The sequence below is a fragment of the Ruminococcus sporogenes genome (assembly GCF_054655175.1).
The window spans coordinates 803,863-1,034,548 of sequence record NZ_BAAHOA010000001.1 but is presented as its reverse complement, the minus strand read 5'-3'; the positions used below and the strand labels follow the sequence as shown (position 1 = coordinate 1,034,548).

The window sequence follows — 230,686 nt, the reverse complement described above, 5'->3', positions numbered from 1 at the left end:
ACTAGTGGCGGGAAAATCCATTCTTTAAAAATGATACCTACAAGGAGAAAAAGACCGATGAAAAAGAAAAATAAAGAGGAGAAAAATTTACTCCACACCGAATATGGCATACTTAAAAATTCGGTTTACATACTGGGTAAAATCCGTCAATACAAGCCTTTTCTGCCTTGGCTTATGCTGCTTGGTGTTTTCACAGGCTCGCTTATGCAGTATCTCTGGACTTTTATAGGTAAGTTCGTTATTGATATTATAGAGTGTCAGGCTTCTTCTGCCGAAAAGGATTTTGCTCCATTGTTATCGTTACTTATTATAACAACAATTATTGAGCTTGTTGCTATGGGGCTTAACTCTCTGGCGAATAACAGAATATGGTTTAATATGATAAACGTGCGTATGAAAATGATAAGCGAGCGTATACGCAAGGTGCTTTCAATGGAATATCAGACGTTGGAAAACCCTGATATACTGAATATGGCTGAAAAAGCGGCGCAGGCTACAGGCGGCAACAATAACGGCGTTGAGGGTATGATGCATTCCGTTTACGGCATAGGTACAAATATAGTTCTTATGGCGGTAACCCTTACCACTATTGTAACTCTCGACTGGAAGCTTATAATAATTCTTACGGTTGTGTCCTTTTTGCAGTTTCTGTTTTTCAAACATATCGTTAAGCGTGACAAAAAAGAAGTATGGGATAAGCTTGCTCCTACTTGGAGAAAAATCAATTATATGGAGCGTGCAACACAGGATTTTGACTACGCTAAGGATATACGTCTTTTCGGTATGAAGAACTGGCTTTCGGATAAACAGCACGAAATACTTGACGAAAAGCAAAGTAAAATTTTACACAGTCGAAACCTATGGATGAAGAATGCCGCATTTTCCAATCTTATCGGTATTATCTCTAAAGGAGCAGTTTATGCTATACTTATTTATTCCGTTATTGATACGGATATGAGTATCGGTAATTTCACGCTCTTTCTGGGACTTTCCTCGACCTTTTCCTCGACCCTTACCGCATTTCTGAATTCTCTCGGTCAGTTTAAAGAACAGTCAATGAAAACGGACGATTTCCGCAGCTTTATGGATTATGAAAGCGAGCTTGAAAATGATACAGTTCCGTTACCTCAAACAGGCAGATATATAATTGAATTTAAAAATGTGTCATATAAGTACAAGGGTGCGGATAATTATGCTTTGAAAAATCTCAGCCTTAAATTTGAGGCAGGTAAAAGGCTTGCAGTTGTCGGTCAGAACGGTGCAGGAAAAACTACCTTTATTAAGCTTCTGCTTCGGCTTTATGACGTAACCGAGGGTGAAATTCTCCTTAACGGCGTTGACATACGGCGCTTCAAGCGAAATGAATATTACACGCTTTTTGCTCCTGTTTTTCAGAATGTAGAAGTTTTTGCATTTCCTATGAGCGAAAATATTTCTATGAAACCGCCTTGTGACACAGATGCAAAATTAGCCGAGAAATGTGCTGTAAAGGCAGGTATGGAAGAAAAATTGAACAGCTTATCCGACGGTATTGCAACCGAGCTTTTAAAGATTATCCACGATGACGGCGTTGACCTTTCGGGCGGCGAAAAGCAAAAACTTGCACTTGCAAGAGCGTTATACAAGAACGCATCTGTTATCGTTCTTGACGAACCTACTGCTGCACTTGACGCATTGGCAGAATACAGCCTGTACAAGAATTTTGATGAAATTATCGGAGATAAATCTGCAATTTACATTTCCCACCGCCTTTCTTCAACACGTTTTTGCGATAGTATAGCTATGTTCAAGGCGGGAGAAATGGTGGAATACGGAACCCACGAGGAATTGCTTGCCAAGGGCGGAGCATACTCGGAAATGTTCAATATTCAGGCTCAATATTACAAGGAGGGAGAGAAAGAATATGAAGAAATCGGCTGAAAAGAAAAACACATTTGATACAGCAATAAAAACAATAAAATATTTCTTTCCTATTGCATGTAAGGCACATAAAGGCTTTTTCTTCTGTGGTATTTCAGGTATAATTATAACCGCCCTTACTCCTTTTATCGCTATTATGATTTCACCGATGATTATCGACGAGCTTATGGGCGAACGTGATATTCAGAAGCTCGTTTTATATGCGGCGGCAATTGTTTTAGCCGAAGCGTTGGGTATGCTTGCCTCGTCTATTATCAGTATCGTAATTGAAAAATATGACGAGAAATATCAGAACCTTTTTAGCGAGCGTATGAGCAAGCGTGTTATGGAGCTGGATTTTCAGCATACGGAGGACAAAAAGGCTCTTGACCAGATAAATCTTGCCCGTGAGGGAATGAGCTGGTATTCGGGCGGTGTAGTAGGGATTTTTCAGCAGGTTTTCACTGCCGTAACCCAAGCTGTAATAATTATAGGCGTTATGGCGATTATACTGACAAAAGCGCCCTTGCTGTTTTTGATTACAGCAGTACTTCTTGCAATAAACGCTTTCATACGAAGCAAGCAAAACAAGATAGATATTGAATTTTACAGCAGACTTGCCAAATCAAACCGCATTTTCGGATATCTCGGCTGGTCGCTGACAGATTTCAGATACGGTAAGGATATTCGCATATACGGTGCGGCAGATATGATGGCAAATAAGTGGGACGATTATAACGATAAGCAGATAAAGGAATGGAAATGGAATGCCGACAAGCATATGCCGCTTAATCTGCTGTCGGATATTTCAGGTGCGGCACGGGATTTCGGTTCTTACTTTTATCTTGGTATTTTAGCTATCCTCGGCAAAATCACAATAGGCGCTTTCACACAGCTCCTGTCAGCAAGTGCAACCTTTAACAGCAGTATGAATAACTTGATTAATTGTGTTCAGGAAATAATCAAGCGTACAAATTACGCTTACGAATACGTCAAGTTTATGGATTATCCGTCCGCTATTGAAAAAGGTGAGCGACACGCTGAAAACAAGCCTCATACCATTGAATTCAGAAATGTAGGCTTTACTTATCCAAATACTGATGTTAAGGTGCTTGAAAATGTAAATATCACTATAAAACAGGGCGAGCATTTGTCCGTAGTAGGTCTTAACGGTGCAGGAAAAACCACATTTATAAAGCTTTTGTGCAGACTTTATGACCCTACGGAGGGGGAAATACTGCTTGACGGAATAAACATAAAGGAATATGATTACGCAGAATATATGTCGTTGTTTTCTCCCGTTTTTCAGGACTTCAAGCTGTTCAGTTTTTCCGTAAAGGAAAACATTGTACTGAATGAAAGCTGCTCCGATGATGAGCTTAATAAGCTTATAGTGCAGGTGGGTTTATCAGAAAAAATTGCCTCCATGGAGAACGGCACTGCCACAAATCTATTCAAGGCTTTTGATGAAAACGGAATAGAGCCTTCGGGCGGTGAACAGCAGAAAATCGCTATTGCACGAGCGCTTTACAAGAAAGCTCCCGTAGTAATTTTAGACGAGCCTACGGCAGCGCTTGACCCTGTGGCTGAGTATGATATTTACCGTCAGTTTGACACGCTTGTTGGCGAAAAAACCGCAATTTACATTTCTCACAGACTTTCAAGCTGTAAATTCTGCGACAGGATAGCTGTTTTTTCAGAAGGCAGAATAAAAGAGTACGGTACGCACGATGAACTGTCGGTGCAAAGCGGCGGTATTTACGCAGAAATGTTTGCAGCACAGGCGCAGTATTATAGAGATTAATAATGAAAGAATCAGCCGCAATCGGGAAATCCGTTTGCAGCTGATATATTGTTATATTCAATAAATTACAAGGCATAAACCTTACTTGTTTATATAATTCTTGTAATCATCGTATTAATATTATATTTAAGTTGCCCATTCATTGAGAAGGCATTTCGATTTGTCCATATCATCCCTAACAATTCAGCCTTTGTAACTTCAGTAGAAACGTTTTCATCGATAAATCTTACGCAACTACATTGAGCATAGCCTAATCCACATTTTTTGCACCGTTCTTTATGAATTATATAAAATGGTGAAGATATTATTTTGTGTTGTATTAATTCATCTCCTTCTTCTTTGGTTATATTAAACTGTGTATATAAGCATCCGTCATCTCCTACTGAAATTCAAAGCCACCGCCGAGGCCCATGGGCTGCACATTGAGAAGCACGACAAATACGGATGGACGGTAACGACGTTGGCACCGGAGGCAGAGGCATGGATCAGAGAAACCTTGGGCGAGGATAAAATCAACGCCAGCCGCTTACCGGTGGAAGGCACCACCAAAGGCGGGAGTAAAAAATCCAAAAATCGCAGTATCAAATATGTCTGCCCCTGCTGCGGCACTATCATCCGGGCAACACGGGAGGTCAATGTAATCTGCGGGGAGTCTTTCGAGCGGGCATAAAATAAAAAAAGCGGGAGCCGCAAAGGTTCCCGCTAAATTGTTTTATATGGGATATGAGGCCAATAGCTGGCGGCAGACACTTTTTAGCGTTTCCTCATTTTCTTTATTCATAAATGCCGGAGGGGGTGCAAAAGTGAGCTTCCAAGCGCTTACCATGCCGCCATACCAAAGACAGGCCCGCTGGCGAGCTGTATTGCCAAACTCATGGAAAACAGAAAAAGCCCGGAAATGCCCATAATATCGGACTTTCCGGGCATAGATACAAAAACAGCCCTCCAAATCGGAAGGCTGTTTTTGTATTAAAGTTTGTCCCTTAATATGGTCTGAGTGACGGGACTTGAACCCACGGCCTCTACCACCCCAAGGTAGCGCGCTACCATCTGCGCCACACCCAGACGTAAAATTTACTATGTAATAATATCATAATAAAACGGATTTGTCAAGACCTTTTATTTCTATTTTTTTAATTATTATTGATAGTCAGTTTTATACTGCTCAATCTTTATTCACAAATCAATAGCTAAATATTTGATATTTATGAAAACTAAATTTGTATAGTCAAAAAATGATTTGAGTGTAAAACAATTTTATAAGGAAATGTTTTAATTTTTTTGTCGTATTCAGTCGAAAGATTTATCTTTACAGATACATTTTATTATGATATAATATATTCATTGGGGTAATCCCAAAATCTAACTTATATTATAAAAGAAGATTTTTTCTACATAGTTATAAGCTCCGTAAAACTACGGAGCTTATACTATTTTATGATCAATATAATCAACACGTAAAAAAACAATCCCGACGATTAAATATAATCGTCGGGATTGTTAATTAACAAAAAAAATAACCGTAAACAAGATTCTTTTTCATTACCAAAGAAACTAAAATTAAACTCTTTCAACCTTACCTGAACGCAGGCATCTTGAACAAGCGTAGATATGACAAGGGGTACCCTTAACAATAGCTTTAACACGCTTTACATTTGGCTTCCAAGTTCTGTTTGATCTTTTGTGTGAGTGTGAAACTTTGATTCCGAAAGTAACGCCCTTTCCACAGATTTCACATTTTGCCATTGACTGCACCTCCCTTAAATGTACTTGCAAAAAGTCAACAGACATATTTTATCATAAAATAAAAGAAAAATCAAGTCTTTTTTTAAAAAAGAAGATTATTTTTTTCAAACGCCTAAGTCCTCTTGAAAAAAAAGTACAAATATTGTATAATATAATTTAATTATAATTAATGAAAAGAAAGGCGATAAAATATGAATTTAGATTCTATTGATGTGCTTCAAATCATAACCAAGATTCTGATAATTTTTCTTGTTCTGCCGATTCATGAATGCGCTCACGCATGGGCGGCTCATAAAATGGGCGACGAAACTGCGGCATATTCCGGAAGACTTACTCTAAATCCTCTTGCTCATATAGATATACTTGGAGCTTTATGTCTTCTTATAACAGGATTCGGCTGGGCAAAGCCTGTCCCGATAAATCCTCTAAAGTTTAAAAAGCAGCGTTTCGGCATTGCGATAACCGCCGCGGCAGGTCCTCTATCCAACCTTGCGGTTTCGTTTATAGCAATGATAATCTACAGAATTGTCCTTTCGCTTCCCGGAGGCTCGGGTTATTTTTTATCAAGCGCCGGCGATATAACGGGCGGCTTTGTTATACTTTATATACTTCAGTTTTTTATCCTGGTAAATATAGGTCTTGCCATCTTTAATCTGATACCTATTCCGCCTCTGGACGGTTCTAAGATAATAAGCTATTTTACCAGCGCAAAGCTTGACAGATGGATATATGAGCACCAGTTGATAGTAAACGCAGTGTTTTTCGCGGTCATTATAACAGGAATTCTAAGTAAACCGCTTAATATAATAGGCGGTTATGTCTATGATCTTTTCTGGTTTATAACTAATTTCATCCCTAAGCTGATGGGAGCGTAAGAATTTGGAAGCAATATCATTTAAGCTCGATGTATTTGAAGGTCCGCTTGATCTTATGCTCCATCTTATTTCAAAGCATAAGCTAAATATAAACGACATTGAAATTTCAAAGCTTCTTGAACAATACATGATTTATATTGAACAGGCAAAAGAACAGGATCTTGAGCTTGCCGGCGAATTTCTTGAAATGGCGGCAAGGCTGGTTTATATCAAGACAGTTTCGCTGCTGCCAAAGCCGGAAGAAGCTGACGAAATAAAAAAAGAGCTTCAGGGCGCTCTTATAGAATACTCACTTTGTAAAAAAGCCGCCGGAGAGCTTAAAAATATGTTCTGCGGTCATGATATTTTTGTCAGGAGTCCAGCAAAAATAAAGCTTGATAGCGAATATAAGCTATGTCATCCGCCAAGCAGACTGGCCGACGCTTTCCTTAATATGAATATAAAAAATTCGCTTATGAAAAATCGGGCAGACGAACGGAAAATAAACGCCGTGGTACAGCAAAAAGTCGTATCGGTTATTTCTAAGGTCGTTTATGTTCTTAAAAATCTATATAAGCATGGAACAGCCCGCATAGATAGTCTATTCGACGGAATAACCGGGCGTTCTGAAAGAGTCGCTACCTTTCTTGCTATTCTGGAGCTTACAAAAACCGGAAGGATTATAATAAGCGACGATAATACAGAAATTTTTTTTAAAAAGGTGAAATAAATATGCAGCTAAATGAAAAACTTGGCGCAATTGAGGCAATACTCTTTTCATGTGGAGAACCCGTCGATGAATTCAGATTGGCGGAATCTGCCGGTATTGGAAGGTCGGAACTGTCTACGCTTATAAAATCCTTAAATCAAAGGTACGGTGATTTAGACAGCGCGCTGCATATAGTCAGACTTTCAGGAAAATATCAAATGTGCACACAAAAGAAATACTCCGATTATATAAAATCCGCAATGGAAATAAAAAAGCAGACTCCCCTTTCTCAGGCTGCTATGGAGGCTCTTACCGTCGTAGCATATAATCAGCCGGTTACCAAAAGCTTTGTTGAAAGCGTCAGAGGCATAGACAGCTCTTCTGTCATAAACACATTAGTCGAAAAGGGACTTCTCGAAGAGGACGGCAGACTTGATGTCCCCGGTAAACCGGTGGCTTACCGTACAACGGATACATTCCTAAGAAGCTTCGGTCTTTCATCACTGTCAGAGCTGCCTCCGCTTGAACGTGAGGAAGAAAACAAACAGCAGTCGCTTATAGATAATCAAAGCTAAAATTATTGAAAGGAGATAAAATGACGGCAATTTATATAATTATTGCAATTCTAATACCTCTTGCCATTTTACTATGTTCTCCTTTTAAAATTTACGTTTCTTGCATAAATAACAAATTCAGCATAAAAATACGGTACCTTTTTCTTAAAAAGCTCCTCCTTCCCAATAAAAAAAACAATCTTTCTGAAAACAAAAACGTCAAAGAAAAAAACAAAAGAAAAAGGAACGATAAGAAAAAATTGCGGAAAAGCAATAAAAGCGACAAGCATTCATCACAAACGAAAAATCACGGAAAATTTATGCCTAAAAGTAAGGAAGAACGTCTGGAATTTATAATAAACGTTTTTAAATCCTCAAAAAAAGCTTTGAAGCATTTTACAAAACGCATAACAATATACGACATCTGCGCCGACATTGATATTTCTGATTCAGACGCGTGTAATTGCGCTATAAAATACGGGAAAATCAATATAATAGCTTATAATATCTTAAGCTTTATGTCATGCTTTTTCCGACTTAAAAAGAAACATATCAATATAAACTGCGTTTATAATCAGCCGGAAAGCGTATATAATTTCAGCTTTATTGTTAAATTTACCCCGTCTTCGGGTATTTTATCTGTAATCGCTTTTATTTTCACATTTCTGGCAAATAATAAAAAAGTAAGAAATCAGTCGGAAGAGACTGAAACAGTATCGGCATAAAGCCGGACATAAATTCGGCTGCCGTTCGCCGGAAGAACGGTGCGTTTTATAACGCTGATTGGAGTAAATTATGAACGAACAGCACCCTATAAGCGGAATTATGGGAATTACAATGGACAAGCTTAAGGAAATGGTCGACGTAAACACCATTATCGGAGATCCGATAAAAATTGATGAGAAAACTACCGTTATACCAATTTCTAAAGTATCCTTCGGTTTTGCGTCAGGCGGATCAGATCTTCCCGCCAAGCAGCCGAAAGACCTATTCGGAGGCGGCTCCGGCGCAGGCGTTTCAATACAGCCTCTCGCATTTCTGATAATTTCCGACGGAAACGCCAAGCTGCTTCAGATGTCTGTAAACGCTTCTACTCCTAACGCTCTTGTAAACCTGATACCCGACGTTGTAGAAAAAATATCGGGAATGGTAAATAAGGATAAAAAAGACAGCGCTAAAGAATAAAAGCTGTCCTATAAAATAAAACCGCTTCATATAATTAAAACATGCAATAACTTATATGGAGTGATTATATGAAAAAATTTATCCGTCTTATTTTATCAGCCGTCGTCATATTCAGCAATTTTTCTATGCATGTAAAAGCCGAAGCAAAAAAACCCGAGGTTTCGGCAAAGGCATGCGTTCTTATTGAAGAAAAAACCGGAAGAATCGTTTATGAAAAAAATTCGTCTCAAAAGCTTCCGATGGCAAGCACAACCAAGATCATGACTACGCTTCTCTGCCTTGAAAGCGGAAATCTTGACGACGAATTTATTGTGGATTCCGATGCAATCAAGGTTGAAGGCTCCTCAATGGGGCTAACAGAAGGAGATATTGTAACAAAACGGGCTCTCTGCTATGGAATGATGCTGCCGTCCGGCAATGACGCAGCCAATGCAACCGCCGTCAAGCTTGGAGGCACAATTGAAAAATTTGCCGATATGATGAATGAACGAGCCGCCGAAATCGGAATGACGCGAACCTGTTTTGTCACTCCGTCCGGACTTGAAGGCGAAGGGCACGGTTCCTCCGCCTTTGATATGGCTCTTCTGGCAAGAGAAGCCTTAAGAAATAAGGACTTTGCAGAAATCTGCTCCCAGTCCAAGGCAAAGGTTGTTTTCGGAAATCCCCCGTATGAACGATGGCTTGCAAATTCCAATAAGCTGCTCGCCATGTACGACGGAGTAAAGGGTGTCAAAACCGGATTTACAGATGAAGCCGGTAGATGCCTTGTCTCCGCATGCGAGCGAGACGGCGTCTCCTTGATTTGCGTAACGCTCAACGACAAGGACGACTGGAACGATCATATGAAGACTTACGACTACGGTTTCAGCGTTCTGAAAGCTTCTGAACTTTCATCAGACGAAATAATTCATATGTCCGTCGCTGGCGGAACAGAGGAAAGCGTACCTGTAAAAGCAGACGGAACTATAACAATCGGAACAGACGGAATGACGGAAAACCGTATAACAACGGAAATTTTCCTTCCTCCATTTACATATGCTCCTGTTAATATAGGAGATACGCTTGGAGAGCTTAAATATTATTACGACGGAAGATACGTTGACAGCATTCCGGTTAAAGCAATGAAAACTATAGAAATAGAAAAGGTAAAAAACAAAAAGGAAAATAAATCTATAATAGATAAAATAAAAGGATTTATATTTAATAATCAGGAGTGATAAAGTGGAAAAAATCAGAATACAAAAGCTTATTGCCGACAGCGGCTACTGTTCGCGGAGAAAAGCGGAAGAATTGATTTCAAAGGGCAGAGTCAAGCTAAACGGCAGGCCCGTAAAGCTGGGAGACAAGGCTTCCGCACGAGATATAATTACAATAGACGGCGAACGGATTTATGTGCCTAAGACAAAAAAATTCGTTTACATAATGATGAATAAACCAAGAGGTTACGTAACCACTATGAGCGATGAACTGGGAAGAAAATGCGTAAACGAGCTGTTAGAGGGTGTGAATGAAAGAGTTTACCCCGTGGGAAGACTTGATCGTAATTCCGAAGGTCTCCTTCTTTTTACAAACGACGGAAATTTTGCGAACGGCATAATGCATCCTGCTAAGCAGATATCCAAGACCTACCGTGTTACGGTAAGACCTGATATAAACGACGAGCAGCTTGTAGCCTTAGCGGACGGAATTGATTTGGACGGTAAAAAAACTCTCCCCGCAACCGTTATAGTCAAGGATAAAGAGCCGGGAAGAGTTGTGCTTCTTATGACAATTAAAGAAGGCAGAAACCGACAAATAAGACGAATGTGCGAGGCAGTCGGATTAGAGGTCGCCAGACTGAGAAGAATAAGCGTAGGTCCGCTCAAGCTTGGTATGCTTAAGCCCGGTTCATATAGGGAGCTGACGTCGGAAGAATTAAGAGCAATAAGAAACGCCATAGGCAAGGAAGGCTGATATGCTGGAAATACATGAAAAGAAAAACTTTGAAGGATACGAGGATATAATAAACAAAATCGGACGCGAAGAGCTTCGTATCATAGAATCATTCAGCAATGGCATGGTCGACGGCTATGGAATATACGCCGTTTATCCGGAACAAATTACAATTTACGATTTTGACGGAAACGATTTTGATATAATTGACGGTATAATCCGGACTATATTATTCAAAGGGCAGTTTAAGGGCATTAATTCCTGCGAATTCAAGCTCGTTGATAATGATAAAAATAAAATTGCCGCTGATTTGAATTTTATTGAAAACCGGGGCGGCTATATACGGAATATAGATGAATTCATGAATAATTGTAAAAAATGTAAAGAATTGCGATAAACACTTGCGCTAATTAAGAAAATATTGTATAATAATAGGGTATATTGATTAGGCGTATTGACATTGCGGCTGTAAATTGTAGCATTAAACAAAATACTGAGCCAAAATGTTGATTTTGCTTGTCTAAATGACAAATGGGCTCAATCCCATGAGGAAGGAACGATAATATGCAGATTGAGAATGATACAAATATTCAGGCAAAGGAAAGATTATCCCTCCTGTTCGACGACGGTATTTACAGTGAAATCAATTCATTGACAAAGGAAAAGAACGCTGCTGCCGGAGTCGTTACTGCCTACGGCTATGTAAACGGAAACGCTGTTTACGCATTTTCACAGGATAAATCGGTAAACAACGGTGCAGTCGGACTTGCTCAGGCTGAAAAAATCACCAAGCTATACGAGCTTGCCGCTAAAACCGGTACGCCGATAATAGGAATACACGATTCAAACGGCGCCTATGTAGACGGATCTGCCGAATCATTGGCGGCATACGGTAAAATGCTTAACGCCGCTTCTGTAATATCAGGGGTAGTTCCGCAAATATCTGTTATCGCTGGAACATGCGCCGGCAGCGCGGCTATGATCGCATGCTCTGCTGATTTCGTTATAATAACCAAAGAAAGCGAACTGTTTATGGCGCCTAATTCCGGCGAAGGTTCATCTGAAGCGGCGGCAAAATCAGGTATCGCTTCCGCAGTATGCGAGGACGACAGCGCTGCCATCGACAAGGCGCGCGAATTAATCAATCTTCTTCCGGTTAACAATCTTTCACCGGTTCCTGTTTTTGAATTTTCAGAAAGCGGTCTTATAGCCGGAAACACACTTGAATCCATCATTTCCGCAATATCTGACGCCGACAGCGTAATCGAGCTTGGCGCCGATTACGGTACCGCGGCATACACTGCGCTTTCAACAATCGGCGGCGCAACTGCCGGTATTGCAGCTACAAATAAAACGTCTGATAAATTGACTTCCGACGACTGTATGAAGCTTTCACGTTTTATCCGCACATGCGACGCTTTCTCAATACCGGTTGTGACAATAGTAGATACGGAAGGCCTTGCAGACAGCGCGGCTGCCGACGGTATCAAAGCCGTTACAACTCTGTCAAACAGCTATGCTGAAGCTACAACGGCAAAAATTGCAATTATAACAGGTAAAGCGATCGGTCCGGTATTTATAGCTCTTGCCGGAAACAGCTCAAATTCAGATTTTACTTATGCATGGGACAATGCTGTAATCGCTCCTTTCTCCCCTCTGACAGCCGTTGAATTTATCTGGCATGATAAGCTTTCAGACGCTGACAACCTGACAAAAAGGCGCAACGAGCTTGCTTCAGAATATGAAAAAACTATTGCTTCAGCCGTATCGGCTGCTGAAAACGGTTATATAGATGAAATTATAGATCCTGTTCAGACAAGAACCGTTTTAACCTCCGCGCTTGATATACTTTCCGGCAAACGAAGCCAGAAGCTTCCTAAGAAGCATAACAATATTCTTTTTTAATTAAATAAAGGTGGTAATAATTATGAAGAGATTTAATATTACAGTTAACGGCAAAGCTTATGATGTAGCTGTTGAAGAGGTTGACGCAACATCCCAGGCAGCAGTTTCCGCGCCGGCAGCGCCGGCTCCTACGCCTGCACCAGCCCCAGCTCCTTCTGCCGGCGAGGGTGAAAAGGTTACGGCTCCGATGCCGGGTACAATACTCGACGTTAAGGTAGCTGTGGGAGATTCCGTTTCCAAGGGACAGGTTATCATGATCCTTGAAGCTATGAAAATGGAAAATGATATTGTTGCTTCATGCGACGGCAAGATTACGAGCGTATTGGCCAACAAGGGCGATAATGTAAACTCCGGCGACGCTCTCGCAACAATCGGCTGAAACCTAATTTTACAGAAAGGAAATTCCGTATTGTAAATACGGAATCAGGGATAGAGAAATGGCAAAAGTAAAAATCACTGAAACCGTACTGCGTGACGCTCATCAATCGCTTATAGCAACCCGTATGACTATGGATGAAATGTTGCCCGTACTTCCGCTTATGGATAAGGTTGGATATCACTCAGTTGAATGCTGGGGCGGCGCTACATTTGATTCATGTCTCAGATTTTTAAACGAAGACCCTTGGGAACGTCTTAGAACCCTCAGAAAAGAGCTTCCTAATACAAAGCTTCAGATGCTTTTCCGCGGACAGAATATGCTCGGCTATCGTCATTATGCCGACGATGTGGTTGAGTATTTTGTTCAGAAATCAGTTTCTAACGGAATAGATATTATAAGAATATTTGACGCTCTCAATGATATAAGAAATCTTGAAACAGCAATAAAGGCCGCTAAAAAGGAAGGCGCTCATACACAGGTCGCTATATCTTATACGTTGGGCGACGTTTTCACAACAGATTATTATGTTAACTACGCTAAACAAATTGAAAATGCAGGAGCTGATTCAATTTGTATAAAGGATATGGCTGCCCTGCTTACTCCATATGAAACGGAAAAGCTTGTTAAAGCGCTTAAAGCAGCGGTTAAAATCCCGATTCAGCTTCACACACACTATACGTCCGGTCTTGCTTCAATGTGTCTGTTAAAGGGAATTGAGGCCGGAGTAGACGTAATTGATACCGCTATGTCTCCTCTTGCCCTTGGAACGTCTCATGCTCCTACGGAATCTATGGTTGCCGCATTGCAGGGAACAGAATACGATACGGGGCTTGATTTAGTTCTGCTGACGGAAATTAGAGAGCATTTTATGAAGCTCAGAAAAAAATATATCGACAGCGGTCTGCTTGATCCCAAGATGCTTGCAGTTGACGCAAACGCTCTTATATATCAGGTTCCCGGCGGTATGCTTTCAAACCTTCTTTCACAGCTTAAACAGGCGGGTAAAGAGGATCAGCTTGAAGAGGTTCTTAAAGAAGTTCCAAGGGTTAGAAAGGACGCGGGATATCCGCCTTTGGTTACTCCTTCATCACAGATTGTCGGTACGCAGGCTGTATTTAACGTAATAATGGGCGAACGCTATAAAATGGTAACAAAAGAATTCAAGGGTATTGTCAGAGGCGAATACGGCAGAACGCCGGTGCCGATTGATCCGGAATTCAGAAAAAGGATTATAGGCGATGAATCTCCTATCGACTGCCGTCCGGCAGATCTTCTTGAACCGGAGCTTGAAAAGCTAAAAAAAGAATGTGCTGAATGGACTGAACAGGAAGAAGATGTTCTCAGCTACGCACAATTCGGTCAGGTTGCAGTAAAATTCTTTGAAGACAGAAGAAATAAAAAATACGGTATTGACGGAAAACATTCAGACAAAGAAAAAATGATTCATCCGGTATGATTTAAGGTAAACTAAACAATAAAAAAGGCGGACAGGCGTTCGCCTTTTTTATACCATTAAGGGAAGTGATATAATGCCGATAAAAATACCTTATGAGCTTCCAGCATATAATAAGCTTTATAATGAAAATATATTTGTAATGTCCAAGGACAGAGCTGAACACCAGGATATTCGTCCGCTTAAAATAATTATTCTTAATATTATGCCTAAGAAGATTGAAACTGAAACACAAATTTTAAGACTTCTTAGCAATACTCCGCTTCAGGTTGATATCGAATTGCTTCATATGATTTCTCACAGGTCAAAAAATACGCCTCAGAATCATCTCAGCAATTTTTATAAAACGTTTGATGAAGTAAAAAACAATAAATATGACGGAATGATTATAACCGGAGCTCCCGTTGAACAGCTTGAATATGAAGAAGTTGATTACTGGGACGAAATATGTAAAATTATGGAATGGAGCAAACGGAACGTCTTTTCTACTCTTCATATTTGCTGGGGGGCACAGGCTGGTCTGTATTATCATTTCGGCATACAAAAGCAGTCCTTGCCTGAAAAGTTATTCGGAGTTTTTCCACACAAAAGAGATTACCCTCACGCTCAGATAATTAAAGGTTTTGACGATGTTTTCATGGTACCGCATTCCAGACATACTACCTTTAACCGTTCAGATATAGAAAAAATTAAATGCCTTCAGATTATTACATCGTCTGAACAAGCCGGAGTACATATTGTAGCAAACAAAAATGGCCGTCAGTTTTTTATTACGGGACATTCAGAATATGACAGAAACACCCTGGCGGAAGAATACTTCCGCGATAAAGAAAAGGGGCTTAATATCCATATTCCGTATAATTACTTTCCTGACGACGATCCTAAAAAAAGACCGATATTCAGTTGGAAAAGCCATGCGAACTTATTATTTTCAAATTGGGTAAACTATTGCATTTATCAATGCACTCCCTACGACCTAACTGAGCTTGAAGTTCGTAACTGGGAATGGGAGGCCGGAATATAATAAATAAAGCTATATTTACTGCATTTAAGAATAACTGATAACAAAACGGTTAACTTAGTTTTTAAAAATTAACATATTGTTCACAATATTCACTTGAATTATTCTATTTATTATGATATAATAAATGTATAATGTATTTTATACAAAAGCAATCAACAAATATGTTGAAAATTCATTAAAATTAATTATAGGAGCTGATGTAGATGTCTGATAATATGGTCATAACAATAGAACGCCAATATGCAAGCGGCGGTCTTGAAATTGGTAAAAATCTTTCACAAAAATTGAATATCCCTTTTTATAGCCGCGAAATCGTTGAAATGGCGGCTGAAAGATGCGATATACCAAAGGAATATCTGGAAAGCACTCAGGAAAATGTTTCACAAAGCTTTTTATACAGACTTTCTCTTGCCGCAAAAGTAGGTTCAATTGACGTGGATAAAACCGCTTCTAAAGCTGATATTCTTTATAACGAAGTGCATAAGGTAGTTACTGAGCTTGCACAAAGAGAAAGCTGCATAATTATCGGTCAATGTGCCGATTATATACTAAGAAAACATCAGCCATGCTTCAGAGTATTCGTACATGCATTAATGGAGGACAGAGTTAAACGCGCTATTGGAAATTACGGTATAAGCGAGCAATACGCCGATTATATTATCAGAAAAAACGATAAAAGACGCGAAGCTTTTTATAACGCTAACACCACTCGTACATGGGGAGTCAAGGAAAATTATCACATATGTCTTAACAGCTCGTTATTTACTGTTGATAACTGCGCCGATATTATTATAGACTCAATGAAATATCTTAAATAAGAAAATCTCCTTTGCTTTATGGCAAGGGAGATTTTTCAGTAATTATTATTTTTTTATATTTCCTGTTGCGGGATTATCAATAAGCTTTCCATTTTCAGTAAATCTTGAGCCGTGGCAGGGGCAATCCCATGAATGCTCCGCTTTATTCCATTTCAACGCACACCCAAGATGCGGACATCTTTTTAAAGTCGGTTTGAAAAAATTAACGGTCGTCTCAGCCAGATTAATAAAAAGCTGAGGTTTCATAATGCTTCTCGACGGATCAAATATTCCTGCGTAAGCATTTTCTTTGCCGGTTATCATATCGCTGATGATCATTGCGCCCGACATAGCTCCGGTCATTCCCCACTTATTAAAACCAGTGATTGTATATAATTCATGAGTACGTTTTGAATATCTGCCGATATATGGAATACTGTCAAGGCTCATACAGTCCTGAGCAGACCAACTGTACTTTTCAACTGATTTCGGATAATATTTCTGAGCAAATTTGCGTAGCTCATTCCAGTTTCCTCCGTCCTTGCCGGTTCTGTGAGAGCCTCCGCCTAAAATCAGATAATCTCCGTAATTTCTGAAGGATAACCCCTTTTTATCTTCATCAACATACATGCCGTTTAATTCAGCGGCATTTTTTAATGCAATAACATACGACCTATGCTGGTATAATTTCAGAAAATAGCTTCCATGTTTATTGATAAACGGAAAATGCGAGGCAACTACAATTTTATCAGCAGTTATGTTTCCATAATCATATATTGCCGTACCATTTTGTATTTCCCTAATAAAAGTATTTTCATAAATCTTAAGCTTTTCGGTTATCGACGCAATAAACTTAAGAGGATTAAACTGCGCCTGATTTTTAAATCTTACGGCTCCGGCCGTAGAAAAAGGCAGAGCTAATCTATCCGAATAATCCGCATTTATACCTGATCTATGCAGCGCGTCCAATTCCCTTTCAAGCTTCTCTTTGTCGCCGACCGAATACACATAATTGTCGGCCGTCTTAAAATCGCAGTCTATACCCTGGCACAGCTCACGATACTTATCAATTGCCGTCTGATTTATTTCATAATACATTTTAGTCTTTTCTTTACCGATATTTTTTATTATATCCTGGTAAATTAAACCATGCTGCGATGTTATTTTAGCCGTTGTATTTTTTGTTGTGCCTGAACAGATTTTGTCTCCCTCTGCAACAATACAGTCTATTCCCTGCTGTTTAAGCATGTATGCAGTCAATATTCCTGAAATACCGCCTCCGATAATCAATACATCCGTTTTTATATCTCCGTTTAGCTTTTGAAATTCCGGTAATTTTGTTTCTGCGCTCCATATAGATTCCATTAAGCATGCTCCTTTTTATTTTATTATTAACGAAACTTTATAAAATATTTCATACATTGACAATAAAAACACCGCTTGATATAATATCAATATAATATTTGTTCCAAACAGCGGCTTTTAATAAAACGGGAGGTATTATGTATCGGATATATATAGTAGAGGATGACGAATCAATCTCGGCTTCGATAAAAAATCATATAGAAAAATGGGGAATAACGGCTAAATGTACAGAAAATTTCAGGCTTATAATTCAGGAGTTTCTGGAATTTGAACCGCACCTTGTGCTTCTCGACATTTCTCTTCCCTTTTACAATGGATTTTATTGGTGCGAGGAAATAAGAAAATTATCCACGGTACCTGTAGTCTTTATCTCATCGGCATCAGATAATATGAATATAATAATGGCAATGAATATGGGCGGCGACGATTTTATTTCAAAGCCCTTTGATTTCAGTGTTTTAACCGCAAAGCTTCAGGCAATTCTACGGCGTACCTATGATTTCACAATACAGCTTCCCGAGCTTTCACACAGAAACGCCGTTTTAAATGTATCCGACGCTTCGCTGACATTTAACGGACAAAAAATAGATCTGACTAAAAACGATTATCGCATACTACAAACTCTAATGGAAAAGAAAGGCAGTCTGGTCAGTCGTGAAACCCTTATGCAAAAGCTATGGGAAACCGACTGCTTTATAGACGACAATACTTTAACTGTCAATATAGCAAGATTAAGAAAAAAGCTTGATTCAGCAGGTCTCAGCAATTTTATTACCACAAAAAAAGGTCTTGGCTATATCATAGAATAGAAGGGAAATTTCCGATGTTTTTTAAATACATTATTTCTCATGTCAAATTGATTATATTTAACATATGTTTTATCGGTACTTTATTAACAGTATTTATTCTTTACAGACTCCCCGTTACGTCAATCGGATATTCCGCATTATTATGCTCATTCATAGCGATAATATTTATTACGGCAGATTTTATTTCGTTTATGAAAAAGCATCGTCAGCTTGAAATATTAAAGGATAATATTTCTGTTTCAAACGAACATATGCCTCAGCCCTCCAATGTAATCGAAAAAGATTATCAGGAGCTGATAATAGCTCTTACAGAGGATAATAAGAAAATAATTAATGAAGTAAACTCTAAATATGCTGACATGACTGATTATTATACTTTATGGGTACATCAGATAAAAACTCCTATTTCAGCAATGAGACTGATACTACAAAGCAGCAATATAACTGATGGCTGCGAGCTTACCGCAGAGCTTCAAAAAATAGAAGGATATGCTCAGATGGTGCTTTCATATCTGAGACTCGAGTCCGATTCCACCGACTATATAATCAGAAAATATAAGCTTGACAGCATTATAAAACAGGCCTTAAGAAAATATTCTTCGCAATTTATCAGAAAAAAGATCAGGCTGAATTATGAATCAATTAACGTTAAAATACTTACAGATGAAAAATGGCTTCTTTTTGTTATAGAACAAATACTTTCAAATGCTTTAAAATATACAAATACCGGAGGTGAAATATCTATTTTTCTAAAACCTGGTCAGATTCTGTGTATAAAAGACAATGGTATCGGCATTTCACCTGAAGATCTTCCGAGAATATTTGAAAAGGGATTTACAGGTTATAACGGGCGCACCGATAAAAAAGCAAGCGGAATAGGATTATATCTATGCCGCAGAATATGTACAAAGCTCGGTCATCAAATAACCGCCTCCTCCGAATCAGGTATAGGAACAGAAATAACGCTGGATCTTTCCAGCAACGATATGCTGACAGAATAAACATTGCTTATCTTGCAAAACTGTAAGCTTACGGCGATAAAATGTAAGCTAAAGTTAAGGCATGCTGTTTATCGTTATGATATAATAAGCTTGTAAAATAAAAGCAAGGAGGCATTTAAAATGTCAGTTCTGGAAGTTAACCATGTAAAAAAGATATATACTACCCGATTAGGCGGAAATAAAGTAGAGGCTCTTCATGATATTAGCTTTTCCGTTGAAAACGGAGAATATATCGCAATTATGGGAGAGTCGGGATCAGGTAAAACTACTCTATTGAATATACTGGCTGCTCTTGACAAACCGACTGCCGGAGAGGTTATATTGAAGGGTATAAAGCTCTCTGAGGTAAAGGAATCTCAAATAGCTCAGTTCCGCAGAGATAATCTGGGATTTGTGTTTCAGGATTTCAACCTTCTCGACACATTTTCATTAAGGGACAACATATTCCTGCCGCTCGTACTGGCCGGTAAAACCTATGGCGAAATGTACCGCAGGCTTGAGCCTATTGCCGATAAGCTGGGGATTTCACATCTTTTGTCCAAATATCCATACGAAGTTTCAGGAGGTCAAAAGCAAAGATGCGCGGCTGCAAGGGCACTTATAACAAATCCTCAGATTATTTTAGCAGACGAGCCTACGGGAGCGCTCGACAGCAAATCCACAGACGAGCTTTTAAACATCTTCTCTCAAATAAACAAAGACGGTCAGACCATTCTTATGGTAACGCATTCTGTCAAGGCGGCAAGTCATGCCGGACGCGTGATGTTTATCAAGGACGGCGAGATTTTTCATCAGATATACAGAGGAAACGCGTCTGATGAAGAGCTTTATCAGAAAGTTTCCGACACCCTTGCTTTACTTGCGACAGGCGGTGATTCAAAGTGAAAGGTATGTTCTATCCCAGGCTCGCTGTTACGGGTATATTAAAAAATAAAAAAACATATTTTCCATATATTTTAACCTGCGTCGGAATGATTATGATGTATTACATCATTACCTTTTTGTCCGCTGAAGAATCCATCTCCTTGTTAAGAGGAGGACCTCAGATACAAACTCTTTTAAATATAGGAAGAGGCGTCCTGGCTCTATTTTCTGTAATATTTTTATTTTATACCAACAGCTTTCTGATAAAAAACAGAAAAAGAGAATTTGGACTTTACAATATTCTTGGAATGGATAAAAAAAATATAGGAAGTATTATGGTATGGGAAACTGTTATAATATTTCTTATTTCTCTGATTGCAGGTATTCTTTGCGGAATGCTCTTTTCAAAATTTGCCCAATTGGCAATTATTAATTTTATGAAGGAAGAGCCGACAGGTAAATTTTCAGTATCACCCTCAATGATAACATCAACGTTTCTGATATATGCGGCGGCATTTGCCCTTATTCTACTAAACGGTCTGAGGCAGATACATTTATCAAATCCGATAGACCTGCTTCACAGCACAAATCAGGGAGAAAAACAGCCGCGGGCTAATTATATAACTGCGATTTTGGGTATCACCGCTTTAGCCGGCGGCTATTATATGGCAAATACAATCGAAAACCTTATGATGGCATTAAACTATTTCTTTATTGCAGTTATACTGGTAATAATAGGTACTTATCTGCTGTTTATATCGGGCTCAGTAGCTATTTTAAAAATGCTCAGAAGGAAAAAATCCTATTACTATAAAAGCAATCACTTTATTGCAGTTTCATCTATGGTTTTCAGAATGAAAAGAAGCGGAGCGGGTCTTGCCTCAATATGTATCCTCTCAACTGCTGTGCTTGTCATGATATCTTCTACTTCAAGTCTATTTATCGGCTCCGAAGACGCGCTGCAAACTCTTCATCCGAAAGATATAGTAATAGACGCTGATTCTATAGAAAATAAATACATTGATGAAATACAAAAAAATACTAATTCTATTCTCCAGAATTATAATTTAAGCCCGATTAATGAAAACGAATACCGTTCTCTTGATGTAACCGGATATAAAACCGGAAGCAAAGTAAGCTTTGACCAGTCGATAATTGATTCTGACGATTTCAACATGAACAATTTAGCAATGCTTTGTATAATACCACTTGAAGACTACAATAAATACACAAACGAATCAAAAACTCTTGAAAAAAATGAAATAATGATTTACTGTGAAAATTCCAGCTATAAGTATGATACTTTCGAATTGGAAAATATAAATAATTTTGAAGTAAAAGAGAAGTTAAGCAAATTTCCGTTTAAAAATATGAGCGCAATGATAAGCGTAGTATCGCGTATGTGGGTAATTGTTCCCGACATGGACGTTTTAAATAATATATATCAGTTACAGCTTGAGCAATACGGAGATCAGGCTTCAGACCTAACATATTATTACGGCTTTGATATCGACTGCGACGATAATACTCAAATTGCAGTGTATAATGAACTACAGGAAAAAAATTCAGGCTTAGGCATAAAAACTGACTGTATAAGCTTTGTTAATAAACGCGCCGATTATTACGGTATGCATGGCGGATTATTTTTTCTAGGAATCTTCTTAGGAATAATCTGCATCGCGGCAACGGTTCTGATAATGTATTACAAGCAAATAACGGAAGGATATGAAGACAGAAACAGATTTGAAATAATGCAAAAGGTCGGTATGACAAAAGGTGAAATAAAAAAGAGTATTCATTCTCAAATGCTGACGGTATTTTTGCTTCCGCTTATAGGCTCTGCAATAAATATTATCGCCGCATTCAATATAATAAAATATCTGCTTAACATGTTCGGTCTGTTTAACACTCCCCTTTTTATTGCGTCGTCCGCAATAAGCTTTATTGTTTTTGCAGTTTTCTATATCGTTATGTATATTATAACTTCAAGAGCATATTATAAGATCGTATGTGAAAATAATTAAGAATAAATTTTACCTCGGATAATCATGAAAAACGCCATGATTATCCGACGGTATTTATTCAGAATTATATATAGGATTTTTCTTGAAAAAAATTTTAAAAACCTATTGACATAGATATAAATTTGTGATATAATAATTAAGCACTCAGGAGAGTGATTAAAAATATGACGCGGTGTGGAGCAGCTAGGTAGCTCGTCGGGCTCATAACCCGAAGGTCGTTGGTTCAAATCCAGCCGCCGCAACCAAAAAGCCTCGTAAATGTGTTATTTACGAGGCGTATTTTTTTATCACGCAATGAAAATTTGATATACAAGGCGCCTTATAAACTAGGATTTATTCTTCATCTTGTCGTTCCAGAAAATTCTATTCAAAATATTCTTCATATTCTAATTCATCTTGCACTTCCGTTTCACATATAAAACTTATATTCTTACTTCCAAAAATCATTTCCAAATAGTCTTTTTCCTCTTCAAAAATAAATTTATCCTTTGAAATATTCTCATAAATTTTAACCACGCTTCCGTCTGTTTTTCTTGCGTCCATTATCCTTTTTATACCACTTTCCTGCTTTTCATCATATAAAATCACACTGCTGACTGTATCAATATCAATTGCTGTTAAACCACTATATATACTCACCAAAAAACTATCCGTCAGATAAATTTTATATTCTCCCAGCCACTTTGCATCTTTCCGATTGCACTCCTCGTCAACTTTTTTTGCCTGTGAATTTTTATATCCATTAAGCTCTGAATTTGAGTAAAATATGAATCCAAGACTAAGCAAAGCGAATAAACCGCCTAAAATCAAATTAACAATATAGCCCTCCTTTAAAATTCCGATATAATTAAGTTTTGTCACTCGAAGTTGAATATGTTTTTCATTTAAATACTCTGACACATTCTCAATAACCTGTTCATCAATAATTACATTCGTCATTCCCTCCAGTTTAGATTTACCTTTTTCTTCCAATTCCTCCTTTAGAGTTGCATACTGCTCTTCTTGCATACCTGAAATATAAGTTCCCGTTTTTGTTCTCACAAGATAATACCCCTCATATTTGTCCTCTGCTATTTTTTGTAAAACTTCGATAATTTCAAGATACGCCGTTTTATTGGCAGGGTTTGAATATTGATTCAATACATCTTCTAAAGGAGCAACATTATTTTTCTGATTACCAGTTGCAATTAATCCCCAAAGCACAAGCATTATTCCTAATACAAGCACTATAGAAAAAATATATAATAAAACTTTATACGGAAAATATGATTCCTTTATATGTTCGTTTGTGTACTTCATTCTTTCTCATCAACCTTTATGCGAATTCCGATTTGTAGGGTCGTTTCTTTGCTCACTTCTGCAAAAATAATTATACTATAATCGCCTTTAAGAATCAATATCTCACAGCTACAATTTACAAAACTCGTTCCGCAGCTTTCACCGGGAAAAATATATTCTCAATCTTCAATTTATCTATGCCTACAAACTTATAGAAAAATCTTTGCATTTAAAAAACCAAGTGCGCTAAGATAAAAAGAAATAAAAGCAAGAGCAACTGGCTCAGATTTCACTTTTGGGAGTGGACGAGGTTAGATGTTATTTTTTCTCATAATACTGGAAAAGCACCTAATTCAAAAAATCAAGTTGGCAAACCTTATACATATATTACAACATCGAATTTATATTGAAACAGATTTGAACTCACCGACTTAAAACAAATGTTATTTACAGATGCTGAATTAGAAAAATGCACAGTTAAAAAGGGTGATTTTCTTGTTTGTAAGGGTGGTGATATAGGACGCTCAGCCATATGGGAAAATGATGATGAAATTAGAATTCAAAATCATATTCTAAAATGAGACCTTATATAAAGTTGAATGTAAAATTTTACTATTATGTTTTATATTCAAATAAACATACTGAACGTATCAATGGAAAAGGTATAGGCATTCAAGGATTATCTTCAAATCAACTACACTCCTTGTTGTTTCCATTTCCTCCAATTAATGAACAGAATATTGTAACAAACAAAATTAACAGCTATTTTGAGTTTATTGATTACCTTGAAAAAGAAAAATCAAATCTCTAAACCGTAATCCAATCCACCAAATCCAAAATTCTCGACCTTGCAATCAGAGGAAAACTTGTACCGCAGGACCCGAATGATGAGCCTGCGAGCGTACTGCTTGAACGCATAAGAGCTGAGAAAGAAGAACTCATAAAACAGGGCAAAATCAAGCGTGATAAGAAGGAATCTGTTATCTTTAAAGGTGAGGATAACTTATGTTATCAGAAATATTTTCAGTACTGCAACTTATTTTTACGAAAAGTTAGTTGCTATTTTGAATAATAATGACATTGAAAATCATAGTCCGTATAAGCTTATTTTCCCTTATAAATTTGCTTAGCTATATTTGTTATCGATGTGTTTTTTCTTACTCATTCACTCCGATTTTTGCAGAATAATTCCGCATATTTTTCTGGAAAGCAATAGACTTTTATGTTAACCGTTAAAACCTTTCGCAACTTCTACAGGCTAATTGTCATTCGTCGAATTACAGTTAATCAACAAACATTTTCATTAACGGACTGATCCATTTATTTCTATGATAGGCGCAAACAGCGGATATCTTCAATATTGGTATTGATTGTAACTAAACTGTCGCTCATCAATTCATCTTCCACAACAGAACAGTCTATTAGTTTATAGAGACAGCGATACAAACGCTATCTGAAAGAGCATCACAAGATTACATGCACAAATCTGTTCACAGGCGCAGTCTGAACAGCTACCTTACTGATATTGACCGGCAAAAGCTGGAGATGTTTCTTCAGCTGATAAAGAAGATGGCAGAGCGTGAGGATATCACGGAAAAACTCAAAGTCGAAAATCAGTGGATGGGTTAGAAGAATAAATAATATCCAAGTCAGAGAAAAGGAGATTGTTAATAACGAATTGATTTGCTCATAGTAAAAAGCAGAGGAAGAATGGTACAAAAGCTACTATCTTTCCCCTCACTTTTTAGTCTGATATAAGACATATCCTAAGTCCGATTGTCCAATCGGTAGAACTGTAAAAATATCTGCCAGTGGTGGTAAACAGATAGGACTCCGAGTCAAAGCTATGGTAATTGCTTCCGCCACGCTTCACATAATTTCGTCCGCTTGTGTTTTGTGGGTTAGTCTGTTCTTCCGCTGAATAATCTCCGCCGTAATCGTCCACCCATTCATAAGCGTTGCCGCTCATGTCATAAAGACCAAGTTCATTCGGCGCTTTCGTCTTTACATCAATAGGGGCGTTGCTACCGGAATTTTCATAAGTAACAGCGACTTCGTTAATATCGTTGCTACCAGAATAAAGATAGCCCTTACTCAAATTTCCGCCTTTTGCGGCAAATTCCCATTGTGCCTCGGTAGGCAGACGAAAACGCATATCATCGGAGATTAAGCCCTGCTCACAAGCGATTTCTGTAAGCCTGTCAACAAAGGTATGAGCTTCGTTCCATGTTACGCTTGTTTTCGGGTTAGTGTTGCTGCCGCCGCCATTACCCATAACGGCGTTCCATAAGGCTTCTGTTACCTCTGTTTCTCCCATAAGATAGTCCTGTGTCAAAGTAACTTTGTGGGCAGGAGATTCGCTGAAGGCAACATTTGTATTATCTGATCCCATTGTGAAAGTCCCTGCCTCTACCAGTATCATTTTGAAATCTATACCCTTTATGGTATAGATTGTAGTTTTCAACGCTGTATCAGTTTGCATTGTTGGATTTGTTTGCTCATTGCTTGTGGTCTGTTCGGTTGAAGCAGTTTCCAATTCTGTTTTGTTATCCTCATTTGACACACTGTAATGACTATCGCTCATATCACTTCCTCCTGTTGTATTACTTCCGCATCCTGCAAGGCTGAATATAACAGCCATACACATTGCGATACACCGTATTTGTTTTCTCATTACGCTAACCTCCTTACTTTTTATGCGGAAAATCTTGCGGTGAGCAGATTCCGTCTGCCGCCATCTTTCCGCCGAATACAGGGAACATACTGAAATCGCCATAATTCTTGATTTTCTCGGCGTATTTCAGCGTTTCCATATCTTCATTTGAAATCTCAAAACTCATCTGCGCATTGTCTGCCATATGTGCCGGATTTGCCGTTTTCGGCAAGGGCAATGTCCCTAATTGCAAACAATAACGGATACAAAGCTGCGGAACAGAAACGCCATATTTTTTTGCCATATCTGCCATGCGACTGTTTTTCAACATTTCTCCGTGTGCAACGGGAGAATAGGCTTCCACAAGAATATCGTTCCTTTTGCAGTAATCAATCAAGTCAAGCGGCGTGTTCCCAATATGGCAAAGAATTTGATTAACAACAGGCTTTACCTTTCCATTTTTCAGAATATTGTCAAGGTCAATTTCCTCAAAGTTTGAAACGCCGATAGCTTTTAATTTGCCCTCATAATGTGCTTCTTCCAAAGCCCGCCACGCTTCAAGATTACCCTCAAAGAAATGTTCTCCATTGTGAAAATCCGTCCACGGCTGAGGAGCGTGGATAATCATTAGATCAAAATAGTCCAGTCCCGATACCCGTAAAGATTCTGCAATGGCTTCTTTTGCTTCCTTATAAGTTTTGTAGAACGCCTGCAATTTGGTTGTCACAAACAGTTCCTCACGGGAAACGCCGCAAGTGCGGATGCCTTCGCCCACGCCTCTTTCATTATCATAGCCTTGCGCTGTGTCAATATGGCGATAACCGATTTTTACAGCGTCCCTTACTGCCTGTGCCGCCTTATCATCGGGGATTTCCCAAGTGCCAAGTCCGAGTTTCGGAATTTTCATTCCATTAGAAAGTGTGTAAGTATCATTCAAAATCATAATAATCTCTCCTTTTTTATTTTGCTTTTTGCAGTACATAATCAATCTGATACAGTCTGTTTTGGTCGCTGTGTAAATCGTTTAGTATTTCCCCACGATATTGTCTAAGCAGCCGTATTCCCTTTGTCGTCTGTCCTTTTCGGATAGACTCAATAACAGAACACTTTGTTTCCTCATCAATATCAAGTTCCGATACACATTTTATAAGCTCCTCTGTTTTTTGAGTTTCATCTGCCAATCTTCCATTCCTCCTTTGTCTTACCAAGTTTCATATCTTTCGCCTGTGTCCAAATCTGCGATTTTCTGCATTTCTTCGTCGGACAATTCAAAATCGAAAATATTATAGTTTTCGGCAATATGATCTGGATTACTTGAACCGGGAATTGCGATATAGCCCGCCTGCAAATGCCACCGCAGGATAATCTGCGCTCCTGTTTTTCCGTGTGCTTCGGCAATTTCCGTAATGACTTCATTGTTCATTGAATCCGAGGTGTGTCCTCTACCTCCAAAGGGATAATAGGATTCAATAATCACGCCAAACTGTTTTACATAGCTTTTAAACTCTGTATTTTAGAAAAAAATGTGGTTTTCATTTTGAATAACAGCGGGCATTATTTTGGCATTTTCTGTAATACGCTCAAAATCCTCCTGCGTATAATAATTTGAAATCCCCAAAGAATTACTTTCCCCTTTTCAACAGCTCGTTCAATCGCCGCATAGAGTTCTTTTTCGTCAGTACCTTGTTGATGAATTAACAGTAAATCGATATAATCAAGTCCTAACGCCTCGATACATTCATCAATAGCAGCGTCGTAATCGTCAAATCCATAGGGAACAATTTTGGTTGTAATAAAAACATCTTCCCGTTTGACGATTCCCTCTGCGATTGCTCTGCGTACGCCATCTCCAACGCCCTGTGCATTGCCATAATATCTGGCGGTATCAATCAACCTGTACCCATCTTTTAAGGCATGATAAACAGAGTTTTCCGCTGTTTCATCATCAAGCGTCCAAGTGCCAAGACCAATGATCGGCATTTCATAACCGCTGTTCAAAAGTACCGTTTTCGATTCAAAATTAAAATCCGTACTTTGATTTGAAAAATCGTCCACCGACTGATTGTTATCCACCGACTGACTTTGTGACTGGTTGGCTGACGCTTCTTCCTGTTTTGTCGATGTGTCTGTATTGCTGCACCCTGCAAGATCAAAAACAATAAACAACAGCCCCAAAACAAAAGCTTTCCAATTCTTTTTATTCATTTAAGTGTACCTCCTTTGCATTTTTATTATAGCAAAAGCCCTTTCCTATTACAAATAGTTGTTTTTCATACGTTCCTATGCTTTACATTCATAGAAAGATGTGCTATAATTTCATTAGTTAAACGGAGGTAGGATTATGGAAATTCGTGTACTCAAATATTTCATTACTGTTGCACAGGAGGAAAATATGACAAGAGCGGCGGAAGTGCTGCATACCACACAGTCTAATTTATCAAGGCAGCTTGCCGAACTTGAAAATTCAGTAGGAAAAAAGTTGTTTGAACGGGGAAGCAGAAAAATAACGCTCACGGAGGAGGGTATGTTTCTCCGCAAGCGTGCAAAAGAAATTATAGAATTAACCGAACGAACGGAAGATGATTTGAAAACTTTTAATGAGATTGTCAGCGGCGTCGTTCATATCGGCGCTATTGAAACGCAGACAATGAAAATGATTGCAAACTGTATTATGTCGCTCAAAGAATCCCACCCACAAATTACTTATGATTTTTTTAGTGGAAGCATTGCGGAGATTACAGACGGTTTGAATAAGGGTTTGCTTGACTTTGGGTTGCTTGTCGCACCTGTGGATATGCAGAAGTTTGATTATATCAAGCTCCCGAAAAATGATGTGTTTGGTCTGCTTATGCGTAACGATTGCCCGCTTGCTTCTTTACAGACCGTTCATCCAGAGGACATCGGGGATTTGCCCGTATGGGTAGCGCACCAACAGCTTGAGGGAAATGTTTTGTCCGGCTGGCTTGGGCGAGATGTGCAGAGTTTGAATATTGTTTCTACATTCAATCTGATTACTACGCCCTCTATGATGATAGAAGAAGGCTTTGGTATGGCGTTTACCTTTGACAACCTTGTAAACATACCCGAAAAAAGCAATCTGTGTTTCCGTCCGCTTGAACCAAAAGTAGAGGCAGAGCTTTATCTTGTTTGGAAGAAATTTCAGATGTTTACAAAGCCTGCGGAGCTGTTTCTTGAAAGTGTCCAAAAAAAATATTGTTTCTCACAAATTTTGAAAATGTGTTAGAATAACCAACTATGTGTTCCATTAATTTATTCAACATACCAAAATCAAATGGTATTCCCGTTTCCTCGTAAAATACTCAAAAACCTTTGAAAAAACATTATCGAATATACATTCTGTTAAGGTTGCCGGATCTTGTATGTTTCGTATATTCAGAGAAACATATTTCATATTCCACACAAATATTTCCCCGGTGAAAATGCGGAACTGAAAATTGAATTTATACGCAAAATTGTTGCGCCTTGCGAATAGATTTCTGCATCCTGATGCAGTATAATGTTTGAATATAGAAAAATCGACGGCAAAAGTGAGAAAGCAAAGCCGTTCCAAAAGCATAGAAATAAATAAGCTTAGGAGAAAAGAAGCTATGACAACTACAAACACAAGGGATAAGTCTGTCCCCGCAACAAACAAGACCTCTGAATTCATTTCAAATTCTGGTATCAACGTCAAAGTGACATACCTCGATGCAGTTTCCGAAGCCGTACGCTGACAAAAAATAAACAGAATGTATGATATTCTCACCGGTGCAATGTGCAGCACAGAAAATGCAGAAAACAGCAGTTAACCGGATAATATGCCGAAAATGGCTTGCAATATTCGGTGGTCTGCGCTAATATTATAACAGCAAAACCGACTGTCCGATTGCAAACACAATATCGGAGGTCAAAATGACAACAAAAACAAATACAAACGGAATCACAGCTATCTATGTCCGCCGTTCCGTCAGCGACAAAGACAGGGGGAACAACACCCTTTCGATAGCTGCACAGAAAGAGGAATGTGTGAAATTTGCAGGTAAATGCGATTATCGGATTTACTGCAATGACGGAAAATCGGGTAAGGATATTGCTCACCGTCCTGCATTTTAGCAGATGATGCAGGACGCTCGCAACGGACTTCTCAGCCGTATTATCGTCAAGAAATATGACAGATTTTCCCAAAATATGCGTGAATATCTCAACATCATCGACGAACTGGATAAGTACGGCGTTACCGTCTATTCTCTCTCTGAGCCGTTCAACACGGCTACCAAAGAGGGACGTATGATGCGTAACAATCGGCTAAACTTCGCTGAGTTTGAACGTGAAACCATTGCCGCAAGAGTTGCCGATGCTTTTCAGACAAAAGCAAGAGAAACCGGCTTTTATCATGGCGGTAAAATCCAGTTTGGGTACATATCCGAAAGACGCACCGTCAACGGAAAAACAGGCTCTGTGCTTGTTCCCTCGGAGAATGCCGAAGCTGTGAGATTGGCATAAGATTGACCTCCTTTGGAAATTGTTTTTCGGGCAATAAAAAAGCGCCTCTGATTAAATATCAGAAACGCTAAATAATTGTAAAACCTTATTGTCAGTAGCAGGATTTACCACGATATTAAATTATTAGTTTATGGAAAGCCGCAAAAGTCAATACAGTACAGTTTGAAACGATAAGCTCCCCATGTTATTAAGTAATTTGTTTTTTTTATGTCTGACAGAATATGCGTTTACCCCCGAATCAAAATTTTACTAATATCACATGATTATCTCCGGCTTATATTCCTCCAGCCAGTATTCAAATTGGAGCATATACGCCGTAAGCTGGACCGCTGTCATAAGCTGTCCGAACCAAGGCTTTCCGTATTCATTCGGAGCCTTGAGAAATTTCATTACCTTCCTGCCGTCAACAAATTCGTTTATCGGATTATTTTTGTTGTTCACTATACCTGTAAGTCTTTCGGAAAGTATTTTTTCATAAGCGGGATTATAGGTTTTAGGGTACGGGCTTTTTTTGCGGTATAGCAGTTCATGGGGAACAATGTCCTTAAAAGCGTCGCGAAGAAGCGATTTTTCAACGCCGTTTCTGCGTTTCATCTCCCACGGAACATTAAACACATATTCAATAATTCTGTGGTCTGCAAAGGGTACTCTCGCCTCTAGCCCGGAATACATACTGGTTCTGTCCATTCGGTCAAGAAGAGTCTGCATAAACCATTTTATGTTTAGATACGTTATCTCTCTTCGCCTTTTTTCTTCCTGAGATTCACCCTCCAAAATCGGCGCCTGCTTTACGGATTCAATGTATCTTTTACTTACATATTCTTCTAAATCAAGTTTTTTTATAAAATCATCATGCAAAAGACACTGCCTTACTGAAATATTTTTAGACCACGGAAAGCCGTTCCCCATAAGCAGATCCTCACGATAAAACCACGGATAACCGCCGAAAATCTCGTCGGCACATTCTCCTGTAAGAGCAACCTTATTCTTCTCTTTCACAAGACTGCAAAAATACAGCATAGAGGCGTCTACGTCAGCCATGCCGGGTAAATCCTTTACTTTCATGGCGTCAAAAAGCAAGTCCGCAAGATTTTCCTCATCACATTCAAGATAGGTATGGTTTGTGTTTATGTGACCAAGCATAATGTCTACATAAGGTCTGTCGCGCTCAGGCTGAAAGCTGTTTGAGGTAAAATATTTATCATTGCCGGAAAAATCGAATGAAAATGTATTTAGCTTTCCGCCAGACTTTTCCATATAAGACGCTGAAACAGCAGTAACTATACTCGAATCAATTCCGCCTGAAAGAAAGCTGCAAACCGGGACGTCCGACACCATTTGACTTGTTATCGCGTCCCTCACAAGATAAGAAACCTTGTCAACCGTTTCAGCGTAGCTGTCTTTATGAACCTTACTTTTCAAGTCCCAGTATTTATGTAACGTCAAGCCGCTTTCAGAAAATACAGCAAAATGCCCCGGTACTATTTCTGAAACATCGTCGAAAACTCCGCAGCCATGAGTTCTTGCCGGACCTACGCCGAATATTTCACGGAATCCGTTTATGCTTATACGAGGTTTAATATCAGGATGCGCAAACAGTCCCTTTATCTCGGAGGCAAAGATCAGTTCGCCGTTTTGCACTGTGTAAAAAAGCGGTTTTACACCCGCCCTATCCCTTGCAAGCATGAGGGTATTATTTCCGCCGTCCCAAATCGCAAAGGCAAATATACCGTTCAGATAGTCAACGCACCGCGTACCGTACTGCATATACAAAAGCAATATTACCTCTGTGTCACAAGTGGTTTCAAATTTATATCCCAGCGATTTCAGGCGGAGTGTAAGCTCGCCGGTGTTGTAGATCTCTCCGTTAAATACTATTATGTACTCTGCGCCATCGCGCGATTTTATCATAGGCTGAGCGCCGCCTGAGATGTCCCTAATGGAAAGCCGCGTATGACTGAATCCAACGTTTCTTCTCAGACATTCGCCCGTCTGGTCATTTCCTCTGTACGCAAATGATTGTCTCATCTTTTTTAATATATCAATACGGCTTTTAAAGTAATTTTCAATAGCTGTGTAATCCTTATCAAAACTGCTGAATCCGGCTATTCCACACATATTTATCCCTCCAAAATAATACTGAATCATATTGATTCCATGAATTATTATATGTGCGGAGAGAGAAAAAGTTCAAATCAATTTTACTATTTTAACAACCTTCCGGCATACGTTTCCAACCTCAAACCTGACATTCATTCAGCGTATATGTTTACTAAAATCCAATCTTTATTATTTTGCATATATTTTCCATAATAAACTTTTCTGCGCTCCTGATCTTCGGGATCTGAGCTTACTGGACAATAAGTTGCTGCTTTTAATTTTTGCATTACAATTTCCTACTTTTTAATAAAAATAAACGAGAGTTCAACTTATAGGATTTGAACTCTCGTTTTTTGTAGTTTTCGAATAACAAAAAGCTGCATTTTTGTGCAATTTACACTAAAATGCAACTTTCAATTTGGTGCCGGTGGCGGGGGTCGAACCCGCACTCTGTTGCCAGAACGGGATTTTGAGTCCCGCGCGTCTGCCAATTCCACCACACCGGCAAATTATAAATGCATTAGATAAAAAAATACCTGTTGCATCCAAGAAAAATTTAAATTGTAAATGAAACGAACTGAAATTCGGTAGTCATTTTGGTAGAAAAAATGTAAATCGAAAAAAGTTTTTCTACCAAATGTGTAAGCCGAAACTAATAAAACACCGATAAATAGCGCATTTCAAAAGGAGATACAATCAAGAACAAGCAAAATTCAAAAAACACCATATAATTTTGAATCCAGCATGCCTGTCAATTCCATCACACCGCTACATTTAACTATACTATTATAGCATTATATTCCGGAATTGTCAAGCGTTATATATCCTTAACTTTATAATTCTCCATTTTTTCTTTTTATAAATCTAATATCTATTCCGACAAACTCAAGGCAGTCGTATGTAGTAAGCAATCTTGATACTATTCTATCGTCATATTTTTTCTGTATACCTTCATGATTAAGGTTAGTGCTAATAATAGTAGGCAATCCCTTATTCATTCTTGTATTTATAATATTATACATGGTTGAAATATAAAATGGGGTATCAAATTCTGAACCAAGATCGTCGAGTATAAGCAAATCAGAAGACAGCAGCATTTCAAGAGTATCCACACCGCTTGTATCACGGCCAAAGTGTTCCTTTTCGATTCTTCTCAGATAATTTAAAGACGAATCGTAAAGAACATTAAAACCCTTTTTAAGCACTTCGTTAGCAATCGACAGCGATAAATGAGTTTTACCAAGACCGGTTTTGCCAAACATCAAAATATTATGAGATGACAATGTAAAATTATCGGCATAATTTTTACAGTAATTAAAAATTTTGCTCATAATATCCCTATATTCTGCCGTCTCCTCTGTTGTTTTCCCCTGATAATAATTAAGCTTAAAGCTATCAAAGCTGCAAAGCTGTATCTGTGAGCCGGCATTCATTTTGCCTACTGAAAGTCTTGCTATCAAACTTTTAAAGCATGTACATTTTTGATTTCCAACAAAACCGGTATCAGCGCATTCACTGCATGTATACTTAATCTTAAGATAGTCTTCAGGATAACCGTATTGAATAAGAAGCGATTTTACCATAAGCTGAGCCTGAAAGTTTTTATCTTTCATTTCCTGTATTCTTGCAGAAACATTTTCTCCGCTTTTAATAATATTTAAAATTTCCATACCTGTACGTGCAAGTTGACTGTTTATTTCACCGATTTCAGGTATTTTAGTATTTATTTCTTCAAAATGAAGGTCATTTAATGCCTTAGCCCTGTTTCTTCTTTGTCTTATAATATCAATAGCCTTATTTAATATTTCTTTATTTTCACCCATCATTTATCACCAAAATTATTCACAAACGATTTTAATTCATTTAAATCATAGGAATGCTCGCTTTCCCTTTCTGTCCTTGCATTACGTTTATTATTACCGCCGTCAATTTTTGCTTTAGTAATAAGTCCCTGCGAATACCAATTTTCCAATACCTTATTTATATAAGGAAAATTTAATTTATCTATCGCCTCAATTGTTTTTTCATATGCATATTCAATCAGTTCAAGGCTATAACCTTTTTTCTTCCAGCTATCAATTAACTCCTGCTGCTTTGCGGTAGGGCGTCTTGTCATACCGAATGCCTTCATAATCCTGCCGTTGAATGTGTTCTTTTCTTCCTGTGCCTTTATTTCATCCTGAACAAGCTCAAGAGTATTGATTCCTTTTTCGGACCAGTCTGACGCCAAAGTTTCTATGTATTTGATACTCCCCTTTTCTATAGAAATACAGTATGCCGCTATAGTTATAAGTACGTCTGCCGACAAACCAAGATAATCATGCATCCATATAAAGGATCTCTGCTCCGTATGGTTTAAGGGACGTCCGAAGCTGGCCTCAGCCATATTAAACATTACTCTTACATCTTCTGAATTTTCTACTCTCTGCGCTATCTCGGAGGGCTTCAAGCTATAACCGGTTCCAGAAGGTATACTGCTTTTTTTAACCGGAGCTGCAATTTTTTCTTCTGAAACAGGCTCAGAAACGGAAGAACTAATCAACGGTTTTTCGTCTCTTTTAAGTATATTCGCATTTTCCCAGAATATAAACGCTTCTTCTATCTGGTTTATATTAAGATTAAGAGCACAGGCCGCTTCGTCTGACGCAAGCTTCTTTCCGTTATTCCGTAAAATATATAAAAGAACCTTTAATGAGGCTTCATTAGCTAACTTTATATAATTATCAACAACTGCATTAGGGACGGCAAAAACAGCTCCCCAGCTACCGGCATTTACAAAATATTCCATACGGTTAAAAACTCCTAAACTCCTTTTGCGCGCAGAAGCTCCTCCTCCGCACTTTTCAGCATTGTACGGCTGGGATTATCTCCGCCCATTATACGTGCTATTTCCCTTATGCGCCCTTCAAAATCAAGAGGAATCACATTAGTAACTGTCCTGTCGTTTACAGTATTTTTTTCTATAAGCAAATGACTGTCGGCCATAACCGCAAGCTGCGATAAATGAGTTACGCATAAAATCTGTCTAATTTTGCTCATCTGCTTTATTTTAATACCTATTTTTTGAGCCGCGCGTCCGCTGACGCCGGTGTCAATTTCGTCAAAAATAAGAGTTGGTATAGAATCCTTCTCCGCTATAACGCTTTTTAAAGCAAGCATTATTCTTGAAAGCTCGCCTCCGGAGGCAATTCTGGCAATCGGCTTGGGCGCTTCTCCCTTATTAGCTGAAATTAAAAATTCTATATTATCCATACCGTTTACAGTAAGCTTACCCTTTTCTTGACCGACCTCTATAATAACGTTAGGCATATCCAGAAACTGCAGTTCTTTTTTAACCTGCTCTTTAAATTTCTTTCCCGCTTCTTCCCTATGAACAGAAAGCTTTTTGGCTTTTTCCGTAACCTCATGCAGAAGCTTATCCTTTTCAGCAGATAAAATTTTAAGCGACTCATCAGAAAATTCAATTGTTTCAAGCTCTGAAAGCGAATCCTCAAAAAGCTTGAGAAGCTCCTTAAATCCGCAGTTATATTTTTTCATAGCCATATTTATTTTATTATAGCGGTTCGTTATATAATCAAATCTTCTTTCATCAATGTCAAGAGAGTCTTCTATTCTGTTAAGCTCGTCCGAAATATCGCTAAGCTCGATCCTTGCCGCAGTCAATCTTTCAAGCAGTTCTCCGGTTTCAGCAGAAACATCCGTTATTCCGCCGAGTTCTTCCTCGCATGACAATATCATATCAAGAACATTTTCAGAATTTTCACCGGTTAAAATTATACCGGCATTTCCTGCCGCTCTGGCTATTCTGTCAACATTCTGTATCATATTATATTCACGCTCAAGCTCGTCGTATTCCAGAGTCTGTAATTCCAGCTCCTTAAGCTCGTCGACGCGATCTTTTAATATAATTAATCTATCGCGCTTTTCAATACGGTTTTTTTTCATTTCACCGATTTTTTTTGCCATAGACTGCAGGCGTCTAAAGCTATCCCTGTAATCTTCAAGAATATCTGCGCTTTCTCCGAAACTGTCAAGTACGTCAATATGACGTTCGGGAGATAATAGTATCTGATTATCATGCTGTCCGTGAATGGTTATAAGCAGTTCTCCTATTTCCCTAAGAACCGAAACCGTAGTAGTACGGGAATTTATTCTGGCTACGCTTCCTCCGTCTGCTGCAATTTCTCTTGTAACTGTAATTTCGCCGTCCGTATGAGCTATTCCAAGCTCGTCTAATTTATCGCAGACGTTTTTTCCAAGCTTTGAAAATAGGGCTGTTATAACAGCTTTTTTACTTCCCGTTCTGACAATATCTTTTGTAACCCTCTGCCCTAAAACAGCGTTTATCCCATTTATCAATATTGATTTTCCGGCTCCCGTTTCACCGGTAAAAACATTGAAGGAATCCGAAAAAGGTATAACGGCTTTTTCAATTACAGCAAGATTTTCTATGTAAATCTCTTTCAGCATATTAAGCCCCCCATACTAATTCCTTGAATGTTTTTACAAGCTTTCGGGCGTCCGCTTCGCTTCTCATCAAAATAAAAATAGTATCGTCGCCGGCAATCGTACCAACTATCCCGTTGTAATCCATGCTGTCAAGAGCCGCACAGGCAGCCTGAGCCATTCCGGTATGACATTTTACAACAACAGTATTTACCGCAAAATCTATATCCGTTACAGTATCCTTAAATAAATTCTGCTTGAAAAAATTTTCAGACGGAGCAGCATATCTGTATATTCCGTTTTTATTTATTTTTTTTATCAGCTTAAGTTCCTTTATATCTCTTGAAACCGTTGCCTGAGTCACATTAAAGCCGTAATCCGAAAGGAGATTCTGAAGCATTTCCTGAGTTTCAACATCATGCATTTTTATTATATCAAGTATTTTATATTGTCTTTTATTTTTCATTTAAAATCAAAACCGCCTTTCCAATCAGCTCCGTAAAAATCTTATTTTATAGGATGCATCATTTTTTTATTCAGAGAATTGTAAAACGAATTATCGTTCATGTTAATAAGATGAATCTTATTTTCTGAACGTCTTATTTCAACAATATCGCCAGCTTCAAGCATTACAGGCGCATTACCGTCCACGCAGACATAGATTTTCCGGTTATCCTTATTATCCTGAACGAATTTTATTTTTTTATCAGCTTTAAAAATCATAGGTCTTGCAAAAAGAGAATGAGGACATATCAAGGTCATTTCAATACATTCCATACCTGGATCTATAATAGGTCCGCCTGCTGAAAGAGAGTATGCGGTAGATCCGGTAGGAGTACTGAAAATTGCGCCGTCAGCTCTGTATGCTCCGATTCTTCCTTTATCGTCAAAAATTTTAAAATCGCATATACTTGAATACATTCCGGACATTGTAATATCATTTAATGCGGTAAAAACCTTATTTTTACCGTTACCGTTTATTTCACATTCAAGCATCATTCTCTCAATAACGTTATAATCTCCGTTTTTAAGTCCATTAAGACAATCAAGCTGATCAAACTCCAAAGCCGACATAAAGCCAAGTCTTCCTGTATTAATTCCTAAAAGCTTTGTTTTGCATTCAATAAGATGACTGGCGCATTTCAAAATAGTGCCGTCGCCGCCAATTGCCAATGCAAAATCCGCTCCCTTAACAAATTCATCGAATAATCCGAATTTCACAGATTTTTTATCTTTAAAATCTCTGCAATAACTCTGATCAACCCAAACCTCAATATCAATATTATGTAATATATCACAGACAGCCCTTGCACATTCAAGCGCGTTATTTTTCTGAAAATTCGGAAATACGGCAGCTTTCATATTTTCCTCCGATTTTAATTTTACCCATTTATTTTTTAACATTAAAATTTAAAAATGCTTCCGAAACTATTTTTTTTACATCATATATTTTTTTATTATCCTCGCCTTTTTTCATGCATATCAAATATTCTATATTTCCTTTTGAGCCGGTTATGGGAGAATAGCATAGACCGATTACCCCAAAACCGTTTTCTGATATCAGCGCAATAATTTCATTTATTACGTCTATATGAATATTTCTTGATTTAACAATTCCGTTTTTGCCGATATTTTCACGTCCGGCTTCAAATTGGGGCTTTATAAGAGCCGCTACCGTTCCTCCTTCATCAAGAAGTCTGAAAGCGCACGACAAAACATGTTTCAGAGAAATAAATGAAACGTCGACGGAAATAAACTGCGGACGCGGCCTCACATCGGACTCGTCAACTTTTCGGATATCAGTTTTTTCCATGTTGACAACGCGTTCGTCACATCTCAATTTTTCAGAAAGCTGACCGAACCCCACATCAACAGAATAAACCAACAACGCGCCTCTTTGCAGCATACAATCGGTAAATCCTCCGGTAGAGGCTCCTATATCCATACAGATTTTATTATTCAGATCAACGCGGCATATATCTATAATCTTTTCAAGCTTTAAACCGCCGCGTCCCACATATTTTAAAGTTTCACCGATAATTTTAATATCGTCTCCGTCCTTTATAAGATACGATGGTTTAAAACAAATACTGCCGTTTACCGATATATGACCTTGTTTTATAAGTTCCTTTGCTTTTTGACGGCTGTAGGTCAATCCCATTTTCTGAAGCGAAATATCAAGTCTCATTTCTCAAATTATTCCTCCATTATTTCACGAATATATGAGGCCATAGAATCACAGTCGAAGCCAAGCTTATCCAAAGCGCTTTTAACTGACGACTGCTTAATAAACTTCGATATTCCTTTAACGTGATACTCTCCCTTAAATCCGTATTCAAGAAGCTCCTTACTAAAATGCTCTCCAATGCCTCCGCTGATAATACCCTCTTCAAAGAAAATTATTTTTTCATATTCCCTAACAGAAATTATCATATTTTTTTCTAAGGGAAATATTTTAGTAAGCTTAAGTATGTCACAGCTTATGCCTTCCGAATTGAGTAAAATAAACGCTTTGTATAATTCGTCATAAATCCTGCCGTATGTAACGAGCAATACGGAGGAATTTCTCTTTGAAGAAAGCGTATACGAAACATTTAAATCCGTTTTATCAAAGCTTGTACAATCGTTTCCCCTCGGATATCTTAGACAGACCAATCCGGCTTCTCTGTAAAGAGCTTCGCTGAGACAAAGCTTTAGCTCCTCGTAGCATGACGGAGAGAATATAACTGCTCCCGGAATTGCGGTTATTATTGAAACGTCGAAAATTCCCTGATGAGTTTCACCGTCTTCACCTACTATACCGGCTCTGTCTATTCCGATAACGATATGATTGCCTACTATTGCAGAATCATGGATCATTTGATCTACAGCCCTCTGAAGAAACGATGAATATACTGCAAATACCGGAAGCTTGCCCATAGACGCTAAACCCGCACAGAAAGTAACAGCATGCTGTTCCGCTATTCCGACATCAAAAAAACGATCCTTTAACGCGCTTGAAAAGTATTGAAGTCCGGTTCCGTATTTCATAGCCGCCGTAACGGCGCATATTCTTTCGTCTTCCCTTGCTAACCGCAGAAGCTCTCTTCCGAAAATGGTAGAATAACAGTCTTCAGAAGAAATTTCCGGATTTCCAGTCATTATATCAAATTTGGATATACCGTGAAATTCTCCGGGATTTTTTTCCGCCGGAGCATAACCCTTTCCTTTAACTGTGTTTACATGAACGACTACCGGTTTATGATAGGTCTTTGCAGTAATAAGCACCTCGTCAAGAGCCTGTATATCGTGCCCGTCTACCGGTCCGAGATATATAAATCCCAGATCCTCAAAAATTGTAGTATTCGTATTTCTGTAGACTGTACTTTTAACAGTATCCTTTGACGTTTTCAGAATTTTTGCAATAGGCTTTCCTACAATAGGAGTATTTTTAAGAGCTTTTTCAACAGCCTGCTTAGTTCTGACATAGCTTTGCTTATTTCTTATGCTTAAAAGATATTTAGCGAGCGCTCCTACATTTTTTGATATTGACATATCGTTATGATTTACAATAACAATTAAATTAACATCTGATTTACCGGCGTTATTCAGCCCCTCATAAACCATTCCTCCGGTAAGCGCGCCGTCTCCCGTCACAGCCACAACATAGTCGTCCCTGCCGTCAAGCTTCATTGCCTTCGCTATACCATAGGCAGCCGAAATAGACGTTGAACTGTGTCCGCTGATAAACGCGTCATGAACCGATTCAGTCGGTTTAGTAAACCCAGATATTCCGCCTTCTTTTCTGATAGTATGAAAACGTTCAAGACGTCCAGTAAGAAGCTTATGAGTATATGACTGGTGCCCCACGTCCCATACTATTTTATCTTCCGGAGAATTAAAAGCTCTGTGAATAGCCATAGTAAGCTCCACTACGCCTAAATTAGAAGCCAAATGCCCTCCGTTTTTTGATACCGTTTCAACCAGTATATCTCTTATCTCTCCGCAAAGCTGTTTGCATTGATCAATATCAAGCTTTTTAAGATCATACGGCAAATCAAGCGCATCCAGCGCAACATGATTATTTTTCTTCATATTTTTATATTGAAACAGGAATTAAAACCCCTACCAGAATTCCAAGCGCAATACCCCCTAAAACCTCTGCCGGAGTATGTCCAAGCAATTCCTTAAAATCCTTTCCTGAAAATTTTTTAAACGAGGCTTCGCTTAATAGCTTATTAGCTTTCAGCTCCCTCCGAATTATATTAAGCTCTCTGGCATGAAGGCCGGCAGCGTACCTTACGTTTAACGCATCATAAACAACAATTATCGTAATCAAAGCTGCCAATGCAAATACAGGTGAATCTCCTCCGCATACCCTGAACGCCGCCGCTGAGGCCGCGCATACTGTGGAAGAATGCGCGCTGGGCATGCCTCCGGAACCAAAAAAGCGTTCAGGCATAAACCCGTTTCCTTTAATCGCATTGATTATTACTTTTAATACCTGCGCCGCCGCCCAAGCCGCTGCGCCGGCAATCAGAACGGGATTATATACCATAATAACACAACCTCTTTCAGATTTAAATCAAAATCTCCTGTCAAGCAAAAAGCATGTCAGCTCTTTCAAAAAAATACTGTCGTCAAACCTGTCAAGTATATCAACTGCCATATTCGTATATTTTTCCGCTTCTTCCTTTGCTTTTTCCAAGCCGTAAACAGTTACAAAGGTTGTTTTATTCTCCTGACTGTCGCTTCCCACCGGCTTCCCAAGCAGACTGCTGTCGCCTGTGACGTCAAGTATATCGTCTATTATCTGAAACGCGGCGCCGAGATATTCCGCGTATTCCTCTGCCAGACTTATTTTATTATCGTCTGCTCCGGCGCATATACATCCCATCTTACAAGAAGCTTTTATAAGAGCGCCTGTCTTCAGCGAATACATATATCTTAAATTATCGGCGCTTACATGATCGCGCTCTTCATTTTCCATATCTATAATCTGTCCGCCGATCATACCCTCGGCTCCGGAAAAACGAGAAAGTTCAGCAATAAGCCCGACGCGTTTTTCATAATCAAGATTATCCGCTCCGGCAATTATTTCAAACGGACGTATAGCCAATGCGTCTCCGGCTAAAACAGCTCTTGCTTCGCCGAATTTTTTATGACAGGACGGCTTTCCGCGTCTGTAATCGTCATTGTCCATACAAGGAAGATCATCATGAATCAAAGAAAAGGTATGTATCATTTCAATAGCGCATGCTGCTGAAACCGCATTTTTCCAATTTCCTCCGCAAATCCGGCAGAACTCCAGAACAAGAACAGGACGTATTCTTTTGCCGCCCGCCTCTAAAGAATAATCCATTGCATTAGCAACGCTTTTCTGTAACCCAAGCCTTTTTTCAAGACTGTATGCTCTGATAGCTGTTTCAACAAATTCCGTATATTCTTTCAGTCTATCCTCAGCGGCCTGATTCATTTAGCTCTTCCTCCTGTCGTGTTATTTTCAGCTTTGCCCTTTCCAGCTCGTTCCGGCACTCAGCCGCAAGCTTCACTCCGTTTTCATAAAGCTCTACAGATTTCTCTAAAGGCAAATCGCCCTTTTCAAGCTGCTTCACTATTTCAGAAAGCGAATTCATATTTTCCTCAAAAGTCATTATACCACCTCTAAGCTATCATTAATCAGTTTAACGCCGTTAATTGAAGCAATTCTGATAATTTTTATTATATTACAGAATCAGTCCGAAACATATAAGTTCGATCCAATACACTACTCATTTTCTCCGCTAATCGTAATATTTGTAACACAGGCGCTGAATTTACCCTCTGAAAGCATTATATCAACATTATCTCCTATTTTCAAGCCTTCAGTGTTAAAAAGTATTTTTTTATCCTTATAAGCAAGGGAATAGCCTCTCCCCAAAACGCTGAGCGGACTCATAGCTTCAATCTTTGACAAGACCTCTGCAAACCTTTTTTCATACTCTGCAAGCAAAGAGCGATAAGCAGATCCAAGACGATTTAACATAGCCGTTAGATTTTTTTCGTCCAACGCAAGCGAATGCTGCGGAGAGTCAGTCTCCAGTCGTACAACGATACGATCAAAAGAGTTTTGCTTTAACGTTATTATTCTCAATACGCTGCTGCGCATACGCTTTATACAATAATCTATGTTATTAGACAACTGCTCTTTAGACGGCGAAACCAGCTCTGCCGCAGCCGAAGGCGTAGGAGCCCTCATATCCGCAGCAAGATCGGATACGGTAAAGTCCGTTTCATGACCTACGGCGGAAACTACAGGTATACTGCTATTATATATACACATAGCAACCTTTTCCGTATTAAAAGCGCTGAGATCCTCCATCGAACCTCCTCCGCGTCCTACAATTAATACGTCGCAGCCGGATCTACCGGCGGCAATTATACCTCTGCAAATGGAATCCGAAGCATTTTCACCCTGCACCACTGCCGGAAAAACACATAACTCCCCCACAGGATACCGCCTTGAAAGAATATTTATGACATCCTGTAAAGCGGCGCCGGATAAGGAGGTTACAATACCTATTTTTTCAGGCATATACGGAAGCGGTCTTTTATGACTCTGATCAAATATACCCCGACTTCTTAATCTTTCCTTAAGCTGCTCTGCAGCTACGCTTACGGCGCCTGCGCCCTCCGGCTGTATATCAGTAACGTATATCTGATAAATACCGTCCCGTTCAAAAACTGATACGCTTCCCATAACTATTACGCTCATGCCGTCCTGAGGCATAAATTTCAGCCTCTCTGAATAGCTTCGAAACATTACCGCCTTCAAAGAGCTTTCGCCGTCTTTTAAGGTAAAATAAAAATGACCGGATCTATGCGCCTTAAAGTTAGAAATCTCGCCCTTTAAAAGAATGCCGTTTAGCTTTTTATCGTCTTTGATTTTAAACGATATATATCTGTTAAGCTGTGAAACTGTTAATATCAACATAATTTATTTTGCCTTCTGTATTTTTCATAAGCTATAACCGAAACCCCTGCAGCATTATCGCAAGAAAATTCCGGCTCCGCAAAAAAAGCGTCGTATTTTGATAGTATTATATTTTTAATAAGTTTATTGGACATAACGCCTCCCGCAAAAATCATCGGAAGCTTGCCATATTTTTTTACCGCTTCCTCAGCCATGCTTAAAATAGACATGCCTACATATATAAGACAGTATTTTGCTATATCCTCAGGAGGCAAATTATTTTCGAGCATTCTCCCGCACTTATTTTCCACGCCCGAAAAAGAGCAGTTACCATCCTTTATGAAAGGCTTTATATTGAAAACAGCGTCGCTTTTTTCCGCAAGCTGCTCAAGCTCTCTGCCACACGGAAAATTCAAGCCAAGCATAAGTCCTGTACGGTCTACCGCCTGACCGGCCTTCAGATCAAGCGATGTATATATAAGCTCCGCTTTAATAATATCGTCTTTATCCGGAATGCAGTAAAGACAATCGGTCGTACCTCCGCTCACATGAAACGCTATGAACGGATATTTAATCAAATCCAGCCTGCCGCACGAATAAAGGGCGGCCGCTATATGTCCGATCTGATGCGAAGTATAAACTATTTCCGAACCGCAGACTGCGGCGATCATTTCAGCAGCAGTTTTACCTGCAAGAAAACATGGCATATAAGAACCGGAAATATTTCTCGGAAATGCTGAAACCCCGACCGCCTTAACATCGCTTAAGTCTTTCAGAATCTTTTCGGATACTTCGGTCAACTGATTAATATGATGAAACAGCGCGTCACTCTGCCTTAGTCCGGAATGACCTTCCTTAACAGGCAAAAGTCTCTTTGACTGCCTTATACTTCCGTCCGCGCTGTTGAATACCGCGACCGAGGTAGTATAATTGCTTGTGTCAAATCCTAAAAATTCAGGCATTTAAGGATTTCTCCTCTGAAATATTTTTTGCAAAGGAGCTTAAAATTCCGTTTACAAAGCCCGTATCCTCCTTATAGGAGAATGCCTGTGACAGCAAAACCGCTTCGCTTATAGCGGCGTTTACGGGAGTCAATTCATCATAAAGAGCCTCATAAACAGCTATTCTCAAAATAGCAAGACTTACCTTAGGTATTCTTGAAATTGTTCTTTTAGTACTATAAAGTGAAATTATATTATCAATTTTTTCCTTATGCTCCAACACGCCGTTCACGATTTCCTTTACCTTATCTCCTATTTCAATTTCCCCGATATCTTCGGCAAGCTTATACAGCTCTTCAACCGGATCGTCTCTCAATGAGCTTTCAAAAATAATATAAAACGCGCACTCCCTAATTTCTCTTCTTGTCATATATTTCTCCGTTCCGATGATTTAAACCTGTCCGCATATTTTAACGTTCACTCTTGAAACAGTTATTCCCGTCATATTCTGCACGCCGTTCCTTACGGCCTCCTGAACTGATTCCGCACAGCATACAGCCCGGACTCCCTCTTTAAGACTCAGCTCTATATTTATTTCTGCCGCACCTCCGGAATACCTTACAAAAACATTGTCTTCTCCGCAGAACGCTCCCTCAGTTTCCGAAGCCGCCGTGGCGGCAATTTTTGAAATAACGTCCTCTGAAACCTTAAGAGATCCCTTGCACTCCTTATCTTTGGTGTTCATTCCTGTAATCCTCTCGTAAAAATTCTTCCCTGCTGATAACGCAGGCAAACTATATTCGCAGTGACTGATACTTAAATTTTTAAAATCACATATATACATTATACCACAAATTTCAGAATAAACAACCGTTTCACAGCCTAAAATATATGCAAAATTAAAAAAACAGTGCGAAAAAATTCACGCCATTCGGCAAAGCGCATATTAAACACATAGAAATTTCGTTATTTTGCACAATTATTACCGCATTAAAACTAAGACGGTTTATTGTGCTTTTAGCTAATTTATTATGTATAAATAATATCCGCTGAATTTTCCGCACTGCATTTATTAAGCTTTAATTATTTTACTTCAAATATCCGGATATTTTCTGCCGGAATCGTAACCTCGCCTAAAATTATATCCTTAATTGCCGCGGCCTGAGCTTTATCAAGACCGGCGGATTTTACAACCACCTTAGCGCTCTCGCCGTCAAGGTAAACAACGCAGTCCTCGATGCCCTGAGCCTTGACAAGAGATTCGATATTTCCCTCGCTTTCAATCAGCTTAGAAACCTCTACCGCCTGCAAGGCGTTCGTTACCATCTCGTCTTCCGTAATGTCTCCGCCGCCCATTATAGTCTGCAAGGTCTGAACGGCTTCGTCTCGGTTAGTCATTTTTTCGAGTCTTGCCTGAGCGAAATAATCTTCTGCGCTTTCGCCGTTTACAAATTTGCTCTCACCGTAGTTTTCAGCTTCGGCGTCCTCCGACTTATTTTCATCAGAGGCTTCTCCGGTAGCCGCCTCGTTATCCATAACGGCGCTTATTTCGCCGTTGGCAGTCTTAGCTTCTTTTTCAATTACGCTTCCGTCAGAAAGCGCATAGTTTACATATACTGCAATACCAAGCATCAACGTCATGCATGTAAGAATTATCTGCTTTTTTCCGATAATAACTGAAGGTTTTTTCATAAGTATTTCTCCTTTAATAATTTTTGGCTATTTAGAACCCGCAACAAAAATTTTCTGTGACGGAATATTAAACGCGGCGGCTACTGCATTGTAAACCTTTTCTTTTACAACGCTGCTTTCACCTCCTTCGCAAACAACTACCACGCCGCTAATTTCCGGATTACCTATTTTTCTCACCAACGCCTGTTTTTGACCGTTTCCTCCGATAATTACATATTTTTCATCTTTTGAAACGCTCTCGCTGTCAGTATCGACTTTTTCATCCTTAGCATAAATATACTCGCCGCTTCCGGCGGCTGTTATCATAACATCTGCTTTACCTACTCCGTCTATTTTTTCAAGAGTGATTTTTAAACGCTGCTCCATTTCCTTAACGTAGCTTTCGTAATCTGTAAGCACGTCGTCCGAAGCGGCTTCCTGCTTTACGGCTTCCTTATCCGGAATAATAAAATCCGAAAATAATATCAGCGCCATACCTGCAAGTCCGAGAATAACAATCAGCTTTGTTCCGGCGCTCTTGAATATTCCGCTTATCTTATCCACCAACGAGGCTCACCTCAACTTCCCCTAAGCTGCTTCTTATAATACTGCATGCCCTTTCATATTCCGCCCCGCAATAACCTATCTCATTAATAATTATGCCGCCGTCTGCTTCCATATTAATGTTTGCGGTAATTTTTTCATAGCTTATCCCCTGCGCTGTCAGAATACGTCCAATCTCGTCGATAACCGACTGCTCAGCCGAATACATCATAGCGTTATCCGCCGCTTCCGACATATCGCTGTAATTTTCAAGTTCCCCTACGTCGGCGGCTACCGGCAGATCAAAGCTGAAATTTCCGTTTGCGGCGGAAGTAATGATTCCTGAAATGAATATCAGTGAAAATATAAGCTTAAGCTGCCGTGAAAATCTGTCGCCGGGTTTTATAGAATCGGCAAGAGATATAACCACACTCAAAAAACAAGCGGAAAGTATCACTTTTTTAAGAAGCTCCAAAATAACCTCCTTATCCTTCGTTTTTATCGTCATGCCGTATTTGTGCATACCGTCATTATTATAGCGGTAGAAATTATAAACATAAGAGTAAAGCAAACAAGAACGCCCATTGCCGCCGATAACACGGCTCCTATATTTCCAAACAGTCTTGAAAGCTTCTGTGCTCCGAATATATCTGCCGCCGCGGAAGCGGCCGACACCGAAATCCTGTAAAGAGCCAGAGAAATGACAGGCGGCAGCAGCATAACCGCAAGGGCGGCGATTCCTATGCTTCCTACTCCGTTCCTTAGCAGCGCAATGCTGCCCCTGACTGTTGAATATGCGTCTGAAACCGCTCCGCCGACTACCGGAATACAATTAGATATAACATATTTAGCCGTTTTCGAACCCAGAGTATCCGCTGACGAACCGACTATGCTCTGAATAGACAGCAGGCCTGTAAATACGGTCATTATAAGACCGAGTCCCCAGGTAACGAGCTTTTTTACTCCGTCAAGCATTCCCTTAAGCGAAACCGCGCTGCACGACGCGTCGACAATTGCAAGACACAAACACATGCTAAGCAATGGCATAAGAATACCGTTTGCCGCCTGAATAGCAATATCCGATACCGTCAGAACCAGAACGTTATAGCCTGTAGCCGAGGTTATATGTCCTCCGGCAGCGGCGATTCCCGCAAAAACCGGTACAAAACAATTCATAAAATCAGCGCCGTCCTCCAGCGCCTCCGCCGAATTTGCCAAAACCTCGCAAATAGGCGCTGAAACTGCGGCAACTCCCGCCAAAACGCATACAAGCTCATAAACCTTTGCCGTACCCCCTTTTTTGACCGTGTCTCCGAGACTTTCAGCAAGCGCCGTCAGAACCACAACTATTCCCAAAGATACAAGAAGTCTTAACGGAGCGGTCACTTTGCTTATTACCGTATTTTTAATCAGTTTCCATAGCTCCGCAGGAGTAACAGAAAGTATGCTTGAAGGATTCTCAAAACTGATACCGTAATCCTCAAGAGTTTCTCCCGCGTAAAGCTCTTCGGCTCCGCTTGCAGAATATATTTCATCGGCAACAGAAAAATCCGCGTAAGCCGTAAAGCTCGTACAGAAAAATAAAATCACTATTAATATAAGTTTTTTCATTCCAGTATCACCGTTAATATGTCAATCAGACTTTCAAAAAGCGGTATAGCCAATATAACAAGCTGAAGCTTCCCGAAAATTTCCGCTGCCGAAGCAATAGCGGCTTCATTGCAGTCACGGCATATGTCAGACGCAAACTGAGTTAGCCAGCATACGCCCAGCGCTTTAAAAAGTATACTGACATAATCCTTTTCAAGTCCCGAATATTCCATTAGCGTATCCATCTTCTCCAAAACTGCCGGCAGTCCGTCGGCAGCATTGAAGAAAATCATCGCCGTAACGGCGATAACAAGCAGCACAGTCTGTTCCTTTGAATGTTTTTCCGTTATTTTGCACATTAGGGAAGCGCATATGCACAAACCGCATACGGATGCAATATCTCCTACCATAGTCCAAATACCGTTTTAACAGTATCAAACAAGCCGCTGATGCTGTCAATAATCATCATCAGTACTACTATCAGCCCTGCAAGCGTAGTCATCATAGCCTGCTCCTCACGCTCGGCACGCTTTAAAACAAGGTTCAGCACAGCGACAATAATCCCTATTCCCGCAATTTTAAAGATCAGATCAACGTCCATTTTTTATCATTCCTTTACTAAATTATAAGAATACCCGCCATAGCTCCGGCAAGTATGCCCATTGAACGGCAGAGCTTACCCTTAACTGCATATTTTTCAGTTTGCTTTTCAATCATTGAACCTATATTTTCGTTAAATACGGCTAAAACTGAAAGCTGCCCCTGCGTATCAGTAGTCCCTAACTGCGTTCCAAGCTGCGCTAATATCTTTTTTTCCTCCTGACTGAGACTGAAATCGGACATTACGCTTTCAACCCATATTTCACCTGCCGGCTTGCTTTTATCACAATATTTTCCCGTATGCAGAAATCCTATATCGTTATATAGATCATTATCGCCAAGCAGCAATATAATTTCTCTTACAGTAAGACTGCGGTATCTGATTAGAGTAGCTATCTCGTCAGTCATCTTCCTGAATAAAATAAGTCTTTCAAGTTTTCTTTTAATTCCTGAAGATATATTCACACCGATAGAACTGAATGCAAGAAAAATAAGAAGAACACCTGTAAGCCTAAGCATATACTTCTCCCGCTTTCTCATATTTTATTACTTTGCCTACATTTCTTCCCGTCCCAAGCGTAGCAAAGCATTCAAATATTCCGTTTTTTATTATCTCATCTATATTCTTTCTTTTAATAACATCCCGCAACCCTCCGCCGTGCACCGACGCAATAACCTTGACTCCTGTATTAGACGAGCTTAGAAGAGCCGAACAATCCTCCTCCCCGCCTATCTCGTCACAGACTACAATATCCGGCGACATAACGCGGACAGCCGTCAAAATACCCTTGGATTTCGGATATCCGTCGAAAACATCCGTCATTCTTCCCACATTATTCTGAGGCACTCCATGATAAACGGCTCCTATTTCCCCTCTTTCATCAATAACAGAAATTCTGTATCTTCCGCCCAGTATTCTGCATAAATCCTTTATTACAGTAGTTTTTCCGCTCATAGGAGGTCCGATAATAAGTAGACTTTTAAGTCCTGAGCAGAAACATTTATTATATATTTCATCGGCGCATCCGTAAGCCTGTCCTGAGATTCTGAAATTAAGACCGCTTATATATTTAAGAGTCTCTATTTTGCCGTTTTCAGTAACGGCAGTTCCGCATATTCCTACTCGGTTTCCGCCCTCAAGAGTTATGAAGCCCTCTGATATTTCCCGCTTATAGCTATGTATTGAATAGTCACAGACCGCTCTGAAGGAATATTCCATATCCTCGGGCGTAACCGGAACGCACATTTCAGAATAATCCGTAACCCCTCCCCTGCCAGTAAGAAACCGTTCCGTTCCGTATGAAACTATTCCCAAGGGGCGGTTGACTCTCATTCTGATCTCATGAATATCGTCAAAGCAAGACATCATTAATAAGGATTGTCCGATTTTCGGAGGAAAATAATTCTTCAGTTTTGAAATATTCTGTTTACAGTTCATGATTCTTCACTTCCTTTTCCGTTATAAAATTCTATGCCGTACTCTTTGCGTTTAGAACATCCATAGTTTAATACGGTAACATTTACTGCTTTAAAAGCATATTATAAAAGCATAAAGAATTTTTTATTTAACCCCTTGACAAAAAAAATTATCTGTATTATAATAATAGCATAATATTTTTAAATTCGAAGAGCAAAGGTAAGTAATCGGCAAAACGATGCTGCAGAGAGCCGAATGTTGGTGCGATTTCGGTGCATACGCTGTTTGATGAATGGATTTGTGAGAAGCATAGTGAAAGATTAATTTGAGTATCTATCGCCGTTTTCCCCACGTTACAGGGGTAGGGTATTTATGGCTTCTGGCCTGCGTATCCGAAAAAGAAAAGCAGTTTGAATTTAATTTTTTCTGCTTTTGAAATTGGGTGGCACCACGATGTCTATCGTCCCTTTTAGGACGGTAGGCATTTTTTGTTGCCTTAAACGCAAATCATACCGTGCCAAGTTTCAGAAAAGGAGTATTCTGTTATGATTTACCCAGATATTGAACAGTTAAAGAAAAATATTGAAGGTTATAAGGTACATCCGATTTTTTATGAAATCATGTCGGATTCATTTACGCCAATTCATATTTTCAAGGCTTTGCAAAGAGGAGAAGAAAACGCTTTTATTCTTGAATCTGTAAGCAACGGTGAGCAATGGGGTAAATATTCTTTTATAGGCATAAATCCACTTATGGAAGTCATTATCAATAAGGGCGACGCCTATACATTCAGCGAAGGCGGAACAACGTCCGAAAAAATTACCGATCCGGTAGAATACTTAGGAAAAATATTGCAAAACTATACGTCTCCCAGGCTTAAAAACTCTCCTAATTTAACCGGAGGATTAGTAGGCTACTTCGGATATGATACCGTAAGATACGCCGAGCCGAGTCTCAGAAATGTTCCTCCGGACGACGTTAATATGCCGGACTGTCATTTGTTTCTTTACGACGAGCTTATAGCATACGATCATTTGAACAGCAAGGTTATTATTATAAAAAACATCAAAGCTGACAGAAATATTGAAAAACAGTATAGTGAAGCTCTGAACCGCTTTAAAAAGCTTGAAGACAAAATAAATTCTTACTTTGAAAGACCGCATTCCCCGGGTAAGCTAAAAGATTTTGAAGTCAGCTCTAATATCTCAAAGGAGCAATTTATTGAAAATGTAAACAAAGCAAAAGAGCATATTGTAAACGGCGATATATTTCAGATAGTACTTTCTCAGCGATTTGAAATCGAAAATCCTCCTGAAAGCTTTAACGTTTACAGGCTTCTCAGAGCCACAAATCCTTCTCCATATCTATATTATTTCAAAAGCAGCTCATACAGCATAGCCGGTTCCTCTCCTGAAATGCTTGTGAGCGTAAAGGACGGAATCGTTAAAACAAAGCCGATTGCCGGAACTATGCCCAGGGGTAAAAATGAACAAGAGGATAAGCAGCTTGAAAAGCGTCTCAATGAAGACTCTAAAGAAAGAGCAGAACATACAATGCTGGTCGACCTTGGCAGAAATGATGTAGGTAAAGTATCAAAATTCGGAAGCGTTGAAGTAACCAGCTTTATGAAAACAGAAAAATATTCAAAGGTTATGCATCTTGTTTCTGACGTCAAAGGAGAGCTAAGAGAGGATAAAACGGCTCTGGACGCGTTACTGGCGGTACTTCCCGCCGGAACTCTTTCAGGGGCTCCAAAAATAAGGGCTATGGAGCTAATCGACGAGCTTGAGAATAAGCGCAGAGGTCTTTACGGCGGAACAATCGGCTATATCGGATTCGACGGAAATATTGACACATGTATAGCAATCAGAACAGTACTTTTTAAAAATAACAAAGCGTATGTCCAGGCCGGCGCAGGGATAGTCCATGATTCAGTCCCGGAAAAAGAGTTTGAGGAAACAAAAAACAAAGCGTTGGCTATGATAAACGCAGTCAAGGAGGCGTCGGCATTATGATTTTAATGATAGATAATTATGATTCTTTCACTTATAATCTCTACCAATTTATCGGAGAACTAAGCAGTGATATTAAAGTAGTAAGAAACGACTGCATCACTATTAAAGAAATTGAGAAGCTGTCGCCGCAGGCAATTATTATTTCACCCGGTCCCGGATACCCTAAGGACGCCGGAATCTCAGTTGAAATAATCAAAAGATTTTCCGGTAAACTGCCGATATTAGGTATCTGTCTGGGACATCAGGCTATATGCGAAGCGTTCGGTGGAAAAATCATCAGAGCCGACGAGCTAATGCACGGAAAATCAAGTTTGATTAAAATCAGCGATTCATCTGCAATTTTTAAAGAGCTTCCAGAAACTATTGAAGCGGCAAGATATCATTCGCTTATAGCCGAACACGCTTCCCTCCCCGATTGCCTGACAGTTACCGCATACGACTCCTCCGGCCAGATAATGGCGGTCGAGCATAAGGAGCATAAAACCTTTGGATTGCAGTTTCATCCAGAATCAATTCTTACGCCGCACGGTAAAATTATTATAAGAAATTTTCTTTATACCATTAATAATATTGAACTAAACAAAGAAAACATACCTGAGCCTGAAATGCCTAAAACATTACTCAAGCCGTTCATTGCCAAGGCTGCCGACGGAATCAATCTTACGTGCAACGAAGCAATGCAGGCTATGAATATCATAATGAACGGAGAGGCTACGGACGCTCAGATTGCCGGATTTTTAACGGCTTTGCGAATAAAGGGCGAAACTGTGGACGAGATAACCGGTTTCGCAAAAATAATGAGAGAAAAAGCCAAAACAGTCGAAGGCTGCCGGGACGCTGTCGATATAGTAGGAACGGGCGGAGATCTTGCAAATACATTTAATATTTCCACTACCTCCTCGTTTGTTATAGCCGGCTGCGGAGCAAAGGTAGCAAAACACGGAAACCGCAGCGTTTCAAGCAAAAGCGGAGCCGCCGATGTTCTTGAAAGTCTGGGAGTAAAAATATCTTCATCTCCGGAACAGGCTAAAAATATGATTGACAACATCTGCATATCTTTTCTGTTTGCTCAAAACTACCACGGTTCAATGAGGTATGTCGGTCCGGCAAGACGGGAGCTTGGAATAAGAACCGTTTTTAATATACTCGGCCCCCTTGCAAACCCGGCAAATACAGATTATATCCTTCTTGGCGTCTATGACAGATCTCTTCTTGAGCTTATGGCAGGAGTTCTTATAAATCTGGGAATAAAAAGAGCTATGCTTATATATGGAAATGATAAACTGGACGAAATATCAATTTCTGATACAACTTCCGTATGCGAAATAATGAACGGTAAAATTTCAAGCTACGAAATAAATCCCGAGGATTACGGAATGAAGCTTGCAGACAAAAATGAAATTGTCGGAGGCACCTCGGAAGAAAACGCCAAAATCACACTTGGAATTCTTAAAGGAAAAATTAAGGGCGCCAAACGCGACATAGTTTTGCTCAATGCAGGCTGCGCTCTTTATATCGCCGGAAAAGCCGACAATATATCAGAAGGAATAAATCTTGCCAAAGCGTCCATAGACGGCGGATGGGCGTATTCGAAGCTGCAGCAGCTTATTGAATATTCCAATAAATACTGAGGTGCGATATGATACTTGACGATATAATAGAAAAAAGAAAAATACAACTGGAAAGAGAAAAATCCTCAGCGCCGCTAAAACAAATTAAAAAAAGAGCTTTAGAAATAAAAACTCCTGTTAAGGATTTTTATTCAGCGCTTAAAGGAAATAAGCTTTCCGTTATTGCAGAAGTGAAAAAAGCCTCTCCTTCAAAATCTGTTATAAAAGAAAACTTCAATCCGGTTGACATAGCGGTCAGCTATCAAAAATCAGGCGCCGACGCTATATCCTGCTTAACTGAAGAATTTTTCTTTCAGGGAAAAAGCGATTATTTGAAAAATATAAGAACGGCAGTTGATATACCCATATTGCGTAAGGATTTTATTTTTGACGAATATCAGATTTACGAGGCAAGAGCAATCGGAGCCGACGCCGTTTTACTGATCGCCGCTATACTGGATACCGATACAATGCTTAAGTTCAAATATATTGCTGACAGCTTAGGAATGCATTGCCTTTTCGAAGCCCATAACAGTACGGAATTAAATAACATACTTAAATGCTCTCCAAAGATAGTGGGCATAAACAACAGGAATCTTAAAACCTTTGAAGTAAGCCTTGAAAACACCAGAAAGCTTGCGTCGATGATACCTGAAGACTGCGCGATCGTTTCAGAAAGCGGTATTTCCCTCAATGCAGATATGATTTTTGTGAAAAACTGCGGAGCGGACGCCGTTCTGATAGGCGAATCTCTGATGAGAAGCGAAAATATATCTGAAACATTAAACAAGCTGAGGAAAGACGTATGATTATAAAAATCTGCGGAATCAGACGTCCTGAAGATATAATCTATGTAAATGAGTTCAAACCCGATTATATCGGATTTGTATTTGCTGAATCGAAACGCCGTATAACTGCTGAAAATGCGGCTGAATTAAAAAAAATGCTTTCCCAGGAAATAAAAGCAGTCGGCGTTTTTGTGAACTGTCCTATTGAAAGAACAGCGGAAATACAAAAAACTGTCGGACTCGACGTTATTCAGCTTCACGGAGACGAGAATATAAGCTATTTACAAAAGCTTAAAAGTAAGGTAAAATGCGATATATGGAAAGCCGTAAGAGTCAGAAATCAATATGATATAGAAAAAGCAGACAACATTGGAGCGAATATGCTCCTGCTTGACGCTTTTTCACCGGACAGCTACGGCGGAACCGGAAAAACAGCAGATACGGAAATTATTAACAAGGCTCGATTTAAAACGCCGTTTTTTATTGCGGGCGGTTTAAGCTGCGGTAACATAAAGCGCGTCATAAGTCAGGTTTCACCTGATGGAGTGGATATTTCAGGCGGCGTTGAAACTGATGGTTTTAAGGACAGAGAAAAAATTAAAAATATAATCAATATAGTTAGGAGTGTAAACCTTGAATAAAAAAGGTAAATTTGGTATTTACGGCGGACAGTATGTACCTGAAACAGTAATGAACGCCGTTTGCGAGCTTGAAAAGGCTTATGAATTTTATAAAAACGATAGGGATTTTCAGGAGGAGCTTAAGGCTCTTTATAAGGACTACGCCGGAAGACCGTCAATGCTGTATTATGCAGATAAAATGACCAAAGATCTCGGCGGAGCTAAAATATACATTAAAAGAGAGGATCTAAACCATACGGGCTCTCATAAAATCAACAACGTACTCGGACAAATACTGCTTGCCAAAAAAATGGGTAAAAAGCGTGTTATAGCGGAAACCGGCGCCGGTCAGCACGGTGTCGCCACCGCCACTGCGGCGGCTTTATTCGGTATGGAATGCGAAATATATATGGGAACTGTCGATATGGAAAGGCAATCCCTCAACGTTTACCGTATGCAGCTTTTAGGCGCTAAGGTAACTGCCGCTGAAAGCGGTACTAAAACGCTTAAGGACGCCGTAAACGAAGCTATGAAGGATTGGGCAACAAATATTGAAACAACTTACTATCTTATCGGATCTGCAATGGGCCCTCACCCGTACCCTCAAATGGTACGCGATTTCCAAAAAATAATAAGCGAAGAAATTAAGGAACAAATTCTTAAAGCTGAAAATAGGCTTCCCGACTGCGTTATTGCCTGCGTCGGAGGAGGCTCGAACGCTATCGGCGCATTCTATGACTTTATCGAAGACAAAAACGTACGTCTGGTCGGCGCAGAGGCTGCCGGAAAGGGAGTTGAAACTAAAATGCATGCCGCTACTCTAACAATGGGAAGAGACGGAATTTTCCACGGCATGAAATCTATATTTCTGCAAAATTATGAAGGTCAGATAGACGAGGTTTATTCCATATCGGCAGGTCTTGATTATCCCGGTATTGGCCCTGAACATGCAAATCTTTATAAATCCGGCAGGGCTGATTACGTTGCCGTAACGGACGAAGAGGCTGTTTGCGCATTTGAATATCTTTCCAGAACAGAAGGCATTATACCGGCAATTGAATCGGCTCATGCAGTTGCAGCCGCTATGAAAATTGCGCCTAAAATGGATAAGGATAAAATAATGGTAATAAACCTTTCTGGCAGAGGAGATAAAGACGTTTACCAGATTGCAAGATACAGAGGGGTAGATATCAATGAATAGAATAGAAAAAAAATTCAACGAACTTAAAAATCAGGGAAAAAAAGCTCTTATAACGTATGTAACCTGCGGAGACGGCGGGTATGAAGCTACGGAAACGGCGGTTTTTGAAATGGAAAGAGCGGGCGCCGATATAATAGAACTTGGAGTCCCGTTTTCCGATCCTATCGCAGAAGGTCCCGTAATACAGGCTGCGAGTATCAGGGCGCTTTCAGGCGGAGCTACTCTTGCGGGAATTTTTGATATGATAAAAAAAATAAGAAACAAAACTGATATTCCTTTAGTTCTTATGCTCTATCTTAATTCTATTTTCGGTTTCGGAACAGAAAGATTTTTTGAAATATGCGGTGAAATAGGAATTGACGGAGTTATAGTTCCCGATATGCCGTATGAAGAAAAGGAAGAAATTCAGCCCTTTGCAGATAATCATAATATAATTTCAATAAGCCTTGTGACTCCGACCTCAAAGGACAGAATACAAAAAATCGCTTCGTCCGCAAAAGGCTTCGTTTATTGCGTATCGTCTACAGGCGTGACCGGTATGAGGTCATCTTTCCATACAGATTTCAGCAGATTTATTTCAGATATAAGAAAATATACAGACAAGCCATGTGCAATAGGATTCGGCATTTCAAACGCTCAACAAGCACATGAAATAAAGAAATACTGCGATGGAGTAATCGTCGGTAGCGCCGTCGTTGACATAATTGGTGAAAATTCAAAAAACTGTGCAAAACCGGTTTATGAATTCACATCATCGCTTAGAAAAGCTCTTGACGAATAGGAAGGAGCGCACTATGGGAACGAGCGCATCAGAAATTTTTGATTTACGAAATTTATACTATTACAAATCAGGCAATTCATTTACAGGAAGCTTAAACGGGTTCAACTACAAAATTATTCCCGGTTCGGATCATATTACAGCGCAGTTTTGGCATGGCATGCTTTGTTCTGACGCTGCAGAAATAGAACAAGAAAAAAAATTTCCGTTTGATGAAGCCGGCTTTGATGAAATGATAAAATGGCTTGAAACCAAATATACAAATGAAAAATAAAGTAAGCGGACTCTTTCGTCCGCTTATTACATTATTTTCTGAAATAATGGTTTTTTATGCTGTTTATTTCATTGACATTTATAACTATTGTGATATAATTACCTATATAAATATATGTAATATTTAAATTTAATTTTATATTGAGGTAGCTTATGTCAAGTAATATAGATCTTTTGATTGACTGGTTTAACGATACGATAATTTCTTATGGAAACGATAAACAATTACTAATAAAAAAATATGATTATTTTATAGAAAAATGGAATTATTATTTACACGATCTTGATTATAAAGAACAAAAGGTTTATATGCGAATTAAAAAGAAAATTGATAAAAAGGTAAAATTGCAATTAAAATAATTATATTTTTCAAAATTCTATTGATTTTTTACTTTTTATATGATATAATTGTTATTGTTAGTTTTTACATACTATGTATGTGACGCATAAGGAGACGTATTGAAGCGGTCATAACGAGCTTGACTTGAAGTGCGATGGGCTAAAGGCTGTTTTATCCGCCGCAAACTCCCGTAATACAAGGGTTTTCAGTGAGTTCGAAAAGTGAATATTTCGTTGTTCTTTCCGTCAATTCTTTCCAAAATGCTTTTTGTTTGTAAAATGTGCTATAAAAGTAGCAATTTGAAAGAATTTTGCGGATAAACATAGATGGAGATGTATCGAAGAGGTCATAACGAGAACGACTCGAAATCGTTTTGGCGTGATGAGCGCCACGTGGGTTCGAATCCCACCATCTCCGCCAAAAACAAAGCTCACAAGCGGTTTTCCGTTTGTGAGCTTTTCTTATGTCCAAACGGCAATGGAGAGTTCTCTCCTAAAAATAGGCTGTTTTCTCCTAAAAAATATCACTACTCGAACTCCATTTCTATGTATTCGGCGTATCCATTATATCTGATACGCCTCTTTTTGTCAGCAAATTGCATCCAAAGCTCCGCTTAATCCGTTTACCATAGCATCAGCCGAGGACAATTTTGAATTATAGTACAGATGTGCATATACATTTGCTGTGGTCCCATTGCCAAATAGTAACACACTTTCGTATGGTTGAGAATTAACGTAAAAACGCCTTAAAACAGGCTTCTTTTGTCCTTCAGTGGTTCATCGAGCAGTTTTTGTAATATATGTAAATTTCCCTGAGCTGTACCTCAACATAAGCCTCAAGTGTGATATACTCAATAAGCTCCAGACACATTTCACGGGTAAGTTCCTGTACATCGGTGTACTTTTTCAGACGTTCCATAAACAGGGTCACATCTTCTGCATCCTGTCTGATCATTAAGAATTTTTCTTCCAGATCAGAAACCTCTAAGGATAATTCCTTTTGTTCAGCTTCGTATTTTGTGAGCAGCTTCATTGCTACATCCTCAAAAACTTTGCCGAGAACTTTGTCCTCATAAATGCTCTGAATAAGTGTATCAAGTTCATTTAAGCGGAATCTGCCTTCTTTGAGTTTCCTGGTGTCATCCGAATACTGCTCCTCATGATGATTTGTTTTGTGAGTGAGAAACTTTGATTTGGCTTTATCTTCGTCCTCTACCACAAGCTGTGCAAGGCTTCGGATGTCCTCAAGCACAACACGTTCCATATCTTCCATCTTAATATAATGACTCGGGCAATAACGTTTGCCGTATTCCAATGGTCTTGTGATTTTTATAGCTGACCGTAGTCGTGCAGAGCTGAACAAGGTGTTCAAGGTAAGTGTAGTTGTGAAGTATCTGTCCTTACCGATCTGCCAACCTCGATATAATTACGACCAAAGCGGCTGAGGTCTTTGCAAATAATCAGGTTTATTTTTCCCAACTGAGCATCGGACAGCAACCTCTGCAACGCTGGCCTGTCGAAATCCGTACCACTCCAGCCATCATCAACGTAGGTATCAACGAAATTCCACCTTGTTCTTTAACATATTTGGTGAGGATAAGTTTCTGATTTTCTATTGACAGGGTTTCGCCGGCACGCATATCCTCCTGCGAGAGACGAACGTAAATTCCTGCATTGTAAATGGTCTGCTTTGCCATAGTAACTCATTTCAAATAAAAGCAGTACCATACCGACACTTTGATTATAGCGCAAAATGTCGGTATAGTCAATGCTTTGCCGACAAATTACGCAAGTGTTTCTTTTACGGCTCTTTCAAAGGCGAGCCTATTGATCACTTCGTCAATATTTTTCTCTCCGACGAATCGGCTGTGAACGATGTACTTCTTTCCATCAAACTTATACTCCTTTAGGATTATAAAATCAACTATTTAGATAAGTTATCAAAAGAAAAATTTTAGGTTATACTATAAGTAGTAATTGACTAATCAGTCAATATGAAACGAGGTGTCTGAAATGGAAATTAGCGAACGTTTATATTACTGGAGAAATCTTAAACGAATAAGCGTGTACAAACTTTCAAAACTGAGCAGAGTTTCCGAAAACCATATCCCAAATCTTGAAAATGGAAAGAAACAACCTACAATTAAAACTCTTCAAGCTCTTACCGATGGTCTTAATATAACGCTCTCAGAATTTTTTAATACTGAAAATGACGATATAATATATCTATCGAAAGGTGAACGAAAAATTTTAGATTTCTATAGACGATTGCCTAAAGACAAAGCGGATATACTCATAAACTTTTATGAGCAAATGAGCGCTGAATAACACTTTTACAGATAAATAACGGCGGTATCATTTTGATACCGTTGTCTTTTCATCAATTTGTATCAGCATTTTCCAACTCAACCGCCGACATTCCATAAGCATAATCCATCTTCTCTTTCTCCAGCTTATCAGAAAGGCAGATAATCTGTGTGAACAGGTCTGAACGGACAGGGAGAGTATCATCTTCATTTCACCCAGCACAGCTATTGTCTGTGTCTTATCCTTACAGCCAAGAGCCTGCAAAAGCATTCTCTCCTCAGCTGTAAGTACGCTGTTCATCATGAGCATATTATCAATCCTCCAATTATAATTTAGGCTCTTCTGGGACTTTGGTTTTTCAGTTTCTGGAGCTTCTGCCGCAGGAGCATTTTTGCCAGCGAATTTTTCTTCATAAGCATTCCTCAACGCAAAACATAATTTACCATATCTGTTCTGGGAGCAGTATGAGAAAAGGCTTTGTTTTTAGGGTTTGCTCTCGTTTTCTTTTCTGCCTGCTTTACGGGAACTGGCTCGCCGAAAAATGTGAACTGTTCTCCCTGTTATTCGCAAATATAGGCTCGTCAACAGTAAGCTTTGGCTTTTCGTCAAGGTATTTGCCCTTGTCGATAAGGTCGACGGTAAAGCTCTGCACCAAGTCCCAGCTTAGCTTCGACTCCTGTACGGGAAAGATAACTACCCTCCCAAACAGTAAGTCCGTTGGTTTATGTCTTGTAGCCTACTCTGCCATAACTTTCGTTTGTTTCATTTAGATTGAACTGCGTATATTTTTCCATACGAAAAACAAATTTCATAAACTCACAGCGTTTATCGTAATCCTCATTTTCCTTAAAGAAATCCGCAATCTCGTCACGCTTAACCTTGAAAAACCGGTCAAGCTTCATAATGTCGTTTATGATGTTTTCATCAAGAAGCGGCGGCAGTTTCGCTGTTTCCACAACCTCGTTATGTACGATAACGGGCTCTTCTGCTGTCACAGGTTCGGGAACATACCCACGCTTTTCCATTGTCACTGTTATGATATTTCTGATTTCCTCTGCCTGCGTATCGGAAAATCTATCAGAATGAAATTTATCGAAGAAGTCAACAGTGTTGAAATGAGTATCTTTTGTATCTGAGAACACCATACCTGCTGTTTCATAGCTGAGCCGACGGTTAAAATCAGCGTGAGAAATCTGTCAATCAGCTTGTCAACTACTGCGTTCTTGGATTGAATACCACATTGCTCATCAACTGATGTTCGATTGTCAATATTTTTATTTTCTCCCACTGCTAAATGTCTGAAAACGGGGGCTCTGCTGTCGGTACTGCTCGTCCAGCGCCCGAAAGCGTTTTGACTCTTATGCGACGATTTCCCTCGGAATTATGTTCCAGCGGCCCTCCATTATGAGTATTCGCTTGCCAGTTTAACCATGTTGGTGTTTTCACCTATTTTTATAAATTCAACCACACGTTTCTTTTCAATCATTATGATTACCTCTGAAAATTTGATAAAGTTCTAAATTGAATCAAATTTTCAGTTAGGGATAACGTGCTATGTAGAGCTACATTTGAAAATGAGCATAAAAAAATGCCATTTCCGCTTTTAAAGCGGAAATGGCATACCTATATAAAAAGGATAGGAACCTGACTATAGCTTTAAAGGCTAACTGTCAAGTTTCTATACTATAATCCCTATTTACTCAGAGAGGATGATACCTGTACTAAGTATTTTGATTTTATTGTGTTTATTATATATCCTGCTGACATATTGCTATGCCAACAATTAAATCGCATTTCTGGCATTTTATTGTTATGTTGTTTTTACTTTCCTCAGTTGCAAAATATATAACGGGATTACCCGTTATATATCATTTTATAAAGCTATTTATGAAATCATCCCAATTCGGAGAAGCTCCTTGTTTATCTCTTGCTGAACGAATTTCCTCACGAATATCATCATTTTGCATTATATATTCAGCTATATCATAGCTAACAATTCCATTTGCCTTAGCATGAAGATCTAAGAAATGCTCAATCTCTGATTTACTCATCCTCAGAACAACAAACATTCTGGCAATAATCTTTTGATTTGGATTTGTCTTTTTGCCGCTTTCAATATAGCTGAGATAATATGGTGTTATTTCTATCTCATCAGCAAGCTGCTTCAGGGAATAAGTTCTTTCGGTTCGCAGTTTACGAACATACTCGCCGAAATCTTTATTTGCCATAGGATTTCCTACCTTCGTCTTTTATTAAGCAACTCTGCGGACATTAGTACGTCCGCTGTTATGAGTGCAAGCAATGCAGAACACGCTATACTGACAAAATCAATAAAATACGCTGCTACCGCAAGACACATTTCAATAACAAGCATTACTCGCGCCTTTTTACGAAAGACAACAATTTCATCATTTATTTTGTCTGAAAATTTATCGGCATAAAAATAATAATTATCTCCGAGATTTTTTTGTACAATTCCTTTAAAAGATTTATCTTCCATATCAATCTTTTGTCCGTTATATTTTATATCAGAAATGATAGCGACATTTTCATCTAACAATGCGCTATTAGTTAAAATAGAGTTCATAACTGCATCGTTTGAATAACACATAGGAAAAGGACTATCAGAGATTTGTAAAATCTTCTTCATTTGATACCTCCAATTAGTATACAGAACAAAATTAATTAAATATAAATGTTTTTGCCATATCTATCATAGATAATATAAATCGTTCAAGCCTACCAAAATCATTCATTATCGGTTCAACACAATCAATGTATACATTGTCATATCCATCCGCAACTAATTCAATTAGTGAATCTTGAATTATGTTGTTCAGAAAGAAAATGTAAATTTTTTTATTTCTGGCGATAGCATGTCCAATAAGTATCATAAAATCATCCACATTCTCAGAAGGAGTAAAAATAATCGTACAGGTGGCTTCATCTATTATTTTACAGCTTTCAGGTACTGAGTTGATTTTCACCTTAGCCAAACTATAGATATTCACTTTTGTTTTATATTTTTCCACAATTCGATTAATAACCTCATGCAGTTTAAAAACATTGATTCCCAAAAAATTATCATCATCACAAGTAAGTTTGGAAATAGGAATATACACATCACAGGGATTCATGAAAGCCTCCAGTAAATAGTAGTTTAATTGTATTATATCTGGATGTAACTAGCAAGTCAACATTTTTGCCCTGAACGCCAAAATACCGCCTTGAATGCCAAAAACATAAAAAGCCCATAGCTTTTTTAAGCTATGGGCAATAATATCACTTACGATTAAGTATAATACCAAATATAAGTTTATGAGGATAAAAAACAAACAAATCTGAGCCGTTTGAATGGTTCGGATTTTTTCGACGTGGCTCCCCCGCACTTTCCAAGTCCGAATAATTATGTATGTCAGCTGACTTACTGTCCTACTGCCGTATTTATAATTGAAGATTATCACTGCGCTGTCCTTGTAAAGCACAACGGAATTTAAGAATGCGTCAATCAAGCTTGCGTTTCTGCTCAATAGTATCAATCTTATTCTTTCCGAGCTGTGTCAACCAGAACTCGACCTGTTTTTCCGTAAGCACAGACTCTGCAATTTTCTCGTTTGCTGTCTTGGTTTCAATATCGGTTTTCTGTGCCTCAATTTCTTCAAGCCTGTTCCTGATTGTCGGCGTATAAACTCCGTTCTGTATTTCCGTAAGAATGTTGCCGATGTTTTTATCAACCTCTGCAAGCTGTTTTTCAAGAAGTGGAATTGCCCTGTTCTCTCCGTTCTGAAATTCAATAACCCTTTTCCAATGCTATTTATAATTTCAGGCTCCAGCAAAATATCATAAAGCTACTTGATAACGAATTCCTCAATCAGCCCTTTTCTCGGAAATTTCTTGTTACACCCCTTTTTCTTTTTTGCGGTTGCACATTTATAATAATGATATACCTTGTGATTGTTGCTCGTTCCGCTTTCCCCGACCATATACGCTCCACAATCTCCGCATATCAGCTTTGGATATATACTAAAAAAGTGTACAAGTAAGATATAATAAAAACATCAAAATAAAGACAAGTAAGAGGAATAAAAAATGTCAGGAAAAAGCACACCAAAGTACACGGAAGAATTCAAAAAGACAATCGTAAATCTTTATCAGTCGGGCAAAACATATTCTCAGATAAGTCAGGAATACGGTATATCACACAGTGCTTTAGCCAACTGGATAAAGAAGTATTCAGAAGTAAAAATGGATGATAACACCATTCTTACCTCCAGGCAAATCAAGGAGCTTCAGAAACGAAACGCACAGCATGACCTCCTTTGTGTAGCACCAATGGACTTCTGCTGTTGACCACTTACATTATAAAGAATATATGTGATAAAGTCCAATGTGCAAAGTCAAAAGTTTACGAAAGATTGCACACCTAACCGTAAATATGAAAGAAGGTGAGCTTTTGGTACTCTGTACGCTCTGCCCACCTTTAGATGTTCAATTTTGTTTTCCCGAAGTAGCTGATAGCCTGTTTTACTACTCACTCCAAGATCTTTACTCATTTTCTCAACAGTCAGAATGTCTGGATATTCCTTTAATACAAACTCATAAATATCATTAAAGCTCATAAAGTTCCTCCTTTTCTTTGAACACCAATGCTGATAAGCAGAGGAACATCAATCGCCTGCATAAATTGGTCGTTTAAGTGGGTAAGATGTTCCTTGAGCCTTGTTTTATCTATCATCCGTATCTGTTCAAAAAGAATAATAGAGCTGTCTGGAATCCCTCAATCGTTTCTAAATATAAATGTGTGGGCAGTTTCGCTTTCGTCTGCACACGGCTTGTGATTGCCGCCACAATAACTGTCGGGCTGTGCTTGTTCCCTATATCATTAGAAATGATAAGTACAGATCGTGTACCGCCTTGCTCCGAGCCGATGACGGGATTTAGATTTGCGTAGTAAATGTCGCCACGCTTAATAATTCTATCCATTGTGTTTGACCTCCCATTTGGATTTAGGCAGGAGTATCCTGCCTATGTAGCAGCCAGACATAAGGAAGTATTTAAGGTCGGGAGAGCATAAAACAAAGCCCTGTTTACATAGACCACCTTGCGTCTGGCTTTATAATAGGATCGTTTCTATTTGTCCTCGACACCCCGAAACGCTATGGGAAGTCGCCAAACGGTCAGCAGCGAACTGACGCCACGGGAGTTCCACCCCAACTGTCGGTCTGACAGAGCCGCCCTCATTGCCTGCAACGTCGTCGGAGCTGATTCCGCAATAGTCGGCTTGCCACAAGCGGCAAGGCTTTTACGCTCCATAGCTCCTCCTCTCCCCAAAAAGCCATTTGGTTTTTGGGGTGCCCCTATACGCTCGGACTGTGACTGGACGGGAGTACCATTATTCTCTTTGTGGGTTATGGCGAAATCGGGAGCTACCCGATATTTTGAGTCGGTATTTGAACGCTCACCACCTTTCATCGCTGTTCTGCTTGTCGGCAGGTCTTGGCGTACCGCTGCACACGCTTAAATATTACCATTAATTTTATGACTAATATAATCATATAAAACGCTATACTTCTTAAACACGAAAAATCTTCTGTGTTTTTTCTGCATAAATTTCGTAAATGAATTATCTTCAGGAATTTTTGAATGTTTTTCTTTGTATTCAGCGAAATCTTTTTTTAACACATCAATGGCATGTGCATCAATACTATATTCGAATCTTAATACTACGGTCTTATTATCAGGGTCCAATCTAATAATAATTTGCTAAGGTTAGCAAGATTGTTGGTATCTTCATACGATATATAAATATCTACTCTTATCCCATTTAATTCATTTTCATTAAATTCAACTTCCGATTTAATAATTTTATATAGCTTTTTTTGAAAAGGAATACTAAAATCGTAATATTCAAAAATTCCTGTTTCCGATTTGTTGCCTATACATTTATTTAAAATTGAAAGTAAGGAAGTCTTGCCGCTATTGTTTTTCCCTACAATCATTATCACATGTTATTACAGTATTTTTTAGAAGTCTATAGTTGTTAACAGATATTTTCTCAATCTTCATTTTAGCTCCTCCATATTGTCTTAAAGCAACAATTATATTTTAAAATTAATTTATTTTCGTTAGGTATTATTCTCATAACACTTCAACACACCTATTCAAATGCACACCCGAATTAGTATCCCTTTCAGCCATCTCCCTATACCTCCCCATCAACTCCGCCACACATTCGCTCTCAGTAATCTTCCTATCAAAACCAAACGCCGCCATAACAGCAAAATCGTTTTGGTGGTGAGCCTTGCGGAGCTCGGCAGGCATAGTCAGCTCGTTATAAAGGTCAGCGAGAGAGCAGTCGGAATATTTTACCCTTGCGTCAAGAATAGCCTGTGCAGATGTTTGGTATAGATTTTAATCGACTTTTAAACCAAATTCTGTAATCTCTGATTTTACATATTCGATATTATTCTCTTCACAGCAAGCTATGATAGCTCTTTCTCCAATTTTACAGCCTAATATAACTTTTGTAGGCTTAGCAAAGAAATAATTTCTACCATTTTTATCAAGAGGAGATGTAGGCTTATCAGAATCCAAAATAAGCATTGCTGCAATTATACGCCATTCCTTTTCATAACTTCAATCACTATGTTTACATGAAGATATTAATCCGTATATATAAGTATTTTTAGGCAATTATTTATTTCTTAATAATTTTACTACATCAAAATAATTATATTTATAATTTACCAGGAAAATAATATTGCGGGAAACTTCTGAAATATTCACAGTATCATATTCTAAACATACACCAGAGTAGTTTTTTGTATAGTGATACCACATCGGATTATTACAATTTGTTTCTGAAAGGGAAGCCACTCTTATGCCACTACGAATAATATCTTTAAAATCTCTATTCACATCTTTTATAAGCGTCATATCTAACTATCAAAAGGGTCGTTAAAGGTTTCAGGGTGTGCCAAGAATATGTTTCCTGTTGCTATTTCGTCCAAAACTCGTTCTAAAGCGCTATAGCTACTAACATTTCTATATCGGTATAATTTTTGAGGTATATGTTGTTGTTTGAGCAAGTGAGCATTGTTAATGTCTTCTGACGTGTCGGATAAAAATAATTTCCAAAATTCTTCTTTCCAATCCATTTTACTTTCTCTCCGTCATCTTGCATCGTATTTCTCCTCTGTCAATTCCCTATACCTCCTCATAAGCTCCGCCACACATTCGCTCTCGGTAATCTTCTTATCAAACCCATACGCCGCCATAACGGCAAAGTCGTTTTCGTGGTGAGCCTTGCGGAGTTCGGCGGGCATAGCAAGTTCATCGTAGAGATCGGCGAGGGAGCAGTCAGGATAGAAGGCACGGGCGTCAAGGATAGCCTGTGCAGTCTGTTCGATTTTCGCTTTCTGTTCATCTGTTGGGTTGCACCAAGGAAAGTTGTTGTAGACAACATTAACAGAATAGCGAACTGTTCTGACTTCCGTTTCTTTCATCATATCAGCGGCTTTTTTATACCAACAGGAAACATAGTCAATATTTCCAATACCTTTTGCACCATTAAGAATAAATGATACATCGTCCTTTTGCTCGGCAGACATAAGTCTTGCCCCCACAAACGGCGGATTACCCATAATAAAATTCAGCTCCGCTTTTGGCACAACGCTCTCCCAGTCAACACGCAGAGCGTTGCCCTCCACGATATTGGCATAGCTTTTCAGCGGCAGGAAATCAAGGCTCATCTGCACGATTTCCTCGGTTTCCTTCATCATCTGCGACTCGGCAATCCACAGCGCAGTTTTAGCGACTGTCACCGCAAAATCGTTGATTTCAATTCCGTAGAACTGCCCGATTGATACCTGAATCGGGTTTAAATCGCCGTCACCGAACATCATCTGACCCTTGTGAATTTCAAGCAGGATTTCATTTTCCAGCTTTCTGAGGCTGATATAAGTTTCCGTCAGAAAGTTGCCCGAACCGCAGGCAGGGTCTATCAAGACGCTATCTTTGATACAAAAGAAAAAGCCTTCTCCGGTGTGAAAATACCGAAAAAGGCTTGATTTCTGGGCTTTTACGGCCATCTGCCGTCTGTGGAAGCCCAGCGTTTTATTCTATTGTCTGTGTTTTTGCATGTAACGGACGGTGCCGGAAGTCATCCCGACAGACCCAGAAAAGGTAAAATTAAAAAGTATGCCAAAATTAAAAGGTTTACTTGCGTTTTCTCCGCACAACAAACGGAATGTGAAAAGGGAGGCCTGTTGCCATGCCATCATACTTGGAATCATCCAAAATTAGACCTCGCTTCTTTGCCAACTTGTGAACTCTTGCGTCAATTTCAAAGAAGTCCTCGAAGCCAAACATCTCACCGTGTATTTCATAGTCTCCACAAGTCAGATATTCATGGCCGTATAGCTGCTTTATCACATCACTTGTAGCAAGCTCAGTTCCTTCCGGTAGTGACAGAATAACGTCGACAATTTCAGAAACAATTTTATTCATCATCGTCTTCTTCCTCCTCAATATCCGGCTCTATTCCGAGCAGTTCTTGAAAGCGGTCGAAGTTGTAGGGATAAGCATTATCGCCGTATATCTTCACTGGCTTGTGGCCGTTGGAAAAATAAATCTCCAATTCCCACTGCGTCCCATCCAGCACCATACATCCAAATCTACGCAGATCGTATTTGCTGCGCCATTCTCCGATGTGTAATTCACGGAGGCCGTCGAGGAACTCCTCTTTAGTGCAAGGATAATCTGCTTCGATATAAAAATTTGTCGGCATCAGAATAAACGAATGCTCAACATCTAACTGAAGATGTTCTCTGTCCAGTGTATAAGTTCTGGTTTCGTAACCTCCAAAATAACCGCCGATGGAAAATACCAACTTGCTGATCGCCGATATATTTTCTTCAAAATCGGCTGCTTTCAGTTCTGCTTGTGATGGAGCATACGTCCCACCAGTCTCTGTCAGTGCTTCCTTGGCCCGTTCAAGATACAAGCGAGTACACCACAGTCGAGTTGATTCACTCGGATGCATGACAGATTCTTTCCCATAATCCGGGTGTTCCATTGTATTCTTGAGATGACCAATTTCTTTTTTTAGGCCACGAATAGCTGTCATTATTTGTGGCGCAGTTTTCCCTTTAAGATATTCTTCGTAGTATCCTTCCGGACTTATCATCATAATCGGTCACCTCCTCGATTAGCTTTTCATGAAGTCATCCGCTATGGCGTTAAGTTGTGCCGCTATTTCAGAAAACTCACAATCCAAATCCAGCGTCTTCACACTGATTTTATTGCCACTCATCATATAAGAATTGTTTGGCAGGACAGCTTCGTCTGTTTTCGCATATAACAGCATGCCGGAAACTTCTCCACCTGCAACAGCTTTATTTTTCACATAAGTGAAAATCTGATACAGATTGTTTGAATGAAGAGTATGCACGTCATACTGCTTTTGCGTGGTATGGCCATAATATTTTGCATCAATGATGAGTGTTTTTTCTCCATAGGTAAGCATGATATCGGACTGCATCGTTGGAAGCATAGCGCTTATTCCGTCATCCAAGGCCCATCCAATCTGCGATGCCGCAGTCTTTATTTGAGGATAGTGCTTCTTGTAATATTCCAGAATGAACTTTTCGTACAAGCGGCACATTCGCTGCTCGTCCAAAAATTGCATCAACTTAACAGTTCCATCTGCCGTTGTCTGTAGCAATCCCTTAATAACGAGATAGCATACTGACATCAGCATTTGATAGCTCTGATTGTTTCTGTTGAAACGGAAATTCCAGTTAATATTATAGATATCCAGTGTTCCAACATCTTTGAAGTAGAGCAGCAAATTTCGCAGTTCTTTTTTCCTTGTTTTGGGAATGTCATATCTCAGAAGCATTTCCATAGTCGTTTTCAATACCTGATTCATATATGAATCAACCGAAAACTCATCGTAAGTACATACAAGCTGCTGCTTTATAAGTGTCTGCTGTTTAATTGATTCTGTTAAATCAATCTTTCCTCGCAAACAGCTTAACGGCTCTGTTTCTTCTATGTAAGTACGCCCAAGGCCTCGTTTTATCTGAACAGACACACCTTTTACAAGGATGGCAGATAATAGATCTGCGGTATTTTCAAACTGCTCTGTCCCACAGCTCGCATAACCTTGCTCCCGTAGGATTTGAAAGGCATATGCAAGCATGTAGTAAATATTTTGAATCCGAATCATCGTATTGCCTCTCGCAGAGCATATTCCCAATCACGAACTTTACTCGGCTCATCAAACCAATATTCGTTTAACAGCGGAATAATTTCATAAGTAATCACAGCGTTTAGCCACATATCATCAATGCTGTTTTCAGTGCAGAAATAGCTGTGGCCAATGCGGAAACCTCTGCCAAGAGTCTCATCGTTTTCAATAGCTACATTCAGTTTTTCGATCGCAGCAATCAGATTATCAAATTTCTTATTATTTTTCTCCTGACAATACTGACGGAATCCTTCTGTATCAAATGCCGGAGAGAACTCAAAGAAAGCAAAGCGACGACGCAAAGCATAGTCCAGCATTGCAAGACTGCGGTCAGCTGTATTCATCATTCCGATAATGTAAACATTTGCAGGAACAGAGAATTTCTCGTCAGAGTAAAGCAACTGCAAAGATACGCCTCTCTTATCGTTTTCGATCAGCATGAACAGCTCGCCGAAAATTTTGCTAAGATTGCCTCTGTTGATTTCATCGATAATAAAGAAATAATCATTCTCGATGTCCATTTCGGCTTTTTTACAGAAATTGTAGAATGGTCCCTTTTTCAACTCAAATCCGGTTGAGGCAGGACGGAATCCCATAATGAAATCTTCATAGCTGTAACTCTGGTGGAACTGCACCATCATTACACGGCTGGAGTCCTTCACTCCCATCATCGAATATGCGAGTCGCTTTGCAGCAAAAGTTTTACCGACACCCGGAGCGCCCTGCATGATAACATTCTTTTTATTCCTCAGCAAATTCGTAAGAATATTATAGTTCGATTCACTCATATATACTTCGCCAAGGAAATCGTCTGCGCTATATACCGGATATTCGATTTCGGCCTCTTCGATTTCACCAACGCTCTCGTCTTCAAATAAGGCTGACAGCTGCTCCACATATTCCGTATAAGAAGTAACATCTGTTAGGACTTTAGTAATCGCATTTCCCGGATGGTCCCATTCGCCCTTATGTGTCCAATTTACCTTACGAATGTTCTTGTACTCAGGGTCACGATCAGGGTCGTAAATATAGTCTGATGTTACGACGCCACGGCCAACAATTGTACGTTTGCCGCTTTTCGCAAAAATAACATCTCCGGGCTTAAGCTCGTGAACAAACTGCCACGTTTCCAAAGAAGCGTGTTTATAGGAGCGAGTACCTGTATCCGTTCCGCAGGCCTTCATCTGCTCCTGCATTTCTGTTCTCGATGCATATTGGCTAAGATCGCCGATGTATTCACGGGCAATCGCCATAATGCCGTCTTTATAAAATTCTTCCCACTTGGCAGACCCATACCCCGGCGAATAAATCCAATAATGGACTGTATGAACATCCTTGTCACCGATTGCTTCACCAGCATTGGCCCTTTGGCTGGATGCAGCTGCAGCACGGTTTTCCTCATTAACCTCCTCTGAGATTATCCATGCATAATAAGACAGCTCAGGGAAATTCTTGTACTTGTAGTCGTTGTTTTCAAGAACACGAAGACAGTCCGCATTGATCTTCAGATACTCACTTCCCGAAGGAACAGTATCCAAATCTCCCAAACCCTCTCTGAACTCTACAGGCATATTTTCAGGGAGAAGCATATACCAGCGATTACGAGAATCCAGATTAATAAATTCATAAGGACGAATCCAGTATAAAGCCATCGTCAGATTCCACTTGATTCCCTTTTGAAGAAGTGCTTTGTCGTACGCCTGAATAAATGCTGCTTTGCTGCTTTCAGAATGTGTTTTGCTATATTCCATTGCAGCAGAAAAAACACTCCAGATATTTTCAATATCTCCGTCCTGACGGTCGCCCACAAAATAATAGAAGGTAGCCGCCATATTGTTCAGTACCGGAATGCCATCAAAATTCTCAGGCACTGGAGATTTGACAGAAAATTCGGTCGCAAGGCCCTGCAGGATCTTGATTCGATTTGCGTTTGTTATGCCTTTGTTAAACAGACCATAAATTGTAAATGGATCGATATCTACGATGTTGTTGTCCTTCTCCAGTTTTGGCAAGCGCATACCAATAGCAGTATAGACAGCCTTTACTTTTTCAATCAGCGTTTGTCTATCTGTTGCATACGGCAGGAGCTTGTCCGCAAATTCTGTATAGAAATCTACCCATGAAAGATATTCTTTGTTATTCATTTGCGCTTCCTCCTTATACATCAGAACTTGTTTGCTCATTGTCATGGATTGCCTTCTCTATAGCCTCAGCTAACTGCATTATTTTATTATTGTGGCTTCCAGTATAATGGTACATCAAGTAACGGATATCCACAACAATTCCTTGTACTCGCTCATAATCGTGATTTCCAGATTTCCACTCTCCACGGGCCTCGCCTATATTTCCGTATATTGAATCAAAGCCAAAAACATTTTTTGCGCTATTATATGGCATTAAAAAAGCATTGTACACGGGTACATCTTCCCCGTATTCACGTTTGAAACGTTCCTGTGTGTATATGTATTCTCCATATGTAATTTGCTTGTTAATAGAAGATGATTCTGGTAAATGCATAGGATTCCCCGTTATACCATAACGATAGTACTTGGCATCCAAAACATAAATTTTACCATTGTACAGCATAATCGAATCCGGCTCTAAGGCAAAATTTTCTTTTACTTTGCCCTTAAGATACCACCGTGTTCGAGGGAAATATCTGTACTTGTCTTTAATTCCATATACTCGATCAATCAATTTTTCCCATACGTATTCAAAGGAATCGGTGCCAAAATAAAATTGCTTCAGGTTTGTTTGCTCATCAATATATTGCAAAACCGCAATCATGGCCGCAAACAAGCGCTTATCTTTATCATTGTTTGTTCTTGCCAACTTGTCATTTAAAACAGAAAGAAACATTTTCGTATTCTTTTCAATCGTTGGTTTTGGCGGCAAATCGGGCGTGAATAACCATCCAATCTTTTGAAAACTTTCATACACACAATACTTGTGAATTTGCGTTATCAGATTTTTATCGTTAGGAGATGAAACCCTTACAGTATATTCTGTGTATACAGGTGAGCCATCGGCCTGAATAAGAGGCCGTTGTTTTCTTATTGTTTTTGCCCAATCAATACTACCTCTATCACTTGTCTTAAAAACAGGCTCCTTTTCTGTGTAATAAGAATTTTGTTCCAGATAGTAATTGATTACTTCCATATAAGCGTTGATTGGGAAATCGACCGATTGTGGCGCTTCAAATTTCTTCATGGCGAGTACACGGTCTGACTTATCGGTGAATTCAGCAAGTACAGAAATCAAATGCAATATATCTCTACGGATTTCTTGATCTGTTTCGGGCAACTGATATCCAACCGGGAAATAGACCATTGCATTTTCAGAATCCGCTTTAATTCCGACAAAACGATCTCCCTCATCATTTTTATTAATATGGCATCTGTCAAGCAATCTTGCGTCTAAATCCACGGTATCACCACCTCATGTTAATCTTCGCCGTTGTTCTGCCCGGTAATGGCATTAAACATTCCTTCTTTAAAAAAGGCAAAACGCTCATTTCCTTTTTCAGATGTAAATTTTTTTATAACAGCTTCAAGACTCTTGTAAGTGCTTATTTCAAAAATATTTTCACGAGAAAACTTAAACGCATCATCCCACAGATACTTTATTACTTTTTCAGGAAAACAACTATTGTGGCGTTTTGCAACAATTCGTTCCTGTTCACTCGCATTTACGTCATCTGCAACCGGATCATACCAGAGATCCAGTTTAGAAACAAAATAGGCACCTAAACGCTTGTCTTCAGAGGATGTCATTCTTACATTGCCATCTAAAATTTCCTTATTGATAGCACGACAAAAAGCGCTCCATGTCACATCAGTGTCTAAAATTTTGTCATTTGCGTAAGGATGATTTTCAAAAGAATTCTCAATCAAACGCATATGCCAACGTCTTTGAAAGGCAGTATCTAAGGTGAACACATTCTGGTCAGATGTGTTCATTGTCCCGACGATAGACATATTAGAGGGAATGCGAACTTTATGTTCTGGATCTCCGTAGACGATCGCCGCAACATTCGCATTAGTGATGGAATACTCACTGGTCCCCATAGGAAAACTTGTATCATCCGTTGTTCTGTCTAAGAGTTGGAATACCTCACCAAAAATTGCTGGAGCATTCCCACGATTGATTTCTTCGATAATCAGAAAATATTCAACATCTGGATTGTGGTATGCTTTCCACAACAATCTGGTAAATGGGCCGGGCGTAAATAGATAACGTACTTTGTCATCAGCAGATACTGTCGGCAATATCTGGCCAACGAAGTCAGAATACGTGTAATCCGGATGAAACACAAGACGCTCCATTCGGCTTTCATCACTACAATATTCATGTTGAATAGTGTAACTTTTACCAGAACCGGGGACGCCGTAAAGCAATACATTTGTACCGCCTTTCTTTCTGTCACAGTGATCTAAATCCAAACCGTCATGCCCAGTTCCGTCATCAACTCTATCTGGTGTAGTGTACCCCAGCAATTGACTTAAATTGTCCATTGTACTATGAATTCGATTATTATCCATTACAGACTACCTCCATATAACTTTTCTAAGAAATCTGCTTCAAGAACCTCTGATTTAACTTCCATGTGTCTACCGGAATCACTGATAGACCATTCAGGACGTTGAATAACATGAAGTAGCCCGGCAAATTCAAAATACTGAGGCGTATATTGGTGTCCTTTTGGCTTCTCTACTACATTCCTCATAGTGAAGTCATATTCACCATTACGGTATCTGGTAATATAATCATCCAGAGTGGCCTCTTCGACATCACAATCATCATGTCGAATGCAAGTGTTCAACAAATACCATTCCCATTTGTCCATACGCCCGTATTTGTTCAATGCTCTCAGTGTCGCTCTTAATGGATGTAATTTGCTTCCATCACTGTTTTTGAAATAGTAAAAGCGTAATGCATCGCAATAAGCTTCCTCATATAACTTCTTGATTTCTGCATAAATCTTTTCTTTTACGTCATCTTCGTAATTGTCAGCAAGCCCGACTTGTTCTTCCAATTTAGCTGCTTGATAGACCAATTTCCCTCTATTCGTCAGAAGATTTTGTATATCTATCTCGTTTCGGCTGCTAAAAGAGTTTTCATTTAAAAAACCAAAATTTACACAAACACGTTTTACCGTTCGTACCGCACCTGAAGATGACATTTGCATTCGCTCCGCTAAACGATCTTGTATCCCGTTCCCCCAAGACGAATGATTCGTAAATGAGGAATCCGACAAGCAATCGATCATGATTCGGAGCTGCCTATGTAAATCTGGCCCAATATTTCGACCGGTATAGTCCCAGCCACGAAGATCCATAGTCCATTCCTCCTTTTCATTACTTCTTTTTTAACACCAATATCTCATCGTATTTGATGATGCCACCACGATTGCCTCGCGGAAGATGAAGGTATCTATCACGAATAACATATTTGAAACTAAGTTCAAATGAATATTCATTTTTCTCTGCTATCTCAGCCAAAATCTTTGCTGTAGGAATACTCTGTCCACGAATATTACTATCTCCAACCACGATCACATATCGTCCGCCTTGTTTCAATTCTTCGCGTACAGCAATCATGTTTTTTGCCATATCCTCAAAATAGGTATTTACAATGTCTGCACGTTTTGCATCAACTTCAGCGATTTTTTCTACAATCGGAACAAGCGTTTCTGATTGCGAGGCGTAGTGGTATTTGTCATAGAAAGATTTTGAAATTTCTGTACCAATATATGACTGTTTGCTTTTTTTCAGCTCTTCATCCGAGGCTAAGCCGAGCCACATATCTTCAAAACGAAGGCTGCGTACATAGTCATATGCATTAATGTATGGCGGAGATGTTACTGCCAAATCGATAGTATTTTCTGCACCGATTGTTCTGGCGTCATTACTCTCCAAAATAGTGCTACTACAATGGAGTGGCGCAACTGCCTCAGAAAATCCAACAATAGCCTCTCTATACATATGTTCTACCTTAAAGAACAGTTCTGATGGGTCCGCAGGTGTCTTAGGATACTTTGTGGATATATAAGGCTTTGGAGAAACCTCATCAGCATTCGAAACCTTTCGAATAATTCCAGAAAGGACAACATACAAATAATCTTTCACATTCTGGTTGTCTGCTACAAGTTTATCAATTGTATATTTAAAGAAAGAAAGCCACAGAATGGATTTATCACAAAACCACTTCTCGATATTTGGAATGCCGGGAATTGGGTACTGCAAACTTTCGTCGGGAGACATCTCTTTAATTTTCTTTACGACATCGTCAAGAAAATCAATATCTTCCTTGGAGTAAACTGTAGTTTTCACTTTGACGAGCAATCGGGCAAACGGGTCAATATCAATCGACATAGCATTTCTACCTAAAAGCATTGCTTCTATCGCAGTTGTTCCAGAACCGCAGAACGGGTCCAGTACAGTCTCGCCAGCTTTTGAATATGCGTTAATTGCAAAACGAGGAACGGCAGAAATATACCTCGTCGGGTATTTATTAAACAATCTATTGGTTGAAGCTACAATTTTAGCCTTGTCGGGGATGATTTCATATATCTGATCCTGAATCGGATTGATAGGAAAATCATCCAGTTTAATTACTTCCATTCTGGAAACCTCATTTCTCTAATTTCACTATGCTCTCACGCAAGTATTTTCGTACATGTTCAGTCTTTTCATATTGCTGTGAACTCGTGATAATAAGTCTTTCTACAGCGATTTCCTGAACTTTAAATCCTATTTTTTCAGCAATCATTGCCAAGAATACATCTGTCGGAATCACAATACCAGCATATGCAGAATTGCTAACAACAATTGCGCAATGCCCGCCCTCCTTCAAGGAATCAAATATCTGTCGGAGCGCTTCCTCCATGTCTGCAAAATAGCCGTTAAGCATGTCTGGTATTCTGTTTGTCCACAACTTCTGCTGACGCAACAACGGGATAATTTGCTCATTCAGTTCCGGCAAATTAAAACTGGTATATCGCTCTGGCCATGTTGCATGGCAATGTGACCTCAAAGATTTCATACGAATATTTTTTTGGTCACTTGTAGAGTTTACGAAACCTGCAAACCAAAGCTCCAGATAGTAAATTTTCGTATAGTCAAAGCAATTTGCATACGGCGGTGAAAAAAGAACTAAATCCACCGTGTCTTTCGGCACAGTTTTTTCCATTGTCGTAACGCTTTCCACATATACCTTTGGAATCGGACCATTATCTTCAATCGAAAAATCTTCAATCATAGAAGCTGCTTTTTTAGAAATACACTCCATTGCGAATTTGAACGCACAACCTTTATCATAAGTCGGCGGACGTCTCTTTATCTTTAATCCATTACCTGCTTTTCTGTATAATGCACATTCTTCAAGCGTACAAATCCAAGCAAAGAACAATAATTCTTTTGACTTGCTCTCTGTCAATTCGTCGATATGCTTCCTAATGTTGAGCTGCGCCAATAACATTTCGGTTTCAAATATACGTCGCAAATACTCATTTTCAGGAAGCTCAATATTGGCATCAATCTCAATATTCGACAAATCACATAGGAGCGTCTCGAATTTGTCCATATCTTCTTTGCTATAGTCCTCAGTTTTGACTTTTGTAATAAATGCCGCAAAAGGATTAACCTCAAAACCAATAGACCTCATCCCTTTGGCCTTTGCCACTGCAACAGTAGTTCCAGCTCCGCAGAATGGATCGCAAACAACAGAAGATTTATCCAGTTTGTATTCATTGAAGATCTTCTCAACTAAAATAGGAGAAAAACCTTCCTTATAATTAAACCATCTATGTCGAGCGTATTTAGCACTGTAAACAAAGTTACAATCAACATTTGTATATGTAGCGCTATTCAAATCATTATTTGTTACATTGTATTTAGCATCAAGAGCAGCATAAAAGGCTGGCAAGCTATTGTAGTCCATGTAATGTTAACCTCGTTTCTAATTAATTGCGCTCTTTCCGCTTTTGACCCATTCATCCAGCTCGGAACGCTTAAATTTCCACAGCTTTCCAACCTTGTGTGCTGGGACCATTTCTTTTTTTATCCAGTTACGAAGCGTAACTGTCTTTATGCCTAAATACTCTGCGGCTTCATCAATGCTAATGTAGTTATCATTTCCGTTTTTAGTCATCCTGAACACCTCACTAAATGTCATGCTATAAAAATCCATCTTGTATTATACCATAACGGCCTCGAATTTTCAAGATATTTGCTGATATTTGTTTATATTTAAGCACGGTTTCATCATATCTTATTGGATTTTATCTTTTTTCGGTGGTTTCTCTGCGCTGTTGCGTTTCTACAATTAGCGCAACAGTATTTCTTTCGACCGTTCGTAGTTTTCACAACAAATCGATTATTGCACGCCGGATTTGCGCACTTACGATAAATTTCTGTGCCGGGACGCAAATAAAACACGGAAAAATACAGCGCAGAAATCAAATTAGGAACTCTCCATGTAGGCCCCATTTTTTGAACGCTGTATCTTGGTGAAATACCAGAAAGGTTATGATTCATTTCTTCATTCAAAATAATCTTAGCAACTACAACGGCGCTATTTTTCATTTTTTCATCTAACAGTGCGATCCGAGGAACGTCTGAATAATATTCAATACCGTGTTCAAAAGATACACCTCCAACAACACCAATGTTCCTCATAAAATGAAACAGGAAATCTATTACATATCGTCTATTCTTAGAGAGATTTACGCCATTACGGTATAGGTATACGATAGATTTATACCGCATATCTAAATATCCCGGATATCGATTTGCATATATGTTTCCTGAAACAATATCGTTATATTCATCGATATCCAGTTCATAAGAGCTGTATATAGAGTCACGAATTGTATACGTATCCTTTTGAAAAGCCTCCTGCTGTCCATCGATTTCTGGCAGCTGTGAGGCTTTATCTATTTCATTGGACAAAAAATGTTTACAAGAAACATATGGCCGAGACAAAGTTGTCAATTCAATAGATATTTGCTGACTTAAAAGTAAGTACAAAGTCAGCGAAATCATTCTTTCATAATCAATTTCAGGAGATTCAATTTCATTCATTAATGCAACAGTGGCTTTCAATCTATTAATAATCTCGACCACATCTTCGAGACTTAATGACTCATAATTTTCGCTCCCGACCTTAAAGAAGAAACCATTGGTTTCAAAAAAGCTAATCATTGCTTGGATGTCGTTATTTGGCAACGACACAATTTCTTTTAATAAATTTTCTTGTCGAACCGATCCGTTCTCGGTAGTGCGGCATAATCCTGCCTCTCCGCTAAAAGCAAAATAGGCTTTTGTATCTTTTTGAGATTGTATCTTTAATCGATATTCGACTACTCCCGGAGTGAGTATTCCGGGGGTGGTTGAGCCACCTGTCCGGTGGTGGTTGAGCCACCCTACCGGTCGAGATTGAGCCACCATTCCGGCGCAAGTTGAGCCACATCCAAGACCTCTCTATAATGAGTCCATGCATCTGAAAAGATGTAAATTCATTTAAGGAGGTCAGTAAATGACCAACTATCGCGAAATCATTCGGCTGCACAGCAAGGGTTTCAGCAAGCAGAACATTGCGCTGAGCGTCCCGTGTTCCCGTAACACGGCAGCACGGGTAGCGGACCGTGCGGATGAGCTGAAACTGGAGTGGCCCCTCCCGGCGTCTATGACCGATGCCGTGCTGGAACGCATCCTTTTCCCGAAGAGCAATGAGACCACTACCACCCGCAGGATGCCCGATGTCCGCTATGTGCGGACTGAGCTCCAGAAGAATGGCGTGACCAAGAAGTTGCTCTGGACGGAGTATCTGGAGGACTGCCGCCAGTCTGGAGAAGAACCGCTTATGTATTCGCAGTTCTGCTTCTACATCCACGAAGAGGAAATTAAGCGGCAGGCTACGATGCATATCCCCCGCAAGCCCGGAGAGCAGGTTGAAGTTGACTGGGCCGGAGACCCGGCTCACATCACCGACCCGCACACCGGCGAGGTAATTGACGCCTACCTGTTCGTAGGTTCGATGTCGTTCAGCCAGTACACCTATGTGGAAGCATTTACGAACGAAAAGACCGACTCCTGGATTGCAGCGCATGTCCATATGTTCCAGTTCTTTGGCGGTGTCCCGCGGATTCTTGTCCCCGACAACACCACCACTGCGGTAAACCCCAAGGGTGGCTGGTATACGCGGGAACTTAACAGCACCTATAAGGAGCTTGCTGAACACTATGGCACCGCCGTTATTCCTGCACGGGTGCGTAGGCCAAAGGATAAGCCTAACGCGGAGGGCGCGGTTGGAAATATCTCGACCTGGATTACGGCTGCGCTCCGAAATGAGCAGTTTTTCTCTCTCCACGAGCTGAATATGGCCATCCGCGAGAAGCTGAACAAGTTTAATGCCGCCAAGTTCCAGAAGAAGGACGGAAGCCGTGCGATTCTCTTCCGCGAGGAAGAACTGCCTCTGTTGGCTCCGCTTCCTGCCTCCCCGTTTGAACTGGCAAGCTGGAAGGACGCTACCGTGCAGTTCAATTACCACATCTCTTTTGACAGCATGTGGTATTCCGTTCCCTATGAGAACATTGGCAAGAAGTTGAATATCCGCGTTACGGACAAGACCATTGAAGTTTTCTACAACCAGTCCTGCATTGCCTCACACCGCCGTCTCTACGGCCGGAAGGGGCAGTACAGCACGATTGAAGAGCATATGCCGGAAGACCACCAGAAGTATCTGGAGTGGAACGGCGACCGCTTTCGCAAGTGGGCTGCCGACATTGGCAGGAGCGCTCGTCTGGTTGTGGATGTAATGCTTACCTCCTCCCGCGTGGAACAGCAGGCTTACCGTGGCTGTATGGGCCTTTTGAAGCTGGCTGACAAGTATTCTGCAGAACGCTTGGAAGCCGCCTGTACAAAGGCTCTGAGCTATACGGCGACGCCGAGCTACAAGAGTATAAAGAATATTCTTGCAGCCGGCCAGGACAAGGCCAACCAGGATGAGCAGGCTGAATCTACGCATAACCAGTTCGGCATTACCCGTGGTGCCGACTACTACAGGAGGTAATGCAAATGCTGAACAAGGTAACTATGGACAAGTTGATGGAGATGAAGCTGACTGCAATGGCTGACGCCTACTATAACCAGGAGAACGACTCCAAGATAGCAGGTGTCTCCTTTGAGGACCGTTTTGGAATGCTGGTTGATATTGAGTTTTGCAGCCGGAAGAGCAACCGCTTGAAGGCGCTGATTAAGAAGGTGGATTTCGACCAGCCGGATGCCCACGTTGCAGACATTGACTATACATCTGGACGGAAGCTGAACAAGTCTCTGATTCAGCGGCTGAGCACCTGCGACTACATCTCTGAGTTCCGGAACATCTTCATTACCGGGGCCACCGGAAGCGGCAAGACCTATATGGCCTGTGCCTTTGGTATGGAGGCCTGCAAGCAGTATTACACGGTCCGGTATATCCGGTTGCCCGATTTGCTCATTGAGCTCGATATGGCGCGTGGAGAGGGCAACTACAAGAAGGTTCTTGCCAAGTACGCTGCCCCGATGCTGCTCATTCTGGACGAGTGGCTTCTCTTGAAGCCCACCATGCAGGAGCAGAAGGATATCTTTGAGCTCCTGCACCGCAGGCGGAAGAAATCCTCCACGATTTTCTGCTCTCAATTCCATACTGAAGGCTGGTACGAGCAGCTCGGAGGGGATGACAGCCCTTTGGCCGACGCCATCCTTGACCGCATTATCCACGACGGCTACCGGATTAACATTGAGAGCACCGACCCGACCCGTGACATCTCTATGCGAGAGGTCTATGGTCTGGACAAAAATCTCCGCGAGTAATTTATATGGCGGGTGGGGCCTCACGGCCCCACCTGGCCACCTAAGGGTGGCTCAACCTACGCCGGACAGGCGGCTCCGCCGCACCGGAATATCCACCCGGAGAAATATTTGTCGTATCAACTCCGCAAAAACACGGATTACTTTCATATGAAAAATAATCACTGTCGAAAAAATTAGCGTTTTCCAAATTAAACATTTTTTCCTCCTACTACTAAAAGCTTTTGTGCTGAATTATATATGTGTGTTCATAGTAATCGATAACGTAAGCGCATATATATTATACACCCAAAAGATAATTATTACAATAATTGCTACAATTTAAAACTGCATTTCCGTAATCGGAAATGGCAGAAATTTACTTACTAATCCGGTGCAGGTACAATATAAGCAGAAGGCAGAAGCTTTCTTGTATTATCCTGCATCGCCCGATCAACGATGGCTCAACAGTATAATGCACCAACTTAATATCAACAGCTGCCTTGTGAGCAGGCCGCTGCAATCCGGAACGGAGTAATTCCGTCAGGACTGCGGTTCTTTCATTGCGCCTTTTTGCAGCTGTACCAGAGTTCCTCCGTTTCGAGACAACGACAAACGGAGGAACTTATTATGTCAAACAAAGAAAACCAGAGTAAAACAGAAACCCGTCGTATCTACATCCGCAGCCAGCGTCGCTGGCAGGAAGTACCCGAAGAAGTCTATCAGGAACATATCCGCTTCCATGACACCTACCGTCATAGAATGCAGGACCGTGGCCTCTGCTGCTGTCCTCGCAATAAATGGTGGGTCTGCGATGCCGACTGCCTGACCTGCGAATACCGCAACGCCGACGTCATCGCTTCATTGGACGCACCGATTGGTGAGGAAGATGATGACCTGATTCTGATGGATACCATTGCAGATGAAAGTGTAGCCTTTTCCGAGCTTGCTTCCGACCGCATCGTGTTGGAGCAGCTGTTCAAGCGTCTCGCCGACCTGATGCCGGAGGCTGAAAACATCGGCAAGCTGCGTATGCAGGGCCTTTCCGATGAAGCTATCGCCAAGGCAATCGGTATCCCTCGCACCACTTTCCTGTCCCGTATCAAAGCAGCAAAGAAGCTGCTGGCACAGGAATACCCGGACTTCTTTTAATGGGTAGACAAGTACTCTGGCCGCTGGCAAAACCGGCGGTCAGAACTTTTTCAAAAAAATTTCTCCTTCCCTTCGTCAAAAGCCATCGCTCATCTCCAAAAGGGAGTGTAAGGAGCAGAAAACAAGCTGCTCCACCACGAACAGGAGGTGAACGACATGACTCAGGCCCACAGCCGCACCGTGGATACCGAAGCCGAGGTAATTGAAATCCTCGTCGCTATCAGTCAGGTGTCCGCACGAATGGCAAGAAATCTCAGTGTACTTGCCGCAAGACAATCCGAGGAAGGAGGAAAACATCATGAGCAAAATGAGCGAAATGGCTATGACCATCGAAGAGTTACGCAATGCTGCCGTTGCTATTACTGATGCCGCCAACTATCTGGCACAGCTGTTTTCCGGTAACGACGCAGAGGAACAGCCGGAAGAAAAAGCGCCGGTGCAGAAACCCGCATTGACGCTGGAACAGGTCCGTGCAGTTCTCTCCGAGAAATCCCGTGCCGGTTACACAGCAGGCGTCCGTGAGCTGCTCCAGAAATACGGTGCCAGCAAGCTCTCTCAGGTGGACCCGTCCAATTATAAAGCGCTGCTTCGTGATGCGGAGGTGATCGGGAATGCCACCTAAAGCACACGCCATTTTATCTGCGTCATCTTCCCATCGCTGGCTGAACTGCCCGCCTTCTGCAAGGTTATGTGAAACCTACGAAGACAAAGGCAGCGATTATGCCGCCGAAGGGACCGACGCCCACAGCCTCTGTGAGTACAAGCTCCGCTTGGCGCTCGGCATTGAGGCAACCGACCCGACCGAGCATCTGACTTGGTATAACGAAGAAATGCTGGACTGCGCCAATAGCTATGCAACCTACATTTTAGAACTGGTGGAAGCCGCCAAGGAAACCTGCGCTGACCCTGTGGTCCTCATCGAACAGCGAGTGGACTTCTCCCGCTGGGTGGAACAAGGCTTCGGCACCTCGGATGCCATTATAATCTCTGACGGAACGCTCCATGTGGTGGATTACAAACATGGCCTTGGTGTTCTGGTGGAGGCAGATAACAATCCGCAGATGATGTGCTACGCCCTCGGTGCCTTGGAGCTGTTCGATGCTATTTACGACATCGACACCGTGGCAATGACCGTATATCAGCCAAGACGCCAGAATGTATCCACCTTCGAGATGTCCAAGGACGACCTTTACCGCTGGGCCGATGAGGTCCTGAAGCCGACTGCAGAGCTTGCCTTTGCCGGTGACGGAAACTTCCTCTGCGGCGAGTGGTGTGGCTTCTGTAAAGCCAAGCACGAATGCAGGGCCAGAGCCGAAGCAAACCTGATGCTGGCGCAGTACGATTTCAAACTGCCTCCGCTGTTGGAGGATACGGAAATCGAGGTCATTCTCTCCTGTGCAGACCAGCTGGTTTCTTGGGTCAACGACATCAAGGAGTACGCACTCCAGCAGGCCATCTCCGGTAAGGAATGGACCGGCTTCAAATTGGTCGAAGGCCGCAGCAATCGTCGCTACACCGATGAGGCCGCTGTAACCCAGACCGTAACCGACGCAGGCTTTGACCCGTATGAGCGCAGGCTCCTCGGTATCACTGCCATGCAGAAGCTGCTCGGAAAGAGCCGCTTTGACGAACTCCTGTCGGCCTATATCGAAAAGCCACAGGGCAAACCCACACTTGTACCGGAAAGCGACAAACGCCCGGTCATGAATAATGCAAAAACTGATTTTATGGAGGAAAACGATTATGAGTAAGAATGTAAAACCTGTAAATCCCATGAAGGTCATCACTGGCCCTGAAACCCGCTGGAGCTACGCAAATGTCTGGGAGCCTAAGTCCATTAACGGCGGCACTCCTAAGTACAGCGTCAGCCTTATCATCCCTAAGTCCGACACTCGCACTGTTGCCAAGATTAAGGCTGCTATCGAAGCTGCCTATAAGGAAGGCGAAGCCAAGCTCAAGGGTAACGGCAAGACCGTACCTGCGCTTTCCATTTTGAAGACTCCTCTTCGTGATGGCGACCTTGAGAGACCTGACGATGCAGCCTACACCAATGCGTACTTCATCAACGCCAACGCTACCACAGCTCCCGGCATCGTGGACGCTGACCGCAATCCTATCATCAGCCGTTCCGAGGTTTACTCCGGTGTCTACGGTCGTGCCAGCATTACCTTCTATGCTTTCAATAGCTCCGGTAACAAGGGCATTGCCTGCGGCCTCAACAATCTCCAGAAGATTCGTGACGGTGAGCCTCTCGGCGGCAAGGCCAGCGCTGAGTCCGATTTCAATACGGATGAAGATGAGGATTTCCTCGACTAATGACCTGATTTCCCAACAGGGCGGCGGAGCAATCTGTCGCCCTGTTTGGGCTTGGAAAGGATGTGACAATTCATGAAAACACGGAGTATTGATATAGAAACCTATAGCAGCGCTCCACTTCAGAAGTCCGGTGTGTACCGTTATGTGGAGGCGGAGGATTTTGAAATTCTACTCTTTGGTTATAGCGTGGACTCCGGTCCGGTGCAGGTGGTCGACCTTGCCTACGGAGAACATATCCCAAAGGAAATCCTGCAGGCACTGGAGGATGAAGAAGTCATCAAATGGGCCTTCAACGCCACCTTTGAACGCAACTGCCTGTCTCGCTACTTGGGCTATCCTACCGGCGATTACTTAAATCCCGAAAGCTGGCGCTGTTCTATGATCTGGGCCGCTACGATGGGACTGCCTTTGTCGCTGGAAGGTGTCGGTGCCGTTTTGGGCCTTGAAAAGCAGAAACTCACTGAAGGCAAAGACCTCATCAAATATTTCTGCCAGCCTTGCGCTCCTACCAAATCCAATGGCCAGCGTACCAGAAACAGACCGTTCCATGCGCCGGATAAGTGGGACGCCTTCAAGAAATATAACCTTCGAGATGTGGAAACGGAAATGGCCATCCAGCAGCGCTTGGCAAAGTTCCCGGTATCGCCTGCGGTCTGGGAGGAATACCACCAGAGCGAGGAAATCAACGACACTGGTGTGCGTCTGGATATGGAACTGGTAGCGCAGGCCATTGAAATGGATACGCTGTCCCGTCAGAAGTTGACTGCCTCCATGAAGCACATGACCGCTTTGGAAAATCCCAACAGCGTCCAGCAGATGAAACAGTGGCTTGCTGATAATGGGATGGAGACCGACAGTCTTGATAAAAAGGCTGTGAACGAGCTTCTGAAAAAAGCTCCACCGGAACTTGCCGATGTATTGGTATTGCGTCAGCAGCTGGCCAAGTCCTCCGACAAAAAATATCAGGCAATGGAAAACACCGTTTGCGCTGACGGTCGTGCCAGAGGCATGTTCCAGTTCTATGGAGCCAATCGCACCGGGCGCTTCTCCGGTCGTAATATTCAATTGCAGAATCTCCCGCAAAACCACCTGCCAGATCTGGCCGAAGCTCGTGCGCTGGTCCGCTGCGGTGACTTTGCTGCCGTGGAGCTGCTTTATGAAGATGTGCCGGACACGCTCTCCCAGCTAATCCGCACAGCCTTCATTCCCGGAGATGGCGCACAATTTTATGTTGCTGACTTTTCTGCAATCGAGGCCCGTGTTATCGCTTGGTATGCAGATGAAAGCTGGCGACAGAAAGTCTTTGAACAAGGTGGCGACATTTACTGCGCTTCTGCCAGTCAGATGTTTAAGGTCCCTGTCGAGAAACACGGCATCAACGGCCACCTACGTCAAAAAGGCAAGATTGCGGAATTGGCCCTCGGCTACGGCGGCAGCGTCGGCGCACTTAAGGCAATGGGTGCTATCGAAATGGGTCTAACCGAAGATGAGCTTCCTCCTCTGGTAGATGCATGGCGACAGGCCAACCCGAAAATTGTCGAATTTTGGTGGGCCGTTGACCGTGCTGTTATGGAGGCCGTGAAATATAAGCACACGACCAGTCTTTATGGGCTGACCTTCTCTTGCAGAAGCGGCATGCTGTTTATCACGCTCCCTTCCGGCAGAAAGCTGGCCTATGTGAAACCGAAGGTCGGAATCAACAAGTTTGGCGGCGAGTGCATCACTTATGAAGGCGTCGGCTCCACTAAGAAATGGGAACGTTTAGAAAGCTACGGACCGAAATTTGTAGAGAACGTTGTACAGGCCATTTCCAGGGACCTTTTGATGAACGCTATAAAAACCCTATCCCACTGCTTTATCTGCGGCCACGTACACGATGAAATTATCATCGAATGCTCTGACAAAGTTTCTCTTGAGGTTTTATGCCAGCAGATGGCAAGAACCCCGGACTGGATGCCGGATATCTTGCTTCGTGCCGATTTATAAAAAATCATGAATTCATGATTTTTTGTATTATCCCCAAGAAAATATTATCCCCAGCCTTTGCGGTAACCTTTGAAAATAGTGGTCTACCATACAAATGCTGGGGATAATCTAATTGCTACTTCAAGCCACAGATCCTTGCCATTTCATCTTCATCGCCTTCCCATAAGGGTTTTTCAGCTGCATCAGTGGGCATATCAACCTTGTTCATTGCCTCGCGCATTTGCTCCATTGACGGGAGCGCATAAATTTTGGTGGTTTCAATACTGGAGTGACCAAGTATTTTGGAAATCATAATGGAATCTACACCATCCCGGTATAAATGTGTGGCTCTTTCAGCACGGAACAGATGCGGATAGACATGCTCCGGAATGTCAGGACATTCAATTCTGGCTTCATCAGCATATTTCTGGAGGATTCTCTCTACAGTACTCATGGAAATGGAGCCAATCTTGCCCTTTATCACCGTATAGAACAGATAATCGTCAGGTTTGCTTCCGTCAGAGTGATAAATGGACATATACCGTTTCAGATGCACCGCAGTTTTTTCGCTGATTGCTACAGAACGTTCTTTGTTTCCTTTTCCATGGATATGTAGCGAAAGCATTTTGAGATCCACATCATTAATCCGCAATCCGGTAAGTTCACTTACTCTGACAGCAGAATCATACAGAAGAACCATTATAGTCTTGTCCCGTATACCAATCTTTGTATCCTTAGGCTGTGCAAGTATTGCTGCCAGGCCTTCGTTTGTTATCAACTTCTTCTCCCGCTTCAGGATCTTCATTCCCGGCACTTTGGAAATCTGAAGAGCTATTGATTGAAGCGAAATGTCATCATCAGATACATACTGGACATATGTTTTGATGGCTGCAAGCCTCACATTGCATGTGGCTGCCGAGTTACCATGTTCTTTCAGATAAGCACAGTATTCCAGAAGCAGTTTTTTTGTGCAATCCTGAAAAGTAAATTTCGCTATGGAAATGCCCTTCTCATCATAAAGGTATTTCCTGAATCCGGAAAGCGAATCACGGTATGAGCGAACCGTTTCTGCACTACGACCCAACTGTCTGGGGAGATAGTTATCCAGATACTGCAAAGTTCTGGAGAAAAAGAGTTTGTCATTATGTGTCGTTTTGTTTTTATTCACTTTCGTTTACCTCCGGAATTACGATGTTTGATGTTTTATCCTTCTCATGGATGATTTTGAATGCTTCTGACACCTGATGGTAATAATAAAGTGACTCGTGGATGCTGTTATGGCCAAGATATTTACTGAGATATGGCAGCTTATCTTCTATATTTTCGCCGTTTTCCATCCATGCGTTGAGTCTGTCCACCACAAATGTGTGACGAAACGACTTTATCGTCGGTGGATTGCTGATCGCAGCGTAAGATGTCATCGCCAGAGTCCTCTGAAAATAGGCTCTCACTGTTACCTCGTTTATTGGCTTGCCCTTCTTAGTGCCAGGAAACACAAGCACTTCATCCGGGCATTCTGCTGATATGTATTCATTGTATTTTCTGATCATCTCTGCAACATCAGGTGTTACCCAGACCACCCTGTCTTTATAGCCTTTGGACTGTAGGATAGTGATTCTGCCGGAGTCACAGTCTATGTCATCCCAAGTAAGCCATAGGGGTTCGGACAACCTGAGACCACAGCAGTAATACAGACGGAAGATAACCCTGCATTCTTCAAGGAAGCGTTTGTTCTTCCTCTTGATTTTCAGCTTGTTGAGACATTCAAAAAACTCTTTGCGTTCTTCTGACGTAAATACATGGGCTATTTTCGTCTCTGTTGACTGGAGCATTTGTGGCATATAGCTTCTACTCCGATGGAGATCAGATACTTTGACACTTGACGCAGATTGCTCACGCGTATATTTCGCGAACTGATTCCTTCCGTATCACGCTGAACAGCCCATGCATCAGACAGAGTTTTTGTAACCGTTTCCGAATCAAATCCTTTTTCAATGCAAAAGGTATCGAGTTCTTTAAGCACATCCGCATTAGAATTGTACATATATCCAGAGGATCTTTTTTCCCGGATCAGTCCCTCAATAGCGGGTGCAAGGGAACTGCTAAAAGTATAATTACGACACGGTTTCATAATTAATCACCGTCCTTTCCAGAGGGAGACAACAGGATCTGAGCATTTCCTCATCTACGGAGAGATATCTGTTAACTGTATCCATGGTTGAATGTCCCAAGGAATCTTTAATGGTATCTGTCTTAGTTCCGGCTGCAAGAAGTCTGGAGGCAAAAGTACGCCTCAAAATATGAAATGATCCAGTGGTATTGTTCAAGGCGTGTTTAACGGCAATCCCACAAGCCGATGGATCTGCTTTTTTGAACGGAGCAGCCATTGAAAGGAAAATAAAATCGTCTTCATCGCTCATCCTTGGGCGGCCATTCTTGATATATTTGTAAAGACTATTACCTACAGATATCGGCATCGGCAGTACAAGCGGCCTGTATGTCTTTTGCTGTGTTATGGAAATGGTCTGTGCTTTCCAGTCTATGTTTGAAAACCTTAAATTAACGACATCGATTCTTCTCAGCCCCATCAGCAGGCCGAGCATAAGAATCGCGGAATCCCGCAACTGGAGAGGTGTCGCCGCATTATCCCTGAACGCATAGATCATTTGTATTTCTTCGTCAGAGAGGACGTTGACGATTTTTCTCTGTTGATTAGATTGTGTTGGCAGGGCACGGGAAAGATCCTGCGTTACATAACCTTTTTCAAAGCAAAACATGAGAAACACTCTTAGGTCATATGAATAATTATTCTTGTGATTGACGGTCTTTTCAGAGATCCATGTACAGTATTCCTTTACGTTTATAAGAGAGATTTCGGACACTGCCGGGATTTCTTTTTCCTGCATATACAGCAAAAAAGATATCACACCGGATTTATGTACGTCTAAAGTGGCTGGTGCAATGTTTTCTTTTCTGCGGCATGATAAGAAATCATTCAACAGTTTTTTATACGTTGATGATAATTCAGTGATTTTCCCAGGATCACACAAGACGATTTCCAGGTCGTTCCCCGTAATCGTACCCGTACTGATAAACACATCCAGAATGTAAAAACTGCGTTTGATGGATGGCTTGCGATGCGGCTCCTCCATAAATTCGACCATTCTATCTGCCCAAATCTGGACGTTCTCTTTGGTGTATGGGATGGAGAACTCCCGCATAAAGATGTAGAACATCTGATAATACACGAGATAGTTGTTTCTTGTGGCATCCTTATTGTGGCGAAATTCTTTACGGAGAATACTTATAAGAACGTTTGCTTTCTGCCAATACACATCAGAACTTATTCCACTTGTTTCAAAGGAAGAGACTTCTTTTGAAAACTTCCTAATGGCATAGCCGGCAACTCTTGCCTGTAATGGAGATGTAAGAACGATGGGTATATGTCCGGCGATAATTCCATGCTCCGCAAGGAACTGAAGAAAATATCTCACAGAGTAGAGACAGATGTATGTGTCCCCGATGACATCAGCGTAAGCGTGATATCTTGATATCAACTCTGTTGAAATATCCCGTGCATAAAGAATCCCTTCATTCATTAGAATGGCTGCAAAGCTAATACAGTGAACCAACTGGTCACGAGACGCACGAAACTGCAGGCGGGAAAGTAGATCATTCCTATAGAGTATCAGGTGACTTTTTAAATCCTCGGAAAGTGTGTCATATACAGTCGGCAGAAAATCATAGTCTGTTTTGACCGCACCATTGGTAACAGCATCGTTGAGCTCGTAAATAAGCTTACGATTCTGCTGGTATTTCTCATCATCCCAGGTTACCTGATTATCAGAAAGCCACTTTAATGCCACCTCATGAGAATAAGTTTCAGATTTGTTGGATAGAAAATATCCTCGAAATGATTTCATAGCAGCTTTTTCTTCATCTGTAATAACATGCCGCTGTTCCTTCCAGCATTGTTTCAGGCGTTTGATGCTTTCTTCGTATTTAGCATCCAATATAAATCCCCCTTTCGTTATAATGGTAATAACAAAATATTATCCCCAACTTTTTGTTCTCAAAGTGTATATTCGGAGAACTTTCAGTGAAAGTTGAGGATAATATTTTCTTGGGGATAATATAAAAAAGATTAACAAGTCTTCGTCAAAACGGAGCGTTCATCTCCAAAGGGTATTAGAGGTGGACGCTCTTTTTCTATGCCCACCGGAAAGGAGGATTCGTGTTTTGAGCATCAGCAAATTCAACAGCGAGGGATATTTTGACCCAACGGCCTACGGCGCACTCTCCGTCATTGAACGTGAGGAACGCTCCCTTCGTGCTTTTAGACCCATCGTCTATATCTGTTCTCCTTATGCCGGAGACATTGATGCGAATGTGGACGCTGCCAGACGCTACAGTCGCTTTGCCGTAGAACAGGGATACATCCCCATCGCACCTCACTTGCTATTTCCGCAGTTTCTGAATGATGCGGACCCGAAGGAGCGCCAGCTCGGTCTGTTCTTCGGAAATGCCCTGATGAGCAAATGCTCCGAGGTTTGGGTGTTTGGCAGTCGCATTTCAGCAGGCATGGAGGCAGAAATCGAAAGAGCCAAGTGGAAGAATTACCGCTTACGCTATTTCACCGAAAATTTGAAGGAGGCTTAACCCTATGTATGAAGTAATCGAAAAAAGAAAAATGCTACCTGACGGCACTGAAATCTCTACCTATACCCGTGAAGTAATCAGCGCCAACATCCTCGAAGTGGAAGCTGGCACTACCGGCTATATGGGCAGCGACAGCGGTCACGGCGGTCGCACCTATTTCCGTATTCAGGACAGCGCCAGCACTGATATGGAAATCCGCACATTTGTGGATAAGCACGGCTGCTACGGCTTTGAAGTTTTCCTCGGCGGCGACTGTGAGCTGGAAACCACTATCCGGGCGCTGAAGTTTATCACCAAGGTGCTGGAGAAGGAATCTAAGGAGGTGTATGACTGATGTTTACTATCTACTCTGCTGATGTTACCGGCAATCCCGGCAACTGCTCCTATCCCCACAAACATGTGATTTTGGATGAGGCCAGTCTGAAATCTGCAATCAGCCACGACTATGTCTGCGCTGAATATCGCAACAGTTATCGTAACGGCGAAAACTTCATCGGCAGCGACTGTCTGCCGGTGGACTGCGATAACGACTATTCTGAAAATCCTGCTGACTGGATGACACCGGAGGATGTGATGTAGGCCTTTCCGGGCGTTACCTTTGCCATCCATTTCAGCCGCTTCCATAACCGTGAGAAAAACGGTAAGGCTGCAAGGCCCAAGTTCCATGTGCTGTTTCCGATTGAACACTGCACCGACGCTGCACTCTACAGCGATATGAAGAAGCTGGTCAATTCCATCTTCCCGTACTTTGATACACAGGCGCTGGATGCGGCCCGTTTCTTCTTCGGCACTACTGCTGCCGAGGTAGCACTCTATCCCGGACGCATGAATCTGACGGAGTTTCTCAATGAGGACCTGTTCGACGAATACCTTCCGCAAGGCGACTTCGACCACTCCGTTATCCCGGAAGGAAGCCGTAATGCGACCATGTGCCGCTTCGCCGGTCGTGTCATCAAGAAATACGGCGATACCGAAAAGGCCTACCAGACCTTCTTGGAAGAAGCCGCAAAATGTGTGCCGCCTCTGGATAACAGCGAACTGTCCACTATCTGGCATTCGGCCCAGCGTTTTTACACTAAGCTCTCCCAGCAGGACGGATATGTGGCACCGGAAGTATATAACGACCCTTCCTGTTACAAGCCGGAGGATTACTCCGATGTTGGACAGGCCGAGGTTTTGGGAAAATACTTCTCCAGCGAACTGCGCTATTCTCCCGCCACACACTTTATCCGCTACTCCGACCATTACTGGCAGGAATCCGAGCCGGGAGCGCAGGCCGTTGCCCATGAACTGACCCGTCGCCAGCTGAAGGAAGCCGAAAACGACCTTGTGGAAGCGCTCACCAAAATGAAGAACAGCGGCGCTCAGACCATCCTTGACAGCACCTCCAAGTCCAAGGCCGAACAGCTGATGAATGAACAGCAGCTGGAAGCCTATCAGGATTTTCTGGCTGCAAAGGCATATCAGGCCTTCGCCATCAAGCGCCGTGATTCCAAGAACATCACCTCCACGCTGAGGGAGTCCCATCCTATTTTAGAAATCTCGCCGAGGGATTTGGATGCCGATCCCTTTGCACTGTGTACGCCCGAAGCCACCTACGACCTGCGTAAAGGTATGGCCGGAGCAAGGGAACATTCGCCGGAGGACTTCATTACCAAAATCACCTCTGTGTCTCCGAGCCAGAAAGGTCAGCAGATTTGGCTGGATTGCCTCGACCTGATTTTCCAAGGCGACCAGACTCTGATTGACTATGTGCAGATGATTTGCGGTCTGGCTGCTATCGGCAAGGTTTATGTGGAAGCGCTGATCATTGCCTACGGCGATGGTCGTAACGGTAAGTCCACCTTCTGGAATGCAGTTTCTCGTGTGCTGGGTCTTTACAGTGGCAACATCTCTGCAGATACGCTGACTGTCGGCTGCCGCAGAAACATCAAACCGGAAATGGCCGAGGTCAAAGGCAAGCGTCTGCTCATCGCAGCAGAAATGCAGGAAGGCTCCCGACTGAACGACTCCACCGTCAAGCAGCTCTGTTCTACCGATGATGTGTTTGCGGAGAAAAAGTATAAGGACCCGTTCTCCTTCAAGCCTTGCCATACGCTGGTGCTGTATACCAACCACCTGCCTCGTGTCTCCGCTTCCGATGATGGTATCTGGCGTCGCCTTATCGTTATCCCGTTCAACGCAAAGATTACCGGCAAGAGCGACATCAAGAATTACGGCGAGTACCTGTTTGACAATGCCGGTGAAAGCATTCTGACTTGGGTCATCGAAGGTGCCAAAAAGGTCATCGAGCTTGACTACCAGATTCCTGTTCCGGCATGCGTCCAGAAGGCCATCGATGAATATCGCAGCCAGAATGACTGGTTTGGCCACTTCCTTGCTGACAAATGCGAGGTGGATGATTCCTACAAGGAAAGCTCCTCTGCGCTTTATCAGGCCTACCGAAATTACTCTCTGGACTGCAACGAGTATATCCGCAGCACGGCAGACTTCTACTTTGCGCTGGAGAAGGCTGGCTTTGAGCGTATCAAGGTCCACAACAAGCGTTACTTTAAGGGCCTGCGCCTGAGAGCAGAAAACGATGCTGAGGAAGATTTTCTGAACTGACAATACCGTAGGGGTAACCTCCATTAAGGTCATATACAAAAATTCTCTTAGGACTAAAAAAATCTGTTCTATAAAAAGTTTAGTAAATGACATTCAGGGAGGTTACCCACTCTACAAAAATTAGCGCTGACGGAGGTAACCGATGTTAGAAAAAACAATAGAACGAAAATTAACCGTGGCGGTCAAAAAGGCCGGTGGCATCGCTGTAAAGTTCGTGTCTCCGAGTTTCGATGGAATGCCCGACCGCCTTGTATTACTACCTGATGGCCTTATCGCTTTTGTGGAACTGAAGGCTCCCGGAAAACGCCCACGCCCTTTGCAGGAAGCACGACACCGGCTGCTACGTTCCTTGGGCTTCAAGGTATATGTAATAGATAAACCAAAACAGATTGGAGGGATGCTGGATGAACTTCAAACCACACGACTACCAGAGCTACGCAATTGAATATATCGAAAACCATCCCGTGTCCGCAGTTCTCCTCGATATGGGTCTCGGCAAAACAGTCATCTCCCTGACTGCCATCGCCGATCTGCTGTTTGACAGTTTTCTGGCCCATCGCATTCTGGTTATCGCACCGCTTCGTGTGGCCCGTGATACTTGGCCTGCGGAGCTGAAGAAATGGACCCACCTAAACCACCTGACCTTCGCTGTTGCTGTGGGAACTCCGGCAGAACGAAAAGCTGCTTTGATGGCCGGTGCCGACATCACCATTATCAATCGTGAAAATGTGCAATGGCTGATTGAGGACAGCGGCATCGCCTTTGACTTCGACACCGTGGTCATAGACGAACTTTCCTCTTTCAAAAATCACCAGTCAAAGCGCTTCAAGGCATTGTTGAAGGTTAGACCGAAAATCAAACGCATCATCGGCCTCACTGGTACACCAAGCTCCAACGGCCTCATGGACCTCTGGGCAGAGTTCCGACTGCTGGATATGGGTCAGCGCCTTGGCAGGTTTATCACGCAATACCGAAATAACTACTTCATGCCGGATAAGCGCAACGGACAAATCATCTACTCCTACAAACCGCTGCCCTATGCAGAGGAAGCCATCTACCAGCAGATTTCGGATATAACGATTTCCATGAAAAGTACCGACTATCTGCAGATGCCGGAGCTGATTTCTTCTCAACACGATGTCCAGCTTTCCGAGGATGAGAAAAATCGCTATGAGCAGCTGAAGGCAGAACTGGTATTGCACCTTTCTGATGAAGAAATCACTGCTGCCAATGCCGCTTCTCTGACCGGGAAATTAGTGCAGCTGGCCAACGGCGCCATTTACACCGATACCGGCGATGTAGTAGAGTTCCATGACCGCAAGTTGGACGCTTTGGAGGATTTGATTGAAGCTGCCAATGAAAAACCCGTGCTGGTGGCCTACTGGTTTAAGCATGACCTGCAGCGCATCAAAAAACGCTTTGCTGTCAGGGAGCTGAAGTCCAGTAAGGATATTGAGGACTGGAACAACGGCAAAATCCCGGTGGCAGTCATCCATCCCGCTTCTGCCGGTCATGGACTCAATCTTCAGGCCGGAGGCTCCACGCTTATCTGGTTTGGGCTAACATGGTCCTTGGAATTGTACCAACAGACCAACGCCCGTCTCTGGCGACAGGGACAAACCGACCGTACCGTGGTGATCCAGCACATCATCACAAAAGGCACCATCGACGAGCGCATCTTAAAGGCCCTCTCACAGAAAGAGCTGACACAGAACGCCCTGATTGATGCCGTAAAAGCCAATCTATGACAATCTACGACAAAAATCGACAATCCGAGGAATATCAAATTTTCGGAGGTGCGATATGACCGCAAAGGAATATTTAATGCAAGCCAAGTTTCTGGATATGCGTATCAATTCCAAAATTCAGCAGGTAGAGGCTCTGAACGACCTTGCTACCAGCGCCAGTTCGGTGCTGACGGGTATGCCTCGCAATCCCAACAAGGCCACTTCCAAAATGGCCGATGCTGTTTGCAAGATTGTGGACCTGCAGGCCGAAATCAACCACGACATTGATGAACTGGTGGATTTGAAGAAAGCAATCTCTTCCACCATCAAAGCGGTGCCAAGTCCAGAGCTGCAGACCTTATTGGAGAAGCGTTACCTGTGCTTTCAGTCTTGGGAAATCATCGCCGTGGATATGGGCTACAGTATGCACCACCTGTATAAGATCCATAATCAGGCCCTTGATATTTGCGACGGTATCCTGAAACGTGATACCTAAAGACATAGAATGATACCCGCTCCCTATGATATTATTATAATAGCGAAAAGCGAAAATCAGAAACGGCCTTGTGGGAGCAACCCCGCAGGGCTTTTTCTATGCCCTGAAGGAGGAATCACATGGGATACAGACAAGTAAGCTACCCCGAACAGGTGTGGTACATCCTTCGCTACTTTTTGATGGAAGGAGGAAAAAACAAGATGCCGAAGAAACCCAAGCGACCATGTTCCTATCCCGGCTGTCCAGAGCTTACGGACGGTAGGTTTTGTGAGAAGCATGAAAAGCAAGAGAATAAGCGCTACGAGAAATATGACCGTGACCCTGCCGTGCGCCGTCGTTATGGTCGTGCTTGGAAGCGTATCCGTGACAGCTATGTGCAGCAGCATCCTTTGTGCGAGCTGTGCCAAGAGAAAGGTCTGCTTGTTCCTACAGAAGAAGTCCACCACAAGGTCCCTCTCTCGGAAGGCGGCACACATGCGAGAGATAATCTGATTGCTCTTTGTAAGTCCTGCCATGCCAGAATCCATGCAGAGCGTGGTGATCGCTGGCACAATCATGACCGGTAGGGGCGGGTCAAATCTCTACGACCTTTATGCCGTGTAACGGGCGTGGGGTCTTACGCACAAAATCGCAGTTTCAAACGGGGTATATAAGGCCCTGCCAAAGGAGGTGTATGCAGATGGCTAAGGACGGTATCAACCGAGGCGGCGCTCGTGTTGGCGCAGGAGCCAAAAAGAAGCCCTTAGCTGAGAAAATCGCTGAAGGCAATCCGGGCAAACGAGCATTGACTGTCATTGACTTTGATAACCAGTCGGTCGATTTAGAAGGTCAAGCGATGCCCAAACCATCCAAGCTACTGTCTGCCAAACAGAAGGATGGTAAGAAGCTGGTCGCAGCGGATATTTACAAAAAGACATGGGACTGGCTTCACGAGCGTGGCTGTGCTGCTCTCGTATCTCCCCAGCTTCTGGAACGCTACGCCATGAGCGTAGCCCGCTGGATTCAGTGTGAAGAAGCAATCACTGAGTTCGGCTTTCTGGCAAAGCATCCGACTACCGGCAATGCAATCCAGTCGCCCTATGTGGCGATGAGCCAGAACTTCATGAGCCAGACCAACAGGCTCTGGATGGAAATCTACCAAATCGTAAAAGAAAATTGTGCCACGGAATACGGCGGTGCCACTCCACAGGACGATGTCATGGAGCGCCTTCTGATGGCAAGGAAAGGACTTTGATTATGAACATTTCTTATAAAACAGCCGAGAGTGTCTGCGCTGGACACCCGGACAAACTTTGTGACCTGATCGCCGACGCCATTCTGGACGAGTGCCTGAAAAAAGACCGCTACTCCCGTGTGGCCTGCGAGGTTATGGCGACAAAAGGAAAAATCTTTGTGTGCGGTGAAATCACCTGCTCCAAGAAAATCGACATCCGTATGGTGGTCCGTCAGACCCTTGCCAAGGTCGGATATAATCCTTTGAGGTTTATCGTTTTCATGTATGTGCATCGCCAGAGCGCTGACATTGCCGGTGGCGTAAACAAAGCGCTGGAAACCCGTGAGGTCGATACCGACGATATCTTCGCTTCTGTTGGTGCCGGTGACCAAGGCACTGTTTATGGTTATGCCACCAATGAGACATGGGCCAAGATGCCTACTCCCGTTATCTTCGTCAATGACCTGTGCAAGTGTCTGGACGAAGCAAGAAAAGACGGTACCATTCGTGATATCGGTCCTGACGGTAAAGCGCAGGTAACCGTCGAATACCACGATAGCAAGCCTGTCAGCGCAAAGAACATCATCGTTTCTGCGCAGCATAAGGAAAACAAAGATCTGGATGAGCTTCGCCGTGAAATCATCACCGAAATCATCTATCCTTTGCTCAGTCGCTATCACTTCCCGAAGGAAACGGAAATCCTCATCAATCCTTCCGGGCGCTTTGTGGAAGGTGGCCCTGCTGCCGATACCGGCCTCACTGGTCGTAAGCTGATGGTGGATACCTACGGTGGTCTTGCTGCCCACGGCGGCGGTGCCTTCTCCGGCAAAGACGCTACCAAGGTTGACCGCTCCGGCGCTTACATGGCCAGAGTCATTGCCCGTAATATCGTAGGCGCATGGCTGGCAGACAGATGTCAGGTAGTCATCTCCTATGCCATTGGCAAGGCCGAGCCTACTGCCGTTGAGATTGAGACCTTCGGCACTGAAAAGGTCGATGTGGACATTATCCACAAGGCTGTGATGGAGGTTTTCGACCTGCGTCCCGCTGCAATCATTTCTCTGTTGCACCTGCGCAGTCCCTACTTCTCCGAGACCACTGCCTATGGCCACTTCAACGGTTATAAAGGCGCTTGGGAGAATGTAGACAAGACCAAGGAGCTGGAAAAGGCGGTGAGAAAATATGCTGATTGAGAAGAAAAATACAGCCGACCTTCTGCCTGCCGACTATAATCCTCGTAAGGATTTGAAACCCGGCGACAAGGAATATGAAAAGCTGAAACGCTCCATTGAGCAGTTCGGCTATGTGGAGCCAGTCATCTGGAACAAGACCACTGGCCGTGTCGTTGGTGGTCACCAGCGTTTGAAAGTTCTCATCGACATGGGCATGACCGAAGTGGACTGCGTGGTCGTGGAGCTTTCCGAAGAAAAGGAAAAAGCGCTGAATGTGGCCCTCAATAAAATCAGCGGCGAATGGGACAACGACAAGTTGGCTCTGTTAATCGCTGATCTGCAAGGCACCGACTTCGATGTTTCTCTCACCGGCTTCGAGCCAGCGGAGCTTGAGGCCCTGTTCCGTGAGGATACCAAGAAAGGCGTCCATGATGACGATTTTGATGTGGAGGCAGAACTTCAGAAGCCGACCTTCTCCAAAGCCGGTGACCTGTGGCAGCATGAGCCTGTGCTGTTCGGCTGGAAGAAAGCCGGTAAGCATCAGTGGTACACAGGCCGCAAGGAAACCACCATCTGGGAATTTGATAAGCCTAAGAAAAACGGTGACCATCCGACCATGAAGCCGATCCCACTTCTGGCATATCCTATCATGAACTCCAGCATGGCAAACTCGCTGGTGCTTGACCCGTTTGGTGGCAGTGGCTCCACGCTGATTGCCTGCCAGCAGACAAACCGCATCTGCTACACCATTGAGTTGGACGAAAAGTTCTGCGATGTGATTGTGAAGCGCTACATTGAACAGGTCGGCTCCTCTGTCGGTGTCACTGTGGTCCGTGATGGTTTGACCTACAGCTATGAGGAAATCGCCTCGGCATAATTGGTAATCTACGCACACTCTAAGGGCGCAGAATTGGTACATTTATATCTCAAATATGACTTGCTATTTTGTGCCTTTAGAGTGATATATGTAGTACCAAATTTAAAGGAGGATTTCCCTATGAACATTACTTTGAACTCAACCGACCGCAAGCCTCTGGTCAAGGCCATCAGCGAACTGACCGGCGAAAAGGCAGTCTACATGAAGACACCTATCTACGCTTACAAAATTGGCGACTACACCGTCACCAGAGAAGGTAATCTGGAAGTGCCGGATGGCTTGGACGCAGAATCCCTGCAGCAGCTGAAAGACGCTCTGGAGAGCGCTGGCTATCAGCCGGAAGGCATTGAGGTTTCTGAAGCAACTGCCGAGGATTCCTCGGAAGATGAAATCACCGGCATCTGCATTTCCATGCCTCGCAGCCTTTTCGACGACGCCAACTTGGAAACCCTGAAAAACATCATCGCTGCAAAGCACAGCCTGATCTGCAAGGCGCTGGGTACGGACGACCTGCCGCTGGAGATTACCGATACAAAGGTTTCCTTTCCTTGGTTTCCCGGCCAACCGGATGCGGACAGCGTGAAGGCCTACGATACCTTTGTCTGCAAGCTCTGCGAAATGGCCCGAAACATGAAGCGCTCCAGCGCAACGGAGAAGCCGGTGGACAATGATAAGTACGCCTTCCGCTGCTTCCTCCTGCGCCTTGGCTTCATCGGTGCAGAATACAAAACAGAGCGCAAGATTCTCCTGAAGAATCTGACCGGATCTTCCGCTTTCAAAAGCGGTGCCAAGAAGGAGGTGGCCTGCGATGAAGTTTCCGAATAAAGCAGTAGTCGAACAAATCCGCAGCCAGTATCCTGCCGGTACCCGTGTGGAGCTGGTCCAGATGGACGATGCACAGGCTCCTCCGGTGGGTACGCTTGGTACCGTCTGGGGCGTGGATGATACCGGCTCCATCATGGTGCATTGGGATAACGGCCCTGGTCTGAATGTGGTCTACGGCATCGATGTTTGTCGAAAAGTGTCGAAATAATATACACAAAATCACCGGCAAAACATCGTGCAGTATTCTACGATTTATATCGCAGAAATGACTTGCTATTATGTGCTTTTAGAGCGAATATGTGTACTACCGAAAGGGAAAACACATTTTACGGAGGAACAACACCATGAAGAAAATTGAACTTTTTGAAAGAGCCATAGCAGAGCAGGCCGGAAGCCTGAAGGATTACGGAATCAACGGCACCATGTTCTGGGCTTATCGCAAGAGCATCGACGCAGGCAACGACCTGATTGATTTCAACGAGGTCATCTGGGACGAGGACATTGACGCCATCGCCGAGTGACTGCAGGAAAACGGCATCACCGAGGTGAACGCCAACTACACCGATTGGCAGACCAACCAGAGAGCCAGAATCCCGGCGATCCGCATGACTCGCCAGTAAGGAGGAACGCACAATGTGGAAAGAAGGCGCACTTAAGGTCTACGACAGCATTTTTCATTACTGGATGAAGGTTTACGACGGCCCATCGGAGTTCGGCATTAACGGCGGCAAGGTTAGCAAGCTGATGTTAAAGCGCAACGGCAGAATCGTATGCAATTACGACCGAGGCTGGGATGTGAAACCTGCGGACCCGGATACAGAACTTGCCGTAGAGCTTCTGCTTCACAGCAACAATTACTAAAAACCCAATAAAGCAGGGATTGAGCCGGATGGCTCTTTCTCTCGTAGTGCAGCCGACGGGCTGTATTTTTTATGCCCTTTTGAAAGGAGGAAGCGGCAATTGCGAAAACTTGAAAACTACACACTGACGAAGTTCATGTCTGCGGACTCCACCTACAATAAAAAATTGGCGGATTACGCAGTCAATTTTATAGAATGCCTCTGCCACACCAAAGGCACATGGGCCGGTAAGCCTTTTGAGCTGATTGACTGGCAGGAGCGCATTATCCGAGACATCTTCGGCACCATCAAACCCAACGGTTATCGACAATTCACGACAGCCTATGTGGAAATTCCTAAGAAGATGGGCAAGTCCGAGCTTGCCGCTGCGGTGGCCCTTTTGCTTACCTGCGGCGACGGTGAGGAACGTGCCGAGGTCTATGGCTGTGCAGCTGACCGCCAGCAGGCAACCATCGTTTTTGACGTGGCTGCTGATATGGTGCGTATGTGTCCTGCGCTGAATCGCCGTGTAAAAATTCTGGCCTCCCAGAAGCGTATCGTCTACCAGCCGACCAACAGCTTCTATCAGGTGCTGTCGGCAGAGGCATACAGTAAGCACGGCTTCAATATCCACGGTGTGGTATTTGATGAGCTGCACACGCAGCCGAATAGAAAACTCTTTGATGTTATGACCAAAGGCTCCGGTGACGCCAGAATGCAGCCTCTGTATTTCCTGATCACCACTGCCGGTACCAACACCAACTCCATCTGCTACGAAACCCACCAGAAGGCAAAGGATATCCTCGAAGGTCGAAAAATTGACCCGACCTTCTATCCGGTTATCTATGGCGCTGCCGAGGAGGATGACTGGACAGACCCGGAGGTCTGTAAGAAAGCGAATCCCTCCCTTGGCATTACGGTTGGCATCGATAAAGTACAGGCCGCTTGCGAATCGGCCCAGCAAAACCCTGCCGAAGAAAACGCCTTCAGGCAGCTCAGACTCAATCAATGGGTCAAGCAGGCAATCCGCTGGATGCCAATGGACAAATGGGACGCCTGCGCTTTCAAAGTAACTGAAGAATCCCTACGAGGCCGTGTATGCTACGGTGGATTGGACTTGTCCTCCACCACAGACATCACGGCTTTTGTATTGGTGTTCCCGCCACTGGACAAGGATGACAAATATGTGGTCCTTCCGTACTTCTGGATACCGGAAGATACGCTGGAGCTGCGAGTGCGCCGTGACCATGTTCCTTACGATGTTTGGGAGCGACAAGGCTTCCTGCAAACCACCGAGGGCAATGTGGTCCATTACGGTTACATCGAAAAGTTCATCGAGCAGCTGGGCGAAAAATACAACATTCGTGAAATCGCCTTTGACCGCTGGGGCGCTGTACAAATGGTGCAGAACTTGGAGGGCATGGGCTTTACGGTGGTGCCTTTTGGTCAGGGCTTTAAGGATATGTCTCCTCCGACCAAAGAACTGATGAAGCTGACCTTGGAGCAGAAAATCGCTCACGGAGGACATCCGGTGCTGCGCTGGATGATGGACAACATCTTCATCCGTACAGACCCTGCCAGAAACATCAAGGCCGACAAAGAAAAATCTACAGAGAAAATCGACGGTGCCGTGGCCACGATTATGGGTCTTGACCGTGCGATCCACTGTGGCATAAACACTGGCGCTTCTGTATATGATGAGCGAGGTATTCTGTTTATATGAGTATAATCTGTCCTGCTTCGGTTAAAAATGAAATAAAAGCATACTTTTTGCTTCTTTATTTCAAGTTCGTCCGCTAAAATGAAATATGGAATTTCTGAAATGAGGATATGAAAATGCATCGCCCTCCGATTTTTATGTCGTAACAAGTCGAAAATTTAAATTATTTTTGAAGTTTCGGACTTACAAGTTTGAAACTATTGACTTTTTCGGATTTTCGAGTATAATATAGATAAGAAAATTAGGAGGTGCATCATGGCTGAACTTATAAATCGCCCTGAGTATTTAAATCAGCTCATTCAGAATAGAGATGTGGATCTGGTCAAGATTGTAACCGGTATCCGCAGATGCGGAAAGTCATCACTGCTGGACTTGTTTCATCAACATCTGACCGACAATGGAGTACCTAACGCTAACATCATCCACATGAATCTGGAGTCGCTGCGTTATCGTAATCTCTCTGACTATCTCGCTTTCTACGACTATGTCAGTGAGCGTATTCCAAAAAGTGGAAAGACCTACTTGATCTTCGATGAACTTCAGGCCGTAAAGCATTGGGAAAAAGCTATCGAGTCCTTCCGTCTTGATTTTGATGTGGATATCTACATCACCGGCTCCAATGCATATTTGCTTTCCACGGAATTTTCCACACTGCTTTCCGGCAGATATGTAGAAATCCGTATGCTGCCATTATCTTTCAAGGAATTCCTAACCTTCTACGAGTTTGCACCATCTGTTACAGTAGAAGAAAAGTTCCAAAGATACTTACAGTTTGGTGGTATGCCGATTCTGAGAGAATATCAGTTCAACGAAGCACGAAGCAATCAAGCACTGGAAGGTATCTATTCCACTGTTGTGCTGCGTGATATTCTTCAGCGAAACAATCAAGCAGATCAGGGAATGTTGCAGAAAATCATGCTGTTCCTTTGCTCCAATATCGGAAGTATCACCTCTCCAAATAGCATCGGAAACGTGCTGTCTAACGAGGGAGACATTCAGACCGGTAAAGGAAAGAATGTTGCAGGCAAAACGGTAGATAAATATATCGCTATGCTGCGCAGTGCATTTATCTTCTACTCTGTGGGAAGATACGATGTAAAAGGTAAACAGCTGCTGAAAACATTAGGAAAGAACTACATTATTGATATGGGCTTCCGTAACATGCTTCTCGGCTACCGTGATGCAGACCGAGGCCACATCATCGAAAACATCGTGTTCTTGGAACTCATCCGACGTGACTACCGTGTGTATATCGGTAAAGTCGGTGAAACAGAAATTGACTTTGTTGCAGAGAAACCAAATGATAAGCTGTATATCCAAGTAACAGAAAGCATGCAGTCGCCGGAGACTCGTGAGCGAGAACTTAGACCGCTGCGCATGATTCCCGACAACTACGAAAAAATCGTATTGTCAATGGACAGAAACTATATCAATTCCTACGATGGTATCAAATCCTTATACCTGATTGATTGGCTGCTGTCCTAAATATAAAAGGGACCGATTCCCTTACACCATCATCGTTTCCCTTAAAACAAACACCTGTTTAAGGGAAAGTACAACTCATTAAGGCTAAGCATCTATCGGAAACGGTAGGTGCTTTTCTTATACCCATTTTTAGAAGGGAGCGTGATTTCCTATGGGAATTTTATCTGGAATATTTAAGGCCAGAGACAAGCCTACCAATGCAACTGCCGGAAGCGCCTATCGTTTTCTATTTGGCAATTCCACCTCCGGCAAAGCGGTGACTGAGCGCTCTGCTATGCAGATGACCGCAGTGTATTCCTGTGTGCGTATCTTGGCAGAGGCTGTGGCTGGTCTTCCGCTGCATCTGTATCGCTACACCGACACCGGTGGCAAAGAAAAAGCCATCGACCATCCGCTGTATGCGCTGCTTCATGATGAGCCGAATCCTGAAATGACCTCTTTCGTATTCAGGGAAACACTCATGACGCACCTGCTTTTGTGGGGCAACGCCTATGCGCAAATCATCCGCAACGGCAAAGGTGAAGTTGTGGCTCTGTACCCGCTGATGCCAAACTGTATGGTGGTTGACCGTGACGAACATGGCCAGCTCTACTACACCTACTACCGTGGTCAGGACGAAGCAATCCGAAATAAGGATACTGCCGTTATCCTGCAGCCTTCCGATGTGCTGCATATTCCGGGCCTCGGCTTTGACGGTCTCGTCGGCTACAGTCCCATTGCGATGGCAAAAAACGCTATCGGCATGGCAATCGCCTGTGAGGAATATGGTGCGAAGTTCTTCGCCAACGGTGCTACACCGGGCGGCATCTTGGAACATCCTGGCACCATCAAAGACCCACAGCGTGTGCGTGAAAGCTGGCAGTCCACCTTTGGCGGCAGCGGCAACGCAAATAAAGTAGCTGTTCTGGAAGAAGGCATGAAATACACGCCTATCTCCATTTCACCGGAACAGGCCCAATTCCTCGAAACGAGGAAATTCCAAATCAATGAAATTGCTCGAATTTTCCGTATCCCGCCTCACATGGTTGGCGATCTGGAGAAGTCGAACTTTTCTAATATTGAGCAGCAGTCTTTGGAATTTGTGAAATACACCTTGGAGCCTTGGCTCGTTAGGTGGGAGCAATCGATGATTCGAGCGCTGGTTTCCCATTCCGAGAAGGCTGCTTATTTTATCAAGTTCAATGTGGACGGACTGCTCCGTGGCGATTACCAAAGCCGTATGAACGGTTACGCCATCGGCAGACAGAACGGCTGGATGAGCACAAACGACATCCGTGAACTTGAGAACTTAGACCGTATCCCTGCCGAAGAAGGCGGTGCCGCAGTCAGCGCCATTATGACCATTGTGCAGACCCTGATTGATAACCTGCCGCTTCTGGTGGAGGCTGCTGTACAGCTTGTGGTTTCCTTGGTGGAAGGCATCGGCTCTGCTTTGCCTCAGCTCATTCCGGCTGCGGTGCAGGCAATTATCACCATAGTGCAGGGTCTGATTGAAAACCTACCGATGATTTTGGATGCAGCCTTGCAGCTGATTATGGGCCTTGCTGAGGGACTGCTGACCACAATCCCGATTTTGATTGAGGCACTCCCTTCCATCATTCTGGCTATCGTAGATTTTGTGATTAGAGCCATTCCGCAGATTATCGACGCAGGCATTCAGCTTTTGACCTCGTTGGTATCTGCGCTGCCGGATATTATTACGGCAATCGTGGCGGCAATCCCGCAAATCATCGGCTCCATCGTAAATGCGCTGATAAACAGTATCCCGCAAATCGTGCAGGCCGGTGTGCAGCTTTTGATTTCGCTGATTAAAAACCTGCCGACCATCATTGTGGAAATTGTAAAGGCCGTGCCGCAGATCATCTCCGGTCTGGTATCTGCCTTTGGCAAGGGCGTCTCTCAGCTTGCCGACGTGGGCGCTAACCTTGTACGAGGCCTGTGGCAAGGCGCAGTTCACGCTCTCTCCAAGGCAGTTTATTGATGTGGACGGTAATCCCTGCCAGCCGGATAAAGGCTTCAAGCTGACCTGCGAAATGCTGCGCAGAAAACCGGACTCGGCACTGATTTGGTACGAGGATTTCCGTGACGATACTATTCTCCCGTCCAGCTACTGGACCACGCTCTCCGGCGAATGGGATGTATGGCAAGAGTCCCTGCCTTATGGCGATACCAGCAGGCCTTACTCCCAGCTGGAAGGCGAAGGTCAGCTTGCATGGCTGTACAGCGGCTTTGATGATATCCATCTTCGTGCAAGGCTTGCCTTTCCTGCGGACGGTGGCGGCAGGGCCGGTATCTTCTGCGGCAGTCTGTTCTGCTGCTTAAATTACGATACCCAGCAGGTGGAGCTTTACAACGGTTCCACGCTTCTTGGCAGCTATGCGACCAGCTTCTCCAAGACCAGCGATGCAGACCTGCGCACCGATCCCAACATGTACACTATTGAGATGCGCATTCGTGGAAATAAGGTCAGAGTCTATTCCAGTAACTCCTATACCTTGCACTTTACGGCCACGGTCAGCGGCTTTAGCGGCGGCTACGCTGACTTCCGATGTGGAAGAAAGCTCTACTCGGTTACAGTGACACCAAAGGACATCAATGTCTGGGTGTCGAGGATGTTTCTTGGCGACACTGACGGCTTTTCTATTCTGTATTATCAGGATGTGGACTCGCTGGTCTATTGGACCAATGAAGCAGCCTATCGCTGGGAGCTACGAGGCATCGCCATCTGGTCCCTTGGGCAGGAAGACATGAGGCTATGGGAAGCGCTGCCAAAACAAATATAACTTTGAGACAGAGGGCTGTTTACCTGACCGGTAAGCGGCCTTTTGCAATATCAAAAAAGAAATGGAGGATTTCATTATGAAGGAATTTTGGGCATGGGTCGGAGGGGGGTGCAAAAGTGAGCTTCCAAGCGCTTACCATGCCGCCATACCAAAGTCAGGCCCGCTGGCGAGCTATATTGCCAAGCCCACTGAAAACTGAAAAAGCCCGGAAAGGCCCATTATCAGGCTTTCCGGGCATAGATACAAAAACAGCCCTCCAAATCGGAAGGCTGTTTTTGTATTAAAGTTTGTCCCTTAATATGCTGCCAAAGAATTGCTTGAAAAACGAGGAAGTAAATCAAGGGAGGGCAGGAAATACTCTCAGCATTATTGGCATAGCAGCTGCATTAATCGTTCTAAATACGGTACTATAAAGAAAATGAATGTCAATGGAATTGAGGTTGGCTGCGATAACAAATTTATAACTGAAAATTTTTTAAATACCTGTATGAAATATGTTTTGAAGTACGTACAAAACGAAAGAACGTGTATCACAGAGCAGCTGTTGGATGACATAAAAACTATGCAGCGAACATCTGCGGCAATAGATACAAAGCCCATTCAGGATAAGATTGACAGTATTTTAAGGAAAAAGCACAATGCCATCGACTTAATGCTTGAAGGCATTATCTCAAAGGATGATTTAAAGACACAGGTTGATATATATGACGCTGAAATAAACAAGCTTACCACTCAGATCTCGAATAATAAGGATATTGACGCCTTTCATCGAAAACAGCTTGACGGAATAAAAGCATATATTGAACAGATAAATCGTACTAAAGATGTGGATATAACCAGCTTTGAGGTTTATAACTCAATGCTGAAAAAGATTGTTGTTCACGGCAACAATCTGATTGACTTTTATCTTATCTGTGTACCTTTTGGTTTTCATTTACATTATTTAAATGAAAGAATCCCTCATACACATAACAAATTTGCGGTTACTGTTGATAGCTGCGAAATAATTTCTGAGTAGTGTCTTTTCGGGGTGTTGGGGCATAGTTGCGCTTCTCTTTTGCTTGCGAACGGTATGGCGATGAAGCAAATACAGGAATGGCTTGGGCATTGTGATTTTTCTACCACTGTAAACCTCCCACATATGGTCACACCACCAAAGCAGCCATAATTCGATAAAAACGGGACTGTCGCTTAAATCTAAAAGAGACAGTCCCGTATTATATTATACACTCTCCATTTTTAAAATCCATATTGAACAGCGATAATCAAAATCGCTGTTCATTTTTATTAGCAATGCCGCACTCGTTAGTACGAGCATTTATCATATTGACAATAAATTATTTCTTTTCGGCAATCACAATATTCATATAAGACCTATCCATTGCTTTTCCCCTTATATGCCACAGCGTCAATCTAAAAACAAATGCCATCTCTTAAAAAATTTGTTTCAAATGCCTTTCTGGCTGGATATTTACCATTAAATCTCGTTTTGATAATAGGAGCTAAAACGCTTAAATCCTGAATATCTCTGAACGGACAGTCCATTTGAATGACAGACTCCAATGTCGAACCAACCTTGCTTAATCTTTCTTCAAGCACATCAAAAGCACCATTAATCTGATTTTCGATAGACTGTCCCTTGTTTTTCATACAATAGCTTGTATATATAAAATCTCCTGCCTCTATAATTGTAGAATCAGCCCAAAACTCGTCAACTTCAACTCTTCTGATTTCACCCATGATATATCTGTTCCTCCGTTATGTGTTTTTAAAATCACAAATCAAGCATATAGCTCATTTTTCTTATATAGATATGAGTTTATTGTCAGCACACCACTCTTCGGTAATTTTCCTGTATGCATTATCTCCATTCTTCTCGTATTCCAAGATATGTCACCTTATCTTTAAAGCGGCGGAATGCACCGCTGCCTTTCAAGCAAAGGCAAAGCTCACTGGCAATTTCGGTATTGCCGCAGGAATAAGCAAACTCTTTCATTATAGAATATTCGTCAATATCATACTGAGTCGGCAATGCGATATATTTTATCGAAGTTATCCTCTATCTCGTCAAGCAGTTTCGTATCATTATCCATTTACTCGAACACCCAGACAATCTCGTCGCTTTCCCTATTATAATAAGCAGTGCTTTCGCTATTTGTCATTTCAAGTACTTCTCGAATTTTATCAACTATATTAATATTCATCATCTTCATAATTTTCATACCCATCACGAATTCGTTCAATTATGCCTTTAAGCAGTGCATTGTTCCAATCGACTCTATAATTTCTGTAATCCCATTCAGGAGCATTATTAGAACAACTGCTCGAATAATAAATCTCAGAATGTCCGTCCTCATCTGTTTTCTTTATCGCTTCAAGCAGCTCGAACGCAGGCACATCATCAACAATACCCCGACCTGCACCGTCAAGAATTTTCGGATAAGCATGACCGTGACCTCTGGGCATATCGCTGATTTCGAGAAGCTCTATAATAAAGGTCTGGTCGCAACCAAAATCATAAGTCATTTCGATAACATCACCAACTTTAAGGTCAAGACGGCGGCTGCCGATTTTATAAGAGTACATTAAATCGTAGGCTTCATCTTCATCATAAAGCAAATCCTCGAAATCTTCTTCGGTCAGGAAAAAGGTTACGTTTTTGTACTTTATTTCAAATAAATGATACTCCATTATATCAAAGGCTGCGAGCACCAGATAGCCAAGCTCGGCAAGTGTGTAGTTTGACGAAATCGCAGCAGTTCGCCATATCCTGTTGTCACAGTCTGCGTATGTGATTTTGAATGTGTAAACCTGTGTTGCCATTTTTAATCCTCCTTTGATTTTATCAGCTTTATACAATTGTCCAGATGTTCACCGGAATAATTATTCTCCCTCTCAACCATAGTCACAGCCTTATCCAAATCAACCCACATAAGACCGTCAACCTCGTTGGAGCTATCGAATTCGCTCGCCTTGACATAAGCTATAAAGCCTGACATAATCAGATTTTTCGGTGCGAAATAGTAGCTCTGCACATACTCACAGGAAATCACACGCTGTCCTGTTTTCTCAAGCACCTCACGGGCAACGGTTTCTTCAAGTGTATCACCCTTTTTCAAATATCCGGAGCAGAGCGTGTAATTCTTTGCAGAGATATAATTCTGTTTCAGAAATAGCACTTGATTATTTTCATTGATGATTGCCACAAGCACGCAGCTTGCAGGGGTATCAAAATAGAACTTGTTGTAGCATTCGCAATATTTCTGCTCTCCCTCATCACCGATTGACTTATATGTAAGCGGCTTACTGCACTCAGTGCAAAAGTTTATGTCCATTATAATTCCCCCGTAACTTTAGCTAACCCCTGTGGATTATCAATATTAACCTCGTGACCTGAATTTTCAATCGTAGCAAATTTTGCGTTTGGCAACTTTTCAGCAAGCTTTATTGCTGCTTTTTTATTCACATTGTCCTTTTCTCCACATAGAATAAGCACAGGACAAGTCACCTTATCAAGACCGTTTGTAAAGTCCATATCAGCCATTGAATTTGTAAGCGTAATAAAATCCTTTTTCGTAAGTCCAATATCCTTAAACTGACTTTCAGGCATAAATTTAAACAGCACATTCTGTACTTTAAGCAGGAATTTCGGCATATCATACTGCGGTGCAATAAGAATAAGAGAATTTACTTTTTTCGGAAAGTCAATAGCATAATTCAGTGCAAGAACTGCACCGAGAGAAAGTCCACACAGATTTAACAGTTCAGAAAAATTATTACAATAATCACAAAAGGCAGCATACATTTTATTATAAAAACAGTTTCCTTCGGTAAAAAAATCACTCAATTCAGGACAGACCGTTTCTGTGTCATCAGATAATAAGGATATTGTTTTATCCCAGCTTGAAGCATTCTGTCCCATTCCGTGTAAAAGTACGTATTTCATTTCAGCATCTCCCAAAGTTTATTCAAATCCGTAACCGTATAATCCTGCCCGAAATTAGCATTTTTGTCCCGTCGGTAAATCAGAACGGATTTACAGCCAAACCTCTTTGCAGTTTTAATATCCTTTTCCTCATCGCCAATCATAATCATTTCTGAAGGTACAACGCCAAAATTCTCCGCAATATCCGAAAGTCCTTTCGGGTTAGGCTTACGATAACCGCAAGAGATTGAGGAAACATACATATCGAAATAGGGCAGCAGTTCGGGGAAATAGCTCTTGTGCAGTTCATCGGGCATTCCGATTGCTACATCGGTAAGAGCCGCTATTTTGTAGCCCTCTGCTTTAAGCTTGTCCAAGAAATCAAGAGTTTCGGGATAAATATAAGCTGTCAGATTCATCGACTCATAAAACTTATTTATGACATCGGAAAGTATAAATTCGCCCTGCCAATGAGACGTAGCCTCGCTGAAAATCACTTTGGGAGTAACATCAACCTCAAGAGGATTGATGCGGGGATTATAGCTTTTCAGCACCTCAAATGACTTGTCTATATCATTTTCGATTATGTTCAGCGAAAGTTTGTTGCAGACATAACGGAAACCGTCCTTGTAGAAATCCAGCCACGAAAGCGGCATATTCTTGTATTCCATAAGCGTTCCGCCTATGTCGAAAACTATTACTTTCATAAAGCCTCCGTTTTAATTTCAATTTCGAGACATTATTAAAAACATCAATCTTCGCTATCACATTCGTCAGTTTCAAAATCGCAGCATAATTCATCCTCAAAGTATAGGTTTGTATCGGTAGAAAAATAATGTTCTCCACTAGACAATCAAGTTTTATTAAATCTATTGATCAGCTTGAAGAGATAGATGGTAAAGGCGATTCTGATCGTGGCATAATGGAGATGAACTTTGCTCTCGTTAAGGAGTTAGGTATATCAGGTGTTGAAATTTGGAAAGCTGTAGAAGATATTAATCGTGTATATATTGCCAAAGAAGGAAAGTTTGCTTCGACTGATTACATTTTTACTTCATTGTACCAAGCGTCACAAGGTTTTGAAAGAATACTAAAAATTTTAATTGAACTCATAGTTTATAAGGAAAGCCCTGTAGATAAAGAAAAAACAGATAGATTACTATACAGCCATAAGCATATGGCAATGTATGAATTTATATCGGAACACGCTTCTCTAAAATTAGATGCTAAATGCAAAGCAATGCTATCAATGTTAGAAGCTTTTTATAAATATGCCAGATATAATAGGTTTAGTTATAGCAAAAATGATGTTTTAGAATTAACATTACTTCAAAACTTTGGTCGCGATTTAGATTAGAATGATTTTGATGATACTATAAAACATTTATACGGAAAAAGCCTTGGTAAAACCGCTCAATCACTGTATGCTTTACTTATAGAGTTATGTTACAAATTAAATATATATGTATATGAGATAAGTTCAGAGTCCGTAGCTAGATATGTGTTTTACAAGTACTAGGCAATGATTTGTATGAAATATTAAAACGGTTAGAACAATCCAAAAAAGAATTAATATGGTACTTAATGAAGAGCGGTAGCGAAAATCCGTTAACTAAAATCTTAGATAATATAACGCCATTACCTTTTGAAGAATGCGATACAAATTACTTATTACGTAGTTCGTATGATTCAGCAGTAGAAACATCAAAAGAAGTGCCTTCGCTTTCGCATCCAAAATATGTTATAGTTTTATATTCTACGCTGAATTCTCGTATGAGCATTTTCCAAAATTGCTTTCTTGAGTCAGTCGATTGTATGTCTATTGATGTCATACCAACATAAGCCGAAAAAAGTGTCTTTCAATCTGGAATCTATCTTAATTGCTATTTGTTGCTCTATGTCCTCAAGTATACACACATATAAATAATCTGAAAACGACTTATTTATTTTTGTAATTGTGCACAAATCATCTTTTATAACAAATGGATTGATGTCATTATATGCGGCTTTATTTACAATATCTCCTCTGGAAAATATTATTTTACTGGAGTTTAAAGTGATTTCTCTACCTTTGATAATATTTTCAAAAACAACATCACCATAAGAGAATTCGTCAATCATGCTGCTATCAAAGAAAAAAACTATACTTTTTAGTTTGTTGTTATCTTTCATAATAATCCTTTCCACTACTCTTAAATTGTTTTATTGTTAATTTGATATGATGTTATAAATACCACAGTTCTTAAATCAGTTCCATAAGCCTCTTTTCCAACTTTTCTTTCTCCATACTTCCAGTTGTGCTAAATCGAATAAGAGGGATATTGTATTTTTCCAAAACGGAATCCTTCAGTTTATCACGTTGGCTTTGCTTAATATTGTCATTATGATAAGCATAACCGTCAACCTCAATCGCCAACATAGGAGATTTATCAATAGTACTGAATATTAAAAAATCAATATGCGTCAATGGATTTTTGGCATAAGCAGCTTCTTCATCTGATAGCTTATGAAAATTGCAAATTAAAGAATTAAGCGGCTGTTGTGATATTACATCAAGCTTTGAAAAAGCTTCATTTTTCAGCAAATCTTTTATAAGCGCATACATAAGATTTTCGGAATCGTATTCTGAAATTCGCTTGTGCTTTTTCAGAAACTCTTTCGTTTTTCTTCATAGCACTTATAAAGCATATCAAATACGGAATTGATTTCGCTATGCTTAATTTCAAAATTATTATATTGAATGTATTTTATTAAATCTCCAATGTTTGTTCTGCCGTTCTTTTCGCTATCAGAAACCACTATTCTCATCCTTTTCTTCGCTCGTGATACTGCAACATTAAGCATATTTGGATTGTCAGTAAATTCCGTTATCTCATTATCTACTGTCGATATGATAATATCATCTTTTTCTCTGCCTTGAAATTTGTGTACTGTTGAAATATCAATCTGCCCTGTAATTTCTTCGGCAAGCGCAGATGTTTGGTCTTTATATGGTGCAATGATACCTACATCACTTGAATTAAGTTCAGGAAGAATATTGTTGGTTATTTCATCAATCTGACGTTGATTAAAATGACCTCGTGCGTGATTGCCCTCTACTGTAATATAGGCTTTCAGCACATCACTTTCGCCATTATCCTGTGTCATAATAACTAATTGATTATTATAAAATTTTTGATTGCAGAAACCGATGATTTTTGGATGACAACGATAATGCTCGCGAAGAAGGGTTCGGGAAATATTTTCATAGGTTTTGCACATCGAAGAAAGTAAGCTGTTTTCTTCATAGCGATAATTTAAAGCTATGTTATTACCGATTGATAATTGGGCAATTGTTTTTCTTACATCTTCAGGCACAACATTAGGGAGTTGCTTCAAATCACCTACAATTACCATATTCTTGGCACATGACATTGCAAGAACACCTGTCGTTAAATCGACCTGTGACGCTTCATCTACAATGACATAATCGTAAATTATATTTTTCAAACTGCTTGTCGCAGAAAACGTTGTACTTAAAATTACAGGGTATTCTTTCAGAAAAGCAGAACTTCTTTTCCATAAATCGTCTGCATCAAATGTAGGACGCTCCGAGCGTGTACTATATTTATCGGCAAGGTATGCCTTTAACAATTGATTTGATTTATTTGTTAATTGCGAAATTAAATTTGATATATTGTTTTCGGAAAGATATTTTTCAAGCTGTTGAATTACATTTTCCATTTCCGAAATCTTAATTTCATAAAAAATCTTTTTTAACTGTTCAATAATCTCCTCTGTAGGATAATTATAAACGTCAAAATTTGCAATACCATAAAGCAGAATTGATTTGATTTTGTACCAAAAACTGATAGATTTTTCACTTTCAATATAAGTTTGCAGTTCATTCCATATAGTGAGTATTTTGTCCAATGACAACTTATCTTTTCGCCTGAAAATGCTTTTTTCTGAATGAGTAGTATTAAAATATTCATCAAAATATTCTTTTTCCAGTCTCAACGCAGATAGAGTATGCTTCAACTCAGCAATCTTATTTTGTGTTTCAAAAAGCGTAGTAATCTTGTTTTCGCAATTTTTAATATAAGAAGAAAGTTCATTTTTACTGAAGTCTCCCATCTTGTCAGATGTAAAATCAGGATATTTCTGCTGTTTATTTTGAATAAAAGCCTTTTTGTTTTCATCGCTGCCTAACTGTGCCGCTATATAATCATAATGATATTTTTGCAGCTTTTCAAAAACATTGTCCGTTGCAGAGTTGTTATTGGATACAATCGCAACGGTATAACCACGCATTACAATATTAGCAATAATATTCAAAATAGTCTGCGTTTTACCCGTTCCGGGAGGACCTTCAATAACGCTGATTTGATTTACAAGCGCATTTCTTACAGCAGCTATTTGGCTTGCGTTACAGCCAAACGGAAAAATGATACAGTCTTTTTCACGTCTGATTGAAGAAGACGAAGAGTTAAGATATTTCGCTAAAACAGTATCATCACTAATAAAATTAAGCTTTTCAAACTTTGCTTTAAGAATATTAGTACCATCATCTGCCTTTAATCCTGTGATATCTACAATTCGGGAAAAATACTCAATTAGATTTTTGACCTTTGGAGAGACAACCATATTCTTTTTAATATCCAAATCGCTGACTTTGTAACTCTTAAAACAACCATTTTTAAAAAAGACACGAATATAACTGGTATAACTATCGCTAAATTCAATAATTTTAACAATGTCAAATAATTGTTGGCCTGTCTTCAGAAAGAATTTATAATTACTCTTATCTAGTTCACCTATACTATCCAACCATTTAACATTGTTGTAACTATAGTAAGTAATATGTAGTAGGGTTATTGTTGAAAACAACAGCCTGCTTTTTCTTTACTTTGTCATAATAGCACCGTATAATATCATCTTTAGGTTCGCCTTTGATAATTATTAACTGCTTGTAATTATCCATCGTTGTTTTATCCTTTATTGATTTTGTTTTAATTCAAATAGAATTTATAAACCCTTTGGCTCTCCATACCTTCACTCCAACCGAAATACTTCTTGGGCACATCGCAAATCTCTACAAGCTCCGCACCAATCTTTTCAATAGTTTTATATGAAGCAATATTACTCTCATCACAAGTCAGATAAATAAATTCCATACTGTGAAATCGTACAACATCAAGTACCATAAGGCTTGATTTGTAAGCATAATCATTGCCACGATATTACTTGAAAACCTCATAGCCTATATGTCCGTTATAATATGAATGAAAATTGTTACCGCTACGGATACTGATTTTGCCGACAGTTACTCTGTCGGTTTTTCTTATGATGTCATAATAATGGAACGGTATCATTTCATCATCGCCGCTGTATTTCTGCGTAATTTTCAGTATCAGCATTAGGTATGTTTTTTCAGCGCTGTTTTCAAGAACGCAGGAACAAGATTTGTTATGTCCAATTCATCAATAGGCAGCCAATGTAAATGCTCACTTTGCTGGTTGGTTTTGGTGCCGTTGTCAATGTTTACATCAACATTCTTCATCAGATAGAAGAACACAACCTCGTGTTGACGACAATCTTTTAAGGAAAAATAACGCTCTTGAATAAAAACAAGCCTGTCAATTTCAAATTCGTAACCTGTTTCTTCTCTGAGCTCCCTTAATACAGCATCAGTTGAAGCCTCGTTCAGATTTATCCCACCGCCCAAGGTATAAAAGCAATCGTAATTAGCATTTTTACAAGCAAGCAGCTTGTTATCCTTAATTATCAAAGCCGCTGAACGCAATGAAAAGCGACCATCTGCAATTTTATATCCTACATCCATTTTCATCACCATATATTTTTATAGCTTTCAGCGAGTTCTTTTAAATGTTCAATGGCATTCTTATCCCATTCGCTCATTTTATTGACAAGCCAATCGCACGGAAATTCACCGCAAAGACCACAGAATTTTGCATTATGCTTCTTGCAACAACGAAAAATATCACAGCCGTTCTGCCACATACTTATACACTCTCCGCCGTTCTTCAAGCAGCCTATACAATCTCCAGATATAAAATGCTTACAACCGCCACAGTTTCCACCGCAAGGCGTTATTTCAGAAAAATTCACTTTGTCTGTCATAATACAAGTTCCTCCAAAATACACTTCACATTTTCCTCAACTACTTTTCTTCCATCAACTGTAATAACAGGGATATTCAGCGTTTCAAGCCAATCGATTATTGTCTCGTCTGTTCGTTTTTCGATTATATCGTAAAACACATTTTCTCTTTCATATAAATCCCCGCCCTGTAAAACCCTGTCTCCGAATTTATCGAAAGCACGTTTACGGACACGCTCCATTCTGATTTCTTTGGGAACGCTAACAAATACTGCGTGAGTAAAGATAGCGGCAATTTCGGGACTGTAATTTCCTCTTACTCCTGCAAAAATTATATTATCATTTTGACACAAATCATTATGTAGCAGTTTTACAATTTCTTCCTCGGTGCGCTGTACTGCATAAGGATACGACGGGTCGGTTTTCGGAAAATAGTAATCCTCGACATCTTTAAATGTCCAGCCTGTTTTATCGGCAAGCGCCTTGCCCAATGTACTTTTTCCTGCACCGTTTAATCCGCATATCATTATTTTTGGCATTTCAGTTCCTCCAAACTTTTTCCACAGTTTTATTCTTAAACAAAGACAACGCCAGTTTAGGACAATGATGAATACAGCGGTAGCAATTCATACATTTTGCCTTGTTGATTACAGGATACCCGTTAATTTCGGCAATCGCACCTTGAGGACAATTTCTTTCACACTTGCCGCAATTAACACATCTGTCCTTATGAAGATATATCTGGAAAGTTGTAGCTTTGCCAAGCATTTTATTTGGATAATTCAGCGGTGCGTACCACTTTGATTTCGGAATATCAGCCCTTGAATGTGATTTCAGCTTGCTTATAAAAGTGCTGAAATCACTTTTTATTTTCGCTTGCAAATCCTTTTCATCCTTAAACCAGCAATCCATAAATGGTGTAAGCAGCATTCCGTCTGTTGCGGAACAACGATAGCTTGCTGAATGTATAGGAACAATTTTATGCTTCAGACATTCCTTTGCAAGAATACGCAGACAGTTTTCCGAATAAAGACCGCATGTTGTAAAAATAAACGCAGGAATTTTTCTGTCAGCGGTTATGATTTCAAGAAATTTCATCAGCGGCTTTGCAGGCTCGGAGTGATATGTAGGCGTACCAATAATTATAGCAGAGTGGTTGTCTATGGAAAAATCAACAGGTATCTTTTCCATAGAGTAAATTTCTGTCGATGTTTTATTTGCACAAATTTTTATATGCTCGGCAACAGCTTTCGTATTACCTACACCCGAAAAATATATTATAAGAAATGGTTTCATTGATTATCATCACAAATAATACTCCAACAGCTTTTCATCAATAGGCTCTTTATCCTTAACATTTCTGTAAAGTGCAATTTTGACTATTTCGTCACGGTCATTAATATGCCGATAGATTTCTTCAACACTCACATTTTCGAGAGTAACACCATACAAACCACCATATTCAATGCGTTCCTCAGAAGAAAAATAGTCAGGCATCATAAGAAATTTCATTAAACCAATATATTTAAAATCAATATCATCAATTCCTAACTCTTCGTTACACTCACGGATAATACATTCTCTCGGCGTTTCATTGTTTTCAATACAGCCACCGAAAATCTCCCATCTGTTACGCCATCATAGTTATGCATATTTTTATACAACCCTCCAAACTTTTCACTTTCATACCGTACCGCTCCTAAAATATCTCCACATTTTTTCCTAATAGACAGAGAGCAATAATCTTGCACCAACACAAATATTAAAACTTGTACATATATACAAACTTTCAGAAATCTGCGAAAACAGACTTAAAAAATCCGCCGTTTTTGTAAGTACTTATGAAAGGGCATTAAAATGCTCTCTCAAATTCAAAGAAGCCTTCAATGCACGGAACGGCTGAACGATCCCGTCATTCTCCTGGGTGTCCTGTGCCGCATGAGAAAGCTGGAATTGCTGGGGCAGAATCTGAAATACAGTTCCCCGGAATTTGCAAAGGAGATGCTTGAACTGTCAAATGATGTTTCGGATTCCATCAAGGTGAACCTTGGAGGGCGCACCGGGGAGCGCAACATCATCCGTAACAGTAGCCAGTATTGGCGTGCGGTGGGGCTGATTCCAAATGACCGATCCGGCCGCATCCAACTGACGGAGTTTGGGCGTAAAATGGCTGACCGCGACACCTCCCAGACTGAGTTTGCCGCAATCACAATTCAAACGCTGCGTTTGCCGAACCCTCAAATTCAAAGCGAGGACGAATGCAGCCGTTGGTACACTGCCGGGCTGCTGCTGCACCCGTTAAAGCTGATACTGGAGATTTTGTGTGAACTGACGAAATTGGATCAGATGCAGGGATACATTACGCCGGATGAACTTGTCCGCATTGTCATCCCATTGTCGGGAGCAAAGGCGGCGCTGCAGGACTATGTGAACTTCATCCTTTGGTACCGTGCCGGTGAGATCACGCTGATTGGATGGCCGAACTGCACGGACGGTGCAAATGATTTCCGCATAGCGAGGGAGTGTCTCCTGTTTTTGAACAATTATGGGTATTTGGAAAGACCTGCCGCAAGAAAGCGCGAAGAGGAAGAATACCACGTAAATATCAATATTCTCGCTGAAATTGAAGAAATCATCCGAGAACAGCCGAAGGACGAGTCCCTTTTGAAAGCACTGGATCAGATATCTTCCAGCTAATAGCCTACGTCATGGCGAAGCACGCCGACCCCTCCATTCCTGACACGCCGGAGGAGTGGCTGGACAATTTCAACACCTTTTCGATTTACCAGGTGCTGCCGAAGCTCATTCAGCTCTGGGGCTTAAATGTGCAGACGGATGTCCAGTCTCAAAATTCAATATCTATGACGATATACGTTCCAAGCTGATTAATATGGGCGTACCTCAGGAAGAAATAGCGTTTATTCATTCGGCCAAAACAAAGGAGGCAAAGGAAAAGCTTTTTGAAAAGGTTCGTAACGGGGACGTTCGGATTATGATCGGTTCTACTTCAAAAATGGGGGCAGGCACGAACGTGCAGAACAAGCTGATTGCTTCCCATGATTTAAACTGTCCTTGGAAACCCCGTGATATGGAGCAGCGCCGCGGGCGTATGGTAAGACAAGGAAACGAAAATAAAAAGGTGCAGCTCTTCAGATATGTAACTAAGGACACCTTTGACGCATATTTATTCCAGACGCTTGAGAATAAGCAGCGGTTTATCTCACAGATCATGACTTCAAAAACCCCGGCAAGAAACTGCGACGATATTGACGAATCAACGCTCAGTTACGCGGAGGTAAAAGCCCTTTGCATTGCAAATCCTCATATCAAGGAAAAAATGGAACTCGATATAGAGATTTCAAAGCTTCAGATGATAAAGTCTGAATTTATGAATATACATTACAGGCTTGAGGACGCCGTTCATGTAAAGCTTCCTCAAGAGCTTGCAAATGAAATTTCAGAGCTTAAGAATATGGAGGCGGACAGAAAAGCGTTAGCGGATTATCCAATCGAACACGACAGCGAAGGACATGAAGCTTTCAGCCCTATGACTGTAAACGGAAGAACGTTTACAGACAGAAAGGAAGCCGGAGCAGCCTTGATTAAAGCTGCAATACAATCGGCAATAGGAAACAAAAACAATGCTGTTACCATAGGCGAATACAAGGGCTTTAAGCTTGATGTATATACCGACAGCGCTGGAAAAGTTAATCTTTATATAAAGGGAAAATCAAGCGTCAGTATTATAATGAGCGAAAGCGAAGGAGGAAATATAACGAAAATCAATAACGCGCTGAATAATATTGAGGATAGAATAGTCCGTTGTAAGGACAGAATTGAAGCCCTTAAAACCGCAAAGGCAGCGCAGATTATTGCAATTAAAGCTGTGATAATAAACAGATTGATTTTTTTCATTTCTATCCCTCCATATTTATATGAATTAATTATATCATGTTATCAATTAATTGTCAATTATTGTCAGAGTAAAGCGATTCTGTAAGTTGCCTTATATAACGGTCACAATTGAACTCCATTTCTTCATAAATATATTCGCTGCAATGCTGTAAAACATAATCAATGCATTCCTTCAGATTGCCGTCAGGGTTTTCTTCTTCGTAATCTTCAATCGTTGAGCGAATATAGTGACTGTATTCTTCATTAAACCGTTCAATTGCAGGTTCAGCTTCACGATCCTCCCATTTCTTTTCAATATACTGCTCCATAAGCTTTTCAGATTCGGTTTCCTTACCGATTGGGTTAAGACTTACCATATCTTCAATCATGCATGAAAGATATGTTTCAAGATTCAGGTCAAGCTCATAAGCCTTTTCACGTAATACCTCAAGCTTAAAATCGTCAAATTCTAAAAACATTTCCTGTGTCATAATAATTTCCTCCTTATTCGCCATTGGCGAATTTTTTAAAATAATCTGAATGAAGCTGTATTAAACAATGCAAAAGCTATTCCGGATATACCGTTCAATATATTCTGAATCATATCCGGCGCAAACATTACAAGCGTTATAAAGCCTACTGCTATCACTATTGATATGAATCCTGTCAAACTAAATCCAACAGTAAAGAACATTGATATAAAGGCAAATCCACACATAAGAAGAATAAAACTTCCGATGACTTTAATCAGTCCTGAAAAAATTCCGTTGGGTATCGTCATGACAAAAAAGAATAATATAATAATCGTACCGATCGAGTAAATCAAAAGCTTGGCTGTAAGCTTTAACGGCAGAAGCAAAAGTTTAAGCAATAACATGTATATCCTCCGTTCAATTCGCCGTTGGCGAATTTATTTATACTTGACATTTTAATTTAGTAATGGTATAATGTAAATGAAAAAAGGTGACTGCGATAAGCGGTTTCTCCAAAATTATTAGTATAAAAGAAATACCGCAAACTTTGAGAGAGATGGCGGTATTTCTTTTTATCTATGTAAAAAGAACTTTACTTTTTCTTGTTAAAAACAAGATAGCAAAGAGAGATAACTCCTGTGAGCATTGTGACAAATAAACATAAGTCAGAGAATGTCATCATAGCTATCACCTCCCTTGTCGGGAGAAACCGCCTACCGTTTTATGCAATCACCTTAATGGTAATTATATCATAAACGGTATATATTTGTCAATTGAAGTCTTTTCCGCTGAAAGACTTCTTTTTTTATTCAGGTATTTTCATCAAAGAAATATTCGAGAGCCTTTTCAATTACCGCAATAATTTCTGTTTCATCTGAGTCCTCGTCAAAATACTTTGAATAAAGCTCAGGTTTGATTTTTATAGCTCTTTTCTTAGGTTTATCGCTAAACAGTCTTATAACCTCGTTTCGGCTGATCTCCGGATTATCCTGAAACGCTTTTCTCAGCAGCGTAGCGCGTTTTGTATCAATCTTCATAAACATTTTCTTATCATTGCTCGTATCCTTGCAAATGTTAAAAATCAATTCCTGACCGTTCTCAGGTATATACGACAGTTCGACAGCCGCTCTGACTGCAAGCTGCTTGGAATCAACCCAAGGCTTAAGCTGAGGTATAAGCTTATTGATTCTGATCAAACGAGCGACGCTGTCCTTGCTCAGACCGTATTCCTCTCCGGCGGCTGCAAGCTTGCTTTTACCGGATACGCCGTTTTCCATTGCTGTAAGCTCATCGGCGATAGCGTTTCTTTTTTCCGATGTAAACAGCTCTGAATGATAAGCGGCTATCACCGCCGCCTGTTCTGAAATTCTTATATCTCCGAAACCTCTTTGAAGCAGATTAGTAAAGGCGATATATACTTTTGCTTCCTCTTCGGAAAGATTTTCTTTGATGATTGCCGGAATCGTTTCTTTTCCCGCGTCTCTGCTGCAGCGGCAGCGATTGTTTCCCGCAAGTATTTCATATTTTCCGAATTCACGAGGATCGGGTCTTACAATAACAGGCTGCATAACGCCGTGCTTTCTGATACTTTCAGTCATATCGCTTCGTTTTTCATCATCGTACATAGTAAACTGGTGGTTATACGTATGATTGAGCATGTCAAGCGGTATTTCCTTTATCTGATTCTCCTGCGACATCATTGTTCCTATATCAAAGGTTGCAAGCATTATCAACATCTCCTTAATACTTCTTCGGCAAGAGCCTTGTATTCTTCACCAAGCTTTGTCTTGTTCAGGCACAGACTTTTATTTTTCTCCGAGCTGTTGGCGGCTTCAACGGATTTATGAATAACAGTATCAAACAGAAGTCCGTTGTATTTTTCGTGAAGGGATTCAGAAGTGCTTCTGCTCATGTTGGTATTATCGAACATGGTAGCAAGTACTCCGCAGTATTTCAGATCCTTGTTTATTGTTTCTCTTACCTGATCGCAGATGTTTGTCAGACTTGCAAGTCCTTCAAAGGCAAATTTTTGGGTTTGTACCGGAATTATAACGTTATTAGACGCGGTCAGAGCGTTAATCAGAAGTATTCCCAACGAGGGCAAGCAGTCGATTAAAACATAATCATAATCATTTAAATTGTCGGCTGTAAGAATCCTTTTCAGAACAGTTTCCCTTGAAAGAGCGTTCATCAGATACGCTTCAGCGTTGGCAAGATTAATATCTGAAGGAATGTAGCTGATTTTATTCTGCTCTGAAGCTCTTACACATTCTGAAAATTCCTCCGGTGTAATCTTCATATTGTTAGCAATACTTAATATCATATTACTTATTGTAGGCTTGCCGTCTCCGTCAAATCCAAGATAACTGGACAGATTAGCTTGTGGATCAAGGTCTATCAGAAGTACTTTTAATCCGTTCATAGCAAGAGCAGTACCCAAATTCAATGTAGTAGTGGTTTTACCTACTCCTCCCTTTTGATTAGCTATTGATATAATTTTACACATGATTTTTATCTCCTTTATTTTATTGATTTTGAGTTCGCCATTGGCGAATTGTGTTTTTGTTTTTTACTGTATTTATATTATAACACATGTACCAGTACATTTCAATAGGCATAACACCCAAAAAAACCATTTATTATTTGTACAATATGCACATGTACAAGTGTATAGACTTGTGATATAATTAAAGAGAAAGGTTGTGATTTTATGGCAATGTCTGAAGCCAGAAAGAAAGCAAATGAAAAATACAATGCAAAAGCTTATGATCAAATAAAAATAATTGTTAAAAAAGGAAAACGTGATTTAATTAAAACTCATGCTAAAAATTGTGGTATGAGTTTAAATGGATACATAAATAAATTAATTGAAGATGATATGAATAAAAATGATTGATTTATTTCCAGAAATATAGCCTTGCCTGATGGCAAGGCTTTTTTACTTTTTTATTCCTTGATCTTCTAACATTTGGGACATTCTTTCATCTATTCTTGCCTTGTTTTCATGATTAAGGCGGTTAAATTTTTCAGTAAAGCGCGATGGCGATATACTTTTACAAAAAGTTTTGTCATTGGTCCTTCCGGCTATGTAATCTAATGATACATCATAATGATCCGCTAATATGATTGCTTTTGAAAAAGGTATATCAATATCGCCTCGTTCGTATTTTCCATAATGATTAGTTGATACATCAATTATTTCAGAAACTTTCGCCTGAGTCAAATCCGCGTCCTCCTTTAAGTCCTTCAATCTTTGATAATAAGCCATAAATATGACCTCCTTGAATTTTATTTTACATAAAATTCTATCATATATATGGGTTTAATATTTAATTATCAAATATATTTGGTATTTTATGTCAAATTTATGATTATATTTATTGGTTTTGTAGATATAATTTATAGATTTTAATCCTCTTTGACATTTTATTTTTCAGACTTTTCCTTTATAAGCTCAAGCGTTATATCAACGCCATTATTATACTTTTCTATCCAATATGCTTTTAATTCGCATAGAAGCGCTGCTAATACATTGGTAATTAGAATTGGAGTTAAAACTAAACTGAAGATCAATTCATAAATTTGTTTATTTGAATATCCAAGTTGATTGATGAACTTGATTTCTGATTCGAATAAGTTATCAGGTAAAAATTCAAAAATCAAGTCTTTAAGATAAACTATAATACCCAAAAGTGTGGATAAAATTAAATACTATTATTCTTAATCATTTTCTGTCCTCTCCATTTTTCTTCTTGGGCTTTTCCTGCGTCATAATAATTTCCTCCTTATTCGCCATTGGCGAATTTTTTTATTTAATGTCTACATTCCTTACGGTCCGATCTTCCGGAAGCAGCTGCAAGAGCCATTATCATTGCTCCAAATGTAGCTCCGATTATAATTCCTATTATAAATGCTTTACCGTTATGAAAATTGACGGAATTGATAATTATATGGTTATGTATGCAGGCTTTATCGACATGAGTTGAGAGTACAAATTCATATTGTTCGTCAAGCATTCTTTTCATAGTTTCAAGTCCGATTTCATGAGCCTGTTCTGCGGTCACCTCTCCTTTTTTGAATGACTGAATTGCATGAAAAGCAAGATTTTCAACATTGCTGTTCATTGATTTTCTTGTAAAACCAAACTCGTATTCCGCTGTACGATGTTGACAATTATGAGTAGAAATCCAAAAACCGTTTTCTGTTTTTTCTTTGTTGCAAATATAGTCGATAGCTTTGCCTAAGGTAACTTTGATAGGATGTATTTCTGTATAAGCCATATTTCCTCCAGTTTATTCTGAATATCTTTAATATCCTCTCGAAACACCGATTTAGTTTCGTTGACGCGCTTAACTATCTGATTAATATTTACCCCTATTTTATTAATCTCCGATACAAATTTTCTTATTTCTGAATAATCAACAATTTCTATTTTTCCCTCTATTGAAATCTTTCTTAAATAGGCGCTTAGATTTTTAATTCCGGCAGCTTTCATCTTCTCAATTATGAACTTTTTTTCTTCTCCGTCTACATAAAATTTTATCAAATAATTACGTTTTCTTTCTATTGACATTGCTTATCCTTTCTTGACTTTTTTCGGGGTTTGGGCGCTCCCAAAAGATTAATTTTTTCAAAACTAAACTCCGTTGAGTTTTTGTAAAAATTGCCGAGTGTGTCCACACCGGCGTTCCTTGCTATTCAGCCCTCCGAATTTTTCAGAAGATTCATCTCCGGACAAAATTCGGATTTACAGCGCATGAATGCGCTGTATTTTTTCAAAAAATCCAAGGATTTTTTGATTCTGAAAAATCAGAAATCGAAAGTCCAAAAGCGATCGCCTCAATTTGATTTTAAATTATAATCATGAATTTTTATTTTGTCAAGAGGGCAGAATTATTCTTCTATTCATAAACGTCAATCCGATAAAATAAAAAAACGCCGTAAATACGGCGTTTAAAATATATCCGAACTATTAAAAAAAATGAAGAAAAAAATTTTTTTCGACATTGCAAAAAAAATAAGGAACCGAGATTAAAATCTCGATTCCTATAATTGCTGAAAAATACCAGAAAAATATTTTTGAAAAAAATACTTGACAAAATTTTTCCTTCATGTTAAAATACAAAACAGAAAAAGCACCCCCACAAAGCATTGAACGTCTGCGAAACGTTCAATGCTCCATAATCAACGCAGATACAACCCTATCTGATTGACTTAGTGAGAATGCTATCTCAGCGTACGTACATGTATGCTCGAATAGATTTCATAAGCTCGTCAGATATTCCTCCATCGGAACTGGCGGGCTTATTGCTTTTTCTAAACAAAATTGAATATTTCTTTCAGGCAGCTATTCACTATCAAAATTAACATAAACTAAAATCACTGCTCACAGCCGCCTGCGGAGTTTCCTCCGTTATCAAACAACATAAATGCCGCTGTAAGCAGATGGTTTTAGTACTTACCTTTGGCTCCCCAAGTTGGACTCGAACCAACGACCCTGCGGTTAACAGCCGCATGCTCTACCGACTGAGCTATTGAGGAATATATATATACATTACACAAAACAAATAAAAAGCAAAAAGCCGGCATTGATATATTTTCCCAGGACGTCACCGTCCAAGTATCTTCTACGCAGATGAGCTTAACTTCTGTGTTCGGAAAGGGAACAGGTGGAACCTCATCGCCATTAACACCGGCTGACTCTTTTAAATTGAACAGAAAAGCAAAGATTTGAACTCTGACAAAAGGAAAAGCCCTCGACCTATTAGTATCCGCTGGCTTAACATGTCGCCATGCTTACACCTCAGACCTATCAACCTCATAGTCTTTGAGGGGTCTTACTTACTTACGTAATGGGATATCTTATCTTAAGGCCGGCTTCACGCTTAGATGCCTTCAGCGTTTATCCGTTCCGCACTTAGCTGCCCAGCTGTGCCACTGGCGTGACAACTGGTACACCAGAGGTGCGTCCATCCCGGTCCTCTCGTACTAGGGACAGCTCCTTTCAAATATCCTTCGCCCACGACAGATAGGGACCGAACTGTCTCACGACGTTCTGAACCCAGCTCGCGTACCGCTTTAATTGGCGAACAGCCAAACCCTTGGGACCGAATTCAGCCCCAGGATGCGATGAGCCGACATCGAGGTGCCAAACCTCCCCGTCGATGTGGACTCTTGGGGGAGATCAGCCTGTTATCCCCAGGGTAGCTTTTATCCGTTGAGCGACGGCATTTCCACTCACATACCGCCGGATCACTAACTCCAACTTTCGTTACTGCTCGACCCGTCAGTCTCGCAGTTAGGCTCGCTTTTGCGTTTACACTCTCTGGCATGGTTTCCATCCATGCTGAGCGAACCTTTGAGCGCCTCCGTTACCTTTTTGGAGGCGACCGCCCCAGTCAAACTGCCCACCTAACAATGTCCCCCGCCCTGATTCAAGGGCGCAGGTTAGAATTTCAGCACTTCAAGAGTGGTATCCCAACAGCGACTCCACAAAAGCTGACGCCTTTGCTTCTCAGTCTCCCACCTATCCTGTACATGAAATACCAAAATCCAATATTAAGCTACAGTGAAGCTCCATGGGGTCTTTCCGTCTAGTCGCGGGTAACCGGCATCTTCACCGGTACTACAATTTCGCCGGGCGGGTTGTTGAGACAGTGCCCAAATCGTTACACCATTCGTGCGGGTCAGAACTTACCTGACAAGGAATTTCGCTACCTTAGGACCGTTATAGTTACGGCCGCCGTTTACTGGGGCTTCGATTCAAAGCTCTCACTTCTCCTCTTAACCTTCCAGCACCGGGCAGGTGTCACCCCATATACGTCATCTTTCGATTTAGCATAGAGCTGTGTTTTTGCTAAACAGTCGCTTGGGCCTATTCTCTGCGGCTCTTTCGAGCACTCCTTCTCCCTAAGTTACGGAGTCAACTTGCCGAGTTCCTTAACAACCCTTCTCCCGTTGGCCTTAGAATTCTCTTCCTATCTACCTGTGTCGGTTTGCGGTACGGGCTCTTCAGATATTCACACAACTTTTCTTGCCTCAATCCACATTTACTTCCCCCATTCGGGGTCCCTTACGACCGGGAACACCAACTCCCGGATAAACGCTTCTCAAGTGTCCTTGTGCTTAAATCTTTCAGAGGCTACGGAATTTCTACCGTATGTGCATCGGCTACGCGTTTCCGCCTCGCCTTAGCTCCCGGCTTACTAGGAGCGGACGAACCTTCCTCCTAAAACCTTAGATTTTCGGCCATTATGATTCTCACATAATTCTCGCTACTCATTCCGGCATTCTCACTCGTATAAAATCCACCATCGCTTCCGCTATGACTTCTCCTCTTATACGACGCTCCCCTACCCCACAATCTTTCAATTGCAGCCCAAGCTTCGGTATAGATTTTAGCCCCGTTGAATTTTCGGCGCAGGGTCACTCGACCAGTGAGCTATTACGCACTCTTTTAATGAGTGGCTGCTTCTAAGCCAACATCCTGGTTGTCTGTGCAACCCCACATCCTTTTCCACTTAAATCTATTTCGGGACCTTAGCTGTGGGTCTGGGCTGTTTCCCTTTCGACTGTGAGACTTATCTCACACAGTCTGACTGCTGTACATCAATTATCCGGCATTCTTAGTTTGATAAGGTTCAGTAACCTTTCGGCCCCTAGCCCATTCAGTGCTTTACCTCCGGTAATCTAATACAACGCTAGCCCTAAAGCTATTTCGGGGAGAACCAGCTATATCCGAGTTCGATTGGAATTTCTCCGCTAGCCACACCTCATCCGCCACCTTTTCAACGGGGGTCGGTTCGGCCCTCCATGGAGTTTTACCTCCACTTCAGCCTGGACATGGCTAGGTCACTCGGTTTCGGGTCTATCGCATGCAACTTGACGCCCTTTTCAGACTTGCTCTCGCTTCGGCTTCAAACCTTAAGTTCTTAACCTTGCTGCATACGATAACTCGCCGGACCATTCTACAAAAGGTACCTGATCACACTTTGACGTGCTCTCAGTGCTTGTAAGCACAGGGTTTCAGGTTCTTTTTCACTCCCCTCCCGGGGTTCTTTTCACCTTTCCTTCACAGTACTCTTCGCTATCGGTCATTGGGGAATATTTAGGCTTGGAGGGTGGTCCCCCCTGCTTCCCACGGGGTTTCTCGTGTCCCGCGGTACTCTGGATTCTGCCTGCTGCCTCTGCTTTTCATTTACACGACTTTCACGTTCTTCGGTCAGGCTTCCCATCCTGTTCTATTAAGCTTCGACAATGCTTTTTGCAGTCCGCAACCCCGACTGAATTGCTTCCGTCGGTTTGGCCTCTTTCGATTTCGCTCGCCACTACTCTCGAAATCTCGGTTGATTTCTTTTCCTCTCCCTACTTAGATGTTTCAGTTCGGGAGGTTCCCCTCATATACCTATTGATTCAGTATATGATACATGAGCTTCTCTCATGTGGATTGCTCCATTCGGATATCTGCGGGTCTTAGTTCGCTTACAACTCACCGCAGCTTTTCGCAGTTAACCGCGTCCTTCTTCGGTTCCCAATGCCAAGGCATCCGCCCTGCGCTCTTTCTAGCTTTACCATTTGTCTTTTCTGAGTTCTCAATACATTGTAGTTTTTTTACCCGACTTTTAATTTCTTTATTAAAAATCGTGTCGTTTCACTTTTTGTATTTTCTTCATACTTTTCTTATTCAATTTTCAAGATGCCTTTTTTTCTATCCTTTTTCAAGAACAGAAATTAACAGATAATTTCCATTATCTATTAATTTCTTTTCTCGATGGTGGGCACAAGTGGACTCGAACCACCGACCTCACGCTTATCAGGCGTGCGCTCTAACCACCTGAGCTATGCGCCCTTTTTGGTGGAGATGAGGAGGATCGAACTCCTGACCCCCTGCTTGCAAAGCAGGTGCTCTCCCAGCTGAGCTACACCCCCGACTTCCTGATATCTTCAAAATTAAACAATGCTTTTAACCCTTGTCTGACCGGAACTTTCAGACTCTTTCGTCTTTTCGCTCCTTAGAAAGGAGGTGATCCAGCCGCACCTTCCGATACGGCTACCTTGTTACGACTTCACCCCAGTCATCAATCCCACCTTCGACGACGTCCTCCTTTGCAGGTTAGACTATCGGCTTCGGGTGTTACCGACTCCCATGGTGTGACGGGCGGTGTGTACAAGGCCCGGGAACGTATTCACCGCAGCATGCTGATCTGCGATTACTAGCAATTCCGACTTCATGCAGGCGAGTTTCAGCCTGCAATCTGAACTGAGACAATTTTTCGGGATTTGCTCCACATCGCTGTTTTGCTTCCCTCTGTTTTATTGCCATTGTAGTACGTGTGTAGCCCAGGTCATAAGGGGCATGATGATTTGACGTCATCCCCACCTTCCTCCGTTTTGTCAACGGCAGTCCCATTAGAGTGCTCTTGCGTAGCAACTAATGGTAAGGGTTGCGCTCGTTGCGGGACTTAACCCAACATCTCACGACACGAGCTGACGACAACCATGCACCACCTGTCTATATGTCCCCGAAGGGATTTCAACTATCTCTAGTCTATTCATACGATGTCAAGACCTGGTAAGGTTCTTCGCGTTGCTTCGAATTAAACCACATACTCCACTGCTTGTGCGGGCCCCCGTCAATTCCTTTGAGTTTCAACCTTGCGGTCGTACTCCCCAGGTGGATTACTTATTGTGTTAACTGCGGCACGGAAGGGGTCAGTCCCCCCACACCTAGTAATCATCGTTTACAGCGTGGACTACCAGGGTATCTAATCCTGTTTGCTCCCCACGCTTTCGAGCCTCAGCGTCAGTAAAAGCCCAGTAAGCCGCCTTCGCCACCGATGTTCCTCCTAATATCTACGCATTTCACCGCTACACTAGGAATTCCGCTTACCTCTACTTCACTCAAGAACAACAGTTTCAAATGCAATCTACAGGTTGAGCCCATAGTTTTCACATCTGACTTGCTATCCCGCCTACGCTCCCTTTACACCCAGTAATTCCGGACAACGCTCGCTCCCTACGTATTACCGCGGCTGCTGGCACGTAGTTAGCCGGAGCTTTTTCTTCAGGTACCGTCATTATCGTCCCTGATAAAAGGAGTTTACAATCCGAAAACCTTCTTCCTCCACGCGGCATCGCTGCATCAGAGTTCCCTCCATTGTGCAATATTCCCCACTGCTGCCTCCCGTAGGAGTCTGGGCCGTGTCTCAGTCCCAATGTGGCCGTTCAACCTCTCAGTCCGGCTACTGATCGTCGACTTGGTGAGCCGTTACCTCACCAACTATCTAATCAGACGCGAGCCCATCTCTGAGCGAATTTCTTTGATATATCTATCATGCGATATTTATATTTTATGGGGTATTACCATCCGTTTCCAGAAGCTATCCCCCTCTCAGAGGCAGGTTGCTCACGTGTTACTCACCCGTCCGCCACTAACTTAAAAAAGCAAGCTCTTTTAAGTCCGTTCGACTTGCATGTGTTAGGCGTGCCGCCAGCGTTCGTCCTGAGCCAGGATCAAACTCTTTATTAAGTTTGTATATTAAATACCTTCCGGTATTTACTATCTCCCGTTTCATTACGATTGCTCGCAATTCTTTCGCTTGTGTTTTTACTCTTGTATTAATCTCTCAATTAATACAGAATTTACAAGGGTTTTGTTTTTTCTTAGCATTGTTCAATTTTCAAGATACCTTCGCTCTCTCGCTTCCTTTGAGCGCTCGTCTATTATATCACTTCTTCTCTCTCTTGTCAATACCTTTTGGGAGAAAAAAATTTTCCGACTTCGCTCTCTCTCGTTCGACAGCTTTATTATTATATCACCTCCTTACTCTTTTGTCAATCTTTTTTTTGAGATTTGACGGAATATACAAAATATATTGTGAATTCTCTGATAAATGCAATATTATGCACAATAAACAATAATGTTTACTGACTTAAATCCCCTTTAATTATAATAAACAAGCTGTATAACATAGTATAAATATTATAAGGAGGCATTAAAATGTTTTTAAATATGTTACAATCAATATTAAGTAATTTATTTTTTTTCGCATTACATGTAGACAGCAGAAACGTTTTTCCTAAACCGCTGTCTAAAAAAGAGGAAGAGGAATATTTCAAGCTTATGGGGGAAGGAGATAGCAATGCGCGTACAAAGCTTATTGAACATAATTTAAGACTTGTCGCTCATATCATTAAAAAATATTATTCAAATATAAAAGAACAGGATGAATTGATATCAATAGGAACAATAGGACTTATCAAAGCGGTTTCCACATTTGATTATTCAAAAGGGAACAGGTTTGCCACTTATGCAAGCAGATGTATTGAAAAAGCAACGGTATCATAACGGCTCTAAATAATCCACAGGAAGTAAAACAAGAGCCTTATTCAGATTCATGGAAAATCTATCGGAAAGTCGGTAATGGCTTCTGTATTCTTTACAAGTTTCATAATGGCAATGTCAGATATGCTCCGCTGTACATACACTCGTTCAGATTCCTTACAAAACGTCATTTGACACAGGCTCAGAGGTTCTTGTTTGAAAATCCGAATCCAAACAGGCTTGAATCAGTATCGGACAAGCTGAAATGGTATCGCATTCAGAACGGACTTTTACAGCGCGATGTCGCTAAGGTCATGGAAGTTGACAGGACTACTTATTCACGTTATGAGGAGAATGTTTTGGAAGCCTATCCGCTGGACAAGCTTGCAAAAGCTGCTGAACTATTCGGAATTGATGTAACCGCACTTCTTGATGATTACAATTTGTTTCTCTATCATGGACAGGGACGGCAGATAAAAGAACTGCGCAAGTCTATGAAACTCACGCAGTCCGAATTTGCAAAATATATCTCTGTTCCTCTTGGTACGCTCAAAAAATGGGAGCAGGAACGTGCTTGTATTCAGAAAAAGACGTTTGAAAAGCTGTTGCAGCTAAAGAACATTCAATCAGACGCTTCGCACGCTCTCAGAACCGTTTGAATCCTTTCGGCGAAACCCTTTGCCCTTGAAAATGGAAAGGCTTAAAAGGGTTATCTGGACGTTCCTTAATATGATGTAATAGGAGAGCAAATTATTCTTACCGCTAAGATTTCAGGCATATTGATATGCTTTAGTGTCAGCAGTTTTCGGTAGCCCCTCAACTTTCCCGTAAAAAGCAGTCTTAAAGATTGCCCAATATGCACCTCTTTCCCCAAAAGACGAGCGTGACAGCATTATCATTTTCGGGGTTGAAAAATCACAATCTCTTATGGATATCAATGAAGCCTTGTACGACCATGATTTCAAATGTTTATGCGAAAAATAAGACGGAGTTTTTACGCTCCGTCTTTTAGCGATATGTAGTTATTCATTCATAACTTTATCGCTTATTAAATTGAATATTTTATCGTTTTCCTCTCGTGACAAGTTCTTTTTTTCAAGATCGGAAATAACGAACTCCGCATGAACTTGCGCAAGACGCCTTTGTAATTCTCTGATTGATTCCTGTTTCGTTGGAAGATGAACAATACATTTCATGACATCACCGCTTTCAATAAAAGCATATTATCAATGTTTTGTCCATTATTCAAATAAACAGGCTTTAAATTCTTTTAAGCTTTCAATTATATCATTTGTCAGCTCGGGTTTTTCAATTATGATTTTAAATGCCTCCTCTTTTGCCTTATGATACTTTTTTCTGTATTCTATCCGAAGCTTTTCAATTTTCAATAAATATTTAATTTGCTTTGATAAACTAAGTTTATTTGATTCAAGCAAATTGTTATATTGAGATTTTATTAAACGTGCAGTTTCTGTAATCACAAAGCAGCAATCCAAATAATATATAAATTTAGTATTCATAATTTATTTTCCCCTTTTACTGTTATACTGACGATAAAAAATGGTATTTACTTCTTCATCACCGTCATAAATTCCGATATTTTCCGAAAAGACTTCCTTTGAATCCTTAACCATATTCTCCGCTTGTTCGTATGACATAATTTTACAATATGGTTTCTTGATATTCTTTGAATGCGTAAAGCATTTGGAGTTTCTTGGATAGAATTTTATTCTATCGTTTTTGGAATCAGAAGAATTGGAATTTGTATTATTTCCTGGTGTAAAATAAGCGCCTATATTATCATTGTTTTCAAGTTTTATTATTTTGATAAAACCATGGTTCCAAATTCTTCTGCATTCATCTAAATCAATAAATAGATACTTTTTCTGCAAATCCTTAATTAAAATATGAATATGCCAATTCCCGTTGGAATGCGGCTCAAAAATTGAAATGTACTCGCAATTTTTGTATCTGTATTTAAATTTTTTCCAAAAAAGTTTGAAATCAGCAGATACTTGCGAACGATCAAATTGCGGATCTGTATAGGTCAAAGTCAAAAATATCTCATTTGGCTTACCTATAAAATTTGCATTGATATATCTTCTTAGATTTGTAAAAGAACGATTCCGATTTATTGAATTACTATCGGAATATTCCTTTACTTCACCAGTTCGCATATCAACATATGTGTATTTTCCACACTTTTTAAAATTGTGTAAATACTTTGAGCGTTTTTCTATTACAACAATCTCAATAATATGATTTGTAATAAATACACTCGCTTTTGAATGGTCATCCGGCTGTCTGTCAACTTTTTCATTAACAGACTTTTTCGTTTCAATCAATTAAAACCACCTCTTTAGAATATTGAACAAATCTAATTTAGATTTGTTATGTACAAGTGGTTCTAATTTAATTATACGCACCGTCTGAAAAAATATCTCATTATCTCGAAAAACTTATTTTTTATCACTTTTTGAGATTTTTTCGCCTGATGTAGCGTTAATAATCAAGTAAAAGAGCATAAAAATAAGCACTCCACGTTAAAGTGAAGTGCTATAGAATTTATTTGGATAATTATTTAAAAAGCAGAATCAATATCCTTAATTCCGGCATCAAGCAACATTTGCGCAAACTCAGCCCCGTCAATGATTCTTATATTATCATCTAAATAGTCTTTATTGTATTCAGCTATACTTGCAGTAGTTATAACCCAACGTACACAAGTATAGTCAAACTCATCATTCTGTAAGTTGTCATATCTCTTTATTTGCTCGCAAGCCCAGTTTAAATCAGCTTTTCCATTATAAAACTTTGCTTGGACAACCACTTTTAGTTTCAAGTTCTCAAATACTGCTTCAACGTCAGCATCTTCAAACTCACGTTTTTGATAGGGATTCTTAGGAAGAACTTTAGCGGAATCTGCGCCTATTTTTCTGAAATACCATGCAATAAGCTGCTCAAATTTGTCAGGTGATAAAGACAAAAGACTTTTATTAATAGCATCAATGGAAGATTCCAATAGTTCCGAATAAATTGAAATCGGCTCAGTAGCAATTAATGCTGTAATAACATCTTGTTTGGCATTATCCGACAGGTATAAAACGGTTCCTCTGAATTTTAATGCAGAGTTAAGATAGCTTTTTGCATACTCTTTCTTTGAAATATTTATTCTGATTGGTTTCAGCTTTTTGAAAAATTTGAAATCGGAGTTATCTTTTGCGACATTCTCAGCGCTTACTCCGCAATCAAAAAGCTGTTTTTCAATGTCTTTACAAGTGAGTAATTTTTCATCTTCAATTTGAAAAACGTGAAAATAACTCTTGTCGGGAATTATCAGATAATCATTTTTCTTATATTCAAACAAAAAGCGATAAAGTGAATATCTGAAACGCGGTTTATTTGCATCAATTTTATTTGAAAATATATTTTCAAATTCATTAAACGGCGTATTGCTTTTTCTAATAAAATCAATATCTTCTTCTGCAAGCTTTCCAGATTTACAGCCAATAGATATGTAACATCCATTCATATCACTAAAATCTCTTTTACAGTTGTCCTTAATTTCACTGAATCCAAGCAGTTTCCATGCGCTTTCACCATAATGGCTATTTCTATGCATTATGAAATTAACGTCTTTCTTTATATCGTTCTCTTTAATTGCAGATGAGTAATTATCCATAACAAATCTCCTTAAATAATTATAACGCCTCTATAAGTGCTTTTATAATTATACCATATTTAATGCTAATAATCAATATTTAATGCTCCAAATAAATTTATGGATTTTTGTAAATATTGTATAATAACTATAAAGGAGTGAAGCTATGGAAAAAGAACTTGACTATACTGCACTAGGAATCAGAATTCGTCAGGCACGAAAAGAACATCATGTAACGCAAGAACAGCTCGGAGAACTATGTGAACTCTCAACCGCTCATATTGGTCACATTGAAAGAGGCACTCGTATACCGTCTATTGACACATTATTTCGTATTGCTCAAGCTTTAGATGTCAGCATGGATTATTTGATTTTCGATTCAATTGCACCTGACGAAAATCTTTTTATTACAATAAATTCCATACTTCAAAACAAGGATAAGCGAAAAGTTAAAACATTTATGACAATAGTTCGTGCCATAGCTGATAAAATTGATGAATTCTAAATCAAATGCCCTATGATGATTATAACACATCACAGGGCATTATTTTTATAGCAATTTGCTGCAATTTCAAAATTTTTCTGAAATTTCGTCAAAGTCGTTGCAATCTTACGAAATTTGCGGTATAATAGTTTTAGAGGGTAAAAGCCGTAATGATATATAATTCATTGCAACGTTTTAAGGAGATGATTTCATGATAGATATGCGGAAAACTGCGATTTATTCCAGAAAATCCAAATTCACAGGCAAGGGCGAAAGTATTGAAAGTCAGATTGATATGTGCAGAGAGTACATAAGCAGAGAGTTTCCGAATGTTGAAGAAAGCGACATTCTCATATTTGAGGACGAGGGATATTCGGGAGGAAATACAAACAGACCTCAGTTTCAGAAGCTGCTGAAAGCTTGCAGAGAACGTCAGATTGCCCATATCGTCTGCTATAAGCTCGACCGTATCAGCAGAAGTATCGCCGATTTCCTCAAACTGACCGAAGAACTGGAAAAGCTGAACGTCAACTTTGTTTCTATCAACGACAAATACGAAACTCATACGGCAACAGGCAGAGCCATGCTGCAAATGACAATGGTATTTGCACAGCTTGAACGCGAAACCATTGCTGAGCGTATCCGTGACAATATGCTCTATCTTGCCAAGGACGGACGCTGGCTTGGAGGTAATGTTCCTACAGGCTATAGAAGCGTGGAAACAGAAAGTAAAACACGCTCGGACGGTACTAAGAGAAAAGTTCATAAGCTTGAAATTGTGGAAGAAGAAGCAGAAATTATTAAGCTTATTTTCAATAAGTATCTTGAATTTCAATCGCTTACTAAGGTTGAAACCTATACTTTACAAAATGATATAAAAACCAAAAATGGTAATGATTTTTCAAGATATACAATAAAAGGAATATTATTTAATCCCGTCTACATGATAGCTGACGAACAGGCATGGAATTACTTTCAATCAGCTGATTTGGATATGTATTGTGATAAATCTGAGTTTGACGGTATTCATGGAATGATGGTTTACAACAAAACCAATCAGCGTTCAGGCACAAGCAATCAATATAACGATATGAAAGAATGGGTTATCACAGTCGGCAGACATAAGGGAATTATAAGCGGGAACGACTGGGTTCAGGCTCAGATACTTTTGAATCAGAACAAATCAAAATCCTATCGCAAGCCGAAAAGTGAAGTGGCTCTTTTATCAGGACTGCTTTACTGCGGTAACTGTGGAAGCTTTATGCGTCCGAAATTATCAAGCCGTACCAACAAAAACAGTGAGAGAATCTACGATTATCTATGTGAACGCAAAGAGAAAAGCCATGGGGAGAAATGCAATATGAAACGTCCTAACGGAAACGAGCTTGACAGGCTTGTTTGTGAAGAAGTCAAGCGTCTTTCCGAGGATTCTTCCGACTTCATGAAGAACCTAAAACGAGGTCTGAAAAGCATTGACTACAATGACGAATCCTATCAGGATAAAATCAAGAATCTGAAAAACTCCAAAACAGGCTATGAGAATAAAATCAACAATCTGATCAATTCTCTTTCAGAGTCGGAGCAATCATCAGCTCATGACTATATCATTGCAACGATAAATGAACTTGCTATTAAAATCAAACTGCTTGACAAGCAGATTCAGGAATATACAGACTTAGCAAACACCACTCATATTTCAGAATCGGAATTTGAAATCATGGCTGAAATGCTCTCCAATGCTGCGAACTCCCTTGACAATATGACCGTTGCACAGAAACGGACTGCGCTCAGAAGCATTATCCGCAGAATTGAATTTGACGGTGAAAATGTCCACATCTATTTCTTCGGTTCAGATGAGAATGAAATCGACCTCTCAGAGGAAGATAATTTAGAGCCGTTGCGAGAGGGTTGCAAATGAAATACTAATGCACTTCCGTGCAAAGAAGAAAAGCTCGTCAGATATTTACATAGATGAACCGATTGAAACAGATAAGGACGGCAATCAGCTTACATTAAGCGATATAATTGGAGACGATGAGGACATAATCGAAAAAATTGATTTATCTATAAGATCGGGACAGCTTTATAAATTTTTGGAGCAATGCCTTGATTCAAGGGAAATGGAAGTAATCAAGCTTCGTTACGGTCTTTACGGCTGCTATCCGCTAACGCAGAGGGAAGTATCCGATAAATTGAATATTTCACGCTCATATGTTTCCCGCATAGAAAAAAAAGCTTTGACCACTCTAAAGAATATGTACGATAAAAATCCATACTGATTGATAAAAGCTGTCTCACAATATAAATGAGACAGCTTTTTTATCACCGTATCTTATTATATTTTGTCAAACCGTTTTCTGCGCCTATCCTAAGCAGTCTGTTATATTTTGCTACTCTGTCAGAACGGCACGGAGCCCCCGTCTTTATTTGTCCGGCATTAGTTGCTACGGCGAGATCTGCAATTGACGTATCCTCCGTCTCTCCGGAACGATGTGATATTATTGCTCTGTAACCGGCTGAACGCGCCATTTTTATAGCGTCAAGCGTTTCGGTCAGAGTTCCGATCTGATTAAGCTTTATCAGAATTGCGTTAGCAGCGTTTTCTCTGATACCGCGTTCAAGATGACGCGTATTAGTAACAAAAAGATCATCGCCTACCAACTGTATCTTCTTGCCGAGTACAGACGTTATCTCAGTCCAGCCGCTCCAATCTTCTTCGCCCAGGGGATCTTCAATTGAAATGATCGGATACTTCTCAACAAGCTTATCCCAGTAATCAATCAATTCGTCTGTTTCAAAGGTCGCTCCTCTTTTAGGAAGATAATATTTTCCGTCCTTATACCACTCGCTGCTTGCTGCGTCGAGTGCAATTTTTATCTTATCGGTATTATAGCCGGCCTTTTCAACCGCTTCAATAATACATTCGATTGCTTCCTCCTCAGATGATAAATCCGGCGCAAACCCGCCTTCATCTCCGACAGCAGTCGCCAGTCCCTTTTTCTTTAAAACCGATTTCAATGAATGATAAACCTCAGTACCCATTCTAAGCGCTTCTGCAAAGGTAGGGGCTCCTACAGGCATTATCATAAATTCCTGAATATCAATGTTATTAGCGGCATGCGCTCCGCCGTTTAAAATATTCATCATAGGTATAGGCATAATATCTGCCGATATACCGCCGATATATTTATAAAGCGGCAGCCTGTAATGCGACGCGGAGGCCTTTGCCAGCGCAAGAGAAACCGCCAGTATTGCATTTGCCCCCAGCCTGCTTTTATTATCAGTACCGTCAAGATTAATAAGCATACTGTCAATTCTGCTCTGATCTATAGTATTAGACGAAGCTGCTGCCTTGCATATTTCTATATTGATATTCTTTACTGCCTCTGTAACGCCCTTGCCGCAGTATCTGCCTTCTTCCCCATCGCGCAGCTCTGCGGCCTCGTTTATTCCGGTTGACGCTCCGGAAGGAACGCTTGCTATTCCGACGCTTCCGTCCGAAAGCAGAACTTCCGCCTTGACAGTCGGATTTCCTCTTGAATCGAGAATTTCATATCCTCTTACCTTTTCAATTTTAATAGCCATACTGTATCCTCTTTTTATTATAATTTATTCGTAAAAGGAGCTAATGAAAGCCTTATAAAGTAGCCCTGCTTATGATTGCATACCGGACAAACCTTAGGAGCCTCAGTGCTCTTATGAACATATCCGCAGTTAAGACACATCCATTCTTCCTCTACATCAGATATAAACAGCTTTCCCTGCTCAAGCCAATCTGCAAACATTCCAAAGCGTTCGCCGTGAATCTTTTCAATCTTTGCAATTTCTTTAAATTTCAAGCCTATCTGGTTAAAACCCTCCTGATTGGCTATTTTACCGAAATCCGGATAAACGGGTTCAAATTCCTCAAATTCATTATGCTGAGAAGCCCGAAGCAATTCCAGAGTTGTGCCGTAAATGTCCACAGGATAGCTTCCGTCAATCTTAATGTTCTGACCCGACATATCCTTTAAAAAGTCGTAAAATACCTTAGCATGCTCCTTTTCCTGATCCGCAGTGAATTTAAATACCATTTCTATAACGGGCAGATTTTCTTTTTTTGCCTGCGAAGCCGCAAAAGTATATCTGTTTCTGGCCTGGCTTTCCCCGGCAAACGCTCTTAAAAGGTTAATTTTTGTCTGACTTTCAGATAAATTATTATTCATATTAATCTCCTTCTGCCGCTATATCTTTAAAATTTAAAACATCGCAGCGGCGCAGCGAGGTTTTATTTTTTATGTTTCCGTTTTATGTTAATGAATAAATCGGAAACGCTTATTAATATTATTTTCCGTTTATACTAAATTTATACAGCAGTTTTATTGACATCATAATAAAATTCATGTTATACTGTTTTTACAAATTAAATATAAAACTGATAAAATTAAGGTATATTACTGCAAGTATTACAAAAACCCTATCCGCCGCCGCGGGGTTTGTTTTTTTATATTTAGCTTATAATAATTCGGCGGCAGACTGGAGATTAATTATGAAAGTTCAGCGATTTATTCTTGGACCTCTTTCAACAAACTGCTACATCATAGAAACCAAAAATAAAAATGCAGCGGCAATAGATATCGGCGGAGATTATGATAAAATCAAAGACTATCTTGAAACAAACGGCTTAAAACTAAAAAAAATACTTCTTACTCATGGTCATTACGACCATTTCGGAGGAACAGCCGACGCTGCTATAGATTCGGGAGCCGAGATATTTATAAGCGGCAATGACTCCCATATGCTTTCAAGCCGTATGGACAGCCTTGCAGATTTTATAAGCAACGAGTCTTTCAAGCCGATTACAGAATACAAAGAGATTTCAGAAGGTTCAGAAATAATACTTGACGAACTTAAATTCAAAGTCATAGAAACGCCGGGACATACCAAAGGAAGCGTGTGTTATCTTTGTAACGACTATATTTTTACAGGAGATACTTTATTTGCGCTTTCAATGGGAAGAACAGATTTTCCGGGCGGTAATCCTTCTGAAATGCATAAATCCCTTTTAAGACTTGCTGAAATAAAAGAAGACCTCAACGTTTGTCCGGGACATAATGAAACGACAACGCTTTCTTTTGAAAAAAGAAATAATCCGTATCTGAAGGAAAATCCATATGAAGATCTTATTTAGCGGAAACGACTTTAAATATGAAACGGAAGCGACAGTAAAGCTTTTTATCCCGTCACGATTTACATTTCATTATGATATTACCGACGCAGACGGGGACATTATAATGACGCGCCTGAAAAAAGGATGGCATAATACTTATCTTTATGTATATTGCCGTCTGAACGGAAGCATAAAAAGAATGTCCGCTCGCTTTCCGAACAAAATCGTTGACAAACAGCTTGCCGAGCATGAAATCTGCCGTTTGGTATACCTATGCCTTCAATCGCTGACCGGCATAACCCCTCCATGGGGATTACTTACAGGTATACGCCCTGTAAAGAAAATGGCTGATCTTATAGCAAGCGGGAAAACCAGACAAGAAGCTTTTGATTTTTTAAAATCTAAATATATGGTATCAGACAACAGACTACAATTAGCATACAGCACCGCATTAAATCAGATACCTCTTATAAATAAATACTCTAAAAAAACAATCAGTCTTTATATATCAATTCCCTTTTGTCCTACCAGATGCAGCTATTGCTCATTTGTATCCCATTCAATGAACAGCGCATATAAGCTTATTCCTGAGTATATAAGCTTTCTGTGCCGCGAAATAAAAATAACAGGAAAAATAATTAACGACTTGAATTTAATAGTAGATACCGTTTATATAGGCGGCGGAACACCGACGTCAATATCAGCAGAGCAGCTAAAAATGATAATGAAAACAATTTCAGATTATATTGATATATCAAATGTCAGGGAATATAATGTTGAAGCAGGAAGAGCCGATACGATAACCCAAGAAAAGCTTCGGGTTATAAAATCTTCCGGAGCGGACAGAATATCCGTAAATCCACAGACGATGAATAATAATGTTCTCAGAATTATCGGAAGAAATCATACTGCCGAGGATACGGTACGCGCGTTCTTATCCGCAAGGGAGGAGGGCTTTAACAATATAAATATGGATCTGATAGCCGGTCTGCCTTCCGATACTGCTGAAAGCTACCATCAAACTCTTGATCGTATTATTGACTTAAATCCTGAAAGTATTACAGTTCATACTCTGACAATAAAACGGTCTGCTAAAATATATGAAGATGATATCGAAAATTATCTGACTGCCCCGGCTTCTGAAATGGTAAACGAAAGTATCCGCATACTTCCTGAAAACGGATATCTGCCATATTATTTATACCGTCAGAAAAATACTGTTGAAAATCTTGAAAATATAGGGTTTGCCAAAAAAGGAAGAGAAAGCTTATATAATATTTTTATTATGGATGAAACCCAAACTATATTGGGCGCAGGCTGCGCGGCGTCAACCAAGATCGTCCAGCCAAACGGAAAAATCACAAGAATACACAATTATAAATTTCCATATGAATACATTAACCGTTTTGACGATCTTATGCGAAAAAAACAAATTATTTATGAGTTAATATAAAAAAGCACGGCATACGCCGTACTTTTTTTATATTGCATATTTAAACCGTTTGTTCTATACTATGTAAATATTTATTTAAAAGATAATTAATTTTATCCTCGCAATCAATAATTTCACGAATAATGAATGTATATTGATTACCGGCAATACGATTACCCTTAAGAAAATCTCTGTATAAGGCCTTATCAAGTAAGTCCCATTTTAATATAGAATCATTTAGGGAATTTAATAGCGTTTCCCTATATTCGCCGTTATTACTGTCATATACAAACTTCTTCAGTAATTTTCGTCTTCCCCTAATGTTCCAAATCTTCCAATTAAAATAAGTTATCATATCCCTGTCTTTTGACGGCGCCATTTGATCCAAGCGTATATTTCCCAGTTCAAATAAATCCAAAAGCTTTAACATCGCTTGCTTGCCATAATAACATTCGACTCCGTCCTTAACTTTATTTTGTAAATGATAATTTTTATATGAATCAATCAAAGCATTTAAAGGATTGTTAATGAAGTAGTTTATTTTTTCCAAATCAAAGTTAAATGTAAATAAATCGCAACAGCCTTTTACAGAGACATAAAAATCTTTTTTTGAAATAATTCCTATTTCTTTATTATCGCATAATCCGAGATAATTTTTATATGAAATTACCCCCGGATTATCTATGAAATAAAAATTTTCTGAATCTTCTCCAACGATTATAAAAACATGGCGGGTTCTAATACGGTTTTGTTTGTAATTTTCATCATAAAATACAGAAAAACGCAATTTTTCCACAACCGTTGCAACTGCCGGTATATCTCCGGCTTTTAAAATTTCACTTATTTTATCGACAGCCTTTTCATTTATTTTTTCAAATCCATATAATGAGAATATTTCTTTATCAAAAACATTCTCAATAGTTTCAAACATTTCTATATTATCGCTTTCAGAAACGCATAGTTTTATTGTAGTTTCATTTAAAAAGCATTTATAAAAATCCGAATTTAAGCAATATTTGTTTTTAAGTATAACATAAGCGCACTGTATCATGCAATCGCCCAAGGAATCAGCTATTTCATCAGGTTTACCGTCGTTATTAAAATAATAATGCTTATTCAACCAGTTATTCACAATATTCATATTCAATCACCATTTTTCCATTAAAGCGCTTATCTTTTCCGGCTTTTCCAAATTATCGTCCCAATACCAGTAATAAGTATCACATTCCGGAAGCCCTTCTTCAAGCGCTTTTACAGACAATACGCATTTATTTCCCTGCGCATCCAAGGCATAAATGGTCACACCTCCCCTGTAATCCGCCTTAACTGACCGCAAATCGTTCAAGGCCTCTTGGCAGGCCTCCTCTAACGACATATTCATTTTTAAATATAAAATAACCGATCTTGCCGTATTAGATCTCAAGGTTAATTCTCCCATTCCGGTACAAGCTGCTGCTCCGTATCTGTTATCGGCATAAATACCTGATCCAATCACTGCCGAATCACCTAATCTTCCGGGATATTTAAAGCTCCAACCACTTGTGCTGGATCCTGCGCTGAAATTACCGTCGTTATCCCTTGACAAAAAAACTGTCGTACCTTTTGCAGTTTTATTATTTGCAGTCGCTCCGGCAAGTCTTATCAAGGATATATCCGGCCATAAAACCGATTCCTGTTCTGTAAGGTTATTTCTTAGCCATTCCTTCCAGCATTTTTGAGCCTCGTCAGATAGGTTTACGCCTGATTCCATCTGACAGTCCATTGCAAATCTTGCTGCCCCGCGTCCTACAAGAAAAACATTAGGAAGTCTTTCCATAACCTTTCTTGCAACTGAAATAGGATGTTTATATCCCGCCAACGCACCTACTGCGCCGGCATTGAGATTAGAACCGTCCATAATTCCGGCGTCAAGTTCAACCACACCCAGAAGATTTGGATGACCGCCATAGCCTACCCAACCTGCTTCAGGATCAGATTCAACTAAACGAATACCGGATTCTATTGCGTCTAAAGACGAATGATTATGCTTTAACATTTCTATAGTTACATCAAGACCGGACGCTGCCACGGAATTTGTTAATAAGATAGCCACAATCTATTCCTTTCTGAATTAATTAAAAAAGCCTTTTAAAATATGGAATTTTTAAGCCGATAAGTTAGTTCCTTGTTAACCTCCTCGGCTCTCCGATAAAAATCCTTTGCAATTTCTTTTTCTCCGTCAATTAACATTGATTTAGACTTTTTTAATAAAAATTTTATTTTTATATAATTTAACTCTTCCGCTGTAAATTCACCTGTAGCAGCGGCTAATTTTAATGATTCCAGCAGACCTCTCGTATCTATAACGCTTTTTACAATATTAAACGTATGCTGACCTCCAAGCATTTCCCTGGATCTTGAACCGTCTTTACTGTATGGTATTCTATATTTTGAAGGTATCAGTGATGAATATAAATATTGTGAACCGCTGGCAGAATAAATCAACCAAGTGTAATAGTCCTCCGATACTCTTTCTGCCGGAAAAGGATATTTATAAGCTACGTTGGTTCTCACGCTTGTAGCAGATGTAAGATTAACATATCCCGTTTCTGTTGCTATCTTAATCCAAACATTTTTACCTTGTGGAGGGTTTTTTTCATGCTGATCCAGTATTTCCCTTATAGACGGAATAATCTTATCCTTAGGAATCAAATGATCGTTTTCATCAATAACTTGAAATGTACTGTATACTACGTTTATATCAGGCTTATCATAAAAAATTCTTCTTGTTACTTCCAGTCTTTGAGGATGGCATATATCATCTTGATCCAGATATAGTACAAAAGGACAGCCTAATTGATACGCTTTTCGAATTGCAACGTTTCGAGCATGACCGGGGCCTTTATTTTCAGTAAGAAATACCAATTCCATCTTCCCCAAAAATTCACTGCCGATCTGTTTTAGTAAATTTATAGCTTTCTGAGAAGACGACGCGTCATCTACAAGAATAATGATCCAATCTTTATCCGTCTGTTTTTTTATACTATCTAAAGCCTTTATCAGCCAATCAAGCTCAATATCCTTTCCGTCATTATAATGCGGAACTATAAAAGCGGCGGTTTCTTTGGTTTTCATAATTCTTAGATTCCTTTATTATTAAAAGGCATAATTAAGCCCTTTACAGTCAGACCTTCAAGCAAGGAATAAATATCGTCAGTTTTTCCATTACAGACTAAAAATAAATCTTGAACAGTTAGACCGTTCTCCAACAATTTCAAAATATTTATTTCTTCATCGCTCAAGCTCATATTTTCCAATTCAAAAGACTGATTCCAGCGGGGATCATTTGAAAATAATCTCCCGTCGATTATTTCCCAGTCAAATGCTTTTGATACTGCGCTTTTCTGATTCCATAACAGTTGCTCCGCTTTAGCTGACACACATTCTCCCGCAAATAAATAATAATGATTAATATCCAGATTAGGGTGAAGATGCTCCCAGCTAATGTGTCTATCATTTCCTATGGATTTACGAATAGCTGCGGACATATCCCTGACTATTGGGTTTACCTGTAATTGCAGATTGCTTTTATTCGATTCTGTATTAAACCGTTCATAAGTTTCGGAAATAATATTTTGTAAATTTTTTGAAAATAAATCTAAAGAATAATTTTTTTCTGCATTTTTTCTTGCTTTTTCTTTCATGAGCTCAAGACGGGATTTATCGTTTATTAGTTTTTCGATTCTGTCTTTAGCCTGTTCTATATTTATCCTGGGACCGTACCTGCTTAAAACCGTCTGAATTTTATAGCCGCTGCATCCGTCTATAACGGTATCCTTCAAGCCTCCCCAATCCGCTCCGACAACCGGTAATCCGCACGCCTGCATTTCAACCGGCGTATATCCGAAATTTTCACTTATTAAAGTAGTAAGATTAATCCCAATATCCGCCGTATTTATTAATTCTGCATAAGTTTCCGTATCGCTTTGGTTTTCAAACATTATAATTTTAGACGTTAAATCATATCTGGTCAGCAAGTCATAAAATTCTTTTTTTACATCCGGCGCAGATTTATATGAAAATTCAGGAATATAAAAATCGTCAAATGAACCGATAATCATAAGATATAAATTTTTATATTTCTTTTCCATATCTCTAAGCAGACTTATCAGCAAAGGCACATTCTTCTGTAAATTAATTCTTCCGCAATACAGCATAATAAACGCGTTTTGAGGAATATTATATTTATTCCTGAGTCCACTTTTATTTGATATTGGATAGAACGCCGACGTATCAACGCCAAAAGGCGCCAGGCTGCTTTTAATACTATTATTTACTACTAATTTATTAAATATATTCTGGCATGAGGTACAGTTAAGTATAATGGAATCATAGCTTCTGAAGCTGTTCCGATTATCATATAACCAGTGACCGCCCTTTTGCATAGATCCAAGACCGTATGCTACCAGCGGAAATTCTTTTACATACCTATTTATAGAATAATATGGAGACAGTGTCATTAAAACGTCTATTTTATCAATAAATTTACGATATTTTTCATCGTCATCTACCTTATACGAATCAACTTCAAGTATTTCAGTCTGAAACTTTTCCGATATTATACCCATAGTTTCATTCCAGAGCTTACCAACACTGATATATGGCGGATCTCCTCTTTTATCGAAAATAATTCCTACAACAGGTTCGTTAGATTTTAATTCCATATATTTACCTCAACAATATACTTCCAATATCATAATAAATTTTTTATCGCATGCTTTAAGCGTCTATCAAGCGCTTTGATAAATTTAACAAATAAAATAATAGTAATAGAAACTGAAATCGTCATAAACAAATAAAATACAATTATTAAGGTCTGATAATAACTCCATCTTTCCAATAATTTAACGCTTTGAATGGAACTTATTATATAATCAAAATAATACTTGATATCTAAAATCCGGTCATGCTCCGGAAGAAATCCGTCCGGAATATACGGTTTAAATATGCAACATGCAAATATAATTATTATAAGAAAAATACACGCCAAGCAAATAAGTATATTATATTTTAAATTTATGGATTTCAAACTAAAATTCTTATTTTTTGCACCATAAAAAACACCTTCAAAGTTCCTGATAAATATTAATATTAATTTAAAAATAACAATAGCCCCTGCTATCAGAAACATTATATCTATCATTTGCTTTAACAAAATTTTAGAGGCATACAAATCTGTTTTTTGATAATACTTTAACTTTTCACCGATAAGCACATCAAATTCCCGAATATCCCTATTACTAATTTCTCCATTTATTCCTTTAAAATAAATTCTTTCAACGCCTGATAAGCCGGCTGAATCCGATTGTCCGTAGAATGGAACGAAAACAGTTTCCTGACCGTTTGAAGACAATTCGCTGAAAATTTTATTTTCCGCAATATAAATACCGGAAATAATTTTTTTATGCCCGGATATAATAATTTCATTACCTATCACATCATAGCTTTTAAATAATAAATTGGCAAGATTATCGCTGATTACAATTTTATCAGAAATATTTAACGGACTGTCTATTGAAAAAAAGCTTCCCTTCAATATTTTTATATTATGAACCGTCGGAAATTTATCATCAGTATAAACTATATTGACCTTTTCGGATAAACCCGTATTATTACTTGTTGATGCGGCGCCAGTTGTACGCGATAAAACATTCACAGTTAAATCGCCGTCGGCGCATGCCGCTTCGTCCGCCTCGGAAAAGCTTATTGCATTTGAATTATCTAAAACCGCGTATTCAACAGCCTCCGGCAGCATTAATTCTACGTTTCGTTTTATAAAAAAGCATAATATCAAAAATAAAACAAGTATTAATAATCTAAAAATTGTTCCTATTTTTGAACCGTACAAACCCTTCACTGTACTATCCTCACAGTCTCACCGGAAGTCAACGCTTTTGAGGAGGAAACTACAATTTTTGCATAAGAATTGATATCGTCCCCTTCTATTGCAGCGTTAATATTATTTTTGGCTAATTGGTCTACGGTAACTCTCTCAGCATAATATTCCTTACCGAATAAGCCGTCGCGCTGCTTAAGAACAAATACTACCGTATTTCCCTGCTCATCCTCCGATATGGCATTAAGTGTAATAATATTATCATATGAATCTGAAGAAACTATAAAATCAACCTTGATCTTCTGCCCCTCATAAAAACTATTTTCGCCTTCAGGAAGGTCGGCATAAAACATGAACTCTCCCTTTTCAGTATCGTATTCTTTTTTAGTAACAAATGAACTATCGTGTTTTTCTTCAGTAGTAGGACTGCCGTTATTAATTACAGTATTGGTATAGGTCAGATTAACTTCGTCCCCGATTTCGCATAATACGCCGTCCGTTTCACTTAATGAAAATATAACCGACATTTCCTTGCCAGAAAGCACCGCAAGAACATCGCCTTCCTTTGTAACATCTCCCTGAACAACAGATATTTTAGAAATAGCGCCGTCCTTCTGCGCGTATATACATCCGTCATAGGGCACCTGCTCCTTATAAAGCTCCAGCTCCTGTTCAGCTATTTCCAATTCAGTATTAAGCTTAGACCGATCCTTTTCAGAAAGCCATTCGGAAAGGCTGTCGTTAAGCTGACTAATATTTAATTCCATTTTTTTTATACTAATTTCGAATTCCTTTGTATCTACCTCAAATAAAACGTCGCCCTTTTTTACATAATCGTTTTCCTTAACATTTACGGATAATATTTTTAACGATGAATTATAGCTGATTTCCTGAGTATTATTTATTACTACTTGACCTTCCGAGCTTGAACTGATAGGAAGCTCTGCCCATTCCGGACTTGCCGCTTCAACATAAGGCAGAGAAAGATTATAAATTGTCTTTGAAAGAAATGTGCATAATATCAGCAGAAATAAGACTATAAAAGATATACGTATCAATATTTTCTTATTTAAATTTTGTTTCATCTGATTCACCTCTTATTTAAAGCTATTTCATATTTGAGTATTCCACGCCTTTGATCATAGCGTCCTTTAAAAATAAAAACAAAATAAAAACCGGAATAATAGCTAAAACCCCGCATACAAAGGCTATATCCAATCTGGTTTCATTAATTCTCGAAAGAAATATCGACATCGGATATTTCAGATAATCCTTAATAAACGCCAAAGGCTGCTCTATCATATTCCAGGAATCAATAAAGCTTAAAATAACCAGTGAAGCAATCCCTGTTTTTGAACAAGGTATTATTATTTTCATAAGTATTTGAAAATGATTGGCGCCGTCGATTTTAGCAGCCTCTATCAGATCATTGGGAATTGATGAAAACACCTGAGTAATCAGAAATACTCCGAAAGTACCGAAAACCCCGGGAAGTATTACTGAAAGATAGGAGTTTATCAGACCTAATTTATTGAATATCAGATAATTAGGAACCAATGTAACCTGAACCGGAAGCATCATCAGTATTATTACAAAGTAAAAAACGACATTTTTAAACGGAAAATTAAATTTAGCAAGACCATAACCGCTGAAACACGATATAACTACCTGACCAATTACAATAGCGACAGAGATCATAATTGAAACCCAGAATTTCATTAAATACGCCGGATCCAGCAAAAACACGTCTAAATACCCCTTCAACGTCGCCTGTTCGGGTATTATATGAAAATAATTCTCTGAGCCTGAGGAAGAAATAGTATTACCGTAACTGTTTAATATTTCTGACTTTCCCATAAAGGAGCCGCAAACCATAAAAATTACCGGCAAAAGCACTATTAAGGATAATATGAGAAGTATTATGTATGATAATATTTTGAAATATAATTTTTTGAATTTTTTAATCATATTCAACATCTCCGTTTTTTCTGAATTTCAATAAAATAAATATAAAAATAAAAATAATAGCAAAAATCAAAATTGCTCCGACAGATAAGCGAGTATAATTTAAATTCTGGAAGTTATTATTCATAAAGTGCTGTATCATATAGATATTTTCATTGGGGTAATTTCCGCATAATATATATGCTTCCTTAAACGACTTAAAGGTATTGATAATTGAAATTACCAAAATAAAAAACAGATAAGGTCTAATCATAGGCAGCGTTATATATCTTAATTTGCTAATTCTGCTTTCCGTATCCATTTCCGCTGCTTCATAATACACCTTTGGTATAGAATTTAGTGCGGCAAGAAAAAGAATAATATTATAACCGCAATTTTTCCAAATATATAATATAACTAAAACGACAAACGAATAGGAAGAATCCAACCAGTTTTTAACCGGTAATCCTAATAACGACAAAAAATCGTTTGCAAATCCATTTTCCGCAAATACCAACTGGAAGAACAATATAACAGAAGAAACAGGCAGAACCAACGGAAAAACAAAAATCGAACGGAAAAATTCAAAGCCTGCAAGCTTTTGATAAAGAAGCATTGCAATAGTTAATGAAAAAATCATAATTAACGGCACGGCAACTATAATAAATTTAAATGTATTCCACACTGCCAGCCTGAACGTCCGACTTGAAATTATATCCACATAATTATCAATTCCCACAAACTTCATGCTGCTTATGCTGTCGGTCAACGATAAAATAATACAGATGACAAACGGTATAAGAAAAAAAACAAGCATTCCGATAATTGAAGGCAAAGAAAATAAAAATCCTGTCAAAGCGTCCCTTTTTAATAATTTTGATTTTGGAACAAACCCTTTACTCATTGATATAAAGCTCCAATTTATTATTCAGATTTTTTAAGCACTCATCATAGGCTTTTTCACCCTTAAAATAAGGCTCCATAGTTTCCGCGATAAAGTTGCGAACCTTGTAACTAGGCATAGTACAATTATCAATATCTCCAAATGTATCAACAAATAACTGTATTTCCTCGTCTGACAAAGCGGCAAATTTAATGCTGCCGTCAGGAGTTCCTCCTCCGACTTGATCATTCAGCCATTTTTCTATTCCTGCTTTTAATGCGGATTTTAAAACCGGAACGTTTAAATTGAAATTATCCACATAATTTATTGCATGTTTAGTCTGATATTCTTCAGACAACAAAATTTTTATAAGCTCATAAGCATTTGCCTGATTAGGACTTCCGTTGCGGATAGCGGCAATATATTCAGGCTCTGCTACAGTCTTGTTATCGGACGACGGAAAGTTGTATAAAACAGGAGTCTGATCATCCAAAAGCGCAGAATAAGTTTCTAAAACACTGCCCACACTTGATGCATCATAATAAAAGAGCGCTTTATTATTTCTGATTAGCTTGGCTCCGTCTCCTGTTGACGCAGTAAGATATTCCTCGCCGCGATTATCCATTTTATAATAAGTTTTATATAATTCCATTGACGCTTTAAATTCTTCCGAATCGGTCAATATTTTTTTCTTTTCATAATCAATGGCGTCTACGCCGCTCCATGGTGAAAATGCCATCATACCAAGCTGATAAGTACTGAATAAAAGCTCGTCTGAAGAATTTGTATTCTTTGATATAAATTCGCTCATCTGTGAAGAGAAACCGCTGAAATCCGAATTACTGTCAAGTTTGAATCCGGCATGCTCCAAAGCCTCCTGTGTTGAAACCAGAGATAAAACATCATATGATATGGGGATATAATAACGTTTTTCGTTATATAATCCTGAGTTCATTACAACCTCGTTATATAAATCGCTTTTAAATTCCTCGTCATTTTCAAGATACGTATTTATATCTGCAAAAGTACCGCTGTCCATCATACTGTAAATATCGTCAAATTCAAAATTACGTCCAAAAATCAGGTCAGGACCGTTTCCGGAAGATAAATCATACTTCAAAGCTTCAAGATAATTGGTCTGCGCTTCAGAATCGCCTAACTCTCCAAATTCTTTATATTCAACATCAACCTCAGGATACTTTGACTGAAATATTTTAACAGCTGCCTTAAGCGCACTATTTCCGAAAGGACCTCCGTAAAGAACAAGCTTGCTTGTTTTATCCTGCGCAGATTCTTTATTGCTGTCGTTTGACGACGAACATGCAGAAAATACGCCTGTCATAATAGTTAAACCGATAAAGCAGGATAAAAATGAAGTAACTTTATTTTTTCTAAAAATTAATTTTTTCATAATATAATACCATCCTATTTATAATTATATTTTAAGTATAATTGATTTTACCTGATTTTTCAATATTTTTTCCCTGAATGCTGAAAATATTGCCCTGAATGCAGAATAATTTCAAATATCTTAAATCCATAATAAGACCTTAATAAAATATTATAAAAGCCACATTATAAATATACCTTTTATAACGTTCTATTTAATTATTATATTAACAACATTCTCATTTAGTATTGTTAAAATCCGTTCAAATAAATTTTACTGAAAGCGCATTTTTCAATGCGCTTTCAGTTCTTGTACGTTACATAAAATTACTTTCTGTAACCATTTGATCTGCCGCTTGAATCAGCGCTGGATTTCTGACTATTGTTAAGGGAATTACTCGTTGAAGTTTTTGCTGATGAAACGGCGCATCCACAGCCGCTGCAAGCATTTGCACAATTGCATGAGCAAACGCAAGCGTAAGCTTCAATTGTATCAAGTCTGCCAGAATTAATTTTATTCAGCTTTCTCATTTTTTGACCTCCTCTCATAAATAAAATAAGGGCCCTTTATATGCAAAGATTGCAATACGATATGTACCAATCTTAGCAGCTAAATTAATTTTCTATATTCTGATTATAAATCAAAATATAGCCGATCACAGATTATATCCGAAATACCGTTTACAGTGTAAAACGCTGTATCGTCCATATCGCTGTCATTAAAAGTTATTCCATATTTCTGTTCAAGCAGATATACTAAATATACCATATCCCTTGAAACAAGTCTTATATCATTTCCGAATAAATTTTTGTCCAATATGTTCCTTGACGCTCTGTCCAAATGTATATTAAACTTTGCGTCTAAAATATCAAAAATATCTCCGACTATTTTATCCTTCAAATCAATATTTTTTATCTTCTCCTTTATCATATCAATACCTCATACCATAATTTTTACATCGCCGGATAACTTATTTAATATCAAATCAAACAGCCTGTCAACGTCACAATCCTCATATAAATTAAAAACCGGTATTTTGCTTTCGCCGTAATTGTCTTTAAGAGTTTTATTTATAATATTTCTCGGAATTCTGTTTGTAATAACCTTATTTTTTTCTTCAGTTTCCGCTAAATCAATATATAAATTAGACATATGATAAGCGTCTGCACAGCAACTGAACCTATATTTACATAGTTGCGAAATTTCATCAAGAAATTTAACCGACGAATATTCATAGAACGTACACATTATAAGAAAATCAACCGATAAAGCCTGAAACGTTATGTACGGTAAAATTCCGAAACGATTTGTATACTTTTCATTAAACGATTGAATTGAACCGGGTATTCCTATAATTATTACATCAGACTCTTCGCTGTCGGCTATTTTTTTTACATATCTGTTCAACATTAAAGGTTTATCGATTTCCGAAATCTTAGAATCAGTCATAAAGCCCGGAAATGAGTGAAATCCGAATAATTCGCAGTAATTTCTTGAACCGATCTGCGATACTCTGTAGCCTTCCTTGAGAAGTTTATTTCTTAAAACAAGAGACGTTTTAAATTTATCTGTATTTTCCCATAATCCTGCTATTACTATTATAGGAACGTCTATCTTTTCTAAATTTTTTCGACCATCATTATAAATGGCTGTAATGTCATCCGACAAAGCCTTTTCAGCAAGTTTTAGAAATTTGCAGTTTAAATTTTGATCGCCGCAAGCTTGTCTTATCTTATTTACGCCCGCTTCAGACAAATTAGCGGCACACATAATTTCACTTACCTCAGGCGCCATACCTATTATTTCATTAACTATAAATTCCTCAACTGATTCTGACGCGTCAAACTCCGGTACAAACAAAATATCTATTTTATTATTGAATAGTGCAGGCGACGCCTTAATCTGATAATTATCAGATTCCAATTTTATATTTTTACCAACAAATCCCCAGCCGTTTAATGAAGCGGCCTCGCAAATCCTGTATTCAGAATTTAAAAGATTCGAATATTCAGGAAAAACCATGCATTCGTCGTTAAACGGATAAATTCCGATTCTCTTTATTTCCATAGCTCGCTGCCCCCTCTATTGCTTTAATTCTTTAAACATCAGATAATTCTTGAATGTGTCTTCCGCGGCAAAACGTACATTCTTGCAATTCGAAAGCTTAAGCTCTGATGATAATTCTCCGTTATTGTCGCAATATTTAGCGCACAAGTTACAATGACGCAGTGCAAAACAATTCTTACATTGTTTTTCCGTCAACTGAGAAATATTCAACAGACTTCTCGCCTTTTCAAAATCAAAGCCGTCCCGCACATTGCCTATATTCATTGCGTCCGAGGTTTCGCTTACTCTTTCACACGGATAGAAGCCCCCGTTTACGTCAATGAAAAGCCGTCTCTGTCCCGGAATACAAGGTCCATAATGAGACATTTCTTCAAACAGAATTTTTTCCGGACGCATAGCTTTTCTGTTTTTTTCATTATTAGTGTAAAAATCATAATACGCTACATTTGATATTTTTTCCTTTGGATATTTCCCTAATTCCATTTCATATGTTTTAAATTCATTTATCGCCTGCTCAATAACATAAACCTCATCCGGAACAACCTTTTCTATAGAAAAGAAATCATCAATTAAAGTCGATTGTATATTCAGACCGGAAAACATTTCATTCTCTGAAAACATTTCATGCAATTTATTACAGGAATATCTTGGATCAACAACAACGTTAAACATGATTTTATCCAATAAAGCAGGGCATTGTTCCTTAATCATTTTCAAGTTTTTCTCAATTACGGAAAACGTTCCTTTTCCGGTTGCGGCGAATTTTCTGGATCTGTTATGAATTTCCGGCGGACCGTCAAGGCTAATTAAAATTCCGAATGCATGATCATTTAAAAACCGTATATTATCCGTTGTAAACAGCGAACCATTTGTCGTAATCGTATATGTCAGATTTTTTCCTAAAAATACCTTTTCAGAATAGTCGACTATCTGCTTTATAAGATCAAATTCAAGCAGAGGCTCTCCTCCGTAAAAGCCGATGCAAACATCATTCTGATTGGAGGAATGTTCAGCGAAAAAGTCCACGGCCGCTTTCGCCGTGCTCAATGTCATAGTTTTAGAAGTATGTCCTCTCTGCGAATCAAACTCTGCGAGAGTATACGGACAATATGCACATCTGAAATTGCATTGCTGAGTTACCTGCAATATTATCTGAGCTATATTGTCATTTAAATGATATTCGATAAGATCGCTTTGATTATGCTTCATTCTTTTAGGACGATTGCATGAAAGATATCCCTGAGAAGACAACATTTCCATCTGTTTTTTAATATCACTATCCGGTTCGGCATACTCTGAATCAGATTCCTTCTCAAGATTCAGCAGATATTCGTAAAGCTTATCCCCTACCTGTATAAGCTGATTAGTATTCACATCAAAAGCATATTTGTTTAACGGCGTCGTAAGCATATGTACAAACGGCTTATTCATTGCATTATTCTCCTATTCTATTATTGATTTAATTTTTTTATAAACATCATCTGTTTTACTGCCGTTGTCAGCGATAAAACTATTTTCATCAATCAAAACCCAATTACCGTCCTGCGGATATACAATCACATCAAAATCGTTTAGTTTTTTCATTTTGTCATTATCTCTGAATCCCACAACAGCAACATCGCAATCATAAAAACAAATGCATTCGTATATATATTCCTTTATATTATTTTCTGGAATAACATTTAATCCTATCAATTCTGCCTGCGAAAAATCTGCAAAGACTTCACAATGATAACCGTCAGAAACAAAACCGGATTTTATTTTATCTACAAGTTCTGTTAATTCAATTAAATTACGATAAAATACTCCGATAATGGGAATTGTTATCTCCTGACCGCAGTTAAAATAAGTTCCGCAGGTTAATTTATCCTTATATATCCAAAGACGGTCAAGGTCTTTTTTTTCCGATGGAATATACTCAAATTCAGAATTATTATGATAAACAATAATTTTCGATTTATATCTGTATAATAAATATGTCAGTATATTTTTTTCTTCAGCCTCAGCGCATGAAAAGCTAACAATTATTTCATTATAAACGCTGAGATCCAACGAATCCAATTCATTTAAAAAGCTTTTACTATGAATATTATATTGACTGAACTTCAATTTAAGCTTCTGCATTGAATAGCGGTTATCTGTATTTTCACAGATTATGTTGAGCAGAATCCTTTCAGCGCACGACCTTGGATTAAAATAAACGACATGCATGCTTTCGCTGTAATTGTACGCATTGCGGACCAAATATAAATAAACCTCCTCAAAAGAGGCGTAAGGCCTTCGGGTTAATAAGGATAACGCTTTTGACGTAATAAGCGGCGCTGCATAGCTGTTTGACTGCAAAGATAATCTGAGCTTTCCCCTGTCGCGAAGTATATGCCTGGCCGAAGCGCTGAATGATATGTTATCTAAAGTATTACAATTATATAAATACTGCTGGTCTGTAGCGGAAAAATCGCATTTTACGCCAATAACACCGTTCATACAGGCCGGATAAGCTACCGTTCCCTCATTGCATGCGGCCGCTATAATAATCGTCCCTTTATCGCGCAATGCCTCTATGGATTTTTCAATTAAATTAAAATCGCTATATGAACGGGATCCGATACTTAAATGTATAATTTTTACTTCAAGCTGTTCGCATAAGCTCAAGGCTTCAATAAACTGCCTTATATTACCCCGTTTTGTATCATCGTTAAGTATTTTTATACTGTGCCAGAAAACGTCGCTCATATCACAATATTTCTGTATTATTTTCAGGCATGTGCATGCATGATTATCTTTAACGGAAATTATATTTTCGTTTTCTATTGACAAATCCTTTTTTATAACCCATGACTTTACATTTTTAAACTGAGACGCGTCGATTCCGTCGTCTATAATAGCGGCTTTCAGCATAAACACACGCTCTCCCCTGTTTAAATTCCGGCTTATTCATACTTCTTAGCCTGTAGCTTATACATATGAGCATACTTTTTATTTAAAGACATTAATTCTTTATGAGTTCCCTGCTCTATAACTTTTCCGTTATCTATAACAATTATCTTATCGGCGCTCTTTACATTGGAAAGCCTGTGTGAAATCAGAATAGCTCCCTTGTTTTTATACAAATCCTCGAATTGCCGGAACAATTCATCTTCAGCTTCCGCGTCCAGCGCCGAAGACGGTTCGTCCAATATGTACATAACCGTATCCCTGAAAAATGTTCTTGATAACGCAATTTTCTGCCATTGACCTCCGGATAATTCTTCTCCGTCCTCATACTGGCGAGTTAAATACGTATTGATTTTGTCGGGAAAATTATCAACAAACCCTTTTGCACCGCTTTTATCCAGCGCATACTTAATTTTTTCTTCATTTTCAAATTCATTATAATCGGATAAAGAAACATTTTCCCGAACTGTAAAAGCATAATTGCAATAATCCTGAAACATTGGACTAAAGCATTTTCTCAAGCTTTCAACCGTATATTCGCGTATGTCCTTATTATCAACTAAGATTACACCCTCATTCGGGTCGTAGAATCTCAGCAGTAATTTAATAATCGACGTTTTTCCGCTTCCGTTTACTCCTACTAAAGCTATTTTTTGATTACAGTTTAACTTAAAATTAAGATTTTCAAGAGTAAAATTAGAATTCTCTTTATATTTAAAGCTGACATTCCTGAATTCAATTTCAAAATCGGATTTATTTAAAATAATTTTTCCTTCGTCCCTGACTTTATTTTCAAAATGAATGAAATTCAAATAATTATTAATACGGATCTTTCCGTCATATATCTGACCATAATTATAAATAATCATATATAAGCCGGCAATAACCTGCCCTATTATTCCCTGATAATAGTTGAAATCTCCGATTGTCCCGCTTCCTTCAATAACAGAAAGCCCAAGTAAAAACAATATTATTATTGTTGTCATCTCCGGCAATATATCTGCGGCAACCAGAATTTTAGTATATTTTTTTGTTATCTTTTTTTTGGATCTATATAAATGATTCCATGTGTTCATAATTTTTGAGCTAAGCAACGGAAACAAGTTATAAATCCTGATGTCCTTGGCATATTCCCTGCTCAAGGCCATATTCATAATATAATAAATTTTACGCTCATCCTTCATATGCTCTCTTTGAAAGCTATAAACAGACTCTAACTGCTTATTCTTCATTAAAATACTTGGAATAACCGATATTACTAAAAAAAACGGCAAAATATAATTCCAGAATAACAGACTTGCAAAGGCGATACAAAACTGTACAAAATAACGAATAAAGTCCAGCACCTGAAATGATATCTGAATTATAAACGTACTATTATTGCTGGCGTCATTCATTTCATCATAAAATTCATGAGAATCAAAGCAATATAAGTCTATACCTGCCGCCTTTTCCATTATCTGATGTTTGATTTTTATAGTTATTACTTCATTATATAATCCTTCTAAATAAAGCTTTATGGATTCAACCGTTTTACTCATAACATTAAGAAATAAAAGCGAGACTATCAAAACGGCTAAAGATTTGATCATCTCATGCCTTACGCTGTTCTCAGAGACGCCTGCCAGCAGATCAATCAATAGACTCGAAACATAAATAACGGCAAAAGGAAGAATAATGACAAATACGCTCAGCAATATATAAAAGCTAAAATATTTCGGAGAGGCCTGCACAGTCAGCTTTAGACTGAAAAATATTATATCAAGGAAGGCTTTGATCTTTTCGAACAGTTTTTTCATATTACTTCCTATCCTTATCAGCAATTAAAAATATTATAGGAATTATTTTAACCTGCTGATAAAATATTTGTATTTACCCGTCATCTCATCGGGACATATATTCTCGCTGAAATTAAATTTCCATTCTGCCTTTCTCAGCGCTTCTTCCTGAATATTATCCAAAAAGCATTCTTCAATAGCGTCCTTCCAGCCTGAATAATCCTTTTTAATAACCAGATTCACATTAAAACAGTTCACAGCCGTTTGAATTATCTGAAATTGTTTTATTGCCGAAGACATGCTTTCATTTGTATATTCTATTATATTAATTAACACATAGCTATTGAGCTTTTCCCCGTTTTCTAAAGTTATAAAATCGCTGGATCTTCCCGACAATACAATTAATACCGGCGATTTATTACCGCACTTGCATATATGGTCAGTTTTTAAAATTCCCCTATCGCCGGTTTCATATCTAATAAACGGCATAGCGTAGTTTTTCAAAGAGGTAATATAAATATCTCCCTCTTCATTTAATACGGGAATACCATCCTTTAGCACTTCGACAATAACATTGTTTTCAATCACATGCATATTATGACATTTGCATTCATAAGCAATTTCATTCGCTTCATTGCAGCCATACTGATTAACAGGATCTATGCCGAATACCTCATTTATCTGCTTTCTGTAGCTGTCAAATAAATACTCGCCGCTTAACTCTATATGCTTCAGATTCGTCGGAATCTTCATATTATATTGCTTTACTATCTGAGCCATCAGATATGCAATACTGGGCTGAAGCAACATCCAATCCGGATTAAAGCTTATTATATCCTTATAAATTTCAGCAATTCTATCATACGTAAGACCGATTTTAGAAAACCCCATATGTCTTCCGTTCATATCCAGCTCACGAGGAATCAATTGCTTAATTTTGTTGCCCTCATACCTTGAGGAATAAAAGCTGCACCATTTCATATCCGGATCAATCCCATATAAACGGCTTCTTAAAATCCATAACGGCATTAAGGATTTGATATCGTCCTTATAATCCCAAAAAATTTTAAGAAATTTACCGGTAGAACCCGAGGTTCTTTTTAAAACTATATTTTCATTTTTAGGATATTTTTGATACTCGTCAGAAACAAACATCATTGAATTTTCCTGTATCACATCTTTTGTCAGAACAGGTAAATTCTTTAAATCCTCCGGAGCTTTAATCGACGTTACGTCTATATTATTATCATCAAATATTTTTTTATAATAACTTACATGATCATAAGCATAATGTATCAAATCAGATAAACCAATACCGTTCATTTCTTAATAAACCTCCGCGCCTATTTTTTCAGCAACAATTTTTTTAAGATTTCCATACTTAGAAATAATCTCTGAAACAAGCTCGTTTATTTCAAATTCTATATTAAACGTTCTTTCAATATCCGCAATCAGTCTTATTATAGATAGCGAATCATATCCGAAGTCTGTAATCAAATCCGAATATTCTGTAAAATCCTTGTCCGATAATAATACATAAGTATTTTCAATAATAAGCTTTTTCAGACCATCTTCCAAATTATAATTATCCGCCACTTTTATTCTCCTTTTTTTAATTTCTTGAAATTTTACCGTTACTGGTTTTATCAATTCCGTCTACCACTTTAAATCTTAATGGAACCTTTGAATTTGACAAATTATTATAGCAATAATTAATTAATTCTTGTAAATTAAAATTACCTTCTGAATTTAAAGTGATTTCCGCCTCCGGAACTTCTCCTAACGTTTCGTGATAAACCCCATAAACCAAAGATTCCTTTATATTCGGATGATTATTAAGAATATCCTCTATTTCCTCGGGATAAATATTTTCACCGCCCCGAATTATAATATTTTTCTTTCTTCCCACTACATATAAATTATTTTCATTATCAATCCAGCCAAGATCTCCGGTATGCAGCCATCCGTTTCTCAAAGCCATTTCCGTTTCTCTGCGTCTCAAATAATAGCCCTTCATAACATTATTTCCCTTTACGGCTATCTCCCCTATTTCTCCGGTTTTACATTCATTATCGTTTTCATCTACTATTATATATTTGACATCGGGTATATGTTTTCCTACGCAGTTATTGTTAATTGTATTTTTATCTTCAAAGTAATGCGATACTCTGGTAGAAGCTTCTGTTAATCCGTAGGTTTTAACAAATTGAACGTCCGGAAACAAATTTGCCAATTCATTTATCTTTCTCCCGGGAGCAGGCGCACCGCCGAAGCAAACATATCTTAATGAAGATATTTCATAATTCATAATTTTATCCTTTTGATTCAATATTTCAAGCAGCATATAAGGTACGCATGAGAAATTGGTTATACTGAAATTTTTTAAGCTGTAAAAGAGATTAACCGGCGAAAATAAGGTTTCCATAAAAGATACTGCGCCGCCTGCATATAAATGCGTTAAAAACTGAGATACTACCGCAGAAATATAATACATCGGCAGAAAAATCAACGTTACGTCTTTTTCTGTGATTTTTAAATCCGTTACGATTGATTTAACGCATGACATCAAATTTTCGTGTGTAAGCATTACGCTTTTCGGACAACCAAGAGAACCCGAGGTGTGAAGAATCATTGCAACATCTTTAAGTTCCTCTTTATCGTACAGACGATTACCTTTTACATTACATAAATTATAAATTTCAGCTTCACCGTTATTTTTAAGACATATTATTGATATTTTTTTCTCAGTTAGATCGACTAATCTGTCGCAAAATAATTCGTTTGTTATAATAACGCTTATGTCAAGATATTTTATTATTCTATCCAATTCAGTTTTTTTCATATTAACGTTAAACGGAACAACCACATTATCTGAATAAGCAACCGCAAAAAAAGCCACGGCATAGTCTGAAGAATTCGGTAGAAATATCCCAAGAGGCTGTTTTCCCTTCCCGCAGCTATTAGTTATAAGCTCTGACAAATTAATTGAATAGGATACCAATTCTTTATATGTAATTCTTTTGTTTTTGTAAATTATGGCTGTTTTAGAAGAATATCGATAATTGTTCAATATATTATATATATTAATAAGGAATCACCAACTTTATAAAATAGTTATATAATAAGATTTTTATAATATCAACATATTTTATAGAAAATAAATATATTGTTATTGATTTCTACAATATTAGTATAATATACTTTACCAAAAATTTCAATAGTTTTGCCCTGAATGCACCAAATTCAGCCCTAAATGCCAAAAAATGACATAAGTTGAAAGCTTATGCCATTTTTCCCGTATTTAATTAAAAGCGATTATTTCCTAAACTTATATTTTTAATCGCTCAAGCTTTTATAACCTCCCTTCATACTATTAACATATTCCTTTGTAAGCATTGCAACAAATTCATCCTTCTTCCTCTGCGCCAACGGCAGTAAATCGCCGTTTCTCATAACAATCACAAAATTATTTTTGATTTTCTTAACATATTTTAAATTTAATATACAGTCCCTTCTTGATCTATAAAATCGACTTTTATCCAGATTAGAATAAATTTCCATTAAGTGCTGTTTAACCAGGATTCTTTCATTAGACGTATGTACATAAACTTTTTTTTTGGATTCATACATAAAGTAATAAATATCATTAATGCTAAGGCAAATTGTTCCGTCGTCTGTCGGAAACATCAGCTTTCTTTCTTCATCTGCATGTACTACGGCAAGATAGTCGTCCATTACCGAATATATTTCATAATCCGTAAACGGCTTCGTTATAAAATCAAATGCATGAACCTTATAAGCTCTGCGCCAATTTTCTACAAAGCTTGTAATATAAACTATTGCAACACGGCTGTTATTAGCCCTTATATTACGTCCTATTTCTATTCCATTGGAAGATTTCATTTCCGTATCAAGAAAAATCATGTCGAAGCACTCCTTTGCATTAAGAAGCTCATTGCCATCGCTGAATTTATGAATCTTGTAATTTATAAGCTTTTTTTCACAATAGCTTGAAAGTATTTTATTTACTATTTTAACAGTTTCTGTTTCATCATCGCAAACAGCAATCCTCAGCATACATATCCCCCTTGATTAAGATTCTGTTAACGTTTAATATTTCGTATATTTTATAAACGATTAAAACATCATAATAAATTTTATACTACTTTTAATAATTAATCAATATTTTTTGAGATTATTTACAAAATGTTCACAATTTATGTCGAATCCAGCTTTATTTAAAATTATCATCGTATCTTTACAGACAGCTAAAAATAATGTATAATTATAGATATTGTTTCCCTGCTTTTGCAGCCGAAAAACAGGAAAAAATAAAAATAACCGGCTGAGAATGGAGCTTAAAAAATGAATTATTCTCCAAAGGAAATATTAAGCTTTGTGGAAGAAAACGACGTTAAATTTATAAGGCTTACATTTACAGATATTTACGGACAATTAAAAAATATTGCGATTATGCCGGATCAGCTTTCATATGCGTTTGAACACGGCATTGCTTTCGACGCTACAACCCTCGCGGGATGTCACGCCGATCTTCTGCTTTTTCCGGATATATCAACGCTTTCAGTACTGCCGTGGCGTCCCAAATCCGGCAGAGTTATCAGATTTTTCTGTAATATAATGTGCACTGACGGAACTCCCTATAAAGGCGATCTAAGGCATGAGCTTAGCAGCTATATAGAAAAAATGCGCGAAAAGAACTATACCTGCGAAATAGGTACAAAATGTGAATTCTATCTTTTTAACACCGACGACGAAGGAGAGCCTACAAGAACTCCTCACGATCAGGCAAGCTATCTTGATATAGCTCCTCTTGACAAATGTGAAAACGTAAGACGTGAAATTTGCCTTTCGCTGGAGGAAATGGGATTCAGCCCGCAAAGCTCCAGGCATACCCACGGCCCCGGACAAAACGAAATTGATTTTACAAGAAGCGACGTACTTACCGCTGCCGACAACATGATATATTACAAAACGGTAGTTAAAAACGTTGCCGCTCAGAACGGATTATTCGCAACCTTTATGCCAAAGCCTATTGAAAAAAAACCGGGCTGCGGACTTCACATAAGCATCGCTGTTAAAAACGGAGGAGAATTTATATTTTCGCCGTCCGCCGATACTCAGACGGAAAAGGGCAGCCAGTTTATCGCCGGCATTTTAAACAGAATACGCGAAATAACTTGCTTTCTTAATCCCATTACAAACTCCTATAAGCGTCTCGGCGAAAACTTTGCCCCTAAGTATGTAAACTGGTCCTTTGAAAATCATTCGCAGCTTATAAGAATACCTTACACCGCCGGCGGGAAACATCCGAGAATAGAAGTGCGTTCCGCTGACGCCGCATGCAATCCCTATATTGTTTTCAAGCTGCTGCTCGCCGCAGGATTTGAAGGTATTGAAAATCATTCTGTTTTAGGAAAGGATACCTTTACCTGCTCGTCGACAGGAAACTTCGCGGAACTTCCGAATAATCTGGAAGAAGCGCTGAAGCTCGCTAAATCAAGCGGTTTTGTAAAAGAAAATCTGTCGCCTGAAATATATGAGGCCGTATTTAAGCGACTTGAATACGATTTGACGGAATATAATTTATCGGATAACAAGCCTGCTTTCGAAAATGAAAATTATTTTAAAATTATTTAAAGGTTGTGAATTTTATGGACAGAGTGCTGTTGGCTTCAGGTTCAGATAAAGGAATAGAGCTTCTGTCTCAGCTTTTAAAGATATCGGGCTATGGTCAGATCATCGGCACAAAAAGCGGAAACGACGCAAGAAGATGCATAAATCAAAACGAATACGGGCTGATTGTCATCAATACTCCGCTGTCGGATGAATTCGGTCACGAACTTTCTATTAAGGCGGCTGAATCTTCAAATTCCGGAATAATTTTAATATGCAAATCTGATATCTCAGACGAGGTTTCAGATAAATTAAGCTGTTACGGAGTCTGCGTTATCCCTAAACCGGTAAATAAAACTTTATTTCATCAATCTATAAAGCTTGTTTCAGCAACACGTTCAAGAATGCTCGGACTCCAAACAGAAAATTTTAAGCTTCAGACGAAAATTGAGGAAATACGCTTGATCAACAGAGCCAAATGCTGCCTAATACAATATTTGAAGTTTTCAGAGCCTCAGGCTCACAGGTATATTGAAAAACAGGCAATGGATACCAGACAGACAAGAAAGGAAGTCGCTCTTAATATTCTCTCTACTTACGAACAATAATAAATAAGGCAAATCCTTTCGGATTTGCCTTATTTATTATTGTAATTTTTCAGCTTCTGACCGCATATAATTAAACAAATATTGTCAAGGAGCTGATAAATTTGAACGAACCCGAACACTATCCCTTTACCGCACAACCTCTTCCTTACCCTGTAAACGCCTTATCGCCATGGATAAACGCTCAGACTATGAAAATCCATCATGACAGTCATTATGCAGGCTATGTTAAGAAGCTGAACGATACTCTTAAAAACTATCCGCAGCTTCACCATCTTCCTCTTGAAGCGCTTTTAATAAAACAAGCCTTTCTTCCGGAAGAAATCAGAACGAGTATAAAGCGAAATGCGGGAGGAGCTTTTAATCACAGACTGTATTTTGATTGCCTTATACCAGCCGGAAGATCAAGAATTTCCCCTGAATTTGAAAAAGTAATAAATGATAATTTCGGGAGCCTGAAATCGTTAATATGCTGCTTAAAGGAAGCAGCAATGTCAGTGTTTGGATCAGGATATGCATACCTAACTTCCGATATGGGCGGCAAAATGCATATTATAATACTTAAAAATCAGGAAACGCCCATAGAACAGCGTCTTAACCCAATCTTCCCTATAGACGTATGGGAACATGCATATTATCTGCAATATCAGAATCACAGAGAACGATATGTTAACAATATAATGAAGCTCATTAACTGGAAAGTCCTTGAGAAGAATTATTATTGCTGATTCTGTTCCTGATGTTCAGCGCCGCGGATATTATCAGAAAACCGAATATTATTCCAATTAATCCGCCGGCAGAATCTATAATAACATCCTTAAACAGCGGCGTTCTTCCGGGAACGAATTTTTGATGAAGCTCGTCAATAACCGCATAAATAAAACAGCAGCTCCAAGCCAAACCGAACGATTTTGCATACTTATTAGTCAAAGCGCTGAATGCGGAAAAGCAGAGAAAGCCAAGAAAAAAATACATTAAAAAATGAGCTGTTTTTCTAATAAACAGATTAAACTGATCTACTATTATATTTTTCATGTCTAAATCCATAGAATCATATCCTTTAAAAACCTCTTCGACAATTATAGAAGTAATTTTTCTGCTAAGCATATTAGTATCAAAACTATTCTGAGAGGAAAAAATAAAAATCACAGTCATACATACAGCGGAAAGAGCAAGACAAATAAACGGAATTAATTTTTTATACATATTTATCACCGAAACCTATTGATATTTATTTATTATAGCATTATTCAGGTAAAGTGTAAAGCTATAAATTAACGATGCGGCGCCTTAACGGCGTCCTTTTTTCATCATCTCTTAAATATGTCACAATTTATTAGTATAAGTCATAATATCTGATTGCTTCAAATAGAATTTTATGATAGAATGTATACATATATATTAAACCTTTAAGAAAATAACTATGCAAAAATACAAAAAGGTTTTAATTAAAAAGGTGGGAATTAATTATGAAAAAACTTTCCAGAATAACAGCCCTGCTGTTATCGATATGTATTTCCGGTTCCGCTGCCGCAGGAACCGTTTACAACAAAAATAATTCTGCGTATGCTGCCGGATCGTCGTATGCAGAATACCTTGACAGAGGAATTTCAGCAGTCAATACCGGATCCGGAATGATGATAAGTTGGCGTTTTCTTGCTGACGACAGCGACAGCGCAGTATTCAAGCTTTACAGAAACAATACCCTAATCTATACAAGCAACGCCGGAGAAGCTACCTGTTTTCTTGACGCCTCCGGAAAATCCTCGGATACATATAAAATAGAAACAATAGAAAACAATAAAGTAATATCGTCAGACATATGCAAGCTTCAGTCCGACAAAAATTACCTTGAGCTTAAGCTTGATACGCCGACAAGCTCAAGCTGTACTTACAGTCCTAACGACTGCTCCGTCGGAGACGCGGACGGGGACGGAGAATACGAGCTGTTCGTAAAATGGGATCCGTCAAATTCACAGGATAATTCAAAGTCCGGCAAAACCGACAAGGTTTATATCGATTGCTACAAGCTCAACGGCGAAAAACTATGGCGTATAGATCTGGGCTACAATATACGCGCCGGCGCACATTATACGCAATTTCTGGTTGCAGACTTTGACCTTGACGGAAAAGCTGAAATGACCTGTAAAACTGCCGACGGTACAATAGACGGCACAGGCGCTGTTATAGGCGATAGTTCAAAAACCTACAGAAATTCCAAAGGCTATATTCTTACAGGTCCTGAATACTATACTCTATTCGACGGCGAAACCGGTAAGGCTCTCGATACTGTAGATTATAATCCCGGCAGAGGAACAGTTTCAAACTGGGGGGACAGCTACGGAAACCGTGTAGACAGATTTCTTGGAGCCGTGGCATATCTCGACGGAGTAAAGCCAAGCGCAGTTACAATAAGAGGTTATTATACGCGTATGACCGCCTGCGCTTATGACGTAGTAGACAAGAAGCTTGTACAAAGATGGTATTTTGATACCGGCAACGATTCCTCCGCCTCCGGATACGGCGACGGAAATCATAACTGCATGCCGGCTGATGTAGACGGCGACGGAAAACAGGAAATCGTTTTAGGAAGCACATGTTTAGATGACAACGGAAAGGTATTGTGGTGTCTTAACAAAGGACATGGAGACGCAATGCATCTCGGTGATCTGCTTCCTTCAAGAGACGGATTGGAGCTGTGGATATGCCATGAAGATAAGCCCTACGGAGTTTCGTTAGTCGACGCCAAAAACGGAGAAATTATTTTCCATAAGGACGGCGATTCCGATACCGGAAGATGCTGTGCAGGAAACGTATGGGCAGGTAACGACGGAGCCGAATTCTGGGGATTGGGATACGACGTATATAACGGTTCGGGAAATACGCTTTCCTGCAAACGCCCCGCTGTAAATTTCCTGACATATTGGGACGGAGATCTGGAACGGGAAATCTTAGACGGTTACACCGATTCACCCGCTACAATCTCAAAAATGGGAAACGACGGCAAGCTTTCCACCCTATTAACTACCGACGGATATTATACATGCAATACTACTAAGGGTACGCCTTGTCTTTCCGCCGATATCTTCGGAGACTGGCGTGAAGAGCTTATCGTAAGAGCAAGCGACGGAAAATCAGTCAGAATTTACTGTACTCCCTATGAAACCGATTACCGTATTACCACGCTTATGCATGATATTCAATACAGAACTCAGGTTGCAGGACAAAATATCGCCTACAACCAGCCGCCTCATCCAAGCTTTTATCTCGGATCAGATCAGAACCTTCCGGCCAGACCGCTGATAAAAATAACACCGCCAGCCGGAGGTCCTGTAACTCCGGATCTTACCGCAGCCGCATTGAATGAGGGAGCCGTTTATACTATACAAAATGAAAACAGCGGTCTTTACATGGAGGTTGAGGGCGGAAAAAGCGAAAACGCCGCCAACGTTCAGCAATGGGGCGCAGACGATCCCGCTTCCCATAACACATGGCGCGTATTGTCTGCCGGGGAAGGTTATTATTATATTTACTCGCAGGTCGGAGATAAAATTACTTATCTGCTTGACGTAGCAAACGGCAGCGCGGACAATGGAACAAATATTCAGATTTACAGCGATACCAAGGCGGACGCACAGCAATTTAAGTTTATAAAAAATGACGATGGAACATATTACATATTAACCAAAGCGTCGGGCGATAAGAGCTGCGTTGCGGTCGCTTCCGCCTCAGGATCAAGCGGAGCGAATATAATTGAATATAAGCTTCAGCTTGGAGATACGTCGCAGAAATGGAAACTGAATCAAGTAGAAGATACAGGCTGTAATATGGATACAAGCAAAATATATATGTTTAAAAATCAAAACAGCGGACTCTTTATGGAAGTCGCAAACGGTACTGCCGAGGACGGGGCAAATGTTCAGCAATGGGGCGCTGACAAAGTGTCTGCTCATAATTCATGGACGCTGAAATCCTTCGGCGGCGGCTATTACTATATTATATCGCAGCTTGCGGACGGAAGGACTTATTATCTTAATATTACCGGAGGAAGCGGCGCCAATGGAGCAAACGCTGAAATTCATACAAATAATAAAACAAGCTCTCACCTCTTTAAATTTGTAAAAAATCCGGACGGAACATACTATATCCTGACCAGAGCCTCCAAGGACGCAGCTGCAATCGAAATTGAAAATGCAGATAAGTCAAGCGGAGCTAACGTCGCCCAGTGGACAGTCAACGGAAATACGTGCCAGAAATGGATTGCAGATGTTTCCGAACCTGTTACAACTACAAGCGCTGCAATTACAACGAACCCTTCAGAAACAACTACTACAACTGTGACTACAGCTATTCCTAAGCCTGAACTTAAAGGCGATACAAATCTTGACGGCAAAGTTGCAATAGCTGATATAGTATTGCTCCAGCAATATATGGTTAATAAACAAATGTTAACTGAAAATCAAATGATTATTTCGGATGTGAATAACGATAATATCGTAAATGTGTTTGACGTGATTTTGCTGAAACGTATACTTAATATCTGAATTCATATTTTAAAGTTACGGCAGATAAAAGTAAATAACAGTTTTTTTGTCGCCTGATAAAACATCGTAATACATTCCTAAAGCTTAATCCCAAAAGGATACGGTACTGATTTGTACCGTATCCTTTTTATTATCGCTTTTTATCAATAATAGCTCATCATTATATTTTCAAGATTTCACCCAGAAATCATTTACACAATTCGACATTCATAGTTTTATAGTATATAATATATCAGGCTGAGCTGAATTTTTTTTATTTTTCCTGTCCACTTTATTGATATTGGTTCAAACTTGAATATTTTATTTATCGGCAAAAATCCGATTGTCCATATACATATGTTTATCTTTTTCAAGTTCACTAATTAATTCGTAATCAGCGCCTAATTCTTTTTCTAATTTTTCATATATTAATTTAGACCTTTTAAAAAAATCATACCATTCTTCTTTTGTCCAAGGTGAAGGATCCGGTGGATATTCCCAGTCTAAGCTCGTATCAAATTCATCACATAAACTGTTTATTTCATCAATCAGTTCTTGTGAAATTGGAAGGGCATTCGGCTCTATTGCTCCATCATTTGCCCAAAGGCAAAATCCACCGTAATCAAATGAAAATCGCAATTCGTTTTTCATATAAATTAACTCCTTTTATCTTAAAATGGAAGAAATGAAACAATAAAACCATTATTTTCATACGCCATGCGATATTTCTATCCGTTAACTATATACTCGGCATAAGATCATTTTCACTTATACCTTTGTAGTTTTTTCCATTTGAAACCAATTCATTCATAAGATTTTGCGGCTTCAATTTTTATTTACTTACTATTTCTCCATTACAAATAACGGTACAATTGGGAAGTATTTTAAGTAATTGTTGCTTATCATTTTCCGTAAGGGGACCTAAAATATCTAAATACTCAATATTATAAAAATTTTCAAAAATTTTTATATTGTCTATATTACTTACACTTACATTTAAAACATAACAATCATTAAAATAATTTAGTGAAGATAAATTATCAACAAATAAGTATTCGTAATATAAAAGTTTTTCAGGTTCTTGATCTTTTTGGTCTTTTAAAAAATTATAATTGTAAATATACACCATTTCTCCGGGACGCACATGAATCATAACACGAATAAACTTATTGTATAACCCGTATTTTTCCTCTGATATACATTCATTTATATTTTCTTTTATATTATTTATATCGTTAGTACATTCATTTATATCAAACTTGTCAAAATCTTTTAAATGAAAACTCATATAAATATAATCCGATGAGCGTTTTTCTTCTTCAGTACGATAATAATTAAACTGGTTTAAATTCAAATTTTGAAGTTTTTCATCGATATTTGAATATTCATTAATAACAGGATTTTTTAATATTTGAATTATTATAAAGAATAATAGAAAAAATAATACACAGCCAAAATATATTATATAAATGATTTTCTTTTTCAGTAACCGGCGTATCATTTGATATCATTTCCTTAATCATATTCAATTTTTTAACCGCTATTTAATTATATATCAATAATCTGGTTTTTTCAATAGAAAAATTTTTCGCTATAAAAGCCTGCCGTTACCAGCAAGCTTTTATTGTTCATTATGAACTATAAGCCACGGTAGAATATCTTTTACAGTTATCTTCTCATCTGCCAGCATTAAACCGATCTTTATTAATTCATTTTATGTATATTTAAGATCAACGCCGTTAAGCTCTAAGAATATCAGCGTTACATGAAGTCCGATCCTTTTGTTGCCATCTATAAAAGGGTGATTGGATATAATAAAAAATGCAAGCTGTGCAGCCTTGTGCTGAATTATTGTATATAGATCTCATAAACGGTATGTTGTGCCCAATCAGCAACTTCTTCCCTAAATGATACATCATTTTTAACTTTGCGCAGTTGATTATACACATAATCGTAATCAGGTTCATTCATATTGAATCCTTTATTTATATATATTCTTTTATCTTATTAGCTTTCCCGTTTCACTGTGATAGGGGGGAGGTGTCAATTTCAAAACTATTTCTCCCTCAGAGCTTCCCCGAAGCCTTTTTTAATAGGCTCTAAGAAGTAATCCATAACCGTTCTCTTATCCGTCTTTATTTCCACGCTTCCGGACAATCCTGAAATCACATCTATCTCATCATTTTTATCTGTAATTTCAAGCTTCACAAGATAAACGCTGCCCGTCTGCTCGCTGACAAACGCGCTGGGGCTGATATATTTCACCTTTCCCTTCACCGTTCCGTACTTGTTATACGGGTACGCCTCCAGCTTGATTTCCGCTTCCATTCCGATTTCTATGTCGGCAATATCCATATTCTTTACATAGCACACCATTTCAACGGGCATATTATCAGGTACTATCGTTACAAGCTCCTGCGCGTTCGTTACCGCCGCTCCGACGGTATTCACATTTACGTTGTTTATATATCCGCTTACAGGCGCCGTTATATACTGATAATCCTTAGACAAGGCGTATTTTTCAAGGTTGGTTTCTATTTCGTCAAGCTGACCGCTTATCTCCGAAAGCTTTGAATTGATCTGTACGCTGTACTGGGTTTTTGTATCCTTGATTTTCGTTTCCGACTGTTTCAGCGCAAGCTCGTTCTGCTTTACTATAAGCTCCTGCATTTCAGCCTGACGGATTGTTCCGCTTTCTTCGTATTCCTCAAGCTGCAGCTGTGAAATCTGATGATTTAAATCGGCGTTTTCCTTATCCTTCTTAAGACTGTCAAGAGTGTTATTATAGCTTGCGTCTGCGTCCAGAATTGACTGAATATACGGTTTAAGCTCAGCTTCGTAATCTTCAATTTTAATCTTTGAAATATCGTCGCCGTTTTTAATCTTTGTATATATTTTCCGCTGTGCTTCAAGAATTTCTTTCTGACTGCTAAGCTGGTTTGTATCAATATCAAGGGATTCCGTATCAAGCTCTATCAGAACGTCTCCCTTTTTCACATATTCTCCTTCGGCAGCGTTTATTGACTTTACTGTTCCGCCTGAATAGGCCTGCACCACGTTTACATTTCCTGACGGCTGAACGCTTCCGCCGGCAGTAACTACCACGTCTATTTTCGAAAGGCAAGCCCAAATGACTGCCGCGATCATAAGCGTAAAAACTCCGAGTATTATTACCGTTCCCGCTTTATGGGCAGGGCGTTCAATAATTTCAAGCAAGGACGGCATAAAATCATACTTCAGCTCCTTATCCTTGCTTTTGCTGTGCTTCAATACGTATTCCGTCAGCTTATTATCCATCAATATCGCCCCTTTTCTGCTGGTTATACAAATAATGATACAGCCCTTCCCGTTTCATCAGATTCTCATGAGTATCGTATTCCACAAGATTGCCCTTATCAATCACCATGATTTTCTGCGCGTCCTTTAACGTTGAAAGCCTGTGAGCAATAATAAGCACTGTTCTTCCTTTGCATATTTCTTTAAGGTTATTCTGAATTATACTCTCGGATTCATAGTCAAGAGCAGACGTAGCCTCGTCAAATATAAGTATTCTGGGATTGTTAAGTATTGCTCTCGCAATAGCGACTCTTTGCTTCTGACCTCCGGAAAGTCCCATGCCTTTCTCGCCGATAATCGTTTCATAGCCGTTAGGAAGTTCAAGGATAAAATCATGCGCGCCCGCTATTTTTGCAGAATGAATGATCTGCTCCATACTTGCTGTTGGACAGTGAATTGAAATATTTTCCGCGACGGTTCCGTTGAACATAAAGTTTTCCTGCAATACTACTCCGATCTGCTTTCTGAGCATTGCGGGATTCACAAGTGAAATATCCATACCGTCTATGGATATTTTACCGCCCTCCGGCAAATAAAGTCTTTGAATCAGCTTTGAAATGGTGCTCTTTCCCGAACCGCTTCTGCCTACAACTCCTACAATGGTGTCAGGCTCTATTTCAAAGCTCATTCCCTTGATAACCTCTCCGCCCTGCGGATTGTATCTGAAATGCACCTGATCGAATATAATTTTACCCTGAACGCCGGGCATAGCAGTCTGATTTGCGTTTAGAATCGGTTCAGGGGCTGTATTAAAAATATCGCCGATTCTTTTTACTGAAAGCGACGCCTGCTGATATTCCTGCCAAAGCTGTACCAGTCTTAAAACAGGACCGCTTACTCTGCCGGAAAGCATTCGAAACGCCACAAGCTGCCCCACTGTAAAATTACCGTCCATTACCGCTTTTGCGCCGAAAAACAGAATCAACAGGTCGAATACCTTCTGAATAAACTGTCCGGTCGTTCCGGCGGTTGCGGAAACCATAGAGGTTTTGTAGCTTGCCTTTACGTAATCGGATTGCAAATCGCCCCATTTTTTCTCGAACTTTGGCTCTAAGGCATAGGATTTTACGGTCTGCACTCCCGTTATGGATTCAACCAAAAAGGACTGAGTGTTCGCTCCCGTTTCAAACTTTTCGTCCAGTCTTTTTTTGAAAAGGGGAGTAACTATAGCCGAAAGTACTGCGTAAACGGGTATAGAGCAGAGGACGATAACTGTCAGCATTTTGCTGTAGAAAAACAATACTACTATGTATACGATTATGAAAATAAAATCTATCATTGAGGAAAGCGGAGTGCCTGTCAGAAAATTTCTGATACTGTCAAGCTCTCTTACTCTCGCCACCGTTTCGCCGACTCGTCTTGATTCAAAGTATTTCAAGGGAAGTGCGAACAAATGCCGAAACAGCTTGAAGCTGAGCATTACGTCTATTCTGTTTGTCGTATGGGTAAACACATAGTTTTTGGCAAGGGACAGAATCAGCTCGTATATGTATACAATTGCGATGCCGATTGCAAGCACGTTAAGCGTCGACATACTTCTATGGACTAAAACCTTATCCACAACGACCTGAGTCATAACGGGAGTAAGGATTCCTAAAATCTGTACTGTAAATACGGCTATCAGTACCTGTATAAATTCCTTTTTGAATTTCAGTATCGTGGGTATAAACCACTTGAAGCTGAATACCGCTTCTCTGTCCATTATTCCTTTTTTGGTAATAAGGATCGCTGTGCCATCCCAAATTTCTTCAAGTTCTTCACGGCTTTTGATTTCAGGTTGTGTTTTATCCGCAAAGAGAATCATATATTTATCTTCTTTGGACTTAGCTATGATGAAAAATTCGTCATTTTTATTCTTTGCAATAATCGGCGCCTTTACGTCCTTCAGCTTTTTTAAATTCAGCTTACAAAGCTTTGCCCGCATTTTCAATTTCTTTGCGGATTCTATTATTTCTATTTCTCCGGTTTTCTGTTCGGGATCAAGAACTGATAGCGTTTCAGCCTGCTCTTTTGTGATAGGTATACCGTGAAACTTCATAACTATCATAAAGCAGCTAAGTCCGCTGTCTTGTTTTTTCTCCATGCTTCGACTTCCTTTTTACATAAATTATGCGGCAGCTTTTTTTACTGCCGCACTTTTAATCAGAATTTATATTACTCTGCCTGCGTACCGACAAGCAGTTGATTCAAAGCTGACGTATCCTGCATCGGATCGCTAATGCTCATGCAGTCAGAAACGTTGTTCTCCGTACCGAAAGCGGACATATTTTCGGTCAGTATCATTACCTGTATATCCGTCTGATCTGCGGTTTCCTCTGTTTCCTTTGCCTCTGAAACAGCGCTTGATGAATCAATCAGAACGGCGCCGCTTGTTTCTGTGAGTAATTCAGAAGTAACGTTGTCGTCAGCGTACATATCGCTGAGCAAATCTGCACTCGCCTGTATAATTTCTTCCTCAGAGGTTTCCTGAACAATTGCATCATTGCTCGCAGGCTGACTAAGCTCAAGCTCCCATGTATCCTTATTTACTGTTCCTACTGCTCCGTCTGCAAATTCAAAGGTATATCCGCCCTGATTCCACTTGTAGCCGTTAATAGTAAGCTTGTCCTCGGTACCGTTTACAGTCATTTCAAGCGTGGAATCCCACAGATTTGTTATTGTAACTTCACTTGAACTTATGTCCTTAAGCTTTACGATACTGCTTCCGCCCCAATCCTCAATCGTGTCGTTTCCGTAGCCTTTGCCGAAGATATATGTATCGTTTCCGTTTCCTCCGTAAAGCCAGTCGTTTCCTGTTCCTCCATCGAGGGTGTCATCGCCGTCGTTGCCATAAAGGTAATCGTTTCCGGAGCCTCCGTACAATGAGTCATTGCCGCTGTTTCCGGTAAGGTTGTCGTTGCCGCCTTCGCCATAAAGAGAATCGCCGTTTGAGTTCGCTACATTCATCCAGTCGTTACTGTCAGAACCGTGCAGCGAATTTATTAATTCTGAAATATCAATTCCGTTAATATTAAAATTATAAAAATCGTAATACTGTGTCAAAATGATCGAATCTGATCCGAAAGATATTGTTAAATCATTTCCTGTTCTTCTGAATTCAGCTGATGATATATCTAACCCTGATAGTGCGATTGTGTTATATCCCGCGGCGTCGGAAATAGTATCTGTACCATAGCCCGCCTTGAAAATAATCGTATCGTCGCCGTGATCGTCCTGAATGTAATCGTCGCCCTCTCCCGGATCAATAATATCATTTCCGCCGCCTGCAAATATTTTGTCATTGCCAAAGCTTCCTTCTATATAACTTCCGTCGTCGCCATCATATATTACATCATTACCGTGGCCGCCGTATATTTCATTTTCTCCGTTACCGCCATAGAGATGATCGTCGCCTGTACCGCCTAATATATAATCCTTATCGTTTCCGCCATAAATATAATCATCACCCTCCTGGCCGTACATTATATTTTCACCGTTTCCGCCGTAAATATGGTCTCCGTCATCTCCTCCTTCTATATAATCTTCATCTTCACCTCCATATATATAGTCCTCACCGTTTCTGCCATACAAATAATTTTTACCGTCGCCGCCCTCTATATGGTCGTCTCCGTTTCCGCCGTCAATATAATCGTTCCCTTCGCCGCCATAAAGCCAATCCTTATCTTCTTCACCGAATATTACATCATCACCGTTATCGCCGTATATTTCATCTTCTCCATTTCCTCCGTATATACTGTCGTTTCCATCATCGCCATGTAATTCGTCGTCATCGTCTCCGCCTGAAATATAATCGCAGCCGTTTCCGCCGTAAATAATGTCATTTCCGCCTTCGCCGCTAAGATAATCGCCTATCATAATACCGTTTTCAACAAATATTTTATTGCTTTCTAGCGATGTAGGATCGTCTCCTCCATACATAATGTCATCGCCTTCGCCGCCGAACATTACATCGCTGCTGACTCCGCCATACATGGTGTCTTTTCCGTTGCCGCCATACATATAGTTTGGTCCGGATGTTGATCCTAAGTCCATAATGTTACCTGATCCGTCAAATTCCGGTAAATCGCTTATATTAGGAAGTACAACTTCTCCTGACGGAAGCGGCTCGATATATTCATCGCCATACATAGTATCATTTCCGTCGCCGCCGTAAATATAGTCGATACCATTACCGCCGATTAATAAATCGTCGCCTTCTTCGCCGAATATGTAATCGTTATCGTCGCCGCCGTCAATAACATCTCCGAAAATGCTTGCTTCCGTTCCGCCGGACTCTATGTTCTCGCCTGTACCGCCGTATAGATAATCATTTCCTTTGCCGCCTTCAATATGGTCTTTTCCAAAACCTCCGTAAATAATATCATCGCCTTCGTCTCCGTAAAGGAAGTCATTATCATTTCCTCCGTCGATAAAATCATTTCCTCCGGCCCCATGAATTTCGTCATCACCGCTGTAACCATAGATCATATTTCCGGCGTCATTATCCTGCCAGTAATTTATTCCCCACTCGTCTTCTATCTTTTTAACATATCCTGACCCTTCCGGAGCGCTGTTAACACTGATACTTACACTCAAATTATTTCCGTCCAACGGCTTCCAGAAATTATTAATGAATTCATCATTTGTCATTATCTCCTGTACTGCAACAAACGTAAAAGCGGTAATGACTCCAACCGCGGCAATTGCGGCAACCGTCCCGACAGGGCCTGACGCTATACCCACGCCTAATATATACGTTGATAACTCTCCGGAAGCCCAAACCAATGCATTTTCCATAGCGAATCTGGTAAGCTCCGTTCTTGCCGTTTCCTTTGCTCCTTCAACACCCTGTAATTCATACGCACTGTATATTGAATCAACTGTATTTAAGAAATCAAGAATTGTAAACAAAGCGTCAACATATGGGATTACCTTTTTTAAGCCCTTTGACAATTCAGTTGTCGCAGAAGAAAAATCAAGAATAGCATTAGAAATTTTTTCATTTCCGCTTAATTTTCCTTCCAAAAGCTTTAGTATCCGCTTATCAAAGAAGCCGAGCGTATCTTCTGTTTTACCTACGGCTTTAAGATAATTTGCTCGAACGTCGCTTATTTGTTCAACCGGTATTGAATCAAGGTTTTTTATAAATTTATTATATTCTAATTCCAACTGGCGAACCTTAAGCTTTTCAAGATTATCTAAGCTATCATATTCAGGAAATACCGCTCTCAATTCGTCTTCCGGTATATAATTTCTTATATCTCCTATGGTTGTTTCAAATACTGAGTCAGACACATGATTTCTAACAGAAACTACTTTACCATTTATATCAAAGTATACAGTTGCATTTGTTAATGTGTCTACTCCTGTTGTTTTTAACCTATATTCTCCAACTCTGAATTCATCAAGTATGGATTGAGATACCGACTCATTAAGAAATGAATATTTTGAAAACAGTTCAGAATCTGTCATAATGCCAAGCTTATTTATTGTTACTGAATCAGCATTAATAGAATTCAGATACTCATATGCAGTAAATTTACTAATTATTTCCTTGTCCATCACAGGCGATAGACCATATTTAGAAACAATTTTTTTGGTAAAATAATCTACATCAGTGTTGTTAATCGGAACATCTGAAATGGCTTTACCAATTGCAAAATTAGTATCATGCTCATTAATTTCACATAATATATTGTACGAACTTATCAATTGTTGTTTTGAAACGCCTTGAACAGAGGTGACACTATCATTGGTGAATAGACGAGGAATCTCATTTTGACACCATACGCTATCCGAGCGAATATTATCACCCAAAACAGCGCGAACATTTCCTGATGCTTGATTAGCATATGCTTCCGAAAGATCCTGCCATGCTTTTACATTTTCGGGATCAGTACCATTAAACACAAAATCATCTAAATCCTTGTTATAAGGAAAGCCAGCATCAATAAGTTTCTGCTTATTTTGCTCCATTAACATTTCCAACGTTACTCCGCCATTTGCTTTTGCAGTTTCTTTGGCAATTTCCGCACCATTTTCACCCAATCCCGACCAAAAGAATGCCGTGTTTGGCTCAGTTTTGAATAGCTCTTTAACGCTATCTAAATCAAACATAATTATTTTTCATCCTCCCAAATAACTTTAAATCCAGTCTTACAGTTTTTTTCATATTCACATATTACATTTCGAATATACTTCTTTTTTTGTTCATCTATTTCCTCATTTTCATCAGGTTTTAACCATTGCATTGTTGATGGGTATGCATCAAACCCACATGATAAAGCCTCCCCTTTTATAATAAGCTTTCTTCCCTCAAAATATGGATCTTTTAAAAACTCAATTAATAATTTACTAGATGAAAATAGCACATTTACTTTTGACAGTGTATTTTTTTCGTTCATAATGATTCTCCATTTCATAATATATTTAGAATATCATACAATCTTGGATTTTTATTTGTCCAATCCTCAATCCAATCAATAATATCAGATTTCGTTAAATATTCATCAGCCATTTAATCTTTCCTCCTCTACAAAAACTGGTTCTGGAAATACTTCAAAAATCACTTCGCACCCATAAGTTATAGGTACAACCTCTTTAATAATTTCAATTATCGCTTTTTTATCTTGTTCTAAGGATTTAGAGGCTTTTATACTTTCAATTAACCAATGTACATTTTCCTTATATGATCTTGATTCGACTATAATTATTATTTTTTTATTTTTCCAAATCATGGCATATGACCTCGGCCTTTCCAATGCGCCTCCACCTAAATATGTAAAATAGATGTCTCGTTTTCTATCAACCGTCCATGTTGTAAATCTGCCTGCCTTGACTGGTTCATTATCAAATACAAAACCAAATGAATCAAACAAAGCCTTATCTGCTCCTTTAACGTCTTCTTTTACAAATGCCATAATAAAACCTCCTAATATTTAAATATATTTATATTTTACAACTTTTACTACAAATTGTCAAGTTTATATTATTTATTTAACAAAGATCGCTTTATTTAACATCAATTTTTTTGATATCAAATAAAACGATCTTTTAATACGCTTAATTTTCCTTCCAAAAGCTTTAGTATCCGCTTATCAAAGAAGCCGAGCGTATCTTCTGTTTTACCTACGGCTTTAAGATAATTTGCTCGAACGTCGCTTATTTGTTCAACCGGTATTGAATCAAGGTTTTTTATAAATTTATTATATTCTAATTCCAACTGGCGAACCTTAAGCTTTTCAAGATTTTCTAAGCTATCATATTCAGGAAATACCGCTCTCAATTCGTCTTCCGGTATGTAATTTCTTATATCTCCTATGGTTGTTTCGAATACTGAGTCAGACACATGATTTCTAACAGAAACTACTTTACCATTTATATCAAAGTATACAGTTGCATTTGTTAATGTGTCTACTCCTGTTGTTTTTAACCTATATTCTCCAACTCTGAATTCATCAAGTATGGATTGAGATACCGACTCATTAAGAAATGAATATTTTGAAAACAGTTCAGGGTCAGTCAGAATTCCAAGTTTTGAACCATAATTTACTGATGACACATAACTTGATGTATTTCCTACAGAAATCGATGGAAAATTATCAATAGCAGTTCGGATTCCACTAATTTTTCCATTAGAATCTAAATAAAACTCCGTATTTCGCAAAAGAATTTTACTATATGACGTAACTTCATCTTCTAATAGTTTATTAAGTTTATCAACAACTATTATCTCTGTGTCGAGAACCTCATCAATGGTTTTTCCAATCCATGCTTTGCTCAAATATGTCGGCATTTCTGTTAAGATTCCAACTGCGTTAGACTTGGCACTATCTCCGGCAATATAAACAATATCTTTTCCGGCTTCAAGTGCTTTTTCTGTTAAGGTTTTAGAAATGAAATCATCTAATGCAAGTACTTCACTATTTCCTTCTATAGCATATTGATTAATGCGTTGATCGTTATAATCTTTACCACCCAAAAATTTTTTGGTTATTCCTGGAAAATTATTATACTGTTCGGTATAAGAGCCTGTTATAACTTCATTAATCGCCGCCTGAAATTCATCTTCCCACAATATATTTGCTTCTGTATCACTGATGTAATAAAAGTCACTATTATTTTTGCAAAACTGACCCACTTCTTTATAATATACACCTGTATACAAAATTAATGTCGATTCACCATTAGGAGCTGAAAAAGAAACTTTATCTGATATTTCTTTTTGCAAGTAATCAGCAAATTTAGCAAGATCAGATGAATTTAATTCACCATCATATGCGATATTATTATCATTTCTCCAACTATAAATATGTTCAATTAACTTATTTAGCTCAATCATGTTATGCCTCCATTATTCTAAAGAATATTCTATTATTGTATCCTCATCAATTATATACTCATTATTGATTTTCCTACCAAGTGAAATTTCATCATGCTCTTGGATCACCATCAATGCCTCCAAAATTAACTGAGCAATTTCATTTCGTTTGTCATATGATTTTTGGGGTATTAACATTCTGAAAATTCTGCTAACCGATTTTCCATTTTTTGATTTTTTCGTAATTGAATTTTCTTCAATACGAATTTCAGAACCGTCCCACCAAAATACAGAAATATGAGGTTCATCCGCACGACCACCTCCTAATCCCATTAAAAATGCCTTTTTTTCACGATCAATGCACCAAGTAGTTCGTCCAAGTATAATCTCCTTTTGATGATTTCCAGTCCAATTTTTTATACCTAAAGAATTGAAGAAAGGAACATCCTTTTCCAATACTTTTTCAAAAACAAACGCCATAATAAAACCTCCTTATATTTAAATATATTTATATTTTACAACTTTTACTATAAATTGTCAAGTTTATATTATTTATTTAACAAAGATCGCTTTATTTAACATCAATTTTTTTGATATCAAATAAAACGATCTTTTAAAACGCTTAATTTTCCTTCCAAAAGCTTTAGTATCCGCTTATCAAAGAAGCCGAGCGTATCTTCTGTTTTACCTACGGCTTTAAGATAATTTGCTCGAACGTCGCTTATTTGTTCAACCGGTATTGAATCAAGGTTTTTTATAAATTTATTATATTCTAATTCCAATTGGCGAACCTTAAGCTTTTCAAGATCATCTAAGCTATCATATTCAGGAAATACCGCTCTCAATTCGTCTTCCGGTATGTAATTTCTTATATCTCCTATGGTTGTTTTGAATACTGAGTCAGACACATGATTTCTAACAGAAACTACTTTACCATTTACATCAAAGTATACAGTTGCATTTGTTAATGTGTCTACTCCTGTTGTTTTTAACCTATATTCTCCTATTCTAAATTCATCAAGTATGGATTGAGATACCGACTCATTAAGAAATGAATATTTTGAAAATAGTTCAGAATCAGATACAAAAGCTCTTTCTGCATAACGCCCTACATTAATATAATCGGGTGAAATATTTGTTTTAAATATACTTTCATATTTTGTTCCTTCAAATGATAAAATCTCAAAACCATTAGTATTTCGATATACTTTGGCGTCCATTATATCAATAACCGACTGTTCTTTAAGAATGTTAAATCTATCAGTAGACGTCATTGACAATAACTTTGATTTTTCAATTCCATTTATAGATTTAACATCTTCCATTTTTAAAAGGCGTTCTATTTCTGTTACATTTAATGTACTGTCTATTCTTGCATTGTCAGCTATTATTAAATAAACATCACCTTTTGCATTATTCAGCATAAAATTATCTGACACTAAATCATTCAATGACAATGTGTCACCAAAGCTGTATTTTGAGCGAGTGTCACCATTCCATGCGCCTCCAAGAATAATTTGATCACTATCATTAACAGCTTTTTTTTAAGCCGCTTTAAATTCAGCATCATTTAATATATTTTCAGCACTGTTATTTATAAAGCAAAATTGCCCATTGCTGTTTTGAACTATATTATCTATTGTATTGAATATACCTGTTTTATAATCCTGACCGATTCTTCCCGCATATCCTATCACTATACCACCATTGGAAACTTTATAATCCAATTTTAGCATTTGCTCATTAAGCTTCTCAGCAAATTTTACTATATCTGCTTTTGTTGCATTTGGATTTTTATTTGTCCAATCCTCAATCCAATCAATAATATCAGATTTCGTTAAATATTCATCAGCCATTTAATCTTTCCTCCTCTACAAAAACTGGTTCTGGTAATTTATCGATAATAATACCTCGTTGATTGTCTGCATTAGTAGTTTCTTTTATTATTTCAATTAACTCTTCTTTTTTGTCTTTTAAATTATTTGAAGCTTTAATACTTTCTATTAACCAGTGATTCTTATCAATATACCCTCTTATCTCAGTAGTTATAATTATTTTATTGTTTTTCCAAATTAATCCATAAACACTAGGCCTTTCCAATGCACCTCCACCTAAATATGTAAAATAGATGTCTCGTTTTCTGTCAACCGTCCATGTTGTAAATCTGCCTGCCTTGACTGGTTCATTATCAAATACAAAACCAAATGAATCAAACAAAGCCTTATCTGCTCCTTTAACGTCTTCTTTTACAAATGCCATAATAAAACCTCCTAATATTTAAATATATTTATATTTTACAACTTTTACTACAAATTGTCAAGTTTACAAATATTTATTTAACAAAGATCGCTTTATTTAACATCAATTTTTTTGATATCAAATAAAATGGCCCTTTAATACCGCTTAATTTTCCTTCCAAAAGCTTTAGTATCCGCTTATCAAAGAAGCCGAGTCCCCCTTTTCTGTAGCGGTAATCTGCTTACCCTTACGCCGTACATAGCCTTTGGCGACAAGTCCCTCGATGGTTGCGGCTCTTGTTACCGGAGTACCAAGACCTTTCTTTTCAGAATCGTCGGCGTAGTTTTCCTGCCCTGCGTGTTCCATTGCCGAAAGCAAGGTATCTTCCGTAAAAGGCTTTGGCGGACTTGTGAAACGCTCGCTCTTGCTTGGCCTTACGAAAAACTGCTGTTCCTCGGAAACAGGCGGCAAAGTCTTTGCGTTTTCCTTGTCCTCAGAAGTTTTCGCAGCAAACTGATTCCAACCTGATTCAATTACGGATTTGCCGTTTGCTGAAAACTCTGTATGATTGCATATAGCGATAATCTTCACCGATTCATATTTATGGGGTATAGCCGAAGTGTAAAGCAGACGATTTGCGATAAAGTCAAGAATGTTCTTTTCGGCAGCGGGCAGAATATTCAAATCAACATTCCCGATATTTACCGTAGGGATAATGGCATGATGTCCCGTAACCTCGCTGTTATCGATACAGCGTGAAATATCGGGATTTTTAACGCTGCCGAACGGAAAAATGCTGCCGATCAGGCGCGCTCCATATCATCGCTGAGGTACTGCGAGTCGGTACGGAGATATGTTACGATTTTGGCTTCATACAGCGATTGAACGCAGTCTAAAGTCTGCTGTGCAGTGTAGCCATAGATCTTATTGGCGTCACGCTGTAATGTGGTCAAATCGTAAAGTTTAGGCGGATTTACGGTTTTTACCTCACGCTTAACGGAAGATATGACAGCCGTATTTCCGTTGCAGGCTGAAACAAGCGTATCAGCGACATTTTCATCATCAATTCTTGCAGATGACAGCTTGAAATCTCCGCAGTCAAGATCGGCGGTAAAATACTTTTGTCGGATAAAGTTTTTGACTTCATAATCACGTTCACAATCATGGCAAGAGTAGGCATCTGCACTCTGCCGAGGTCAAGCCTGTCATGATAACGGCATGAAAAAAGTCTGGAACCGTTCATACCAACAAGCCAGTCTGCCTTTGTTCTTGAAAATCCTGCGGAAAAGAGGTTGTCGTAGTCAGATAAGGACTTCATTTTACTAAGCGCCGAGCGTATTGCACTTTCTTCAAGAGAGGATACCCAAAGCCTTTTCACAGGCTTATTACTGCCAATCATGTTGTAGACGTAGCGGAATATCATTTCTCCTTCTCTGTCTGCGTCGGTAGCACAAATTAACTCCGTCACATCATTTCTGCTCGTCAAGGCTTTCAGTACCTCAAATTGTTCTTTCGTATTTTCCGCAATCTTGAAAAGCCATTTTTCAGGAATCATAGGTAGCTGAGAAAAGCTCCATTTATCCAGCCAGCCGATGCCGTAATCATTTGGGTATTTCAGACCTACAAGATGCCCGAAACACCATGAAACAAGATATCCGTTTCCTTCGGCGTATCCTTTTTTTGATGTGTTAGCGCCGACCACCGGACTGATTGCACGTCCGACTGATGGCTTTTCGGCGACGATTAAAATTGATAAAAAAATTTCTCCTTTTTATTTAATTTTTAAATACAATATATTATACTTGGCTTTTAAGGTCATTTGTAATATAATATATATGAAGAACTCAGGAGGTGTGAAATATGCTTTATGAATACTTGGTTACTGCTTTCGGATTCAATGAGCCTATCTTTACAAGCGATATTCAGTTTGAAGACTACTCTAAAATCTGGATTGCAAAAGAGCTTTCCAAGTTATGCGAGAAAAAACAACTTATTCGATATGAAAGAGGCATTTACTATATTCCTAAAAAACGCCGTTTGATGAAAGCGTTTTGAATCCGAACAAAGTGATTGAACGAAAATACCTATCAGATAAAGGCAAAAAAATCGGATTTTATACGGGTATTACCGCTTTGCAGCAAGCCGGATTATCAACACAGATTTCAAATGTTCCTGAAATTCAAACAAATAACGAAATTTCCAAGCTGCGCAGAGTTAAGGTGGGCAGTCAGGAAATCATACTCCGCAAAGCAAGAACTAAAATTAATAATGAAAATATTGCTGTTTTGCAATTTCTCGAAATAATGAACAGTACGGCAGCAAGCTATTTCGATGATGTCAGAAAAGCAATACTGAAAGAATGGATCAGAAAAAGGAATATAACAAGGCAGCTTGTAACAGAGTACGCTCCTGTTTTTCCTGACCGGACAATGCGTAATCTTGTAGAAAGCGGTGTAATTTACTATGTTGCATGATGACAAACAGACTTTTGAACAGTTTATCCTTAAAACATCGGACTATCTTGGAGTAACAGCGGAAATTATTGAAAAAGATTATTTTGTTACACTGTTTCTGAATGCTATGATATAATTAAACGATTTTCTGAAGAATCGGAAAATAAGCCTTCTGAAAGCAAAAGAAAACAGATAAAGGCTTCTATAATTAAAGTAATAGATAATCTGCACTTTAATCTTATAAACGCTGACAATGTCCGCAGCCGCAGGGAATATAACCGATATGTAATTGACTATCCGTCATCGCTTTCAGCTTCATATCTTAAAGAACATCTAATAGTGGAAACCGCTGTTTATCAGAGGGCATATCCGACCAAAAAAATGACAGCAGACAGTCTTATCTACAGATTCATTTCTCAAAATGGATATGATGATTTTATTATCCGGAATAATTTACAGCCGTTTGAATTGAATGTACAGACTACTGAGCGTACAATGATAGATAAACTGTTTGCATTGGCTGATTATTACCTGCTTGGAACAACTTCCGAGCATTCAAGGCATATCTATGATATTTTCAAGCTGTCGGAAATTGTTGATATAGATGAAACTCTCAAAGATTTAGCAGTATCAGTTGCCAATGAAAGAAAACCTCATAAAATGTCCCTTTCCGTTCAGGACGGCGCTGATATTAAAAATATACTCAAAGAGATTATTTCAAAAAATATTTATAAAGAAAATTATGAAAACATTACTTTACCGCTTTTGTTTGAAACTGTTTCCTATGAACAGGCTGTTGCTGCATTAAGTGATATATTGGAAAAAGGACTTTTTAACAAAATATGATAATTGTATCTGTTTCCCGAAATCAAAATTAAATTGTTTTCGGGAAATTCTATTTCCCAATTTCATTATTTTTTCGATTTTGGGAAATAGAATTCTGAACTGTTATCATTGAAGCGTTATTCTCCAACGATTTTTTAATTCATGGGGTATGTTCTGCCGTTTATTTCTTGCACCTGTCCAAAATAAGCCGCCTGCAATCCCTTCATTGACAAAACCGCTTGCTTTCAGGCTTGCCCCGTTTTCTGAAACAAAAGTATATGTGATGATGTCGGTATAGCCCATATTTTTTTTGCGATACGGCAGCAAGCGCCGTACAGCATGGAACAGGCGTTATATGTTCCGTCGGTGCATACACGCAAAATTTCACAGGTGAATCCGTTATCCAGACGCCTTGAAACAGGTCTGTCGCAGATTGCCACACCGCGAATTTTCTCTTCCTCTGCAACCGCTAAGCAGAATTTGCACCCTACGGGAGCATTATAGTGTCTGTGAAAACGGTTTACAAAATCAGAAGCAATATCTATCTATATGTACATGGAATGGTACTTAACTTACTCATGTTCTTTCTCCTGTGATTTCCTCATCTTCACAAACTCCCAATATTTTCGGGTATATTTGTAAGACTGACCGAAAATATGAATTGCCGCCGTATATAAATTAGGCTCATATTTTTTGATGTTCTCCAATTCCTCCGTAATTCTCGGATTGAACGGACAGCCGACGCAGCCAGTTCTTTTCAATCCGTATTCGGTATAACAATGCGAGTGTCGCACGCCGTAAAACTTCTCATAATCCCTTTTATCGCCGTCCGTATACCAGAATATCGGACGATATGTATTGCAGCCCTTGACTTGCTTTCCGAAAAACTGGATATATACTAATGCTTTTTCAAGTACTTGAAAAAGGAAGAGGTTAATCGTAAGGCTTATTCTTTTTTTAAGGATTTAAACCTCGCTGTTTTTCAATACATTAACGGCTTTTACAATTCGGTAAGACCTCATTCTCATAATAACGGGTTGACTACTATTCAAGCTGAATTCAATTTTTTCTGATTTTTCTTGTCCACTTTATTGACTTTGGTTCATGACCCCCGATCTGTTTGAGCGCGAAATTTTTACATTCCGGCGTTCTTCAGTTTCTTTTTTATTTTCAGATATTCCATGTGCTTTGTAATGCACTCGAAAATATTGGTTGTTTTGTAATACCGCTTTCTTGGTCTGGTAAAATATTCTTTCATGAATTTTGCCTGTTTTTCAAGGAATACGCCGTTTTTTCTATACAGTCCGCAGAGAATAGCAGGAGCGACGCACGCTCCCATAGCGAAAATCGCTCCCGTCATACCCATAAGCCATTTAGAAATCCTTTCTGCACATTTCACTTGACAATGCGCACATAATTATGATATAATATGTATAGAATATTTTTAAGGAGGTTGAACAGCCATGATGATTAAGCCGTCCACTTGTCTGCGGAATGAATACAATGATATAGCCGATTTCTGCAAACAGCAAAATCAACCTGTCTTTCTTACAAAAAATGGTGAAGGCGATCTTGTTGTTATGAGTATGGAGCATTACGCTTATCGTGAAGAAATGCTTGATTTGCGCGAAAAGCTTCTTGAAGCTGAAGCTCAGCGTATAACCGGCGCTAAAACCTATTCGCTTGATGAAATAAACGCCAAGCTGGAGGACATTATCAATGGAACAAAATAATCCATTCAGCTTAGAATATCTCCCCTATGCTTTGAATGATATGATAGAAATCGTTTCGTCCTACATTATGTTCGGAAGCAAACAGGGCGCTATTAAAGTAAAAGATAGTTTTAATAAAGCCGCACAGCAAATTTCAGTATTTCCATATTCCGGCGTCGCCGTACCAGATGATAAACTTGCTAAACTTAATTTTCGAATGATTATTGTTGGTAAATATCTGATGTTTTACAGAGTCTTTGAGAATGAACATAAAGTCATTTTTTATCGTGTCCTTAACGGAAAAAGAAATTATCCGACATTGCTTTCAAGATTTATGCAGGAAGCAGGTGCAGAAGAATAATTTTATCCTCAAGAAATACACCGTCTTTATTAGGCGGTGTATTTTAATGCGCCGAAAAGACTGTTTTACTTATTGCACCCGTTCTCAGAATTGTAAAAATCAACGCTGACGTATAACCCATAAGCATTGCCATCTGCATAATCACACCGTCGCCGCCTACGTTCAGCGTGGCAATCATATTTGCAAACAGCGTTTTGAAAATGCCTAGCGCGACAATGATCAAAAATCTCTGAAATGAAAGCGCTAATAGCTGTTTTATCCAGTTCTTGCCGATACCCGACCATTCGCCGCCGTCCATCATCGTTGCCATAGGAATCGGAGCGACGCTCAGATACATGAAAACTTCAATAATTCTTGAAGCCAGCGTTATTACGATTGCCACTATCAGAATCATAATTCCGAGATGAACAATGAGTGAAATAAACCAGACTGTCATTAGTTCTCCAAGGCTTAAACCGCTTAGAGCCGATTTTTTCAATGCAAGAGCCGTCGATAAATAATCGCCTGTTCCGAAAAGCTCCGATAATCCTTTAGAGCATATGTTTGTGCCGAATGATAACAGTCCCGAAGCGATGTAAAACACATTCGACACAAGAATTACGCCGCATACCGCTTTGATGATCCATTTTATGAATATCGAATCATCAAAGTCCTTGAAATTGTTGCCCCGAATGACCGTCTGAATCAGGTCGTTCAGCAGAATTATCGTCAGAATAAAGCCGCCTATTGGGACAACTACGTTATTGCAAAGCGTTTCAATCGTTGTCCAGACTGACGCGACCGTTCCTGCAGGTATGTGCTGACAAGACCGTCGTTTCCGGTTGTCTGTGCAAACGTATCCGTCAACAAGTCTGATATTCCGTCAAACTGGGACTTGATTCCGTCCTTGAATAAGTCACAGCGCCAATTTTCCAGAGCGTCGATTGCGTCGCTGATTACTCCCATTTTCATCACCCCTTTCGTCCGAGCAATTTATTAATGGTCTGTCATATTTATTTAATCGCCGAAGTTCAATCTTTGTGGGCAGCAGTTTTCTGCATATTGTTTTTGCTGTGAAACTCTCGTATGTATTTTTTTCTGATAGCAATCTGTCAGATTGTGCCTGTCATCATCTTTTCAAGTACAGGAACAAGAACGATTGCAAGAAGAATCAGTCCAAGACTGCACATAAGCTGTTTCATACCCTGTGAATTAAGACAGTAGTCATATAGAAACTTTTTAAGAAAATTATGTATAGACGGATATGGCAAGCTATTTTTCTTTTCAGGCGGTTGAATATTTCAACAGGGTATGGTATAATTTGTGATATAGAGTAAGCATTCGGTCTGCTTGCATAAATCAGTATTTATAGGAGAAAGCGATGAAACATATAGGTACGCAGCAATTTGAAACAGAAAGACTGATTTGCCGAAAGTTTAATTCAAATGATTATGAGAATATGTTTGAAAATTGGGCAGCAAATCCAAATATTCAGCTTGAATATGGGGAACCTGTTTATGATACGATTCAAAAGGTGCAAGAATTGTTGAAAAAATACATTGATTCTTACAGCAATATGGATTATTACAGATGGGCAATTGTTGAAAAAGCAAGTAATCAAAATATAGGTCAAATAGCCTTCTGTAAGGTGTATTCAGAATGCAGAACGGCAGAAATCGAATACTGTATCGGAGAAAAATTCTGGGAAAACGATTATGCGAGTGAAGCTTTATCTGCTTTAATTGATTTTACATTCAGCCATATGGATTTTGTGAAACTTGAAGCATATCATAGAATCGAAAATATAAAATCCGGAAAAGTATTGGTAAAATCAAAAATGGAAGTTACCGATACAGTTGAACGATTTATTCGTGAAAATATTTCTCCGTGCGGAGAGGTTTGTTATTGTATAACAGCGGATATGTATAAAAATCTATAAATTTCAATTTGTCTTGACAGCTCAATATCTTATAGCCTAATGACACACAATAAACGTTCTGCGCAAGTCAAATCAATCATTTTGGGACACACCACAACAACTGCCATCCCTAATGAAATAGTTTTTACGCAAGCCTTTAGAAACGCTGTACAAGCCGTTTCTGAGGTCTTGTTTTTATGAGGAAGGATACGCTCTCCAATGTCTGACGGCTGTATGAGCCTTTTCCGTTCGTCATACCGCAGAGCCGTATTCCTCGCCTTGACGAAATTTTTTCTTGTTTTTGGATTTCATGTACAGAATCATTTTCATCAGTGCAGCAACGGAAATTCCCGCAAGCAAATCGACATGGTTAAAGCTGGGGAAAACCTTTGCAAACGATGTGCCGATTTCATACAGAAAGGGCGGAAGCTTTTCTTGAAATCCCTCTCCCTCTGCAATTCTGTAGGCAAATGCAAGCTTGTTTCCAGCGTAAGCGAAGATAGCATATGGCAGATTGGAAAGTATTATTTTCTTGATTTTTTTGCTGTTAATCTGCATTGCCATACCTCCGCCAAGTATAATCGAAACGTGCCTTTGGCTCGATTTTTAAATATTTCATCGCATATTCTCCTTTGACTTTTCACGTTGTTTCTGCTTTTTACGAGGCAGGCTGTGAATTTTCTCGGTTTCCTTTTTCATCTTATCCCGATTGAACTCCCCGCGCCCTTTCGGGGACGTTCAGCATTGTAGACAGCAGTCCGTATGCGTCAAGAGATAGGTTTTTGTCGTTTGGGACAATGGTTTTGTTTTCGGGCATAAGATTGACTTCCTTTGGAAATTGTTTTTCGTGCAATAAAAAAAGCGCTCCCCGAAGGAAACGTTTTTTATTGTCAATATTTTACCATTACATCAAGGCTGATAACGCTTCTCATATAATGGATTAAGCGCTGTGAGATATATGTCAACAGGTTTATCTAACAGCTTTTTTAGATATCTAACGAATATTTCTGCCGTTAGTATCTAACAAATATCTATCCAAAATGTGCTTTTTTCAGCGCTTTTACAATTTACGAATTATCGGGCTTTTGGGGATTTCATCCTCAAAAAGTCCCGATTTTACGAGGATTAAATGACATGAAATGATTCTAACTACAACGAACTGTCACAAAGATTAAATAACTTAAAATGGGTTTCGACAGGACTTGCAGAAAATTGCATCAAAAAAGCTCTTAATGCAAGAGTTAAGGAAATTGTTGAGAAGTTCACAGCCGATTTTAATTCGGGAGAAATTACGAAAGTAAAGTCGGCAAGCGTCGATAAGACAAATGTTAGCGAATCTGTCCTCAAAGATTCCGCAAACGGAACGTCAGGGGAGTATGAGTTTACTGACTTCTTGAAATATTGGCTCTCGACCGTCAAGCCTACGCTTGCATACACAACTTTTATTTCATACATACGTTGGCAAGATTACAAAATACTTTGACGAAAAATATCCTAATATACTTCTTGGCGATGTAACAGGACTTATGATTCAGCAGTATTATAATGATATGTATACGTCTGGTCTGAAGGCTAACACAGTTAAACATTATCATGCAAATCTTCACAAAGCGTTCAAGTATGCAATGAAGATGGATTTGGTAAACTCCAATCCTACGGATAAAGCTGATCTTCCGAAAATGAACAAGTTCACAGCAACGTTTTACAGTAAGGAAGAGCTATAAAAACAAAAAGCACAAGATTGATCTTGTGCTTTTGAAAAATGGTGCCGCTGACCGGACTTGAACCGGTACGGTATCGCTACCGAGGGATTTTAAGTCCCTTGTGTCTGCCTATTCCACCACAGCGGCGTATATTAAATTTTTGGTAAACACAGCAGATAACCAATCTATTACATAAATTAGTCCATTTGCGTTTGATGAGCATTTATGTATCATTTAGCTGCGCTGTTTCTCTATATTTACATTAAATTATCTTTATTAAACTGTCGCTTAAATCTTACATTACAGATTTTCTTTGGTTAACAGATTAAATGATATAAGAAATTTTCACTTCGAGTACCCATTTATTCCACAAGCAACACATATTACGATATATATTATACAACATTTTACAGTAAAAGTCAATACCTAATATAAAAAAATAAACTGACGCTGTAAAACAGAATCAGTTTATTTATATATTTTAGAAATAATAATTATATTTATTCTTCGTCAAGAGCCTTTGAAAAATCAGAACCATATCCGCCTGTGACATATTCAAGCGCGTCACTGTCATATCCAAACCTAAATACGCTTGCGCATATACCTGGATTCTTATTAAACTTAAATACTACAGTAACTGTATCACCGGCATTTCCGCTGACGTTTTCTGCCATAACCTCAAATGAACCGTCATTTTTGAAGCTGTTTGCAGAAGCTTCGCCGCCTACAACAACAGAGCCGTTTATTCCTGTTGCTGGAATAGTAACTGCGCTGATATTAGAAAAATCCAGCCACTCAATAGTTATAGGATATGTACCGTTTGCAGTAGTGTCTTTAATTTTAAATGTAGCGGTAATAAATTCTCCGTCAAAAACAAAGTCCTTTGATAAATTCATCCAATATGCCTGCTGTATTTTCTTCTTACCCTTTATCTCAGAATTATCAACTTGATTATTGTTTTCCCCGCTTGGGTTTACATTATTTGAGTCATCAATGCTGCTGCCGGAACTTCCGCTATTAGAATCGCTGCTTTCAGCGTCTCCTCCAGGAACAAAAATCACATCGGTGCCGCTCATCAATTCTTCCGCATTGAATGTTGCGCCTTCCTCTGAAACTTCAGAAGAATCCCCTGTACTTTCATTACCGCTTGCTGAAGACGAACTGCCTGATTCAACAGGATCCTGAGCAGTATCTGTTGCTTCAACAAATTCTGAAATTTCCAGATCATGCTTCATAAGCTGCTTGGCTTCTTCAGACGAAATAGTAGCGGTTTTGATACCGGCCTCATTGGAGCCGCTTTTTTTATCAGAGCAAGCTGCCATTGAAAGCGATAAAGTGCATATAACGGCAACCGCTAAGATTTTTTTCTTTATATCAGACATTTTTAAAACTCCTTTAGTCATATAATAAATCTCAACTATAGATTCATTATACACTTTAATATAAACAATGTCAACCCTGTTTTTGTGACAATTAACTGAAAAATCAAGGAAATAATTTACTTATTCAAACATTAATCATATTGTTTACCGCGCTGAATAACGCTTTAAGCGAAGAATCGATTATATCGGTTTCTATACCTACTCCCCAGAAATCATTACCCTTTTCGTCTTTAATTCCTACATAAGAAACAGCCTTTGACGTATCTCCCTGCTCCATTGCATGCTCCGTATATGTGTGCAAATCATATTTTATTCCAAGTATATTCATCAAAGCTTTGCTGACAGCGTTAAGTCTTCCGTTGCCGTGAGCTTTTTCGTTCATAATCTTTCCGTTATATTCAATCGTCACATCTGCTTCAATTCCATCTTTCTTAACGTAATGAGCTTCCTTTAAAGCAACCGGGGACTGCTTATTTATAAATATATCCTTAAATATGTCATACACTTCTGAAGGCATAAGCTCACGATGGGCGTTATCTGAAACATGCTTTACCATATATCCGAACGGTTCTCTCATTTTCGGAGGCATGATTATTCCAAACTGCTGTTCCAGAATATATCCTATGCCTCCCTTTCCTGACTGACTGTTAATTCTGATAACGTCGGTTTCATAAACCCTTCCCACATCCTGCGGATCTATCGGCAGATAAGGTACCGTCCAGTGCTCGCAGTTTTTCTCCTGACGCCATTTCATACCCTTTGCAATAGCGTCCTGATGAGAGCCGCTGAACGCTGCAAATACAAGCTGACCGCTGTAAGGCTGACGTTCGTAAACCTTCATTCCGGTAACTCTCTCATAAACTTCAGTTATTTCAGGCATATTTTCAAAATTAAGCCGAGGATCCACCCCCTGAGAAAACATATTCATACCCAATGTTACAATATCCACGTTACCGGTTCTCTCTCCGTTTCCGAAAAGCGTTCCCTCTATTCTGTCAGCGCCGGCAAGCAAACCCATTTCACTGTCGGCGACCGCACAGCCTCTGTCGTTATGAGGATGGAGAGAGACTATAACATTTTCGCGGCTTAACAGATTATCGCACATATATTCTACCTGATTCGCGTAAACATGAGGCATTGAATGCGAAACTGTAACCGGAAGATTTATAATAACCTTATTTTCCGGCGACGGTTCCCAGATCTTTATTACTTCATTACATATTTCAAGAGCAAATTCCGGCTCAGTTCCCGTAAAGCTTTCAGGTGAATATTCAAAACGGTAATTGCCGACGGCGTTTTCCCTGTAGCTTTTGCAAAGCCTTGCACCGGTTACTGCAATATCTATAATTTCCTCTTTGCTTTTTCTAAAAACCTGTTCGCGCTGAGCCAGAGATGTAGAATTATAAAGATGTACAATAACATTTTTTGCGCCTTTGAGAGCCTCAAAGGTTTTCTTTATAATATGCTCTCTTGACTGAGTAAGAACCTGTATCGTAACGTCGTCTGGTATAAGCTCCTTTTCAATAAGCGCGCGGCAGAATTCATATTCTGTTTCTGAAGCTGCCGGAAATCCAACTTCAATTTCCTTAAACCCAATTTTCACAAGATATTTAAAGAAATCCAGCTTTTCGTCAAGCGTCATAGGATTAATAAGCGCCTGATTACCGTCTCTCAGATCAACGCTGCACCATATAGGAGCATGATCCACATAATCCTTCTCAGTCCATTTCATAGGAGGTTTTTTGACCGGAAAATACTGTCTTGTGTACTTTTCAAAATTTTTCATAATACATCTTCCTTTCAAAATTATCAGAGATGCAACAAAAAAGCTTCACCTCTTCTATTATAAAGAGGTGAAGCTGATAAACTCCACGGTACCACTCTTTTTGGCACAGATTCCGCTGTACCCGCTCTGCCGCATCAATCAATACGTATCTCTGTAACGGGAGAACCCGTTTACGCCTACTTGCCAATGCTTTCAGCGAACTGCTCAGGGAGGAGTTATGACCGTTTTGAAATACTGTCTTACACCAAGCGACAGCTCTCTGAAAATTCATCTGCGGCTTTATTTCCCGTCATCGCATTTATTTATATTACTATAATATATTATTTTTTCGGATTTGTCAAGGGGATTTTTAAAAATATTTTTAATAGCAAAAAAGATAAGTCAGATTGTAAGCTCAATAATATTTCCCTCTAAATCCAAAAAAGCGCTTTCATAATAGCCGTCCCCCGTAATTCTTGGACCGCTTATAATTTCAAACCCGTCATTTCGGAGCCTGCCTGTCAATTCATCAACTCTTTCCTTACTTTCAAGTTTAAACGCAATATGGGCGTATCCGGTTTTATTCAGATTGTCAGAAACAGATATTCCGGGCTTATTCATTATTTCAAGTCTTGCGCCAAATCCAAATGTCAGAAAATATGAACGGAATCCGGTTTTCTCATTATAATATAATTTACCGCATTTCGCATTGAAATATTTTATAAAAAAATCCTTGGCGCAATCAAGACTGCTTACATACATTGCAATATGTTCGATAATCATTTCTCACTTCATTTCAGTTCCACAATAGTAACGCCGTTTTCGCCCTCTCCGTAAAGTCCGAGTCTAAAGCTTTTAACCTGTTTCATTGACTTTAATCTCTGATGGATTGCAGCTCTGAGTATGCCCGTACCCTTTCCGTGTATAATCGTCACCACGGAAATTCCTGAAAGCACTGCGTTATCAATAAACGCTTCCATTTCATAAACGCCTTCGTCCGCGCTCTTCCCCCTTATATCAAGCTCCATAGTTCCTTTTCTTTCCAGCTTGCTTTTAATACTTCTGGTGGAAACAGGCTTGCTTTTATATGTTACCTTCTGTTCGTCCAATAACTTGAGCTGTAATACCGATACCTTTGTTTTCATAATACCCATCTGAACATAAACATTTCCATTTTCATCCGGTTCACCGCAAACAGTTCCCTTTTTATCAATGTCACGCACCAGCACGGTATCTCCCTTTTTAAGCTTTCTTGGCAGCTTGTAACCGTCGCCGCTCTTTTCAATAACAGGATTAGCCGTATCGTACATACGGTTAAAGCTCTGCTTGCTGCGTGTTTTTATATCAGAGAATTTCTTTGAAAAATCCGCCTTGTCCTTTTCCTTCTTTAAAGCTTCAAGCTCGTCTATAAGACTGTTTGATTCGGCCTTAACGCTTTCTATAATACTCATTGCCCGCAGTCTTGCCTGTTCAAGCTGCTGTTCCTTGTTCTTTTCTATTTCATCAAGCTCCGTTTTGAGCCGACGATTATTATCCTCGGCCTCGGCTCTTATTCGGATTAATTCCTGATTTTGCTTATCAAGCCGGCGTCTTGCCTCCTCAAGCTGTGCAACGACTTTTTCAAACCGCATGTTTTCTTCGCTGACAAGCTGTTTTGCATGAGCGATTACGTCCTCGGGCATTCCTAAAGACGCTGAAATAGAAAATGCGTTTGATTTTCCGGGAGATCCGGTAATCAATCGGTAAGTCGGACGAAGAGTTTCCGGATCAAATTCACAGCTCGCATTTTCAACGTCATCTCCCTCGATAGCATAGAGCTTAAGCTCCTGATAATGCGTTGAAACCATCAGCTTTGCGCCCTGATCCTTCAGTCTTTCAATTATTGAAACGGCTAAAGCCGCTCCCTCCACCGGATCAGTACCGGAGCCCAGCTCATCGAGCAGAACAAGCGAATTATCATCTGCAAGCCCTATTATCTCTATTACCTTATTGGTATGGGACGAAAAGGTTGAAAGACTTTGTTCTATGCTCTGATTATCTCCAATATCGGCAAGAATATGACTGAATACAGAAACGCTGCTTCCGTCAGATACAGGTATCAGCATTCCGCACATAACCATAGCCGAAAGCAATCCGGCAGTTTTTAGAGCTACCGTCTTTCCGCCGGTATTAGGACCTGTAATGATCAAAGCGCTGTATTTTTCACCCAAACTGATATTAATCGGCACCGCCTTATTACTGTCCAAAAGCGGGTGTCTTGCCTTATTTAGCTTGAGCTTTCCGTCGCATGTTATGTCAGGAGCGCAGGCCTTCATTTTAGCGCCTAAATTTGCTTTAGCAAAATAAAGATTTAATTGTACGCATAAATCATATCCTCTGATAAGATCCTCGGCACATTCGCCGCATTCCCGGCAAAGCTCGGTTATTATTCTTTCAATCTCCTCCTGCTCCCGACTCTCGAGCATCCTAATATCATTGTTTGCCTCTACAACTGAAATAGGTTCTATAAATACCGTTTGCCCAGAGGCTGAGGAAGAATGTATCAGACCCTGTATTCTGCTCCTGTATTCCGCCTTAACAGGGAGAACAAATCTACCGTCCCTTATAGTTACAATATTTTCCTGAAGAGATTTCTGAACAGCTTCAGACCGTATCATCTTATCAAGCGTTTCACGAAGCTTTAAGCCTGCGCGGCTAATTTTTTTTCTGATTGCCGCAAGCTCCGGACTTGCCGCGTCTGAAATTTCATCCTCAGAAATTATCGAGCGTTCAAGCTTTTCCTGCAAATATTTATCGGGACGAAGGCCTTCAAATAAATAATCAAGCTCTGTCTGAACATTTTCACAATGTGAATACCAGTCGGATAAAGCTCCGATCTGGTTGAGCAGACTTTTGATATCGATAAGTTCCCTTAGTGATATTCTTGCTCCTGAAGCTGCCCGTCTTAACGAAGAGCTTACATCCTTAATTTCATAAAAAGGCGGCGTTCCGAACCTTACGGTCAGATCCAAAGCCTGGGAGGTTTTGTCCATTTCAAGACAAACCGTATCATAATCCGTACATGGCTCAAGCTCAAGAGCCATCTGTCTGGTTCTGTCATTGGAGGCCATATCAGACAGCATTTTAAGTACTTTATGTAATTCAAGCGTTTTAAAATATTTATTCATAGTATATTACCCAAGCGACTTATAAAAGTCAAGTGTTTTAAATTCTCTTCCTAAATGTATCAGCAAATATCTTTCAGCGATACTGCCGAGCTTTTTAATATTTTTATCAGATAGTCTGAAATTGTAAAGCCTGTTGAAATCAGCGAAAACAATATGCCGCAGAGCATGTACGACAGAAGCCGGAATTTTTACGAGAGTGTCGTCCTTTGTCGGCGTAATGCAGCCGACGCAGTAAAGCTTTGTGCTCATCAAGTCAAAATACATTTCCTCAGCGGCGTATTTCATACATGAAGCGCAGCATACTATATCCGGCATCATGCCGATTTCTGTCATAAACCGCATTTCAAACAACGGCTTTAAAAATGCGGCGCTCCGGCTTCCCTCGGAAAGATAATGAAATGTATTAAGCAGCAATCTCATAACATCTTCCTTTTGCTCATGCTGACCGGTAACGTAAATAACCACTTCGCTTATATACTGCGAAAGAGCGAGTGTTTCAAGGTTCTCTCTTATTTTATAAAAAAATCTTATAGGCTCGCTGCTGTCAAGATAATACCTGCCCTTGTCAATTCGTACTGAAAAATCTGAATAAGCATAAAGCTGAATAGCGCCGGCATTTTTACTCAGCAGCTTCTGTCCGCCCTTTACAGAGATTTCAATTACTCCCTGTTCAATAGTAAAAACATGAATAAATTTATCGTTCTCACCAACCGGGAACTCCTTGAGTACTATTCCCCTGAGCGCCGCCATTTTCATTAGCCTCACCACCGGTTTCCGCAGCGGATTGCTCCGCAGATTTTTTATATTCCAGATAATCTGAAATCTTTCCGCTGTTCATAAAAGCGTTCCATTTTTCATCAATCATAAATAAACACCGCCAAAAATTATTTCCTTAAAATTATTTCCTGAAACGGCGTTTATATAAATTGTAATGTATGGTAATTTATTTTTAAATTTCTGTAAGTCCGAAGCTTCTTATAAGGCCCTCGCGGTTTCTCCAGTCCTCCTTGACCTTTACCCAGCACTGAAGATTTACTTTTATCTCAAAAAATTCCTCCAGCTCCTGCCTGGACAAGGACGCGGCTTTTTTCAGCATAGAACCGTTTTTGCCTATTATAATGCCCTTATGCGATTCACGCTCGCAGTATATTACAGCGTTTATGTCTAGCAGTTCCTTTTCTTCCCGTTCCCTCATCTGCTCCACAGTTACTGCAATGCCGTGAGGAACCTCGTCCTCAAGCAGGTTCAGCAATTTTTCTCTTACTATTTCCCCTGCTATTATTTTTTCCGGCTGATCCGTTATCATATCGTCCGGGAAAAAATGCGGACTTTCCGCGGCAAGCTTCATAGCTTCATTAATCACAATATCTATGCCGTTATTTTCCTTAACGCTTACCGGAACAATAGCCTCGAGATCAAATTTTGAACTAAGCGACGCAATAATCGGAGCGAGTTTACTCATATTATCCAGTAAATCTATTTTATTCAGAACAAAAATCACAGGAATTTTCCGCCGGCAAATATCCCGCAGCATATTTTCCTCCTGTTCGCCTAACGGATGCGTACAGTCTGCCATAAATATAACGGCGTCAATATCCGTAACCGATTCCTTTACCGCGTTTAGCATATGAGCGCTTAGCTTATTTTTAGGCTTATGCAGTCCCGGAGTGTCCATAAATACAAGCTGTGTTTCGCCTATTGTTTTAATACCGGTTATTCTTGTTCTTGTTGTCTGGGATTTACTGCTGACTGATGCTATTTTTTCACCCACAACCGTATTTAAAAGCGAGGATTTACCCGCGTTAGTTCTTCCGGCTATCGTCAGAAAGACAGTTTTAGTCATTGTGATCTCCATTTCAAAATCCGTTTTAATTTCGTTCTATTATAAATGTGGCGTCTCTTGAAATACCGAGCTTTTCAAGAACGGCCTCTTCCTTTTCCCTCATAATACGCTCGTCAAGAGGACTTGTCTCATGGTCATAGCCAAGCAAGTGCAGCATGGAATGAACCGTCAGGAAACCCACCTCTCTCTCAAGCGAATGACCGTACATATCAGCCTGTCTCACCGCTGTTTCAAGGGAAATAACTACGTCTCCTAAAAGTACAAAACCGGTTTCAGCATTGATTTCCTTTTTGCCGTCCTCGCTTGTAAGCGGAAAAGAAAGAACGTCGGTTTCCTTATCCTTGTTTCTGTATACCTTATTTAAATTTCTGATTTCCTTATTAGAAACAAATGAAACGCTGACTTCAGCGTCCTGCTCAAAGCGCTCGGTTGCCAGCACAGCCTGACAGCAGCGGCGGATCAGCAGACGTATTCCTACGGGTATTTTAACTATATTCTGTTTGTTTTTAACATATACTTTTAGCTTTGACATAATTACTTTCTCCTTTCATTAGCATATTTTTCATAAGCCTTTACTATATCCTGAACCAGCTTATGCCTTACAACGTCCTTTTCATTGAACTTGTGTATAGCTATATCGTCGACGTTTCTCAAAACCTTCATAGCCTCTATAAGACCGGAGGTTTTACTGTCAGGAAGGTCTATCTGAGTCACGTCTCCAGTAATTACCATCTTGCTGTCGTTGCCCAAACGGGTCAGAAACATTTTTATCTGTTCAGACGTAGTGTTCTGAGCCTCGTCAAGTATTATAAACGCTCCCTCAAGCGTCCTTCCTCTCATATATGCGAGAGGAGCCACCTCTATTATACCCTTTTCCATGTACTTTGAAAAGTTTTCGGCGCCGAACATTTCAAAAAGAGCGTCATAAAGAGGCCGAAGATAAGGATCTACCTTATCCTGAAGATCCCCCGGAAGAAAGCCTAATTTCTCTCCCGCCTCTACCGCAGGTCTGGTAAGGATTATTTTGTTTACCTCGTGAGCCTTAAAGGCTTTGGCAGCCATTGCAACTGCAAGATAGGTTTTTCCCGTTCCGGCAGGACCAATTCCGAGAACAATCGTATTATTCTTTATATCGTCTATATATTTTTTCTGGCCGACTGTACGCGGACGCACAATTTTGCCAGTTGCAGTAACGCACACTCCGTCTCCGATAAGATTATCAAGCTGCTCTGCCGAGCCGTCTGACACCATAGACGTAACATACCGGATCGTTTGACCCGTCACTCTTTCCCCTGTTTTAGAAATCTTCATAAGAGCTTCTATTGCCTGTGCTGCTTTATTGACGTTTTCCTCGTTTCCGGAAATCTTAATGTCGCTTCCGCGGCTTAAAACAACGACGTCATACTGGCGCTGTATTGTATTAATATTTTCATCATAAGCTCCGAACAAATTTATCATTTGTTCGGTATCATTTATATTTATAACCTTTTCCGCCATTTAAACACTCTTTTCTTTTATTTTGTTTATATAGTATAATTATATCACAAACGGAATCTTTTTTAAATACCTATTTTTAATTTTTTTGAAACAATTATTAAAATAAACAAATACGATAAAATATTTACTCATTTTAATCAACATAAATTTCAAAGTCCATGCCTATTTCTCCTTCTAAAACAAACTTTACGTTATATTCCATTCTGTCCTCAAAGCTTTTGACTTCAATATTTCTTTCCTTAACTATAATGCCCTTGGAATCGTAAAAATTTTTTTCATACACAGAAAGCTGCTGCTGAAGCAATACATCCGCTTCCTCGCTGCTGTATGACAGCATTTCATACTCAAACGGCGTATATGTACTGTGAATTATTCCCAAAGGAAGTTTTTTCCCCAATAACATAAAGCTGTTTGAAGTTTCTGTATAATCGTACGACTGAAAATCTGCATTCTTAAAGAAAAGCGGAATCCTGAATCCAAAAAAATCGAAATATTTTTTCGTCGTCTGCTCCCCACTGTAAATCTGCCCTTCCGTCGACAAAGGCTGAGAAAAGCTTACGGACTCCTCGTAAGTTCCGATTATTTTTCCCATTGCATGTTTTTTCAGCATATGTCCGCCGCCGTCGTCAACAACTCCGCTTATAATTATATCTCCCTTTTTCACTCCGTCTCCGGCTTTTTTCATAAGACGTCCCGAATATACCTCTACAGATTCGATCTGAGCGTCACAGTCGGCGATAATATTGCAGGGTATGTCGTCTCTTACCATTTCCGGAGGCGGATCAGCCTCCGTTACGTCTACGACTATACGGCTGCCGGTATGCCTTATTCCGGTCCATGCTATATCGGGAATACTCAATCTGAGCCTCTGCTCGCATTTTCTGAAATCAATATCAGCAATAAATTTTCCTTTATAAATTCCTATATCCGAAAGCGCCGAAACGATCTGTTCCCTGCTGACGCCGCTATTTCCATATACCTCTACGGAAACAACGATATTTGACAGATAAAATACAAAGGAAAACAATATAAGTATACCCAAAATTATACCGAATCTGAAGCGATATCCCTTCATTTTAAACGGAATTCCCTTTTTTTCTGTAAATTCAAGTTCAATTCCGTTTTCCTTAGCAATATCTGTAATTCTGTTCATGTCCGTCATATAAATCTGTCCGTAAAAGCAGCCGTTTCTGCATCTCTGTGACATGCATGCAATTCCGTTTTCCCTTATACCATTAATAAAGGAATACATTTTTGAACCCTGCGCCTTAAACGAAGCCGTACCTCTTATTTTTCCAAACATTCAATTCACCCGTTTCCTGTCAGCTCTATTGATTGTATTTTTCCGCATATATAAATACCCCTGGAGCTGAAATCATTGACGCTCAGATTGCTTCCCCATATCTGTATAATCATATCCCATGTTTTAACCTTAACCATTATATCATTATACTCAAGAATTTTTTTACAGCATTCAACCAAGACCTCATGATCTCCCGTTATCTGTATCTGAGTATCCATATTAATAAATCTTTTGATCTTTCCGGCCATTCATACCACCTCGTTTAATTATATTAATGCATTTCCCGCTTTATCACACCATATAATTTACAGAGCTAATGACTATGGAGGAAAAATGATGAAACAAGCTATAAAAAATATTATTCTTACAGCTACAATTCTTGCCGCCGTATATTTCTGTATACGTTATCCCGGTTATATATCCGGAGCGGTAAACGATTCAATAATAAGATGCATGGATGTAATGATCCCATCTATGTTTATTTTTATGTGTATTTCCTCAATAACGGTAAATTCGGGACTGCATAGCATAATAAGTATACCATTCAGACCGGCTGCTAAGTATATATTCCGTTTAAGCGACAGTCAATTCGGCGTTTTTATGCTAAGTCTTGTTTCAGGTTATCCGGCAGGAATTAAGCTTCTTGCAGACTGCTATAATAAAAATGCTCTTTCAAAGAATGATTTTGACAGATTAAGCTGTTTCTGCTTTGCTTCTGGTCCTGCCTTCATAATAGGTACAATTTCCGGCATACTTTATCCGGATACGCCGGCAGGAATTATCGTTTTTCTTTCCGTTACAGCAGGAAATATATTATCCGCCGTTCTATGCGGTTTATTTTCCCGTATTCCCAGCAAAGAAAAGCCAAGAATAAAAACCGACATATCCGCAGAATGCTTTATAAATTCAACTGTATCATCAGCCCGCGCCATATTTCAAATGTGCGTAATGATCGTCGCTTTCAGCGGAGTTCTCCAAATACTAAAGTTATCGGGAGCCGTAAATCTAATTTCAGAAGCTGCGGCTTACATAACAGGAAACAAAGTCGGTACGGTTTCGTCAATTATTGCCTGCATACTTGAAATCAGCAATATTATAACGCTTCCGAAAAATGATATATCCATGCTGCCTGTCGTCGCGTCTCTACTATCCTTCGGCGGTATCTGCGTATTAATACAAATTATAGCCATATCGGGAGGTCTTCTTAATATAAAAAAATTTATATCAGTAAGATTGTTTTCAGCCTTTGCATCGGCATTATTCTGCCGGTTATTTATGAAATTTATAAATATAGAAGCCGTAACCGCTTTTGCTCCGGCAATTACGCATTCAAAATTTTCTCCTCTTCCCTCTGTTCTTCTGATTATAATGACTCTTATGCTCCTCTCTATTACAAAAAACTATGGACAATCCGATAAAAAAATGTTATAATCAAGAAAAACATATAATTTAATATTTATCGAAAGGATCCGTTAAAATGGGGTTATTCGGAATATCTAAAAGGAACGACAATTATCAGAATCAAAAGTCAAAGCCTAAATGCGTATACTGCGAATACGGTAAGCCCGCTAAAAGCAAGGGTATGATTCTTTGTGAAAAACGCGGTATCGTAAGTGAGAATTTTAGCTGCAAAAAATTCCGTTATTCTCCGTCGAAATACGCTGCTATAAATAACAGCCAATTATCAGATTCTACCGACTCTAAGGATACCTTTATAGAAAAAACAAATATTTCTGATAGCTATAAGGAAACAAAAAAAGATGATATTATAGAGCCTGTCAAAATGCCGGAAACTAACTCCAAACAAAATTGCTCAGAAAATAAAAAAACTTTGCCGGAAAGCAAAGTAAAAATTTTATCTGATATAAACTTCATTGTATCTGATAATTCTGAAAAGGTAAAATATCTTGCAAATTCTGAAAGAATCAATTTATCAGAAATAAACTTACATTCGGCTGATAGAAAAACCATACTGCCAAAAATAAAAGAAAGCTGTGTTTCAGATATTTCCAATAATAAGGTAAATAAAAATCATCATAAAATTACAAGCGTACAGACTCCTGCAATATCTGATTTCCAATCTCCCAAAGCTATAAAACGGAAGCTTCCCGAAAATACGTTAATGCGAAAATTAAGCGATATAAAATAAAAAAACTGCGCCGTTTTAAAAACAGCGCAGTAAAAACTCAATTACAGTTATTTGAGTTCTTCAATGCATTTCTCACACACGCTCTTGCCCTTGTATTCAACAAGATTATCGCGTGAATTACAGAAAATACACTCGTTTTTTGTCTTGGTTATTATCAGCTTTTCTCCGTCAACATACAAATCAACAGCCGATCTGATTCCTAATCCCAAGCTTTTTCTGATTTCCTTAGGAAGAACTATTCTTCCAAGATCGTCAATCGTTTTTCTAACACCAGTATTTCTCATAAGATAAGCCCCTCACTTTTTTTCAATATTATTATAACACCTATGTCGAAATTTGTCAAGCATAAAAGTCGAATATAGTTACAAAAATATATTATTACCATATTTTTCGCGTTTAATAATATTTCAAGAAATTTTTCTGAAAAAAATTCTTAAAAGGTGTTGACAATATCAATTTAATATGATATAATTAATCACGTTGTTTGAGATATTAGCTCAGTTGGCAGAGCATACGCCTTTTAAGCGTAGGGTCGAGAGTTCAAATCTCTCATATCTCACCATCACTGCACCATTAGCTCAGTTGGTAGAGCAACTGACTCTTAATCAGTGGGTCCTGGGTTCGAGTCCCCGATGGTGCACCAGCGGCCCGTTGGTCAAGAGGTTAAGACTCCGCCCTCTCACGGCGGCATCACCAGTTCGATTCTGGTACGGGTCACCAAAGAAGAGTGCTAAAATCATTTGCTTACAGTGGCATTGTTGACGTTTAATAACGTAGAAAGTTTATAGTGTAAGCGATGGTTTTAGTTTATTTATTTTTGGAATCAAGATTAACAATCTTGATTTTTTTATGTTAAAAATCACCTATAATATAAAAATATTTTAAAGCGCCGTAAAATCGGCGCTTTTTTTATTTCATAATTTTTATCTGAAAAATTATTTATCAATCGTACTACCTACTTGAAAACTAAAAACTTATGAATACAATTTAAAATCAAATTGGCACATTTCGGCTTTTGGCATCTAATTTTTTATAAGTTGAAATAATAAAATTGCAAAAAAGATTATTAATTATATCTACAAAAACAATAAATATAATCAATATTTTGACATAATATACCAAATATATTTGATAATTAAATATTAAACCTATAAATATGATAGAATTTTATATAATAAATAATTCAGGAGGTCATATTTATGGCATTTTATCAAAGATTGAAAGACTTAAAGGAGGACGCGGATTTAACTCAGGCGGAAGTTTCTGAAATAATTGAAGTATCCGCTAATCATTATGGAAAGTACGAACGCGGAGAAACTGATATACCATTTTCAAAAGCAATTAAATTAGCTGATTACTATAACGTTTCACTGGACTATATAGCCGGAAGAACAAATGACAAGACATTTATCAGTAATATATCTCCCTCGCTTTTTACTAAAAAATTTAGTCGGCTTAATAATAAAAATAGAGCAAGAATAGATGAAAGAATGTCTCAGATGTTAGAAGCACAAGGGAAAAAGGAGTAGGAAAACATATGCAAATTAACTATTTAAGAAACCGGAATATTAGATCTCCGACTCGTTTTCCCAATACTTCAAAGCTTTTTTCTTACTTTTTTATAAATACAGCTCCCTCTTAATCCATCACCAGACTACTCAACATCCCCTTATCCATTTCGCAAACCGTATCGCACAAAATAGAAATATCCTCAGCAGAATGAGAAGCTATAAGAATAGTTTTTCCTTGCTCTCGGAAAAGTTTTAAATACCCGCGCATATCGGAAACACCCTCCTTGTCAAGACCGCTCATAGGCTCGTCGAGAATAAGTAAATCAGGATTTTCCATAATAGCCTGAGCAAGTCCGAGCCTTTGGCGCATACCAAGCGAATACTTACGAACATGACGTTTTAGATAAGGATCAAGTCCGACCTGTTCCATTGACTTAATAATTTCATTTTTACCGATTTTCCCTCTTAATCCTGCAAGTAATTTTAAATTTTTATAGCCGGAATAATATGGGATAAATCCCGGAGCTTCAATAATAATACCCATGTTCTCAGGGAAATCTATATCTTTTCCAATTTGCTTTCCACCAACTGTAATTATACCTGCTGTAGGTCTGATAAATCCGCAGATACATTTCATCAGCATAGTTTTTCCGCTGCCGTTTCTGCCGATAAGACCATGAATCCTGCCTTCTTCAAAAGAAATATTTATAGATTTCAAAATATCAGTTTTTCCTATTCTTAAACTAACATTCTTAATATCAATAATCATATTACGTTCCCTCCTGTTCCGTATTTATGAATTGTAATCTGCGTAAAACAACGAGATTTGCAATGAATATTACCGTGATAATAACTGCAAAATAGACAAATGAATTTGCAACAGGAGTTATCGGTTCTCTAAGAATTTCTTTGTAATGAAGCCAAATTATCGAGTTAGCCATCGGGAAAATCCACATTGCAGGAGCCTTAATTGAACAGGTCATTACCCCGCAACCAATCACTAAAAATACGGTAAAAAGTCCCGCTGTACGCAAATATAACATCTTTAACATGCACAGGATTAATGATAAAAGAAAAAAATACATTGAAAGCAAAATTATAGTTTGGATTGCCGCAGTGACTATCGGAATCTGATTATACAAGTTTGAAGGCAATAATTGCGATACGAAATTTCCTGATTCTTGCGGAAAAGCCGCTTCATATTTTGTTATGGAGTTGCTCCAATGATTGCTCCAAACACCTTTGCCCATAATTAAGCAGCTTGTGAAAATAACAGCAATATAAGTAAAAATGCTCATTATGATAGACAATATCTGTCCTAAAAACCAGTTCAATTTTCCTGTTCGCTTTATAAAAAACAGCGTATTTCCGCCCATTATCGGAAAATCGCTTATTAGTATAAGAAACACGCACGGCATAAACATAACAAGCTTTCCTGAATTACCGACCGCTATAAACGGTTCTAAAATATTCAATGGTTCACCATATTTTTCAGCACGTCCTACAAGCGGTTCAATAACAAGTGTTTTAATAAATACAAGCATAATTCCAACAATAATTATACGCGGATTTGTTATAAGTTTTATAAACTCACAGCGGGCTGTATTCCATATAGCACGGATAGAAAACTTACTCCCCATAATCAAGCCTCCTATTCATTAAAAAGCAATATATAAAATATGCGGCACATAAAACTATACCGTTAAACAATAAAATATATTTTATATCGGCGCTGTAATCAAAGAGATTACCCAAAGCATTGGTATCAGTTATTGATAGTATTTTTAATAGTTTTGTGTTCGGATTTTCATAATTTGAGAATGCTTGTGCCGAAAGTATTCCATTGGATTGCATAAGTGCGTATTTCACAAAAAACGGTATGCAAATTATAAGATATTTATTTTTCATAAATCCTGTCAGAAAAAATGCAGGTATTGCAGATACCGCACCGAATGCGAACATTCCAAGAATTTTTTCACTAATTAAAAGAGGGTATCCGTATTGTAAAAAATCCGGGTAAAAATATGTAAGCGTCGATTCATAATTTGCAATTTTATCTGTAGAGTATTCCGAAATGTTTGGGAACATTAAAAAAATACAAACTCCAAAAATTATAAATCCTATAACAACCGCAAACCCGCCGGATAAAAATGCCGTGAGGAAATTTCCTGTGCTGAAACTCCATTTCGATGTACGGAATACAGAATAGCGTAACGCTTTTGATTCGCGTCCATCACATAAAAGCGGTACAAAAGCAAATGCCGCAACTATTGGTATAAACATCAAAACCCACGTTCCGTTTCCCGCACTGAACACAGCGAAAGAACACAATTGAGGATCTGTAAGAATATCTTTCCTGTCAAAATCAATCAATACGCTAATCACAGAATACGCTTGCATTTTTTGCGCATCAAAATATACTTCGGAACAAAAGCACAAAATAACGGTCAATGAAATGCAAGCGTAAAAGCCGGGGCTTGTAAGGATTTTTTTAAAGTTTGAGGAAACAAGCCTAATAATTTTCATAGTCAACCTCATTAATCATACTTGTAGTATTCACAACTGCTTGTAACAGCATTGATATAGATAACATAGTTTAATTGGTCATTCAAATTTCTTGCCATGAACTTCCAGCACGCCGAAACGTCTAAACGATTATCGTTTTCTTCTATATGTTTTGGAACATAGACAAATTCTGCACGATTAACTGTCAATTGTACTACGCCGGACATCTCGTTCGATAAAGCGTCAACTGCCGATTCAAACGTAATTACTTCATCATGCTTTTGCGGTTCAAGTATATCATAAGCCCTATTAAATGCCATAATTGAATCAAGTTTATCACTTTCAATCATAAAAGCATGGGAAAAATAAAGTTTATAGTCAACAGATGTTTCACTGTCTATAGTCTGGAAGACCGTTGGTTCTTTTACGGGAAGAGAATCAAATCTGATATTATTGTAAACAGATGTCAAAAGGAAATGGTATCCATAGATTCCGTCGCCCATATCAACAATCCAGGTATCGGTAATATCCGCAGAAAGCTCTGGATTTGCTGCGCCTTTGTCAAATTCTTCCGTCAAATTTTCTTTTGCAAACTTTACAGCGTCCGCAAGTGCAACTTCTTTATCAAGCAGTTTATATATGTCATCACCGCTGAAATCTGACCCAAACGGCATTCGTATTCGCTCTGTTATTTTATTCTCATCGGCAGCACAATACATAGCAACCGTTTTACCTTTTTCGATATTTTTAATATCAAACGCTTTAGAGCCTGTAACCGTGTGTATACAGCCATTCGGGAACATCTGGACAAATAATTTCGGAGTCTGAACAAACATAAAAGGCGCAGCAAGTTCGCCGTTTAAGATTTGGTCTTTATAATCATAAAATTTTCCTACCAAAGCCTGATTATCATCTTCCGTATCGATATTGACGAGATATAATTCCTTTTTTTCATCTTCAGTAAGAAAACCGGGAAAGTATTTTTCAACAGTATCATCAAACCGCTTATAGACTTCCTCGCCCGATAAAGATGGTTTTATCGTCATTTCAAATGTTTCAACCGAATCGGTATCAGGGAATTCAACACTGAAATCCTTACTGAATTTTAGGTTATTAAAATCTTTTTTTATAACATTATCCTTTTGCTGCTCAATAGATTTATATATATTCTGCATATTGCTTTTTACATTTGATGATTCATTTTTATCAGTGCATCCTAAAAATGTACATGTTATTGCAGCAATAGCCAGCATGGCGACAAAGTGAGATCTTCTCATAGGTAAACCTCCGAATATTTTCCACAAGAGAGCTATATAGCTCTCTTGTGAAAATATAAATTTTAATGCGATAAGGATAGCCTTTGGTTTAAAGGTTATAACCTATAGATCCATTAGCAACTATCTTATCACCTACACCTGTAAATTTAAATGTGATTAAATCAACAGAAATGGGGGAAATTTTAAATACGCTGGAATATCCTGTTGTCGTAATATTTAGTCCGCTTGGAGATACATTGACAGAACGGTTATTTGAGCCGCTAATGCTGGAACAATAAGTCTGATAGCCACCGCCGTATGTATGTATAGTACAACTATACGTACGATGTTGTCCCGGATTTTGCGGAGCGTCCGGTGTAACCAGTATGTTCCAACTGCTTTTTGATGTGTATGCGCTTGCGCTCATTCCCGAGATTCCAACAACGAGAGTAGCCGCAGCCATTAAGCTCGCTAAAATTTTTTTCGTCTTTTTCATTTGAAAAGTTCTCCTTTTTTAAAAATTTATGTAATAATTGAATTTTTAATACTCCGCGCGATAGTATTGAAATCCAACTAATACAACAATAAATATAATGTATTTCTGTATCTATAATATCAAAATTTACAAAATACAACTTAAATGTCGCAAATTAATATATCTATTTTAATTATATCTTAATATGTCAATAAATTCAAGGCATTTGTCCCGAATGCTAAAATATCGCCCTGAATGCCAAAAATCAATAAATAATAATTCCGTTAATACTTAGGCTCTGAATATATTATACATACGGATAAAATTATCCCAAGCAGATAGTAAAAAAATAAAGAACCGAGAATTAAAATCTCGATTCTTAAAAATATTTTTAATTAAAAAAGCATCGTTTACAACCGCTTGGAAGCTTAATGATACTGTACTTAATGCCGTAAACAGCCTATGAGCCAAGTCATTTTACCTTTCAAATATTAATCCCTTTTAAAAATATCCCTTGTATAAACCTTTTCTATTACATCATCAAGACTGCTGTCATAACGGTTTGCTAAAATTGCATTTGACTGTTTTTTAAATTCATCAAAATCATTTACAACAACCGAGCCGAAAAAAGTAGAATTATTTTTGAGTGCAGGCTCATATATAATAACCGTTGCTCCTTTTGCCTTTATACGTTTCATAACGCCTTGAATAGAGCTTTGACGAAAATTATCGCTGTTAGATTTCATCGTAAGTCTATACACTCCTATTACAACTCTCTTTTCACTGTTGATATTAAAATTACTATTTGACGAATAATAGCCGGTTATCTCAAGTATACGATCTGCAATGAAGTCCTTACGTGTGCGATTAGATTCAACAATAGCCTCAATCAAATTTTCCGGAACATCAGAATAATTAGCAAGAAGCTGTTTAGTATCCTTCGGAAGACAGTAACCTCCGTAGCCAAAAGACGGATTATTATAATGCGTTCCTATTCTAGGATCAAGGCATACGCCGTTGATGATTGCCTTTGCGTCCAAGCCTTTCATTTCGGCATAGGTATCAAGCTCATTAAAAAAGCTGACACGAAGCGCAAGATATGTATTAGCAAAAAGCTTAACCGCTTCCGCTTCTGTAAACTCCATAAAAATAGTGTCAATATTTTTTTTAATTGCTCCCTCCTGTAAAAGACCTGCAAAAATATGCGCCGATTCAGCAAGCCTTCTGTCGCTCAAATCTATTCCTACAATAATCCTTGACGGATACAAATTGTCATACAGCGCTTTGGATTCACGTAAAAATTCCGGACTGAAAATAATATTTGAAGCTTTATACTTTTCTCTGACAGCCTTTGTATATCCAACTGGAATTGTAGATCTGATAACTATTATTGTATTCGGATTAGCTTTCAGCGCAAGCTCAATAACCTCTTCGACAGCCGATGTATCAAAGAAATTTTTCTTTCCGTCATAGTTAGTGGGCGCCGCAATTATTACAAAATCAGCGTCTTTATACGCGGATTCGCCGTCAATGGTTGCTTTCAGATTTAATTGCTTTTCAGTCAGATATTTTTTTATGAAATCGTCCTGAATTGGAGAAATCCTATTATTGATTTTCTCAATCTTTTCAGGTTCAATATCTACTGCGGTGACATGATTATGCTGTGCAAGAAGTACGGCAAGTGAAAGTCCGACATATCCCATCCCGGCAACTGCTATCTTCATATATAATATCTCCTTTAATTTATATAACGGTTTTTTTAATCCTTTATTTTAATTGCTCCTCATTCCTGCAAAACGCCTGATAATATATTTTATACCATTCCGCAAATTTTCTAAGTCCCTCGCGCAGACTCGTATTCGGCTTAAACCCGAAATCACGTTCCAGCATAGCTGTATCGGCATATGTTACAGGAACGTCTCCCGGCTGCATCGGTACAAGCCTTTTGTGCGCTTCAAAATTATAATCCTCAGGCAAAACCTTCGCCCTGACAAGCTCTTGAGAAAGAATTTGAACGAAGTCAAGCAAATTCTCAGGGCTGCCGTTTCCTATGTTGTAAAGCTTATACGGAGGTATCGGCAAATTATCCTCGCCGTTCTTCTTTTCCGGCGGAGACTGCATTACGCTCTTAACGCCTTCCACAATATCGTCTATATATGTAAAGTCGCGCATACAATTTCCGTAATTGAAAATTTCTATTGCTTCATTGTTCCTCAGCTTGTTTGTAAAGCTGAAGTATGCCATATCAGGACGTCCCATCGGTCCGTAAACTGTAAAGAAACGCAAACCTGTCGCCGGAATATTATACAGCTTAGAATAGCAATGCGTCATAAGCTCATCAGATTTTTTTGTCGCCGCATATAGCGAAACAGGGTTGTCCACTTTATCATTGGTTGAAAACGGTATTTTCTTGTTTCCGCCGTAAACACTTGACGAGCTTGCATAAACAAGATGCTCGACGGGATAATGCCGGCAGGCTTCAAGAATATTATAGAATCCGATTAAATTCGACTGTATGTAAGAATCAGGATTTGTTATTGAGTAGCGCACCCCTGCCTGCGCCGCGAAGTTTACAACAATCTGAGGTCTATATTGCTCAAATGCTGTGTTAATAAGATTTTTATCCGCAATATCGCCTCTTATGAATTTATATCTTCCATTCGAACATTTGTCAATTTGCTTTAACCGATATTCTTTTAAGGATACGTCATAATAATCATTCATATTGTCAATACCGATAATCCGTAGGTTTTCATAGCTTTTTAAAAGATTAATCACAAGATTAGCCCCTATGAAACCGGAAGATCCGGTGACAAGAACAGCTTTAGTATTAAGATTTACATTCATAATCAGCTTCTCCTCTTTGCTTTTTCAAATATTCTTATTATATATTCTTTATAAAATATATAGTTTATTATTAAAGACACTGCTATCCAGCAAATCAAAACCTCAAAGGCCAATATAAAAAACGATAGGTAAGAAACCGACAGCATTGGAATTTTAAACGTTATTATGACAGAAATCACAACGCTTATCATATCAATAGCTATATGTTTTAAGAATGATTTAAAATCAATATGAAGTATATGCTTTGAATTATACCGGGCCATCCATACGGTTTGATACGTCATTGCCGCCAATGTTCCGGCCGCCACGCCGACCAAGCCGAAAAAATTTACTGTTACAACGGAAATAAAAATATTCATAATCATTGCTATAATATAGTTACTTTGAGTCTGTTTATAATGTCCGGCGGCAAGTATAATAATATTATACGGGAGTCTGAAACAATGTCCCGCATTGGCTGCTGTAATTAATACTGCAAATAATGGATGAATATAATTTATATCAGTTATTCCTTTTGTATATACACGAATAAAATTCAAAAGTAAAATTCCTGTGCACCCAAAAACCAAAGCTGTAACCGTATGTATTAACCATTCAATATAATCAAAGAATTTTTTTAATTTATCCATTTCTTTTTTTGCAAGCATTTCGCCGATTAAAGATTGCATTCCATTAGTAAATGATATAACGATATTCTTCATACCAATGCACACCATATTATAAACTGAATAAACAGAGACATTTGAAAGCGAAGAGAAAAGTGTCAGTACAATGCTATCTGTTCCGGTTAAAACAAACGAAGCAAAATGCTGAGCCATTCCATTCCATTTCTGTTTAATAGGTTCTTCGGAATAGGTTATTTTTCTATCTATACTGTAATGTTTTTTTACATACCGCTGCAAATAAGTTGGTCTTAATAGAAAAATCAAAGAAGTGGTCAATTTAACAATATGAATAGAACAGCCTAACTGAATTAACACTACACATGCTAATGTGTTAATAAAAAGCGTAACCGATTTAGAAGTATATTGAATATAGCCTTTTTGATCTGCCGTTAAAAGCAAACCGTTTACAACTCCGAAATAATATTGTGCGAATGAACTAACACACATAGACCCGATTAACAACACCGTATATAATATTCCAAAGCTTTTATTTACTGAAAAAGGATAGAAACACATCAAGGCTATAACATATATCAGTAGTATCAAAGCTATTTTTCTGAAGAATTTTCCTGCCGAAACAAATATCCGGCTTATCATCTTACTGTCGTTTTCCGCAAGAGGCTTATATAACGACGACTGTACAACAGCGCCAACGCCCATATCCAGTAGCGTAACAGCGCCAAGAAACTGGGTTATTGATTCAACAAGTCCGTTTACCTCGGAGCCGTATGTTTTTAATATGAATTTTTGCAGGATAAACGCACATATGAAATTTGTAAATAGAAATATAAGTGACGAAATTGTGTTCAGCATGAGCTTCTTTTTCCGATTCATTTTTAATCTCCGTTTTATTGAGGAAGTCTAATTAAATTGCCCCATTCGATTTCCCAATCATCAGGATGTATTTTCAAAAAGCCGCTGTTATTATAGAATGTCATTTCACCAAAATAAACCCTTCCGTTCATTTCATAAAAATCAACTCTAACATGCGGAATCCCTGTTGACAATATTTTCGCTAACTCTATCATCGTATCAAACGAATAAGGTTTGCGGGGCGTAACCGGTGCGTTTGAATGCCAATGATTAGTTAAATTCAAATGAGAAAATTCCGAATCGAAGTAATCGAAATACATTTTCCCTTTGCCATGTCTATTTGTAACCAAAAGCAAAGCATGAACTTTGCCGTCAAAGCAGTAAAATTTATAATCCCTAAGTTCCTTATCCTGTGAATCCTCCATATATTTTTCCGCAATGATTCTCGGAGGAACGTTTTTATAAGGCCATTCACGTCCGCAATAGTAAAAATTACGTATTAAGTTTCGTTCGAGCAGCTTTCTTGCCGACTTCTTATCAAAGTTATTTTTATCTTTAACAATAATAATACCTCCGCTGTCGTGCGTACATTTTAAAACAAACTGATTCGGTAATATGTCAAAGTTAATATCTTCAAAACTTTCCCATACGCCGAGAGTTGGAATTATGTACTCCCCACCGATTTTATCTGCAACATACTTTTTTACCGCGTACTTGTCCGCCATTGTCGTGTAAATCGGCTTCCTGTCATGTATTTTAAGCCATTGAAGTTTTTCATTAAAAGTCTGTGGGTTGTCCAGGTTCAAGGATTTATGAAATTTTAATCTCCATAGCATTTTCAAATATTTCTCATCGCTCATCCAATTAAACAGACCTCTTACTCCGAGAGAAGATATCAAACTATATGGATCAGTTATTTTTTCTATTATCTTATTCACCATATGAACTCCTAAAATTGAAATTGAAACGGATAATAATGTATATCCTTATTTAAATACCATCTTAATATATAGCCTATAAAAAACAAAGAATAATATATAACAATTCCCACTTCAATCAACCTATTGTTTTTCCTGGTATTGACGCATAATGTCGCCGTTCCTGGAATAGCTATAAAAGCCAATTCAATATATACTCGATACATTATGTCATTTTGAACGGCAAAAATCAAAAACGAAAGACTGAAAATCAAAATATCAATAAAGAATTTTTGATTTTCATCATTGAATAATTTACTGTAATTTAAAATCAAATAGAGAATTATTATAAATATGGCTGATTTATACAAGATATTATTAAGCAAAGAAACATCCGCTTCAACTCCTACAGAACCATAACTAAACAACTTATTTGTTAATTCAAACACCAAATTGCATATACCGGTTAAATTTCTAATTATACAAATAATCGCAATAAAAAGATGTTTCTTTTCATTAAAATCTACTTTTCTGAATAAAATCAAAAAGGCAAAGAAAATAGTTGATTTATGAAACATTGAGGAAAATAAAACAATAGCTAAAAACGGTATCCATTTTCTATCTTTTAAATATTTAATAGAAAACAATAGTATTCCAATCGCACAACCTTGACGCATAATATTAAACGTACTTTGAATAAACATATACGGATTAAAAACGAGAATTATTAATGCTAAAATATAATAATCCGGTTCAACATATTTCTTTATATAGCAATAAAATCCTGCAAGCGTTAAGGCAGCAACCGAAAAATTCAATGCAGCTATATTGCATTGACTTAATTCAGAAATTATCCGACAAAGTAAAACATATCCTTTTTCACTGAAATACGCATCACCCGTTTTGTTAATATTTTTATATTCATATATATAGTTAATGTGGTCAGCTCCTATTATATCTGCTCTGAAAGACGCAATAAAACATAAAATACAAAGCGCTGTAATAAACGATATAGTGTAAAAGTATTTCCAGTCATAATTGAATACATTTATTTGGCGCCGACCTTCAATTAATCTTTCACACATATATAAATATATTAAGCCAAAAAATAAAACAAGATATATTATCACAATTTTTCTTTACTCCTTGAAATTAGCTAATACCCCTATAGCTTCTTCCCACTGCCTGCAAATCTTCTCAACGGAATATTTATCTCGAACATAAAGATTGTTCTTTCTCATTTTTTCCCGTTTCGCCTTATCATTCAAAAGCTCCAACATGGCGTTTTTCAAAGCAATTTTGTCTCCGCAGGGAACAATTATTCCATTTTCTTTATGTATCAGCTCTCTTGCGGTACCGGTTGGAAAATCTGTTGAAATAACAGGCAGTCCGACAGCCATTGCTTCTAACAAGGCGTTAGGAAACCCCTCGTAATCTGAAGACATTACAAATATTGTGCTGTCTTTTATTTCATTTAAAACGTCATTGCTTTTGCCCGGAAGAAAAACTGATTTTTCAAGATTAAGAGAACAAATTTGATTTTCAAGCCTGTTTCTCAAAACGCCTTCTCCATAAATTGTAAGTGTTACATTTTCATTTGCTTCCTGTTTTAGCAAATAAAACGCATTTATTAAAAGTGAGAAATTCTTTTGCGCCATAAGTCTGCCGACAGCACAAATTTTCAAAGTATTTCCTTCGGTTATCGGTTTGGGGATCAACGATATATCAATAGGATTACTTATAACGATTTTATTTTTAATCCTGTTATAGTAATTTAAGACAGCTTTGCTTTGACAAACAAGCAAATCGGTTTTCATAAAAATAATATTCGTTAATTTCCTGACTAACAAATTTCCTTTTTTCGGATCACATCTTTCAGAGCTAATCCATTTTATACTTTTTAATTTTCCAAATACTTTAAGTAAATATACAATTAAATTTGTTTCAAACAAAAATGAAATAACAACATCAGGCTTAAATTCATTTACTTTTTTTGAAATAAAACGCAAAGCTTCAATAAAATTTTTCACCATCGAATAATTTCTCGTTATTTTATTTTTTCTATTAATTACACAATTCAGACTTTCAAATTTCACGTTGCTATTAAGCTCATAAAATGATTTATTTCCAACGAGGGTAAGTATTTTTACGCTGTTGTTTTTTGAAAATTCATTTGCAAGATAAGCGATAACACGTTCTGCTCCGCCATTATTCATTCTTGGAATTAAAAATAATATTTTCATCTCGGCTCCATTTAAATCTATCTTCTTAATAATTTATCCGACACTAATTTCATTAAAAATAATGGTAAAATAAATAAAAATATTTGTCCGACTAATACATAAATAAAGTCACTAAACCGACACAAATTTTTTCTCCATAAGCTATATGAAACTTTAATGCACCCTATGCAGTTTCTCCATGACTTTCTGCGTTTATAATTATTTTTATCTGATCTATATAATAAAAGCGATTCATTTATGTTTTCTGCTTTACAATTATTCATAATCATTACAGAAAACAATTTTCTATCCTCATTTCTTCTTGTTGTAGGATAACCGCCGCATTTTAATACCTCAGACCTTTTATACATAACAGTAGGATGATTAAACGGCTGAATTCTTCCAATATTTTTCTTTATCTCCTCATATGACGACGGCACAATACGGGAACATTTTATTTCATTTGGATTATCCCAGAATTCGTCAATATTTGTTCCCACAATTGATAGCTCAGGGTTATCAAGAAATAATTTCAGTTCCTTTTCGCAACGCCTTGGCAAAGAAATGTCGTCAGAATCCATGCGGGCAACCAGTTCATTACGGCAGGCCTTTAATCCTTGATTCAGGGCATTTCCCAAGCCGCCGTTTACTTGCAGCTTGACGATGGTAAACAGCTCGTTAAAATCCGCCTTGTATTTATCAATAATATCAGATAATGATTTATTTAAAGCGCCGTCCTCAACTACTACAAATTGTTCAGGTTTAACAGTTTGATTAAGCATGCTCTCTATGCTTTGCTTCAGATATTCCGGTTTTTCTTTATCATAAACTGACATCAACACGCTATAATTCATTCTTCGTTCTCACCCAACCTTAACTTTTTCTCTTCCCTCTTTTTTCGTTTCTTTATTAATGCAATCTATATCGTCATGCTTCAAAACTTTATATAAGGTCCCCCAAAAAATTTTCACATCAAGCCAAAAACAGATTTTATAATAATACTCAGCGTCAAATTCTGCTTTTTCATCATCTGATAAAGAATTTCTTCCGTTTACCTGTGCAAGACCCGTCAACCCTGGAAGTATATTGTCGGAGCCGTTTTGCTTTCTCAGATTTTGAAGATATCCCTCTGCTAAAATAACAGGCCTTGGACCGATAATGCTCATATCGCCTTTTAAAATATTGAATAACTGCGGCAGCTCGTCCAAGCTTGTTTTTCTCAGAAACTTCCCAAATTTTGTTATATATTTATCCTGATTGATTACCATTTCACAAGCAGATATATTTGGAGCGTCTTTTTTCATCGTTCGAAATTTATAAATTACAAACGCTTCAGAATTTTTTCCATATCTTTTTTGCCTGAATATTATTCCGCAATTTGGACATTCAAATTTAATTACAACTGAAATAACAAATAAAACAGGCAAAAGAAGCAAAATCATGATAAAAGAAAATAAAATATCAAAACTTCTTTTTATTTTTAAATACATCATATCACCCTTTTACTTTTCTCAAGTATCTCATTTGAGTTTTCTATTATTTTCCTATCGGATTTTTTCATAATTAAATCATAATCCGGCTTTCGATCCGTTACATTATGCGCATCGCTTCCCAATACTAATGGAAACTCATTTTTGATAAGCTTCTTTACAAACCTGAATTCTCTGAAATTGCCGAAGGCTTCAGCATTCACCTGAAATATCGCGTCGGCTTTAAGTACTTTTTCGTAATCATCTTTAGTGTAATATGGTAAATAACGGTGAACATGAGCAATAATAGGAATCAATTTATGCTCCGATGAAATATTTTCGATTTCCTCAATCATCCAATCGGAAAAAGCCTTATACGGCAGTTCAAAAAGAATTAATTTCGTTCCCTGTATTGCCAGCCTTTCAATATTGTCCAGATCGGATATATCCTTTTCAACGGCAATTTCTGCTCCTAATAAAATATTAGTTATCAACGGACCTTTTAACATCAGACTTTCGCAGCATTTCCGCCTCCTCTCAAGAAAACGCTCGACACTTCTTTCCCTGTGAGCATAAAAATGCGGAGTTGCAATAATCCTATCCACACCCTGTAATTTCATCATTTCAAGCATTTTTATTGACATTTCCACAGACTCTGAACCGTCGTCCATTTTAGGAAGTATGTGGCAATGATAATCAGTCAGCATTGCTTTTCATCTTCCTCCGTTTCCGCTTTTGTCTGTTCATATCTGTAATTCTGCGCATAGTACCTGTATTTGTAGCCGTATTTGTAACCATATTTATAGCCGTACTTATATCCGTAACCCTTACCTGAACTCACGGAAATATCATTCAGTATAAAACCGGTTAGCTTACAATTACCAAGCTGAAGCTTTTTCTGAACCTCTTGAATTTCATAATAGCTTGTACTTCCATATGACAAAACAACGGCAACTCCGGCAATAATATCCGACAGACCGATAACGTCTGTCATTTGCAGGATCGGCGGTGTATCTATTAATATGTAATCATATTCGGATTTGATTTTTTCAGTCATCTCACGCATTTTTTTCGACGCCAAGAGTTCCGACGGATTCGGAGGAATAACTCCCGAAGTCAGAATATCAAGATTTTTTATAACGCTTCGGTGAACACAATCCTCAAAAACCGATTCGCGTGAAAGTATGGTTGAAAGACCTTTTCTATTTTGAAGATTGAAATTTTTGTGCTGCACAGGCTTTCTCATATCAGCGTCAACAAGCAGAACCTTTTTATCGGCTTCCGCCATGGTAACAGCAAGGTTTGCTATAGTAACGGACTTTCCCTCGGACGGCATTGAGCTTGTTATCGCCAGAATTCTGTTTTCTTCTGTAGATAATGAAAACATTACATTTGTACGCATTGATTTATAATTTTCAACCACGCTGAATGGGATTTTATTATTATAAATAAGCTTAGTTTTTCTATCGCTTGATTTGCCTATGTCCTTCTTTTTTGTTTTGCCCCCGATATGAGCAATTTCTCCTAAAATCGGTTTTTGAAAACGTTCCTGGAGTTCGGTAGTATCTTTAATGGAATTATCAAAAAAATCAATCATCAATATTATAAAAACAGCTATCAAAAATCCTGCAATGCCACCGAAAACGGTATTTTTTATTACATTCGGAGATACCTTCTCTTCATATAATTTAGCGTCGCCTATTTTTTCAACCGACCCCGTACCTACTACGCGAATCAGGAAACTCGGCGCAACATCGGCCATAATACTGCAAAGCTCCTGTGAAAGCTTGGCATTTTTAGTAGTCGCAGTAATATTCAATACTTCTGTTTCATTGGCTGCCGACATTGAAAAGCAGCTTTTAAGACTCTTATTTGTTATTTGTCCGTTTTTTATTTCAAAATAATCAGAAAGATCGTCGGCCGAATGATTTTCAAGAAGCTTTTTACTTATTTCATCCATTACAATATCATTATTTAGAATAACAATATAAGTTTCAACCAGCGACTTAGAAACATTCAAATCGTTTGCGTTTACTCCCTGCGATAGAGAATCAGTGCTATTATTGCTGTTTTTAACATACAACGAAACGTTTGACTGATATTTAGGCGCTATCATAAATTTTGATACTGAAAACAAGCAGCCTGCACAGATAATAGCTGCAATAATAAGATATGGTATTCTGCCGAAAAGTAGGTATATAAGGTCTTTTAAAGTAAATTTTTTATTCATGGAATTAAATCTTCCCTTTCTTTATTAAATGATTCGTATAAATTCACAGTATGAGGTATACTATGTATATATCCGTTTTGTGTTTTCTCAAAGTTTCCCCTTTTGAGAAAGAACTCTTAAAATACCCGGAAAATCAGAGTTATAAATAAAGGCAGACAAAAAAACTGACGAAGCAAATATTTATACGGCAAGCTTCAGCATACTCATACAAGCGCATTTTCTTTCCATAGATGAATGAACATAAATTTTCATTGTAGTTGAAACGTCACTATGTCCAAGAATTTCGGACAAAGTTTTAATATCAAAATTCTGCTGCAAGCAATTTGTTGCGAAGGTATGCCGTAGTGAATGAAATTTAATTGAAGGCAAATTTACTTTTTTAAGAATACTCTTAAATCTATAGGAAAGACATCTCGGTTCAACAAGCTTGCATGTTCCCGATAAAAGATATTTTTCGTCAGAACTGTAATTAGATTTTAATTTTTCTATCAAAAACTCGGGTATAGGAATATCACGTACTGAGTATTCGGTTTTAGGAGCTGAAATATTGACCACGGTTTTACTTTTTTCTGTAACGCTTTGAGCGCTAATTCTTTGTACAGTTTTATTAATATGCAAAATCTTATTTTCCAGATCAATATCATTCCATTTTAACGCGCAAAGCTCACCGATACGTATACCGGTAAAAGCGCTCAAAAGAATACCCAGCGAAGTATTATCAGACCTATTGAAAAGATAATTCTGAAGAACGGCCTGTTCCCTTTCGGAAAGCAAATCAGGCTTCTTTCTTTTAGCCTTAGGCAATTCAACAGATGAAAGCTTATTTGCATATCCGTATATCTTATTTGCCCATTTAGCAATACTTTTTATAATTACAGTCATATCAGAAACATATTTTGAAGAAAAGCCTTCAAATAATTTTTGCTTTTTGAATTTTTCAACTACATCGACGCTGACATCCGTATACTTTTTAATTGAGAAAAAAGGCATAATATGATTATCAAGCTTGTTTTTATAGCAGCATAGAGTACTTGCTTTTACTTTTGATTTTTCATAAGCGAACCATTTCTGCGCTATATCATTAAATGATAAGCGGCATTTACTTTCTGAAATTGAATTTTCACCTTGTAATTTATGAAGCTTTTCCTTGGCTTCGCTATAAGTTTTTCCATAAACAGATTTATATTTTTTAGTACCGCTTATATGAAACCGTCCCTCCCAGCGGCCATCATTTCTGTGATAAATATTTGATTCTTTTTTTGGCATTTTTTAATCCTCCTAATTTGACGATGTTTTTGACGAATCAAAATCCTTTTATTGTTATTCTGTATAAAGAATTTCATAATAAATGTAAAAATTGGTAAAAAAAGATGAAATTTTCATAAAAAAATAAAAAAAGCTATATTAATTATTGTAGTAATCTGTTTTAAATGATATAATAAAAAACAAAGTCATGTCAAAATTAATTGAAATTTGTTTTTCTCAAAGGGGGAAACTTTGAGAAAGTTAAAAATCCCAACGTTTCTTTCGTTGGGATTTTGTTTATACTTTAAATTACTCCGGAATTAATTGACTGACATGATATAATTAGAAAAAATGTATATTATACCAAAACTGATTAAAGGCGGTTTAGAATGAATAGAAAAGAATTAGAAAATTATATTTGTGAAACCTACAATGTGAACAGTGAATTTCCTTGGTTGAAATTTCCTAATTATGCGGTTTTTCGACATAATGCCAATAAAAAATGGTTTGCCTTAGTTATGAATGTTTCAAAGAAAAAACTTGGTTTATCAGAAAATAGTGAAATTGAAATTTTAAACGTTAAATGCGATCCCTTTATGATTGAATCCTTTAAAATGGAAACAGGAATTTATCCGGGATATCATATGAATAAAAAATTTTGGATTTCTGTCGCTTTAGACGGAAGCGTCGATTATGAAAAGATTAAAACTCTGATTAATATAAGTTTCAAACTAACGAATGACATTAAGCAGTGAAGTTTCTTGCTTTGCTGACTTTCTAAATAAACATAATTTATTTTAATTAGGAAAATAAAGTAAAATAACCGAAATATTTTATATATAAATTGTAAACTTTTTATGAACTTTTTGTGAAATACTTGACCTTTGTCTTTTTTTGGAATATAATTTATATAGCTATAAAGTAAAACATATATATTAGTTTAAAAATTCACTAATTAGTGGATTTTAAAAAAAGTAAAAGGAGAAATATTATGAAAAAAGCAAAAAAATTCATGGCAACTCTAACTGCCGTCACTGTTTCCGCAATCTCTCTTTGCTCTTTATTTACAGCAAACGCAGATTCAGAAATGATGAAAACCTACAGAGTTTTCCACAACGTTAACTCCGCCGATAACATCACTTATATTGATTACGTAATGAATTATTCCTCAAGCATAATTGCAAATCCAAGTAATAAAACTCCTCTTCTAAATAATGGTTATTTTGTTTCATCAAATAATGACAAAATTCAAGGTACATATCTTGGAAATGCAATTCAAAGCGGAATCGCAATTACAACTGATTTCTATACGCCTAATTCAGTTTCAAACATTTTCAATGAAATTTCATACAGTGCGACCATAAGAAACAGTAATAATGTAAATATTAACCCAAATTCAATCACGTTGAATGCTGTTCTGGTAGGTGATGTGGATCAGGACGGATATGTAAATTCAACTGATATAGTTATTCTTAATAAATACCTTACAGATCCTGAAAAGTATCCTTTAGTAAATGAAGACGCTTACCTTGCGGCAAATACTAAATTAGACTATGACGCAAACGGCAATCCTCTGCTTAATAATGAAGATGTGCAGGCAATTACAAATTATGTTCTACAGGTTATAAATCATTTTTAATCTTTGTTAAGAATTAGTTAAATAAGAATGCAGGCTTTGAAAATTTTTTAATTTTTGTCAATAAGTTTTTTATTTATAAATAAAGAAGTCCGAAATTTCGGGCTTCTTTATTATTTTGCCTTCCGGATATATTGGCAGAAAATTTTACAGATATTTTGCATTGTTTCGTATCAATAAACATGTTATAGTAATTGTACACACAAAATTAATCATTACATATGGAGGGAATAGTAATGAAAATGAAGAAAATTATTTCTGTAATAGCAATGTTTACGCTTATATCCGGCACTGTGTTCAGTGTAAATGCAGTAAATAAGCCAAATGACGAACATGAAACAGCCGCGCTTTCCTACGCCGACGCAAATTTGAAAGAATATGCTCAACAGGTAGCTGTTCTTGTAAATAAGGAGCGTAAGTCTAACGGACTGAATCCTCTCCGTTTTTCTCCGCTGCTAAGCGAAGCGGCGCTAATAAGATCAGGCGAATTACCGAAAAGCTTTTCACATACAAGACCTGACGGTTCAAGCTTCTTTACCGCTATGACCGAGCTTGGAATTTCCTATCGAACGGCCGGTGAAAATATAGCGTATGGACAAAAAAATCCGGAAAGCGTAATGAACGCATGGATGAATTCCTCAGGACACCGTTCGAATATTCTAAATAAAAATGTGGATTACATAGGCGTAGGAGTTACTTTCCAAAACGGAATGTATTACTGGACTCAATTATTTGCTGCGTCCGACCAATTATATGAAGGATCTTACCTTCCGGGCGAAACGCCCGTTACAACCGCCCCTGTAACCACTACGGTACATACGTCTACAACTGTAAAAACTACAACTACTGCTGTAAAAACAACATCTCCGGCAGAAACGTCGGTAACCACTACTGCAAAAGCAAACGATGAAAAGCCGGATGAAATTTTTACGACTATTAAAACAACCGACGTTCCGGAGACTATTACGTCGACAACTATAACTACTGTTATTCCGGTTACGGATATAGTTACAACAACCACAATAACTACTACAACAAATTGTACAGTAATTAAACCTCCGGTTATTACCATACCTGTGGGAGACAACTGCTCCGGAATAGGTATCGGAGTTATAGTTATCAAGGGTAAAAATTAACATATACTTTGTAAATACAATCGAATTATCGTTATCAGCTGCTGTTTAAAAATTTAAATCCTGCGTTTCCCATATAAAGGAAAACGCAGGATTTTTTAATCTAAAAAGCTCAGGACTTTTAAAGACGATCGTTTTTCAATAAATTTATAGACTTACAATTATTTCAGCGTTTATTTTGAAAGATATTCAACGCGAATTTTTTCTGATAAAATGAAAACAATATCAAATATAAATCCGCAGCACATGATATTAAGCATAATTTGAAGGAGAGAATAAAATGAGCAATATGCTGAAAAACGAAACAAGCCCTTACCTTTTACAGCATTCAGAAAATCCTGTCAACTGGTATCCATGGCGTCAGGAAGCATTCGAAAAGGCAAGAGCAGAGGATAAGCCTATTTTTCTGAGTATTGGATACAGCTCCTGTCACTGGTGTCACGTTATGGCGCATGAAAGCTTTGAAAGCCTTAAAACGGCAGAGATTCTTAACGAAAAATTTATATCAATTAAGGTCGACAGAGAGGAACGTCCTGATATTGACAGCGTTTATATGTCTGTTTGTCAGGCATTTACCGGCAGCGGAGGCTGGCCAATGAGTATTTTTATGACATGGGATAAAAAACCGTTTTTTGCTGGAACATATTTTCCTCCTTATTCACGTCATGGAATGCCGGGCTTTTTTGAATTGCTTAATGCAATTTCAAGTCAATGGCAAAATAACAGATATAAGCTCATAAACTCGGCCGATATGATAATCAAACAGCTAAAAATGCAGGACATTCACAATAAACCTGTGAACGGAAATCCTATTGAAGAAGCGGTGCAGATTTTTTCAGAAAGCTTTGACAGCGTTAACGGCGGATTCGGATCCGCTCCAAAGTTTCCATCACCCCACAATCTTATGTTTTTAACTATGTACGCCTATC

General features: G+C 39.1%; 243 protein-coding genes, 11 tRNA genes, 3 rRNA genes, 13 pseudogenes and 2 other annotated features (1 of these 272 cut by a window edge). Of the genes and pseudogenes, 96 read left to right on the top strand and 174 right to left on the bottom strand.

Going from position 1 to position 230,686, the window contains the following annotated elements; genetic code table 11:
* Positions 1-57: 57 nt before the first annotated feature.
* Entirely contained in the window at positions 58-1,920 is a 1,863-nt protein-coding gene (locus ACYQ0N_RS05640; protein WP_460162065.1) for an ABC transporter ATP-binding protein, read from the top strand.
* Positions 1,904-3,703, top strand: a complete 1,800-nt coding sequence (locus ACYQ0N_RS05635) for an ABC transporter ATP-binding protein (RefSeq protein ID WP_460162064.1) — start codon at positions 1,904-1,906, stop codon at positions 3,701-3,703. Before ACYQ0N_RS05640 ends, ACYQ0N_RS05635 begins: the two co-directional genes overlap by 17 nt.
* 989 nt (positions 3,704-4,692) lie before the next feature.
* On the opposite strand, the gene ACYQ0N_RS05630 is transcribed toward ACYQ0N_RS05635, so the two are convergent.
* Together ACYQ0N_RS05630 and rpmB are read right to left on the bottom strand one after the other, a co-directional pair.
* Positions 4,693-4,768: transfer RNA gene (locus ACYQ0N_RS05630), tRNA-Pro, on the bottom strand.
* A 495-nt stretch (positions 4,769-5,263) separates the two neighbouring features.
* Positions 5,264-5,449, bottom strand: a complete 186-nt coding sequence (gene rpmB, locus ACYQ0N_RS05625) for a 50S ribosomal protein L28 (RefSeq protein WP_177531480.1) — start codon at positions 5,447-5,449, stop codon at positions 5,264-5,266.
* Between the two features lie 191 nt (positions 5,450-5,640).
* Between rpmB and ACYQ0N_RS05620 the strand changes: the two genes are divergently transcribed.
* The 13 genes from ACYQ0N_RS05620 (at position 5,641) to ACYQ0N_RS05560 (ending at position 16,262) form a co-directional block, all read left to right on the top strand.
* Entirely contained in the window at positions 5,641-6,324 is a 684-nt protein-coding gene (locus ACYQ0N_RS05620) for a site-2 protease family protein (RefSeq protein ID WP_177531479.1), read from the top strand.
* Between the two features lie 4 nt (positions 6,325-6,328).
* Positions 6,329-7,033, top strand: a complete 705-nt coding sequence (locus ACYQ0N_RS05615; RefSeq protein ID WP_177531478.1) for a segregation and condensation protein A — start codon at positions 6,329-6,331, stop codon at positions 7,031-7,033.
* Positions 7,034-7,035: 2 nt separating this feature from the next.
* A complete protein-coding gene (scpB, locus tag ACYQ0N_RS05610) occupies positions 7,036-7,587 on the top strand; it encodes an SMC-Scp complex subunit ScpB (RefSeq protein ID WP_177531477.1) in 552 nt (183 codons plus the stop codon).
* A gap of 299 nt (positions 7,588-7,886) precedes the next feature.
* Entirely contained in the window at positions 7,887-8,291 is a 405-nt protein-coding gene (locus ACYQ0N_RS05605) for a DUF2953 domain-containing protein (RefSeq protein ID WP_177531476.1), read from the top strand.
* Positions 8,292-8,361: 70 nt separating this feature from the next.
* Positions 8,362-8,751 carry a GerW family sporulation protein gene (ytfJ, locus tag ACYQ0N_RS05600; protein ID WP_177531475.1) on the top strand — a complete coding sequence of 130 codons (390 nt, stop codon included), beginning with the start codon at positions 8,362-8,364 and terminating at the stop codon, positions 8,749-8,751.
* 68 nt (positions 8,752-8,819) lie between these two features.
* Positions 8,820-9,968 carry a D-alanyl-D-alanine carboxypeptidase family protein gene (locus ACYQ0N_RS05595; RefSeq protein ID WP_460162063.1) on the top strand — a complete coding sequence of 383 codons (1,149 nt, stop codon included), beginning with the start codon at positions 8,820-8,822 and terminating at the stop codon, positions 9,966-9,968.
* Between the two features lie 4 nt (positions 9,969-9,972).
* The gene (locus tag ACYQ0N_RS05590) at positions 9,973-10,704 is read left to right on the top strand and encodes a pseudouridine synthase (protein WP_177531473.1); all 732 of its coding nucleotides are present in this window, start codon (positions 9,973-9,975) and stop codon (positions 10,702-10,704) included.
* Between the two features lies 1 nt (position 10,705).
* The gene (locus ACYQ0N_RS05585) at positions 10,706-11,080 is read left to right on the top strand and encodes a hypothetical protein (RefSeq protein WP_177531472.1); all 375 of its coding nucleotides are present in this window, start codon (positions 10,706-10,708) and stop codon (positions 11,078-11,080) included.
* 167 nt (positions 11,081-11,247) lie between these two features.
* Complete coding sequence (locus ACYQ0N_RS05580) at positions 11,248-12,588, top strand: carboxyl transferase domain-containing protein (protein ID WP_460162062.1); 1,341 nt, start codon at positions 11,248-11,250, stop codon at positions 12,586-12,588.
* 22 nt (positions 12,589-12,610) lie between these two features.
* Positions 12,611-12,967, top strand: a complete 357-nt coding sequence (locus ACYQ0N_RS05575) for a biotin/lipoyl-containing protein (RefSeq protein ID WP_177531470.1) — start codon at positions 12,611-12,613, stop codon at positions 12,965-12,967.
* A gap of 58 nt (positions 12,968-13,025) precedes the next feature.
* Positions 13,026-14,423 (top strand): oxaloacetate decarboxylase subunit alpha, encoded by a 1,398-nt coding sequence (locus tag ACYQ0N_RS05570; protein WP_177531469.1) that lies wholly within the window; start codon positions 13,026-13,028, stop codon positions 14,421-14,423.
* A 73-nt stretch (positions 14,424-14,496) separates the two neighbouring features.
* Positions 14,497-15,444 (top strand): homoserine O-acetyltransferase MetA, encoded by a 948-nt coding sequence (gene metA / locus ACYQ0N_RS05565; RefSeq protein ID WP_460162061.1) that lies wholly within the window; start codon positions 14,497-14,499, stop codon positions 15,442-15,444.
* A gap of 203 nt (positions 15,445-15,647) precedes the next feature.
* Positions 15,648-16,262: a cytidylate kinase-like family protein gene (locus ACYQ0N_RS05560; RefSeq protein WP_460162060.1), complete on the top strand. Its 615-nt coding sequence runs from the start codon at positions 15,648-15,650 to the stop codon at positions 16,260-16,262.
* 45 nt (positions 16,263-16,307) lie between these two features.
* Here the strand turns inward: ACYQ0N_RS05560 and ACYQ0N_RS05555 are convergent, their stop codons facing one another.
* Positions 16,308-17,606 carry an FAD-dependent oxidoreductase gene (locus ACYQ0N_RS05555; RefSeq protein ID WP_460162059.1) on the bottom strand — a complete coding sequence of 433 codons (1,299 nt, stop codon included), beginning with the start codon at positions 17,604-17,606 and terminating at the stop codon, positions 16,308-16,310.
* Positions 17,607-17,743: 137 nt separating this feature from the next.
* On the opposite strand from ACYQ0N_RS05555, the gene ACYQ0N_RS05550 reads away from it, so the two are divergent.
* The 5 genes from ACYQ0N_RS05550 to ACYQ0N_RS05530 all read left to right on the top strand — a co-directional run bounded on the left by ACYQ0N_RS05550 (position 17,744) and on the right by ACYQ0N_RS05530 (position 22,549).
* Positions 17,744-18,415, top strand: coding sequence for a response regulator transcription factor (locus ACYQ0N_RS05550; protein WP_460162058.1), 672 nt, complete (start codon positions 17,744-17,746; stop codon positions 18,413-18,415).
* Positions 18,416-18,429: 14 nt separating this feature from the next.
* Positions 18,430-19,416 carry an ATP-binding protein gene (locus tag ACYQ0N_RS05545; RefSeq protein WP_177531464.1) on the top strand — a complete coding sequence of 329 codons (987 nt, stop codon included), beginning with the start codon at positions 18,430-18,432 and terminating at the stop codon, positions 19,414-19,416.
* Positions 19,417-19,536: 120 nt separating this feature from the next.
* The gene (locus ACYQ0N_RS05540) at positions 19,537-20,301 is read left to right on the top strand and encodes an ABC transporter ATP-binding protein (protein ID WP_460162057.1); all 765 of its coding nucleotides are present in this window, start codon (positions 19,537-19,539) and stop codon (positions 20,299-20,301) included.
* A gap of 5 nt (positions 20,302-20,306) precedes the next feature.
* Positions 20,307-22,304 carry an FtsX-like permease family protein gene (locus ACYQ0N_RS05535; RefSeq protein ID WP_460162183.1) on the top strand — a complete coding sequence of 666 codons (1,998 nt, stop codon included), beginning with the start codon at positions 20,307-20,309 and terminating at the stop codon, positions 22,302-22,304.
* A gap of 168 nt (positions 22,305-22,472) precedes the next feature.
* Positions 22,473-22,549 (top strand) — tRNA-Met (locus tag ACYQ0N_RS05530).
* 118 nt (positions 22,550-22,667) lie between these two features.
* On the opposite strand, the gene ACYQ0N_RS05525 is transcribed toward ACYQ0N_RS05530, so the two are convergent.
* Positions 22,668-23,507: a hypothetical protein gene (locus ACYQ0N_RS05525; RefSeq protein ID WP_460162056.1), complete on the bottom strand. Its 840-nt coding sequence runs from the start codon at positions 23,505-23,507 to the stop codon at positions 22,668-22,670.
* 1,503 nt (positions 23,508-25,010) lie between these two features.
* Here ACYQ0N_RS05525 and ACYQ0N_RS05520 point away from each other — a divergent pair.
* The gene (locus ACYQ0N_RS05520; protein ID WP_460162182.1) at positions 25,011-25,211 is read left to right on the top strand and encodes a TnpV protein; all 201 of its coding nucleotides are present in this window, start codon (positions 25,011-25,013) and stop codon (positions 25,209-25,211) included.
* A 115-nt stretch (positions 25,212-25,326) separates the two neighbouring features.
* Here ACYQ0N_RS05520 and ACYQ0N_RS05515 read toward each other — a convergent pair whose 3' ends face one another.
* From ACYQ0N_RS05515 to ACYQ0N_RS05495, 5 genes are all read right to left on the bottom strand, one after another.
* Positions 25,327-26,256, bottom strand: a complete 930-nt coding sequence (locus tag ACYQ0N_RS05515; protein WP_177531458.1) for a formylglycine-generating enzyme family protein — start codon at positions 26,254-26,256, stop codon at positions 25,327-25,329.
* 13 nt (positions 26,257-26,269) lie between these two features.
* A complete protein-coding gene (locus ACYQ0N_RS05510; RefSeq protein WP_177531457.1) occupies positions 26,270-27,178 on the bottom strand; it encodes an aldo/keto reductase in 909 nt (302 codons plus the stop codon).
* Positions 27,179-27,194: 16 nt separating this feature from the next.
* Positions 27,195-27,416 carry a hypothetical protein gene (locus tag ACYQ0N_RS05505; protein ID WP_460162055.1) on the bottom strand — a complete coding sequence of 74 codons (222 nt, stop codon included), beginning with the start codon at positions 27,414-27,416 and terminating at the stop codon, positions 27,195-27,197.
* Positions 27,417-27,436: 20 nt separating this feature from the next.
* Positions 27,437-27,658, bottom strand: coding sequence for an aldo/keto reductase (locus tag ACYQ0N_RS05500; RefSeq protein WP_460162054.1), 222 nt, complete (start codon positions 27,656-27,658; stop codon positions 27,437-27,439).
* A gap of 131 nt (positions 27,659-27,789) precedes the next feature.
* Complete coding sequence (locus tag ACYQ0N_RS05495) at positions 27,790-28,440, bottom strand: aldo/keto reductase (protein ID WP_460162053.1); 651 nt, start codon at positions 28,438-28,440, stop codon at positions 27,790-27,792.
* A 136-nt stretch (positions 28,441-28,576) separates the two neighbouring features.
* Here ACYQ0N_RS05495 and ACYQ0N_RS05490 point away from each other — a divergent pair, with 136 nt between their 5' ends.
* From ACYQ0N_RS05490 to ACYQ0N_RS05480, 3 genes and pseudogenes are all read left to right on the top strand, one after another.
* The gene (locus tag ACYQ0N_RS05490) at positions 28,577-29,479 is read left to right on the top strand and encodes a LysR family transcriptional regulator (RefSeq protein ID WP_460162052.1); all 903 of its coding nucleotides are present in this window, start codon (positions 28,577-28,579) and stop codon (positions 29,477-29,479) included.
* A gap of 277 nt (positions 29,480-29,756) precedes the next feature.
* Positions 29,757-29,969: a hypothetical protein gene (locus tag ACYQ0N_RS05485; protein WP_460162051.1), complete on the top strand. Its 213-nt coding sequence runs from the start codon at positions 29,757-29,759 to the stop codon at positions 29,967-29,969.
* Positions 29,970-30,147: 178 nt separating this feature from the next.
* Positions 30,148-30,738, top strand: a pseudogene (locus ACYQ0N_RS05480) (recombinase family protein).
* A 255-nt stretch (positions 30,739-30,993) separates the two neighbouring features.
* Here ACYQ0N_RS05480 and asnB read toward each other — a convergent pair.
* The 25 genes from asnB to ACYQ0N_RS05355 form a co-directional block, all read right to left on the bottom strand.
* Positions 30,994-32,856 carry an asparagine synthase (glutamine-hydrolyzing) gene (gene asnB / locus ACYQ0N_RS05475; RefSeq protein ID WP_460162050.1) on the bottom strand — a complete coding sequence of 621 codons (1,863 nt, stop codon included), beginning with the start codon at positions 32,854-32,856 and terminating at the stop codon, positions 30,994-30,996.
* A gap of 134 nt (positions 32,857-32,990) precedes the next feature.
* Positions 32,991-33,125 (bottom strand): hypothetical protein, encoded by a 135-nt coding sequence (locus tag ACYQ0N_RS05470; RefSeq protein WP_460162049.1) that lies wholly within the window; start codon positions 33,123-33,125, stop codon positions 32,991-32,993.
* 132 nt (positions 33,126-33,257) lie between these two features.
* Positions 33,258-33,344: transfer RNA gene (locus ACYQ0N_RS05465), tRNA-Leu, on the bottom strand.
* A gap of 327 nt (positions 33,345-33,671) precedes the next feature.
* Entirely contained in the window at positions 33,672-34,661 is a 990-nt protein-coding gene (locus ACYQ0N_RS05460; protein ID WP_177531453.1) for an ATP-binding protein, read from the bottom strand.
* Positions 34,661-35,626 carry a DnaD domain-containing protein gene (locus tag ACYQ0N_RS05455; protein ID WP_177531452.1) on the bottom strand — a complete coding sequence of 322 codons (966 nt, stop codon included), beginning with the start codon at positions 35,624-35,626 and terminating at the stop codon, positions 34,661-34,663. Before ACYQ0N_RS05455 ends, ACYQ0N_RS05460 begins: the two co-directional genes overlap by 1 nt.
* A 14-nt stretch (positions 35,627-35,640) precedes the next feature.
* The gene (recN, locus tag ACYQ0N_RS05450) at positions 35,641-37,308 is read right to left on the bottom strand and encodes a DNA repair protein RecN (protein ID WP_177531451.1); all 1,668 of its coding nucleotides are present in this window, start codon (positions 37,306-37,308) and stop codon (positions 35,641-35,643) included.
* A 1-nt stretch (position 37,309) separates the two neighbouring features.
* The gene (gene argR, locus ACYQ0N_RS05445; RefSeq protein WP_177531450.1) at positions 37,310-37,750 is read right to left on the bottom strand and encodes an arginine repressor; all 441 of its coding nucleotides are present in this window, start codon (positions 37,748-37,750) and stop codon (positions 37,310-37,312) included.
* A gap of 41 nt (positions 37,751-37,791) precedes the next feature.
* On the bottom strand, positions 37,792-38,646 hold the full coding sequence (locus ACYQ0N_RS05440; protein WP_177531449.1) for an NAD(+)/NADH kinase: 855 nt from the start codon (positions 38,644-38,646) through the stop codon (positions 37,792-37,794).
* Positions 38,647-38,674: 28 nt separating this feature from the next.
* The gene (locus ACYQ0N_RS05435; RefSeq protein WP_177531448.1) at positions 38,675-39,472 is read right to left on the bottom strand and encodes a TlyA family RNA methyltransferase; all 798 of its coding nucleotides are present in this window, start codon (positions 39,470-39,472) and stop codon (positions 38,675-38,677) included.
* An 8-nt stretch (positions 39,473-39,480) separates the two neighbouring features.
* Positions 39,481-41,358, bottom strand: coding sequence for a 1-deoxy-D-xylulose-5-phosphate synthase (gene dxs, locus ACYQ0N_RS05430; RefSeq protein WP_177531447.1), 1,878 nt, complete (start codon positions 41,356-41,358; stop codon positions 39,481-39,483).
* A 4-nt stretch (positions 41,359-41,362) separates the two neighbouring features.
* Positions 41,363-41,821 carry a divergent PAP2 family protein gene (locus tag ACYQ0N_RS05425; RefSeq protein WP_177531446.1) on the bottom strand — a complete coding sequence of 153 codons (459 nt, stop codon included), beginning with the start codon at positions 41,819-41,821 and terminating at the stop codon, positions 41,363-41,365.
* Between the two features lie 27 nt (positions 41,822-41,848).
* The gene (locus ACYQ0N_RS05420; protein WP_177531445.1) at positions 41,849-42,739 is read right to left on the bottom strand and encodes a polyprenyl synthetase family protein; all 891 of its coding nucleotides are present in this window, start codon (positions 42,737-42,739) and stop codon (positions 41,849-41,851) included.
* Complete coding sequence (xseB, locus tag ACYQ0N_RS05415) at positions 42,723-42,917, bottom strand: exodeoxyribonuclease VII small subunit (RefSeq protein WP_177531444.1); 195 nt, start codon at positions 42,915-42,917, stop codon at positions 42,723-42,725. Before xseB ends, ACYQ0N_RS05420 begins: the two co-directional genes overlap by 17 nt.
* Positions 42,918-43,030: 113 nt before the next feature.
* A complete protein-coding gene (xseA, locus tag ACYQ0N_RS05410) occupies positions 43,031-44,236 on the bottom strand; it encodes an exodeoxyribonuclease VII large subunit (protein ID WP_177531443.1) in 1,206 nt (401 codons plus the stop codon).
* Complete coding sequence (locus ACYQ0N_RS05405) at positions 44,230-45,177, bottom strand: tRNA (adenosine(37)-N6)-threonylcarbamoyltransferase complex transferase subunit TsaD (protein ID WP_460162048.1); 948 nt, start codon at positions 45,175-45,177, stop codon at positions 44,230-44,232. Before ACYQ0N_RS05405 ends, xseA begins: the two co-directional genes overlap by 7 nt.
* The gene (gene nusB / locus ACYQ0N_RS05400; protein ID WP_460162047.1) at positions 45,170-45,586 is read right to left on the bottom strand and encodes a transcription antitermination factor NusB; all 417 of its coding nucleotides are present in this window, start codon (positions 45,584-45,586) and stop codon (positions 45,170-45,172) included. Before nusB ends, ACYQ0N_RS05405 begins: the two co-directional genes overlap by 8 nt.
* A gap of 21 nt (positions 45,587-45,607) precedes the next feature.
* Positions 45,608-45,901 carry an Asp23/Gls24 family envelope stress response protein gene (locus ACYQ0N_RS05395; protein ID WP_460162046.1) on the bottom strand — a complete coding sequence of 98 codons (294 nt, stop codon included), beginning with the start codon at positions 45,899-45,901 and terminating at the stop codon, positions 45,608-45,610.
* A gap of 338 nt (positions 45,902-46,239) precedes the next feature.
* Positions 46,240-46,848 carry a SpoIIIAH-like family protein gene (locus ACYQ0N_RS05390; RefSeq protein WP_177531439.1) on the bottom strand — a complete coding sequence of 203 codons (609 nt, stop codon included), beginning with the start codon at positions 46,846-46,848 and terminating at the stop codon, positions 46,240-46,242.
* 27 nt (positions 46,849-46,875) lie between these two features.
* Complete coding sequence (locus tag ACYQ0N_RS05385; protein ID WP_460162045.1) at positions 46,876-47,391, bottom strand: stage III sporulation protein AG; 516 nt, start codon at positions 47,389-47,391, stop codon at positions 46,876-46,878.
* Positions 47,384-47,845 (bottom strand): hypothetical protein, encoded by a 462-nt coding sequence (locus ACYQ0N_RS05380; RefSeq protein ID WP_177531437.1) that lies wholly within the window; start codon positions 47,843-47,845, stop codon positions 47,384-47,386. The genes ACYQ0N_RS05385 and ACYQ0N_RS05380 overlap by 8 nt, the downstream gene beginning before the upstream one ends.
* 29 nt (positions 47,846-47,874) lie before the next feature.
* Positions 47,875-48,981, bottom strand: a complete 1,107-nt coding sequence (locus ACYQ0N_RS05375) for a stage III sporulation protein AE (RefSeq protein WP_460162044.1) — start codon at positions 48,979-48,981, stop codon at positions 47,875-47,877.
* On the bottom strand, positions 48,978-49,370 hold the full coding sequence (locus ACYQ0N_RS05370; protein WP_177531435.1) for a SpoIIIAC/SpoIIIAD family protein: 393 nt from the start codon (positions 49,368-49,370) through the stop codon (positions 48,978-48,980). The genes ACYQ0N_RS05375 and ACYQ0N_RS05370 overlap by 4 nt, the downstream gene beginning before the upstream one ends.
* Complete coding sequence (gene spoIIIAC / locus ACYQ0N_RS05365; RefSeq protein WP_177531434.1) at positions 49,364-49,561, bottom strand: stage III sporulation protein AC; 198 nt, start codon at positions 49,559-49,561, stop codon at positions 49,364-49,366. The genes ACYQ0N_RS05370 and spoIIIAC overlap by 7 nt, the downstream gene beginning before the upstream one ends.
* A gap of 17 nt (positions 49,562-49,578) precedes the next feature.
* Positions 49,579-50,079 (bottom strand): stage III sporulation protein AB, encoded by a 501-nt coding sequence (locus ACYQ0N_RS05360; protein WP_177531433.1) that lies wholly within the window; start codon positions 50,077-50,079, stop codon positions 49,579-49,581.
* The gene (locus tag ACYQ0N_RS05355; protein ID WP_177531432.1) at positions 50,072-50,998 is read right to left on the bottom strand and encodes an ATPase, T2SS/T4P/T4SS family; all 927 of its coding nucleotides are present in this window, start codon (positions 50,996-50,998) and stop codon (positions 50,072-50,074) included. The genes ACYQ0N_RS05360 and ACYQ0N_RS05355 overlap by 8 nt, the downstream gene beginning before the upstream one ends.
* A 179-nt stretch (positions 50,999-51,177) precedes the next feature.
* Positions 51,178-51,448, top strand: a binding site (T-box leader).
* Between the two features lie 74 nt (positions 51,449-51,522).
* Here ACYQ0N_RS05355 and trpE point away from each other — a divergent pair.
* The 9 genes from trpE to ACYQ0N_RS05310 all read left to right on the top strand — a co-directional run bounded on the left by trpE (position 51,523) and on the right by ACYQ0N_RS05310 (position 59,022).
* Complete coding sequence (gene trpE / locus ACYQ0N_RS05350; RefSeq protein ID WP_460162043.1) at positions 51,523-52,992, top strand: anthranilate synthase component I; 1,470 nt, start codon at positions 51,523-51,525, stop codon at positions 52,990-52,992.
* Positions 52,989-54,623: a bifunctional anthranilate synthase component II/anthranilate phosphoribosyltransferase gene (locus ACYQ0N_RS05345; protein WP_177531430.1), complete on the top strand. Its 1,635-nt coding sequence runs from the start codon at positions 52,989-52,991 to the stop codon at positions 54,621-54,623. The genes trpE and ACYQ0N_RS05345 overlap by 4 nt, the downstream gene beginning before the upstream one ends.
* Positions 54,624-54,631: 8 nt before the next feature.
* Positions 54,632-55,411 carry an indole-3-glycerol phosphate synthase TrpC gene (trpC, locus tag ACYQ0N_RS05340; RefSeq protein ID WP_460162042.1) on the top strand — a complete coding sequence of 260 codons (780 nt, stop codon included), beginning with the start codon at positions 54,632-54,634 and terminating at the stop codon, positions 55,409-55,411.
* Positions 55,408-56,031: a phosphoribosylanthranilate isomerase gene (locus tag ACYQ0N_RS05335; protein ID WP_177531428.1), complete on the top strand. Its 624-nt coding sequence runs from the start codon at positions 55,408-55,410 to the stop codon at positions 56,029-56,031. The genes trpC and ACYQ0N_RS05335 overlap by 4 nt, the downstream gene beginning before the upstream one ends.
* Before the next feature lie 49 nt (positions 56,032-56,080).
* On the top strand, positions 56,081-57,211 hold the full coding sequence (gene trpB, locus ACYQ0N_RS05330; RefSeq protein WP_460162181.1) for a tryptophan synthase subunit beta: 1,131 nt from the start codon (positions 56,081-56,083) through the stop codon (positions 57,209-57,211).
* Positions 57,204-57,992: a tryptophan synthase subunit alpha gene (gene trpA, locus ACYQ0N_RS05325; RefSeq protein ID WP_460162041.1), complete on the top strand. Its 789-nt coding sequence runs from the start codon at positions 57,204-57,206 to the stop codon at positions 57,990-57,992. The genes trpB and trpA overlap by 8 nt, the downstream gene beginning before the upstream one ends.
* 13 nt (positions 57,993-58,005) lie before the next feature.
* Positions 58,006-58,263: a hypothetical protein gene (locus ACYQ0N_RS05320; RefSeq protein WP_460162040.1), complete on the top strand. Its 258-nt coding sequence runs from the start codon at positions 58,006-58,008 to the stop codon at positions 58,261-58,263.
* Between the two features lie 152 nt (positions 58,264-58,415).
* A complete protein-coding gene (locus tag ACYQ0N_RS05315; protein ID WP_177531424.1) occupies positions 58,416-58,622 on the top strand; it encodes a hypothetical protein in 207 nt (68 codons plus the stop codon).
* 308 nt (positions 58,623-58,930) lie between these two features.
* Positions 58,931-59,022 (top strand) — tRNA-Ser (locus tag ACYQ0N_RS05310).
* A gap of 348 nt (positions 59,023-59,370) precedes the next feature.
* On the opposite strand, the gene ACYQ0N_RS05305 is transcribed toward ACYQ0N_RS05310, so the two are convergent.
* Together ACYQ0N_RS05305 and ACYQ0N_RS05300 are read right to left on the bottom strand one after the other, a co-directional pair.
* The gene (locus ACYQ0N_RS05305) at positions 59,371-59,865 is read right to left on the bottom strand and encodes a DUF4368 domain-containing protein (protein ID WP_460162039.1); all 495 of its coding nucleotides are present in this window, start codon (positions 59,863-59,865) and stop codon (positions 59,371-59,373) included.
* Positions 59,866-60,008: 143 nt separating this feature from the next.
* Positions 60,009-60,298: pseudogene (locus ACYQ0N_RS05300) on the bottom strand (recombinase family protein); the annotation flags it as partial.
* A gap of 316 nt (positions 60,299-60,614) precedes the next feature.
* Here ACYQ0N_RS05300 and ACYQ0N_RS05295 point away from each other — a divergent pair.
* Complete coding sequence (locus tag ACYQ0N_RS05295; RefSeq protein WP_460162038.1) at positions 60,615-60,929, top strand: helix-turn-helix domain-containing protein; 315 nt, start codon at positions 60,615-60,617, stop codon at positions 60,927-60,929.
* 27 nt (positions 60,930-60,956) lie between these two features.
* Here the strand turns inward: ACYQ0N_RS05295 and ACYQ0N_RS05290 are convergent, their stop codons facing one another.
* The 7 genes from ACYQ0N_RS05290 to ACYQ0N_RS05260 form a co-directional block, all read right to left on the bottom strand.
* Complete coding sequence (locus ACYQ0N_RS05290; RefSeq protein ID WP_460162037.1) at positions 60,957-61,217, bottom strand: hypothetical protein; 261 nt, start codon at positions 61,215-61,217, stop codon at positions 60,957-60,959.
* 208 nt (positions 61,218-61,425) lie between these two features.
* Positions 61,426-61,560 (bottom strand): hypothetical protein, encoded by a 135-nt coding sequence (locus tag ACYQ0N_RS05285; protein WP_460162036.1) that lies wholly within the window; start codon positions 61,558-61,560, stop codon positions 61,426-61,428.
* A gap of 70 nt (positions 61,561-61,630) precedes the next feature.
* The gene (locus ACYQ0N_RS05280) at positions 61,631-62,053 is read right to left on the bottom strand and encodes a hypothetical protein (protein ID WP_177531421.1); all 423 of its coding nucleotides are present in this window, start codon (positions 62,051-62,053) and stop codon (positions 61,631-61,633) included.
* A 723-nt stretch (positions 62,054-62,776) separates the two neighbouring features.
* A complete protein-coding gene (locus ACYQ0N_RS05275) occupies positions 62,777-63,136 on the bottom strand; it encodes a helix-turn-helix domain-containing protein (protein ID WP_177531420.1) in 360 nt (119 codons plus the stop codon).
* An 8-nt stretch (positions 63,137-63,144) separates the two neighbouring features.
* A complete protein-coding gene (locus ACYQ0N_RS05270; RefSeq protein ID WP_460162035.1) occupies positions 63,145-63,558 on the bottom strand; it encodes a hypothetical protein in 414 nt (137 codons plus the stop codon).
* A 31-nt stretch (positions 63,559-63,589) separates the two neighbouring features.
* Positions 63,590-64,045, bottom strand: coding sequence for a hypothetical protein (locus tag ACYQ0N_RS05265; RefSeq protein ID WP_460162034.1), 456 nt, complete (start codon positions 64,043-64,045; stop codon positions 63,590-63,592).
* Between the two features lie 711 nt (positions 64,046-64,756).
* The gene (locus ACYQ0N_RS05260) at positions 64,757-64,915 is read right to left on the bottom strand and encodes a recombinase zinc beta ribbon domain-containing protein (RefSeq protein ID WP_460162180.1); all 159 of its coding nucleotides are present in this window, start codon (positions 64,913-64,915) and stop codon (positions 64,757-64,759) included.
* 82 nt (positions 64,916-64,997) lie between these two features.
* On the opposite strand from ACYQ0N_RS05260, the pseudogene ACYQ0N_RS05255 reads away from it, so the two are divergent.
* Positions 64,998-65,216 (top strand): annotated as a pseudogene (locus ACYQ0N_RS05255) (transposase); the annotation flags it as partial.
* A gap of 89 nt (positions 65,217-65,305) precedes the next feature.
* On the opposite strand, the gene ACYQ0N_RS05250 reads toward ACYQ0N_RS05255, so the two are convergent.
* The 19 genes and pseudogenes from ACYQ0N_RS05250 to ACYQ0N_RS05160 form a co-directional block, all read right to left on the bottom strand.
* Positions 65,306-65,527 (bottom strand): excisionase family DNA-binding protein, encoded by a 222-nt coding sequence (locus ACYQ0N_RS05250; protein WP_177531415.1) that lies wholly within the window; start codon positions 65,525-65,527, stop codon positions 65,306-65,308.
* Positions 65,524-65,891 (bottom strand): annotated as a pseudogene (locus tag ACYQ0N_RS05245) (type II toxin-antitoxin system PemK/MazF family toxin). The gene ACYQ0N_RS05250 and the pseudogene ACYQ0N_RS05245 overlap by 4 nt, the downstream one beginning before the upstream one ends.
* A gap of 740 nt (positions 65,892-66,631) precedes the next feature.
* Positions 66,632-66,907 carry an AAA family ATPase gene (locus tag ACYQ0N_RS05240; protein ID WP_460162033.1) on the bottom strand — a complete coding sequence of 92 codons (276 nt, stop codon included), beginning with the start codon at positions 66,905-66,907 and terminating at the stop codon, positions 66,632-66,634.
* A 139-nt stretch (positions 66,908-67,046) separates the two neighbouring features.
* Positions 67,047-67,310 (bottom strand): annotated as a pseudogene (locus ACYQ0N_RS05235) (type IIL restriction-modification enzyme MmeI); the annotation flags it as partial.
* A 9-nt stretch (positions 67,311-67,319) separates the two neighbouring features.
* Positions 67,320-67,511, bottom strand: a complete 192-nt coding sequence (locus tag ACYQ0N_RS05230; protein WP_177531413.1) for a hypothetical protein — start codon at positions 67,509-67,511, stop codon at positions 67,320-67,322.
* A gap of 90 nt (positions 67,512-67,601) precedes the next feature.
* On the bottom strand, positions 67,602-67,748 hold the full coding sequence (locus tag ACYQ0N_RS05225) for a DUF2971 domain-containing protein (RefSeq protein ID WP_460162179.1): 147 nt from the start codon (positions 67,746-67,748) through the stop codon (positions 67,602-67,604).
* A 98-nt stretch (positions 67,749-67,846) separates the two neighbouring features.
* The gene (locus tag ACYQ0N_RS05220) at positions 67,847-68,065 is read right to left on the bottom strand and encodes a hypothetical protein (RefSeq protein ID WP_177531411.1); all 219 of its coding nucleotides are present in this window, start codon (positions 68,063-68,065) and stop codon (positions 67,847-67,849) included.
* A 15-nt stretch (positions 68,066-68,080) separates the two neighbouring features.
* A pseudogene (locus tag ACYQ0N_RS05215) lies at positions 68,081-68,911 on the bottom strand (DNA methyltransferase); the annotation flags it as partial.
* 214 nt (positions 68,912-69,125) lie between these two features.
* Positions 69,126-69,419 (bottom strand): hypothetical protein, encoded by a 294-nt coding sequence (locus tag ACYQ0N_RS05210; RefSeq protein WP_177531409.1) that lies wholly within the window; start codon positions 69,417-69,419, stop codon positions 69,126-69,128.
* Entirely contained in the window at positions 69,409-70,098 is a 690-nt protein-coding gene (locus tag ACYQ0N_RS05205; protein WP_177531408.1) for a hypothetical protein, read from the bottom strand. Before ACYQ0N_RS05205 ends, ACYQ0N_RS05210 begins: the two co-directional genes overlap by 11 nt.
* Before the next feature lie 18 nt (positions 70,099-70,116).
* The gene (mcrC, locus tag ACYQ0N_RS05200) at positions 70,117-71,139 is read right to left on the bottom strand and encodes a 5-methylcytosine-specific restriction endonuclease system specificity protein McrC (protein ID WP_177531407.1); all 1,023 of its coding nucleotides are present in this window, start codon (positions 71,137-71,139) and stop codon (positions 70,117-70,119) included.
* Positions 71,136-73,304 (bottom strand): AAA family ATPase, encoded by a 2,169-nt coding sequence (locus ACYQ0N_RS05195; RefSeq protein ID WP_177531406.1) that lies wholly within the window; start codon positions 73,302-73,304, stop codon positions 71,136-71,138. Before ACYQ0N_RS05195 ends, mcrC begins: the two co-directional genes overlap by 4 nt.
* Before the next feature lie 13 nt (positions 73,305-73,317).
* Positions 73,318-74,586 (bottom strand): LlaJI family restriction endonuclease, encoded by a 1,269-nt coding sequence (locus ACYQ0N_RS05190; protein ID WP_177531405.1) that lies wholly within the window; start codon positions 74,584-74,586, stop codon positions 73,318-73,320.
* A gap of 17 nt (positions 74,587-74,603) precedes the next feature.
* Positions 74,604-75,701 (bottom strand): McrB family protein, encoded by a 1,098-nt coding sequence (locus ACYQ0N_RS05185; protein ID WP_177531404.1) that lies wholly within the window; start codon positions 75,699-75,701, stop codon positions 74,604-74,606.
* Positions 75,701-76,498, bottom strand: coding sequence for a hypothetical protein (locus ACYQ0N_RS05180; protein ID WP_177531403.1), 798 nt, complete (start codon positions 76,496-76,498; stop codon positions 75,701-75,703). The genes ACYQ0N_RS05185 and ACYQ0N_RS05180 overlap by 1 nt, the downstream gene beginning before the upstream one ends.
* Before the next feature lie 19 nt (positions 76,499-76,517).
* The gene (locus tag ACYQ0N_RS05175; RefSeq protein WP_177531402.1) at positions 76,518-77,783 is read right to left on the bottom strand and encodes a DNA methyltransferase; all 1,266 of its coding nucleotides are present in this window, start codon (positions 77,781-77,783) and stop codon (positions 76,518-76,520) included.
* 10 nt (positions 77,784-77,793) lie between these two features.
* Positions 77,794-79,101 (bottom strand): DNA methyltransferase, encoded by a 1,308-nt coding sequence (locus tag ACYQ0N_RS05170; RefSeq protein ID WP_177531401.1) that lies wholly within the window; start codon positions 79,099-79,101, stop codon positions 77,794-77,796.
* Positions 79,102-79,119: 18 nt separating this feature from the next.
* Positions 79,120-79,311 carry a helix-turn-helix domain-containing protein gene (locus ACYQ0N_RS05165; protein WP_177531535.1) on the bottom strand — a complete coding sequence of 64 codons (192 nt, stop codon included), beginning with the start codon at positions 79,309-79,311 and terminating at the stop codon, positions 79,120-79,122.
* Positions 79,312-79,424: 113 nt separating this feature from the next.
* Positions 79,425-80,609: a CGNR zinc finger domain-containing protein gene (locus tag ACYQ0N_RS05160; RefSeq protein WP_177531400.1), complete on the bottom strand. Its 1,185-nt coding sequence runs from the start codon at positions 80,607-80,609 to the stop codon at positions 79,425-79,427.
* 88 nt (positions 80,610-80,697) lie between these two features.
* Here ACYQ0N_RS05160 and istA point away from each other — a divergent pair, with 88 nt between their 5' ends.
* Positions 80,698-82,233 (top strand): IS21 family transposase, encoded by a 1,536-nt coding sequence (gene istA, locus ACYQ0N_RS05155; protein ID WP_177531399.1) that lies wholly within the window; start codon positions 80,698-80,700, stop codon positions 82,231-82,233.
* A 5-nt stretch (positions 82,234-82,238) separates the two neighbouring features.
* Positions 82,239-83,015, top strand: coding sequence for an ATP-binding protein (locus ACYQ0N_RS05150; RefSeq protein WP_177531398.1), 777 nt, complete (start codon positions 82,239-82,241; stop codon positions 83,013-83,015).
* A gap of 40 nt (positions 83,016-83,055) precedes the next feature.
* Here the strand turns inward: ACYQ0N_RS05150 and ACYQ0N_RS05145 are convergent, their stop codons facing one another.
* The gene (locus ACYQ0N_RS05145) at positions 83,056-83,211 is read right to left on the bottom strand and encodes a hypothetical protein (protein ID WP_177531397.1); all 156 of its coding nucleotides are present in this window, start codon (positions 83,209-83,211) and stop codon (positions 83,056-83,058) included.
* A gap of 410 nt (positions 83,212-83,621) precedes the next feature.
* On the opposite strand from ACYQ0N_RS05145, the gene ACYQ0N_RS05140 reads away from it, so the two are divergent.
* From ACYQ0N_RS05140 to ACYQ0N_RS05115, 6 genes are all read left to right on the top strand, one after another.
* Positions 83,622-84,143, top strand: a complete 522-nt coding sequence (locus tag ACYQ0N_RS05140) for an RNA polymerase sigma factor RpoD (RefSeq protein WP_177531396.1) — start codon at positions 83,622-83,624, stop codon at positions 84,141-84,143.
* A gap of 156 nt (positions 84,144-84,299) precedes the next feature.
* The gene (locus ACYQ0N_RS05135; protein WP_177531395.1) at positions 84,300-84,509 is read left to right on the top strand and encodes a hypothetical protein; all 210 of its coding nucleotides are present in this window, start codon (positions 84,300-84,302) and stop codon (positions 84,507-84,509) included.
* Positions 84,442-84,765 carry a DNA ligase gene (locus ACYQ0N_RS05130; RefSeq protein WP_460162032.1) on the top strand — a complete coding sequence of 108 codons (324 nt, stop codon included), beginning with the start codon at positions 84,442-84,444 and terminating at the stop codon, positions 84,763-84,765. Before ACYQ0N_RS05135 ends, ACYQ0N_RS05130 begins: the two co-directional genes overlap by 68 nt.
* Positions 84,755-85,894 (top strand): DUF2800 domain-containing protein, encoded by a 1,140-nt coding sequence (locus ACYQ0N_RS05125; RefSeq protein WP_177531393.1) that lies wholly within the window; start codon positions 84,755-84,757, stop codon positions 85,892-85,894. Before ACYQ0N_RS05130 ends, ACYQ0N_RS05125 begins: the two co-directional genes overlap by 11 nt.
* Positions 85,887-86,459, top strand: coding sequence for a DUF2815 family protein (locus ACYQ0N_RS05120; protein WP_460162031.1), 573 nt, complete (start codon positions 85,887-85,889; stop codon positions 86,457-86,459). Before ACYQ0N_RS05125 ends, ACYQ0N_RS05120 begins: the two co-directional genes overlap by 8 nt.
* Positions 86,460-86,531: 72 nt before the next feature.
* The gene (locus ACYQ0N_RS05115) at positions 86,532-88,445 is read left to right on the top strand and encodes a DNA polymerase (RefSeq protein ID WP_460162030.1); all 1,914 of its coding nucleotides are present in this window, start codon (positions 86,532-86,534) and stop codon (positions 88,443-88,445) included.
* 115 nt (positions 88,446-88,560) lie between these two features.
* On the opposite strand, the gene ACYQ0N_RS05110 is transcribed toward ACYQ0N_RS05115, so the two are convergent.
* The 4 genes from ACYQ0N_RS05110 to ACYQ0N_RS05095 are packed head-to-tail and all read right to left on the bottom strand — an operon-like array spanning position 88,561 to position 92,437.
* A complete protein-coding gene (locus ACYQ0N_RS05110) occupies positions 88,561-89,592 on the bottom strand; it encodes a tyrosine-type recombinase/integrase (RefSeq protein WP_460162029.1) in 1,032 nt (343 codons plus the stop codon).
* Positions 89,585-90,265, bottom strand: a complete 681-nt coding sequence (locus tag ACYQ0N_RS05105) for a tyrosine-type recombinase/integrase (RefSeq protein WP_177531379.1) — start codon at positions 90,263-90,265, stop codon at positions 89,585-89,587. Before ACYQ0N_RS05105 ends, ACYQ0N_RS05110 begins: the two co-directional genes overlap by 8 nt.
* The gene (locus tag ACYQ0N_RS05100; RefSeq protein WP_177531378.1) at positions 90,229-90,555 is read right to left on the bottom strand and encodes a hypothetical protein; all 327 of its coding nucleotides are present in this window, start codon (positions 90,553-90,555) and stop codon (positions 90,229-90,231) included. Before ACYQ0N_RS05100 ends, ACYQ0N_RS05105 begins: the two co-directional genes overlap by 37 nt.
* Positions 90,539-92,437, bottom strand: coding sequence for a tyrosine-type recombinase/integrase (locus tag ACYQ0N_RS05095; protein ID WP_177531377.1), 1,899 nt, complete (start codon positions 92,435-92,437; stop codon positions 90,539-90,541). The genes ACYQ0N_RS05100 and ACYQ0N_RS05095 overlap by 17 nt, the downstream gene beginning before the upstream one ends.
* 226 nt (positions 92,438-92,663) lie before the next feature.
* Between ACYQ0N_RS05095 and ACYQ0N_RS05090 the strand changes: the two genes are divergently transcribed.
* The 19 genes and pseudogenes from ACYQ0N_RS05090 (at position 92,664) to ACYQ0N_RS05000 (ending at position 109,845) form a co-directional block, all read left to right on the top strand.
* Positions 92,664-93,083, top strand: a complete 420-nt coding sequence (locus tag ACYQ0N_RS05090) for a DUF7768 domain-containing protein (protein ID WP_177531376.1) — start codon at positions 92,664-92,666, stop codon at positions 93,081-93,083.
* Positions 93,084-93,087: 4 nt separating this feature from the next.
* Complete coding sequence (locus ACYQ0N_RS05085) at positions 93,088-93,417, top strand: hypothetical protein (protein ID WP_177531375.1); 330 nt, start codon at positions 93,088-93,090, stop codon at positions 93,415-93,417.
* A pseudogene (locus ACYQ0N_RS05080) lies at positions 93,417-95,690 on the top strand (phage/plasmid primase, P4 family). The gene ACYQ0N_RS05085 and the pseudogene ACYQ0N_RS05080 overlap by 1 nt, the downstream one beginning before the upstream one ends.
* 142 nt (positions 95,691-95,832) lie before the next feature.
* A complete protein-coding gene (locus ACYQ0N_RS05075) occupies positions 95,833-96,135 on the top strand; it encodes a VRR-NUC domain-containing protein (RefSeq protein WP_460162028.1) in 303 nt (100 codons plus the stop codon).
* Positions 96,095-97,438, top strand: a complete 1,344-nt coding sequence (locus ACYQ0N_RS05070) for an SNF2-related protein (RefSeq protein ID WP_460162027.1) — start codon at positions 96,095-96,097, stop codon at positions 97,436-97,438. Before ACYQ0N_RS05075 ends, ACYQ0N_RS05070 begins: the two co-directional genes overlap by 41 nt.
* 55 nt (positions 97,439-97,493) lie before the next feature.
* The gene (locus ACYQ0N_RS05065) at positions 97,494-97,913 is read left to right on the top strand and encodes a hypothetical protein (protein WP_460162026.1); all 420 of its coding nucleotides are present in this window, start codon (positions 97,494-97,496) and stop codon (positions 97,911-97,913) included.
* Positions 97,914-98,113: 200 nt separating this feature from the next.
* Positions 98,114-98,479, top strand: a complete 366-nt coding sequence (locus ACYQ0N_RS05060; protein WP_177531533.1) for an HNH endonuclease — start codon at positions 98,114-98,116, stop codon at positions 98,477-98,479.
* A 113-nt stretch (positions 98,480-98,592) separates the two neighbouring features.
* Positions 98,593-99,147 (top strand): P27 family phage terminase small subunit, encoded by a 555-nt coding sequence (locus tag ACYQ0N_RS05055; RefSeq protein WP_177531371.1) that lies wholly within the window; start codon positions 98,593-98,595, stop codon positions 99,145-99,147.
* A gap of 2 nt (positions 99,148-99,149) precedes the next feature.
* On the top strand, positions 99,150-100,319 hold the full coding sequence (gene metK, locus ACYQ0N_RS05050) for a methionine adenosyltransferase (protein ID WP_177531370.1): 1,170 nt from the start codon (positions 99,150-99,152) through the stop codon (positions 100,317-100,319).
* The gene (locus ACYQ0N_RS05045; protein ID WP_177531369.1) at positions 100,309-101,175 is read left to right on the top strand and encodes a site-specific DNA-methyltransferase; all 867 of its coding nucleotides are present in this window, start codon (positions 100,309-100,311) and stop codon (positions 101,173-101,175) included. The genes metK and ACYQ0N_RS05045 overlap by 11 nt, the downstream gene beginning before the upstream one ends.
* A gap of 120 nt (positions 101,176-101,295) precedes the next feature.
* Complete coding sequence (locus ACYQ0N_RS05040; protein WP_177531368.1) at positions 101,296-102,000, top strand: virulence protein; 705 nt, start codon at positions 101,296-101,298, stop codon at positions 101,998-102,000.
* Positions 101,984-102,208, top strand: coding sequence for a DUF4314 domain-containing protein (locus tag ACYQ0N_RS05035; protein WP_460162025.1), 225 nt, complete (start codon positions 101,984-101,986; stop codon positions 102,206-102,208). Before ACYQ0N_RS05040 ends, ACYQ0N_RS05035 begins: the two co-directional genes overlap by 17 nt.
* 136 nt (positions 102,209-102,344) lie before the next feature.
* Positions 102,345-102,620, top strand: a pseudogene (locus ACYQ0N_RS05030) (DUF7698 family protein).
* Positions 102,621-102,633: 13 nt separating this feature from the next.
* Positions 102,634-102,861 (top strand): DUF7678 domain-containing protein, encoded by a 228-nt coding sequence (locus ACYQ0N_RS05025; RefSeq protein WP_177531366.1) that lies wholly within the window; start codon positions 102,634-102,636, stop codon positions 102,859-102,861.
* Positions 102,862-102,960: 99 nt separating this feature from the next.
* Positions 102,961-104,562, top strand: a complete 1,602-nt coding sequence (locus ACYQ0N_RS05020; RefSeq protein WP_330068696.1) for a terminase large subunit — start codon at positions 102,961-102,963, stop codon at positions 104,560-104,562.
* Positions 104,563-104,814: 252 nt separating this feature from the next.
* Positions 104,815-106,044 (top strand): ATP-binding protein, encoded by a 1,230-nt coding sequence (locus ACYQ0N_RS05015; protein WP_460162024.1) that lies wholly within the window; start codon positions 104,815-104,817, stop codon positions 106,042-106,044.
* 151 nt (positions 106,045-106,195) lie between these two features.
* Positions 106,196-107,362 (top strand): annotated as a pseudogene (locus ACYQ0N_RS05010) (phage portal protein); the annotation flags it as partial.
* Positions 107,363-107,972: 610 nt separating this feature from the next.
* Positions 107,973-108,827, top strand: a pseudogene (locus ACYQ0N_RS05005) (glycosyl hydrolase family 18 protein); the annotation flags it as partial.
* Positions 108,828-109,140: 313 nt separating this feature from the next.
* A complete protein-coding gene (locus tag ACYQ0N_RS05000) occupies positions 109,141-109,845 on the top strand; it encodes a hypothetical protein (RefSeq protein WP_177531364.1) in 705 nt (234 codons plus the stop codon).
* A 395-nt stretch (positions 109,846-110,240) separates the two neighbouring features.
* Here ACYQ0N_RS05000 and ACYQ0N_RS04995 read toward each other — a convergent pair whose 3' ends face one another.
* From ACYQ0N_RS04995 to ACYQ0N_RS04970, 6 genes are all read right to left on the bottom strand, one after another.
* Positions 110,241-110,567, bottom strand: coding sequence for a RidA family protein (locus ACYQ0N_RS04995; RefSeq protein ID WP_177531363.1), 327 nt, complete (start codon positions 110,565-110,567; stop codon positions 110,241-110,243).
* A gap of 121 nt (positions 110,568-110,688) precedes the next feature.
* Positions 110,689-110,823, bottom strand: coding sequence for a hypothetical protein (locus ACYQ0N_RS04990; RefSeq protein ID WP_460162023.1), 135 nt, complete (start codon positions 110,821-110,823; stop codon positions 110,689-110,691).
* 197 nt (positions 110,824-111,020) lie between these two features.
* Positions 111,021-111,650 carry a plasmid pRiA4b ORF-3 family protein gene (locus ACYQ0N_RS04985; protein ID WP_460162022.1) on the bottom strand — a complete coding sequence of 210 codons (630 nt, stop codon included), beginning with the start codon at positions 111,648-111,650 and terminating at the stop codon, positions 111,021-111,023.
* Positions 111,651-111,652: 2 nt separating this feature from the next.
* Positions 111,653-112,162: an NUDIX domain-containing protein gene (locus ACYQ0N_RS04980; RefSeq protein ID WP_460162021.1), complete on the bottom strand. Its 510-nt coding sequence runs from the start codon at positions 112,160-112,162 to the stop codon at positions 111,653-111,655.
* Positions 112,162-112,773, bottom strand: coding sequence for an alpha/beta fold hydrolase (locus ACYQ0N_RS04975; RefSeq protein ID WP_177531361.1), 612 nt, complete (start codon positions 112,771-112,773; stop codon positions 112,162-112,164). The genes ACYQ0N_RS04980 and ACYQ0N_RS04975 overlap by 1 nt, the downstream gene beginning before the upstream one ends.
* On the bottom strand, positions 112,770-113,459 hold the full coding sequence (locus tag ACYQ0N_RS04970) for an HAD family hydrolase (RefSeq protein ID WP_460162020.1): 690 nt from the start codon (positions 113,457-113,459) through the stop codon (positions 112,770-112,772). The genes ACYQ0N_RS04975 and ACYQ0N_RS04970 overlap by 4 nt, the downstream gene beginning before the upstream one ends.
* Before the next feature lie 128 nt (positions 113,460-113,587).
* Here ACYQ0N_RS04970 and ACYQ0N_RS04965 point away from each other — a divergent pair, with 128 nt between their 5' ends.
* Entirely contained in the window at positions 113,588-114,109 is a 522-nt protein-coding gene (locus ACYQ0N_RS04965) for a hypothetical protein (protein ID WP_177531359.1), read from the top strand.
* 446 nt (positions 114,110-114,555) lie between these two features.
* Here the strand turns inward: ACYQ0N_RS04965 and ACYQ0N_RS04960 are convergent, their stop codons facing one another.
* The 10 genes and pseudogenes from ACYQ0N_RS04960 to ACYQ0N_RS04915 form a co-directional block, all read right to left on the bottom strand.
* A complete protein-coding gene (locus tag ACYQ0N_RS04960; RefSeq protein WP_177531358.1) occupies positions 114,556-114,924 on the bottom strand; it encodes a hypothetical protein in 369 nt (122 codons plus the stop codon).
* Positions 114,925-114,994: 70 nt separating this feature from the next.
* A complete protein-coding gene (locus ACYQ0N_RS04955; protein WP_330068698.1) occupies positions 114,995-115,384 on the bottom strand; it encodes a DUF2726 domain-containing protein in 390 nt (129 codons plus the stop codon).
* 14 nt (positions 115,385-115,398) lie between these two features.
* A complete protein-coding gene (locus ACYQ0N_RS04950) occupies positions 115,399-117,561 on the bottom strand; it encodes a DEAD/DEAH box helicase (protein WP_330068692.1) in 2,163 nt (720 codons plus the stop codon).
* A gap of 182 nt (positions 117,562-117,743) precedes the next feature.
* Positions 117,744-117,938: a hypothetical protein gene (locus tag ACYQ0N_RS04945; RefSeq protein ID WP_460162019.1), complete on the bottom strand. Its 195-nt coding sequence runs from the start codon at positions 117,936-117,938 to the stop codon at positions 117,744-117,746.
* A 36-nt stretch (positions 117,939-117,974) separates the two neighbouring features.
* Positions 117,975-118,151 (bottom strand): hypothetical protein, encoded by a 177-nt coding sequence (locus tag ACYQ0N_RS04940; RefSeq protein ID WP_177531354.1) that lies wholly within the window; start codon positions 118,149-118,151, stop codon positions 117,975-117,977.
* A complete protein-coding gene (locus ACYQ0N_RS04935; RefSeq protein WP_460162018.1) occupies positions 118,151-118,576 on the bottom strand; it encodes an NUDIX hydrolase in 426 nt (141 codons plus the stop codon). Before ACYQ0N_RS04935 ends, ACYQ0N_RS04940 begins: the two co-directional genes overlap by 1 nt.
* Positions 118,577-118,581: 5 nt before the next feature.
* On the bottom strand, positions 118,582-118,875 hold the full coding sequence (locus ACYQ0N_RS04930) for a DUF3795 domain-containing protein (protein WP_460162017.1): 294 nt from the start codon (positions 118,873-118,875) through the stop codon (positions 118,582-118,584).
* Positions 118,872-119,393: an AAA family ATPase gene (locus tag ACYQ0N_RS04925; protein WP_460162016.1), complete on the bottom strand. Its 522-nt coding sequence runs from the start codon at positions 119,391-119,393 to the stop codon at positions 118,872-118,874. The genes ACYQ0N_RS04930 and ACYQ0N_RS04925 overlap by 4 nt, the downstream gene beginning before the upstream one ends.
* Position 119,394: 1 nt before the next feature.
* Complete coding sequence (locus tag ACYQ0N_RS04920; protein WP_177531351.1) at positions 119,395-120,150, bottom strand: EFR1 family ferrodoxin; 756 nt, start codon at positions 120,148-120,150, stop codon at positions 119,395-119,397.
* A 9-nt stretch (positions 120,151-120,159) separates the two neighbouring features.
* A pseudogene (locus ACYQ0N_RS04915) lies at positions 120,160-120,477 on the bottom strand (NUDIX domain-containing protein); the annotation flags it as partial.
* 315 nt (positions 120,478-120,792) lie between these two features.
* Between ACYQ0N_RS04915 and ACYQ0N_RS04910 the strand changes: the two are divergent.
* Together ACYQ0N_RS04910 and ACYQ0N_RS04905 are read left to right on the top strand one after the other, a co-directional pair.
* Positions 120,793-121,551 (top strand): hypothetical protein, encoded by a 759-nt coding sequence (locus ACYQ0N_RS04910; protein ID WP_460162015.1) that lies wholly within the window; start codon positions 120,793-120,795, stop codon positions 121,549-121,551.
* A gap of 55 nt (positions 121,552-121,606) precedes the next feature.
* Positions 121,607-122,854 (top strand): helicase-related protein, encoded by a 1,248-nt coding sequence (locus tag ACYQ0N_RS04905; RefSeq protein WP_460162014.1) that lies wholly within the window; start codon positions 121,607-121,609, stop codon positions 122,852-122,854.
* Here ACYQ0N_RS04905 and ACYQ0N_RS04900 read toward each other — a convergent pair.
* From ACYQ0N_RS04900 to ACYQ0N_RS04885, 4 genes are all read right to left on the bottom strand, one after another.
* On the bottom strand, positions 122,823-123,239 hold the full coding sequence (locus ACYQ0N_RS04900) for a hypothetical protein (protein ID WP_460161541.1): 417 nt from the start codon (positions 123,237-123,239) through the stop codon (positions 122,823-122,825). The two genes, ACYQ0N_RS04905 and ACYQ0N_RS04900, sit on opposite strands and share 32 nt — an antisense overlap.
* A gap of 35 nt (positions 123,240-123,274) precedes the next feature.
* Positions 123,275-123,625, bottom strand: coding sequence for a hypothetical protein (locus ACYQ0N_RS04895; RefSeq protein WP_460162013.1), 351 nt, complete (start codon positions 123,623-123,625; stop codon positions 123,275-123,277).
* A 405-nt stretch (positions 123,626-124,030) separates the two neighbouring features.
* Positions 124,031-124,948: a ParB/RepB/Spo0J family partition protein gene (locus ACYQ0N_RS04890; protein ID WP_177531624.1), complete on the bottom strand. Its 918-nt coding sequence runs from the start codon at positions 124,946-124,948 to the stop codon at positions 124,031-124,033.
* Positions 124,949-124,950: 2 nt separating this feature from the next.
* Positions 124,951-125,727, bottom strand: a complete 777-nt coding sequence (locus tag ACYQ0N_RS04885) for a ParA family protein (protein ID WP_460162012.1) — start codon at positions 125,725-125,727, stop codon at positions 124,951-124,953.
* A gap of 204 nt (positions 125,728-125,931) precedes the next feature.
* On the opposite strand from ACYQ0N_RS04885, the gene ACYQ0N_RS04880 reads away from it, so the two are divergent.
* Positions 125,932-126,117 (top strand): hypothetical protein, encoded by a 186-nt coding sequence (locus ACYQ0N_RS04880; protein ID WP_460162011.1) that lies wholly within the window; start codon positions 125,932-125,934, stop codon positions 126,115-126,117.
* A gap of 42 nt (positions 126,118-126,159) precedes the next feature.
* Here the strand turns inward: ACYQ0N_RS04880 and ACYQ0N_RS04875 are convergent, their stop codons facing one another.
* From ACYQ0N_RS04875 to ACYQ0N_RS04835, 9 genes are all read right to left on the bottom strand, one after another.
* Positions 126,160-126,489 carry a helix-turn-helix domain-containing protein gene (locus tag ACYQ0N_RS04875; protein ID WP_460162010.1) on the bottom strand — a complete coding sequence of 110 codons (330 nt, stop codon included), beginning with the start codon at positions 126,487-126,489 and terminating at the stop codon, positions 126,160-126,162.
* Between the two features lie 544 nt (positions 126,490-127,033).
* Positions 127,034-127,501, bottom strand: a complete 468-nt coding sequence (locus ACYQ0N_RS04870) for a relaxase/mobilization nuclease domain-containing protein (RefSeq protein WP_177531347.1) — start codon at positions 127,499-127,501, stop codon at positions 127,034-127,036.
* A complete protein-coding gene (locus ACYQ0N_RS04865; protein ID WP_177531348.1) occupies positions 127,462-127,794 on the bottom strand; it encodes a plasmid mobilization protein in 333 nt (110 codons plus the stop codon). Before ACYQ0N_RS04865 ends, ACYQ0N_RS04870 begins: the two co-directional genes overlap by 40 nt.
* Positions 127,795-128,686: 892 nt before the next feature.
* Positions 128,687-128,762 (bottom strand) — tRNA-Asn (locus ACYQ0N_RS04860).
* A gap of 39 nt (positions 128,763-128,801) precedes the next feature.
* Positions 128,802-128,918 (bottom strand): 5S ribosomal RNA (rrf, locus tag ACYQ0N_RS04855).
* Between the two features lie 47 nt (positions 128,919-128,965).
* A 23S ribosomal RNA gene (locus ACYQ0N_RS04850) occupies positions 128,966-131,793 on the bottom strand.
* 199 nt (positions 131,794-131,992) lie between these two features.
* A tRNA-Ile gene (locus ACYQ0N_RS04845) sits at positions 131,993-132,069 on the bottom strand.
* A 4-nt stretch (positions 132,070-132,073) separates the two neighbouring features.
* Positions 132,074-132,149 (bottom strand) — tRNA-Ala (locus ACYQ0N_RS04840).
* Positions 132,150-132,236: 87 nt separating this feature from the next.
* Positions 132,237-133,749 (bottom strand): 16S ribosomal RNA (locus ACYQ0N_RS04835).
* The 16S, 23S and 5S rRNA genes sit together here with 3 tRNA genes alongside, the layout of an rRNA operon.
* A gap of 471 nt (positions 133,750-134,220) precedes the next feature.
* Here ACYQ0N_RS04835 and ACYQ0N_RS04830 point away from each other — a divergent pair.
* Together ACYQ0N_RS04830 and ACYQ0N_RS04825 are read left to right on the top strand one after the other, a co-directional pair.
* On the top strand, positions 134,221-134,568 hold the full coding sequence (locus ACYQ0N_RS04830; protein ID WP_177532461.1) for a sigma factor: 348 nt from the start codon (positions 134,221-134,223) through the stop codon (positions 134,566-134,568).
* Positions 134,569-134,756: 188 nt separating this feature from the next.
* Positions 134,757-135,203: a helix-turn-helix domain-containing protein gene (locus tag ACYQ0N_RS04825; protein ID WP_177532462.1), complete on the top strand. Its 447-nt coding sequence runs from the start codon at positions 134,757-134,759 to the stop codon at positions 135,201-135,203.
* 363 nt (positions 135,204-135,566) lie between these two features.
* On the opposite strand, the gene ACYQ0N_RS04820 is transcribed toward ACYQ0N_RS04825, so the two are convergent.
* The 4 genes from ACYQ0N_RS04820 to ACYQ0N_RS04805 all read right to left on the bottom strand — a co-directional run bounded on the left by ACYQ0N_RS04820 (position 135,567) and on the right by ACYQ0N_RS04805 (position 138,226).
* Complete coding sequence (locus ACYQ0N_RS04820) at positions 135,567-135,740, bottom strand: hypothetical protein (protein WP_177532463.1); 174 nt, start codon at positions 135,738-135,740, stop codon at positions 135,567-135,569.
* A 45-nt stretch (positions 135,741-135,785) separates the two neighbouring features.
* On the bottom strand, positions 135,786-136,064 hold the full coding sequence (locus ACYQ0N_RS04815; protein ID WP_460162009.1) for a hypothetical protein: 279 nt from the start codon (positions 136,062-136,064) through the stop codon (positions 135,786-135,788).
* 3 nt (positions 136,065-136,067) lie between these two features.
* Positions 136,068-136,889: a rolling circle replication-associated protein gene (locus ACYQ0N_RS04810; protein ID WP_177532465.1), complete on the bottom strand. Its 822-nt coding sequence runs from the start codon at positions 136,887-136,889 to the stop codon at positions 136,068-136,070.
* Positions 136,890-137,125: 236 nt separating this feature from the next.
* Entirely contained in the window at positions 137,126-138,226 is a 1,101-nt protein-coding gene (locus tag ACYQ0N_RS04805) for a restriction endonuclease (protein ID WP_177532466.1), read from the bottom strand.
* A gap of 145 nt (positions 138,227-138,371) precedes the next feature.
* Here ACYQ0N_RS04805 and ACYQ0N_RS04800 point away from each other — a divergent pair, with 145 nt between their 5' ends.
* The 3 genes from ACYQ0N_RS04800 to ACYQ0N_RS04790 all read left to right on the top strand — a co-directional run bounded on the left by ACYQ0N_RS04800 (position 138,372) and on the right by ACYQ0N_RS04790 (position 140,968).
* A complete protein-coding gene (locus tag ACYQ0N_RS04800) occupies positions 138,372-138,710 on the top strand; it encodes a helix-turn-helix domain-containing protein (RefSeq protein ID WP_177532467.1) in 339 nt (112 codons plus the stop codon).
* Between the two features lie 190 nt (positions 138,711-138,900).
* Entirely contained in the window at positions 138,901-140,607 is a 1,707-nt protein-coding gene (locus ACYQ0N_RS04795; RefSeq protein WP_177532468.1) for a recombinase family protein, read from the top strand.
* A 7-nt stretch (positions 140,608-140,614) separates the two neighbouring features.
* Positions 140,615-140,968: a sigma-70 family RNA polymerase sigma factor gene (locus tag ACYQ0N_RS04790; protein ID WP_177532469.1), complete on the top strand. Its 354-nt coding sequence runs from the start codon at positions 140,615-140,617 to the stop codon at positions 140,966-140,968.
* A gap of 43 nt (positions 140,969-141,011) precedes the next feature.
* Here the strand turns inward: ACYQ0N_RS04790 and eno are convergent, their stop codons facing one another.
* Both eno and rbr read right to left on the bottom strand, forming a co-directional pair.
* On the bottom strand, positions 141,012-142,274 hold the full coding sequence (gene eno / locus ACYQ0N_RS04785; RefSeq protein ID WP_460162008.1) for a phosphopyruvate hydratase: 1,263 nt from the start codon (positions 142,272-142,274) through the stop codon (positions 141,012-141,014).
* A 17-nt stretch (positions 142,275-142,291) separates the two neighbouring features.
* The gene (gene rbr, locus ACYQ0N_RS04780; protein ID WP_460162007.1) at positions 142,292-142,894 is read right to left on the bottom strand and encodes a rubrerythrin; all 603 of its coding nucleotides are present in this window, start codon (positions 142,892-142,894) and stop codon (positions 142,292-142,294) included.
* Between the two features lie 323 nt (positions 142,895-143,217).
* Between rbr and ACYQ0N_RS04775 the strand changes: the two genes are divergently transcribed.
* Both ACYQ0N_RS04775 and hemZ read left to right on the top strand, forming a co-directional pair.
* Positions 143,218-143,859, top strand: coding sequence for an MBL fold metallo-hydrolase (locus tag ACYQ0N_RS04775; protein WP_177532472.1), 642 nt, complete (start codon positions 143,218-143,220; stop codon positions 143,857-143,859).
* Complete coding sequence (hemZ, locus tag ACYQ0N_RS04770) at positions 143,843-145,291, top strand: coproporphyrinogen dehydrogenase HemZ (protein WP_460162006.1); 1,449 nt, start codon at positions 143,843-143,845, stop codon at positions 145,289-145,291. The genes ACYQ0N_RS04775 and hemZ overlap by 17 nt, the downstream gene beginning before the upstream one ends.
* A 40-nt stretch (positions 145,292-145,331) precedes the next feature.
* Here the strand turns inward: hemZ and ACYQ0N_RS04765 are convergent, their stop codons facing one another.
* The 19 genes from ACYQ0N_RS04765 to ACYQ0N_RS04675 form a co-directional block, all read right to left on the bottom strand.
* Positions 145,332-146,411: a hypothetical protein gene (locus tag ACYQ0N_RS04765; RefSeq protein WP_460162005.1), complete on the bottom strand. Its 1,080-nt coding sequence runs from the start codon at positions 146,409-146,411 to the stop codon at positions 145,332-145,334.
* Between the two features lie 6 nt (positions 146,412-146,417).
* Complete coding sequence (locus tag ACYQ0N_RS04760; protein ID WP_460162004.1) at positions 146,418-147,362, bottom strand: isoaspartyl peptidase/L-asparaginase; 945 nt, start codon at positions 147,360-147,362, stop codon at positions 146,418-146,420.
* A gap of 35 nt (positions 147,363-147,397) precedes the next feature.
* A complete protein-coding gene (locus ACYQ0N_RS04755) occupies positions 147,398-148,384 on the bottom strand; it encodes a glycosyltransferase family A protein (RefSeq protein WP_460162003.1) in 987 nt (328 codons plus the stop codon).
* Between the two features lie 5 nt (positions 148,385-148,389).
* Entirely contained in the window at positions 148,390-149,973 is a 1,584-nt protein-coding gene (locus tag ACYQ0N_RS04750; protein ID WP_460162002.1) for a glycosyltransferase family 4 protein, read from the bottom strand.
* A gap of 29 nt (positions 149,974-150,002) precedes the next feature.
* The gene (locus ACYQ0N_RS04745; RefSeq protein WP_460162001.1) at positions 150,003-151,166 is read right to left on the bottom strand and encodes an ABC transporter permease; all 1,164 of its coding nucleotides are present in this window, start codon (positions 151,164-151,166) and stop codon (positions 150,003-150,005) included.
* Positions 151,163-152,230, bottom strand: coding sequence for an efflux RND transporter periplasmic adaptor subunit (locus tag ACYQ0N_RS04740; RefSeq protein ID WP_177532479.1), 1,068 nt, complete (start codon positions 152,228-152,230; stop codon positions 151,163-151,165). The genes ACYQ0N_RS04745 and ACYQ0N_RS04740 overlap by 4 nt, the downstream gene beginning before the upstream one ends.
* A 22-nt stretch (positions 152,231-152,252) precedes the next feature.
* Entirely contained in the window at positions 152,253-153,002 is a 750-nt protein-coding gene (locus ACYQ0N_RS04735; RefSeq protein ID WP_460162000.1) for a carbohydrate ABC transporter permease, read from the bottom strand.
* A gap of 103 nt (positions 153,003-153,105) precedes the next feature.
* The gene (locus ACYQ0N_RS04730) at positions 153,106-153,993 is read right to left on the bottom strand and encodes a carbohydrate ABC transporter permease (RefSeq protein WP_177532481.1); all 888 of its coding nucleotides are present in this window, start codon (positions 153,991-153,993) and stop codon (positions 153,106-153,108) included.
* Positions 153,986-155,383 carry an ABC transporter substrate-binding protein gene (locus ACYQ0N_RS04725; protein WP_460161999.1) on the bottom strand — a complete coding sequence of 466 codons (1,398 nt, stop codon included), beginning with the start codon at positions 155,381-155,383 and terminating at the stop codon, positions 153,986-153,988. The genes ACYQ0N_RS04730 and ACYQ0N_RS04725 overlap by 8 nt, the downstream gene beginning before the upstream one ends.
* 305 nt (positions 155,384-155,688) lie before the next feature.
* Positions 155,689-155,892 carry a CLI_3235 family bacteriocin precursor gene (locus tag ACYQ0N_RS04720; protein ID WP_460161998.1) on the bottom strand — a complete coding sequence of 68 codons (204 nt, stop codon included), beginning with the start codon at positions 155,890-155,892 and terminating at the stop codon, positions 155,689-155,691.
* Between the two features lie 103 nt (positions 155,893-155,995).
* Positions 155,996-156,292 (bottom strand): hypothetical protein, encoded by a 297-nt coding sequence (locus ACYQ0N_RS04715; RefSeq protein WP_177532484.1) that lies wholly within the window; start codon positions 156,290-156,292, stop codon positions 155,996-155,998.
* 9 nt (positions 156,293-156,301) lie between these two features.
* Positions 156,302-157,429 carry a TIGR04066 family peptide maturation system protein gene (locus ACYQ0N_RS04710; RefSeq protein WP_460161997.1) on the bottom strand — a complete coding sequence of 376 codons (1,128 nt, stop codon included), beginning with the start codon at positions 157,427-157,429 and terminating at the stop codon, positions 156,302-156,304.
* Between the two features lie 15 nt (positions 157,430-157,444).
* Positions 157,445-158,860 carry a Cys-rich peptide radical SAM maturase CcpM gene (gene ccpM / locus ACYQ0N_RS04705; RefSeq protein ID WP_460161996.1) on the bottom strand — a complete coding sequence of 472 codons (1,416 nt, stop codon included), beginning with the start codon at positions 158,858-158,860 and terminating at the stop codon, positions 157,445-157,447.
* A 12-nt stretch (positions 158,861-158,872) separates the two neighbouring features.
* A complete protein-coding gene (locus ACYQ0N_RS04700) occupies positions 158,873-160,327 on the bottom strand; it encodes a S8 family serine peptidase (protein ID WP_460161995.1) in 1,455 nt (484 codons plus the stop codon).
* Between the two features lie 32 nt (positions 160,328-160,359).
* The gene (locus ACYQ0N_RS04695) at positions 160,360-162,162 is read right to left on the bottom strand and encodes an ABC transporter ATP-binding protein (protein WP_460161994.1); all 1,803 of its coding nucleotides are present in this window, start codon (positions 162,160-162,162) and stop codon (positions 160,360-160,362) included.
* Positions 162,163-162,204: 42 nt separating this feature from the next.
* Positions 162,205-163,464: a phenylacetate--CoA ligase family protein gene (locus ACYQ0N_RS04690; RefSeq protein ID WP_177532489.1), complete on the bottom strand. Its 1,260-nt coding sequence runs from the start codon at positions 163,462-163,464 to the stop codon at positions 162,205-162,207.
* Positions 163,465-163,467: 3 nt separating this feature from the next.
* Entirely contained in the window at positions 163,468-163,737 is a 270-nt protein-coding gene (locus ACYQ0N_RS04685; protein WP_177532490.1) for an acyl carrier protein, read from the bottom strand.
* 16 nt (positions 163,738-163,753) lie between these two features.
* Entirely contained in the window at positions 163,754-165,211 is a 1,458-nt protein-coding gene (locus tag ACYQ0N_RS04680; RefSeq protein ID WP_460161993.1) for a class I adenylate-forming enzyme family protein, read from the bottom strand.
* Positions 165,212-165,477: 266 nt separating this feature from the next.
* On the bottom strand, positions 165,478-166,218 hold the full coding sequence (locus ACYQ0N_RS04675) for a LytR/AlgR family response regulator transcription factor (protein ID WP_177532492.1): 741 nt from the start codon (positions 166,216-166,218) through the stop codon (positions 165,478-165,480).
* Positions 166,219-166,506: 288 nt separating this feature from the next.
* On the opposite strand from ACYQ0N_RS04675, the gene ACYQ0N_RS04670 reads away from it, so the two are divergent.
* The 3 genes from ACYQ0N_RS04670 (at position 166,507) to ACYQ0N_RS04660 (ending at position 169,108) form a co-directional block, all read left to right on the top strand.
* On the top strand, positions 166,507-167,799 hold the full coding sequence (locus ACYQ0N_RS04670) for a glutamine synthetase family protein (protein WP_177532493.1): 1,293 nt from the start codon (positions 166,507-166,509) through the stop codon (positions 167,797-167,799).
* A gap of 14 nt (positions 167,800-167,813) precedes the next feature.
* Positions 167,814-168,383, top strand: coding sequence for an ANTAR domain-containing response regulator (locus ACYQ0N_RS04665; protein WP_460161992.1), 570 nt, complete (start codon positions 167,814-167,816; stop codon positions 168,381-168,383).
* A 101-nt stretch (positions 168,384-168,484) separates the two neighbouring features.
* Complete coding sequence (locus tag ACYQ0N_RS04660) at positions 168,485-169,108, top strand: superoxide dismutase (RefSeq protein ID WP_177532495.1); 624 nt, start codon at positions 168,485-168,487, stop codon at positions 169,106-169,108.
* Here ACYQ0N_RS04660 and ACYQ0N_RS04655 read toward each other — a convergent pair.
* Positions 169,071-169,586 (bottom strand): VanZ family protein, encoded by a 516-nt coding sequence (locus tag ACYQ0N_RS04655; RefSeq protein WP_460161991.1) that lies wholly within the window; start codon positions 169,584-169,586, stop codon positions 169,071-169,073. The genes ACYQ0N_RS04660 and ACYQ0N_RS04655 overlap by 38 nt on opposite strands.
* A gap of 263 nt (positions 169,587-169,849) precedes the next feature.
* Here ACYQ0N_RS04655 and ACYQ0N_RS04650 point away from each other — a divergent pair, with 263 nt between their 5' ends.
* Positions 169,850-172,924, top strand: a complete 3,075-nt coding sequence (locus ACYQ0N_RS04650; RefSeq protein WP_460161990.1) for a rhamnogalacturonan lyase family protein — start codon at positions 169,850-169,852, stop codon at positions 172,922-172,924.
* 300 nt (positions 172,925-173,224) lie between these two features.
* On the opposite strand, the gene ACYQ0N_RS04645 is transcribed toward ACYQ0N_RS04650, so the two are convergent.
* The 15 genes and pseudogenes from ACYQ0N_RS04645 to ACYQ0N_RS04575 form a co-directional block, all read right to left on the bottom strand.
* Positions 173,225-173,554, bottom strand: coding sequence for a hypothetical protein (locus ACYQ0N_RS04645; RefSeq protein WP_177532498.1), 330 nt, complete (start codon positions 173,552-173,554; stop codon positions 173,225-173,227).
* 181 nt (positions 173,555-173,735) lie between these two features.
* Positions 173,736-174,404 carry a hypothetical protein gene (locus tag ACYQ0N_RS04640; protein WP_460161989.1) on the bottom strand — a complete coding sequence of 223 codons (669 nt, stop codon included), beginning with the start codon at positions 174,402-174,404 and terminating at the stop codon, positions 173,736-173,738.
* 213 nt (positions 174,405-174,617) lie between these two features.
* Positions 174,618-174,752, bottom strand: a complete 135-nt coding sequence (locus ACYQ0N_RS04635; protein WP_460162178.1) for a type II toxin-antitoxin system death-on-curing family toxin — start codon at positions 174,750-174,752, stop codon at positions 174,618-174,620.
* 206 nt (positions 174,753-174,958) lie between these two features.
* Positions 174,959-176,200 carry an HlyD family efflux transporter periplasmic adaptor subunit gene (locus ACYQ0N_RS04630; protein ID WP_460161988.1) on the bottom strand — a complete coding sequence of 414 codons (1,242 nt, stop codon included), beginning with the start codon at positions 176,198-176,200 and terminating at the stop codon, positions 174,959-174,961.
* Positions 176,193-178,322: a type I secretion system permease/ATPase gene (locus tag ACYQ0N_RS04625; protein WP_460161987.1), complete on the bottom strand. Its 2,130-nt coding sequence runs from the start codon at positions 178,320-178,322 to the stop codon at positions 176,193-176,195. Before ACYQ0N_RS04625 ends, ACYQ0N_RS04630 begins: the two co-directional genes overlap by 8 nt.
* 71 nt (positions 178,323-178,393) lie before the next feature.
* Positions 178,394-182,335, bottom strand: a complete 3,942-nt coding sequence (locus ACYQ0N_RS04620; RefSeq protein WP_460161986.1) for a calcium-binding protein — start codon at positions 182,333-182,335, stop codon at positions 178,394-178,396.
* Between the two features lie 2 nt (positions 182,336-182,337).
* On the bottom strand, positions 182,338-182,622 hold the full coding sequence (locus ACYQ0N_RS04615) for a hypothetical protein (protein WP_460161985.1): 285 nt from the start codon (positions 182,620-182,622) through the stop codon (positions 182,338-182,340).
* 105 nt (positions 182,623-182,727) lie between these two features.
* Entirely contained in the window at positions 182,728-183,138 is a 411-nt protein-coding gene (locus ACYQ0N_RS04610) for a hypothetical protein (protein ID WP_460161984.1), read from the bottom strand.
* Positions 183,139-183,254: 116 nt separating this feature from the next.
* On the bottom strand, positions 183,255-184,559 hold the full coding sequence (locus tag ACYQ0N_RS04605) for a hypothetical protein (RefSeq protein ID WP_460161983.1): 1,305 nt from the start codon (positions 184,557-184,559) through the stop codon (positions 183,255-183,257).
* Positions 184,560-184,571: 12 nt separating this feature from the next.
* Positions 184,572-185,018 carry a hypothetical protein gene (locus ACYQ0N_RS04600; protein WP_460161982.1) on the bottom strand — a complete coding sequence of 149 codons (447 nt, stop codon included), beginning with the start codon at positions 185,016-185,018 and terminating at the stop codon, positions 184,572-184,574.
* A gap of 116 nt (positions 185,019-185,134) precedes the next feature.
* On the bottom strand, positions 185,135-185,989 hold the full coding sequence (locus ACYQ0N_RS04595) for a hypothetical protein (protein WP_460161981.1): 855 nt from the start codon (positions 185,987-185,989) through the stop codon (positions 185,135-185,137).
* A 93-nt stretch (positions 185,990-186,082) separates the two neighbouring features.
* A complete protein-coding gene (locus tag ACYQ0N_RS04590; RefSeq protein WP_460161980.1) occupies positions 186,083-186,394 on the bottom strand; it encodes a hypothetical protein in 312 nt (103 codons plus the stop codon).
* Complete coding sequence (locus tag ACYQ0N_RS04585) at positions 186,387-186,797, bottom strand: hypothetical protein (RefSeq protein ID WP_460161979.1); 411 nt, start codon at positions 186,795-186,797, stop codon at positions 186,387-186,389. Before ACYQ0N_RS04585 ends, ACYQ0N_RS04590 begins: the two co-directional genes overlap by 8 nt.
* A 165-nt stretch (positions 186,798-186,962) precedes the next feature.
* The gene (locus ACYQ0N_RS04580; RefSeq protein WP_460162177.1) at positions 186,963-187,475 is read right to left on the bottom strand and encodes a DNA topoisomerase; all 513 of its coding nucleotides are present in this window, start codon (positions 187,473-187,475) and stop codon (positions 186,963-186,965) included.
* Between the two features lie 104 nt (positions 187,476-187,579).
* A pseudogene (locus ACYQ0N_RS04575) lies at positions 187,580-188,478 on the bottom strand (DNA topoisomerase).
* A 158-nt stretch (positions 188,479-188,636) separates the two neighbouring features.
* On the opposite strand from ACYQ0N_RS04575, the gene ACYQ0N_RS04570 reads away from it, so the two are divergent.
* Genes ACYQ0N_RS04570 through ACYQ0N_RS04555 form a run of 4 tightly spaced genes read left to right on the top strand, consistent with a single transcriptional unit; the run spans position 188,637 to position 190,075 of the window.
* Positions 188,637-188,831 (top strand): hypothetical protein, encoded by a 195-nt coding sequence (locus tag ACYQ0N_RS04570; RefSeq protein ID WP_460161978.1) that lies wholly within the window; start codon positions 188,637-188,639, stop codon positions 188,829-188,831.
* Positions 188,828-189,250 carry a hypothetical protein gene (locus tag ACYQ0N_RS04565; RefSeq protein WP_460161977.1) on the top strand — a complete coding sequence of 141 codons (423 nt, stop codon included), beginning with the start codon at positions 188,828-188,830 and terminating at the stop codon, positions 189,248-189,250. The genes ACYQ0N_RS04570 and ACYQ0N_RS04565 overlap by 4 nt, the downstream gene beginning before the upstream one ends.
* The gene (locus tag ACYQ0N_RS04560; RefSeq protein WP_460161976.1) at positions 189,240-189,365 is read left to right on the top strand and encodes a hypothetical protein; all 126 of its coding nucleotides are present in this window, start codon (positions 189,240-189,242) and stop codon (positions 189,363-189,365) included. Before ACYQ0N_RS04565 ends, ACYQ0N_RS04560 begins: the two co-directional genes overlap by 11 nt.
* Entirely contained in the window at positions 189,362-190,075 is a 714-nt protein-coding gene (locus ACYQ0N_RS04555; RefSeq protein WP_460162176.1) for a nucleotidyl transferase AbiEii/AbiGii toxin family protein, read from the top strand. Before ACYQ0N_RS04560 ends, ACYQ0N_RS04555 begins: the two co-directional genes overlap by 4 nt.
* Positions 190,076-190,180: 105 nt before the next feature.
* On the opposite strand, the gene ACYQ0N_RS04550 is transcribed toward ACYQ0N_RS04555, so the two are convergent.
* The 3 genes from ACYQ0N_RS04550 to ACYQ0N_RS04540 are packed head-to-tail and all read right to left on the bottom strand — an operon-like array spanning position 190,181 to position 190,815.
* Positions 190,181-190,357: a hypothetical protein gene (locus tag ACYQ0N_RS04550; RefSeq protein ID WP_460161975.1), complete on the bottom strand. Its 177-nt coding sequence runs from the start codon at positions 190,355-190,357 to the stop codon at positions 190,181-190,183.
* Positions 190,300-190,593: an XF1762 family protein gene (locus ACYQ0N_RS04545; protein WP_460162175.1), complete on the bottom strand. Its 294-nt coding sequence runs from the start codon at positions 190,591-190,593 to the stop codon at positions 190,300-190,302. The genes ACYQ0N_RS04550 and ACYQ0N_RS04545 overlap by 58 nt, the downstream gene beginning before the upstream one ends.
* A 33-nt stretch (positions 190,594-190,626) precedes the next feature.
* Positions 190,627-190,815 carry a hypothetical protein gene (locus tag ACYQ0N_RS04540; RefSeq protein ID WP_177531544.1) on the bottom strand — a complete coding sequence of 63 codons (189 nt, stop codon included), beginning with the start codon at positions 190,813-190,815 and terminating at the stop codon, positions 190,627-190,629.
* Between the two features lie 153 nt (positions 190,816-190,968).
* Between ACYQ0N_RS04540 and ACYQ0N_RS04535 the strand changes: the two are divergent.
* Positions 190,969-191,127, top strand: a pseudogene (locus ACYQ0N_RS04535) (IS3 family transposase); the annotation flags it as partial.
* A 62-nt stretch (positions 191,128-191,189) separates the two neighbouring features.
* Here ACYQ0N_RS04535 and ACYQ0N_RS04530 read toward each other — a convergent pair.
* Positions 191,190-191,453 carry a PrgI family protein gene (locus tag ACYQ0N_RS04530; RefSeq protein WP_177531546.1) on the bottom strand — a complete coding sequence of 88 codons (264 nt, stop codon included), beginning with the start codon at positions 191,451-191,453 and terminating at the stop codon, positions 191,190-191,192.
* A 64-nt stretch (positions 191,454-191,517) separates the two neighbouring features.
* Between ACYQ0N_RS04530 and ACYQ0N_RS04525 the strand changes: the two genes are divergently transcribed.
* A complete protein-coding gene (locus ACYQ0N_RS04525; RefSeq protein WP_177531547.1) occupies positions 191,518-191,787 on the top strand; it encodes a type II toxin-antitoxin system Phd/YefM family antitoxin in 270 nt (89 codons plus the stop codon).
* Complete coding sequence (locus ACYQ0N_RS04520) at positions 191,774-192,127, top strand: type II toxin-antitoxin system RelE/ParE family toxin (protein ID WP_177531548.1); 354 nt, start codon at positions 191,774-191,776, stop codon at positions 192,125-192,127. The genes ACYQ0N_RS04525 and ACYQ0N_RS04520 overlap by 14 nt, the downstream gene beginning before the upstream one ends.
* 43 nt (positions 192,128-192,170) lie before the next feature.
* Here the strand turns inward: ACYQ0N_RS04520 and ACYQ0N_RS04515 are convergent, their stop codons facing one another.
* The 3 genes from ACYQ0N_RS04515 to ACYQ0N_RS04505 form a co-directional block, all read right to left on the bottom strand.
* Positions 192,171-192,887 carry a VirB6/TrbL-like conjugal transfer protein, CD1112 family gene (locus tag ACYQ0N_RS04515; protein WP_465250175.1) on the bottom strand — a complete coding sequence of 239 codons (717 nt, stop codon included), beginning with the start codon at positions 192,885-192,887 and terminating at the stop codon, positions 192,171-192,173.
* Positions 192,863-193,072: a hypothetical protein gene (locus ACYQ0N_RS04510; RefSeq protein ID WP_460161974.1), complete on the bottom strand. Its 210-nt coding sequence runs from the start codon at positions 193,070-193,072 to the stop codon at positions 192,863-192,865. The genes ACYQ0N_RS04515 and ACYQ0N_RS04510 overlap by 25 nt, the downstream gene beginning before the upstream one ends.
* A gap of 146 nt (positions 193,073-193,218) precedes the next feature.
* A complete protein-coding gene (locus tag ACYQ0N_RS04505) occupies positions 193,219-193,377 on the bottom strand; it encodes a Maff2 family mobile element protein (RefSeq protein ID WP_460161973.1) in 159 nt (52 codons plus the stop codon).
* Positions 193,378-193,487: 110 nt separating this feature from the next.
* Between ACYQ0N_RS04505 and ACYQ0N_RS04500 the strand changes: the two genes are divergently transcribed.
* Positions 193,488-194,045 (top strand): GNAT family N-acetyltransferase, encoded by a 558-nt coding sequence (locus tag ACYQ0N_RS04500; RefSeq protein WP_460161972.1) that lies wholly within the window; start codon positions 193,488-193,490, stop codon positions 194,043-194,045.
* Positions 194,046-194,276: 231 nt separating this feature from the next.
* On the opposite strand, the gene ACYQ0N_RS04495 is transcribed toward ACYQ0N_RS04500, so the two are convergent.
* A complete protein-coding gene (locus tag ACYQ0N_RS04495; RefSeq protein WP_177531551.1) occupies positions 194,277-194,582 on the bottom strand; it encodes a conjugal transfer protein TraG in 306 nt (101 codons plus the stop codon).
* A gap of 908 nt (positions 194,583-195,490) precedes the next feature.
* On the opposite strand from ACYQ0N_RS04495, the gene ACYQ0N_RS04490 reads away from it, so the two are divergent.
* Positions 195,491-195,748 (top strand): phage integrase SAM-like domain-containing protein, encoded by a 258-nt coding sequence (locus tag ACYQ0N_RS04490; RefSeq protein ID WP_460162173.1) that lies wholly within the window; start codon positions 195,491-195,493, stop codon positions 195,746-195,748.
* A gap of 39 nt (positions 195,749-195,787) precedes the next feature.
* Here ACYQ0N_RS04490 and ACYQ0N_RS04485 read toward each other — a convergent pair.
* The 12 genes from ACYQ0N_RS04485 to ACYQ0N_RS04430 form a co-directional block, all read right to left on the bottom strand.
* Positions 195,788-195,874 (bottom strand) — tRNA-Leu (locus ACYQ0N_RS04485).
* 353 nt (positions 195,875-196,227) lie between these two features.
* Positions 196,228-197,109 (bottom strand): cohesin domain-containing protein, encoded by an 882-nt coding sequence (locus ACYQ0N_RS04480; RefSeq protein WP_177531553.1) that lies wholly within the window; start codon positions 197,107-197,109, stop codon positions 196,228-196,230.
* A 124-nt stretch (positions 197,110-197,233) separates the two neighbouring features.
* Positions 197,234-198,895: a 2-isopropylmalate synthase gene (locus ACYQ0N_RS04475; protein ID WP_460161971.1), complete on the bottom strand. Its 1,662-nt coding sequence runs from the start codon at positions 198,893-198,895 to the stop codon at positions 197,234-197,236.
* Between the two features lie 60 nt (positions 198,896-198,955).
* Positions 198,956-199,197: a binding site (T-box leader), on the bottom strand.
* A gap of 79 nt (positions 199,198-199,276) precedes the next feature.
* Positions 199,277-199,657, bottom strand: coding sequence for a VOC family protein (locus ACYQ0N_RS04470; RefSeq protein ID WP_177531555.1), 381 nt, complete (start codon positions 199,655-199,657; stop codon positions 199,277-199,279).
* An 8-nt stretch (positions 199,658-199,665) separates the two neighbouring features.
* Positions 199,666-202,041: an endonuclease MutS2 gene (locus ACYQ0N_RS04465; RefSeq protein ID WP_177531556.1), complete on the bottom strand. Its 2,376-nt coding sequence runs from the start codon at positions 202,039-202,041 to the stop codon at positions 199,666-199,668.
* 6 nt (positions 202,042-202,047) lie between these two features.
* The gene (recO, locus tag ACYQ0N_RS04460; protein ID WP_177531557.1) at positions 202,048-202,797 is read right to left on the bottom strand and encodes a DNA repair protein RecO; all 750 of its coding nucleotides are present in this window, start codon (positions 202,795-202,797) and stop codon (positions 202,048-202,050) included.
* The gene (locus ACYQ0N_RS04455) at positions 202,745-202,906 is read right to left on the bottom strand and encodes a hypothetical protein (RefSeq protein ID WP_177531558.1); all 162 of its coding nucleotides are present in this window, start codon (positions 202,904-202,906) and stop codon (positions 202,745-202,747) included. Before ACYQ0N_RS04455 ends, recO begins: the two co-directional genes overlap by 53 nt.
* An 84-nt stretch (positions 202,907-202,990) precedes the next feature.
* The gene (gene era, locus ACYQ0N_RS04450) at positions 202,991-203,884 is read right to left on the bottom strand and encodes a GTPase Era (RefSeq protein ID WP_460161970.1); all 894 of its coding nucleotides are present in this window, start codon (positions 203,882-203,884) and stop codon (positions 202,991-202,993) included.
* 25 nt (positions 203,885-203,909) lie between these two features.
* Positions 203,910-204,416 (bottom strand): rRNA maturation RNase YbeY, encoded by a 507-nt coding sequence (ybeY, locus tag ACYQ0N_RS04445; protein ID WP_177531560.1) that lies wholly within the window; start codon positions 204,414-204,416, stop codon positions 203,910-203,912.
* A 2-nt stretch (positions 204,417-204,418) separates the two neighbouring features.
* The gene (locus ACYQ0N_RS04440) at positions 204,419-205,381 is read right to left on the bottom strand and encodes a PhoH family protein (protein ID WP_177531561.1); all 963 of its coding nucleotides are present in this window, start codon (positions 205,379-205,381) and stop codon (positions 204,419-204,421) included.
* Positions 205,382-205,514: 133 nt separating this feature from the next.
* Positions 205,515-206,684: a sporulation protein YqfD gene (locus ACYQ0N_RS04435; RefSeq protein WP_177531562.1), complete on the bottom strand. Its 1,170-nt coding sequence runs from the start codon at positions 206,682-206,684 to the stop codon at positions 205,515-205,517.
* 5 nt (positions 206,685-206,689) lie between these two features.
* Positions 206,690-206,932, bottom strand: coding sequence for a YabP/YqfC family sporulation protein (locus ACYQ0N_RS04430; RefSeq protein ID WP_177531563.1), 243 nt, complete (start codon positions 206,930-206,932; stop codon positions 206,690-206,692).
* An 85-nt stretch (positions 206,933-207,017) separates the two neighbouring features.
* Here ACYQ0N_RS04430 and ACYQ0N_RS04425 point away from each other — a divergent pair, with 85 nt between their 5' ends.
* Both ACYQ0N_RS04425 and ACYQ0N_RS04420 read left to right on the top strand, forming a co-directional pair.
* Positions 207,018-208,115, top strand: coding sequence for a hypothetical protein (locus tag ACYQ0N_RS04425; RefSeq protein ID WP_460161969.1), 1,098 nt, complete (start codon positions 207,018-207,020; stop codon positions 208,113-208,115).
* Positions 208,116-208,161: 46 nt separating this feature from the next.
* Entirely contained in the window at positions 208,162-208,833 is a 672-nt protein-coding gene (locus ACYQ0N_RS04420) for a hypothetical protein (RefSeq protein WP_460161968.1), read from the top strand.
* A gap of 47 nt (positions 208,834-208,880) precedes the next feature.
* On the opposite strand, the gene ACYQ0N_RS04415 is transcribed toward ACYQ0N_RS04420, so the two are convergent.
* Entirely contained in the window at positions 208,881-209,117 is a 237-nt protein-coding gene (locus ACYQ0N_RS04415) for an AbrB/MazE/SpoVT family DNA-binding domain-containing protein (protein ID WP_177531566.1), read from the bottom strand.
* A 202-nt stretch (positions 209,118-209,319) separates the two neighbouring features.
* Between ACYQ0N_RS04415 and ACYQ0N_RS04410 the strand changes: the two genes are divergently transcribed.
* The 4 genes from ACYQ0N_RS04410 to ACYQ0N_RS04395 all read left to right on the top strand — a co-directional run bounded on the left by ACYQ0N_RS04410 (position 209,320) and on the right by ACYQ0N_RS04395 (position 210,362).
* Positions 209,320-209,395: transfer RNA gene (locus ACYQ0N_RS04410), tRNA-Lys, on the top strand.
* Positions 209,396-209,400: 5 nt separating this feature from the next.
* Positions 209,401-209,476: transfer RNA gene (locus ACYQ0N_RS04405), tRNA-Lys, on the top strand.
* A 2-nt stretch (positions 209,477-209,478) separates the two neighbouring features.
* Positions 209,479-209,553: transfer RNA gene (locus tag ACYQ0N_RS04400), tRNA-Glu, on the top strand.
* Positions 209,554-210,032: 479 nt separating this feature from the next.
* The gene (locus tag ACYQ0N_RS04395; protein ID WP_460161967.1) at positions 210,033-210,362 is read left to right on the top strand and encodes a helix-turn-helix domain-containing protein; all 330 of its coding nucleotides are present in this window, start codon (positions 210,033-210,035) and stop codon (positions 210,360-210,362) included.
* A 109-nt stretch (positions 210,363-210,471) separates the two neighbouring features.
* On the opposite strand, the gene ACYQ0N_RS04390 is transcribed toward ACYQ0N_RS04395, so the two are convergent.
* The 16 genes from ACYQ0N_RS04390 to ACYQ0N_RS04315 all read right to left on the bottom strand — a co-directional run bounded on the left by ACYQ0N_RS04390 (position 210,472) and on the right by ACYQ0N_RS04315 (position 227,009).
* A complete protein-coding gene (locus ACYQ0N_RS04390; protein ID WP_177531568.1) occupies positions 210,472-211,113 on the bottom strand; it encodes an ABC transporter ATP-binding protein in 642 nt (213 codons plus the stop codon).
* 1 nt (position 211,114) lies between these two features.
* Complete coding sequence (locus ACYQ0N_RS04385) at positions 211,115-211,984, bottom strand: hypothetical protein (protein WP_177531569.1); 870 nt, start codon at positions 211,982-211,984, stop codon at positions 211,115-211,117.
* Positions 211,974-212,870 carry a hypothetical protein gene (locus ACYQ0N_RS04380; RefSeq protein WP_460161966.1) on the bottom strand — a complete coding sequence of 299 codons (897 nt, stop codon included), beginning with the start codon at positions 212,868-212,870 and terminating at the stop codon, positions 211,974-211,976. The genes ACYQ0N_RS04385 and ACYQ0N_RS04380 overlap by 11 nt, the downstream gene beginning before the upstream one ends.
* A gap of 11 nt (positions 212,871-212,881) precedes the next feature.
* The gene (locus ACYQ0N_RS04375; RefSeq protein ID WP_460161965.1) at positions 212,882-214,126 is read right to left on the bottom strand and encodes a hypothetical protein; all 1,245 of its coding nucleotides are present in this window, start codon (positions 214,124-214,126) and stop codon (positions 212,882-212,884) included.
* Between the two features lie 88 nt (positions 214,127-214,214).
* On the bottom strand, positions 214,215-214,601 hold the full coding sequence (locus ACYQ0N_RS04370; RefSeq protein WP_177531572.1) for a hypothetical protein: 387 nt from the start codon (positions 214,599-214,601) through the stop codon (positions 214,215-214,217).
* A 470-nt stretch (positions 214,602-215,071) separates the two neighbouring features.
* Positions 215,072-216,304 carry a nucleotide sugar dehydrogenase gene (locus tag ACYQ0N_RS04365; RefSeq protein WP_177531573.1) on the bottom strand — a complete coding sequence of 411 codons (1,233 nt, stop codon included), beginning with the start codon at positions 216,302-216,304 and terminating at the stop codon, positions 215,072-215,074.
* 43 nt (positions 216,305-216,347) lie between these two features.
* Entirely contained in the window at positions 216,348-217,427 is a 1,080-nt protein-coding gene (locus ACYQ0N_RS04360; protein ID WP_177531574.1) for an NAD-dependent epimerase/dehydratase family protein, read from the bottom strand.
* A gap of 2 nt (positions 217,428-217,429) precedes the next feature.
* Positions 217,430-218,926 (bottom strand): lipopolysaccharide biosynthesis protein, encoded by a 1,497-nt coding sequence (locus tag ACYQ0N_RS04355; RefSeq protein ID WP_177531575.1) that lies wholly within the window; start codon positions 218,924-218,926, stop codon positions 217,430-217,432.
* A 14-nt stretch (positions 218,927-218,940) separates the two neighbouring features.
* Positions 218,941-219,846, bottom strand: coding sequence for an ATP-grasp fold amidoligase family protein (locus ACYQ0N_RS04350; RefSeq protein WP_460161964.1), 906 nt, complete (start codon positions 219,844-219,846; stop codon positions 218,941-218,943).
* An 8-nt stretch (positions 219,847-219,854) separates the two neighbouring features.
* Entirely contained in the window at positions 219,855-220,952 is a 1,098-nt protein-coding gene (locus tag ACYQ0N_RS04345; protein ID WP_460161963.1) for an EpsG family protein, read from the bottom strand.
* Between the two features lie 9 nt (positions 220,953-220,961).
* Positions 220,962-222,065, bottom strand: coding sequence for a glycosyltransferase (locus tag ACYQ0N_RS04340; RefSeq protein ID WP_177531578.1), 1,104 nt, complete (start codon positions 222,063-222,065; stop codon positions 220,962-220,964).
* A 17-nt stretch (positions 222,066-222,082) separates the two neighbouring features.
* Positions 222,083-222,898, bottom strand: a complete 816-nt coding sequence (locus tag ACYQ0N_RS04335; protein WP_460161962.1) for a glycosyltransferase — start codon at positions 222,896-222,898, stop codon at positions 222,083-222,085.
* A gap of 9 nt (positions 222,899-222,907) precedes the next feature.
* Entirely contained in the window at positions 222,908-223,537 is a 630-nt protein-coding gene (locus tag ACYQ0N_RS04330; RefSeq protein ID WP_460161961.1) for a sugar transferase, read from the bottom strand.
* Entirely contained in the window at positions 223,534-224,220 is a 687-nt protein-coding gene (locus tag ACYQ0N_RS04325) for a CpsB/CapC family capsule biosynthesis tyrosine phosphatase (protein WP_177531581.1), read from the bottom strand. Before ACYQ0N_RS04325 ends, ACYQ0N_RS04330 begins: the two co-directional genes overlap by 4 nt.
* Complete coding sequence (locus tag ACYQ0N_RS04320; RefSeq protein ID WP_460161960.1) at positions 224,214-225,743, bottom strand: tyrosine-protein kinase domain-containing protein; 1,530 nt, start codon at positions 225,741-225,743, stop codon at positions 224,214-224,216. Before ACYQ0N_RS04320 ends, ACYQ0N_RS04325 begins: the two co-directional genes overlap by 7 nt.
* A gap of 180 nt (positions 225,744-225,923) precedes the next feature.
* Entirely contained in the window at positions 225,924-227,009 is a 1,086-nt protein-coding gene (locus ACYQ0N_RS04315) for a tyrosine-type recombinase/integrase (protein ID WP_177531583.1), read from the bottom strand.
* Positions 227,010-227,377: 368 nt separating this feature from the next.
* Here ACYQ0N_RS04315 and ACYQ0N_RS04310 point away from each other — a divergent pair, with 368 nt between their 5' ends.
* The 4 genes from ACYQ0N_RS04310 to ACYQ0N_RS04295 form a co-directional block, all read left to right on the top strand.
* Entirely contained in the window at positions 227,378-227,743 is a 366-nt protein-coding gene (locus tag ACYQ0N_RS04310) for an MmcQ/YjbR family DNA-binding protein (RefSeq protein ID WP_460161959.1), read from the top strand.
* 236 nt (positions 227,744-227,979) lie between these two features.
* Positions 227,980-228,627, top strand: a complete 648-nt coding sequence (locus ACYQ0N_RS04305) for a dockerin type I domain-containing protein (RefSeq protein WP_460161958.1) — start codon at positions 227,980-227,982, stop codon at positions 228,625-228,627.
* Positions 228,628-228,860: 233 nt separating this feature from the next.
* The gene (locus tag ACYQ0N_RS04300) at positions 228,861-229,760 is read left to right on the top strand and encodes a CAP domain-containing protein (RefSeq protein WP_460161957.1); all 900 of its coding nucleotides are present in this window, start codon (positions 228,861-228,863) and stop codon (positions 229,758-229,760) included.
* A 277-nt stretch (positions 229,761-230,037) separates the two neighbouring features.
* Positions 230,038-230,686: the start of a thioredoxin domain-containing protein gene (locus ACYQ0N_RS04295; RefSeq protein WP_460161956.1), read on the top strand. It continues 1,286 nt past the right edge of the window; the window shows 649 of its 1,935 coding nt (coding positions 1-649); it begins with the start codon at positions 230,038-230,040; its stop codon lies off the right edge, out of view.

Coding starts and splice junctions, on each gene's coding strand:
- ACYQ0N_RS05595 (WP_460162063.1), top strand. CDS start 8,820: ATGAAAAAATTTATCCGTCTTATTTTATCAGCCGTCGTCATATTCAGC.
- ACYQ0N_RS04510 (WP_460161974.1), bottom strand. CDS start 193,072: ATGGGAGTAATCAGCGACGCAATCGACGCTCTGGAAAATTGGCGCTGT.
- ACYQ0N_RS05085 (WP_177531375.1), top strand. CDS start 93,088: ATGTATGAAGTAATCGAAAAAAGAAAAATGCTACCTGACGGCACTGAA.
- mcrC (WP_177531407.1), bottom strand. CDS start 71,139: ATGATTCGGATTCAAAATATTTACTACATGCTTGCATATGCCTTTCAA.
- ACYQ0N_RS05165 (WP_177531535.1), bottom strand. CDS start 79,311: ATGACTAAAAACGGAAATGATAACTACATTAGCATTGATGAAGCCGCA.
- ACYQ0N_RS04640 (WP_460161989.1), bottom strand. CDS start 174,404: ATGATACGCCGGTTACTGAAAAAGAAAATCATTTATATAATATATTTT.
- ACYQ0N_RS04880 (WP_460162011.1), top strand. CDS start 125,932: ATGGCAATGTCTGAAGCCAGAAAGAAAGCAAATGAAAAATACAATGCA.
- asnB (WP_460162050.1), bottom strand. CDS start 32,856: ATGTGTGGAATAGCCGGATTCAGCAGTTTTGATAAGGATTACACAGCT.
- ACYQ0N_RS05605 (WP_177531476.1), top strand. CDS start 7,887: ATGCCTAAAAGTAAGGAAGAACGTCTGGAATTTATAATAAACGTTTTT.
- ACYQ0N_RS04305 (WP_460161958.1), top strand. CDS start 227,980: ATGAAAAAAGCAAAAAAATTCATGGCAACTCTAACTGCCGTCACTGTT.
- trpE (WP_460162043.1), top strand. CDS start 51,523: ATGATTTACCCAGATATTGAACAGTTAAAGAAAAATATTGAAGGTTAT.
- ACYQ0N_RS05335 (WP_177531428.1), top strand. CDS start 55,408: ATGATTATAAAAATCTGCGGAATCAGACGTCCTGAAGATATAATCTAT.
- metA (WP_460162061.1), top strand. CDS start 14,497: ATGCCGATAAAAATACCTTATGAGCTTCCAGCATATAATAAGCTTTAT.
- ACYQ0N_RS04815 (WP_460162009.1), bottom strand. CDS start 136,064: ATGAATACTAAATTTATATATTATTTGGATTGCTGCTTTGTGATTACA.
- ACYQ0N_RS04340 (WP_177531578.1), bottom strand. CDS start 222,065: ATGAAAATATTATTTTTAATTCCAAGAATGAATAATGGCGGAGCAGAA.
- ACYQ0N_RS04900 (WP_460161541.1), bottom strand. CDS start 123,239: ATGACACAGGAAATGTTTTTAGAATTTGACGATTTTAAGCTTGAGGTA.
- ACYQ0N_RS04730 (WP_177532481.1), bottom strand. CDS start 153,993: ATGAGTAAAGGGTTTGTTCCAAAATCAAAATTATTAAAAAGGGACGCT.
- ACYQ0N_RS04720 (WP_460161998.1), bottom strand. CDS start 155,892: ATGAGAAAGCTGAATAAAATTAATTCTGGCAGACTTGATACAATTGAA.
- ACYQ0N_RS05185 (WP_177531404.1), bottom strand. CDS start 75,701: ATGGATAATAATCGAATTCATAGTACAATGGACAATTTAAGTCAATTG.
- ACYQ0N_RS05420 (WP_177531445.1), bottom strand. CDS start 42,739: ATGAATCAGGCCGCTGAGGATAGACTGAAAGAATATACGGAATTTGTT.
- ACYQ0N_RS04300 (WP_460161957.1), top strand. CDS start 228,861: ATGAAAATGAAGAAAATTATTTCTGTAATAGCAATGTTTACGCTTATA.
- ACYQ0N_RS04550 (WP_460161975.1), bottom strand. CDS start 190,357: ATGGGCTATACCGACATCATCACATATACTTTTGTTTCAGAAAACGGG.
- ACYQ0N_RS05295 (WP_460162038.1), top strand. CDS start 60,615: ATGGAAATTAGCGAACGTTTATATTACTGGAGAAATCTTAAACGAATA.
- ACYQ0N_RS04890 (WP_177531624.1), bottom strand. CDS start 124,948: ATGCTTGCAACCTTTGATATAGGAACAATGATGTCGCAGGAGAATCAG.
- ACYQ0N_RS05510 (WP_177531457.1), bottom strand. CDS start 27,178: ATGATTTTGAATGATACTTACACACTTTCTAATGGAATGAAAATTCCG.
- ACYQ0N_RS05115 (WP_460162030.1), top strand. CDS start 86,532: ATGAAAACACGGAGTATTGATATAGAAACCTATAGCAGCGCTCCACTT.
- xseB (WP_177531444.1), bottom strand. CDS start 42,917: ATGACTTTTGAGGAAAATATGAATTCGCTTTCTGAAATAGTGAAGCAG.
- ACYQ0N_RS04985 (WP_460162022.1), bottom strand. CDS start 111,650: ATGGCAACACAGGTTTACACATTCAAAATCACATACGCAGACTGTGAC.
- ACYQ0N_RS05210 (WP_177531409.1), bottom strand. CDS start 69,419: ATGATGAATAAAATTGTTTCTGAAATTGTCGACGTTATTCTGTCACTA.
- ACYQ0N_RS04630 (WP_460161988.1), bottom strand. CDS start 176,200: ATGGATAATAAGCTGACGGAATACGTATTGAAGCACAGCAAAAGCAAG.
- ACYQ0N_RS04885 (WP_460162012.1), bottom strand. CDS start 125,727: ATGTGTAAAATTATATCAATAGCTAATCAAAAGGGAGGAGTAGGTAAA.
- ACYQ0N_RS04525 (WP_177531547.1), top strand. CDS start 191,518: ATGATGATTAAGCCGTCCACTTGTCTGCGGAATGAATACAATGATATA.
- ACYQ0N_RS04910 (WP_460162015.1), top strand. CDS start 120,793: ATGAGAAAGCTGGAATTGCTGGGGCAGAATCTGAAATACAGTTCCCCG.
- ACYQ0N_RS05315 (WP_177531424.1), top strand. CDS start 58,416: ATGTCAAGTAATATAGATCTTTTGATTGACTGGTTTAACGATACGATA.
- ACYQ0N_RS05025 (WP_177531366.1), top strand. CDS start 102,634: ATGTGGAAAGAAGGCGCACTTAAGGTCTACGACAGCATTTTTCATTAC.
- ACYQ0N_RS05375 (WP_460162044.1), bottom strand. CDS start 48,981: ATGAAAAAACTTATATTAATAGTGATTTTATTTTTCTGTACGAGCTTT.
- eno (WP_460162008.1), bottom strand. CDS start 142,274: ATGGCTATTAAAATTGAAAAGGTAAGAGGATATGAAATTCTCGATTCA.
- argR (WP_177531450.1), bottom strand. CDS start 37,750: ATGAAAAATAAAAGACAATATAAAATACTTGATATAATAAAAATGCAT.
- ccpM (WP_460161996.1), bottom strand. CDS start 158,860: ATGAATAAGCCGTTTGTACATATGCTTACGACGCCGTTAAACAAATAT.
- ACYQ0N_RS04800 (WP_177532467.1), top strand. CDS start 138,372: ATGGAAAAAGAACTTGACTATACTGCACTAGGAATCAGAATTCGTCAG.
- ACYQ0N_RS04865 (WP_177531348.1), bottom strand. CDS start 127,794: ATGTCAATAGAAAGAAAACGTAATTATTTGATAAAATTTTATGTAGAC.
- ACYQ0N_RS05060 (WP_177531533.1), top strand. CDS start 98,114: ATGCCGAAGAAACCCAAGCGACCATGTTCCTATCCCGGCTGTCCAGAG.
- ACYQ0N_RS05140 (WP_177531396.1), top strand. CDS start 83,622: ATGTCAAACAAAGAAAACCAGAGTAAAACAGAAACCCGTCGTATCTAC.
- ACYQ0N_RS05440 (WP_177531449.1), bottom strand. CDS start 38,646: ATGAAAGCTGCCGTATTTCCGAATTTTCAGAAAAATAACGCGCTTGAA.
- ACYQ0N_RS04790 (WP_177532469.1), top strand. CDS start 140,615: ATGCACTTCCGTGCAAAGAAGAAAAGCTCGTCAGATATTTACATAGAT.
- ACYQ0N_RS04360 (WP_177531574.1), bottom strand. CDS start 217,427: ATGAATGTAAATCTTAATACTAAAGCTGTTCTTGTCACCGGATCTTCC.
- ACYQ0N_RS05360 (WP_177531433.1), bottom strand. CDS start 50,079: ATGCTTAGGCTTACAGGTGTTCTTCTTATTTTTCTTGCATTCAGTTCT.
- ACYQ0N_RS05490 (WP_460162052.1), top strand. CDS start 28,577: ATGGAAATTCGTGTACTCAAATATTTCATTACTGTTGCACAGGAGGAA.
- ACYQ0N_RS04325 (WP_177531581.1), bottom strand. CDS start 224,220: ATGCTGACTGATTATCATTGCCACATACTTCCTAAAATGGACGACGGT.
- ACYQ0N_RS04755 (WP_460162003.1), bottom strand. CDS start 148,384: ATGAAAACCAAAGAAACCGCCGCTTTTATAGTTCCGCATTATAATGAC.
- ACYQ0N_RS05555 (WP_460162059.1), bottom strand. CDS start 17,606: ATGGAATCTATATGGAGCGCAGAAACAAAATTACCGGAATTTCAAAAG.
- ACYQ0N_RS04420 (WP_460161968.1), top strand. CDS start 208,162: ATGGGGTTATTCGGAATATCTAAAAGGAACGACAATTATCAGAATCAA.
- ACYQ0N_RS04655 (WP_460161991.1), bottom strand. CDS start 169,586: ATGTATAAAAAATTAATTCCGTTTATTTGTCTTGCTCTTTCCGCTGTA.
- ACYQ0N_RS05425 (WP_177531446.1), bottom strand. CDS start 41,821: ATGGTATATAATCCCGTTCTGATTGCCGGCGCAGCGGCTTGGGCGGCG.
- ACYQ0N_RS05040 (WP_177531368.1), top strand. CDS start 101,296: ATGAACATTACTTTGAACTCAACCGACCGCAAGCCTCTGGTCAAGGCC.
- ACYQ0N_RS04675 (WP_177532492.1), bottom strand. CDS start 166,218: ATGCTGAGGATTGCTGTTTGCGATGATGAAACAGAAACTGTTAAAATA.
- ACYQ0N_RS05545 (WP_177531464.1), top strand. CDS start 18,430: ATGTTTTTTAAATACATTATTTCTCATGTCAAATTGATTATATTTAAC.
- ACYQ0N_RS04735 (WP_460162000.1), bottom strand. CDS start 153,002: ATGGGAAAGTCAGAAATATTAAACAGTTACGGTAATACTATTTCTTCC.
- ACYQ0N_RS04830 (WP_177532461.1), top strand. CDS start 134,221: ATGTTTTTAAATATGTTACAATCAATATTAAGTAATTTATTTTTTTTC.
- ACYQ0N_RS04975 (WP_177531361.1), bottom strand. CDS start 112,773: ATGAAATACGTACTTTTACACGGAATGGGACAGAATGCTTCAAGCTGG.
- ACYQ0N_RS04965 (WP_177531359.1), top strand. CDS start 113,588: ATGTTCTCCACTAGACAATCAAGTTTTATTAAATCTATTGATCAGCTT.
- ACYQ0N_RS05570 (WP_177531469.1), top strand. CDS start 13,026: ATGGCAAAAGTAAAAATCACTGAAACCGTACTGCGTGACGCTCATCAA.
- ACYQ0N_RS05100 (WP_177531378.1), bottom strand. CDS start 90,555: ATGAAACCGTGTCGTAATTATACTTTTAGCAGTTCCCTTGCACCCGCT.
- ACYQ0N_RS04610 (WP_460161984.1), bottom strand. CDS start 183,138: ATGGCATTTGTAAAAGAAGACGTTAAAGGAGCAGATAAGGCTTTGTTT.
- ACYQ0N_RS05550 (WP_460162058.1), top strand. CDS start 17,744: ATGTATCGGATATATATAGTAGAGGATGACGAATCAATCTCGGCTTCG.
- ACYQ0N_RS04775 (WP_177532472.1), top strand. CDS start 143,218: ATGAAAGTTCAGCGATTTATTCTTGGACCTCTTTCAACAAACTGCTAC.
- ACYQ0N_RS05105 (WP_177531379.1), bottom strand. CDS start 90,265: ATGCCACAAATGCTCCAGTCAACAGAGACGAAAATAGCCCATGTATTT.
- ACYQ0N_RS04335 (WP_460161962.1), bottom strand. CDS start 222,898: ATGAATTATAGCGTGTTGATGTCAGTTTATGATAAAGAAAAACCGGAA.
- ACYQ0N_RS04935 (WP_460162018.1), bottom strand. CDS start 118,576: ATGGATGTAGGATATAAAATTGCAGATGGTCGCTTTTCATTGCGTTCA.
- ACYQ0N_RS05305 (WP_460162039.1), bottom strand. CDS start 59,865: ATGGAACGTGTTGTGCTTGAGGACATCCGAAGCCTTGCACAGCTTGTG.
- ACYQ0N_RS05075 (WP_460162028.1), top strand. CDS start 95,833: ATGTTAGAAAAAACAATAGAACGAAAATTAACCGTGGCGGTCAAAAAG.
- ACYQ0N_RS04315 (WP_177531583.1), bottom strand. CDS start 227,009: ATGCCAAAAAAAGAATCAAATATTTATCACAGAAATGATGGCCGCTGG.
- ACYQ0N_RS04615 (WP_460161985.1), bottom strand. CDS start 182,622: ATGAACGAAAAAAATACACTGTCAAAAGTAAATGTGCTATTTTCATCT.
- ACYQ0N_RS05150 (WP_177531398.1), top strand. CDS start 82,239: ATGCTGAACAAGGTAACTATGGACAAGTTGATGGAGATGAAGCTGACT.
- ACYQ0N_RS04500 (WP_460161972.1), top strand. CDS start 193,488: ATGAAACATATAGGTACGCAGCAATTTGAAACAGAAAGACTGATTTGC.
- ACYQ0N_RS05270 (WP_460162035.1), bottom strand. CDS start 63,558: ATGAAGAAGATTTTACAAATCTCTGATAGTCCTTTTCCTATGTGTTAT.
- ACYQ0N_RS04585 (WP_460161979.1), bottom strand. CDS start 186,797: ATGGCATTTGTAAAAGAAGACGTTAAAGGAGCAGATAAGGCTTTGTTT.
- rbr (WP_460162007.1), bottom strand. CDS start 142,894: ATGAATAATAATTTATCTGAAAGTCAGACAAAAATTAACCTTTTAAGA.
- ACYQ0N_RS04670 (WP_177532493.1), top strand. CDS start 166,507: ATGAATTATTCTCCAAAGGAAATATTAAGCTTTGTGGAAGAAAACGAC.
- ACYQ0N_RS05580 (WP_460162062.1), top strand. CDS start 11,248: ATGCAGATTGAGAATGATACAAATATTCAGGCAAAGGAAAGATTATCC.
- ACYQ0N_RS05180 (WP_177531403.1), bottom strand. CDS start 76,498: ATGGATCTTCGTGGCTGGGACTATACCGGTCGAAATATTGGGCCAGAT.
- ACYQ0N_RS05620 (WP_177531479.1), top strand. CDS start 5,641: ATGAATTTAGATTCTATTGATGTGCTTCAAATCATAACCAAGATTCTG.
- ACYQ0N_RS04920 (WP_177531351.1), bottom strand. CDS start 120,150: ATGAAACCATTTCTTATAATATATTTTTCGGGTGTAGGTAATACGAAA.
- ACYQ0N_RS05435 (WP_177531448.1), bottom strand. CDS start 39,472: ATGAGACTTGATATTTCGCTTCAGAAAATGGGATTGACCTACAGCCGT.
- ytfJ (WP_177531475.1), top strand. CDS start 8,362: ATGAACGAACAGCACCCTATAAGCGGAATTATGGGAATTACAATGGAC.
- ACYQ0N_RS04330 (WP_460161961.1), bottom strand. CDS start 223,537: ATGATGTATTTAAAAATAAAAAGAAGTTTTGATATTTTATTTTCTTTT.
- ACYQ0N_RS05130 (WP_460162032.1), top strand. CDS start 84,442: ATGAGCAAAATGAGCGAAATGGCTATGACCATCGAAGAGTTACGCAAT.
- trpB (WP_460162181.1), top strand. CDS start 56,081: ATGAACGCCGTTTGCGAGCTTGAAAAGGCTTATGAATTTTATAAAAAC.
- ACYQ0N_RS05460 (WP_177531453.1), bottom strand. CDS start 34,661: ATGGGTGAAAATAAAGAAATATTAAATAAGGCTATTGATATTATAAGA.
- ACYQ0N_RS04925 (WP_460162016.1), bottom strand. CDS start 119,393: ATGCCAAAAATAATGATATGCGGATTAAACGGTGCAGGAAAAAGTACA.
- ACYQ0N_RS04870 (WP_177531347.1), bottom strand. CDS start 127,501: ATGGCTTATACAGAAATACATCCTATCAAAGTTACCTTAGGCAAAGCT.
- era (WP_460161970.1), bottom strand. CDS start 203,884: ATGACTAAAACTGTCTTTCTGACGATAGCCGGAAGAACTAACGCGGGT.
- ACYQ0N_RS05035 (WP_460162025.1), top strand. CDS start 101,984: ATGAAGTTTCCGAATAAAGCAGTAGTCGAACAAATCCGCAGCCAGTAT.
- ACYQ0N_RS05635 (WP_460162064.1), top strand. CDS start 1,904: ATGAAGAAATCGGCTGAAAAGAAAAACACATTTGATACAGCAATAAAA.
- ACYQ0N_RS05355 (WP_177531432.1), bottom strand. CDS start 50,998: ATGAACTGTAAACAGAATATTTCAAAACTGAAGAATTATTTTCCTCCG.
- ACYQ0N_RS04310 (WP_460161959.1), top strand. CDS start 227,378: ATGAATAGAAAAGAATTAGAAAATTATATTTGTGAAACCTACAATGTG.
- ACYQ0N_RS04620 (WP_460161986.1), bottom strand. CDS start 182,335: ATGTTTGATTTAGATAGCGTTAAAGAGCTATTCAAAACTGAGCCAAAC.
- trpC (WP_460162042.1), top strand. CDS start 54,632: ATGATACTTGACGATATAATAGAAAAAAGAAAAATACAACTGGAAAGA.
- ybeY (WP_177531560.1), bottom strand. CDS start 204,416: ATGTCAAAGCTAAAAGTATATGTTAAAAACAAACAGAATATAGTTAAA.
- ACYQ0N_RS04480 (WP_177531553.1), bottom strand. CDS start 197,109: ATGTCTGATATAAAGAAAAAAATCTTAGCGGTTGCCGTTATATGCACT.
- ACYQ0N_RS04940 (WP_177531354.1), bottom strand. CDS start 118,151: ATGCTGATACTGAAAATTACGCAGAAATACAGCGGCGATGATGAAATG.
- ACYQ0N_RS05455 (WP_177531452.1), bottom strand. CDS start 35,626: ATGGAATATTTTGTAAATGCCGGTAGCTGGGGAGCTGTTTTTGCCGTC.
- scpB (WP_177531477.1), top strand. CDS start 7,036: ATGCAGCTAAATGAAAAACTTGGCGCAATTGAGGCAATACTCTTTTCA.
- ACYQ0N_RS05470 (WP_460162049.1), bottom strand. CDS start 33,125: ATGCAAAAATTAAAAGCAGCAACTTATTGTCCAGTAAGCTCAGATCCC.
- ACYQ0N_RS04560 (WP_460161976.1), top strand. CDS start 189,240: ATGTTGCATGATGACAAACAGACTTTTGAACAGTTTATCCTTAAAACA.
- ACYQ0N_RS04665 (WP_460161992.1), top strand. CDS start 167,814: ATGGACAGAGTGCTGTTGGCTTCAGGTTCAGATAAAGGAATAGAGCTT.
- ACYQ0N_RS04725 (WP_460161999.1), bottom strand. CDS start 155,383: ATGAAAAAATTAATTTTTAGAAAAAATAAAGTTACTTCATTTTTATCC.
- ACYQ0N_RS04590 (WP_460161980.1), bottom strand. CDS start 186,394: ATGGCTGATGAATATTTAACGAAATCTGATATTATTGATTGGATTGAG.
- ACYQ0N_RS05220 (WP_177531411.1), bottom strand. CDS start 68,065: ATGGATTGGAAAGAAGAATTTTGGAAATTATTTTTATCCGACACGTCA.
- ACYQ0N_RS05045 (WP_177531369.1), top strand. CDS start 100,309: ATGCTGATTGAGAAGAAAAATACAGCCGACCTTCTGCCTGCCGACTAT.
- trpA (WP_460162041.1), top strand. CDS start 57,204: ATGAATAGAATAGAAAAAAAATTCAACGAACTTAAAAATCAGGGAAAA.
- ACYQ0N_RS05585 (WP_177531472.1), top strand. CDS start 10,706: ATGCTGGAAATACATGAAAAGAAAAACTTTGAAGGATACGAGGATATA.
- ACYQ0N_RS05500 (WP_460162054.1), bottom strand. CDS start 27,658: ATGAACAATGAAGTCATTACGGAAATTGCCGAAGCACACGGAAAAACA.
- nusB (WP_460162047.1), bottom strand. CDS start 45,586: ATGACAAGAAGAGAAATTAGGGAGTGCGCGTTTTATATTATTTTTGAA.
- hemZ (WP_460162006.1), top strand. CDS start 143,843: ATGAAGATCTTATTTAGCGGAAACGACTTTAAATATGAAACGGAAGCG.
- ACYQ0N_RS05280 (WP_177531421.1), bottom strand. CDS start 62,053: ATGGTGTTCTCAGATACAAAAGATACTCATTTCAACACTGTTGACTTC.
- ACYQ0N_RS05395 (WP_460162046.1), bottom strand. CDS start 45,901: ATGAACACCAAAGATAAGGAGTGCAAGGGATCTCTTAAGGTTTCAGAG.
- ACYQ0N_RS05070 (WP_460162027.1), top strand. CDS start 96,095: ATGAACTTCAAACCACACGACTACCAGAGCTACGCAATTGAATATATC.
- ACYQ0N_RS04380 (WP_460161966.1), bottom strand. CDS start 212,870: ATGAAAATTATTAGGCTTGTTTCCTCAAACTTTAAAAAAATCCTTACA.
- ACYQ0N_RS04715 (WP_177532484.1), bottom strand. CDS start 156,292: ATGATAAAGGAGAAGATAAAAAATATTGATTTGAAGGATAAAATAGTC.
- ACYQ0N_RS05145 (WP_177531397.1), bottom strand. CDS start 83,211: ATGTTTAATTTGGAAAACGCTAATTTTTTCGACAGTGATTATTTTTCA.
- ACYQ0N_RS04425 (WP_460161969.1), top strand. CDS start 207,018: ATGATGAAACAAGCTATAAAAAATATTATTCTTACAGCTACAATTCTT.
- ACYQ0N_RS05065 (WP_460162026.1), top strand. CDS start 97,494: ATGACCGCAAAGGAATATTTAATGCAAGCCAAGTTTCTGGATATGCGT.
- ACYQ0N_RS04750 (WP_460162002.1), bottom strand. CDS start 149,973: ATGGAATTAAAATCTAACGAACCTGTTGTAGGAATTATTTTCGATAAA.
- ACYQ0N_RS04470 (WP_177531555.1), bottom strand. CDS start 199,657: ATGATTATCGAACATATTGCAATGTATGTAAGCAGTCTTGATTGCGCC.
- ACYQ0N_RS04995 (WP_177531363.1), bottom strand. CDS start 110,567: ATGGGTGAAATCAGAAGAGTTGAAGTTGACGAGTTTTGGGCTGATTCT.
- ACYQ0N_RS04710 (WP_460161997.1), bottom strand. CDS start 157,429: ATGGAAATAAAGAGAATCGGAATTTATCCGTTTAACGACGAATGCATG.
- ACYQ0N_RS05345 (WP_177531430.1), top strand. CDS start 52,989: ATGATTTTAATGATAGATAATTATGATTCTTTCACTTATAATCTCTAC.
- ACYQ0N_RS05175 (WP_177531402.1), bottom strand. CDS start 77,783: ATGGAAGTAATTAAACTGGATGATTTTCCTATCAATCCGATTCAGGAT.
- ACYQ0N_RS04740 (WP_177532479.1), bottom strand. CDS start 152,230: ATGAAACAAAATTTAAATAAGAAAATATTGATACGTATATCTTTTATA.
- ACYQ0N_RS05575 (WP_177531470.1), top strand. CDS start 12,611: ATGAAGAGATTTAATATTACAGTTAACGGCAAAGCTTATGATGTAGCT.
- ACYQ0N_RS05135 (WP_177531395.1), top strand. CDS start 84,300: ATGACTCAGGCCCACAGCCGCACCGTGGATACCGAAGCCGAGGTAATT.
- ACYQ0N_RS04625 (WP_460161987.1), bottom strand. CDS start 178,322: ATGGAGAAAAAACAAGACAGCGGACTTAGCTGCTTTATGATAGTTATG.
- ACYQ0N_RS05535 (WP_460162183.1), top strand. CDS start 20,307: ATGTTCTATCCCAGGCTCGCTGTTACGGGTATATTAAAAAATAAAAAA.
- ACYQ0N_RS05540 (WP_460162057.1), top strand. CDS start 19,537: ATGTCAGTTCTGGAAGTTAACCATGTAAAAAAGATATATACTACCCGA.
- ACYQ0N_RS04520 (WP_177531548.1), top strand. CDS start 191,774: ATGGAACAAAATAATCCATTCAGCTTAGAATATCTCCCCTATGCTTTG.
- ACYQ0N_RS05015 (WP_460162024.1), top strand. CDS start 104,815: ATGGCTGAACTTATAAATCGCCCTGAGTATTTAAATCAGCTCATTCAG.
- ACYQ0N_RS04365 (WP_177531573.1), bottom strand. CDS start 216,304: ATGAAGATAGCAGTTGCCGGGATGGGATATGTCGGACTTTCACTTGCC.
- ACYQ0N_RS04765 (WP_460162005.1), bottom strand. CDS start 146,411: ATGAATATTGTGAATAACTGGTTGAATAAGCATTATTATTTTAATAAC.
- ACYQ0N_RS04350 (WP_460161964.1), bottom strand. CDS start 219,846: ATGGTGAATAAGATAATAGAAAAAATAACTGATCCATATAGTTTGATA.
- metK (WP_177531370.1), top strand. CDS start 99,150: ATGAACATTTCTTATAAAACAGCCGAGAGTGTCTGCGCTGGACACCCG.
- ACYQ0N_RS05640 (WP_460162065.1), top strand. CDS start 58: ATGAAAAAGAAAAATAAAGAGGAGAAAAATTTACTCCACACCGAATAT.
- istA (WP_177531399.1), top strand. CDS start 80,698: ATGACCAACTATCGCGAAATCATTCGGCTGCACAGCAAGGGTTTCAGC.
- ACYQ0N_RS04320 (WP_460161960.1), bottom strand. CDS start 225,743: ATGAATAAAAAATTTACTTTAAAAGACCTTATATACCTACTTTTCGGC.
- ACYQ0N_RS04700 (WP_460161995.1), bottom strand. CDS start 160,327: ATGCTGAAAGCCGCTATTATAGACGACGGAATCGACGCGTCTCAGTTT.
- ACYQ0N_RS04945 (WP_460162019.1), bottom strand. CDS start 117,938: ATGGTACTTGATGTTGTACGATTTCACAGTATGGAATTTATTTATCTG.
- ACYQ0N_RS04695 (WP_460161994.1), bottom strand. CDS start 162,162: ATGAAAAAACTGTTCGAAAAGATCAAAGCCTTCCTTGATATAATATTT.
- ACYQ0N_RS05230 (WP_177531413.1), bottom strand. CDS start 67,511: ATGCTTATTTTGGATTCTGATAAGCCTACATCTCCTCTTGATAAAAAT.
- ACYQ0N_RS05515 (WP_177531458.1), bottom strand. CDS start 26,256: ATGAGAAAACAAATACGGTGTATCGCAATGTGTATGGCTGTTATATTC.
- ACYQ0N_RS04370 (WP_177531572.1), bottom strand. CDS start 214,601: ATGAAAAAGACGAAAAAAATTTTAGCGAGCTTAATGGCTGCGGCTACT.
- ACYQ0N_RS05290 (WP_460162037.1), bottom strand. CDS start 61,217: ATGCTCATGATGAACAGCGTACTTACAGCTGAGGAGAGAATGCTTTTG.
- dxs (WP_177531447.1), bottom strand. CDS start 41,358: ATGAAGAAAAATAATCATGTTGCGCTGGATGCGCTTGATTTGCCGTAT.
- ACYQ0N_RS05205 (WP_177531408.1), bottom strand. CDS start 70,098: ATGATGATAAGTCCGGAAGGATACTACGAAGAATATCTTAAAGGGAAA.
- ACYQ0N_RS04440 (WP_177531561.1), bottom strand. CDS start 205,381: ATGGCGGAAAAGGTTATAAATATAAATGATACCGAACAAATGATAAAT.
- ACYQ0N_RS04475 (WP_460161971.1), bottom strand. CDS start 198,895: ATGAAAAATTTTGAAAAGTACACAAGACAGTATTTTCCGGTCAAAAAA.
- ACYQ0N_RS04990 (WP_460162023.1), bottom strand. CDS start 110,823: ATGAAAGAGTTTGCTTATTCCTGCGGCAATACCGAAATTGCCAGTGAG.
- ACYQ0N_RS05225 (WP_460162179.1), bottom strand. CDS start 67,748: ATGTGGTATCACTATACAAAAAACTACTCTGGTGTATGTTTAGAATAT.
- ACYQ0N_RS05195 (WP_177531406.1), bottom strand. CDS start 73,304: ATGAATAACAAAGAATATCTTTCATGGGTAGATTTCTATACAGAATTT.
- ACYQ0N_RS04895 (WP_460162013.1), bottom strand. CDS start 123,625: ATGTTATTGCTTAAACTTTTGCTTCTGCCGTTAAAGCTTACAGCCAAG.
- ACYQ0N_RS04435 (WP_177531562.1), bottom strand. CDS start 206,684: ATGTTTGGAAAAATAAGAGGTACGGCTTCGTTTAAGGCGCAGGGTTCA.
- ACYQ0N_RS04795 (WP_177532468.1), top strand. CDS start 138,901: ATGATAGATATGCGGAAAACTGCGATTTATTCCAGAAAATCCAAATTC.
- rpmB (WP_177531480.1), bottom strand. CDS start 5,449: ATGGCAAAATGTGAAATCTGTGGAAAGGGCGTTACTTTCGGAATCAAA.
- ACYQ0N_RS04605 (WP_460161983.1), bottom strand. CDS start 184,559: ATGATTGAGCTAAATAAGTTAATTGAACATATTTATAGTTGGAGAAAT.
- ACYQ0N_RS04375 (WP_460161965.1), bottom strand. CDS start 214,126: ATGAGAAGATCTCACTTTGTCGCCATGCTGGCTATTGCTGCAATAACA.
- ACYQ0N_RS04395 (WP_460161967.1), top strand. CDS start 210,033: ATGGCATTTTATCAAAGATTGAAAGACTTAAAGGAGGACGCGGATTTA.
- ACYQ0N_RS05120 (WP_460162031.1), top strand. CDS start 85,887: ATGAGTAAGAATGTAAAACCTGTAAATCCCATGAAGGTCATCACTGGC.
- ACYQ0N_RS05370 (WP_177531435.1), bottom strand. CDS start 49,370: ATGGTAGGAGATATTGCATCCGTATGCGGTTTGTGCATATGCGCTTCC.
- ACYQ0N_RS05170 (WP_177531401.1), bottom strand. CDS start 79,101: ATGGACTACAATAGCTTGCCAGCCTTTTATGCTGCTCTTGATGCTAAA.
- ACYQ0N_RS05125 (WP_177531393.1), top strand. CDS start 84,755: ATGCCACCTAAAGCACACGCCATTTTATCTGCGTCATCTTCCCATCGC.
- ACYQ0N_RS04970 (WP_460162020.1), bottom strand. CDS start 113,459: ATGAAAGTAATAGTTTTCGACATAGGCGGAACGCTTATGGAATACAAG.
- ACYQ0N_RS04820 (WP_177532463.1), bottom strand. CDS start 135,740: ATGAAATGTATTGTTCATCTTCCAACGAAACAGGAATCAATCAGAGAA.
- ACYQ0N_RS04385 (WP_177531569.1), bottom strand. CDS start 211,984: ATGGGGAGTAAGTTTTCTATCCGTGCTATATGGAATACAGCCCGCTGT.
- ACYQ0N_RS04805 (WP_177532466.1), bottom strand. CDS start 138,226: ATGGATAATTACTCATCTGCAATTAAAGAGAACGATATAAAGAAAGAC.
- ACYQ0N_RS04650 (WP_460161990.1), top strand. CDS start 169,850: ATGAAAAAACTTTCCAGAATAACAGCCCTGCTGTTATCGATATGTATT.
- ACYQ0N_RS04495 (WP_177531551.1), bottom strand. CDS start 194,582: ATGCAGATTAACAGCAAAAAAATCAAGAAAATAATACTTTCCAATCTG.
- ACYQ0N_RS05160 (WP_177531400.1), bottom strand. CDS start 80,609: ATGGTGGCTCAATCTCGACCGGTAGGGTGGCTCAACCACCACCGGACA.
- ACYQ0N_RS05240 (WP_460162033.1), bottom strand. CDS start 66,907: ATGATTGTAGGGAAAAACAATAGCGGCAAGACTTCCTTACTTTCAATT.
- ACYQ0N_RS04600 (WP_460161982.1), bottom strand. CDS start 185,018: ATGGCGTTTGTTTTTGAAAAAGTATTGGAAAAGGATGTTCCTTTCTTC.
- spoIIIAC (WP_177531434.1), bottom strand. CDS start 49,561: ATGGACGTTGATCTGATCTTTAAAATTGCGGGAATAGGGATTATTGTC.
- xseA (WP_177531443.1), bottom strand. CDS start 44,236: ATGTTGATATTAACAGTTTCACAGCTTAACAGATATATATCGTTTAAA.
- ACYQ0N_RS04960 (WP_177531358.1), bottom strand. CDS start 114,924: ATGAAAGATAACAACAAACTAAAAAGTATAGTTTTTTTCTTTGATAGC.
- ACYQ0N_RS05275 (WP_177531420.1), bottom strand. CDS start 63,136: ATGGCAAATAAAGATTTCGGCGAGTATGTTCGTAAACTGCGAACCGAA.
- ACYQ0N_RS04980 (WP_460162021.1), bottom strand. CDS start 112,162: ATGGACATAAACTTTTGCACTGAGTGCAGTAAGCCGCTTACATATAAG.
- ACYQ0N_RS05390 (WP_177531439.1), bottom strand. CDS start 46,848: ATGAAAAAACCTTCAGTTATTATCGGAAAAAAGCAGATAATTCTTACA.
- ACYQ0N_RS05405 (WP_460162048.1), bottom strand. CDS start 45,177: ATGCCTGAATTTTTAGGATTTGACACAAGCAATTATACTACCTCGGTC.
- ACYQ0N_RS05250 (WP_177531415.1), bottom strand. CDS start 65,527: ATGAGCTTTAATGATATTTATGAGTTTGTATTAAAGGAATATCCAGAC.
- recO (WP_177531557.1), bottom strand. CDS start 202,797: ATGAAAATGGCGGCGCTCAGGGGAATAGTACTCAAGGAGTTCCCGGTT.
- ACYQ0N_RS05055 (WP_177531371.1), top strand. CDS start 98,593: ATGGCTAAGGACGGTATCAACCGAGGCGGCGCTCGTGTTGGCGCAGGA.
- ACYQ0N_RS05265 (WP_460162034.1), bottom strand. CDS start 64,045: ATGAATCCCTGTGATGTGTATATTCCTATTTCCAAACTTACTTGTGAT.
- ACYQ0N_RS04355 (WP_177531575.1), bottom strand. CDS start 218,926: ATGAATCGGAAAAAGAAGCTCATGCTGAACACAATTTCGTCACTTATA.
- ACYQ0N_RS05560 (WP_460162060.1), top strand. CDS start 15,648: ATGTCTGATAATATGGTCATAACAATAGAACGCCAATATGCAAGCGGC.
- ACYQ0N_RS04930 (WP_460162017.1), bottom strand. CDS start 118,875: ATGACAGACAAAGTGAATTTTTCTGAAATAACGCCTTGCGGTGGAAAC.
- ACYQ0N_RS04875 (WP_460162010.1), bottom strand. CDS start 126,489: ATGGCTTATTATCAAAGATTGAAGGACTTAAAGGAGGACGCGGATTTG.
- recN (WP_177531451.1), bottom strand. CDS start 37,308: ATGCTGAAAGAGATTTACATAGAAAATCTTGCTGTAATTGAAAAAGCC.
- ACYQ0N_RS04430 (WP_177531563.1), bottom strand. CDS start 206,932: ATGGCCGGAAAGATCAAAAGATTTATTAATATGGATACTCAGATACAG.
- ACYQ0N_RS04455 (WP_177531558.1), bottom strand. CDS start 202,906: ATGATTGATGAAAAATGGAACGCTTTTATGAACAGCGGAAAGATTTCA.
- ACYQ0N_RS04390 (WP_177531568.1), bottom strand. CDS start 211,113: ATGATTATTGATATTAAGAATGTTAGTTTAAGAATAGGAAAAACTGAT.
- ACYQ0N_RS05320 (WP_460162040.1), top strand. CDS start 58,006: ATGGGAACGAGCGCATCAGAAATTTTTGATTTACGAAATTTATACTAT.
- ACYQ0N_RS05495 (WP_460162053.1), bottom strand. CDS start 28,440: ATGAATAAAAAGAATTGGAAAGCTTTTGTTTTGGGGCTGTTGTTTATT.
- ACYQ0N_RS04570 (WP_460161978.1), top strand. CDS start 188,637: ATGCTTTATGAATACTTGGTTACTGCTTTCGGATTCAATGAGCCTATC.
- ACYQ0N_RS04645 (WP_177532498.1), bottom strand. CDS start 173,554: ATGAAAAACGAATTGCGATTTTCATTTGATTACGGTGGATTTTGCCTT.
- ACYQ0N_RS04415 (WP_177531566.1), bottom strand. CDS start 209,117: ATGAGAAATACTGGTGTTAGAAAAACGATTGACGATCTTGGAAGAATA.
- ACYQ0N_RS04690 (WP_177532489.1), bottom strand. CDS start 163,464: ATGAACGGTATTGGTTTATCTGATTTGATACATTATGCTTATGATCAT.
- ACYQ0N_RS04465 (WP_177531556.1), bottom strand. CDS start 202,041: ATGAATAAATATTTTAAAACGCTTGAATTACATAAAGTACTTAAAATG.